At 64.0% G+C, this 227,533-nt stretch carries 202 protein-coding genes, 2 tRNA genes, 7 pseudogenes and 2 riboswitches (1 of these 213 only partly in view); of the genes and pseudogenes, 111 read left to right on the forward strand and 100 right to left on the reverse strand.

Annotated elements, in window-relative coordinates:
- The first annotated feature begins 658 nt into the window (after window positions 1-658).
- Window positions 659-1,624, forward strand: a complete 966-nt coding sequence (locus KH389_RS01375; RefSeq protein WP_213606733.1) for a hypothetical protein — start codon at window positions 659-661, stop codon at window positions 1,622-1,624.
- Between the two features lie 47 nt (window positions 1,625-1,671).
- Here KH389_RS01375 and KH389_RS01380 read toward each other — a convergent pair.
- Window positions 1,672-2,275: pseudogene (locus tag KH389_RS01380) on the reverse strand (hypothetical protein); the annotation flags it as partial.
- A gap of 104 nt (window positions 2,276-2,379) precedes the next feature.
- On the opposite strand from KH389_RS01380, the gene KH389_RS01385 reads away from it, so the two are divergent.
- The 12 genes from KH389_RS01385 to KH389_RS01440 all read left to right on the forward strand — a co-directional run bounded on the left by KH389_RS01385 (window position 2,380) and on the right by KH389_RS01440 (window position 13,267).
- Window positions 2,380-2,562 (forward strand): type II toxin-antitoxin system HicA family toxin, encoded by a 183-nt coding sequence (locus KH389_RS01385; protein ID WP_213606734.1) that lies wholly within the window; start codon window positions 2,380-2,382, stop codon window positions 2,560-2,562.
- Window positions 2,563-2,591: 29 nt separating this feature from the next.
- Entirely contained in the window at window positions 2,592-3,017 is a 426-nt protein-coding gene (locus KH389_RS01390; protein WP_213606736.1) for a type II toxin-antitoxin system HicB family antitoxin, read from the forward strand.
- Between the two features lie 307 nt (window positions 3,018-3,324).
- On the forward strand, window positions 3,325-4,653 hold the full coding sequence (locus tag KH389_RS01395) for a tyrosine-type recombinase/integrase (protein WP_213606737.1): 1,329 nt from the start codon (window positions 3,325-3,327) through the stop codon (window positions 4,651-4,653).
- Window positions 4,654-4,666: 13 nt separating this feature from the next.
- On the forward strand, window positions 4,667-5,353 hold the full coding sequence (locus KH389_RS01400) for a hypothetical protein (protein ID WP_213606738.1): 687 nt from the start codon (window positions 4,667-4,669) through the stop codon (window positions 5,351-5,353).
- Window positions 5,354-5,422: 69 nt separating this feature from the next.
- Window positions 5,423-5,695, forward strand: a complete 273-nt coding sequence (locus tag KH389_RS01405) for a helix-turn-helix domain-containing protein (protein ID WP_213606739.1) — start codon at window positions 5,423-5,425, stop codon at window positions 5,693-5,695.
- A gap of 1 nt (window position 5,696) precedes the next feature.
- The gene (locus KH389_RS01410) at window positions 5,697-6,014 is read left to right on the forward strand and encodes a hypothetical protein (RefSeq protein WP_213606740.1); all 318 of its coding nucleotides are present in this window, start codon (window positions 5,697-5,699) and stop codon (window positions 6,012-6,014) included.
- Window positions 6,015-6,337: 323 nt separating this feature from the next.
- Window positions 6,338-6,619: a hypothetical protein gene (locus tag KH389_RS01415; RefSeq protein ID WP_213606741.1), complete on the forward strand. Its 282-nt coding sequence runs from the start codon at window positions 6,338-6,340 to the stop codon at window positions 6,617-6,619.
- Window positions 6,612-7,499, forward strand: coding sequence for a toprim domain-containing protein (locus KH389_RS01420; protein ID WP_213606742.1), 888 nt, complete (start codon window positions 6,612-6,614; stop codon window positions 7,497-7,499). The genes KH389_RS01415 and KH389_RS01420 overlap by 8 nt, the downstream gene beginning before the upstream one ends.
- Window positions 7,496-9,250: a DUF927 domain-containing protein gene (locus KH389_RS01425; protein WP_213606744.1), complete on the forward strand. Its 1,755-nt coding sequence runs from the start codon at window positions 7,496-7,498 to the stop codon at window positions 9,248-9,250. The genes KH389_RS01420 and KH389_RS01425 overlap by 4 nt, the downstream gene beginning before the upstream one ends.
- A gap of 562 nt (window positions 9,251-9,812) precedes the next feature.
- Window positions 9,813-11,498 carry an AAA family ATPase gene (locus tag KH389_RS01430; RefSeq protein WP_213606746.1) on the forward strand — a complete coding sequence of 562 codons (1,686 nt, stop codon included), beginning with the start codon at window positions 9,813-9,815 and terminating at the stop codon, window positions 11,496-11,498.
- 73 nt (window positions 11,499-11,571) lie between these two features.
- Window positions 11,572-12,426, forward strand: a complete 855-nt coding sequence (locus tag KH389_RS01435) for a DNA adenine methylase (RefSeq protein WP_213606748.1) — start codon at window positions 11,572-11,574, stop codon at window positions 12,424-12,426.
- Window positions 12,427-12,481: 55 nt separating this feature from the next.
- Window positions 12,482-13,267, forward strand: coding sequence for a nucleotidyltransferase domain-containing protein (locus tag KH389_RS01440; protein ID WP_213606750.1), 786 nt, complete (start codon window positions 12,482-12,484; stop codon window positions 13,265-13,267).
- A 747-nt stretch (window positions 13,268-14,014) separates the two neighbouring features.
- On the opposite strand, the pseudogene KH389_RS01445 reads toward KH389_RS01440, so the two are convergent.
- Window positions 14,015-14,992: pseudogene (locus tag KH389_RS01445) on the reverse strand (IS5 family transposase); the annotation flags it as partial.
- Between the two features lie 92 nt (window positions 14,993-15,084).
- On the opposite strand from KH389_RS01445, the gene KH389_RS01450 reads away from it, so the two are divergent.
- Complete coding sequence (locus KH389_RS01450) at window positions 15,085-15,393, forward strand: hypothetical protein (protein ID WP_213606752.1); 309 nt, start codon at window positions 15,085-15,087, stop codon at window positions 15,391-15,393.
- A gap of 10 nt (window positions 15,394-15,403) precedes the next feature.
- Here the strand turns inward: KH389_RS01450 and bla are convergent, their stop codons facing one another.
- Window positions 15,404-16,279, reverse strand: coding sequence for a class A beta-lactamase (gene bla, locus KH389_RS01455; protein WP_412547296.1), 876 nt, complete (start codon window positions 16,277-16,279; stop codon window positions 15,404-15,406).
- Window positions 16,280-16,679: 400 nt separating this feature from the next.
- Window positions 16,680-17,147, reverse strand: coding sequence for a hypothetical protein (locus KH389_RS01460; protein ID WP_213606756.1), 468 nt, complete (start codon window positions 17,145-17,147; stop codon window positions 16,680-16,682).
- Between the two features lie 303 nt (window positions 17,148-17,450).
- On the opposite strand from KH389_RS01460, the gene KH389_RS01465 reads away from it, so the two are divergent.
- On the forward strand, window positions 17,451-17,930 hold the full coding sequence (locus tag KH389_RS01465; protein ID WP_213606757.1) for a hypothetical protein: 480 nt from the start codon (window positions 17,451-17,453) through the stop codon (window positions 17,928-17,930).
- 161 nt (window positions 17,931-18,091) lie between these two features.
- Window positions 18,092-18,673, forward strand: coding sequence for an LOG family protein (locus tag KH389_RS01470; protein WP_213606759.1), 582 nt, complete (start codon window positions 18,092-18,094; stop codon window positions 18,671-18,673).
- Between the two features lie 269 nt (window positions 18,674-18,942).
- Here KH389_RS01470 and KH389_RS01475 read toward each other — a convergent pair whose 3' ends face one another.
- Window positions 18,943-19,923 carry an IS5 family transposase gene (locus KH389_RS01475; protein WP_213605882.1) on the reverse strand — a complete coding sequence of 327 codons (981 nt, stop codon included), beginning with the start codon at window positions 19,921-19,923 and terminating at the stop codon, window positions 18,943-18,945.
- A gap of 403 nt (window positions 19,924-20,326) precedes the next feature.
- Here KH389_RS01475 and KH389_RS01480 point away from each other — a divergent pair.
- Window positions 20,327-21,138: pseudogene (locus tag KH389_RS01480) on the forward strand (IS5 family transposase).
- 134 nt (window positions 21,139-21,272) lie between these two features.
- Here KH389_RS01480 and KH389_RS01485 read toward each other — a convergent pair.
- Window positions 21,273-21,758 (reverse strand): helix-turn-helix domain-containing protein, encoded by a 486-nt coding sequence (locus KH389_RS01485; protein WP_213606760.1) that lies wholly within the window; start codon window positions 21,756-21,758, stop codon window positions 21,273-21,275.
- 154 nt (window positions 21,759-21,912) lie between these two features.
- Here KH389_RS01485 and KH389_RS01490 point away from each other — a divergent pair, with 154 nt between their 5' ends.
- Window positions 21,913-22,218 carry a hypothetical protein gene (locus tag KH389_RS01490; RefSeq protein ID WP_213606762.1) on the forward strand — a complete coding sequence of 102 codons (306 nt, stop codon included), beginning with the start codon at window positions 21,913-21,915 and terminating at the stop codon, window positions 22,216-22,218.
- A 607-nt stretch (window positions 22,219-22,825) separates the two neighbouring features.
- Here KH389_RS01490 and KH389_RS01495 read toward each other — a convergent pair.
- From KH389_RS01495 to KH389_RS01515, 5 genes are all read right to left on the reverse strand, one after another.
- Window positions 22,826-22,901: transfer RNA gene (locus KH389_RS01495), tRNA-Thr, on the reverse strand.
- A 95-nt stretch (window positions 22,902-22,996) separates the two neighbouring features.
- Complete coding sequence (locus KH389_RS01500; RefSeq protein ID WP_054915796.1) at window positions 22,997-23,260, reverse strand: hypothetical protein; 264 nt, start codon at window positions 23,258-23,260, stop codon at window positions 22,997-22,999.
- Window positions 23,261-23,298: 38 nt separating this feature from the next.
- The gene (locus KH389_RS01505; protein ID WP_043862226.1) at window positions 23,299-23,679 is read right to left on the reverse strand and encodes a hypothetical protein; all 381 of its coding nucleotides are present in this window, start codon (window positions 23,677-23,679) and stop codon (window positions 23,299-23,301) included.
- Window positions 23,680-23,696: 17 nt separating this feature from the next.
- Window positions 23,697-23,903 carry a helix-turn-helix domain-containing protein gene (locus tag KH389_RS01510; RefSeq protein ID WP_043862225.1) on the reverse strand — a complete coding sequence of 69 codons (207 nt, stop codon included), beginning with the start codon at window positions 23,901-23,903 and terminating at the stop codon, window positions 23,697-23,699.
- A gap of 9 nt (window positions 23,904-23,912) precedes the next feature.
- A complete protein-coding gene (locus tag KH389_RS01515) occupies window positions 23,913-24,491 on the reverse strand; it encodes a hypothetical protein (protein ID WP_043862224.1) in 579 nt (192 codons plus the stop codon).
- Between the two features lie 521 nt (window positions 24,492-25,012).
- On the opposite strand from KH389_RS01515, the gene KH389_RS01520 reads away from it, so the two are divergent.
- Entirely contained in the window at window positions 25,013-25,372 is a 360-nt protein-coding gene (locus tag KH389_RS01520) for a multidrug/spermidine efflux SMR transporter subunit MdtJ (RefSeq protein WP_043862223.1), read from the forward strand.
- Window positions 25,366-25,695 (forward strand): multidrug/spermidine efflux SMR transporter subunit MdtI, encoded by a 330-nt coding sequence (mdtI, locus tag KH389_RS01525; RefSeq protein WP_213606764.1) that lies wholly within the window; start codon window positions 25,366-25,368, stop codon window positions 25,693-25,695. The genes KH389_RS01520 and mdtI overlap by 7 nt, the downstream gene beginning before the upstream one ends.
- A 227-nt stretch (window positions 25,696-25,922) precedes the next feature.
- Here mdtI and KH389_RS01530 read toward each other — a convergent pair whose 3' ends face one another.
- The 11 genes from KH389_RS01530 to KH389_RS01580 all read right to left on the reverse strand — a co-directional run bounded on the left by KH389_RS01530 (window position 25,923) and on the right by KH389_RS01580 (window position 35,206).
- Entirely contained in the window at window positions 25,923-27,131 is a 1,209-nt protein-coding gene (locus KH389_RS01530; protein WP_213606766.1) for a methyltransferase, read from the reverse strand.
- Complete coding sequence (locus KH389_RS01535) at window positions 27,112-27,801, reverse strand: ABC transporter permease (protein WP_213606767.1); 690 nt, start codon at window positions 27,799-27,801, stop codon at window positions 27,112-27,114. The genes KH389_RS01530 and KH389_RS01535 overlap by 20 nt, the downstream gene beginning before the upstream one ends.
- Window positions 27,798-28,493, reverse strand: coding sequence for an ABC transporter permease (locus tag KH389_RS01540; protein WP_043862219.1), 696 nt, complete (start codon window positions 28,491-28,493; stop codon window positions 27,798-27,800). Before KH389_RS01540 ends, KH389_RS01535 begins: the two co-directional genes overlap by 4 nt.
- Window positions 28,494-28,548: 55 nt before the next feature.
- The gene (locus KH389_RS01545) at window positions 28,549-29,310 is read right to left on the reverse strand and encodes an ABC transporter substrate-binding protein (RefSeq protein ID WP_043862218.1); all 762 of its coding nucleotides are present in this window, start codon (window positions 29,308-29,310) and stop codon (window positions 28,549-28,551) included.
- Between the two features lie 13 nt (window positions 29,311-29,323).
- On the reverse strand, window positions 29,324-30,097 hold the full coding sequence (locus tag KH389_RS01550; protein WP_054915791.1) for an ABC transporter ATP-binding protein: 774 nt from the start codon (window positions 30,095-30,097) through the stop codon (window positions 29,324-29,326).
- 313 nt (window positions 30,098-30,410) lie between these two features.
- Window positions 30,411-30,845: a hypothetical protein gene (locus tag KH389_RS01555; protein ID WP_043862216.1), complete on the reverse strand. Its 435-nt coding sequence runs from the start codon at window positions 30,843-30,845 to the stop codon at window positions 30,411-30,413.
- A 99-nt stretch (window positions 30,846-30,944) separates the two neighbouring features.
- Window positions 30,945-31,355 carry a hypothetical protein gene (locus KH389_RS01560; RefSeq protein WP_054915790.1) on the reverse strand — a complete coding sequence of 137 codons (411 nt, stop codon included), beginning with the start codon at window positions 31,353-31,355 and terminating at the stop codon, window positions 30,945-30,947.
- 116 nt (window positions 31,356-31,471) lie between these two features.
- Window positions 31,472-31,547, reverse strand: a tRNA-Phe gene (locus tag KH389_RS01565).
- 91 nt (window positions 31,548-31,638) lie between these two features.
- On the reverse strand, window positions 31,639-31,911 hold the full coding sequence (locus tag KH389_RS01570; RefSeq protein WP_043862214.1) for an oxidative damage protection protein: 273 nt from the start codon (window positions 31,909-31,911) through the stop codon (window positions 31,639-31,641).
- Window positions 31,908-32,975, reverse strand: a complete 1,068-nt coding sequence (gene mutY, locus KH389_RS01575; RefSeq protein WP_043862213.1) for an A/G-specific adenine glycosylase — start codon at window positions 32,973-32,975, stop codon at window positions 31,908-31,910. The genes KH389_RS01570 and mutY overlap by 4 nt, the downstream gene beginning before the upstream one ends.
- A complete protein-coding gene (locus KH389_RS01580) occupies window positions 32,972-35,206 on the reverse strand; it encodes an AsmA family protein (protein ID WP_054915789.1) in 2,235 nt (744 codons plus the stop codon). The genes mutY and KH389_RS01580 overlap by 4 nt, the downstream gene beginning before the upstream one ends.
- Before the next feature lie 326 nt (window positions 35,207-35,532).
- On the opposite strand from KH389_RS01580, the gene KH389_RS01585 reads away from it, so the two are divergent.
- From KH389_RS01585 to KH389_RS01620, 8 genes are all read left to right on the forward strand, one after another.
- Window positions 35,533-37,191 carry an OFA family MFS transporter gene (locus KH389_RS01585; RefSeq protein WP_054915788.1) on the forward strand — a complete coding sequence of 553 codons (1,659 nt, stop codon included), beginning with the start codon at window positions 35,533-35,535 and terminating at the stop codon, window positions 37,189-37,191.
- Between the two features lie 185 nt (window positions 37,192-37,376).
- Window positions 37,377-37,970: an imidazoleglycerol-phosphate dehydratase HisB gene (gene hisB, locus KH389_RS01590; protein ID WP_043862210.1), complete on the forward strand. Its 594-nt coding sequence runs from the start codon at window positions 37,377-37,379 to the stop codon at window positions 37,968-37,970.
- Complete coding sequence (gene hisH, locus KH389_RS01595) at window positions 37,970-38,608, forward strand: imidazole glycerol phosphate synthase subunit HisH (RefSeq protein ID WP_043862209.1); 639 nt, start codon at window positions 37,970-37,972, stop codon at window positions 38,606-38,608. The genes hisB and hisH overlap by 1 nt, the downstream gene beginning before the upstream one ends.
- Complete coding sequence (locus KH389_RS01600) at window positions 38,608-38,868, forward strand: DUF2164 domain-containing protein (protein ID WP_043862208.1); 261 nt, start codon at window positions 38,608-38,610, stop codon at window positions 38,866-38,868. The genes hisH and KH389_RS01600 overlap by 1 nt, the downstream gene beginning before the upstream one ends.
- 41 nt (window positions 38,869-38,909) lie before the next feature.
- Complete coding sequence (hisA, locus tag KH389_RS01605) at window positions 38,910-39,647, forward strand: 1-(5-phosphoribosyl)-5-[(5-phosphoribosylamino)methylideneamino]imidazole-4-carboxamide isomerase (RefSeq protein WP_043862207.1); 738 nt, start codon at window positions 38,910-38,912, stop codon at window positions 39,645-39,647.
- 10 nt (window positions 39,648-39,657) lie between these two features.
- Window positions 39,658-40,428, forward strand: coding sequence for an imidazole glycerol phosphate synthase subunit HisF (hisF, locus tag KH389_RS01610; RefSeq protein WP_043862206.1), 771 nt, complete (start codon window positions 39,658-39,660; stop codon window positions 40,426-40,428).
- A gap of 124 nt (window positions 40,429-40,552) precedes the next feature.
- Entirely contained in the window at window positions 40,553-41,293 is a 741-nt protein-coding gene (locus KH389_RS01615) for a substrate-binding periplasmic protein (RefSeq protein ID WP_213606768.1), read from the forward strand.
- A 95-nt stretch (window positions 41,294-41,388) separates the two neighbouring features.
- Window positions 41,389-46,029 (forward strand): hypothetical protein, encoded by a 4,641-nt coding sequence (locus tag KH389_RS01620; protein ID WP_213606769.1) that lies wholly within the window; start codon window positions 41,389-41,391, stop codon window positions 46,027-46,029.
- Window positions 46,030-46,034: 5 nt separating this feature from the next.
- On the opposite strand, the gene KH389_RS01625 is transcribed toward KH389_RS01620, so the two are convergent.
- The 4 genes from KH389_RS01625 to gpmI form a co-directional block, all read right to left on the reverse strand.
- Window positions 46,035-46,808, reverse strand: a complete 774-nt coding sequence (locus KH389_RS01625) for a divergent polysaccharide deacetylase family protein (protein ID WP_043862203.1) — start codon at window positions 46,806-46,808, stop codon at window positions 46,035-46,037.
- On the reverse strand, window positions 46,808-48,127 hold the full coding sequence (locus KH389_RS01630) for a S41 family peptidase (RefSeq protein WP_043862202.1): 1,320 nt from the start codon (window positions 48,125-48,127) through the stop codon (window positions 46,808-46,810). Before KH389_RS01630 ends, KH389_RS01625 begins: the two co-directional genes overlap by 1 nt.
- Before the next feature lie 89 nt (window positions 48,128-48,216).
- Window positions 48,217-49,503, reverse strand: a complete 1,287-nt coding sequence (locus tag KH389_RS01635) for a murein hydrolase activator EnvC family protein (protein ID WP_213606770.1) — start codon at window positions 49,501-49,503, stop codon at window positions 48,217-48,219.
- 177 nt (window positions 49,504-49,680) lie between these two features.
- Window positions 49,681-51,216 (reverse strand): 2,3-bisphosphoglycerate-independent phosphoglycerate mutase, encoded by a 1,536-nt coding sequence (gene gpmI / locus KH389_RS01640; RefSeq protein WP_043862200.1) that lies wholly within the window; start codon window positions 51,214-51,216, stop codon window positions 49,681-49,683.
- Between the two features lie 214 nt (window positions 51,217-51,430).
- Between gpmI and KH389_RS01645 the strand changes: the two genes are divergently transcribed.
- Genes KH389_RS01645 through secB form a run of 3 tightly spaced genes read left to right on the forward strand, consistent with a single transcriptional unit; the run spans window position 51,431 to window position 52,626 of the window.
- Window positions 51,431-51,847: a rhodanese-like domain-containing protein gene (locus tag KH389_RS01645; protein WP_043862199.1), complete on the forward strand. Its 417-nt coding sequence runs from the start codon at window positions 51,431-51,433 to the stop codon at window positions 51,845-51,847.
- Window position 51,848: 1 nt separating this feature from the next.
- Window positions 51,849-52,103 (forward strand): glutaredoxin 3, encoded by a 255-nt coding sequence (grxC, locus tag KH389_RS01650; protein ID WP_043862198.1) that lies wholly within the window; start codon window positions 51,849-51,851, stop codon window positions 52,101-52,103.
- A gap of 34 nt (window positions 52,104-52,137) precedes the next feature.
- Window positions 52,138-52,626 (forward strand): protein-export chaperone SecB, encoded by a 489-nt coding sequence (gene secB, locus KH389_RS01655; RefSeq protein WP_043862197.1) that lies wholly within the window; start codon window positions 52,138-52,140, stop codon window positions 52,624-52,626.
- A 49-nt stretch (window positions 52,627-52,675) separates the two neighbouring features.
- On the opposite strand, the gene KH389_RS01660 is transcribed toward secB, so the two are convergent.
- The gene (locus tag KH389_RS01660) at window positions 52,676-53,131 is read right to left on the reverse strand and encodes a tRNA (cytidine(34)-2'-O)-methyltransferase (RefSeq protein ID WP_043862196.1); all 456 of its coding nucleotides are present in this window, start codon (window positions 53,129-53,131) and stop codon (window positions 52,676-52,678) included.
- Here KH389_RS01660 and KH389_RS01665 point away from each other — a divergent pair.
- On the forward strand, window positions 53,130-53,567 hold the full coding sequence (locus KH389_RS01665; RefSeq protein WP_058541653.1) for a hypothetical protein: 438 nt from the start codon (window positions 53,130-53,132) through the stop codon (window positions 53,565-53,567). The two genes, KH389_RS01660 and KH389_RS01665, sit on opposite strands and share 2 nt — an antisense overlap.
- A gap of 271 nt (window positions 53,568-53,838) precedes the next feature.
- Here the strand turns inward: KH389_RS01665 and ntrC are convergent, their stop codons facing one another.
- The 3 genes from ntrC to glnA all read right to left on the reverse strand — a co-directional run bounded on the left by ntrC (window position 53,839) and on the right by glnA (window position 58,148).
- A complete protein-coding gene (gene ntrC, locus KH389_RS01670; protein ID WP_043862194.1) occupies window positions 53,839-55,275 on the reverse strand; it encodes a nitrogen regulation protein NR(I) in 1,437 nt (478 codons plus the stop codon).
- Window positions 55,272-56,357 (reverse strand): nitrogen regulation protein NR(II), encoded by a 1,086-nt coding sequence (gene glnL, locus KH389_RS01675; protein WP_213606771.1) that lies wholly within the window; start codon window positions 56,355-56,357, stop codon window positions 55,272-55,274. Before glnL ends, ntrC begins: the two co-directional genes overlap by 4 nt.
- Window positions 56,358-56,741: 384 nt before the next feature.
- Window positions 56,742-58,148, reverse strand: coding sequence for a glutamate--ammonia ligase (glnA, locus tag KH389_RS01680; protein ID WP_043862192.1), 1,407 nt, complete (start codon window positions 58,146-58,148; stop codon window positions 56,742-56,744).
- Window positions 58,149-58,479: 331 nt separating this feature from the next.
- Here glnA and thiI point away from each other — a divergent pair, with 331 nt between their 5' ends.
- The gene (gene thiI / locus KH389_RS01685; RefSeq protein ID WP_043862191.1) at window positions 58,480-59,934 is read left to right on the forward strand and encodes a tRNA uracil 4-sulfurtransferase ThiI; all 1,455 of its coding nucleotides are present in this window, start codon (window positions 58,480-58,482) and stop codon (window positions 59,932-59,934) included.
- Between the two features lie 128 nt (window positions 59,935-60,062).
- Entirely contained in the window at window positions 60,063-61,883 is a 1,821-nt protein-coding gene (typA, locus tag KH389_RS01690) for a translational GTPase TypA (RefSeq protein WP_210013908.1), read from the forward strand.
- Between the two features lie 157 nt (window positions 61,884-62,040).
- On the opposite strand, the gene KH389_RS01695 is transcribed toward typA, so the two are convergent.
- Window positions 62,041-62,445, reverse strand: coding sequence for a YkgJ family cysteine cluster protein (locus tag KH389_RS01695; protein ID WP_043862189.1), 405 nt, complete (start codon window positions 62,443-62,445; stop codon window positions 62,041-62,043).
- Window positions 62,446-62,645: 200 nt separating this feature from the next.
- Between KH389_RS01695 and KH389_RS01700 the strand changes: the two genes are divergently transcribed.
- The 3 genes from KH389_RS01700 (at window position 62,646) to KH389_RS01710 (ending at window position 66,848) form a co-directional block, all read left to right on the forward strand.
- Window positions 62,646-65,096: a glycogen/starch/alpha-glucan phosphorylase gene (locus tag KH389_RS01700; protein WP_213606772.1), complete on the forward strand. Its 2,451-nt coding sequence runs from the start codon at window positions 62,646-62,648 to the stop codon at window positions 65,094-65,096.
- A gap of 141 nt (window positions 65,097-65,237) precedes the next feature.
- Complete coding sequence (locus KH389_RS01705; RefSeq protein WP_043862187.1) at window positions 65,238-66,248, forward strand: class 1 fructose-bisphosphatase; 1,011 nt, start codon at window positions 65,238-65,240, stop codon at window positions 66,246-66,248.
- Window positions 66,249-66,251: 3 nt separating this feature from the next.
- On the forward strand, window positions 66,252-66,848 hold the full coding sequence (locus tag KH389_RS01710; RefSeq protein ID WP_043862186.1) for a DUF924 family protein: 597 nt from the start codon (window positions 66,252-66,254) through the stop codon (window positions 66,846-66,848).
- Window positions 66,849-66,934: 86 nt separating this feature from the next.
- Here KH389_RS01710 and KH389_RS27625 read toward each other — a convergent pair whose 3' ends face one another.
- Both KH389_RS27625 and KH389_RS27630 read right to left on the reverse strand, forming a co-directional pair.
- Complete coding sequence (locus tag KH389_RS27625; protein ID WP_370409076.1) at window positions 66,935-67,795, reverse strand: methyl-accepting chemotaxis protein; 861 nt, start codon at window positions 67,793-67,795, stop codon at window positions 66,935-66,937.
- Between the two features lie 45 nt (window positions 67,796-67,840).
- A pseudogene (locus KH389_RS27630) lies at window positions 67,841-68,827 on the reverse strand (cache domain-containing protein); the annotation flags it as partial.
- A 229-nt stretch (window positions 68,828-69,056) separates the two neighbouring features.
- Here KH389_RS27630 and bamE point away from each other — a divergent pair.
- Together bamE and KH389_RS01725 are read left to right on the forward strand one after the other, a co-directional pair.
- On the forward strand, window positions 69,057-69,311 hold the full coding sequence (gene bamE / locus KH389_RS01720) for an outer membrane protein assembly factor BamE domain-containing protein (protein ID WP_043862184.1): 255 nt from the start codon (window positions 69,057-69,059) through the stop codon (window positions 69,309-69,311).
- On the forward strand, window positions 69,308-69,883 hold the full coding sequence (locus tag KH389_RS01725) for a lipocalin family protein (RefSeq protein ID WP_058541650.1): 576 nt from the start codon (window positions 69,308-69,310) through the stop codon (window positions 69,881-69,883). Before bamE ends, KH389_RS01725 begins: the two co-directional genes overlap by 4 nt.
- A 91-nt stretch (window positions 69,884-69,974) precedes the next feature.
- On the opposite strand, the gene KH389_RS01730 is transcribed toward KH389_RS01725, so the two are convergent.
- A complete protein-coding gene (locus KH389_RS01730) occupies window positions 69,975-71,339 on the reverse strand; it encodes a formimidoylglutamate deiminase (protein ID WP_213606776.1) in 1,365 nt (454 codons plus the stop codon).
- A 143-nt stretch (window positions 71,340-71,482) separates the two neighbouring features.
- Between KH389_RS01730 and hutC the strand changes: the two genes are divergently transcribed.
- The 14 genes from hutC to KH389_RS01800 all read left to right on the forward strand — a co-directional run bounded on the left by hutC (window position 71,483) and on the right by KH389_RS01800 (window position 88,611).
- Window positions 71,483-72,193 carry a histidine utilization repressor gene (gene hutC, locus KH389_RS01735; RefSeq protein WP_162484873.1) on the forward strand — a complete coding sequence of 237 codons (711 nt, stop codon included), beginning with the start codon at window positions 71,483-71,485 and terminating at the stop codon, window positions 72,191-72,193.
- A complete protein-coding gene (locus KH389_RS01740; RefSeq protein ID WP_213606777.1) occupies window positions 72,190-72,762 on the forward strand; it encodes a HutD/Ves family protein in 573 nt (190 codons plus the stop codon). The genes hutC and KH389_RS01740 overlap by 4 nt, the downstream gene beginning before the upstream one ends.
- 188 nt (window positions 72,763-72,950) lie before the next feature.
- Complete coding sequence (gene hutU, locus KH389_RS01745) at window positions 72,951-74,627, forward strand: urocanate hydratase (protein WP_043862179.1); 1,677 nt, start codon at window positions 72,951-72,953, stop codon at window positions 74,625-74,627.
- A gap of 64 nt (window positions 74,628-74,691) precedes the next feature.
- Window positions 74,692-76,224, forward strand: coding sequence for a histidine ammonia-lyase (gene hutH, locus KH389_RS01750; protein ID WP_213606779.1), 1,533 nt, complete (start codon window positions 74,692-74,694; stop codon window positions 76,222-76,224).
- Window positions 76,225-76,317: 93 nt separating this feature from the next.
- Complete coding sequence (locus KH389_RS01755) at window positions 76,318-77,712, forward strand: amino acid permease (protein ID WP_123753321.1); 1,395 nt, start codon at window positions 76,318-76,320, stop codon at window positions 77,710-77,712.
- Between the two features lie 15 nt (window positions 77,713-77,727).
- Complete coding sequence (gene hutI, locus KH389_RS01760; protein WP_213606781.1) at window positions 77,728-78,960, forward strand: imidazolonepropionase; 1,233 nt, start codon at window positions 77,728-77,730, stop codon at window positions 78,958-78,960.
- Complete coding sequence (gene hutG / locus KH389_RS01765) at window positions 78,945-79,748, forward strand: N-formylglutamate deformylase (protein ID WP_213606783.1); 804 nt, start codon at window positions 78,945-78,947, stop codon at window positions 79,746-79,748. The genes hutI and hutG overlap by 16 nt, the downstream gene beginning before the upstream one ends.
- Window positions 79,749-79,919: 171 nt before the next feature.
- Window positions 79,920-80,891 (forward strand): prolyl aminopeptidase, encoded by a 972-nt coding sequence (gene pip / locus KH389_RS01770; RefSeq protein ID WP_058541644.1) that lies wholly within the window; start codon window positions 79,920-79,922, stop codon window positions 80,889-80,891.
- Entirely contained in the window at window positions 80,888-81,325 is a 438-nt protein-coding gene (gene dtd / locus KH389_RS01775) for a D-aminoacyl-tRNA deacylase (protein ID WP_088514678.1), read from the forward strand. Before pip ends, dtd begins: the two co-directional genes overlap by 4 nt.
- Before the next feature lie 262 nt (window positions 81,326-81,587).
- Window positions 81,588-83,303, forward strand: coding sequence for a glucan biosynthesis protein G (locus tag KH389_RS01780; RefSeq protein ID WP_078479895.1), 1,716 nt, complete (start codon window positions 81,588-81,590; stop codon window positions 83,301-83,303).
- Window positions 83,296-85,869 carry a glucans biosynthesis glucosyltransferase MdoH gene (mdoH, locus tag KH389_RS01785; protein WP_043862171.1) on the forward strand — a complete coding sequence of 858 codons (2,574 nt, stop codon included), beginning with the start codon at window positions 83,296-83,298 and terminating at the stop codon, window positions 85,867-85,869. Before KH389_RS01780 ends, mdoH begins: the two co-directional genes overlap by 8 nt.
- Before the next feature lie 175 nt (window positions 85,870-86,044).
- The gene (locus KH389_RS01790) at window positions 86,045-86,845 is read left to right on the forward strand and encodes a transporter substrate-binding domain-containing protein (protein ID WP_043862230.1); all 801 of its coding nucleotides are present in this window, start codon (window positions 86,045-86,047) and stop codon (window positions 86,843-86,845) included.
- 76 nt (window positions 86,846-86,921) lie between these two features.
- Entirely contained in the window at window positions 86,922-87,884 is a 963-nt protein-coding gene (locus tag KH389_RS01795; protein ID WP_043862170.1) for an amino acid ABC transporter permease, read from the forward strand.
- The gene (locus KH389_RS01800; protein ID WP_043862229.1) at window positions 87,877-88,611 is read left to right on the forward strand and encodes an amino acid ABC transporter ATP-binding protein; all 735 of its coding nucleotides are present in this window, start codon (window positions 87,877-87,879) and stop codon (window positions 88,609-88,611) included. The genes KH389_RS01795 and KH389_RS01800 overlap by 8 nt, the downstream gene beginning before the upstream one ends.
- Window positions 88,612-88,696: 85 nt before the next feature.
- Here the strand turns inward: KH389_RS01800 and KH389_RS27635 are convergent, their stop codons facing one another.
- From KH389_RS27635 to ubiE, 14 genes and pseudogenes are all read right to left on the reverse strand, one after another.
- Window positions 88,697-89,569 (reverse strand): methyl-accepting chemotaxis protein, encoded by an 873-nt coding sequence (locus tag KH389_RS27635; protein ID WP_370409078.1) that lies wholly within the window; start codon window positions 89,567-89,569, stop codon window positions 88,697-88,699.
- Between the two features lie 30 nt (window positions 89,570-89,599).
- Window positions 89,600-90,628 (reverse strand): annotated as a pseudogene (locus tag KH389_RS27640) (methyl-accepting chemotaxis protein); the annotation flags it as partial.
- 139 nt (window positions 90,629-90,767) lie between these two features.
- Window positions 90,768-92,684, reverse strand: a complete 1,917-nt coding sequence (locus KH389_RS01810; RefSeq protein ID WP_213606786.1) for a methyl-accepting chemotaxis protein — start codon at window positions 92,682-92,684, stop codon at window positions 90,768-90,770.
- Window positions 92,685-92,860: 176 nt separating this feature from the next.
- The gene (locus KH389_RS27645; protein ID WP_420831968.1) at window positions 92,861-93,733 is read right to left on the reverse strand and encodes a methyl-accepting chemotaxis protein; all 873 of its coding nucleotides are present in this window, start codon (window positions 93,731-93,733) and stop codon (window positions 92,861-92,863) included.
- A 30-nt stretch (window positions 93,734-93,763) separates the two neighbouring features.
- Window positions 93,764-94,777: pseudogene (locus KH389_RS27650) on the reverse strand (methyl-accepting chemotaxis protein); the annotation flags it as partial.
- A gap of 138 nt (window positions 94,778-94,915) precedes the next feature.
- Entirely contained in the window at window positions 94,916-95,623 is a 708-nt protein-coding gene (locus tag KH389_RS01820; protein WP_043862166.1) for a 16S rRNA (uracil(1498)-N(3))-methyltransferase, read from the reverse strand.
- Window positions 95,620-96,405, reverse strand: coding sequence for a twin-arginine translocase subunit TatC (gene tatC / locus KH389_RS01825; RefSeq protein ID WP_043862165.1), 786 nt, complete (start codon window positions 96,403-96,405; stop codon window positions 95,620-95,622). The genes KH389_RS01820 and tatC overlap by 4 nt, the downstream gene beginning before the upstream one ends.
- The gene (gene tatB, locus KH389_RS01830) at window positions 96,402-96,818 is read right to left on the reverse strand and encodes a Sec-independent protein translocase protein TatB (RefSeq protein WP_043862164.1); all 417 of its coding nucleotides are present in this window, start codon (window positions 96,816-96,818) and stop codon (window positions 96,402-96,404) included. Before tatB ends, tatC begins: the two co-directional genes overlap by 4 nt.
- 4 nt (window positions 96,819-96,822) lie before the next feature.
- Window positions 96,823-97,092 carry a twin-arginine translocase TatA/TatE family subunit gene (locus KH389_RS01835; protein ID WP_043862163.1) on the reverse strand — a complete coding sequence of 90 codons (270 nt, stop codon included), beginning with the start codon at window positions 97,090-97,092 and terminating at the stop codon, window positions 96,823-96,825.
- Window positions 97,093-97,115: 23 nt separating this feature from the next.
- The gene (locus KH389_RS01840; protein WP_043862162.1) at window positions 97,116-97,451 is read right to left on the reverse strand and encodes a phosphoribosyl-ATP diphosphatase; all 336 of its coding nucleotides are present in this window, start codon (window positions 97,449-97,451) and stop codon (window positions 97,116-97,118) included.
- A 1-nt stretch (window position 97,452) separates the two neighbouring features.
- Complete coding sequence (hisI, locus tag KH389_RS01845; protein ID WP_043862161.1) at window positions 97,453-97,845, reverse strand: phosphoribosyl-AMP cyclohydrolase; 393 nt, start codon at window positions 97,843-97,845, stop codon at window positions 97,453-97,455.
- 72 nt (window positions 97,846-97,917) lie between these two features.
- A complete protein-coding gene (ubiB, locus tag KH389_RS01850; RefSeq protein ID WP_213606788.1) occupies window positions 97,918-99,522 on the reverse strand; it encodes a ubiquinone biosynthesis regulatory protein kinase UbiB in 1,605 nt (534 codons plus the stop codon).
- Window positions 99,519-100,142: a ubiquinone biosynthesis accessory factor UbiJ gene (locus KH389_RS01855; RefSeq protein WP_043862159.1), complete on the reverse strand. Its 624-nt coding sequence runs from the start codon at window positions 100,140-100,142 to the stop codon at window positions 99,519-99,521. Before KH389_RS01855 ends, ubiB begins: the two co-directional genes overlap by 4 nt.
- Entirely contained in the window at window positions 100,142-100,912 is a 771-nt protein-coding gene (gene ubiE, locus KH389_RS01860) for a bifunctional demethylmenaquinone methyltransferase/2-methoxy-6-polyprenyl-1,4-benzoquinol methylase UbiE (protein WP_043862158.1), read from the reverse strand. The genes KH389_RS01855 and ubiE overlap by 1 nt, the downstream gene beginning before the upstream one ends.
- A 125-nt stretch (window positions 100,913-101,037) precedes the next feature.
- Here ubiE and KH389_RS01865 point away from each other — a divergent pair, with 125 nt between their 5' ends.
- The 3 genes from KH389_RS01865 to KH389_RS01875 all read left to right on the forward strand — a co-directional run bounded on the left by KH389_RS01865 (window position 101,038) and on the right by KH389_RS01875 (window position 102,730).
- On the forward strand, window positions 101,038-101,313 hold the full coding sequence (locus tag KH389_RS01865; RefSeq protein ID WP_043862157.1) for a polyhydroxyalkanoic acid system family protein: 276 nt from the start codon (window positions 101,038-101,040) through the stop codon (window positions 101,311-101,313).
- A 198-nt stretch (window positions 101,314-101,511) separates the two neighbouring features.
- A complete protein-coding gene (locus KH389_RS01870) occupies window positions 101,512-101,934 on the forward strand; it encodes a phasin family protein (RefSeq protein ID WP_043862156.1) in 423 nt (140 codons plus the stop codon).
- 10 nt (window positions 101,935-101,944) lie between these two features.
- Window positions 101,945-102,730 (forward strand): phasin family protein, encoded by a 786-nt coding sequence (locus tag KH389_RS01875; protein WP_210013900.1) that lies wholly within the window; start codon window positions 101,945-101,947, stop codon window positions 102,728-102,730.
- A gap of 142 nt (window positions 102,731-102,872) precedes the next feature.
- On the opposite strand, the gene KH389_RS01880 is transcribed toward KH389_RS01875, so the two are convergent.
- The 14 genes from KH389_RS01880 to gshB form a co-directional block, all read right to left on the reverse strand.
- A complete protein-coding gene (locus KH389_RS01880; RefSeq protein ID WP_043862154.1) occupies window positions 102,873-103,487 on the reverse strand; it encodes a TetR/AcrR family transcriptional regulator in 615 nt (204 codons plus the stop codon).
- Window positions 103,488-103,500: 13 nt separating this feature from the next.
- Window positions 103,501-105,183, reverse strand: coding sequence for a class II poly(R)-hydroxyalkanoic acid synthase (gene phaC, locus KH389_RS01885; RefSeq protein WP_213606789.1), 1,683 nt, complete (start codon window positions 105,181-105,183; stop codon window positions 103,501-103,503).
- Between the two features lie 118 nt (window positions 105,184-105,301).
- Window positions 105,302-106,153 (reverse strand): poly(3-hydroxyalkanoate) depolymerase, encoded by an 852-nt coding sequence (phaZ, locus tag KH389_RS01890; RefSeq protein WP_043862152.1) that lies wholly within the window; start codon window positions 106,151-106,153, stop codon window positions 105,302-105,304.
- A gap of 57 nt (window positions 106,154-106,210) precedes the next feature.
- Complete coding sequence (gene phaC / locus KH389_RS01895) at window positions 106,211-107,890, reverse strand: class II poly(R)-hydroxyalkanoic acid synthase (RefSeq protein ID WP_043862151.1); 1,680 nt, start codon at window positions 107,888-107,890, stop codon at window positions 106,211-106,213.
- A 350-nt stretch (window positions 107,891-108,240) separates the two neighbouring features.
- Entirely contained in the window at window positions 108,241-108,618 is a 378-nt protein-coding gene (locus tag KH389_RS01900) for a gamma-butyrobetaine hydroxylase family protein (protein WP_043862150.1), read from the reverse strand.
- Window positions 108,619-108,712: 94 nt separating this feature from the next.
- Complete coding sequence (gene hslU / locus KH389_RS01905) at window positions 108,713-110,050, reverse strand: ATP-dependent protease ATPase subunit HslU (RefSeq protein ID WP_054915767.1); 1,338 nt, start codon at window positions 110,048-110,050, stop codon at window positions 108,713-108,715.
- Window positions 110,051-110,127: 77 nt separating this feature from the next.
- Entirely contained in the window at window positions 110,128-110,658 is a 531-nt protein-coding gene (gene hslV, locus KH389_RS01910; protein ID WP_028945572.1) for an ATP-dependent protease subunit HslV, read from the reverse strand.
- A gap of 144 nt (window positions 110,659-110,802) precedes the next feature.
- Window positions 110,803-112,074, reverse strand: a complete 1,272-nt coding sequence (locus tag KH389_RS01915; RefSeq protein WP_043862148.1) for a dihydroorotase — start codon at window positions 112,072-112,074, stop codon at window positions 110,803-110,805.
- Window positions 112,071-113,075, reverse strand: coding sequence for an aspartate carbamoyltransferase catalytic subunit (locus KH389_RS01920; RefSeq protein ID WP_043862147.1), 1,005 nt, complete (start codon window positions 113,073-113,075; stop codon window positions 112,071-112,073). The genes KH389_RS01915 and KH389_RS01920 overlap by 4 nt, the downstream gene beginning before the upstream one ends.
- 12 nt (window positions 113,076-113,087) lie before the next feature.
- A complete protein-coding gene (gene pyrR, locus KH389_RS01925; protein WP_054915766.1) occupies window positions 113,088-113,606 on the reverse strand; it encodes a bifunctional pyr operon transcriptional regulator/uracil phosphoribosyltransferase PyrR in 519 nt (172 codons plus the stop codon).
- Window positions 113,607-113,665: 59 nt separating this feature from the next.
- A complete protein-coding gene (ruvX, locus tag KH389_RS01930; protein ID WP_043862145.1) occupies window positions 113,666-114,100 on the reverse strand; it encodes a Holliday junction resolvase RuvX in 435 nt (144 codons plus the stop codon).
- A complete protein-coding gene (locus KH389_RS01935; RefSeq protein ID WP_043862144.1) occupies window positions 114,100-114,669 on the reverse strand; it encodes a YqgE/AlgH family protein in 570 nt (189 codons plus the stop codon). The genes ruvX and KH389_RS01935 overlap by 1 nt, the downstream gene beginning before the upstream one ends.
- Window positions 114,670-115,450: 781 nt before the next feature.
- Complete coding sequence (locus KH389_RS01940; protein ID WP_043862143.1) at window positions 115,451-116,356, reverse strand: energy transducer TonB; 906 nt, start codon at window positions 116,354-116,356, stop codon at window positions 115,451-115,453.
- 99 nt (window positions 116,357-116,455) lie between these two features.
- Complete coding sequence (gene gshB, locus KH389_RS01945; RefSeq protein WP_043862142.1) at window positions 116,456-117,409, reverse strand: glutathione synthase; 954 nt, start codon at window positions 117,407-117,409, stop codon at window positions 116,456-116,458.
- A gap of 210 nt (window positions 117,410-117,619) precedes the next feature.
- Between gshB and pilG the strand changes: the two genes are divergently transcribed.
- From pilG to trhA, 7 genes are all read left to right on the forward strand, one after another.
- The gene (gene pilG / locus KH389_RS01950) at window positions 117,620-118,030 is read left to right on the forward strand and encodes a twitching motility response regulator PilG (RefSeq protein ID WP_043862141.1); all 411 of its coding nucleotides are present in this window, start codon (window positions 117,620-117,622) and stop codon (window positions 118,028-118,030) included.
- 48 nt (window positions 118,031-118,078) lie between these two features.
- Window positions 118,079-118,444 (forward strand): twitching motility response regulator PilH, encoded by a 366-nt coding sequence (gene pilH / locus KH389_RS01955; RefSeq protein WP_043862140.1) that lies wholly within the window; start codon window positions 118,079-118,081, stop codon window positions 118,442-118,444.
- Window positions 118,441-118,995 carry a chemotaxis protein CheW gene (locus KH389_RS01960; RefSeq protein WP_078479846.1) on the forward strand — a complete coding sequence of 185 codons (555 nt, stop codon included), beginning with the start codon at window positions 118,441-118,443 and terminating at the stop codon, window positions 118,993-118,995. Before pilH ends, KH389_RS01960 begins: the two co-directional genes overlap by 4 nt.
- A 15-nt stretch (window positions 118,996-119,010) precedes the next feature.
- Window positions 119,011-121,059, forward strand: a complete 2,049-nt coding sequence (locus KH389_RS01965) for a methyl-accepting chemotaxis protein (protein WP_043862138.1) — start codon at window positions 119,011-119,013, stop codon at window positions 121,057-121,059.
- Between the two features lie 17 nt (window positions 121,060-121,076).
- The gene (locus KH389_RS01970; RefSeq protein ID WP_420831948.1) at window positions 121,077-126,413 is read left to right on the forward strand and encodes an Hpt domain-containing protein; all 5,337 of its coding nucleotides are present in this window, start codon (window positions 121,077-121,079) and stop codon (window positions 126,411-126,413) included.
- The gene (locus tag KH389_RS01975; RefSeq protein ID WP_043862137.1) at window positions 126,406-126,870 is read left to right on the forward strand and encodes a chemotaxis protein CheW; all 465 of its coding nucleotides are present in this window, start codon (window positions 126,406-126,408) and stop codon (window positions 126,868-126,870) included. Before KH389_RS01970 ends, KH389_RS01975 begins: the two co-directional genes overlap by 8 nt.
- 77 nt (window positions 126,871-126,947) lie before the next feature.
- Window positions 126,948-127,565, forward strand: coding sequence for a PAQR family membrane homeostasis protein TrhA (gene trhA, locus KH389_RS01980; protein WP_043862136.1), 618 nt, complete (start codon window positions 126,948-126,950; stop codon window positions 127,563-127,565).
- A gap of 69 nt (window positions 127,566-127,634) precedes the next feature.
- Here the strand turns inward: trhA and KH389_RS01985 are convergent, their stop codons facing one another.
- Both KH389_RS01985 and KH389_RS01990 read right to left on the reverse strand, forming a co-directional pair.
- Entirely contained in the window at window positions 127,635-128,354 is a 720-nt protein-coding gene (locus KH389_RS01985; RefSeq protein ID WP_043859631.1) for a 16S rRNA (uracil(1498)-N(3))-methyltransferase, read from the reverse strand.
- A gap of 107 nt (window positions 128,355-128,461) precedes the next feature.
- Window positions 128,462-129,868, reverse strand: coding sequence for an adenosylmethionine--8-amino-7-oxononanoate transaminase (locus KH389_RS01990; protein WP_213606790.1), 1,407 nt, complete (start codon window positions 129,866-129,868; stop codon window positions 128,462-128,464).
- Between the two features lie 190 nt (window positions 129,869-130,058).
- Between KH389_RS01990 and KH389_RS01995 the strand changes: the two genes are divergently transcribed.
- From KH389_RS01995 to KH389_RS02005, 3 genes are all read left to right on the forward strand, one after another.
- Entirely contained in the window at window positions 130,059-131,831 is a 1,773-nt protein-coding gene (locus tag KH389_RS01995; protein ID WP_213606791.1) for a flavin monoamine oxidase family protein, read from the forward strand.
- A gap of 245 nt (window positions 131,832-132,076) precedes the next feature.
- Window positions 132,077-132,628 carry a cytochrome b gene (locus tag KH389_RS02000; protein WP_213606793.1) on the forward strand — a complete coding sequence of 184 codons (552 nt, stop codon included), beginning with the start codon at window positions 132,077-132,079 and terminating at the stop codon, window positions 132,626-132,628.
- A gap of 32 nt (window positions 132,629-132,660) precedes the next feature.
- Entirely contained in the window at window positions 132,661-133,239 is a 579-nt protein-coding gene (locus KH389_RS02005; protein WP_058541628.1) for a YceI family protein, read from the forward strand.
- Window positions 133,240-133,304: 65 nt separating this feature from the next.
- On the opposite strand, the gene KH389_RS02010 is transcribed toward KH389_RS02005, so the two are convergent.
- From KH389_RS02010 to ahcY, 5 genes are all read right to left on the reverse strand, one after another.
- Window positions 133,305-135,197 (reverse strand): RNA helicase RhlE2, encoded by a 1,893-nt coding sequence (locus KH389_RS02010; RefSeq protein ID WP_043863616.1) that lies wholly within the window; start codon window positions 135,195-135,197, stop codon window positions 133,305-133,307.
- 222 nt (window positions 135,198-135,419) lie between these two features.
- A complete protein-coding gene (locus KH389_RS02015) occupies window positions 135,420-136,205 on the reverse strand; it encodes a substrate-binding periplasmic protein (RefSeq protein ID WP_043863615.1) in 786 nt (261 codons plus the stop codon).
- 48 nt (window positions 136,206-136,253) lie between these two features.
- A complete protein-coding gene (locus KH389_RS02020; protein WP_100632922.1) occupies window positions 136,254-137,336 on the reverse strand; it encodes a hypothetical protein in 1,083 nt (360 codons plus the stop codon).
- A gap of 104 nt (window positions 137,337-137,440) precedes the next feature.
- Window positions 137,441-138,286, reverse strand: a complete 846-nt coding sequence (metF, locus tag KH389_RS02025) for a methylenetetrahydrofolate reductase [NAD(P)H] (RefSeq protein ID WP_213606795.1) — start codon at window positions 138,284-138,286, stop codon at window positions 137,441-137,443.
- A gap of 96 nt (window positions 138,287-138,382) precedes the next feature.
- A complete protein-coding gene (gene ahcY / locus KH389_RS02030) occupies window positions 138,383-139,792 on the reverse strand; it encodes an adenosylhomocysteinase (protein WP_054915763.1) in 1,410 nt (469 codons plus the stop codon).
- A 21-nt stretch (window positions 139,793-139,813) separates the two neighbouring features.
- A riboswitch (S-adenosyl-L-homocysteine riboswitch) is annotated at window positions 139,814-139,919 on the reverse strand.
- A gap of 183 nt (window positions 139,920-140,102) precedes the next feature.
- Between ahcY and KH389_RS02035 the strand changes: the two genes are divergently transcribed.
- Window positions 140,103-140,501 (forward strand): acyl-CoA thioesterase, encoded by a 399-nt coding sequence (locus tag KH389_RS02035; RefSeq protein WP_043863612.1) that lies wholly within the window; start codon window positions 140,103-140,105, stop codon window positions 140,499-140,501.
- A gap of 25 nt (window positions 140,502-140,526) precedes the next feature.
- Here the strand turns inward: KH389_RS02035 and KH389_RS02040 are convergent, their stop codons facing one another.
- Together KH389_RS02040 and KH389_RS02045 are read right to left on the reverse strand one after the other, a co-directional pair.
- Window positions 140,527-141,822 (reverse strand): cation:dicarboxylate symporter family transporter, encoded by a 1,296-nt coding sequence (locus KH389_RS02040; protein WP_213606797.1) that lies wholly within the window; start codon window positions 141,820-141,822, stop codon window positions 140,527-140,529.
- Window positions 141,823-141,867: 45 nt separating this feature from the next.
- The gene (locus KH389_RS02045) at window positions 141,868-142,281 is read right to left on the reverse strand and encodes a VOC family protein (protein ID WP_116052532.1); all 414 of its coding nucleotides are present in this window, start codon (window positions 142,279-142,281) and stop codon (window positions 141,868-141,870) included.
- 92 nt (window positions 142,282-142,373) lie between these two features.
- Between KH389_RS02045 and KH389_RS02050 the strand changes: the two genes are divergently transcribed.
- The gene (locus tag KH389_RS02050; RefSeq protein ID WP_043863610.1) at window positions 142,374-143,255 is read left to right on the forward strand and encodes a LysR family transcriptional regulator; all 882 of its coding nucleotides are present in this window, start codon (window positions 142,374-142,376) and stop codon (window positions 143,253-143,255) included.
- On the opposite strand, the gene KH389_RS02055 is transcribed toward KH389_RS02050, so the two are convergent.
- Window positions 143,239-144,474, reverse strand: a complete 1,236-nt coding sequence (locus KH389_RS02055) for a cation:proton antiporter (protein ID WP_043863609.1) — start codon at window positions 144,472-144,474, stop codon at window positions 143,239-143,241. The two genes, KH389_RS02050 and KH389_RS02055, sit on opposite strands and share 17 nt — an antisense overlap.
- 170 nt (window positions 144,475-144,644) lie before the next feature.
- On the opposite strand from KH389_RS02055, the gene KH389_RS02060 reads away from it, so the two are divergent.
- Together KH389_RS02060 and KH389_RS02065 are read left to right on the forward strand one after the other, a co-directional pair.
- Window positions 144,645-145,478, forward strand: coding sequence for a DMT family transporter (locus KH389_RS02060; protein ID WP_213606798.1), 834 nt, complete (start codon window positions 144,645-144,647; stop codon window positions 145,476-145,478).
- Between the two features lie 23 nt (window positions 145,479-145,501).
- Window positions 145,502-145,888 (forward strand): MAPEG family protein, encoded by a 387-nt coding sequence (locus KH389_RS02065; protein WP_054915760.1) that lies wholly within the window; start codon window positions 145,502-145,504, stop codon window positions 145,886-145,888.
- 1 nt (window position 145,889) lies between these two features.
- On the opposite strand, the gene mltA is transcribed toward KH389_RS02065, so the two are convergent.
- Entirely contained in the window at window positions 145,890-147,047 is a 1,158-nt protein-coding gene (gene mltA / locus KH389_RS02070) for a murein transglycosylase A (protein ID WP_054915759.1), read from the reverse strand.
- Between the two features lie 131 nt (window positions 147,048-147,178).
- On the opposite strand from mltA, the gene KH389_RS02075 reads away from it, so the two are divergent.
- Complete coding sequence (locus KH389_RS02075; RefSeq protein ID WP_173925103.1) at window positions 147,179-147,622, forward strand: c-type cytochrome; 444 nt, start codon at window positions 147,179-147,181, stop codon at window positions 147,620-147,622.
- A gap of 98 nt (window positions 147,623-147,720) precedes the next feature.
- Here KH389_RS02075 and KH389_RS02080 read toward each other — a convergent pair whose 3' ends face one another.
- The 4 genes from KH389_RS02080 to KH389_RS02095 all read right to left on the reverse strand — a co-directional run bounded on the left by KH389_RS02080 (window position 147,721) and on the right by KH389_RS02095 (window position 152,130).
- Window positions 147,721-148,116, reverse strand: coding sequence for a DUF1090 domain-containing protein (locus KH389_RS02080; RefSeq protein WP_043863604.1), 396 nt, complete (start codon window positions 148,114-148,116; stop codon window positions 147,721-147,723).
- Window positions 148,117-148,175: 59 nt separating this feature from the next.
- Complete coding sequence (ligB, locus tag KH389_RS02085; RefSeq protein ID WP_213606799.1) at window positions 148,176-149,828, reverse strand: NAD-dependent DNA ligase LigB; 1,653 nt, start codon at window positions 149,826-149,828, stop codon at window positions 148,176-148,178.
- Between the two features lie 96 nt (window positions 149,829-149,924).
- Window positions 149,925-151,115 (reverse strand): methionine adenosyltransferase, encoded by a 1,191-nt coding sequence (gene metK / locus KH389_RS02090; protein ID WP_058541623.1) that lies wholly within the window; start codon window positions 151,113-151,115, stop codon window positions 149,925-149,927.
- A gap of 19 nt (window positions 151,116-151,134) precedes the next feature.
- Window positions 151,135-152,130, reverse strand: a complete 996-nt coding sequence (locus KH389_RS02095; protein ID WP_043863601.1) for an ArsR/SmtB family transcription factor — start codon at window positions 152,128-152,130, stop codon at window positions 151,135-151,137.
- A gap of 257 nt (window positions 152,131-152,387) precedes the next feature.
- On the opposite strand from KH389_RS02095, the gene tkt reads away from it, so the two are divergent.
- From tkt to KH389_RS02140, 9 genes and pseudogenes are all read left to right on the forward strand, one after another.
- Window positions 152,388-154,385 (forward strand): transketolase, encoded by a 1,998-nt coding sequence (gene tkt / locus KH389_RS02100; RefSeq protein ID WP_043863600.1) that lies wholly within the window; start codon window positions 152,388-152,390, stop codon window positions 154,383-154,385.
- A 150-nt stretch (window positions 154,386-154,535) separates the two neighbouring features.
- Window positions 154,536-155,603, forward strand: coding sequence for an erythrose-4-phosphate dehydrogenase (epd, locus tag KH389_RS02105; RefSeq protein WP_043863599.1), 1,068 nt, complete (start codon window positions 154,536-154,538; stop codon window positions 155,601-155,603).
- Window positions 155,604-155,615: 12 nt separating this feature from the next.
- Entirely contained in the window at window positions 155,616-156,779 is a 1,164-nt protein-coding gene (locus tag KH389_RS02110) for a phosphoglycerate kinase (RefSeq protein ID WP_043863598.1), read from the forward strand.
- Between the two features lie 32 nt (window positions 156,780-156,811).
- A complete protein-coding gene (locus tag KH389_RS02115) occupies window positions 156,812-157,030 on the forward strand; it encodes a hypothetical protein (protein ID WP_043863597.1) in 219 nt (72 codons plus the stop codon).
- A 51-nt stretch (window positions 157,031-157,081) separates the two neighbouring features.
- Window positions 157,082-157,408, forward strand: a complete 327-nt coding sequence (locus KH389_RS02120; protein ID WP_043863596.1) for an MliC family protein — start codon at window positions 157,082-157,084, stop codon at window positions 157,406-157,408.
- 100 nt (window positions 157,409-157,508) lie between these two features.
- Window positions 157,509-158,573: a class II fructose-bisphosphate aldolase gene (gene fba / locus KH389_RS02125; RefSeq protein WP_043863595.1), complete on the forward strand. Its 1,065-nt coding sequence runs from the start codon at window positions 157,509-157,511 to the stop codon at window positions 158,571-158,573.
- A 266-nt stretch (window positions 158,574-158,839) separates the two neighbouring features.
- Window positions 158,840-160,948, forward strand: a pseudogene (locus KH389_RS02130) (putative bifunctional diguanylate cyclase/phosphodiesterase); the annotation flags it as partial.
- 61 nt (window positions 160,949-161,009) lie between these two features.
- Entirely contained in the window at window positions 161,010-161,510 is a 501-nt protein-coding gene (locus KH389_RS02135; protein ID WP_043863594.1) for a YgjP-like metallopeptidase domain-containing protein, read from the forward strand.
- Between the two features lie 17 nt (window positions 161,511-161,527).
- On the forward strand, window positions 161,528-161,824 hold the full coding sequence (locus tag KH389_RS02140) for a winged helix-turn-helix domain-containing protein (RefSeq protein ID WP_043863593.1): 297 nt from the start codon (window positions 161,528-161,530) through the stop codon (window positions 161,822-161,824).
- A 68-nt stretch (window positions 161,825-161,892) separates the two neighbouring features.
- Here the strand turns inward: KH389_RS02140 and KH389_RS02145 are convergent, their stop codons facing one another.
- Window positions 161,893-162,345 carry a GNAT family N-acetyltransferase gene (locus tag KH389_RS02145; protein WP_043863592.1) on the reverse strand — a complete coding sequence of 151 codons (453 nt, stop codon included), beginning with the start codon at window positions 162,343-162,345 and terminating at the stop codon, window positions 161,893-161,895.
- 242 nt (window positions 162,346-162,587) lie between these two features.
- On the opposite strand from KH389_RS02145, the gene KH389_RS02150 reads away from it, so the two are divergent.
- Complete coding sequence (locus tag KH389_RS02150; protein ID WP_213606800.1) at window positions 162,588-163,325, forward strand: substrate-binding periplasmic protein; 738 nt, start codon at window positions 162,588-162,590, stop codon at window positions 163,323-163,325.
- Here the strand turns inward: KH389_RS02150 and yccS are convergent, their stop codons facing one another.
- The 8 genes from yccS to putA all read right to left on the reverse strand — a co-directional run bounded on the left by yccS (window position 163,326) and on the right by putA (window position 178,677).
- A complete protein-coding gene (yccS, locus tag KH389_RS02155; protein WP_043863622.1) occupies window positions 163,326-165,506 on the reverse strand; it encodes a YccS family putative transporter in 2,181 nt (726 codons plus the stop codon).
- A 121-nt stretch (window positions 165,507-165,627) separates the two neighbouring features.
- Entirely contained in the window at window positions 165,628-166,809 is a 1,182-nt protein-coding gene (locus KH389_RS02160; protein WP_054915756.1) for a BaiN/RdsA family NAD(P)/FAD-dependent oxidoreductase, read from the reverse strand.
- Between the two features lie 121 nt (window positions 166,810-166,930).
- Window positions 166,931-168,268 carry an ATP-dependent RNA helicase DbpA gene (gene dbpA / locus KH389_RS02165; protein WP_229589801.1) on the reverse strand — a complete coding sequence of 446 codons (1,338 nt, stop codon included), beginning with the start codon at window positions 168,266-168,268 and terminating at the stop codon, window positions 166,931-166,933.
- A gap of 105 nt (window positions 168,269-168,373) precedes the next feature.
- Window positions 168,374-169,801: a multidrug transporter subunit MdtD gene (gene mdtD, locus KH389_RS02170; RefSeq protein WP_043863589.1), complete on the reverse strand. Its 1,428-nt coding sequence runs from the start codon at window positions 169,799-169,801 to the stop codon at window positions 168,374-168,376.
- A gap of 110 nt (window positions 169,802-169,911) precedes the next feature.
- A complete protein-coding gene (locus KH389_RS02175; RefSeq protein ID WP_213606801.1) occupies window positions 169,912-171,243 on the reverse strand; it encodes a TldD/PmbA family protein in 1,332 nt (443 codons plus the stop codon).
- Complete coding sequence (locus KH389_RS02180) at window positions 171,243-172,685, reverse strand: TldD/PmbA family protein (protein ID WP_196933008.1); 1,443 nt, start codon at window positions 172,683-172,685, stop codon at window positions 171,243-171,245. Before KH389_RS02180 ends, KH389_RS02175 begins: the two co-directional genes overlap by 1 nt.
- A gap of 31 nt (window positions 172,686-172,716) precedes the next feature.
- Window positions 172,717-174,519: an acyl-CoA dehydrogenase gene (locus tag KH389_RS02185; RefSeq protein ID WP_213606802.1), complete on the reverse strand. Its 1,803-nt coding sequence runs from the start codon at window positions 174,517-174,519 to the stop codon at window positions 172,717-172,719.
- A 204-nt stretch (window positions 174,520-174,723) separates the two neighbouring features.
- Complete coding sequence (putA, locus tag KH389_RS02190; RefSeq protein WP_054915752.1) at window positions 174,724-178,677, reverse strand: trifunctional transcriptional regulator/proline dehydrogenase/L-glutamate gamma-semialdehyde dehydrogenase; 3,954 nt, start codon at window positions 178,675-178,677, stop codon at window positions 174,724-174,726.
- A 351-nt stretch (window positions 178,678-179,028) separates the two neighbouring features.
- Between putA and putP the strand changes: the two genes are divergently transcribed.
- The 9 genes from putP (at window position 179,029) to KH389_RS02235 (ending at window position 189,875) form a co-directional block, all read left to right on the forward strand.
- Complete coding sequence (gene putP / locus KH389_RS02195; RefSeq protein WP_054915751.1) at window positions 179,029-180,513, forward strand: sodium/proline symporter PutP; 1,485 nt, start codon at window positions 179,029-179,031, stop codon at window positions 180,511-180,513.
- A gap of 128 nt (window positions 180,514-180,641) precedes the next feature.
- Window positions 180,642-181,478, forward strand: a complete 837-nt coding sequence (locus KH389_RS02200) for a 23S rRNA (adenine(2030)-N(6))-methyltransferase RlmJ (RefSeq protein ID WP_196933006.1) — start codon at window positions 180,642-180,644, stop codon at window positions 181,476-181,478.
- Window positions 181,479-181,689: 211 nt separating this feature from the next.
- Window positions 181,690-183,447, forward strand: coding sequence for a carbamoyltransferase family protein (locus KH389_RS02205; protein WP_213606803.1), 1,758 nt, complete (start codon window positions 181,690-181,692; stop codon window positions 183,445-183,447).
- Entirely contained in the window at window positions 183,431-184,561 is a 1,131-nt protein-coding gene (locus KH389_RS02210; protein WP_054915750.1) for a glycosyltransferase, read from the forward strand. The genes KH389_RS02205 and KH389_RS02210 overlap by 17 nt, the downstream gene beginning before the upstream one ends.
- Complete coding sequence (locus KH389_RS02215; RefSeq protein WP_196933005.1) at window positions 184,561-185,457, forward strand: antimicrobial resistance protein Mig-14; 897 nt, start codon at window positions 184,561-184,563, stop codon at window positions 185,455-185,457. Before KH389_RS02210 ends, KH389_RS02215 begins: the two co-directional genes overlap by 1 nt.
- Complete coding sequence (locus tag KH389_RS02220; RefSeq protein ID WP_196933004.1) at window positions 185,454-186,863, forward strand: PIG-L deacetylase family protein; 1,410 nt, start codon at window positions 185,454-185,456, stop codon at window positions 186,861-186,863. Before KH389_RS02215 ends, KH389_RS02220 begins: the two co-directional genes overlap by 4 nt.
- Window positions 186,864-186,912: 49 nt before the next feature.
- Window positions 186,913-187,869 (forward strand): glycosyltransferase family protein, encoded by a 957-nt coding sequence (locus KH389_RS02225; protein WP_196933003.1) that lies wholly within the window; start codon window positions 186,913-186,915, stop codon window positions 187,867-187,869.
- A gap of 71 nt (window positions 187,870-187,940) precedes the next feature.
- Complete coding sequence (locus KH389_RS02230; protein WP_196933002.1) at window positions 187,941-188,714, forward strand: glycosyltransferase family 2 protein; 774 nt, start codon at window positions 187,941-187,943, stop codon at window positions 188,712-188,714.
- A 48-nt stretch (window positions 188,715-188,762) separates the two neighbouring features.
- Window positions 188,763-189,875: a glycosyltransferase gene (locus tag KH389_RS02235; protein WP_058541613.1), complete on the forward strand. Its 1,113-nt coding sequence runs from the start codon at window positions 188,763-188,765 to the stop codon at window positions 189,873-189,875.
- Here the strand turns inward: KH389_RS02235 and KH389_RS02240 are convergent.
- Entirely contained in the window at window positions 189,861-190,466 is a 606-nt protein-coding gene (locus tag KH389_RS02240; RefSeq protein ID WP_058541612.1) for a BUD32 family EKC/KEOPS complex subunit, read from the reverse strand. The two genes, KH389_RS02235 and KH389_RS02240, sit on opposite strands and share 15 nt — an antisense overlap.
- Before the next feature lie 152 nt (window positions 190,467-190,618).
- Here KH389_RS02240 and msbA point away from each other — a divergent pair, with 152 nt between their 5' ends.
- Together msbA and hldE are read left to right on the forward strand one after the other, a co-directional pair.
- Window positions 190,619-192,427, forward strand: a complete 1,809-nt coding sequence (msbA, locus tag KH389_RS02245) for a lipid A export permease/ATP-binding protein MsbA (RefSeq protein ID WP_058541611.1) — start codon at window positions 190,619-190,621, stop codon at window positions 192,425-192,427.
- A 122-nt stretch (window positions 192,428-192,549) separates the two neighbouring features.
- A complete protein-coding gene (gene hldE, locus KH389_RS02250; protein WP_058541610.1) occupies window positions 192,550-193,971 on the forward strand; it encodes a bifunctional D-glycero-beta-D-manno-heptose-7-phosphate kinase/D-glycero-beta-D-manno-heptose 1-phosphate adenylyltransferase HldE in 1,422 nt (473 codons plus the stop codon).
- Between the two features lie 36 nt (window positions 193,972-194,007).
- On the opposite strand, the gene KH389_RS02255 is transcribed toward hldE, so the two are convergent.
- The 4 genes from KH389_RS02255 to KH389_RS02270 form a co-directional block, all read right to left on the reverse strand.
- The gene (locus KH389_RS02255) at window positions 194,008-194,961 is read right to left on the reverse strand and encodes a hypothetical protein (protein WP_043863572.1); all 954 of its coding nucleotides are present in this window, start codon (window positions 194,959-194,961) and stop codon (window positions 194,008-194,010) included.
- A gap of 40 nt (window positions 194,962-195,001) precedes the next feature.
- Entirely contained in the window at window positions 195,002-195,814 is an 813-nt protein-coding gene (locus KH389_RS02260; RefSeq protein WP_213606804.1) for an aldo/keto reductase, read from the reverse strand.
- Window positions 195,811-196,986 carry an NAD(P)/FAD-dependent oxidoreductase gene (locus tag KH389_RS02265; RefSeq protein WP_213606806.1) on the reverse strand — a complete coding sequence of 392 codons (1,176 nt, stop codon included), beginning with the start codon at window positions 196,984-196,986 and terminating at the stop codon, window positions 195,811-195,813. Before KH389_RS02265 ends, KH389_RS02260 begins: the two co-directional genes overlap by 4 nt.
- A gap of 68 nt (window positions 196,987-197,054) precedes the next feature.
- Window positions 197,055-197,387, reverse strand: coding sequence for a DMT family transporter (locus tag KH389_RS02270; RefSeq protein WP_043863569.1), 333 nt, complete (start codon window positions 197,385-197,387; stop codon window positions 197,055-197,057).
- Between the two features lie 85 nt (window positions 197,388-197,472).
- Here KH389_RS02270 and KH389_RS02275 point away from each other — a divergent pair, with 85 nt between their 5' ends.
- Entirely contained in the window at window positions 197,473-198,363 is an 891-nt protein-coding gene (locus tag KH389_RS02275; protein ID WP_043863568.1) for a LysR family transcriptional regulator, read from the forward strand.
- A 14-nt stretch (window positions 198,364-198,377) separates the two neighbouring features.
- Window positions 198,378-199,652, forward strand: coding sequence for a lipid IV(A) 3-deoxy-D-manno-octulosonic acid transferase (waaA, locus tag KH389_RS02280; protein WP_100632907.1), 1,275 nt, complete (start codon window positions 198,378-198,380; stop codon window positions 199,650-199,652).
- 78 nt (window positions 199,653-199,730) lie between these two features.
- On the opposite strand, the gene KH389_RS02285 is transcribed toward waaA, so the two are convergent.
- On the reverse strand, window positions 199,731-201,161 hold the full coding sequence (locus KH389_RS02285) for a TolC family outer membrane protein (RefSeq protein WP_043863566.1): 1,431 nt from the start codon (window positions 201,159-201,161) through the stop codon (window positions 199,731-199,733).
- A gap of 142 nt (window positions 201,162-201,303) precedes the next feature.
- Window positions 201,304-201,409: riboswitch (TPP riboswitch) on the forward strand.
- Window positions 201,410-201,555: 146 nt separating this feature from the next.
- Between KH389_RS02285 and thiC the strand changes: the two genes are divergently transcribed.
- Window positions 201,556-203,436, forward strand: coding sequence for a phosphomethylpyrimidine synthase ThiC (gene thiC / locus KH389_RS02290; RefSeq protein WP_054915742.1), 1,881 nt, complete (start codon window positions 201,556-201,558; stop codon window positions 203,434-203,436).
- A 112-nt stretch (window positions 203,437-203,548) separates the two neighbouring features.
- Window positions 203,549-204,838: a putative hydroxymethylpyrimidine transporter CytX gene (gene cytX / locus KH389_RS02295; protein ID WP_420831951.1), complete on the forward strand. Its 1,290-nt coding sequence runs from the start codon at window positions 203,549-203,551 to the stop codon at window positions 204,836-204,838.
- Here cytX and KH389_RS02300 read toward each other — a convergent pair.
- Entirely contained in the window at window positions 204,807-205,553 is a 747-nt protein-coding gene (locus KH389_RS02300; RefSeq protein ID WP_043863563.1) for an RsiV family protein, read from the reverse strand. The genes cytX and KH389_RS02300 overlap by 32 nt on opposite strands.
- 182 nt (window positions 205,554-205,735) lie before the next feature.
- Here KH389_RS02300 and KH389_RS02305 point away from each other — a divergent pair, with 182 nt between their 5' ends.
- From KH389_RS02305 to KH389_RS02345, 9 genes are all read left to right on the forward strand, one after another.
- Window positions 205,736-206,353 carry an NUDIX domain-containing protein gene (locus KH389_RS02305; RefSeq protein WP_043863562.1) on the forward strand — a complete coding sequence of 206 codons (618 nt, stop codon included), beginning with the start codon at window positions 205,736-205,738 and terminating at the stop codon, window positions 206,351-206,353.
- Window positions 206,344-206,796 carry a DUF1249 domain-containing protein gene (locus tag KH389_RS02310; RefSeq protein WP_043863561.1) on the forward strand — a complete coding sequence of 151 codons (453 nt, stop codon included), beginning with the start codon at window positions 206,344-206,346 and terminating at the stop codon, window positions 206,794-206,796. The genes KH389_RS02305 and KH389_RS02310 overlap by 10 nt, the downstream gene beginning before the upstream one ends.
- Before the next feature lie 85 nt (window positions 206,797-206,881).
- Complete coding sequence (gene cpdA, locus KH389_RS02315; protein ID WP_043863560.1) at window positions 206,882-207,697, forward strand: 3',5'-cyclic-AMP phosphodiesterase; 816 nt, start codon at window positions 206,882-206,884, stop codon at window positions 207,695-207,697.
- Between the two features lie 147 nt (window positions 207,698-207,844).
- Complete coding sequence (locus KH389_RS02320) at window positions 207,845-208,453, forward strand: YqiA/YcfP family alpha/beta fold hydrolase (protein ID WP_043863559.1); 609 nt, start codon at window positions 207,845-207,847, stop codon at window positions 208,451-208,453.
- Window positions 208,454-208,489: 36 nt separating this feature from the next.
- On the forward strand, window positions 208,490-210,394 hold the full coding sequence (gene parE / locus KH389_RS02325) for a DNA topoisomerase IV subunit B (RefSeq protein ID WP_043863558.1): 1,905 nt from the start codon (window positions 208,490-208,492) through the stop codon (window positions 210,392-210,394).
- Window positions 210,391-211,377, forward strand: coding sequence for an esterase-like activity of phytase family protein (locus tag KH389_RS02330; RefSeq protein ID WP_213606809.1), 987 nt, complete (start codon window positions 210,391-210,393; stop codon window positions 211,375-211,377). Before parE ends, KH389_RS02330 begins: the two co-directional genes overlap by 4 nt.
- A complete protein-coding gene (locus tag KH389_RS02335; protein WP_213606811.1) occupies window positions 211,374-211,892 on the forward strand; it encodes a retropepsin-like aspartic protease family protein in 519 nt (172 codons plus the stop codon). Before KH389_RS02330 ends, KH389_RS02335 begins: the two co-directional genes overlap by 4 nt.
- Window positions 211,893-211,902: 10 nt before the next feature.
- Window positions 211,903-214,167, forward strand: a complete 2,265-nt coding sequence (gene parC, locus KH389_RS02340; RefSeq protein WP_043863555.1) for a DNA topoisomerase IV subunit A — start codon at window positions 211,903-211,905, stop codon at window positions 214,165-214,167.
- Window positions 214,168-214,339: 172 nt separating this feature from the next.
- Entirely contained in the window at window positions 214,340-215,050 is a 711-nt protein-coding gene (locus KH389_RS02345; RefSeq protein ID WP_043863554.1) for a PqiC family protein, read from the forward strand.
- 69 nt (window positions 215,051-215,119) lie between these two features.
- Here the strand turns inward: KH389_RS02345 and KH389_RS02350 are convergent, their stop codons facing one another.
- Entirely contained in the window at window positions 215,120-216,613 is a 1,494-nt protein-coding gene (locus tag KH389_RS02350; RefSeq protein WP_213606813.1) for a histidine kinase, read from the reverse strand.
- A 135-nt stretch (window positions 216,614-216,748) separates the two neighbouring features.
- On the opposite strand from KH389_RS02350, the gene serB reads away from it, so the two are divergent.
- A complete protein-coding gene (gene serB, locus KH389_RS02355) occupies window positions 216,749-217,963 on the forward strand; it encodes a phosphoserine phosphatase SerB (protein WP_043863552.1) in 1,215 nt (404 codons plus the stop codon).
- 162 nt (window positions 217,964-218,125) lie between these two features.
- Here serB and asd read toward each other — a convergent pair whose 3' ends face one another.
- From asd to KH389_RS02370, 3 genes are read right to left on the reverse strand one after another with little or no spacing between them, the layout of a single operon-like run.
- Window positions 218,126-218,992 carry an archaetidylserine decarboxylase gene (asd, locus tag KH389_RS02360; RefSeq protein WP_043863551.1) on the reverse strand — a complete coding sequence of 289 codons (867 nt, stop codon included), beginning with the start codon at window positions 218,990-218,992 and terminating at the stop codon, window positions 218,126-218,128.
- Window positions 218,993-219,001: 9 nt separating this feature from the next.
- Window positions 219,002-219,808 carry a rhodanese-like domain-containing protein gene (locus KH389_RS02365; RefSeq protein ID WP_043863550.1) on the reverse strand — a complete coding sequence of 269 codons (807 nt, stop codon included), beginning with the start codon at window positions 219,806-219,808 and terminating at the stop codon, window positions 219,002-219,004.
- A 46-nt stretch (window positions 219,809-219,854) separates the two neighbouring features.
- On the reverse strand, window positions 219,855-221,375 hold the full coding sequence (locus KH389_RS02370; RefSeq protein WP_054916178.1) for an HDOD domain-containing protein: 1,521 nt from the start codon (window positions 221,373-221,375) through the stop codon (window positions 219,855-219,857).
- A 148-nt stretch (window positions 221,376-221,523) separates the two neighbouring features.
- Here KH389_RS02370 and motA point away from each other — a divergent pair, with 148 nt between their 5' ends.
- Both motA and motB read left to right on the forward strand, forming a co-directional pair.
- The gene (motA, locus tag KH389_RS02375) at window positions 221,524-222,375 is read left to right on the forward strand and encodes a flagellar motor stator protein MotA (protein ID WP_043863548.1); all 852 of its coding nucleotides are present in this window, start codon (window positions 221,524-221,526) and stop codon (window positions 222,373-222,375) included.
- A gap of 3 nt (window positions 222,376-222,378) precedes the next feature.
- The gene (gene motB, locus KH389_RS02380; protein ID WP_213606815.1) at window positions 222,379-223,395 is read left to right on the forward strand and encodes a flagellar motor protein MotB; all 1,017 of its coding nucleotides are present in this window, start codon (window positions 222,379-222,381) and stop codon (window positions 223,393-223,395) included.
- 67 nt (window positions 223,396-223,462) lie between these two features.
- Here the strand turns inward: motB and KH389_RS02385 are convergent, their stop codons facing one another.
- Window positions 223,463-223,942, reverse strand: coding sequence for a TIR domain-containing protein (locus KH389_RS02385; protein WP_054916177.1), 480 nt, complete (start codon window positions 223,940-223,942; stop codon window positions 223,463-223,465).
- Window positions 223,943-224,623: 681 nt separating this feature from the next.
- Here KH389_RS02385 and KH389_RS02390 point away from each other — a divergent pair.
- Window positions 224,624-224,911: a DUF3077 domain-containing protein gene (locus KH389_RS02390; protein ID WP_043863545.1), complete on the forward strand. Its 288-nt coding sequence runs from the start codon at window positions 224,624-224,626 to the stop codon at window positions 224,909-224,911.
- Window positions 224,912-224,914: 3 nt separating this feature from the next.
- On the opposite strand, the gene rsgA is transcribed toward KH389_RS02390, so the two are convergent.
- Window positions 224,915-225,946: a small ribosomal subunit biogenesis GTPase RsgA gene (gene rsgA / locus KH389_RS02395; protein ID WP_196932997.1), complete on the reverse strand. Its 1,032-nt coding sequence runs from the start codon at window positions 225,944-225,946 to the stop codon at window positions 224,915-224,917.
- 100 nt (window positions 225,947-226,046) lie between these two features.
- Between rsgA and orn the strand changes: the two genes are divergently transcribed.
- Together orn and KH389_RS02405 are read left to right on the forward strand one after the other, a co-directional pair.
- Entirely contained in the window at window positions 226,047-226,589 is a 543-nt protein-coding gene (orn, locus tag KH389_RS02400; protein ID WP_043863543.1) for an oligoribonuclease, read from the forward strand.
- Between the two features lie 90 nt (window positions 226,590-226,679).
- Window positions 226,680-227,294: a trimeric intracellular cation channel family protein gene (locus tag KH389_RS02405; RefSeq protein ID WP_173925102.1), complete on the forward strand. Its 615-nt coding sequence runs from the start codon at window positions 226,680-226,682 to the stop codon at window positions 227,292-227,294.
- Window positions 227,295-227,400: 106 nt separating this feature from the next.
- Here the strand turns inward: KH389_RS02405 and queG are convergent, their stop codons facing one another.
- Window positions 227,401-227,533 carry the end of a tRNA epoxyqueuosine(34) reductase QueG gene (gene queG / locus KH389_RS02410; RefSeq protein WP_043863541.1) on the reverse strand. It continues 935 nt past the right edge of the window, so the window shows 133 of its 1,068 coding nt (coding positions 936-1,068); its start codon lies beyond the right edge, outside the window — the gene reads right to left on this strand; it ends in the stop codon at window positions 227,401-227,403.

Here is a 227,533-nt window from a genome sequence, read left to right on the forward strand (position 1 = left end):
CCTGCCCAACCGGTGGTTCGCCTGCCAGCTTTGACGGAGGCCAAAGCTACACTGCGTATCGAATTGTCGGTGGTTACAGCTTCGTAGGAAGGGGCCGCTGCACACTAAGTACGATTAACACGAAAGAACCCGCCAAAAGGCGGGTTTTTCGTGGTTCCAGAAACACTGAAAATTGTCTCTGCAACCTTGTGATGGTGCGGCATCAGGAGTCGAACCCGGGGCCTACTGATTACAAGTCCAAAAAATCGACCAGTGTCCATTGGGAAAACCCGCAATCCTCAATGTTTTCTGACATATGTAGGCTTATTGGTCGCGGATAAGTCATGCCGCCGTGGACACTTTGTGGACACTCTCCAGCGATTTCTCTTGCACAGCATTGCAAAACCTTGCACTGGGTGAAACACGCCATTTTGGCTCAAGAGCCCCGGCTGGCCTGGGCGGGGCACCTGATTGCACCCCCACCCGGCTTTGCACAATTTTCCAACGCAAAGCCCGTCGGCGGGAGGGGGATAAGTGATTTTTCAGGAGAATTTTTCTTGGCCACCAGGATTTTACTCAGCATTAGTGGCAGTCTAAAATCAGAGAAAATTATAATTGAGTAGCGACAATGGGAACGATAAGTGTTGGGGTTGCGAGGGACGTTATAGTAAGACGCTATATGTCTTTCGAAGTGTTTGAAATGTTACTGAATTCTCAGTCGCTATATTTTTCTCGATTTGACAAATTTGATGACCATTTAGAAGGCGGGATTAATTCTAAAAATTTTCCATCCATCAGTAATGAACTGAGAATCCTTGATGGAGCAATGAACTCATGCTGGCCTGGGACTTCCCCTCGCGGTGAGCAAGAGTTGGTAAAAATGCAAGAAACGCAACATGAGATAGCAAGCGAGACTTTTCAATCTATATTTGGGGTGCAGAAGAAAGTAAACGGCAATGCCTACCTGCGAAATATCAGTTCTTGGCTGTATGCAAACTGCTGGACCGACCTTCCTTATGAATGCCAGGCAATGTGGCAACTTTATGGAAGCTCAGGTGGCAATTGTCGTCATGAGACTGGATGTGAGGAATGCAAGAGGACGGTAGGGAATTCGGTATGCATCGAAACAAATATTGGAGCGATTCTAGACAACTTAGAATTTAAGGAAGGATTTAACCTATCGATTCAAAAGGTAGAGTACCTCGATCATCGCCTTACCAAGTTCTCCGATAACGATCTGATTTCTAGGCCTTTCTTTTCCAAAGCCCTTCATTTTAGCTATGAGAACGAAGTCAGATTTATGCTTTGGCCGGATAGGCAAGATATTGAGTTTTCCTACAAGTACAATAAGAGCACTCGAAATGAGGAGGGCAGTCAAGTTCTACATATAAAAGATGTTGAGGCGCTCATAGGGAAAATTATTTTGTCGCCTCTTCCAATAAAAGTGACAAAAAAAATAATCGATCCCTACAAAGACCCTTGCAGCTCTAAGCTGGGGCTGCAAGATTCGCTGGCGAATTTGGCGTTAAGAGAAAAAGTTAAAAGTTTGTGCGTAAGAAATAACGTCGATATCGAAATAGTTGAATCTGATTTGAATCAGGTTTCTACAAGTGATTGCTACACATATGCAGGTGCAATGAAATAACTTTCATTGCTGTGCAGTACTAAACGTTCCAGCTTCGCATTGAACGCTTAATCAGTCACAGACTTCATTAGTGCTGCAAGACGCAATACAGCGACTGAGTTCCCACTGAATGCCGCAGCGTTACTAGGCGGCGGAGTGGGGCCATGTGTGTGCCCGGCTAGCTGGGTATTCATCTGTTCCACCACATCCAGCAGGTCACACAACACCTGCAGCACGTTCACACTCTCTGAACCCAATCAGGTCTTGGGCGCCTGCAGGCGCTGGCTGGCCCCGGCCACGCTCTTGCGCAGGCTCTGGATCTGCTCCTGCAGGTCGCCACCCACAGTGGCATTGAGCTTCTGCCCCACCACCAGGTTGAGGTCGCGACCAGTGGTCTGGTGCAGATCATCCACGGCCGCCAGGCTCGCGGATCCGCCTGAGAGCAGCTTGAGCGCGCCCAGGGCCTCGATCTTCTTGATTCCACCCACTGACTCGGTCGAATGGTCGTCGACGGTCCTAGTGCGGCTCTGGAAGGTCTCGATGTTGTCCTGGGCCTCTACCTCTCGCTCGATAGCCTTGTCCTGGATCTTGCTGTCAGCTTGGCGGAGCCCGTTGCCGCCGTTCGCACCGCCATATCTGGTCACCCTTAAGCAGGTTGGACAGGCCAGCGCCTGAGCTACCATCGCCATTTTTCGGCCGTGCGAAGAAGCAACATTTTTGTTGCTTACGCAACATAACTGTTGCAGTGTGGCGGTGTCGAGATGGTGGGACTGCACATGAAGTACAGCGAGTTTCGACGATGGTTGCGAGCACATGGCGTTACGTTCGTGCCTGCGAAGGGAAGCCATTTCAAGGTTTACCTCGGCAACCGACAAACCATATTCCCAGACCATGGCGCTAAGGAAATCAGCGAAGGTTTGAGAAGAAAAATCATCAAAGACCTGGGCCTCGGTGATTGAAGTCGAGCCCTATGGGAGGCCCAAAGGCCATGTATGACTATCCAGTAACCGTGCACGAGGAAGAAGGCGGCCCATGGGTGAGCTGCGCCGACGTCCCTGAAATGTCCAGCGCCGGTGATACGGTTGAGGAAGCACTTTTCGACGCGGTAGATGCCCTGGAGTCGGCGCTTTCCTTTTACGTGGATCAGCGCATTGCCATACCGCTGCCGTCTCCACCTGCACTTGGCCAGCCTGTGGTGCGGCTACCTGCTTTGACTGCGGCCAAGGCTGCACTGTGGAATACCATGATCAAGCAGAAGGTGACCAAGACCGAGTTAGCGCGCCGGCTGGGGGTGAATCGGCCCCAAGTAGATCGGTTGGTAGATTTGCTGCACCGCTCCAAGATCGAACAGGTCGAGCATGCACTGCAAGTGCTTGGCCAGCGTATCGAGCTGTCGGTGGTTGCAGCTTCGTAGGAAGGGCCGCTGCACACTCAGTACGCCAAAAACGAAAAAACCCGCCAAAAGGCGGGTTTTTCGGGGGTTTCAGAAACACTGAAAACTGTCTCTGCAACCTTGTGATGGTGCCGGCACCAGGAGTCGAACCCGGGACCTACTGATTACAAGTTAGAGGGTAGGGGGGTGTACGAGGTTTTACGTTACACTACGAGCCTATATGGAGCGGGGTCTGTAGGGCTTTAGTGTTTTTACGGGCTATCACCAAAATCGCTTAATTTTGATAGCCCGTGCTAGCCCAGTGCTAGCCCGGTTGGAGGAGTAGGCCGTGAAATTTAAATTCACCAAGACTGCGTTGCTAGCGCTCTCGCCGCCAGAGGCAGGTAGTCGAACGACCGTCTATGACACCGAGGTCCCGAAGCTAGCCTTACGATTAACGTTCGCCGGCACGCGCACCTTTTATGTAGTGAAGCGCTCTGGCGCATCTATGGCGTGGGTGAAGCTTGGCACTTTCCCCGGCATGACTGTCGAGCAGGCCAGGGCCGAAGCGCAGAAAATCTTGGGTGAGTTTGCGGCCGGCGCGAATCCAGCCGCAGTACGCCGTGCCATTCGCGAAGAGCCGACCTTTGCGGCAATGCTTGAAGACATGCTGAAGAACAAAAAAAAGCGTAACGGGGCGCCGATTACTGATCGCACTAAGCACGACTATCTAGACGTACTGCGCCTGCACATGACGCTGATTAGGTCGAAGAAGCTTTCACATGTAACTCGTGCCGATGTGAAGGCGATCCACGTAAAGACCAGCAAGAAGAGCGAGCGTCAAGCCGACAAAGCGGTCGCAATAATCTCGTCGGTCTTCAACTTTGCCGTCGATCACGAGCACTTCACTGGCACCAATCCGGCTATGCGGATACAGAAAAATCCGGCAGTTTCACGCGACCGGTTCGCCCAGCCGGGCGAGCTACCTTACCTGCTAGCCGCCATTTCTGAATCAAGTCTGAGTGGCTTCTTTCTGATGTCGCTGTTGACGGGCGCGCGCCGTTCCAATGTGCAAGCAATGGCTTGGCGTGAGATCGACTTGGACGCGGGCGTTTGGCGAATCGACATGACGAAGAACGGCACGCCGCAGAGCGTGACTTTGTCGCCCGAAGCCGTAACCATTCTACGCTCCATCAAGGAGACCCGTGGTAGTTCGCCTTTTGTCTTCCCTGGTACAGGCAAGACCGGGCATATAGTCGAGCCAAAAAAGGCCTGGGCGACGATCCTTCGCCGCGCCAGCATCCGTCGCTTACTTGACCACATGGAAGCTGACGGCAAGCTAACCATCGAAGAGCGTACGCATGCAGATAGGTTGGTACTTGAAGCGCCAGCCGCTGCCGAAAAACATTACATATCCATTGCTGAGACGCTGGGCGTTGAGCCGGTAACTTATGACATGACCGGTCTACGCATTCACGACTTGCGCCGTACCCTCGGGAGCTGGCAGGCAAAAACCGGCGCTTCGCTGATAGTCATCGGTAAGTCACTGAATCACAAGAGCCTGCAATCTACGGCGATTTACGCACGTCTTGATCTTGACCCGGTGCGCGAGTCTGTCAATGCGGCAACTCAGGCGATGCTAAAGGCGGGCAACGTGCTGGAGTTCAAGCGCGCATGATGAGGTTGCCAGCATGACTGGTGTGAATTGGACGCGGCAGCCTCAGGGCCATTGGTCGAGGCTGGAAACAGAGACAGAGGTATCAGGCGAGATCAACAAAGCCTTGATTCTAGAGGTCCATCGGCTGGCTGGAGGGCGAGTTGACGAGAAAGGGATGTGGAGCCTTCTTCGCGCGGTAGCAATTGCCAACCAATCGTACCAAGTGACTCAAAAACGTGCGGCAACCAACAAAGATGCCAAGGCGCAACTGAAGGCCATGCTCAAAATGGACGATTCCGGCCTGAGCAAAGCTCTCGAACTGTGCGACAAGGGCACGTTAGGGCGGATAAATAAAGCCCAGAACGACATGGACATGAGCCTGCAAACCAAGTGGGTTTTTTGTGACGACCCGGACGCAATTCCGGGCATTCAGATACCAGCTCCTGAGAGTGTACGGCAGTCAGTACAGATAGCTCTTGACTGCCTTGGATTGGATCGCTGTGGTCCGAAAGGAACGCCCCATCAGCGTAATCTTGTACGCGCCTGTCTGGCCGTCTGGGATGAATATCTGTCCAAGCATAACTTGCCGGCAAGAACCCAGGGGCGTCTCGCTTTTGTCCGCGCCGCCTTTGAGGCAGCCGGGATGGTGCTGGGCGACAAGCGCCTGGAAGAGCTTATGGCCAAGAGTGCGCGCCTAGGGAAGAAAAAGAGGTCTAATTAAGCAGGGTGCGCGTAGTAGAATTTTTGCCAATCATGGCCCCACTAACTCAATAAGTACGGGGTCATCTACATGCATACCACCAGCGCCACAACCATTGCCGCAATCAAGTCAGAGATTGCCGCTCAGCTTGGTTTCGATCAGAAGTACCCGCCTGTCAACATAGACGACAAGCAGGCGGCTATAGCCTTGGGTGTGAAGGCATCCACCCTTGCAGTATGGCGTTCAACTGGCCGTTACAACTTGCCATTCCTCAAAGTGGGCCGCCTCGTGAAGTACCGAATTCACGACATTGCTGAATTCTTGGCGCGCCGTACGGCCAACCATACCGGCGAGGTGGTCTGAAATGAAAAAGGGCCATGCTCTCGCAGAGATTCGCACCCAATCGCACGGTGATATTGCCACCGAAGCCCTGTCCAAGATCGCCCGCGTTTTGGCGTACCTGCTGACTGGCGGCAGCCTGAACCGCTTCGAAGCTGAACACATTGGTGATCACTGCCTAAATAGCACTATTGCTTCTCTGGCGAACCGCCACGGTCTGACCTTTCAGCGCCAGCAAGAGCGAGTCCCGAACTGCTGGGGGGCGGCCTGTACCGTGACCCGTTATAGCCTGCTGCCAAACCAGTTTGAACGTGCCCGGGCCGTGTTTCGAGCACTGATGTAAATGCAAGAGGCAGGTGGTATGCGAAGCGACGAAATCCTTATGTACCGTGGCATCCCCGAGCTTTGGACGCTCACGGGCCGTGCCCTCCGGCATCAGATGAGGGGCAGAAATCCTAATGTTTCCACCGGTGTTTAAGTCGCGCGCGGTCACAGTTTTCAGCTTCATCTTGTCAAGCTCACCGTGCCGCTGGACGCGACCGATCAAGCTGCCAGCCCTCTTGGTTGGAACCTAGATCCAGTCGGAGTGCATACCGGCATTAATGCTTACTACGCATTGGTTGCCGTTAGGCCACTGCCCCTGACAAGTCCATAGAGAACTAATCCATGAAAATTCAAAACGGCGCTTTTGCGCTGGTGGGATCGGCTTGCTCGGAGAAAGCCATCGTGATGTTTTTCGTCACCTATCCAAAACAGCCGTACCCGCTGCTCGGGCCTTTTCTGAAATCCCCTGATGTTGAGTTAGGGCGGTTGAGCATCCGCAGTCCTGGCGTAGTCGTGGAAGCCTGTCCGGTCAAATCGTTGGATGAACTGCCCTGCATTTGTGCCGAACTGCACGGTAGGACGTTGCGCGCCCTCACAGCTCATCAAGAGGTGGCCAATGACTGACCCCGTGCTTCTGTTTCGGGATGCTCTGCAAGCCACATTCGGCCCGCTCAATTGGCTGCCTGTGGCCGATGGCATCATTCACCGCTTCCGTGTGCCTGACGACAAGGCCAGCACTCGAAATGGCTGGTATGTTCTTCACTTGGATGGCATTGCATCGGGTGTGTTCGGGAACTGGAAGGCTGCCAGCGCTTGGCACCACTGGAGCAGTCGCAAACCTGTCGATCCGATGGAGGCGCAACTAATTGCCCAGCGCACCGAGCAGGCCCGGCACCATCGTGAAACCGAGCGGCACCAGTGCCAGCAAGCCGCCGCTATCGTAGCTCGACGGCAGTGGAGCAGTAGCGGCCCGGCGCATCCGCGCCACTCGTATCTAATCGCAAAGGGCTGCCAGCTTTACGACCTGCGACAGTCGGGCGGTGTGCTGCTTGTGCCTCTGTACCTGGGACGTGTGCTGGTAAACCTGCAACGCATCCGATCAGACGGCAGCAAGTGGTTTCTATCTGGTGGTCGCGCGGATGGTGCGTATTCACCCATTGGCACCCTAGAGCCGGAGCAGCCGCTTTACGTCTGCGAAGGCTGGGCAACCGGCGCTACCATCCATGACGCAACCGGCTTTGCCGTGGCCTGCGCTATGAACGCCGGTAACCTATTGGAAGCGGGGCGTCAGCTCCAACGCCTTCACCCTGATAGTCCGCTGATTATCGCTGGCGATGACGACCGTAGAACCGAGGCTGAAGGCAAAGGCAACGCTGGCCGGGAAGCTGCCACACGTGCTGCCGCCATGCTGGGCTGTGGGTTGGTGCTGCCGCCTTGGAGTGGTGCGGAGCCGCTGAGCCTTTCTGACTTCAATGATCTTGCCAGTTGGAGGGCCGCACAGTGAGCGCGGCTACTGTCATTCCGCTGATACCGGAAGCTGAAGCACCACCAATCGAACGCCCTTGTTATCGGGTCTATGACCATGGCATCACCCTGGACGGCGTGAAATTGCGTCCTGGCGTCTGGAGTCACGGGCAAAGCTTGGATAAGCAGAGTGGCGACTATGTACCGTCCGATGAATGGCTATGTGGGCCTTTGCATGTAGAGGCTGTGACTCGCAATGAAGGGCAAGACGGTGACTACGGACGCCTGTTGCGATTTCGTAATGCCGATGGCCACGAACTTACTTGGGCAATGCCCAATGAGCTACTGGCCGGTAAACCTGATTCAATCTTGTCCGTTCTGTTGAGCAGGGGCTTGGACGTGGATTACCAACGCCGCACCAAGGTCTGTCAGTACATCGCTGCGCAATACCCCAAAGACCGCGTGATAGCGGCCACGTCCACCGGCTGGCATAGCCGAGCGCTGTTCATCATGCCGCGTCAGAATATCGGTATAGGTAAGGCGATGTTCCAGAGCGACTCTGTCAATGGTGACGACTACTGCCAAGGAGGCACGCTGGAAGGCTGGCAGGCGGGTATCGGAGTCATGTGCGAAGGCAACCCGCTGCTGCTGCTGAGCGTATGTGCTTCGCTGGCCGGCCCGCTGTTGTACCACGTTCAACGGCAAGGTGGCGGCTTCCACGTTGTTGGCGATTCGAGCACCGGTAAGAGTTCAGCCATTCTGGCCGGCGCGTCCGTATGGGGGCACGCCGAAGACTTCAAGCGTACCTGGCGCGCGACTGGTAACGGACTGGAGGGCATTGCAAGCCAGCGCAATGACACGCTACTGGCGCTTGATGAGATAGGCGAAGCCGACCCACGTGAGATAGGTGCCGTGATTTACGCAATTGCAAACGGAACCGGTAAGACCAGGGCCAGTCGCAACGGTTCGGCACGGGCTGCGAGGCGATGGCGTGTCATGCTGTTTTCATCCGGCGAACTGGGGTTATCTGCACTGATGGCCGAGGGGGGCAAGCGCAGCCGAGCAGGGCAGGAAATTCGCCTATTGGATATACCCGCCCGCCGCACCTATGGCGCATGGGACAACTTGCACGGCATGACGGGAGGCCGGGAGTTCTCCGACGCCATCCAACACACCAGCGTGACCCATTACGGGCACGCCGGGCCGCAGTTCATCCGCAAGCTGCTGGAAGCTGACGTGCCGGGCGGACTGCCTGCGCTGTTGGCGCAGTTTTGCGAGCAGTACCCCAGCATCAATGGGCAGGAAAGCCGAGCTGCTGAACGCTTCGCCCTAGTGGCGATGGCCGGTGAGCTGGCTATCAGTTTCGGCATCCTACCCTTGCCGGCTGGAACCGCCCGTGAAGCCATGCTGGAACTGTTCGACGTGTGGCGCGCTGGGCGTGGTGATGGCCCAAGTGAAGACCGGCAGATACTGCGGGCCATTGCTGACTTCATCGCCCGTCACGGTTCCAGCCGTTTCCAGAGCGCCGCTAAGGGGAGCGAGCCTGTTCGAGATCGTGTTGGCTTATGGGATAACGCAGAAAATGGTGACCGCCTGTACCTGTTCTCCCGGGCCGCTCTGGAGGAGGCCACCAAAGGGTACGAAATGGGGCGCGTAATATTGGCGCTGGATTCTGCTGGTGCCATTGCCAAGCGGGAGTACGGCAAACATCAAGCACAGAGGCGACTGCCGGAGGGTGGAAAGGATCGCTTCTACTGGATTGCGCTTGAACGGCTGGCGTGCGCTGACTGACGGCATATTTGTGTGGGGTAAAGGGTATACGAGGGACACCCTAGAGCCACGGAGCCTTGAGCTGTACCACCGGTCAATAGGGGGCGGAGTGCATGTGGTACAAACACGTCAATTTGTACCACCTGTACCTTCTAGTGCAGATGCATGGAGTACAGCTAAAGGCTGTGCCACAGCTGGTTGTCCCCCTTGTACCACCTGCATCTCCGGAAAAAGAAGAGATTGATCTGTGCGGACTTGCACTCCAAGTCGCGAGCTTAGAGATACTGAACATCCCCTCGAGCTCCAGCGCAGTGCCGATCGCATACCACACATCTTTGAAAGCCGGCACTGAGCGCAGTATCGCTCGTGTCCGCGACAAAAATACGTCTCATATTTTTTTGACTATAGTCGTCGAGCAGGCGTGAAAATACAGCTGGCTCGACAATTTCGTTAGCAGTGGCATTATGCCCATTCCGACAGATAGTGGGCTCAGCGCACAGCCACGACACCTAGGCCTCCCGCTGATCGAACCTTACGACCTGGAATTTATAAACTGCAACAGGGCAGCACAAGGAAAGTAGCAATGCAGAAGAACGTAACTTCAATAAATAAGCTTGAAATTGAAAAGTTTCGTGCCCTGTCAAACATTAGTTTAGATTTTGGGCAGCGCATAACTGTCATATGTGGAAAAAATGGTACGGCAAAATCTTCTATTCTGGGGATTATTGCCCAAATATTTAGCTTTAGCACTGATTACGTCAAAAAAACAAAACTCCCCCACACAACCCTTACTGGCTCGCCATATAAGTCGTTTCCTGGAGAGCATTTTAGGCTATCTAAAACATACGATGTGACTGGTTCCATGAAAACCACGATACATTTATATGACGGCTACACGAACCAGCAAGCGACAATGCAGCTTCGTATATATGATTATAAAGATAGACCTGATCCTCGTCCTGTTGTTCGACACAACAAAACAATACACGGCGCAAATACTAGTAGGAACCCAACGCACCCGGTGATTTATCTCAGTCTCAAGCGACTTACGCCGATTACGCAACGCGATGGTTATGAACCTTATGACCTACAATACCTAAATGACAATATTGACGACTTTATCTCGCTAAACCAAGAGTTGCTCAATAAAAAAGGTATAAGTCGAGCGACTGCAACGACAGGAAATATAAAATCTGCGGCAGCGTTTGGAGAAAATTATGATCAGGATGCAGTCTCAGCCGGAGAAGATAACGCCGGGCAACTTCTGCTGGCATTACTATCGTTCAAAAAGTTGAAGGATGAGTACGCTGATTACAAGGGTGGAATACTTCTAATAGATGAAGCCGACGCGGGGCTGTTCCCAGCCGCACAGTTAGCGCTAATCAAAATACTTACAAGAGAAGCAAAAAACCTTAACCTGCAAGTAATCATGACCACGCACTCTCCACTTATAATTGAAGAAATTTACAGGCTTTCAAATCTGGATCGTAAAAGTTATAAGACAATATATCTTAGTGATACTCATGGGCCTATTGAAAGGCGTGAAAATATTTCTTGGGCAGAGATCTATTCCGACATACTCACAAAGACCATCGAAGTTGACGATGATAAGTACCTACCAAAAATCAACGTCTACTATGAGGACCGCGAGGCGGTGGACTTTTTTGACGCCATCGTCACTAAGCGCTCATTGCGAAAAATTATGTCGCCCTTGAAGGAGGTAAACCTTGGATGCAAGTCTTACCTTTCTTTAATTGATCATAAAATTCCGGAATTCTTTACAAAAAGCATCATCGTGCTGGATGCGGACGCTCACGGTGCTGATGTTAACCCTACAGTGGCACTCCTCCCTGGCGCGCTTCCTCCAGACCAGTTGCTATTCGAGTTTCTTTATAATCTTCCAGACAATGACCCTTACTGGAAAAACAAAATAAAGTTCACCAAGCCGGTATTCAGAAAAGCTGCGACGGCCTTGACAAGAAGGCTGAAATTGACAGCGCCGGTAATTAATCTTTTAGATGAAATCACAAAAGACAATTTAATTAAAAACCAACCCCCGATTCGTGAGGCGTTCAAGAACTTCTATAAAGATGTCGAGATTCAAAAAGCAATTCAAGGTAAAGCGGAGTACAACCCGTTCAGAGCATGGGCGCGTGCAAACAAACAAGACTGCGGAAAATTTTTAGATGGTCTGACCTCGAAGATAAAGGCCGTGATGATTAAGGGGCACGGTGTAGATAGTGCAATGCTTGCATATCTAGACGAGTGACTTTACCCAGTGGGTGATCAAATGCTTCGGGTAGTGTATAATCGGAAAATTAACTTAAAGAACTGTGCTAACCATGTCTATTGCCCCCTCATTTGTGACGCCGCTTAGATACCCTGGAGGTAAGGGGCGGCTAGGTGCTTGGTTAGCTGACTTGATTAAGCATAATAACTTTAAGGATCGGCAGTACATTGAGCCCTACGCAGGTGGTGCGGGGGCGGCAGTGTATTTGTTACTTAACAACTTTATTGACAGAATACTAATTAACGACGTTGATGTAGGTGTGTATGCGTTCTGGTGGTCTGTTTTTAATGACGCGGAAAAACTGGTAAGCCTAGTAAATGAAACACCGATAACTATTGACACTTGGGAAGAGCAAAAGTCTGCAATGCTGCTAGGAGACACCTCCGATCTAGTCAAATTGGGGTTTGCGACTTTTTTTCTAAATAGAACAAATAGGTCCGGTATTATTCGAGGTGGAGTGATTGGTGGCAGATCTCAGGATGGATATTACAAGTTAGATGCCCGATTTAACAAGGCCGGACTTATTTCGCGAATTGAATCCCTGGCAAAGCTTCGTGAGAAAGTAAAGGTTTCTAATGTCGATGCCATCAAGCTAATTGATGACAAAGATGTAGCGGCGGAATCTATATATTATCTAGACCCTCCGTACTACAACAAAGGGGCGCAGTTGTATAGAAATCACTATAAGCCAAGTGACCACCTTGAAATCTCACAGTCTGTCGCCGCACTTAAAGCACCTTGGATTGTAACATATGATAATTGCGTGGAGATTTGTGAGCTGTACAAAGCCCATAGCATGCATGAACTTTCATTCTACTACTCTACACATTTGTCCAGACCTATTGCCAAAGAGGTCATGTTTTTCGGAAATCTTGAAGCCCATGCTGAGCCAAGCATGCGCCGTTGATCTGCTAAAAATCTGATCTAACAAGACGAGGCGTACTTAGAAGAGTTAATCATCCATGATCAGCAACGAAGATATTGGCAAGGCACTTAAAAAAATAGAAGCGGCTCATGACGTAGTCGTAATTATGGCTATTGAGGCTGGCAGCCGTGCCTACGGCTTATCCTCAATCAGTAGCGATTATGATGTTCGATTTGTGTATGCTCATAAAGAAGACTGGTACCTTTCAATTTCTCTTGAGGAGCAGGCTGATCACGTAGATTTGTCAACCTTGGATGGTTTGGATTTACATGGCTGGGACTTGCGCAAAGCACTGAGGCTGTTTTGGAAGTCTAATTCATCATTTGTCGAATGGCTTCAGTCTGATTTGATCTACCTAGAAAGAACGCACTTTCGTTCGCAAGCTCAACGCTTACTCGCAGACATCTATTCTATCGGAATAGGTATCCATCATTACCAGAGTCTAGCGAAGCGTAATTTTAAGAGGATGAGCACAGATACATTAGACCCAAAAGTCATGTTGAGCTCTTTGAGGCCGCTCCTGACTGCCTTGTGGATGTCGCAGTATCAAAAGCCAGCCCCTATGCGTTTAAACTACTTGCTTTCCACTCTGACAATAAGTCCTGAGTTACAGTCGGATATCAATAGTCTTGTAGAGCGCAAATGTCGTGGCGCAATCTTAACAGATAGATCTGAATTCGTTAGATTGTATGAGTTTATTGAAAGCACACTTGCCGCGCCCGAGCTGACGCATATTCAGAAAATCAGTCGTGACAACAATGCGCATCTGCTGTCGAATCTTTTTAGACAAACATTATCTGAGGCCTGGGCCGAGCCTTATTAACCAACTACCATCCATTCTTTTGCAAACATGGTGGATCAAGATGGGCAAAGTGTTTTAGCCAATCCCACCTAAAACTTTAGAGAGTATCTATTTTTAAAAATGCCGTACCCTGAGCTTAAATGGAAACGGTAAAATCCCAACACTCACGTCAATAAAGCCGCCTGGCCTAGCGGTACGAAGTGTTGGGATGCCGATCTACACCAGCAAGTTTTTACCTAATAACCTCTTAGAGACCCCAAGGATTAGGCTGTAGAAAAGAAGAAGGTGAGGCTCCTCGATATATATATTTACGCGTCTTATCGCCGAAGGGAATGTCATGATAAACCATGCCCCCCTCACAGCTAGTGATTTTGTTCTGAATGTTCCGCATGATTGGTCCAATTTCTCGCGGTTCGCAATACACTCTGCTACCCGAGCCAAACCCAAAGCTTTTCAGATACAATACGCGCCATGAATTACCGTCATATATTGTTGCATCAATGTATTTCGTCCCCCTCGGCCCAGGATGAACTGCAACATCACCAACATGTGGAGATAATACTTTCGCAGAGTGAGCAGTTCCTGATAGTACAATTTGACTGGGTGCCTTCGACATAAATTAAGCATCCTCGCTACTCTAGGGATGCTCCGATCAACTTGCCGAAAAGCGGCGGCAGGCCAAACATTCTCCGGTGCCTACCGCTGTTTGCCGAAAGAAGGCCCCATGCACAGCGTTTTGAGGGCTTTGTCGCCCGGTCTTTCGTGTTGCACGCGTAACTCGCCCATACCCATCAGCTGTTTTCGAGCCATCCACAGGTTCGACAGAGCGAACAGCGTGGTCAACTGAGCCGTGTTCTTAATCAGCCCTCGAAAGCGCACTTTCACGTAACCAAATTGCCGTTTGATCACCCGAAACGGATGCTCAACCTTGGCCCGTGTCTGAGCTTTGCAGTACTCAATTTTGCGCTTGGCTTTGTAAAGCAGGCTGCGTTTGTTCAGCTTGGAATACGTGCTGCGGCGCGCGGCGACTTGCCAGATCACCTCACGATTTTCATGCTCTTCGCGCTTCTCGACACCGGTGTACCCGGCGTCTGCATACACCGCGTTTTCTTCGCCATGCAACAGCTCGGCGACCTGTGTGACATCGGCCACATTGGCTGCGGTGCCATGGACGTGATGAACCAGGCCGGACTCAGCATCGACGCCGATATGAGCCTTCATCCCGAAAAAATACTGATTGCCTTTCTTGGTCTGATGCATCTCGGGATCGCGCTTGCCTTCTTGGTTCTTGGTCGAACTTGGGGCATGAATAATGGTGGCATCAACGATGGTGCCCTGGCGCAACGACAGGCCTTTCTCCTGCAAGTAACCGTTGATGACCGCAAGGATCGCAGGTGCGAGTTGATGCTTCTCCAGCAAGTGCCGGAAGTTCATGATCGTGGTGTCTTCGGGGATCGGCGCGCTCAGCGTCAGGCGTGCGAACTGGCGCATAGGCGTGATTTCGTAGAGCGCTTCTTCCATGGCCGGATCGCTCAGGGAGAACCAGTTCTGCAACAGATGGATGCGCAGCATAGTTTCCAGCGGGTAGGGTTTTCTACCGCCGCCGGCCTTGGGATAGAACGGCTCGATCAGCCCCAGCAGCCCAGTCCAGGGCACGACCTGATCCATCTCGGCGAGGAAGCGTTCGCGGCGTGTCTGCTTGCGCTTGCCGGCATATTCGAAGTCGGAAAAGCTCATCTGGCTCATGGGTGGCTCGGATCAGGAGGTCAGGCGTATTTCAGCACATTTGGGGACTTGATCGGAGAATCCTTAGCGGGGACAAGAAGGCCTTTGTCGCCTTGTCCAAGATTGACGCAAAAGAAGCCACAGACAGTCTCTGGGCACGCCTGATCTGTCTCGAAGAAGCATTGGTACTGATTCTGAAACATGGCCAGTTCGAGCAAATTTCAGCAAAGGTCCGCGCTCGCAGCGACGTCGATACAACGCTGAGCATGGCGTTTGGCCGCTCACAGGCGGCTGAAGAATCGAACGTACTGGATGCGCTGGCCAGCTACCTGGGGCAGTTGGATCGAGACACGCGTCAGCTTTGGGTGCCCTTGGAATTGAAAGGCACCGTGCCGCTTAGACACCTAGCCTCACTCTACTGACGACGTCCGCCTAAAACTTCCAAGCATCCACTACAATGCGCGTTGCAGTCGCAATAGTTTCACTGCGCCAAGGCGAGTCCTTAGCCGAGCCTCGGGTAAACACAGCAAGAATCCACGGTGACTTTCGCGGCGGCCAGATGATACCTACATCGTTGGCAACGCCATAATCACCGGAGCCGGTCTTGTCTCCCACCACCCAATCAAGTGGCACCCCCGCGCGTATACGCGTATTACCGGTGGTATTTCCCATGAGCCAATTTTGTAGCTGCTGTCGAGCACTGAGTGGCAAAATTTCGGACAGCAAGAGCCGCTGGAGCGTGGTGACCATAGCGATAGGTGTTGTTGTATCTCTAATATCGCCAGGCAATGCGGAATTTAGCTCTGGCTCGTTACGGTCGAGGCGAAAAATCGGATCGCTGATGTTGCGAGCAAAAGTGGTAAGCCCAAGCGGACCGCCTACCAAGTCAAGCAATAGATTCCCTGCAGTGTTGTCGCTGTATTGCAGCGTGGCAGCGCAGAGCTCCGATACACTCATACCCACATCAACATGCTTTTCGGTAACGGGTGAATAAACCACTAACCTGTCGGCGCTATACGTTATATGGCGCGCAAGTAGCCCTGCATCAGCCTGACTCAGGTTCAAGATCGCACCTACGAGCAAGACCTTAAAGGTGCTGCAGAACGCGAATCGCTCATCGCCACGGTATGATATTTCGTTACCAGTCTCTGTATCGATCGCACAGAGCCCTAAGGTGCAACCCGACACCTGCTCTAACCGATGAAGTTGTAGCTGCACCGTATCAGCGGCCAAAGCAGGAATGGCCAACGCCGCAGATGAGAGAAGCACACCTTGAATCAAGCGGCGGCGATCTAGCATAAATTTCACAGTAACTCCATCGAAAATTGCCAAAATTAGGCAAGACCTGCTGTCTCGTTTTCTGATCTTCATGAACGATCGCGAGACTCCAGTGTTCCCACCCAAATATATCTATGCATTATGAACTACTAAGCGCGAAACCTTTTCCACACCGCAGGAGCAAAGCTATCTTGTGGCAGGATGCTGTAGTCAGTTTTTTGAAAAATTCGGCTCCCATTAACGGCGAAGTAACGAGCTTATGCTACTCAGGCCTCAAGTTCTGCCGACACAGCGGCCAAGTGAGGCCCTTCGATTACTGTCGCATGAATGGCAATCGGTTTTATCGCAAGCAGCCTATAAACTAACCGTCTCTAGAAGATAATATACTGACAAGCTGGAGCTACCTACATGTAGGTAGGTGGGCTCTCGCCTATACCTCATTATACCCACTATTATTTGACATACTTTTTTGCACCATATCACTCAATGCCATCTGGAGCTGGCTAGCATGCTGCCTCTCTCCTCGGGAGTATGCACCTTCGGCCCCTGCCTGAAAAACCTCTACAAAGTTTATAGGTTTACTCGGATTCACGCCCGGTGAATGTAAAGCAAGGAGTGCCTGCATTCCGATTGTCAAATTGCTCTCAAACGAAATCTCACCTGACTGGTACAAGCTACTGGACGCATCCAGGGCCTCTTGAGGAGTCATATTTGTAAAATCGTAATCTTTCGTACTTGCAGTCACCGCAGGCGTTGTTTTTATGACTTGACCTTGTTCTAACGCTTTCCCACTAATTTCCTTTTGGGTATCAGCGAAGCTGGTTGTATCTGAATCCTGCTGCCTCTTAACGGTGGACGTCGAATGGATCATTAGCGAGTGTACGTCTTGAATTTGCATTGCCTACCTCCTCATGTGAACGTAATGGCTAACACGAGCAAAAAACATACCAAGAAATACAGAAGCTTTTCAGATGACTTCACACTCCTCGCACCAGTAGCATCTAGTTTTTCCTCGTGAGACTGCATGTATGACTGTAAGACCTCGTGCAGCGGCAACTTTTTTCCGTAAGTTGGCAATTTTTTGCCGCAAGCGCTTAGCCAACCATACGGCCTCAAAGACTTTGTCTAATTTTCAACTGCCTTAGAATCCGGCACGTATTTTGCTCGCCATGGGTGTCTTTCACAAACTGTAAGGATTTGTATGAAAATTGAAAGCGGAGCGAATTACCTGAGTGCTGCTCAGCGGGCTCAAGCCACAGCAACCAAGTCTGACACTTCATTTCAGGATCTTCTGGCGCAGGAAACCAAAAAACTTTCCAGTCCAGCTGCGAACATAAAATCCAAAGAAACTGATACTTACGATTTTACTCACATGAGCCCAAGCCAACTTTATGACACTGTGGGAGGACTTATTCGCTCTGGCAAATTAAATGTTGATGAAACCTCATCACTAGTTGGGATTATGGGAGCGTCGTCGCCGTTATCGAAGGTTAACTATGACGGCACAGCGAACTATACCGATGCACCAGTAAATGTACTTGCCTATCTCCGGGCAGGTGTAGAAACTGCAATTTCACGTAATGAAAAAAGCACCGCAGAAGGCATGCAAAAAGCATTTGATGCATTGAGCAGACTGCAAGGCCAAACTGTTGACCCAAAAATCCAAGAAATATCAGTTTAAACCGAGGCGCGCCTCAGCGGCGGGAAAGTTAGATCTGGATTAGGATAGGTGTATCGGCCAGACGGTTGCGCCTAGCCTCCAAATACCCCTTGTGGTAGCTTGCCTGCCGCTGAGAAAAGGTTGACTGGAGTAAAGCAATTTTTCGATAGTCAGAAGGGAAAATGACAATGCGGCTATGCGTTTTTTGTGGATCAAGCTCTGGCAGTAAGCCTATTTATGTCGAAATGGCAACTTGCCTAGGTAAAGCACTTGCAGAAAACGGTATCGGACTCGTCTATGGAGGCGCTTCGGTGGGGTTGATGGGAGCTGTCGCCGATGCCGTGCTTGCCAATGGCGGTGAAGTTATCGGAATCATCCCCCAAGCGCTTCAGGAAAAAGAAATTGCACACCAAGGCCTGACCGATCTTCGAGTGGTGAGGTCGATGCATGAGCGCAAGGCATTGATGGCTGAACTGTCAGATGGGTTCATCGCCATGCCAGGAGGCATTGGAACGCTCGAAGAACTTTTCGAGGTCTGGACGTGGGGTCAGCTTGGGTACCACGCCAAGCCGTGCGCACTGTTCAACGTCGAGGGTTTCTATAATGGACTGGCCACGTTCTTGGACAATCTGGTCGAGGAAGCATTTGTGAAGTCCAATCACAGAGAAATGCTGATTGTAGAAGATGACGTAGCACGACTGCTGACTGCCATTGACCGTTATGAGGCTCCCGTCCTTACAAAGTGGATCAAGTCGAGTGAATGAGTTTTCGGATGAATAGCGGGCTTCCGGGCAAGCCATGATTCCCGTGCAGCCCATCAGGATGTCGATGTATCGATCGCGTTGGAAAGATCCAGCCCTGCAATGCCCAGACATGGCTTCGATGCTGATCATCGCAGCAGGTCTCTAAGGATGCTCCGATCAACTTGCCGAAAAGCGGCGGCAGGCCAAACATTCTCCGGCGCGTACCGCTGTTTGCCGAAAGAAAGTCCCATGCACAGCGTTTTGAGGGCTTTGTCGCCCGGTCTTCCGTGTTACGCGCGTAACTCGCCCATACCCATCAGCTGCTTTCGAGCCATCCATAGGTTCGACAGAGCGAACAGCGTGGTCAACTGAGCCGTGTTCTTCATCAGCCCTCGAAAGCGCACTTTCACGTAACCAAATTGCCGTTTGATCACCCGAAACGGATGCTCAACCTTGGCCCGTGTCTGAGCTTTGCAGTACTCAATTTTGCGCTTGGCTTTGTAAAGCAGGCTGCGTTTGTTCAGCTTGGAATACGTGCTGCGGCGCGCGGCGACTTGCCAGATCACCTCACGATTTTCATGCTCTTCGCGCTTCTCGACACCGGTGTACCCGGCGTCTGCATACACCGCGTTTTCTTCGCCATGCAACAGCTCGGCGACCTGTGTGACATCGGCCACATTGGCTGCGGTGCCATGGACGTGATGAACCAGGCCGGACTCAGCATCGACGCCGATATGAGCCTTCATCCCGAAAAAATACTGATTGCCTTTCTTGGTCTGATGCATCTCGGGATCGCGCTTGCCTTCTTCGTTCTTGGTCGAACTTGGGGCATGAATAATGGTGGCATCAACGATGGTGCCCTGGCGCAACGACAGGCCTTTCTCCTGCAAGTAACCGTTGATGACCGCAAGGATCGCAGGTGCGAGTTGATGCTTCTCCAGCAAGTGCCGGAAGTTCATGATCGTGGTGTCTTCGGGGATCGGCGCGCTCAGCGTCAGGCGTGCGAACTGGCGCATAGGCGTGATTTCGTAGAGCGCTTCTTCCATGGCCGGATCGCTCAGGGAGAACCAGTTCTGCAACAGATGGATGCGCAGCATGGTTTCCAGCGGGTAGGGTTTTCTACCGCCGCCGGCCTTGGGATAGAACGGCTCGATCAGCCCCAGCAGCCCAGTCCAGGGCACGACCTGATCCATCTCGGCGAGGAAGCGTTCGCGGCGTGTCTGCTTGCGCTTGCCGGCATATTCGAAGTCGGAAAAGCTCATCTGGCTCATGGGTGGCTCGGATCAGGAGGTCAGGCGTATTTCAGCACATTTGGGGACTTGATCGGAGAATCCCTAGTGAACTAACTAAAAGTTAGTGAACGGACGTGGAGTATTCAGAAAGGTCTCCACATCAGCTTCCATACCCAAACGCAAATCCTTTGCTCCTTCAGTGCAGAGCCACAAGTCCGCGATGGCTGAAGGATTGAAAGCGGCAAGGCAGCATCAAGACTACAAATTTGTTAGCAACACGTCCATACGCACTCAGTAGTATCGCAACGCCCCAGAGGCTCACGAAATCCAGATACACTCAATCGACACCACCTCGGAAGCTGAGATGTTTTAGAGCCCTCCGTCATCAACGGGAAGGGATTCTGTGATGAAGAAGCGTTATAAACTTTCCGACGAGACCTAGATTTTAGTTACCGATCTCTTCACCGAAACCCTTGGTCAAGGGCGGCCCCGCCTGAGCGACCGGCTGATGCAAGATGGCGTGCTCTGCTCGGGTTCTGCGTAGTGATATATGCCGGGTCGCTTTGGCCCGTGGTCAACGGTGTATCAACGGTTTCGGGGCTGGCGAAACCAGGGGGCATTCGATCAGATGCTCAAACGCTTGCACCCGAGATTGAATGAGCAAGGTTTGATCGATGTGCAAACCTGGATGATCGACTCAACCGCAGTACGTGCAACCCGAGCCTCTTCTGGCGCCGGGAAAAAAGGGGGGTTGACGAACCTGCGGATCACGCTCTAGGCCGCAGTCGCGGTGGCCTGACAACCAAAATCCACATGCTCTGCGACGCCAACGGATCACCGTTGCGCTTCCTCCTCTCTGGCGGCCAAGCTAGTGACATCAGCTACGCCCAGCCCCTGTTGGACGAGGTCAGCATTCCATCGGGCCAACGAGGCTGTCCGCGTATGCGCTGTAAATGGTTGCTTGCCGACAAGGGCTACGACACCGAAGCGCTACGCCGCTACTGCGATCAATGTCGAATGCAACCCGTCATCCCGCTGCGCTCGATGAAACGCAAACCCAAGCCTGGCTTACCAAGACTGTTTGATCGGCCCAAGTACCGGCAACGCAACATCATCGAGCGCATGTTTGGCTGGCTGAAAGAGAACCGAAAGATCGTGACGCGCTTCGACAAGCTCGCGAAAAACTATTCCGCCATGGTCTCGGTGGCTTGTTCCATGCGGTGTTTGCGACATCTCTTTTCGTACAGAACCTAGGCCTCAGTCGCGGTGGCCTGAGAACCAAGATTCAGATGCTCTGCGGCCAACGGGACACCGTTACGCTTCCTCCTCTCTGGCGCTCAAGCTGGTGAAATTGGCTACGCGCAACTAGCAAGCTACTTTCAAACAATTTACTCGGGGGAGGGTAGTGCCCGAGTCCAAAGAAATTGGACGGTTGAGGGATTAAGTCCGAGCTTCCTTGCCGTGGCTGCTTGCGTCAGGCCCTCCGCCTTGCAGGCTAAAACGAGGGTCAGCTTTTCAAGATCAGCAGGGCGGTTTGGGCGACGTTTTGTAAGCTTGTCGCCGACCAGTTGCGCCTGGATCGCCTGCATTCCAACTCTGTCCTCAATCAGGCGGACTTCCTCACAAGCGCGTTCCAATCGGTCTTGAGGGGATTCGGAGTCACGCACCGACAGTGTTAGAGCTAGCAAGGTGAGAGGAGAAAGGTTGAGCGCATCGGCAAGCTCGTCGAGCTTGTCCAGAGTGATGCTTGAGGCTCCGTTTTCGATTTTTCCCAGATAGGTACGCGAAGCTGCGTCTGCCAGGTTCTCCTGAGTACGATGTTGGGCGCCTCGCACAGATCGAAGCACAGCAGCAAATGCCGGCTTAAGCGACATATTTGCCTCCCCCTGAAAAGGGAAGGATCAGGCCATGTTGCTATGACCAGTTACACATCATATAGTTTGTTTAACTGGTCATTTTGGCCAAACGCATCAAAAGCGAGGTAGCTCGGCCTCAGCTTTGCTATGCATCTCCGTGGATGGAATACGAATGGGCACCCAGCGCCAAAATGACCTCTTACTGGTAGCGAAGCGGCAATCCACCACAATGTTGTTCGGGATCAGCCGCTCGCGCGTGGGACGTCTGCGTGTGCTGTTCGATGGAGGGCCGTCATATCCTGAAATGATTGATACGCTTCAGACGATGCGTGATGAGTACGGGCATCTCGTCAAGCGAGGTGAAAAGTTAACGGCGTCCGAATGGCTTCAGCGAATCAATGCAAGTGGCGCCAGACTCACATTGGCTCAGCTAGCCGCTGTCGAAACATTGATGAGCGGAGCAGCCAGCTTCACATAGGTTCTTAAGCTTATTGATCCCCTCCAAGCCCTGACCTAAATGTGATATGGCTGATGCAGAACGTCACGTTTTTCATGGTCTCGCCGCCGTCAACGATCAAGGCTTGGCGTTGGCCGAAGCTAATGAATGTGCGAGGGTGATCACCGTCCACGCAAGTCGGCACCGCTTCTGTGTGGCATGGCTGTCGGCATCGCCAGGTGCTGCTGCAATAGTGCCAATTCTCGAAGCGTTTTCTGGCCTCAGGAGCTTTAACGCTTTGGTTCAATCCATGAAGGTGAGGATTGACGCTTCATTGAGTTCTGAAAATTCATAGCCATTTTGAGATACCCCTTTCAGCTAGCGTCGAGCTGGCAGCGCCTCTCTACATCTGATCAGAAGACGGTGCGCTTGTAGGACGCATACCGGTCTATGGCGGGGCGTTCCGCGCATACCAGTACGATAAGCCTAAGCCCGTACCTGTAAGGTCGCTTGTGTGATGGGAGGGACCTGATAGAGATTGGAGGAAATTTAGCCTGTCCGGGGGGCCGATTTCCATTCTGCTGCTAGCCCGGTGATAGCCCGAATCACAATAAAAAAAGGCTCACATTGCTGTGAGCCTTTATTTATATGGTGCCGGCACCAGGAGTCGAACCCGGGACCTACTGATTACAAGTCAGTTGCTCTACCAACTGAGCTATACCGGCATAGGGGCGCTATTATAGCGATCGGTTTGGTTCTGTAAACCACTTCCGCTCAATCTTGCGCAAGGCCACGGTTCACGTGGCCTGCAGCCCTTCTACTACCACCCGCGATGCAGGCTTTCGGCCGTCGGTTCGGCCTTGGCGGGGTCGAACAGCATCGGCTTCTGTTCATGGCAGCCACGCTTGCCGCATTTCACGTAGCGATGCGGCTGCGCCGGCAGGCCATTGTCGCCCAGCACCTGCATCTGCGGCATGTCCCAGCCCGCAAGGCTGTCGCCGCGGCTGGCGTGCCCGCCGGCGCAGCCACCCAGCAGCAGGGCAAAGGCCACCAGGGCGATGGTGTTGAAGGTGTTCATGGTCATGTGTGTTTTCCCGATTGCATCATGCGGCCCGCAAGCCGTCAGTCCTTGTTCAATATCCGGTGAATCGTGCCGCCACAACCCTGGTAGCACTGGTCGTACTCGCGCCCGCAATCACTCGACAGCCCCGCGCTGTAGGGGTAGCTCGGGTAGTAGCAACTGCGCCGCGCATCCTTCTTGCTCTTGCCCTGCTGGCAGTACTGGTAACTGCGCATCTCGGACTGGTACAGGGCCTGGTTGGCGTTGTCCTGCATGCGTGCCAGTTGCCCGCAGTAGTTGCGCTGCTGCGAGCACGCGCTGATGCACTGCATTCCGTGCTGGCTCGGCGGTGGCGAATAGCGATAGGTGTAGCTCGGCCCACAGCCGCCCAGCAGGCCGGCGGCCAGCAGCAGCGCTGCGCGCCAGTGAAAGGTGATGCTCACGAGAGGGTGTTCCTTGTTCAGTCCTCGCTGAATTCCAGCAGGTCTCCCGGCTGGCACTTCAGCGCGCGACACAGCTTCTCCAGGGTCTCGATCTTGAAACCCTTGATCTTGCCGTTCTTCAGCAACGATAAGTTAGCTTCGGTAATGCCAATAATCTCGGCCAGGTCCTTGGAACGGATCTTGTTCCGGGCCATCACGACGTCGAGCCTGATGATTATCGGCATGGGTCTAGGCTAGACATAACAGTTGTGTTCATCGCTGATGGTCTTGGCGTCACGCATGAGGAGGGAGAAGGCACACAGCAATATGCCCTTCATGATCTCGTAAACCGCCGCGGATGATACACCGATCCCCACGCTGAAGCTCCTTTCGCCTGGCGGCAGGTCGATGCAGAAGGCCAGGCCCTGCAAGGTGGCGATCACCGGCCACAGCAACGGCAGGCCGATGCACAACAGGCCCACCCACCACAGCAGCTTGATGTTGGAGGCCGTCCACGTCTGCCCACGTGACAGGCGGATGAAGAACAGGCCGGTGAGGTACAGGGCCAGTACCGACAGGCTGGCCGGGATCATGTCCAGGGTGATGACCAGTGCCTGGGCCAGGACGCTGGGCTGGAAGCCCGGCGCCACCAGCAGGGGCATCTGGTCGGCGAAGCTTTGCAGGTAGGCGGCCAGCACGTCGTGCCTGTCGAAAAGCCAGAACCAGGCATTGCAGCCAAATTCGGCCAGCGCCGTACCCCACGCCAGCAACGCCGCAAAGGCACCGATTGCACGCAGACGCGAGCGTGCGTAGGCCACTGTTTTGCTGTTCATGGTTTTTCCTTGGTCTGGTTTGAACGGGGCGGATTATTGAGCAAAAATTATCGCAGTACAATAATTAATTGATGTGAAATGAGGTGGTGTGGCGATTTGACTCGCAGGGGGGGCGGGGTCAGCGTTGCGGCCTTCGCGGGTCAGGCCCGCTCCCACAGGGATCGCCGCCAACCTTGTGGGAGCGGGCTTGACCCGCGATTGGGCCTTACAGGCTACGCCGGATTTGGGAATTATAATTTACGGGCCTTGCAACCACCTTTCAGGGGCTTTCACCAAGTAACGAATAATCCGCAGCAAAATTCATTAGTCATTCTCTATCGATTTGACTTACACAATGCCCTCAGCTAATTTGTTGTGCATTATGTTGAACACTCAAGCGTTGCCGCTCCTCACCTCCCGCCTGGTTTCCCGTGAACGTCACTGGACCGGCGACCTCTAGCGCCACCCTCCCAAACCCCGGCTTTTTCGCTGACGCCCCCGTCAGCCCCTCGCGTTTTTTGTAATGCCCATGGGAGGGCACCATGCGTTCCTGGATCTATCTGTTCATTGCCATCGTGGCCGAAGTGATCGGTACCACGTCGATGAAATTCGCCGCCGATCATTCGCCGATTCTCGGTCACGCCCTCATGTACGCCATGATCGGCCTGTCCTACGGCTTTCTCGCGCTCGCCGTGAAGCGCGTGCCGCTGGGTGTGGCCTACGCCCTGTGGGAAGGCATCGGCATCGTGCTGATCACCGTGGTCAGCGTCACCTGGCTAGGTGAAAGCATCGGCCTGCTCAAGGCCCTGGGCCTGGGCGTGATGATCGCGGGTATCCTGCTGATCAAGTCCGGTACCCGCAGCGCCCGCCGTGAAACCACCGGGGAGGCCCTGCCATGCTGAGCCTGCAAGTGATCCCCTTTGCCTGGCTGGCACTGGCCATCGTGCTCGAAGTGCTCGCCAACCTGCTGCTCAAGTACTCCGACGGCCTGCGCAAGCGCTGGGTCGCGGCGGCGTCGATCAGCTGCGTGCTGGCTGCCTTCACGGCGCTGGCCCAGGCGGTCAAGGACATCCCCCTGTCGATGGCCTACGCCATCTGGGGCGGCTTCGGCATTCTTGCCACCGTGGCCATGGGCTGGGCCCTGTTCGGCCAGCGCCTGGCCGGCCGCGGCTGGCTTGGCCTGCTGCTTCTGCTGGGCGGCATGGGCCTGCTGAAACTGGCCTGATCGCAGCCCTTAGAGCCATTCGCGAAAATGCTTATGCACAAGCTGCATGCCAACTCGGCGCGTAGTGCATCGCCAGTGGCCAGCCCGTTCGTCTTTGCGCAAATGGCTGTTTTTGCTCAGGTTTAGAAGGTGAACAAAAAATGACCAGCTGTCGCCAGCCCTTGTCGGGCGGCTTTTTCAGCGATTCATCAAAATGTTGCGCACAGACTTATCCACAGGTTTGCACGTCAACCGCGCTCTGCCAAAAGCATCAGATTCCGAGGCGTGAGAGGGTAGGGGCAGAAGCTGCCAAGGCGCACCTTGAAGCCCTGTTCGCCCAGGTACAGTGCGCGATCCAACACCAGCCATAGCTCCAGCGGGCGGCGGAACAGGTTGCGCACCTGTTCAAGGTTGCGCACCCGGGCCAGTCGCGCCCAGCCAGCCTGTTCCAGTGCCGCCCAATCGGGCGCACCCGTCACCTGCAGCCCCTTGAGTTCGGCCAGGTCCTGGCAGTACTGGGCGAAGGGCTTGTGCAGCCAGTGGCTGGGCAGCGAAGGGGTGGGCAGGTAGCTGTCGCAGCCGCGAACCTCGCGTTGCAGCAGGTCGAAGCCCAGGCGCCGCGCCATCGACGCGTCACGCTGGCGGCGCACGCGGTTGCCGGCGGTGACGGTTTCGCTCAGCGGCAGGCCCAGGTCGTCGACCGACAGGCTCAACGTCGAAGCTTGAGCGGCTGTGGATAACGCTTGGTAGTGCGCTGCGCTGATACGGTTGTAGCAGCACGGCGCAATCGCCAGCTGACGGCAGCCGCCAGCGCTGGCCAGTTGCATCAGGCGCACGTGCAGGTCGCCGCAGGCATGCAGCGCAACGGCGGTGTGCTGGCTGCCCAGTTGGGTGGCGGCATCGGCGGCCATCACGTCCTGCAGGCGATGCTCCGCAGGCAAGCGGTGGTGCTGGCTGAGCTGTTCGCCGGCCAACACCAGCGCGGGGTCGTGTTCCAGGCAGGTCAGTTGCTGCGCCGGGCCCAGCAGGCGCCGGCCCAGGTGCCCCTTGCCCGCACACCAGTCCAGCCAGTGCGTGGGCTGGCGGGCAAAATCAAGGCGCCCGGCAAAGGCCTCGATCTGCTGCCATTTGCGCCCTGGCACGTCCACGTTCAGGCGCGGGTTGACAGGGGCCAGCTCGATTGTGGATAACTCGCCCACCGCCGACAGCGCCTGGCACTGGGCAGCCAGCTGTGGATAAGGCGCGGGGGCATGTTCAGGCGGGGTATCGGCCTCGCTCAGCGGCCGCTGGCGCAGCCAGTGGCTCAGGGCGGGGTGCTCGCGCTCCCACGGCAGGTGCAGCTGGGTAAACGGCCGCGGCCGCCACAGGCCCTGATGCTCCAGCAAAAAGCTGTTAAGGGCCTGGAAGCGGCTATGCAGTGGCTCGCCCTGCAGTACCTCAGCGGCCCTGGCAGGCATCGACCCGCAACCAGCGCTCGAGCACCTTGAAGCCCTGCACCAGCAGGAACGAGATCAGCAGGTAGAACAGGCCGGCGGCAAAGAAGATCTCCACCGGCAGGTAGGTGCGCGCGATGATCGTGCGTGCCATGCCGGTCAGTTCCAGCAGGGTCACGGTACTGGCCAGGGCGCTGGCCTTGAGCATCAGGATCACTTCGTTGCTGTAGGCCGGCAGGCCGATGCGCGCCGCGCGCGGCAGCATGATGTAGAACAGCGCCTTGGCCCGGGACATGCCCAGCGCCCGCGCCGCCTCGATCTCCCCGCGCGGGATGGCCTGCAGCGCGCCCCGCAGGATCTCGGCGATGTAGGCGGCGGTGTGCAGGGTCATGGTCAGCACGGTGCACCAGAACGGATCGCGCAGGTACGGCCACAGGGCGCTGTTGCGCACGATCTCGAACTGCGCCATGCCGTAGTACACCAGAAACAGCTGCACCAGCAGCGGCGTGCCACGGAAGAAGAAGATGTAGCCATACGGCAGCGCGCGCACGTACCAGTGGCGCGAGGCGCGAGCGATGCCCAGCGGGATGGCCAGGATCAGCCCGGCGATGACCGCGATGGCCACCAGCTCCAGGGTCAGGGTCGCGCCCTGGGCCAGGCGTGGCAGCCACTTGATGATCACTTCCCAGTTCATTGGTTGGCCCTCGCGAAGCCGCGTGCGGCGCGTTTTTCCAGGAAGTGCATGCCGATCATCGCAAGGATGGTCAGGCCCAGGTAGATGATTGCCGCCACCATGTAGAAGGTGAACGGCTGCTTGGTCACGGTCACGGCCACCTGCGAGTGGCGCATGATCTCTTCAAGGCCGATCACCGATACCAGCGCGGTGTCCTTCATCAGGATCATGAACAGGTTGCCCAGGCCGGGCAGGGCGATGCGCCACATCTGCGGCAGGATCAGCCGCGAGAAGATCCGCGCCTTGGACAGGCCCAGGGCCAGGCCCGCTTCGCGGTGGCCCTTGGGGATGGCCAGGATCGCGCCACGGAACACTTCGGTGGCATAGGCACCGAAGCACAGGCCCAGAGCGATCACGCCGGCAGCAAAGGCGCTCAGCTCAAGGCCGGGAATATTCAGGAGGTCGCCCAGCTTGCTCATCAGGCTGACGGTGCCGAAGTAGATCAGCAACACCCACAGCAGCTCGGGCACGCCGCGCACCAGGGTCGAGTAGAAACCGCCAAGCCACTGCAGCGGCTTGTACGGCGAGGTCTTGGCCAGGGCGCCGAGCAACCCCAGCACCAGCCCCAGGCACAGGGCCGACAGCGCCAGTTGCACGGTCATCAGGGTGCCAGCCGCCAGGGCCGGACCGAATCCGTAGAGATCAATATTCATGGGCAGGCTTGTTCAGGGACGGGCACCGCCGCAGGGGCGGTGCCGGTCGGGCGAATCAATAGATGCTGAAAGGGAAGTACTTGTCGTTGATCTTCTTGTAGGTGCCGTCGGCAACGATTTCCTTGAGGGCGGCGTTCAGCCTGTCGCGCAGCTGGGTGTCACCCTTGCGCACGGCAATGCCGACCTTGTCGCTCTCGTTGACCGGGTCGCCCTTGAACTCGTAGTTCTTGCCGGCATCGGACTTGAGCCAGTCGTAGTTGGCGTACTTGTCGGCCAGGATGGCGTCCAGGCGGCCGGAGGTCAGGTCCAGGTAGGCGTTTTCCTGGCCGTCGTACAGGTTGACCTTGAAGTCGCCGTCCATGCCGCCGTTGTCGTCCAGCCAGGTTGCGGCCTGGGTGGCGCGCTGGGTGCCGATGGTCTTGCCCTTGAGCGAGGCGCGGTCGGTCTTGAAGTCGACGTTTTTCGGGGCGATGAACTGCTGCTTGTTGGAGTAGTACGGGTCGGTGAAGTCAACGGCCTGCTTGCGCTCGTCGGTGATCGACAGCGACGAGATCAGGAAGTCGAATTTCTTGGCGTTCAGGGCCGGGATGATGCCGTCCCAGTCGGAGGTGACCACTTCGCATTCGACCTTCATCTTGGCGCACAGGGCGTCGCCGATGTCCTTGTCGAAGCCTACGACCTGGCCGCTGGCATCCTTGTTGTTGAAGGGCGGGTAGGCCGCTTCGATGCCCATTTTCAGCTTTTCGGCGGCCATGGCGTTGGCCGAGAACACCAGGGTGGCGGCAGCGGCCAGGAGGAATTTCTTGTAGTTCTGCATGCGTGTTGCTCCGTTAGCGGTTGCTGGACATGAATTGTTTACAACGCGCCGAGTTCGGGTTTTCGAAAACCTGCTGCGGCGATCCTTGCTCTTCCACCAGGCCCTGGTGCAGGAAGATGACTTCACTGGACACCTGCCGGGCGAAGCTCATTTCATGGGTAACCAGTAGCATGGTACGGCCTTCTTCGGCCAGCGCGCGGATCACGTTGAGCACTTCCTGGACCATTTCCGGGTCCAGCGCCGAGGTGGGCTCGTCGAACAGAATGACCTTGGGCTTCATCGCCAGGGTGCGCGCAATGGCGGCACGCTGCTGCTGGCCGCCGGAGAGTTCGGCCGGGTAGCTGTGGCGCTTGTTGTGGATGCCGACCTTGTCCAGCAGCGCCTCGGCGTGCTCGATGGCCTCGGCCTTGCTCTGGCCGAGCACCCGGCGCGGCGCCTCGATGATGTTGTCGAGCACGCTCATGTGCGGCCACAGGTTGAAGTTCTGGAACACGAAGCCGATCTCGCTGCGCAGGCGGTTGATCTGCCTGTTGTCGGCGGCGACCAGTTCGCCGTTCTTGCCGGCCTTGAGCCTGAGCTCTTCACCGGCGACCAGGATCTGGCCTTCGTGGGGGTTTTCCAGCAGGTTGATGCAGCGCAGCAAGGTGGACTTGCCGGAACCGGACGACCCCAGGATCGAAATCACGTCGCCGTCGCGGGCGGTCAGCGAAATGCCCTTGAGAATCTCCTGCGCGCCGTAGCGCTTGTGCAGGTTGCGGATTTCCAGCGCGGGCGTGGCCTGGGCCATGTGCGGTCCTCTTGAGTTCTGGTGCGTGCCTGCTGTTGTCGGCCTTCCTGGCGAGGCGCAACGCTAGCATAGCGCTCGAACGACAGCCAACAACGGCGGGCGGGGCGAAGGGCCTGTGGGCAGGTGGGTGTCGCATCGATGCAGCGGACTGTCGCGCGGATGACCGCGCGCCCCATTTCCACGGGCCGTAGCCGTGATGAAAAAAGGCGCGATGGTGCCAGTTTTGGCCGATGCTGGAAAGCCGTTTTTGACCGGTTGCACAGCATCCGGGGGTTTTGCCGGCCCTGGGCTGCGGCGCAGCCCGGGTCGTTGCTCAACCGAATTTCTTCTGCTTGGAGACGATCTCCGACGCCTGCACATAGGCGTCCTGGAACTCGTCGCTCTCCAGCCACTGCATCGCTTGGGCCTCTTCGGTGCCGTCCAGCCAGTGGCGGTAGGCGCAGAACACCTTGCAGATGTAGTCGGTGGAGTGTTCTTCCTTGTGCCCCTTGAGCACCAGGGCCAGCAGCGGGTCGACCAGGAACACAGCAATCATCGAGGCCAGGCCGGTGTCCTGTGCCTGTTTCATCTTTTCGAACAGCGCGGTGTAGCTGCCCGATTCCATGGCCTTGGTGAACACCTGCTCGACGCTGGCGCTGGCGCTCTCGCCGCTGCTCTTGACCGCCTGGCCGCTGCGTACCATGCGGTTCTCGCGGGCCTTGCTGGCGGCGCGCTTGGCGCGTTTTTGCTGTTTGCTGCTGGAAGCCATTGCGGGTAATCCTTGAAAGAAGGTGATGCGTGGCGCTATTGAACCTCACTCCCTCGGCAAACCCAAGCCTGTGTCGCCGCGTGCAGCAGGGGCGTGCCGCTAGGGCAGCCGCCCGCACAGCGCATTGCCTTCATAGCCGTGCATGATCGGCGCCAGGAACATGAACGGGCCGCAGGCATTGAGGTAGGGGTTCTTGTCGACGCTGTGGGTGGTGTACATCAGCACGCGCTCGTCGCCGAACCTGTCGTGGCCGAACGCGGCTTCGGTGTAGGTCGAGCACACCGGCAGCTTCAGCGGCACGGGCAGCACCACCAGCCACAGGCTGATGCCGCACCATTCCCGGGTGGCTTCGGAACGTTCGGTGCGGGTGATGTGCGGGGTGATATCACGGCCGAGCAGCTGGCGGTAGGTGTCGGTCTTTTCGACGCGGGTCTGGGGCGAGGCGGACTTGAAGCCGACGCAACCGTTCAGGCACACCAGCGCAAGCGCCGTCATCACAAGCCTTTTCATCCATGAACCCTGGTAGGCGCCGGCCTGGCCGGCGAAGGTGACGACCTGGGGAGCACCAAATCGCAGGCAATAAAAAACCCCAAGGAATCACTTCGCTTGGGGCTTTTCGGTATTAGTGGTGCCCAGAGACGGAATCGAACCGCCGACACGGGGATTTTCAATCCCCTGCTCTACCGACTGAGCTATCTGGGCAACGGGGCGCATTAAAAGCGTTTTTCGGATTTGCGTCAACGACTTTTTGAAAATTTATTAAATTAATTCCGTCGCTTACGAATTTCCGGGGTTATTCGGCAGGCGGCACGTAGCCTTCGGCCTTCTCGTATTCTTCGCCGGAGAAGAACTTGTCCATCTCGCCCTGGAGGTACTTGCGGTCCTCGGCGTTCATCATGTTCAGGCGCTTCTCGTTGATCAGCATGGTCTGTTCCTTCTGCCAGTCGGCCCAGGCCTTCTGCGAGATATGCTCGAAAATGTCCTGGCCCTTGGCGCCGGGATACGGCGGGCGCTCCAGGCCAGGCAGCTCTTCTTTGTACTTGCGGCACATTACGGTGCGGGTCATGACGACTCTCCTGCATTCAATACGTGGGCCGCGCGTTTGAGCAGTTTCTTGACCGGGGCAGCAAGGCCCAGGCGCGGCGGGGTGGCGAGGTTATACCAGAGCCAGTCGGCCTCGGCCACGTGGTCACCCTGGGGGGCCACCGGCACCAGCCAGGGTTGGATCGCCAGCTGGAAGTGGCTGAAGGTGTGGGTCAGGCTGTCCAGCGCCACGGGCTCGCCCAGGTTCACCCCGTGCTGCTCGGCCAGGTGTTGCAGGTCGTCGAGGCTGTCCAGCTCCGGCAGGCTCCACAAACCGCCCCACAGGCCGCTGGACGGGCGCCGGTACAGAAGGATGGCGCCCTCGTTGTTGGCCAGCAGCGGCATCAGTGTGCTGCGCTGGGGCAGGGTCTTGCGCGGCTTGGGGATCGGGTAGCGGATCTCCTGGCCGAGCATGTGCGCCTCGCAGCCGCGCTCCAGCGGGCACAGCAGGCAACTGGGCTTGCTGCGCGTGCACAGGGTGGCGCCCAGGTCCATCATCGCCTGGGTGTAGTGGTTGACCCGGCTGTGGGGGGTAAAGCGCTCGGCGTTGGCCCACAGCGCCTTGGCCACCTTGGGCTCGCCCGGGTAGCCTTCCTGCGCGGTGTAGCGGGCCAGCACGCGCTTGACGTTGCCGTCCAGGATCGGCGCACGCAGGCCCATGCTGATGCTGGCGATTGCCCCGGCAGTGGACAGGCCGATGCCGGGCAGCTCGGTGAGCTTCTCGACATCGCGCGGGAATTGGCCGGCGTACTGCTCCACCACGATCTTCGCGGTCTTCTGCAGGTTGCGCGCGCGGGTGTAGTAGCCCAGCCCGGTCCACAGGTGCAGCACCTCGTCCTCCGGCGCCGCGGCCAGGGCCTCGACGCTGGGCAGGGCTTGCATGAAGCGCCCGAAGTAGTTGAGCACGGTGCTCACCTGGGTCTGTTGCAGCATGATCTCCGACACCCACACCCGGTACGGGGTGATGCCCTGTTGCCAGGGCAGGTCGTGGCGGCCGTTACGGTCGTACCATTCCAGCACGGCGCTGGAAAACTGCTCGGGATTCATCGTTTGAACAGGCCCTTGAGTGCGTCTTTGAGTTCGGGACTGACCTTGTCACCCAGCTTTTCGTTGAGCTTTTCCTGCAGCTTGTTGCCCAGCGCCTTGCCGGCCAGCTTGCCCAGGCCATCCTTGTCCACGCGGCAGGCCTTGGCACCCAGCTCCAGCGGGCCACGGCAGCGCAGCGGGAACTCCAGCCCCACGTAGCGCTCGTTGACCTGGCAGGCCGGGTCGGGCATGTCGCGCTTGTCGCCCTCGACGATCACGCCCACGCGGTAGTCCATGCCCAGCACGCGCAGGTCGAGGTCGCCGTGGCCGTTGACGGTCAGGCCCGGGATGCGCACCTTCAGGTCCGGGTTGCTGGCCACGCCGTTGCGCAGCACCAGGCTGCCCTTGAGTTCCTGGAACGGGGTGTCCTTGCCGCGTGGTTCGCCGCTCAGGGCCTTGCGGTTGAGGGTGGCGATGCCCTGGCACAGCTGCTGCTCGAGGTTGGCATTGACCAGCACACCGTTGTTGATGACGAAGCTGGCGTTGCCATTGAGGGTGTCGATCAGCGCCTTCTGGCTGTTGCCGCTGCCGGTCAGGTTGCTGCTCAGGGTCAGCAGGCCCTTGACCGGCGGGGTGTCGGTCTGGCTCTTGATGAAGTGCTCCACCGGTACGCGGTTGACCTGGGTACTCAGGCCGATCTGCGGTACCGCAGGGCGCACGTCGAGGGTGCCCTTTGTAGCGAAGTCGCCGTTGTAGAGGCCGCCCTGCAGGGTGTCCAGGGTGATCAGGCCACCCTGGCCACGGGCCTTGAGCACGGCGTTCTGGATAGGCAGCTGTTCAAGGGTGAGCACGCCGAAGCTCAGGTCTGCCTGCAGGTCGAGTACGCGCAGGCGGTCCACCGGCAGCAGCTTGTCGGTGCTCCAGGCGGTCTTGGTGGGTGCGTCCGGCAGCGGTGTGGTGCCGGCTCCGGCCAGCGCACCGGCTTCATTCTGCTGCACCTCGGCCTGGCGCGCGGCCTTGGCGCCGGTGGCGGCCTCGCTCTTGGCCGGCAGGTAGCGGTCGGCATTGAACGTGTCGGCTTTTAGCTGCACGCGCAGGGCCTGCTTGGCGAAGTCATCCACCGCCAGGCGGCCGGTGAAGGTGCTGTCGTCGAGCTTCACTGCCAGGTCTTCCAGAGCCAGGCGGGTGGGGCTGCCTTCCAGGCGGCTGACCAGCTCGAACTTGCCCAGGGTGGCGGCATCGGCCATCGGTGGCACTGCCACGCCGACGCTGTCGAGGAACGTGCGCAGGTCGAGCTGGGCGATGGACAGGCCGCCGGTGAGCTTGGGCGTGCTGTTCAGGTCACGCACGTTCAGCTCGCCCAGGGCGCGCAGCTGGTTGGCCGACAGCTTCAGGCCGTTCCATTCGGCGACGTTCGCGGCCATGTCCACCAGCAACTGGCCCTGGGCGGCGAAGGTCATGGTCTTGCCCTGCAGCGGCTCGCCGGAGGCTTCGCCACTGAGCTTCATGTCTTCGAACTGATAGCGCTTGAGCGCACGGTCGAAGCGCAGCTCGCCCTTGAGCTCGGTGCGGGCGCGCAGGGCCGGCTGGCCAGCGCTGAAGAAGGCGGTCATGGTCAGCGGAATGTTGACCCCTTCGTGAACCGCGCCGGTGCTCAGCTGGATGCTCTCGGCGCTGAAACTCTGGCCGCTTTGCGCATCGCTGTACTGCACCTTGGCGTTGTTCACGGTGAGGCTGTCGATGTCCAGCTTGACCGGGCGCTCGGCGGCGGCCGGCTTGGCCGGGGCCTCGCCTGGGGCCGGTGTGCCGGCGCTGCCTTCGGCCGGTGCAGCTGGGGTGGCGGCCGGCAGCGGCTTGCCGATATCTTCCCAGTTGCCGTGGCCGTGTTCGTCGCGGGCCAGGGTCAGGTTAAGGCCCTCGACGCGCACGTCGCTCATCTGCACTTCACGGCGCAGCAGCGGCAGTACGCGCACCGACAGGCCGAGCATCTGCAGGTCGGCGAATGGCACCTTGGGGTTGTTGAGCGTGGCGATGCTCGCCTCGTGCAGTTCCAGCCCCAGCCACGGGAACAGGCTCCAGCCGATGTCGCCGTTGAGCGTCAGCTCGACGTGGGCCTTGTCGCGTGCCAGCTGGCGGATCTCGTCTTTGTAGTCGTTGGGATCGAAGAGGTGGGTCAGGGCAAAGCCCAGCGCCACAATGATCAGCAACAACCCGAGTATCACCAGCCCCAGGATTTTGCCGAACGCTTTCATGGGCGAGTCCTTGTAGTCCGATTGTAAAATTCAGCCGCAGAGTATAGCCCCGTGCAGGGCGCGCGGGCGCGGCGCGACCCGGGTTTGGACAGCAACCGGCAGGGCAGTTCCTGACACGGGGGTATCAGTTTTCGCAAAAACCACAGTATCAGCCTAATTTCAGCGAGTGCGGCGAATGGTACTCTCTCGCGCCTCCACGGTCCCGTTGCGGCCGATTGTCGCGTCAAAGGGCCGGTTGCCAGATAAACGACGTGCTGCCCCTGGCAGCCAAAGTCGCAGGCAGCAGGCCTGGTCGGTGGAGCATCCATATCACGAGGGGAACAACAATGAGCAGCACTACGGTGGGCGGCATCGCCAGTACGCCCGGCTTCCTGTCCAAGGAACGCATTGTCGCCAGGGCCGGTTTCAACCGCTGGCTGGTGCCACCGGCGGCCCTGGCCATTCACCTGTGCATCGGCATGGCCTATGGCTTTTCGGTGTTCTGGCTGCCGCTGTCGCAGGCCATCGGTATCAGTGCGCCGGTGGCGTGTGCGCCGGAAATGAGCTTCGTGGCGCGCCTGTTCACCGCCGAGTGCGACTGGCCGATCTCGATGCTGAGCTGGATCTACACGCTGTTCTTCGTGTTCCTCGGTTGTTCGGCGGCCATCTGGGGCGGCTGGCTGGAGCATGCCGGGCCGCGCAAGGCCGGGGTGGTCTCGACCCTGTGCTGGTGCGGTGGCCTGCTGATGTCGGCGCTGGGGGTGTACACCCACCAGCTGTGGCTGATGTGGCTGGGCAGTGGTGTGATCGGCGGTATCGGCCTGGGGCTGGGCTACATTTCGCCGGTATCGACGCTGATCAAGTGGTTCCCGGACAAGCGCGGCATGGCCACCGGCATGGCGATCATGGGCTTTGGCGGTGGCGCCATGGTCGGTGCGCCACTGGCGGCGGCGCTGATGAGCCACTTCGCCGGCCCTGACGGGGTGGGCGTGTGGCAGAGCTTCGTGGTGATGGCGCTGATCTACTTCGTGTTCATGCTCGGCGGCGCCCTGGCCTACCGCGTGCCGCCCACCGGCTGGAAGCCCGAAGGCTGGAGCGCGCCGCAGAAAAAGGCCGGCAACGCGATGATCACCCACCGCCACGTGCACGTCAGCGTGGCGTGGAAGACGCCGCAGTTCGCGCTGATCTGGCTGGTGCTGTGCCTTAACGTGTCGGCCGGCATCGGCATTCTGGGCATGGCCTCGCCGCTGCTGCAGGAAGTGTTCGCCGGCAAGCTACTGGGCAACGACCTGAGCTTCAGCCAGCTGGATGCCACGCAACTGGCGCAGATTGCCGCCATTGCCGCGGGCTTCACCGGGTTGCTGAGCCTGTTCAACATCGGCGGGCGTTTCTTCTGGGCCTCGTTCTCCGACTACATCGGGCGCAAGAACACCTATTTTGCCTTCTTCGCCCTGGGCGTGGCGCTGTATGCGCTGATCCCGAACATGGGCCACCTGGGCAACATCGCGCTGTTCGTGGCGGCGTTCTGCATCATCCTGTCGATGTACGGTGGCGGCTTCGCCACGGTGCCGGCGTACCTGGCCGACCTGTTCGGCACGCAGATGGTGGGCGCCATTCACGGTCGCCTGCTGACCGCCTGGGCGGCAGCCGGGGTGCTGGGCCCGGTGCTGATCACCTACCTGCGCGAATATCAGCTGGAGATGGGCGTGGAGCGGGCGGCGGCGTATGACATGACCCTGTACATCCTGGCCGGGCTGCTGGCGCTGGGCTTTTTGTGCAACGCGCTGGTGCGGCCGGTGGCCGACAAGTACTTCATGACCGATGCGCAACTGGCGGCCGAACAGGCGCTGGGGCACGACAAGGGCGCCAATGGCAGCACCGTGCTGGAGTGGAAGGCCGCGCCGGGCAGCCGGCCGCTGGTGATTGCCGCGTGGCTGGTGGTGGGCATTCCGCTGGCGTGGGGGGTGTGGGTGACCCTGCAGAAGACTGCGGTGCTGTTCCATTAAAGGCATCGCGGGTCAAGCCCGCTCCTACAAGGATCTCTGCTGACCGTGTGGGAGCGGGCTTGACCCGCGATGAGGCCGGTACTGCTGACGCAAATTCCCCGCCAACTGTCTTCTTCGTTCCAAGCCACGCGTATCTAGGCCTATAATGGACACCTTTTTCGCCCAATGATTTTGCGGAGCTGGTGATGGTCGAACGTACGGCTAGCGTCGAGCGCAATACTCTGGAAACCCAGATCAAGGCCTCGATTAACCTGGATGGCAGCGGCAAGGCCCGATTCGATATCGGTGTGCCTTTCCTCGAACACATGCTCGACCAGATCGCCCGACATGGGCTGATCGATCTGGACATCGAGTGCAAGGGCGACCTGCACATCGACGATCACCATACCGTCGAAGACGTCGGTATCACCCTGGGCCAGGCATTCAACCAGGCCATCGGCGACAAGAAGGGCATCCGCCGCTACGGCCATGCCTACGTGCCGCTGGACGAGGCGCTGTCGCGCGTGGTCATCGACTTCTCCGGCCGCCCGGGCCTGGAGATGCACGTGCCCTTCACCCGCGCCACCGTGGGCGGTTTCGACGTCGACCTGTTCCAGGAATTCTTCCAGGGCTTTGTCAACCACGCCAACGTCTCCCTGCACATCGACAACCTGCGCGGGCACAACACCCACCACCAGATCGAGACCGTGTTCAAGGCCTTCGGCCGCGCACTGCGCATGGCCATCGAGCTGGACGAACGCATGGCCGGCCAGATGCCGTCGACCAAGGGCTGCCTGTAATGCAGACGGTAGCCGTTATCGACTACGGCATGGGCAACCTGCACTCGGTGGCCAAGGCCCTGGAGCACGTGGGCGCCGGCAAGGTGCTGATCACCAGCGATGCTGCGGTGATCCGCGAGGCCGACCGCGTGGTGTTCCCGGGTGTGGGCGCGATCCGCGACTGCATGGCCGAGATTCGCCGCCTGGGCTTCGACAGCCTGGTGCGTGAAGTCAGCCAGGACCGCCCCTTCCTCGGCATCTGCGTGGGCATGCAGGCCCTGCTCGACCACAGCGAAGAGAACGACGGCGTCGATTGCATCGGCCTGTTCCCGGGCAATGTGCGCTTCTTCGGCAAGGGCCTGCACGAGGACGGCGAGCACCTTAAGGTGCCGCACATGGGCTGGAACGAAGTATCCCAGGCCATCGACCACCCGCTGTGGCACGACATCCCCGACCGTGCGCGCTTCTACTTCGTGCACAGCTACTACATCACCGCCGCCAACGCGGCGCAGGTGGCGGGCAGTGGTCACTATGGCGTCGACTTTGCCGCCGCGCTGGCCGACGGCTCGCGCTTTGCCGTGCAGTTCCACCCGGAGAAGAGCCATACCCATGGCCTGCAGCTGCTGCAGAACTTCGCCGGCTGGGATGGTCGCCGGTAATGGGCAAGTCCCGCGCCAAGCGGCCGATCCTCACCCTCGCGCCTGAAGAAGAGCGCGAGGCGCTGGCCAAGCTCAAGCGTTTTCTCGAAGACCGCTTCGAGCTTGAGCTGGGTTCGTTCGAGGTGGCTGAAGTGCTGGAGCTGTTCAGCCAGGAGATTGCACCGCATTACTACAACAGGGCGATTTTCGATGTGCAGGCGCACCTCAAAGAGAGGTTCGAAAGCATTGAAAGCGACTTGTGGTCGCTCGAGAAGAACTGACTTCCCGAGCTCACTGTTTACCGAATAGACAGGTTCCCCAGATGCTGATTATTCCCGCTATCGATCTCAAGGACGGTGCTTGCGTACGTTTGCGCCAAGGCCGCATGGAAGATTCCACGGTATTTTCCGATGACCCGGTGAGCATGGCCGCCAAATGGGTCGACGGTGGCTGCCGCCGCCTGCACCTGGTCGACCTGAACGGTGCCTTCGAAGGCCAGCCGGTCAACGGCGAGGTGGTGACTGCCATTGCCAAGCGCTACCCGAACCTGCCGATCCAGATCGGCGGCGGCATCCGCTCGCTGGAAACCATCGAACATTACGTCAAGGCCGGCGTCAGCTACGTGATCATCGGCACCAAGGCGGTCAAACAACCCGAGTTCGTGGCCGAAGCCTGCCGTGCGTTCCCCGGCAAGGTGATCGTGGGCCTGGACGCCAAGGACGGCTTCGTGGCCACCGACGGCTGGGCCGAGGTCAGCTCGGTGCAGGTCATCGACCTGGCCAAGCGTTTCGAGGCCGATGGCGTCTCGGCGATCGTCTACACCGACATCGCCAAGGACGGCATGATGCAAGGCTGCAACGTGCCGTTCACCGCCGCCCTGGCTGCCGCCACCAAGATCCCGGTGATCGCCTCCGGTGGCATCCACAACCTGGGTGACATCAAGGCCCTGCTCGACGCCAGGGCACCGGGGATCATCGGCGCCATCACCGGCCGTGCGATCTACGAAGGCACGCTGGATGTGGCCGAGGCGCAAGCCTTCTGCGACAGCTACAAAGGCTGAGGAGAACGGCATGGCGCTGGCCAAACGCATCATCCCTTGCCTGGACGTCGACAACGGTCGAGTGGTCAAGGGCGTCAAGTTCGAGAACATCCGTGATGCCGGCGACCCGGTGGAAATCGCCCGTCGCTACGATGAGCAGGGTGCCGACGAGATCACCTTCCTCGACATCACTGCCAGCGTCGATGGCCGCGACACCACGTTGCATACCGTCGAGCGCATGGCCAGCCAGGTGTTCATTCCGCTGACCGTGGGCGGCGGCGTGCGCACTGTGCAGGATATCCGCAACCTGCTCAACGCCGGTGCCGACAAGGTCTCGATCAACACCGCAGCGGTGTTCAACCCCGAGTTCGTGGGCGAGGCCGCACAGCATTTCGGCTCGCAGTGCATCGTGGTTGCCATCGATGCCAAGAAGGTCTCCGGCCCGGGCGAAACCCCGCGCTGGGAGATCTTCACCCACGGCGGGCGCAAGCCTACCGGGCTGGATGCGGTGGAGTGGGCGAAGAAGATGGAAGGCCTGGGCGCGGGCGAGATCCTGCTCACCAGCATGGACCAGGATGGCATGAAGAGCGGCTTCGACCTGGGCGTGACCCGCGCCATCAGCGACGCGCTGGGCATTCCGGTGATCGCCTCCGGTGGTGTGGGCAACCTGCAGCACCTGGCCGACGGCATCCTGGAAGGGCATGCCAGCGCAGTGCTGGCGGCCAGCATCTTCCACTTCGGCGAGTACACGGTGCCTGAAGCCAAGGCCTACATGGCGCAGCGCGGCATCTGCGTGCGCTGAGCGGCCGCATTCGCCGGCAAGGCCGGCTCCTACACTGCAGCGAACCTGTAGGAGCCGGCCTTGCCGGCGAAGCATTTGCTGTTAAGGTAATGCAGGCACATCGCCAGGGAATCGGGTCCATCCTATGTTCACACGCTTGCTCGTCGTGCTCGTCAGCCTCTTCTCCCTCGCTGCCACCGTCCGCGCCGCTGACCCGATGGTGCTGCTCACCGAAAACTTCCCGCCCTACAACATGGCCAGCGACGGCAAGAACTTCGCCCGCGAAGACAAGATCCAGGGCATCGCCGCCGACCTGGTTCGCGAGATGTTCAAGCGCGCCGCCATCCCCTACAGCATGACCCTGCGCTTCCCGTGGGAACGCGTGTACCAGCAGGCCCTGAACAGCCCCAACCACGGTGTGTTCGTGATGGCCCGCCAACCCGACCGCGAAAAGCTCTTCAAGTGGGTCGGGCCGCTGGGCCCCGACGACTGGATTCTGCTGGCCCGCCCCGACAGCCCCATCACCCTCGAACACCTCGGCGACGCGCGCGGCTACCGGATCGGTGCCTATAAAGGCGATGCCATCGCCCAGCACCTGAGCAGCAAGGGGCTCAAGCCGATCACCGTGCTGCGCGACCCGGACAACGCGCGCAAGCTGCTCGAAGGCCAGATCGACCTGTGGGCCACCGGCGACCCCGCCGGGCGCTACCTGGCCCGCCAGATCGGCATCACCCAGCTCAAGACCGTGCTGCGCTTCAACGGCGCCCAGCTGTACCTGGCACTCAACCGCCAGGTACCCGATGCGGTGGTGGAAAAGCTTCAGCACAGCCTGGACCAGTTGCGCGACGAAGGCTTCGTCGACGCCACCTTCGCCCGCTACCTGTAAGCGCCTAACTATGTAGTGCCGCGGCCATGCACCGGGCTGCTGTGATGGATCGTCGCTGTGAATTGCACAGCCCGATCACTCATGGAAGGTGTTAGATGCCACTGCATATCCTGCAAGACCTGCCCACGCCCGAACCCGACAATGCCCTCGCCGCCATGGTGGCCGAGCAGTTCGCCAGCCGCCCGACCCTGCGCAGCGCCAGCGTCACGCTGCTGGAGCGCTTGCTGCGCGAGTACTTCCCCGGGCTGTCCGCCGATGTGGAGGCGCTGCGCTTGTACGTGCCCGACAGCAGCGCGCAGTTCTATCAGGTACGCCCGCTGGTGGACGCTGCACTGGACAACCTGTGCACCTGGGAGCCGTTGCAGATGCATGCGGGTGGCTTGTCCGGTTTTCTGGGCCAGGCCGACGCGGTGAAACTCAAGCTGCAGGGCCATGCACTTGATGCGGACACCCTGCGCGAAATGATCAAGGTGTTTGCCGACGGCATCGTGGCCGAGTTCCAGCGGGCCCTGATGAACTACTGGCAGGCCAGGGGCAGTGAAGGCGTTCCGCGCCTGAGCTGGCTGGCCAGAACCCTGGCCCAGGCCCTGGTGCCACACGCCGGCGGCAAACAGGCCTGGGCCGGGATGCTGGGCCAGGTGCTGCAATGGCCACGCTGGTCGCTGCGTCAGGCCCAGGGCGAGCAGGCCGTGCGGGTGTACCTGGTGCAACTGCAGCTCGACGCCAGCCTGACCAGCACGCAGATGCTGCTCAGCGATCTGGTGTTGGTCCGCGGCGAGCAGGTGCTGCGCTGTACGCCCGCAGGTCAGGTCAGCGCCCACGCCTCGCTGAAGGCGTTCGGCGAGGCGTTGACCGACGAACTCGAAGGCGCCTATCGGCTGGTCGGGCTGCAGTGGCAGTTGCTGGAGGTCGAAGGCAATCCGTTCAGGGTCCAGGCCGAGGCGTTGCTCGATCAGCAACTGCGTGACGTGCAGGCGCTGCGCCTGGGCGGGCAGTCGGTGACTGAGCTCGAGGGGTTGTTTGCCACGGTGTCCGATGTGGCTGCGCGCCTGGCCGGCAACCGGGCATTCGTGCCGACGCCTGCCGACACCCAGGTGCTTGGCCAGCTGCCGGCATGGCTCAAGCAGGCTTCGGGGGCCGATTACCTGGACTACCGCATGCAATGGCTGAGCATGGCGCTGGCGCACCAGCACAATGCCGGCAAGGCCTATGACCACGGTATCCCGACCCTGCGCGACTATGCCGCCAAGGCGCTGGGCGAGCGCATGGCGGCAGATCAACCGGGCGGGCCGACCTACGACCCCTACAAGCTGGTGCTGACCTTCCAGGTGCCCTATGGCCAGGGTGGCTTCGGCTTCGTCGAGACGGTCAGGCTGCTGCTGGTGGATGCCGCGCTGGAAAACCTGTCCGGCCTGCCCAAGGGCCCGATGAGCATTGCCCATGCCGATGGCGACGAGATCGCCGCATGGCTGAGCGCCGAGTATGTGATGACACTCATCACCGCCGTGGATGTCGGGGCCAACTACCTGGCAGTGATCGAACACGCCATGCGCACCGATGCACGCCAGGCCGACGAGCGTCGGCAGCTGTTCGCCGACACGCTGCGCGCACAACTGCCATTGCTGGCGCTGGAGTACCGGATCAGGGGCGAGCAGGGCTTCACCCGCCAGGGCCTGCGCTGCGTGGACTACGCCATGAGCACCGACCAGACCGACCGGGTCGAGGTGCGCCCGCTGACCTTCCTCAGTGGCGAAGGGGCCAGCCCCGACGTGGTCGACAACATGTTCGTGTTCGCCCTGCCCGGCAGGCCCGAGCGCGTGCTGTACCGACCGCTGTTCGAGCCCCTGCTGCGCGAATTTGCCAGCGAGGCTGCATTGTTCAAGGCCCTCGAGGAGCCCGAGCTGCAAGCCAGCGTGCTGAGCTGGATGGGACGGGACGCCCGGCGCATCTATGCCAACGGCGGCTTTGCCAACCCTCACCTGGGTATCACGGTGGATGACCCGGTGGCTGTGCCGGGGGCGAACGTGCCGCGTCTTGGCGGCGCTGCGCTGACCGGTGACCTGCTGGCGCATTTCTACACCAGTACGGTGGACGCGCTGATCACCCTGGGTGACCGGCAATCGGTATCCAACGCCGAAGATCGCTGGCTGCGCTTCAAGGAGGCGGGCTGGCTGCTGTTCAATATCGCGCTGCCCTACCTGCGTGGGCCGACAGCTGTCGCCGGATGGCTGGTGCAACTGGTCAGCAGCCTGGACAGCGACTTCAAGGCGCTGCGCGAGGGGGATGACACCACGCGCGCCCAGGCCGTGGTCGACCTGCTGTTCAACCTGAGCACGGTGTTCATGCACGGGGCCGGGGAGGTCGGCATGGCGCGCGCGACGCCGATCAAGGTGCAGCCCTCGATGCTGCAGCAAACGTTGCCGGTGCGCGGCGAGCTGCCAGTGACCGGCGTGCTGGTACCGGTGCAGCAGCCCCTGGGCCCGCAACTGCGCAGTGCCGGTGCGTTGCCGACAGCCATGGACTTCTCCTGGAGCGGCATGCGCAACGAAGCGACGCCCGAGCTGCGTGCGTTCCTGCGCCCGATGCAGGTCACGCCCGGCCAGGAGCCGACCGGCCTGATCGAGACGGGGGAGCGCCGCGGCCTGGCGCTGATCGACGGGAACGCGCATGTAAAACTCGATGACCGCTGGTACCGCGTGCTGGAGGTGGAGGGGCGCTTCTGCATCGTCGACCCCCTCGACAGCAGCCGCCGTGGCCCGTGGCTGCGGCGCAGCAGCGAAGGCAGCTGGCAACTGGACCTGCGCCTGGGGCTGCGCGGGGGCGGGCCGAAAAAGCGCATGAGCCTGCAGGAGAAGAAGGCGCAGAACAGGCTGCAGCTTCAGCAGCTCAACGCCACGCTGGAGTCGGCGCAGCAGGATTGCCTCAGGCGCATTGTGGCCATGACCCCCAAGGTCAACGAGCTCAACGCCTTGCTCGACCCGATGTTCAAGGCCCAGCGCGAGTACCAGCTCGATCGCACGGCGACCCGGCTGGTAGCGATGAAGCAGGCACGCACGCGTGCGCAAGTGGCCGAGCAGGCACTCAAGGTCGAGCAGGACGCCTTCATCGAGGTGGCCAAGGACCTGCTGCGCACCACCCTCGAAGCCCGCGAAACCCTGAAACTGGCGGATTTCTACGGCCATATCACTGCGGCCGACTACAGCAAGGCACTGAACCTGAACTTCAGGATGAACTTCCAGGCGCGCCTGCAGTTGCAGGCCCAGTACCACAGCAAGCAGTTCAAGATCTCGTTGCACGATGCCTGGATCGAGAATGCGTTCCAGGTCACTCTGGGTGATACCGCACAGCCGTTTTCCGCGTTGCTGGAGGCCAACACGCAGAACGAGACGTTCCACCTGCTGGCCCTGGAGCAGGCCGAGGCCTGCAGCGCCCTGGTCGAGGAGGTTCGCCGCGAGCCGGCGGTCAAGGCCACGGCCGACGAGATCATCCGCTATGGCGAGGCCAAGCGTGAAGAGCTCAAGGTGTTCAGCGCCCAGCGCATCCGCACGGCCTACCTGGAAATCCTCGGCTACATGAGCCTGGACACGCGTATCGCGGACGCCACCCAGCGCCCGTTCTACAAGGACTTGCTGCTGGACCCGGACATCGTCGCCGGGGTGCTTTCGCATGAGCAGCTGGGCATCGATGCCCAGGAGTTCACGCCCCAGGAGCGCATCCAGGTGCTGCGCGAGGCCTCGCACTGCTACTCGCGGGCCAAGGCGGTTGCCCAGTATGTGGGCGACCTGTTCGCGCCGGTGCCCGGCAAGGACTATCTGGCGGCGTTCGTGCAGACCCTCGACGAGCTCGATGCCAGCGCCAGGGCAGAACTGGACAGCCTGGTCACGGTGCCGGCCACCAGCACGACGCCCCGGCCGACGCGCAAGCGCAAGGTGATCGTCACGCGTACCCGCCGGGTGGTGGTGGGGCGGGTACGGGCGCCATCGCCCGGCGAGCCGGTGCCGATCGTGGATATCGAGGATGCCAACCACCGCATCGTGGCGTCCTACCGCGAGCACGGCGGCGATGACTGGAACCCGATCAAGACCGTATTGCCCGCCACGCCGGTCGGCCTCAAGCCGCGCAAGGCCCTGCGCAGCGAGGCGCGCCAGGTGCTCGATCAGGTCGCCCCGCTCAAGGCCAAGCAGCAGGGGTTGTCCGGCAGCGGGCATCAACCGGGGGATATCGTGTTCCCGCTGACCATCCTGGCCGATCGGCTGATCCGCGTGGCGGATGACTTCGAGCGCCACAGCGGCCTGCCCGATACCGAGCAGGCCACCGTTGCCCAGCTGCGCCAGGAGGCCCAGGGGCTCAGGGACGCAGCCGATGCCCTGCGCCTGAGCATGTGCAAGGCGCAGAAGCCCACCGCGCGCAACCTGCTGTATCTGTGGGAGCGCAAGCAACTGCACATCGAATTCAAGGCGCCGCGCAAGGCCCTGGCGGCCGGCGACTTCATCGACGAGTACGAAGTGCGTGTGGCGGGCGGCGACAAATGGTACGTGCACCTGCACTATCCTGCCCTGGACACGCCCACGGCAGCGTTCAGCAAGGGCCACATCAAACTGGAGGCGCAACGCACCAAAGGCTATGCCGACCTGCTCGAAGAGGCGAAAACCACCGGCAAGATGGGCGTGATCTGGCGCGCCGACCTCACCCCGGCCTTCATCAAGGGCTGGTTTCCGCTACGCCCCCTGGCGTAGGCGCCTCACTGGCCGCCGGCGCTGGCGCGATAGCGCCCGCCGGCACCGTGGGCCGCCATCGCCTGGTTGCTGCGCAGGGCAATCATCTGGTGGATCTCGACCCACTCGATGCCCTGCGCCTTCAGGCGAGGCAGCTCGCGTTCGAGCACCTCCAGGGTTTGCGGGTAGGGGTGGCCGATCAGCACGGCCGAGCCCTGCCGGCGCGCCAGCTCCACGGCGATGCGCAGTTGCCCGGCAATCGCCTCGGGGGTGCGCACGTCATCCAGGAACACATCCCGCGACAGGCTTGCCAGCCCCTGTTCCTGCGCCTTGGCCGCAGCGACCGTGGCGGCGCTGGTGCGGCTGTCGACAAAGAACAGATGGCGGCGCTGCAACTCGCCCATCAGCCAGGCCATGGGCAGCGGCTGTGCAGTCATGCGGCTGCCCATGTGGTTGTTGATGCCGCTGGCATAGGGCACCTTGGCCAGGGCTGCGCCCAGGCGTTGTTCCAGCTCCGGCAGCGGGGTATCCGGGTGCCAGGCGTAGGGGCCGGTGGCCGGGTCCATGGGCATGTGCAGGATCACCGTCTTGCCGGCCTTGTGCGCCTGGCGGGCGAACGCGGTGGCGTGCGGGGTATCGGGCATGATCGCGAGGGTGACCGGGCCGGGCAGGGCCAGGGTGCGCGCATCTCGCGCAGGGCTCTGCCCCAGGTCGTCGATGATCAGCGTGAGGTAGGCCTTGGCCGGTGCCGCGTGTGCGGTACCGGCCAGGCAGAGCAGGGCGAACAGCAGATAGCGCATCACTTGCCGCTGGTGATGCTCAGGCCCTTGAGCAGGTTCAGCGCCTGGCTGAGCTGGAAGTCGTCGTCCTGCGGACGGTCCTTCTTGCTCGCGGCCTTGCCCGAAGGCCGGTCGGCGCCGCCGTTGCCGTTGCCCAGGTGACCTTGCAGGTCGGCTTCCTTGAAGTTGTCGTTGTCCTGCTCGCTGGTGATCTTGGCGCGGCGCACCTCGATGTCCGGCACGATGCCCTGGGCCTGGATCGAGCGGCCGTTGGGGGTGTAGTACAGCGCGGTGGTGATCTTCAGGGCGCGGTCGTTGTTCAGCGGCAGCACGGTCTGCACCGAGCCCTTGCCGAAACTGTCGGTGCCCATCAGTACGCCGCGCTTCTGGTCCTGCAGGGCGCCGGCGACAATCTCGGAGGCCGAGGCGCTGCCGCCGTTGATCAGCACCACCAGCGGCACGCCTTCGCTGGCATCGGCCGGGTCGGCCGAGAAGCGCAGTTCGGAGTTGGCGATGCGGCCCTTGGTGTACACGATCAGGCCCTTGGTCAGGAAGTGATCGGCCACTTCGACGGCGGCCTGCAGCACGCCACCGGGGTTGTTGCGCAGGTCCAGCACCAGGCCGCGCAGTTTCTTGCCGTTGTCCTTGCGCAGCTTGGCCAGGGCCTTGCCGACCTCTTCGCCGGTCTTGACCTGGAACTGGGTGATGCGGATATAGCCGTAGCCGTCCTCGAGCAGCTGCGACTTGACGCTCTTGACCTGGATGACCGCGCGGGCCAGGGTCACGTCGAACGGCGTGCCGCCGTCGCGCACCAGGGTCAGGGTGATCTTCTGGCCGATCTTGCCGCGCATCTTGTCGACCGCCTCGGTCATGGTCTGGCCGCGGGTCGGCTGGCCGTCGATCTTGACGATCAGGTCGCCCGCCTCGATGCCGGCACGCGAGGCCGGGGTGTCGTCGATGGGCGATACCACCTTGACGAAGCCGTCCTCCATGCCCACTTCGATGCCCAGGCCGCCGAACTCGCCGCTGGTGCTCTCCTGCAACTCCTGGAAGTCTTCCGGGCCCAGGTAGGCGGAGTGCGGGTCGAGGTTGCTGAGCATGCCCTTGATGGCGTTTTCGAGCAGGGTCTTGTCGTCCACCGGCTCGACATAGGCGGCCTTGATGCGGTCCATCACCTCGGCGAAGGTGCGCAGCTCTTCCAGCGGCAGCGGCGCCTGGGCAGTGACCGTGGTCGGTGCCACCGTGGCTGGCTTGGCAGGCTCGGCCGCGTGGGCCAGTGGCGCGCCGATGACCAGGGCAATGGTCAGGGCCAGCGAGGTAAGGCGAGGCGTATGCAGCATGTCGAACGAACTCCTGATCCTGGTTTTGCCCCCGGGGGAGCGTCGCTGGCACCGGTTGGCGGGGCTAGCGTGAAATGAACGATGTGCCCCTATCCCTGGGCACGGCACCATTGTGTCGGGTCGCTCGGGCGGCCTTGCTGGCGAATCGCGAAGTACAGGGCGGCGGTGTCCTGGCCGCCGCTGTTGCCGACGGTGGAGATCGCCTCGCCCGACTTGACCACGTCGCCGGCATTCTTGAGCAGGCTCTGGTTGTGCCCGTACAGGCTCAGGTAGCCGTTGCCATGGTCGAGAATGACCAGAAGTCCGGCGCCGCGCAACCAGTCGGCGAACACCACGCGCCCGCCATGCACCGCATGTACCTGGCTGCCGGCGGAGGCGCTGATCATCACCCCGTCCCACTTGGCTCGCGAGTCGTCGCCGCGGGTTTCACCAAAACGTGCCAGCAATCGACCATTGACCGGCCATGGAAGTTTGCCCCGTGCTGCAGAAAAAGCGCCGCCTAAGGTGGCGCCGTCGCTGGAAACCAGCGGCCCGGGCACTGCCCTGGGCTTTTTCGGGGTGGCGTCCTGGTTGGCGGCCAGGGCTTCGCGCTGGCGCTGCTTCTCGGCTTCCTGGGCGGCCAGCAGGGCCCGCTGACGCGCCTCTTCGGCTTCGCGCGCCTGGCGTGCCAGGGTCTGCTCGATGGTCTTGAGCACCTGGGCGAGGTCGGCCTGGTCCTGTTCGCGGGCGGCCAGCTTCTGGTCGCGTGCCTTGACGTCGCTGTTGAGCTTGGCCAGCACCTGCTGGCGCTCGGCGCGGACCTTTTCCAGGTCCTGGCGCTGGGTTTCGAGGGTGCCTTGCTGGGCCAGCAACTGGGCCTGCTGCAGGGCGATGTCCTTTTCCACATTGGCCAGCTGGCGCAGGGTCTCGTTGAAGCTGCGCAGCTGCTCCAGGCGGGCCTGGCTCAGGTAGTCGTAATAGGTGAGGGTGCGCGCGAACTTCTCGGGGTTCTGCTGGTTGAGCAGCAGCTTGAGGTATTCCTCACGACCGTTCTGGTAGGCCGAACGGGCCTGGATGGCGATCAGGCGTTGCTGTTCAACGCGGGCGCTCTGGAGTTTTTTTTTCTCTTTGTCGAGGCGCTCCAGCTCGCCTTCAGTCTTTTTTAGTTCCTGCTGCAGGGCCTCCACCTGCTTTTGCAGCTCGCCGATTTCGGTTTCGGTGCCGCGCAGGTCTTTCTGCACGCCGGACTTTTCCTGCTGCAACTGGCCAAGCAGCTTTTTTAGCTCGGCAATGTCCTGGCGCGTGGCGTCCAGTTGCTGCTGGGTTTGCGCGCGCTCGTCGGCGAATGCCGGGCCGAACAGGCAGGTCAGGGCTATGAGGATAAGTGCGCGAAGCATGGAGTAGGCGGAACCCAGGATGGAGACTGGCCTAGTATGCCCGCCATGGCGATCAAAAAAAACGACCTTCAAGCGGGATGCGATTCAGCTGCCTGTTTCAAGCTGCACGCCGCAAGAGGCGCAGCGCACGTGGCGCTGGCTCCTGCAGCTTGAACCGTGCAGCGTAGGGCGTGCCGTTCAGACGTCTACGAGAATCGAAGTACCGGTCATTTCGGCCGGTTTTTCCAGGCCCAGCAGCTTGAGCATGGTCGGCGCCACGTCCGCCAGCACGCCGCCTTCACGCACCTTGAGGTTGCGCTTGCCGACATAGATGAACGGCACCGGCTCGGTGGTGTGGGCGGTGTGGGCCTGGCCGGTGCACGCGTCTTCCATCTGCTCGACGTTGCCGTGGTCGGCGGTGATCAGCGCTTCGCCACCCACCTTGTCGAGGGCCTCGACGATGCGGCCCACGCACAGGTCCAGGGCCTCCACGGCCTTGACCGCAGCGTCGAACACGCCGCTGTGGCCGACCATGTCGCCGTTGGCGTAGTTGACCACGATCACGTCATAGCGCTGCTGTTCGATGGCCTCGACGATGCGGTCGGTGACCTCCGGCGCGCTCATTTCCGGCTGCAGGTCGTAGGTGGCGACCTTCGGCGACGGGATCAGGATGCGCTCTTCGCCTTCGAACGGTTCTTCGCGCCCGCCGGAGAAGAAGAAGGTGACGTGGGCGTACTTTTCGGTTTCGGCGATGCGCAGCTGGGTCTTGCCCTTCTTGGCCAGGTACTCGCCCAGTACGTTGTTCAGGCTGCCTGGGGCGAACGCCGCCGGGGCGGCGATCTTGGCCGAGTACTGGGTCAGGCCGATATAGGCGGCCAGTTTGGGCAGGCGTGCGCGCGGGAACTCGTTGAAGTCCGGCTCGACGAATACCCGCGACAGCTCGCGGGCGCGGTCGGCGCGAAAGTTCATGAAGATCACCGCGTCGCCGTCCTCGACCCTGACGGCCTCGCCCACGCGGGTGGCCTTGACGAACTCGTCGCTCTCGCCGCGTGCATAGGCGGCTTCAAGGCCGGCGGTGGCGGTGCTGGCGCTGAATTCGGCGGTGCTGTCGACGATCAGGTTGTAGGCGGCGCTGACGCGGTCCCAGCGGTTGTCGCGGTCCATCGCGAAGTAACGGCCGATGAGGCTGGCGATGCGGCCCTTGCCCAGGCGGGCGAAGGTGGCGTCGAGCAGTTCGATGGAAGACTGTGCGCTCTTGGGCGGGGTGTCGCGGCCGTCGAGGAAGGCGTGCAGGTAGATCTTCTCGGCGCCACGTTGCGCGGCCAGTTCAGCCATGGCCACCAGGTGGTCCTGGTGGCTGTGCACGCCACCGTCGGACAGCAGGCCGAGGATGTGCACGGCCTTGCCGGCACCGGCAGCCTTGTCCACGGCGTCGCACAGCACCGGGTTCTGGAAGAACTCGCCATCCTTGATGGCCTTGGTCACGCGGGTGAAATCCTGGTACACCACGCGCCCGGCACCCAGGTTCATGTGGCCGACTTCGGAGTTGCCCATCTGCCCGTCGGGCAGGCCCACGTCCATGCCCGAGCCCGAGATCAGGCCGTGCGGCTGGGTGGCGCGCAGGCGGTCGTAAACCGGCGTGGTGGCCGAATAGATGGCGTTGTATTCGTGGCTTTCGCTGTGACCGAAACCATCCAGGATGATCAGGACCAAGGGTTTTGGCGTGCTAGTCATCTATCCCACTCGCGCTTTTGTCAGGTGATAAAGACACGCATTTTAGGGCAAATTGGTCAGCAGTGACGAATTAACCTTGCGCGCCCGCCATTGCCGCCCGACGGGTAGCAGCCCGGCAATGAGAATTACTGTCGACAACCAGTGCCGGTGGGCTTTGGCCGGCCTTGGGTGCTGTGTATACTGCCCATCATTTTTAACGGCCCGGAACCCTCTGATGGTTGCTCACCTGATCGAATTCGCGACATCTCACTATCTGCTGGTTGGTATCTTCGTCGTTCTGCTGGTCCTGCTGATCGTCACCGAAGCGCGCAAGGGCGGCCGCAGCCTGAGCAACGGCGAACTGACCGCGCTGGTCAACGCCGACAAGGGCCTGGTCATCGATATCCGTGCCAGCAAGGAGTTCTCCGCCGGGCACATCGTCGGCGCGCTGAACATCCCGCAGGACAAGTTCGCCGCGCGTATCGGCGAGCTGGAAAAGCACAAGGCGACCAAGACCCTGATCGTGGTCGACAACCTGGGCCAGCATGCCGGCGCCGTGTGCCGCGACCTGCTCAAGGCCGGCTTCAACGCCGCCAAGCTGTCGGGCGGCGTGTCGAGCTGGAAGGCCGACAACCTGCCGCTGGTGAAGTGACATGAGCAACGTCATCGTCTACTCCAGCGACTACTGCCCTTACTGCTCGCGTGCCAAGCAGCTGCTGTCCAGCAAAGGTGTGGCCTTCGAAGAGATCAAGGTCGATGGCAAGCCCCAGCTGCGCGCAGAGATGAGCCAGAAGGCCGGCCGCACCTCGGTGCCGCAGATCTGGATCGGCAGCACCCACGTCGGCGGTTGCGACGACCTGTTTGCCCTTGAGCGCGCCGGCAAGCTCGACGCGCTGCTCAAGGCCTGAATTCCCTACAAGACCCTGCAAAGAAGGATCTGTCATGACTGAAGAACAGAACAACGGCGCTGCGGCAGCCGACGAAAGCTCCCCGCAATTCTCCCTGCAGCGCATCTATGTGCGTGACCTGTCGTTCGAAGCGCCGAAAAGCCCGGCGATCTTCCGCCAGCAGTGGGAACCGAGCGTCGCGCTGGACCTGAACACCAAACAGAAAGGCCTGGAAGGCGATTTCCACGAGGTCGTGCTGACCCTGTCGGTCACGGTCAAGAACGGTGAAGAGGTTGCCTTCATCGCCGAAGTTCAGCAGGCGGGTATCTTCCTGATCAAGAACCTCGACCCGGCTTCGATGAGCCACACCCTGGGCGCGTTCTGCCCGAACATCCTGTTCCCGTATGCGCGTGAAGCGCTGGACAACCTGGTGACCCGTGGTTCGTTCCCGGCCCTGATGCTGTCGCCGGTGAACTTCGATGCCCTGTACGCGCAAGAGATGCAGCGCATGCAGGAAGCAGGCGAAGCGCCTTCGCTGCAGTAAGCTGACTGCGGTACGTTGAAAGCGCCCTTCGGGGCGCTTTTTTCATGCCTCAGGCAAAACCTTGCTGGCGCCAGGCTTCGTACACCGCCACGGCCACGGTGTTGGACAGGTTCAGGCTGCGGCAGCCTTCACGCATGGGCAGGCGCAGGCGCTGGTCGCTGCCCAGCGGGTCGAGCACTTCGGGCGGCAGGCCACGGCTTTCAGGGCCGAACAGAAAGGCGTCGCCGGGGGCGAAGGCCACGTCGTGAAATGGCCGCGAGCCCTTGGTGGTGAAGGCGAACAGGCGCGGGTTGCCCAGGCTCTCGAGGCAGCTGGGCAGGTCGCTGTGGCGCTTGAGGGTGGCGTACTCGTGGTAATCCAGGCCCGCACGGCGCAGGCGCTTGTCGTCCAGTTCGAAGCCGATCGGGTCGATCAGGTGCAGCTGGCAGCCGCTGTTGGCGCACAGCCGTATAATGTTGCCGGTATTCGGTGGAATTTCCGGTTGAAAAAGGATGACGTGAAACATGCACGGCTCCGAGCATAAAGATGACGAGCATTCTACCCCCGAACCGGACCCGCGTTCGAAACTGTGGCCGCGGGTGCTGTTCTCCATGGCCCTGTTCGGCATGCTGGTAGGCCTGATGATCGGCCGCCTCACCGCGCCTGAACCACGGGTACTGGAGCGGGTGGAGGTGGTGGCCGATGGCCTGAACCTGTGGTTCAACGAAGAGCCGCAACTGCATGGCGAGGAGGTCGAGGGCACGCTGGCGTTGGTGTTCCAGGCCAGTGGGCGGAGCCAGAAGGGTCAGTTGCAGTTGGCGGGCAAGCCCGTGAGCTGGCGCCTGCAGAACAGCGACCAGGGCCTGTTGCTGAGCCTGGTGGCGGCCCGGCCGCTGCGCGGCGACTGGGCCGGCGAGCCGGTGCAGGGCCGCTGGAGGGTGCAGGTGAAACTGCACGAATAAAAGAGGGGATTCCCCGGCCTGCCTGTACCAAGGTCCCCAAAACTGGGTTGTGCTTAGGTATATGCAGGGTGTGTGCCAAGTTGGCCTGGGGCAATGGAACCTGGGGTTTTGCTGGGTTTGATGCGGTTGTGAGGGGTGTTTTTGCCTTCAGGCGGTGCAGCGGGGGCAGGCATGGTGCAGCAATGGGGCAAGCTGTTCGCCGGCAAGGCCGGCTCCTACAGGTTCGGCGGCGTTTGTAGGAGCCGGCCTTGCCGGCGAAGAGGCCCCTGAGTCAGGCCTCGTCGTCGCCCTCGTCGTCCCCGCCGTCGACCTTCATGCCCAGTTCCTTGATCTTGCGCGTCAGGGTGTTGCGCCCCCAGCCCAGCAGCACCGCTGCATCGCGCCGCCGCCCGGCGGTGTGCTTGAGCGCCGTCTCGATCATGATCCGCTCGAAACTCGGCACTGCGCTGTCCAGCAGGTTCGACTGGCCACGGCTCAGCGCCTGGTCGGCCCACTGGCGCAGCGCCTGCTCCCAGTTGGTCACCGGCGCCGCGTCCTGCGGCAGGTTCAGCAGCTCCGGCGGCAAGTCGCCGATATGCACCTCGCGCCCCGAGGCCATCACCGTGATCCAGCGGCAGGTGTTCTCCAGCTGGCGCACGTTACCCGGCCACGGCAGGTTGCGCATGAACTCCTCGGTCTCCGGCTTGAGCAGCTTGGGCTCCACCGACAGCTCCTGCGCCGCACGCCCCAGAAAGTGCCGGGCCAGGGTCGGGATGTCTTCGCGGCGGTCGGCCAGGCGCGGGATGTGGATGCGGATCACGTTCAGGCGGTGGAACAGGTCTTCACGGAACTTGCCGGCCTGCACCAGGGTTTCCAGGTTCTGGTGGGTGGCGGCAATGATGCGCACGTCCACCTTCACCGGCACATGCCCGCCCACCCGGTAGAATTCGCCATCGGCCAGCACGCGCAGCAGGCGGGTCTGGGTGTCGGCCGGCATGTCGCCGATCTCGTCGAGAAACAGCGTGCCGCCGTCGGCCTGCTCGAAACGCCCGCGGCGCAGGTTGGCCGCGCCGGTGAACGCGCCCTTTTCATGGCCGAACAGCTCGGATTCCATCAGGTCCTTGGGGATCGCCGCCATGTTCAGCGCGATGAACGGCGAGGCGGCGCGCGGGCTGTGACGGTGCAGGGCGTGGGCCACCAACTCCTTGCCGGTGCCCGATTCGCCGTTGATCAGCACGGTGATGTTGGAATGGCTGAGCCGGCCGATGGCGCGAAACACCTCCTGCATGGCCGGCGCTTCGCCGATGATTTCCGGGGTGCGGGTCAGCGCCTGGGGCTCGGCCATGCCCTGCTGTTCCTGGGCGTGCTGGTTGGCGCGCTTGACCAGCGACACCGCCTCGTCCACGTCGAATGGCTTGGGCAGGTACTCGAACGCGCCGCCCTGGTACGAGGCCACGGCGCTGTCCAGGTCCGAGTGCGCGGTCATGATGATCACCGGCAGACGCGGGTGCTGCTCGCGGATCTGCGCCAGCAGGTCCAGGCCGCTGGCACCGGGCATGCGAATGTCGGAGATGATCACGTCCGGCTGCTGGCGGGCCAGGCGGCTCATGACCCCATCGGCACTGTCGAAGCTCTGGGTGGTCATGCCTTCCTGTTGCAGGGCTTTTTCCAGGACCCAACGGATGGAGCGGTCGTCGTCGACGATCCAGACGGTTTCGCTTCGGCTCATGAAGAAGTGGCTCCTTGTTCCAGCGGCAGGAAGATCGAGAAGGTGGTGTGGCCAGGGTGGCTGTCACATTCGATCAGGCCCTGGTGCTGGCTGATGATGTTCTGGGTGATGGCCAGGCCCAGCCCGGTACCGTCCGGGCGACCGCTGACCATGGGATAGAAGAGGGTGTCCTGCAGTTCCGCGGGTACACCCGGGCCGTTGTCGATGATTTCGATGCGCGCCACCAGGCGGTGGCGGGTGTGGCCGATGGTGAACTGGCGCATGGCGCGGCTGCGCAGGGTGATGCGGCCCAGGCGCAGCTCGTTCTGCCCGCTGATGGCCTGCATGGCGTTGCGCACGATGTTGAGCACGGCCTGGATCATCTGCTCGCGGTCCACCAGCACGTCGGGCAGGCTCGGGTCGTAGTCGCGCACCAGGGTGATGCCGCCCTGGCTTTCGGCCTCCACCAGGCTGCACACGCGCTCGAGCACTTCGTGGATGTTGGTCATGGCCAGCGACGGCAGTTTGTTGGAGCCGAGCATGCGGTCGACCAGGTTACGCAGGCGGTCGGCCTCTTCGATGATGACGTTGGTGTAGTCCTTGAGGCCGTTGTCGGGCAGTTCGCGGGCCAGCAGCTGCGCGGCGCCACGGATGCCGCCCAGCGGGTTCTTGATTTCGTGGGCCATGCCGCGCACCAGCATCTTGGTGGTTTCCTGCTTGGACAGCTGCGCCTCTTCCTTGGTGATGCGCAGCAGGCGGTCGCGCGGGTGCACTTCGAGCAGCAGCAGGGTGCGGCCGTGGTTGAGGATCGGGGTGACGGCGTAGTCGACGGTCAGGGTCTGGCCGGTGAGGGCGGTGAGCATGGCTTCGCGCTTGGTGAACGGGTGCGCGTGCTCTACGGCCTGGCGCAGCGAGTTGAGCGCTTCGGTCGATTCGGTGAACAGCTCGCTGATGAACTGCCCGTGGCTGCGCTGGCCGCTGATGGCCAGGAGCATTTCCGCTGCCGGGTTCATGTACTCCAGGCGCAATTCGGCATTGAGCAGAATGGTGGCAGTGGTCAGGTTGTCCAGTAGCAGTCGGTGCAGTGCATCGCTGATGGTCATGGGGCGTCGTTGACCTCTTTTGGCACAGTACCGCCCTGATCGGGGCCAGGGTGGCGCGCGCTGGTAATCGGCTGATGCCAGGAAAATGCAAGAACCAAACCAAGGCTCCGAAAAGAAGCGCAATTCCCTGAAACCGGGCCTTGGCTGCGCAAAAAATGACTGGGTTAACAGGTTGCAGGCTGTTTTTGAACCAAAATGGGCTGTTGGTGCAGGGGTAGCGCTGCCTTGTGCACCATTGTAGAGCACTGCTGACTTCATCGCGGGTCAAGCCCGCTCCCACTGGTTTGTGGCAGCGGGCTTGACCCGCGATGAAGTCAGCGCAAAAAAAAGGCCTCCCGAATGGGAGGCCTCTCTCGTTACGCCGCGTGAGCGAGCGTCACTGGCTTAGCAGCTGTAGTACAGCTCGTATTCCAGTGGGTGTACGAAGGTGCGCACCTTGATTTCTTCTTCGCTTTTCAGGGCGATGTAGGCATCGATGAACTCGTCGGAGAACACGCCGCCCTTGGTCAGGAACGCACGGCCCTTGTCCAGCTCTTCCAGGGCTTCCTTCAGGCTGCCACAGACCTGCGGGATCTCTTTGGCCTCTTCAGGCGGCAGGTCGTACAGGTTCTTGTCGGCGGCATCGCCTGGGTGGATCTTGTTCTGGATGCCGTCCAGGCCGGCCATCAGCAGCGCAGCGAAGGCCAGGTACGGGTTGGCCGCCGGGTCCGGGAAGCGCGCTTCGATACGGCGGGCCTTGGGGCTCGACACGTAAGGAATGCGGATCGAGGCAGAACGGTTGCGTGCCGAGTAGGCCAGCATGACCGGGGCTTCGAAGCCCGGGACCAGACGCTTGTAGGAGTTGGTCGACGGGTTGGTGAAGCCGTTCAGGGCCTTGCCGTGCTTGATGATGCCGCCGATGAAGTACAGGGCGGTATCGGACAGGCCGGCATAGCCTTCGCCGGCGAAGGTGTTCTTGCCGTCTTTCCAGATCGACATGTGCACGTGCATGCCCGAGCCGTTGTCGCCGTACAGCGGTTTTGGCATGAAGGTAGCGGTGCGGCCGTAGGCGTCGGCAACGTTGTGCACGACGTATTTCAGGGTCTGAACTTCGTCAGCTTTTTTCACCAGGGTGTTGAACTTGACGCCGATTTCGTTCTGACCGGCAGTCGCCACTTCGTGGTGGTGCACTTCGACGACCTGGCCCATTTCTTCCAGTGCGTTGCACATGGCAGTACGGATCTCGTGGTCGTGGTCGAACGGCGGAACCGGGAAGTAGCCGCCCTTGACGCCTGGACGGTGGCCCTTGTTACCACCTTCCACGTCCTGGTCGGACATCCACGAGCCCTGCTCGGAGTAGATCTTGAACATCGAGCCCGAAATGTCGGACTTGAACTTCACTTCGTCGAAGATGAAGAACTCAGGCTCAGGGCCTGCGAATACGGTGTCGCCGATGCCGGTGGAGCGCAGGAACTCTTCGGCCTGCTTGGCGATGGCGCGCGGGTCGCGGTCGTAGCCTTGCATGGTCGACGGTTCGATGATGTCGCAGACCAGGATCAGGGTCGGCTCTTCGGTGAACGGGTCGAGCACGGCGGTGGAGTCGTCCGGCATCAGGATCATGTCGGAGGCTTCGATGCCTTTCCAGCCAGCGATGGAGGAACCGTCGAACATCTTGCCGGCTTCGAAGAAGTCGTCTTCCAGCGCGTCACGGGCTGGCATGGTGACGTGGTGCTGGGTGCCCTTGGTGTCAGTGAAGCGCAGATCAATCCATTTAACGTCATGATCTTTGATGAGTTGAACCGACTTCGACATGGTGTCCTCCGGGTGGGGTAGAGCGTGCCTGTGCAGCCCTTGTAATTTGGGTGATGCCGGGCGCGAATAGTCGGCCAAGGCAACCTGCCTCACAAGGGAGCAAATTGCATGCCAGTGCCCCGAGTTGGGTTTTTCGCCCCATTCTCACGCGTTTACGGGTGCCAACGGCGCTTCAGGGGTTTTTCCTGCACTCTTAGGAGGCGTTTTTTCGTTTGAGTGACCCAAAATGGTGCGCGTGAAACCTTCTGTACAAAAGTTGCTCAAAGCTTGAGCGAATTCCGCTATAATCCGCGCCCCTTCTTTTTCGGCTGGCCACGCGCGCGCTGTTTTCATGAAACTAATCGTCAAAGTCTTTCCAGAGATCACCATCAAGAGCCGCCCGGTTCGAAAGCGCTTCATCCGTCAACTGGGCCGCAACATCCGCACCGTGCTCAAGGACCTGGATCCTGCGCTCGCGGTCGATGGTGTCTGGGACAATCTGGAGGTGGTCACCCGCCTGGACGACGAGAAGGTGCTGCGCGAAATGACCGAGCGCCTGAGCTGCATGCCGGGCATCGCGCATTTCCTTCAGGTCGATGAGTACCCGCTGGGCGACTTCGACGATATCGTCGCCAAGTGCAAGACGCATTTCGGCCACCTGCTGGCCGGCAAGCACTTTGCCGTGCGCTGCAAGCGCGGCGGCCACCATGATTTCAGCTCGATGGACGTCGACCGCTATGTCGGCAGCCAGCTGCGCCAGCAGTGCGGCGCCGCCGGCATCGACCTGCGCAACCCCGAAGTGGAAGTGCGCATCGAGATCCGCGACAAGCGCCTGTACGTGATCCACAACCAGCACAAGGGCATCGGCGGCTACCCGCTGGGCGCGCTGGAGCAGACTCTGGTGCTGATGTCCGGCGGCTTCGACTCCACCGTGGCGGCCTACCAGATGATGCGCCGCGGCCTGATGACCCACTTCTGCTTCTTCAACCTGGGCGGCCGTGCCCACGAGCTGGGCGTGATGGAAGTCGCGCACTACCTGTGGAAGAAGTACGGCAGCAGCCAGCGCGTGCTGTTCGTCAGCGTGCCGTTCGAAGAGGTGGTGGGCGAGATCCTCGGCAAGGTCGACAACAGCTACATGGGCGTGACCCTCAAGCGCATGATGCTGCGCGCCGCCACCAACATCGCCGACCGCCTGCAGATCGACGCGCTGGTCACCGGCGAGGCGATTTCCCAGGTGTCCAGCCAGACATTGCCCAACCTGGCGGTGATCGACTCGGCCACCGAGAAGCTGGTGCTGCGCCCGCTGCTGGCCAGCCACAAGCAGGACATCATCGACCAGGCCAATGAAATCGGCACCGCCGAGTTCGCCAAGCACATGCCCGAGTACTGCGGCGTGATCTCGGTGAACCCGACCACCTGTGCCAAGCGTCACCGCGTCGACCATGAAGAGAAGCAGTTCGACATGGCCGTGCTCGAGCGCGCCCTGGAACGCGCCCGCCTGGTGTCCATCGACCACGTGATCGATGAACTGGGCCAGGATATCCAGATCGAAGAAGTCAGCCAGGCGCTGGCCGGGCAGGTGGTGATCGACATTCGTCACCCCGACGCCCAGGAAGACCAGCCTCTGGAACTGGACGGCATCGAGGTCAAGGCCTTGCCGTTCTACGCCCTCAACAGTCGCTTCAAGGAGCTGGACCCCACGCGCCAGTACTTGCTGTATTGCGACAAGGGAGTGATGAGTCGCCTGCATGCCCACCATCTACTGAGTGAGGGGCATGCCAATGTGCGCGTTTATCGTCCGACATAAGATGCCGGGGTTGTATGGCGGCAGTATCCGCCATCGCCCTCCCGACCGACGAGCCCGTTGAGCGCCGTTCATTCACATTCGCCGCCTAGACTGGGCGGCAACCCGAATCCTCTGATCGAGATACACAAGTGATCGAAAATCTACGCAACATCGCCATCATCGCCCACGTTGACCATGGCAAGACCACCCTGGTAGACAAACTGCTGCGTCAGTCCGGCACCCTGGAGCGCAACGAGCTCAACGACGAGCGCGTGATGGACTCCAACGACCAGGAAAAAGAGCGCGGCATTACCATTCTGGCGAAAAACACCGCCATCAACTGGAACGGCTACCACATCAACATCGTGGACACCCCGGGCCACGCCGACTTCGGTGGTGAAGTAGAGCGCGTGATGTCGATGGTCGACTCCGTGCTGCTGCTGGTAGACGCCCAGGACGGCCCTATGCCGCAAACCCGTTTCGTGACCAAGAAGGCTTTCGAAGCCGGCCTGCGTCCGATCGTGGTGATCAACAAGGTCGACCGTCCGGGCGCGCGTCCTGACTGGGTTCTGGACCAGATCTTCGACCTGTTCGACAACCTGGGTGCCACCGACGAACAGCTGGACTTCAAGGTCGTCTACGCCTCGGCCCTGAACGGCATTGCCGGTCTGGACCACACCGAAATGGCCGAAGACATGACCCCGCTGTACCAGTCGATCGTCGACAACGTGCCAGCGCCAAGCGTCGACCGCGACGGTCCGTTCCAGATGCAGATCTCGGCACTGGACTACAACAGCTTCCTGGGCGTAATCGGTGTTGGCCGCATCGCCCGTGGTCGCGTCAAGCCGAACACCCCGGTTGTGGCCATCGACGTTGACGGCAAGCGCCGCAACGGTCGTATCCTCAAGCTGATGGGTCACCACGGCCTGCACCGCGTCGACGTCGAAGAAGCCCAGGCTGGCGACATCGTCTGCATCAGCGGTTTCGACGAGCTGTTCATCTCCGACACCCTGTGCTCCCCGGACGCAGTCGAGGCGATGAAGCCGCTGACCGTCGACGAGCCGACCGTTTCGATGACCTTCCAGGTCAACGACTCGCCGTTCTGCGGTAAGGAAGGCAAGTTCGTCACCAGCCGCAACATCAAGGAGCGTCTGGACAAGGAGCTGCTGTACAACGTTGCACTGCGCGTTGAAGAAGGCGACTCGGCCGACAAGTTCAAGGTATCGGGCCGTGGTGAGCTGCACCTGTCGGTACTGATCGAAACCATGCGTCGCGAAGGCTTCGAAATGGGTGTTGGTCGTCCGGAAGTGATCATCCGCGAAGTCGACGGTGCCAAGCACGAGCCGTTCGAGAACGTCACCATCGACATCCCTGAAGATTCGCAGGGCAAGGTCATGGAAGAAATGGGCCTGCGTAAAGGCGACCTGACCAACATGGTGCCGGATGGCAAGGGCCGTGTACGTCTGGAATACAACATTCCAGCCCGTGGTCTGATCGGTTTCCGCAACCAGTTCCTGACCCTGACCAACGGTGCAGGCATCCTGACCTCGATCTTCGATCGCTACGCGCCAATGAAGTCCGGCCACATGTCCGGCCGTCAGAACGGCGTACTGGTATCGGTAGAGACCGGCAAGGCGCTGACCTACTCGCTGGAAACCCTGCAGGCGCGCGGCAAGCTGTTCGTCGAGCACGGCCAGGAGATCTACAACGGTCAGATCGTCGGTCTGAACAGCCGTGACAACGACCTGGGCGTCAACCCTACCAAGGGCAAGAAGCTCGACAACATGCGTGCTTCGGGCAAAGACGAAACCATCGCTCTGGTGCCACCTGTTCGCTTCACCCTGGAACAGGCCCTGGAATTCATCCAGGACGACGAGCTGTGCGAAGTCACGCCCAAGTCGATCCGTCTGCGCAAGAAGATCCTGGACGAAGGCGAGCGTACCCGCGCTGCCAAGAAAGCCAAGAACTGAGTTAGCTCAGGCTGAATGAAAACGCCCCCGGTCGAAAGGCCGGGGGCGTTTTTGTTTGTGCAAGGCCTGAAACTTGCACTGGCCGAATCGCGGGTCAAGCCCGCTCCCACAGGTAAATGCACAACCTTGTGGGAGCGGGCTTGACCCGCGATGCTTTTCAGCGGGCCACGGGCTTTGGCTTGTACGCGCAGTACCCCGGCCGCGGGCCGATCCTTGGGTGGTTGCGGCAGGTGTCGGGGCGCTTGTCGTAAATGGTGCAGAACCGCGTCTTGCGGTCCAGGTACAGGCAATCGTCGTTGCTCATGCGCTGCAAGGTGAAGATCCCGGACTTCTGGTTGAAGCGCTCGACGATCCCATCCTTCTGCAGGCGCTTGGCGATGTTCTTGGGCGGCTCGCCCCGTTCGAATTCGTCCACCACGCCAATGCGGATCAGATCCGTGAGCTTGACCTCCACCGGCAAGGTGCAGCAACTGGACATGCAGCCCCCGCACATGTGGCTGGAATACCTCTGCCAGGTATCCAGGCGGTCGAGTTCGGCGGCGGCAATCAGGGTCGGTTTCATCAGGTTCGGTTTTTCAGATGGTCGGGTGGGCGCGCGATCATACCGGAGTTGGTCAAAATGTGAACAACCATTTGCCGGGTTCGTGCCAACCCGGTACCGCTTTTGCACAGAAACAAACGAACCCGCGCTACCGCGCCCGGTCGAACCGTCTAGGCTGAGAAATCCCCATCCGCATTCGTCAACTTGCCCGAGGACGTCGTATGTCTCAGGAACCACTCGCACGTGACGCACAGGTGGCTGCCTTTCGCACCGCTGTACTGGAAAAACTGACCTATGCCGTCGGCAAGGACCCCGAGCACGCCTTCGACCACGACTGGTTCGAGGCCATTGCCCTGGCCGCCCGCGACCACATGGTCGACCACTGGATGGACCACACGCGGCAGATCTACCGCAAGAGCCAGAAGCGCGTCTATTACCTCTCCCTCGAATTTCTCATCGGCCGCCTGCTGTACGACAGCCTGAGCAACCTCGGCCTGCTGGACATCGCCCGTGAAGCAATGACCGGGCTGGACGTGGACCTGGAGCGCATCCGCCTGCTCGAACCCGATGCGGCGCTGGGCAACGGCGGCCTCGGGCGCCTGGCGGCGTGCTTCATGGAGAGCATGTCGACCCTGGGCATCGCCGCCCACGGCTACGGTATCCGCTATGAGCACGGGCTGTTTCGCCAGGCCGTGGTCGACGGCTGGCAGCAGGAGCAGACCGAAAACTGGCTGGATTTCGGCAACCCCTGGGAGTTCGAGCGTGCCGAGGTGATCTACCCGATCAGTTTCGGCGGCAGCGTCGAGACCCGGCACGATGAATCCGGCCAGCCGCGCCAGGTGTGGTGGCCGGCCGAAACGGTGCGCGCGGTGGCCTACGACACGCCCGTGGTGGGCTGGCGTGGTGCCAGCGTCAATACCCTGCGCCTATGGCGCGCACGGGCCCTGGAAGAGCTGCACCTGGAGCGTTTCAATGCCGGCGACCACCTGGGCGCGGTAGCCGAAGTGGCCCGCGCCGAGAGCATCTCGCGGGTACTGTACCCGGCCGACAGCACCGAGGCCGGCCAGGAGCTGCGCCTGCGCCAGGAGTACTTCTTCGTCTCGGCCTCGCTGCAGGACCTGCTGCGCCGCCACCTGAACATGAACCCCACGCTGCTCAACCTGCACGAAAAGGCCGCCATCCAGCTCAACGACACCCACCCCTCGATTGCCGTGGCCGAGCTGATGCGCCTGCTGGTGGACCAGCACGAACTGCCGTGGGACACCGCCTGGCAGCTCACCGTCGACACCCTGGCCTACACCAACCACACCCTGCTGCCCGAGGCGCTGGAAACCTGGTCGGTGGGGCTGATGGAGCGCATGCTGCCGCGCCACATGCAGATCATCTACCTGATCAACGCCTTTCATATCGACGCGCTGCGGGCCAAGGGCATCCATGACTTCGACGTGCTGCGCGCGGTGTCGCTGATCGAGGAGGACAACGGCCGGCGGGTGCGCATGGGCAACCTGGCGTTCCTCGGGTCGCACAGCGTCAACGGCGTGTCGGGGCTGCACACCAAGCTGATGCGCAGCACCGTGTTCGCCGAACTGCACAAGCTCTACCCCGAGCGGATCAACAACAAGACCAACGGCATCACCTTCCGCCGCTGGCTGTACCAGGCCAACCCGCCGCTCACCCGCATGCTGGTGGAGGCGCTGGGGCCCGAGGTGCTGGACGACCCCGAGAAGCACCTGCGGCGCCTCGAACCGTTCGCCGACAAGCCGGCGTTTCGCAAGGCCTTCGCCCAGCAGCGCCTGCACAGCAAGAAGGCCCTGGCCAACCTGATCCAGGAGCGCCTGGGCATCACGGTCGACCCCGAGGCGATGTTCGATGTGCAGGTCAAGCGCATCCACGAATACAAGCGCCAGCTGCTCAACCTGCTGCATACCGTGGCGCTGTACCAGGCGATCCGCGCCGAGCCGGGCACGCACTGGGCGCCGCGGGTGAAGATCTTCGCCGGCAAGGCCGCCGCCAGCTATCACCAGGCCAAGCTGATCATCAAGCTGGCCAACGACATCGCCAGGGTGGTCAACAACGACCCGACCGTGCGCGGTCTGCTCAAGGTGGTGTTCCTGCCCAACTACAACGTGAGCCTGGCCGAGAGCATCATCCCGGCGGCGGACCTGTCCGAGCAGATCTCCACCGCCGGCTACGAGGCCTCGGGCACCAGCAACATGAAGTTCGGCCTCCATGGCGCGCTGACCATCGGCACCCTGGACGGCGCCAACGTCGAGATGTGCGAGCAGGTGGGGGCCGAGCACATGTTCATCTTCGGCCTGACCTCCCAGCAGGTGGAGGCGCGCAAGCGCAGCGGCGATTTCGGTGCCAGCTCCGCCATCGGCGCCTCGTACCGGCTCAACGACGTGCTCCAGGCGATCCGCGGCGGGGTGTTCTCGCCGGACGACCCGGCGCGCTACGTGGGGCTGATCGATTCACTGGTGCCGTATGACCGCTTCCTGGTGTGCGCCGACTTCGATGCCTACTGGGAGGCCCAGCGCCGCGTCGAGGAGCTGTGGCACGACCCCCAGCAGTGGTGGCGCTCGGCCGTGCTCAATACCGCGCGCATGGGCTGGTTCTCGTCGGACCGCACCATTCGCGAATACGCCGGGGAGATCTGGAACGCGCTGGAGTAGGCGCCTGGCATCGGGCCCGGGGGCGTGAACCTTCGGCCCGATGTGTCGTCTGATCGGGCGAGCATGTCCTATTGCTCGCTAGCGCTTCACTCTCCCTGTAAACTGCGTGGGTTTTTTCTACCCCATCCTCCGGAGCCTTACATGTCCCGCGTTACCCTGAGTCGCTATCTGATTGAGCAGACCCGCAGCAACAGCACCCCTGCCGATCTGCGCTTCCTTATCGAAGTGGTGGCGCGTGCGTGCAAGGAAATCAGCCACAACGTGTCCAAGGGCGCCCTTGGCGGCGTGCTGGGCAGCATGGGCACTGAAAACGTGCAGGGCGAAGTCCAGAAGAAACTGGACGTGATTTCCAACGACATCCTGCTCGAAGCCAACGAGTGGGGCGGCCACCTGGCCGGCATGGCGTCCGAAGAGATGGACAATGCCTACCAGATCCCGGGCAAGTACCCCAAGGGTGCCTACCTGCTGGTATTCGACCCGCTGGACGGTTCGTCGAACATCGACGTCAACGTCTCGGTCGGCACCATCTTCTCGGTACTGCGCTGCCCCAACGAGTACCTGAGCCAGAACGAAAGCCTCAACGAACAGGCCTTCCTGCAGCCGGGCACCAAGCAGGTGGCCGCCGGTTACGCGATCTACGGCCCGCAGACCATGCTGATCCTGACCCTGGGCAACGGCGTCAAGGGCTTCACCCTGGACCGCGAGCTGGGCAGTTTCGTGCTGACCCACGAGAACATCCAGGTGCCGGAAACCACCGCCGAGTTCGCCATCAACATGTCCAACCAGCGCCATTGGGAAGCCCCGGTGACCCGCTATGTGGGCGAACTGCTGGCTGGCGAGACCGGCCCGCTGAAAAAGAACTACAACATGCGCTGGATCGCCTCGATGGTTGCCGACGTGCACCGCATCCTGACCCGTGGCGGCCTGTTCATGTACCCGCGCGATGCGCGCGAGCCATCCAAGCCGGGCAAGCTGCGCCTGATGTACGAAGCCAACCCGATGTCGTTCATCATCGAACAGGCCGGCGGTGCTTCCACCGACGGTCGCCAGCGCATCCTCGACATCCAGCCCGAGAGCCTGCACCAGCGTGTGGCGGTGTTCCTGGGTTCGAAGCAGGAAGTCGAGCGCGTCACCGGTTATCACCAGGAGTAAATCATGCTCGCACCTTGGCAGCCGTTGCTGGAGTGGTGGTTCGGCTGGGGCACCAGCCCCCAGGCCGTGGCTGACGAGAAGAGTACGCTGTGGTTCGGCAAGCACCACGACGACGAGGCGCGCGAGCGCTTCGGCGAGCTGGCCGCGCAGGCGCTGGCCGGCGAGCTGGACGAATGGCTGGCAAGCCCCCAGGGCTGGCTGGGCCTGGTGCTGCTGCTGGACCAGCTGCCCCGCATGATCCACCGCGACACCCAGCACGCCTTCGATGGCGACCGGCGTGCGCAGGTGCTGGTGATGCAGGGCCTGGACAAGGCCTGGGACTACCAGCTGCTGCCGATCCAGCGGGTGTTCATCCTGCTGGTGCTGGAGCATGCCGAGGTGCTGGACTGGCAGAACATCAGCATCGAGCGCTATCAGTTGCTGCTGGATGCGCAGCCGGACAGTGACCGGCGCCTGTTCGAAGGTTTCCTGGACTATGCCGAGCAGCACCAGCGGGTGATTGCGCGGTTCGGCCGCTTCCCGCACCGCAACTTGGTGCTGGGGCGCCCGAGCACCGATGAAGAGATGGACTTTCTGCTGGAGCCGGGCTCGCGGTTCTGAGCTGAACCCAATCGCGGGTCAAGCCCGCTCCCACTAGGACTATCGCTGTCCTTGTGGGAGCGGGCTTGACCCGCGATTGTTTCACCCTAGATCCTGAAGCTGCCCACCAGCTGCTTCAACCTGTCCACCTGGCTCTGCAGGTCATTGCAGGCCCGCAGCGTCGCCTGCAAATTCTCCACCCCTTCCTGATTCAGCGTATTGATCTCGGTGATGTCGACATTGATCGATTCCACCACGGCCGTCTGCTCTTCGGTGGCGGTGGCCACCGACTGGTTCATCCCGTCGATTTCGCCAATGCGCACGGTCACGCTGCCCAGGCGCTCGCCGGCCTGGTTGGCAATGCCCACGCTGTGCTCGCTCTGGCGCTGACTCTCGGTCATGGTGCCCACCGCCACCTGTGCGCCGGCCTGCAACTGCTCGATGATCTTCTGCACCTGTTGCGCCGAGTCCTGGGTACGGTGGGCCAGGTTGCGCACCTCGTCGGCCACCACCGCAAACCCGCGACCGGCCTCGCCGGCACGTGCCGCCTCGATGGCCGCGTTCAGTGCCAGCAGGTTGGTCTGCTGGGAAATGCCGCTGATCACCTCGAGAATCTGGCCGATGTTCACCGTGTTGGCGTTGAGCGTCTCGATATGGGTGCTGGCGTCGCTGATCTTGCTCGACAGCTGGTTCATCACCGCAATGGTCTGGTCGACCACCTGCTGGCCGTCCTCGGCCAGGTTGCGTGCTTCGCTGGAGTGCTGTGAGGCAAGGGCGGCGTTGTGGGCGATCTCATGGGCGGCGGCGCCCAGCTGGTTGATCGCCGCCGCCACGCTGCTGGTGCGGCCCGACTGCTGGTCGGCATTGTGGATCGACGCGTTCGAGGCGCTGACCACGCGCAGGGCCACTTCATTGACCCGACCGGTGGCTGAGGACACTTCGCTGATCGAGTTGTGGATACGTTCCACGAAGCGGTTGAACGAGGAGCCCAGCGCGCCGAACTCGTCATGGGCATGAATGCGCAGGCGCCGGGTCAGGTCGCCTTCTCCTTCGGCGATATCGTGCATGGCGCGGCCCATCACATACAGCGGCTCCATCAGGACGCGGATCAGCACGCCGAGCAAGGCGATGATGATCAACACGGCGATGGCCGTGGCCACGATGGCCGAGGTACGAAACTCGCCGAGCATGGCAAAGGCGTAGTCCTGGTCGACCACCATCGCTACGTACCAGTCGGCCGAAGGCACGCCGTTGACGCGGGTGAAACTGATGAACTGCCGGCGCCCGTCCTGCTCGACTTCCTTGAGGCCGCTACCCGGCTGCGGCGTGCCCTGCGGGTAGGCATCGGCCAGGCGCTTGAGGGTCAGCGAGCTGTCCGGGTGGATCAGGATCTTGCCCTCGGCATTGACGATGAACGCCAGGCCGTGGCCGTCGAAGTTCAGCGAGTTGATGATGCTGCTGATGGTGTCCAGGTCGGTGTCGGCACCGCTGACACCGATCAGGCGGCCAGCCTGCTGCACCGGGGTGGCAATGGTGATCACCAGCTTGCCCGAGGAGGCCGAGACGTAGGGTTCGGTAACGATGCTGCGCCCGGCCTCGCTGGCGCCCTTGTACCAGCCGCGTACCCGCGGGTCGTAGTCGGCGGCGCGGTTGCCCGTGGGCATCGATTGCATGCTGCCGTCCTGGCCGCCGAAGTAGGTCAGGGTGAAGTTGCTGGCATACACCGGCAACGCCATCAGCCGGTCCAGGCTCGGCTTGCCGGGGCCATCCACGGCCACCTGCTGGGCAAACGAATGCTGCAGCTGGATGCGGCTCTGCAGCCAGGTCTGGATGTTGCTGGTGGTAAGGCTGCCGAGCTCCTGCATCGTGGCCTCGGTGTTGCTGCGCAGCGACTGGCGCTGGCGGTAATCGTTGAACAGGATGAAACAGGTAAACGCCACCGCGACCACAAGGGCGGCGGCCAGCAGGATCTTGTGGCTGAACTTCAGGTTTTTGGTCATTGCGAGGTCTGTCTGCACAAGGCGGTCAACGGGGAGGGCGCGGCGAAACGTCGCAGCGCCCTCCTGTGTCGTCCGCGCCGGGCAAAAAATGAGGCGGATGTGCGACTAGTCGACAAATGGCAACGATAACCGTGCAGGTAAATGGGGTTGCCGGGAACCGGATAGGGGTTTTTGCTTCTAAGCTCGAGTCAGGCCCCGTGCTTGCACCCTCATGTTCAGGAGTGACCCCATGTCGTTGCGTTCCCTCGCCCTGTTGTCGTTGTGCGTGTTGCTGGCCGCATGCAGCAAGATCAACCAGGAAAACTATTCCAAGCTCCAGGCCGGCATGCCCAAGGCCGAGGTCGAGCGACTGCTGGGCAGCCCCACCGAGTGTTCCGGCGCGCTGGGCATGACCAGTTGTACCTGGGGCGACCAGAAAGCCTTCATCAGCGTGCAGTACGCCGCCGACAAGGTGCTGATGTACTCGGGGCAGGGTCTCAAATGAAACGCCTGCCCCTGCTGTTGAGCCTGTGCGCCGGCCTGCTGCTGACCGGTTGTGCGCATTCGCGCGACGACGGGCCGTTGCCGCCCAAGACCGTCGACAGCGTCGACCTCAAGCGTTACCAGGGCAAGTGGTTCGAGCTGGCGCGGTTGCCGATGTTCTTCCAGCGCAATTGCGCGCAGAGCGAAGCGCATTACAACCTCAAGCCGGACGGCACGGTGGGCGTGCTCAACCGCTGCATCACGCTCGAGGGCGAGTGGGAGGAGGCCAGTGGTACGGCGACGCCACAGGTGCAGGGCAAGACCGACAAGCTGTGGGTGGAGTTCGACAACTGGTTCTCGCGGTTGCTGCCGGGGGTGACGAAGGGCGATTACTGGGTGCTGTACGTGGACAAGGACTACCAGACGGCACTGGTGGGTAACCCGGACCGCAAGTACCTGTGGATACTGTCGCGCACGCCAACGATTCCGGCGCTGGAGCGCGAGAGCCTGCTGGCGCGGGCGCGTCAGCAGGGGTATGACACCACGCGGCTGATCTGGCGCGTCTCCGACCGCGATATCGCGCAAAAACGGTAACGGCCCTTTCGCCGGCAAGGCCGGCTCCTACAGGCGGTGTCGAACCTGTAGGAGCCGGCCTTGCCGGCGAAGGCCGCGCTGCGGTTTGAGATCAGCCCAGCACTTCGCGAAGCACCCCGGCAAACGCCTGCGCACTCTGTTCTTCACCCGCATGCCGCCCCTGTTGCACCACCCACTTGCCATTGACCATCACATCGCGCACCTGCCGGTCGCTGCCGGCAAACAGCCAGCGATTGAGAACCCCGTCCCCGCTCGCCGTGGCGATATACGGATCGGCCCCATCCAGCACAATCCAGTCGGCCCGCCGGCCCACCGCCAGTTCGCCAACCGGCTGCCCCAGCGCCTGCGCACCACCGGCCAGGGCCGCATCGAACAGGGTGCGCCCCACCATCGGCTGATCGGCCCCATGCAACCGGTTGCGCCGCTGGTCGCGCAGGCGTTGGCCATATTCGAGCCAGCGCAATTCCTCCACCACGCTCAGCGACACATGGCTGTCCGAGCCGATGCCCATGCGCCCGCCCTGGGCCAGGTAGTCGACGGCAGGGAAGATGCCGTCGCCCAGGTTGGCCTCGGTGGTCAGGCACAGGCCGGCCACCGCCTTGCTGCGCGCCATGGCGCTGACTTCGTCGGGCTCGGCGTGGGTGGCGTGCACCAGGCACCAGCGCTGGTCGACATCGACGTTTTCATACAGCCACTGCAATGGCCGGCGGCCACTCCAGGCCAGGCAGTCGTCGACTTCCTTCTGCTGTTCGGCAATGTGGATATGCACCGGGCAGGCCTTGTCACCGGCAGCCATGACCTGGGCGATCTGCTGCGGGGTGACCGCGCGCAGGGAGTGAAAGCACAGCCCCAGGCGCTGCGCCGGTTGCTGGGCGAGCAGCGGCGCCAGTTGCGTGTGCAGGTGCAGGTACTGCTCGGTGCCGTTGATGAAGCGACGTTGCCCGTCATTGGGCGCCTGCCCGCCGAAACCCGAGTGGCTGTACAGCACCGGCAGCAAGGTCAGGCCGATGCCGGTGTCGGCGGCGGCCTGGCTGATGCGCAGCGACAGTTCGGCCGGGTCGGCATAGGCCTTGCCCTGGGCGTCATGGTGCACGTAATGGAATTCGGCCACCGAGGTGTAGCCGGCCTTGAGCATCTCGATGTACAGCTGGCGCGCAATGATGCCCAGTTGCTCGGGGCTGATCCGGCCCACCAGCCGGTACATCAGCTCGCGCCAGGTCCAGAAGCTGTCGTTGGGGTTGCCGGCCACTTCCGCCAGGCCGGCCATCGCGCGCTGGAAGGCGTGCGAGTGCAGGTTCGGCATGCCCGGCAGCAACGGCCCGGCCAGGCGCTCGGCGCCATCTGCCGAGGCGCCTGGCTGTACGCAGTTCAACAGGCCGTCGGGGCCTGTCTCGATTCGCACGTTTTCTGCCCAGCCTGTAGGCAACAAAGCACGTTCGGCAAAGAACACGGACATCGGTACGCCACCCTTTTCTGGTTATTTGTATATACATATACAGACGTTTGCCTGCCCGGTAAACTGCGGCACTCTACCGGTCATACTCATCACCAAGGATTTTTGCCGTGTCGACACCTCCTGTCTCCGCGTTGGTTGCCCACATGGGCGAGGGCCCGGCGCCGCTGTATGCGCGGGTCAAGCAGATGATCGCCCAGCAGATCCAGAACGGCAGCTGGCCGCCGCATCACCGCGTACCGTCCGAGAGCGAACTGGTCACCGAGCTGGGCTTCAGCCGCATGACCATCAACCGCGCCTTGCGCGAGCTGACCGCCGAAGGCCTGCTGGTGCGCATGCAGGGCGTCGGCACCTTCGTCGCCGAGCCCAAGAGCCGCTCGGCGCTGTTCGAGGTCAACAACATCGCCGACGAGATCGCCGCGCGCGGCCACCAGCACAGCTGCAAGGTGATCACCCTGACCGAAGAGGCGGCAGGCTCGGAGCGGGCGCTGGCGCTGGACATGCGCGAAGGGCAGCGGGTGTTCCATTCGCTGATCGTGCACTACGAAAACGGCATCCCGGTGCAGATCGAGGACCGCTTCGTCAACGCCCAGGTCGCCCCGGACTACCTCAAGCAGGACTTCACCCGCCAGACCCCCTACGCCTACCTGTCCCAGGTGGCGCCGCTGACCGAAGGCGAGCACGTGGTCGAGGCGATCCTGGCCGAACCCGAGGAATGCCGCCTGCTGCAGATCGAGCCGGGCGAGCCGTGCCTGCTGATCCGCCGGCGCACCTGGTCGGGTCGCCAGCCGGTCACGGCGGCGCGCCTGATTCACCCCGGTTCCCGTCACCGCCTGGAAGGACGCTTCAGCAAATGAGTTCGTTGACCCTGTTACGTGCCGCCGACTACCCGCGCATGCCGTGGAAGAACGGCGGCGGCAGTACCGAAGAGATCACCCGCGATGGCGGGGCCGGCCTGGAGGGCTTTGGCTGGCGCCTGTCGATTGCCGACATCGCCGAGTCGGGCGGGTTTTCCAGCTTTGCCGGGTATCAGCGCGTGATCAGCGTGCTGCAGGGCGATGGCATGCGCCTGATGGTGGATGGCCAGGCCAGCCGCGAGCTGCTGGCATTCGATGCCTTCGCCTTCAGCGGCGAAAGTGCAGTGAGCTGCAACCTGCTGGGCGGGCCGATTCGCGACTTCAACCTGATCTATGCGCCGCAGCGGTTTGCCGCGCGGTTGCAGTGGCTGCCGGGTGAAAGCCGGGTGTACAGCTCGGCCCAGACGCTGCTGGTGTTCGCGGCGCACGAGCGGGTGCGGGTCAAGGTCGCAGGGCATGCCGAGCAGTCGCTGGGTCGCTATGACTGCCTGCGGCTGGACGGCAATCACGGGTTGCTGGAATTCGAGGTCAGTGGGCAGATCTGCCTGATCGAGCTGACCGAACGTTAAGGGCTTCGCCAGCAAGGCTGGCTCCTGCAGGTTCCATTCTTTTTTTGCGTGTAGGAGCCGGCCTTGCCGGCGAAGCGGACGACACTGTTTTTTGGTTGCCTGTACTTGTACATACAAGTAAATATATGTTTGTATTGCATCCATGGCAGTGCCATCCCGAATTCGCCTTTCGCTCGAGGAGCCCTTACGTGACGAACAAGCACAATAAATTCCGTGACGTCGAAATTCGCGCCCCGCGCGGCACCCAGCTCACCGCCAAGAGCTGGCTGACCGAAGCGCCGCTGCGCATGCTGATGAACAACCTCGACCCGCAAGTTGCCGAGAACCCCAAGGAGCTGGTGGTGTACGGCGGCATCGGCCGCGCCGCGCGCAACTGGGAGTGCTACGACAAGATCGTCGAGAGCCTCACCCACCTGAATGACGACGAGACCCTGCTGGTGCAATCCGGCAAGCCGGTCGGCGTGTTCAAGACCCACAGCAACGCCCCGCGCGTACTGATCGCCAACTCCAACCTGGTGCCGCACTGGGCCAACTGGGAACATTTCAACGAACTCGATGCCAAGGGCCTGGCCATGTACGGCCAGATGACCGCCGGCAGCTGGATCTACATCGGCAGCCAGGGCATCGTGCAGGGCACCTACGAAACCTTCGTCGAAGCCGGCCGCCAGCACTACAACGGCAGCCTCAAGGGCAAGTGGGTGCTCACCGCGGGCCTGGGCGGCATGGGCGGCGCGCAGCCACTGGCCGCGACCCTGGCCGGCGCCTGCTCGCTGAACATCGAATGCCAGCAGAGCCGCATCGACTTCCGCCTGAGCAGCCGCTACGTGGATGAACAGGCCACCGACCTGGACGACGCCCTGGCGCGCATCGCCAGATACACGGGCGAAGGCAAGGCCATCTCCATCGCCCTGCTGGGCAATGCCGCCGAAATCCTGCCCGAGCTGGTCAAGCGCGGCGTGCGCCCCGACATGGTCACCGACCAGACCAGCGCCCACGACCCGCTCAATGGCTACCTGCCGGCCGGCTGGACCTGGGAGCAGTACCGCGACCGCGCGCAGACCGAACCGGCGGCGGTGGTCAAGGCTGCCAGGCAGTCGATGGCCGTGCACGTGCAGGCCATGCTCGACTTCCAGAAGCAGGGCATCCCGACCTTCGACTACGGCAACAACATTCGTCAGATGGCCAAGGAAGAGGGTGTGACCAACGCCTTCGACTTCCCCGGCTTCGTACCTGCCTATATCCGCCCGCTGTTCTGCCGCGGCGTGGGCCCGTTCCGCTGGGCCGCGCTGTCGGGCGACGCCCAGGACATCTACAAGACCGACGCCAAGGTCAAGGAACTGATCCCCGACGACGCGCACCTGCACAACTGGCTGGACATGGCCCGCGAGCGCATCAGCTTCCAGGGCCTGCCGGCACGTATCTGCTGGGTCGGCCTGGGCCTGCGCGCCAAGCTGGGCCTGGCGTTCAACGAAATGGTGCGCAGCGGCGAGCTGTCGGCACCGATCGTGATCGGCCGCGACCACCTGGACTCCGGCTCCGTCTCCAGCCCCAACCGTGAAACCGAAGCCATGCAGGACGGCTCCGACGCCGTGTCCGACTGGCCGCTGCTCAATGCCCTGCTCAACACCGCCAGCGGCGCGACCTGGGTCTCCCTGCACCACGGCGGCGGGGTGGGCATGGGCTTCTCGCAGCACTCGGGCATGGTCATCGTGTGCGACGGCACCGACGAAGCCGCCGAGCGTATTGCCCGCGTCCTGCACAACGACCCGGCCACCGGCGTGATGCGCCATGCCGATGCCGGTTATCAGATCGCCATCGACTGTGCGAAAGAGCAGGGTCTGAACCTGCCGATGATCACGCGCTGAGCGGCGCCCTGGTCGATACTGAATTCATGACGGGCGTGAACGCCTTTCGAGACGGAGCAATAACGTGACCCAACTGACCCTGAAGCCTGGCACCCTGACCTTGGCTCAGCTGCGTGCGATCTACCAGCAACCGCTGACCCTGCAACTGGACGCCAGCGCCGACCAGCAGATCGAAGACAGCGTGGCCTGCGTCGAGCAGATCCTTGCCGAGGACCGCACCGCCTACGGCATCAATACCGGTTTCGGCCTGCTGGCCTCGACCCGCATCGCCAGCCACGACCTGGAGAACCTGCAGCGCTCGCTGGTGCTGTCCCACGCCGCCGGCGTCGGCGCGCCGCTGGACGACGCCCTGGTGCGCCTGATCATGGTGCTCAAGGTCAACAGCCTGAGCCGTGGTTTTTCCGGCATCCGGCGCAAGGTGATCGACGCGCTGATTGCCCTGATCAACGCCGAGGTCTACCCGCACATTCCGCTCAAGGGCTCGGTGGGCGCCTCCGGCGACCTCGCACCGCTGGCGCACATGTCGCTGGTGCTGCTGGGCGAAGGCAAGGCCCGCCACAAGGGCCAATGGCTGTCGGCCACCGAAGCGCTGGCGGTGGCCGGCCTCGAGCCGCTGACCCTGGCTGCCAAGGAGGGCCTGGCCCTGCTCAACGGCACCCAGGCGTCCACCGCCTATGCGCTGCGCGGGCTGTTCGAAGGCGAAGACCTGTTCGCTGCCGCCGTCGCCTGCGGCAGCCTCACCGTCGAAGCGGTGCTGGGCTCGCGCTCGCCCTTCGATGACCGCATTCATCAGGCCCGCGGCCAGCGTGGCCAGATCGACTCGGCCGCCTGCTACCGCGACCTGCTGGGCGACGGCAGCGAAGTGTCGGCCTCGCACCAGAACTGCGGCAAGGTGCAGGACCCGTACTCCCTGCGTTGCCAGCCACAGGTGATGGGCGCCTGCCTGACCCAGTTGCGCCAGGCCGCCGAGGTACTGGTGGTGGAGGCCAACGCGGTGTCCGACAACCCGCTGGTATTCGCCAAGGAGGGTGACGTGATCTCCGGTGGCAACTTCCACGCCGAGCCGGTGGCCATGGCCGCCGACAACATGGCCCTGGCCATCGCCGAAATCGGTTCGCTGAGCGAGCGGCGCATCTCGCTGATGATGGACAAGCACATGTCGCAGTTGCCGCCGTTCCTGGTGGCCAATGGCGGGGTCAACTCCGGCTTCATGATCGCCCAGGTCACCGCCGCCGCGCTGGCCAGCGAGAACAAGGCGCTGGCGCACCCGCACAGCGTCGACAGCATTCCCACCTCGGCCAACCAGGAAGACCACGTGTCGATGGCCCCGGCCGCCGGCAAGCGCCTGTGGGAAATGGCCGAGAACACCCGCGGTGTGCTGGCCGTGGAATGGCTGGCCGCCTGCCAGGGCCTGGACCTGCGCACCGGCCTCAAGACCTCGCCCAAGCTGGAGCAGGCGCGCCAGGCCCTGCGCGGCCAGGTCGCGCACTACGACAAGGACCGTTTCTTCGCCCCCGACATCGAGGCGGCCATCGCCCTGCTGGCCGCGGGCACGCTGACCGGCCTGCTGCCGGCCAAGGTGCTGCCCAGCCTCTGACGCCACCGGCTGGCCGTGCAGGCCAGCCGTCTGCCGCGCGAACCCTGGCGGGTTCGCGCTGCTTTTCGCCTACAAAAAAAACAGGAACGCGAAATGCAATCTCAAGCACAAGGTCTCAAGCGCGGGCTTACGGCCCGGCACATTCGATTCATGGCACTGGGCTCGGCCATCGGCACCGGGCTGTTCTACGGTTCGGCCGCGGCCATCCAGATGGCCGGCCCGGCGGTGTTGCTGGCCTACCTGATCGGCGGCGCGGCGGTGTTCATGGTGATGCGTGCACTGGGTGAAATGGCCGTGCACAACCCGGTGTCCGGCTCGTTCGGAAAGTACGCCAGCACCTACCTGGGGCCCATGGCCGGCTTCGTGCTGGGCTGGACCTACGCCTTTGAAATGATCATCGTGTGCCTGGCCGACGTCACGGCCTTCGGCATCTACATGGGCTTCTGGTTTCCCGAGGTGGCGCGCTGGGTGTGGGTGCTGGGCATCGTGTTCCTGATCGGCGGGCTCAACCTGTGCAACGTCAAGGTGTTCGGCGAGATGGAGTTCTGGCTGTCGCTGCTCAAGGTCGGCGCGATCGTGGCGATGATCCTGGCCGGTTTCGGCATCATGGCCTTCGGCCTGGCCAATGCCGAGGCGGGCAACACGGTGGGCATCGGCAACCTGTTCGATCACGGCGGCTTCATGCCCAACGGTGTCGGTGGACTGATCGCCTCGTTCGCGGTGGTGATGTTCGCCTTCGGCGGCATCGAGATCATCGGTATCACCGCCGGTGAAGCCAAGGACCCGCAGCGCGTGATCCCCAAGGCGATCAACGCCGTGCCGCTGCGCATCCTGCTGTTCTATGTGCTCACCCTGTTCGTGCTGATGTGCCTGTACCCCTGGCCGCAGATCGGCAGCCAGGGCAGCCCGTTCGTGCAGATCTTCAGCAACCTGGGGATCGGTTCGGCGGCCACGGTGCTCAACATCGTGGTGATCTCGGCGGCGGTGTCGGCCATCAACAGCGATATCTTCGGTGCCGGGCGCATGATGTACGGCCTGGCCGAGCAGGGCCACGCGCCCAAGGGCTTCTCGAAGATCTCGCGCCACGGCGTGCCGTGGATGACCGTGCTGGTGATGGGCGCTGCGCTGCTCGGTGGCGTGGTGCTCAACTACCTGATTCCGGAAAACGTGTTCCTGCTGATCGCCTCCATTGCCACCTTTGCTACGGTATGGGTGTGGCTGATGATCCTGGTGACCCAGGTGGCCATGCGCCGCAGCATGAGCCGCGAAGAGGTCGCGCAACTGAAGTTCCCGGTACCGTTCTGGCCGTATGGGCCGGCCGCAGCCATCGCCTTCATGCTGTTCGTGTTCGGCGTGCTGGGCTACTTCCCCGACACCCAGGCGGCGTTGATCGTCGGCGTGGTGTGGGTGGTGTTCCTGGTGGCCGCCTACTGGCTGTGGTGCAAGCCGCGTGGCACGGTCACGCAGCCGGTGTCGACGCCTCAATAGTTACGGAGACTGTGCATGAAAACCCTCTGGCAGCACTGCCATGTGGCAAGCATGGCGCACGGCGCCTACTCGATCATCGAGGACGCGGCCATTGTCACCTGCGCCGGGCGCATCGAATGGATCGGCCCGCGCCAGGCGCTGGCAGACCCTGTGCCTGACAGCACGGTCGACCTGGGCGGCGCCTGGGTCACCCCCGGGCTGATCGACTGCCACACCCACGCGGTGTTCGGCGGCAACCGCAGCGGCGAGTTCGAACAGCGCCTGCAGGGCGTGAGCTACGCCGAGATCGCCGCCCAGGGGGGTGGCATCGCCAGCACCGTGCGCGCCACCCGCGCCGCCAGCGAAGACGAGCTGTATGCCAGCGCCCTGCGCCGGGTGCAGGCCCTGATGCGTGATGGTGTGACCACCCTGGAGATCAAGTCCGGCTACGGCCTGGACCTGGACAACGAGCGCAAGATGCTCAAGGTGGCGCGCCGGCTCGGCGAAACGCTGCCGCTGACCGTGCGCAGCACCTGCCTGGCGGCGCATGCCTTGCCGCCCGAGTACGCCGAGCGCGCCGACGACTACATCACTCACATCTGCGAGCAGATGCTCCCGGTGCTGGCTGGCGAAGGGCTGGTGGACGCGGTGGATGCGTTCTGCGAATACCTGGCGTTTTCGCCGGCGCAGGTCGAGCGGGTGTTTCTCAAGGCCCGCGAGCTGGGCCTGCCGGTCAAGCTGCATGCCGAGCAGCTGTCGTCGCTGCACGGTTCGAGCCTGGCGGCGCGCTACCAGGCACTGTCGGCCGATCACCTGGAGTTCATGGACGAGGCCGATGCCATCGCCATGGCCCAGGCCGGTACGGTGGCGGTGCTGCTGCCGGGGGCGTTCTACTTCTTGCGCGAAACCCAGCTGCCGCCGATGGACGCGCTGCGCAGGCACGGCGTGAAGATCGCGATTGCCAGCGACCTCAACCCCGGCACCTCGCCGGCCTTGTCGCTGCGCCTGATGCTGAACATGGCCTGCACCCTGTTTCGCATGACCCCCGAAGAAGCCCTGGCCGGTGTCACCGTGCATGCCGCCACGGCGTTGGGGCTGGGCGACAGTCATGGCTCGCTGGAGGTCGGCAAGGTGGCCGACTTCGTGGCCTGGGACATCGAACGGCCGGCAGACCTGGCCTACTGGCTGGGCGGCGACCTGCACAAGCGGGTGGTGCGCCACGGCGTTGAACTGACCGATAAAGGGGAGGCTGCATGGACAAGGTCGTGAGTTTTCACCAGGGTACGCTGCCGCTGCTGGTCAGCATTCCCCATGCCGGGCTCAGGCTGACCCCGGCGGTCGAGGCCGGGCTGGTGGACGAGGCCAGGGGCCTGCCGGACACCGACTGGCACATTCCGCGCCTGTACGCCTTTGCCCGTGAGCTGGGCGCCAGCGTGGTGGTGGGCGAGTATTCGCGCTTCGTCATCGACCTGAACCGGCCCGAGGATGACCAGCCGCTGTATGCCGGCGCCACCACCGGGCTGTTCCCGGCCACGCTGTTCGAAGGGCAGCCGCTGTTCAAGGCGGGGCTGGAGCCGAGTGCGGCCGAACGGGCGGGCTACCTGGAGGCCATCTGGCGGCCGTATCACGACACCCTCACCGGCGAGCTGGCGCGCCTGCGCGAGCAGTTCGGCTATGCGTTGCTGTGGGATGCACACTCGATCCGCTCGGTGATCCCTCACCTGTTCGACGGCACGTTGCCGGACTTCAACATCGGCACCTTCAATGGCGCGAGCTGCGATGCGGCGCTGGCCGAGCGGGTCAGGGCGGTGGCGGCCGGCGCGCAGGGCTACAGCCATGTGCTCAACGGGCGCTTCAAGGGCGGGCACATCACCCGTCACTATGGCGCCCCGGCCAACAACGTGCATGCGGTGCAGATGGAACTGGCGCAGTGCAACTACATGGAGGAGGTGGCGCCGTTCACCTACCGCGACGATCTGGCGCAGCTGACCCAGCGGGTGCTGGAGCAGATGCTGGTGGCGATGCTGGGGTGGGGGCGCGAGCGTTACCCGGCATAGGACCGCGGCGCTGCCTTCGCCGGCAAGGCCGGCTCCTGCAGACGGTTGCGAACCGTTAGGAGCCGGCCTTGCCGGCGAAGGGGCCCGAAAGCCGAACACAGGTACATGCTCAAAGCGCATTTCGGGTTTATGATGCCCAACGGCAGCCTATTTCCCCACACGGAGTGCGTAATGCAGACCTTGTACCCGCAGATCAAACCCTACGCCCGGCACGATCTGGCCGTGGAAGCACCGCATGTACTGTACGTCGATGAAAGCGGTTCCCCGGAAGGTCTGCCCGTGCTGTTCATTCATGGCGGCCCGGGCGCCGGCTGCGATGCGCAAAGCCGCTGCTATTTCGACCCCAACCTGTACCGCATCGTCACCTTCGACCAGCGCGGCTGCGGTCGCTCCACCCCGCACGCGAGCCTGGAGAACAACACCACCCAGGCCCTGATCGAAGACATCGAGCGTATCCGCGAGCACCTGAACATCGAAAAATGGGTGCTGTTCGGCGGTTCCTGGGGCTCGACCCTGGCCCTGGCCTACGCCCAGACCCACCCCGAGCGCGTGCACGGGCTGATCCTGCGCGGCATCTTCCTGTGCCGCCCGCAGGAAATCGAATGGTTCTACCAGGCAGGTGCCAGCCGACTGTTCCCCGACTACTGGCAGGATTACATCGCGCCGATCCCCGCCGACGAGCGCGACGACCTGGTCAAGGCCTTCCACAAGCGCCTTACCGGCAACGACCAGATCGCCCAGATGCATGCGGCCAAGGCCTGGTCCACCTGGGAGGGCCGCACCGCGACGCTGCGTCCCAACCCGCTGGTGGTCGACCGCTTCTCCGAGCCGCAACGCGCCCTGTCGATTGCCCGCATCGAATGCCACTACTTCATGAACAACGCGTTCCTGGAGCCCGACCAGCTGATCCGCGACATGCCGCGTATCGCCCACCTGCCGGCGGTGATCGTGCACGGTCGCTATGACGTGATCTGCCCGCTGGACAACGCCTGGGCGCTGCACCAGGCCTGGCCCAACAGCGAGCTGAAAGTGATTCGCGACGCCGGCCACGCCGCCTCCGAGCCCGGCATCACCGATGCCCTGGTGCGCGCCGCCGACCAGATGGCCCGGCGCCTGCTCGACCTGCCGCTGGAAGAAGCGTGAAGGGCCTGCTGCAACGCGCGCGTGGCGCGCGGGTAGAGGTCGACGGCGAGATCGTCGGGTCCATCGACCAGGGCCTGCTGGTGCTGGTCGCCGTCGAGCCCGGCGACACCCCGGCCCACGCCGACAAGCTGCTGCACAAGCTGCTCAACTACCGGGTGTTCAGCGACCCCCAGGGCAAGATGAACCTGTCGCTCAAGGACATCGACGGCGGCCTGCTGCTGGTATCGCAGTTCACCCTGGCTGCCGACACCCAGAGCGGCCTGCGCCCGAGCTTTTCCACCGCCGCGCCACCGGCACTCGGTGCCGAACTGTTCGATTACCTGCTGGCCCAGGCGAGGCTCAAGCACCCCACGGTGGCGAGCGGGCGTTTCGGTGCGGACATGCAGGTTCACCTGGTCAATGATGGCCCTGTGACATTTATGCTACAAATATGAAGGTGAAAAGGCCGCTGCTTGCATGAAAACAGCGGCTTTTCAGCATAAATAGTTGCTTGGCCCTGATGCGTTGTAACGCGGCCTGCTGGATAATCGCGCGAAATGTGGGCCTGCGTTCGCAGGCCCGTTTTACTCTGACTTGAGCATCGTCCGGAACCGTTTGGGGAATCATTGTGCCCTTTCGGAGTCCGAACAGTGCTCGCCAACCCGGCATACGTCGCTGGCCGTTGGTTCTTTGATCTGTTTTCGGCGAGGGTTGCTCGTGATTGTAAGTCCCTGTAATGCACCAAGAACTTCCGCCAATCGGCTGCGCAAGGCCTTCGTGGCAGCCTCTGCACTGGTCTGCCTGCTCAGCGCGGGCCAGCTCTGGGCGTTCAACCTCGACGACGTGGCAGCCAAGGCCAAAGACCTGGCCGGGCAGAAGTACGAAGCACCCAAGAGCAACCTGCCGGCCGTGTTCCGTGACATGAAGTACGGCGACTACCAGAAGATCCGCTTCCTGCAGGACAAGGCCGAGTGGGCCCAGGACAAGACCCCGTTCAAGCTGTCGTTCTACCACCAGGGCATGCACTTCGACACGCCGGTACGCATCAACGAAGTCACCGCCAACAAGGTGCAGGAGATCAAGTACGACCCGAGCCGCTTCGACTTCGGCGACGTGCAGTTCGACCCCAAGGCCACCGACAAGCTCGGCTACGCCGGCTTTCGCGTGCTGTACCCGATCAACAAGGCCGACAAGCAGGATGAAATCATGACCCTGCTTGGCGCCAGCTATTTCCGCGTGGTCGGCAAGGGCCATGTGTATGGCCTGTCGGCCCGTGGCCTGGCCATCGACACCGCGCTGCCGTCGGGCGAGGAGTTCCCGCGCTTCACCGAGTTCTGGGTCGAGAAGCCCAAGCCGACCGACAAGCACCTGGTGATCTACGCGCTGCTCGATTCGCCGCGCTCCACCGGCGCCTACAAGCTGACCCTGCGCCCGGGCACCGACACCATCGTCGACGTCAAGTCCAGGGTGTACCTGCGTGACCACGTCAGCCGCCTGGGCATCGCCCCGCTGACCAGCATGTTCCTGTTCGGCGGCAACCAGCCGTCCAAGGTGCCCAACTACCGCCCTGCGCTGCACGACTCCGAAGGCCTGTCGATCCATGCGGCCAACGGCGAATGGCTGTGGCGCCCGCTCAACAACCCCAAGCACCTGGCCGTGAGCAACTTCAGCGTCGAGAACCCGCGTGGGTTCGGCCTGCTGCAGCGCCAGCGCGAGTTCAGCCAGTTCGAAGACCTCGACGACAACTACCAGAAGCGCCCGAGCGCCTGGATCGAGCCGAGCGGCGACTGGGGCAAGGGCACCGTCGACCTGGTCGAGATCCCGACCGCCGACGAGACCAACGACAACATCGTGGCCTTCTGGAGCCCGGAAAAACTGCCTGAGCCCGGTGTGGCATCCGAATTCAACTACCGCCTGCACTGGACCATCGACGAGTCCGAGTTCCACTCGCCGAACCTGGGCTGGGTCAAGCAGACCCTGCGCTCCACCGGTGACGTCAAGCAGTCCAACCTGATCCGCCAGCCCGATGGCAGCATCGCGTTCCTGGTCGACTTCGAGGGCCCGGTGCTGGCCGCCCTGCCGGAAGATGCCAACGTGCGCAGCCAGGTGACCACCGACGACAACGCCGAAGTGGTCGAGAACAACCTGCGCTACAACCCCGAGATCAAGGGCTGGCGCCTGACCCTGCGCCTGAAGGTCAAAGACCCGAGCAAGGCCACCGAAATGCGCGCCGCGCTGCTGCGCGACGTGCCGGTCGAACAGCCCAAGCCGGCCAAGCCTGCCAAGCAGGACAAGGCCGCTGCCAAGCACGCCAAGCAGGAAAAACCTGCCCAGCCGCCAGCCGCCGATGCGGCGACCACCACCGGGACACCGGCCACCACCGAACAGGTGTTGACCGAGACCTGGAGCTATCAGTTGCCTGCCGATGAGTAACTCTTCACAAAGGCCGGAATCGCTTGGCGAGTACCTGGCCCATCTGCCCCTGAGCGACGAGCAGCGCGCCGAACTGGCCAGCTGCAATTCGTTCAGCGAGCTGCACCGACGCCTGTCGGCGCAGCCGCCGGTGGGTGAAAACGGTTCGGTACAGGGTTCGGTGGGCAGCCGCCTGACCCTGGACAGCGCTGCGGAACTGGAAGAGGCCGAGATGCTCGCCCTCGACGCCAGTGGCCGGGTGTGCCTGAAGGCCACCCCGCCGATCCACCGCACCCGGGTGATCCCCGAGCCATGGCGCACCAACATCCTGGTGCGCGCCTGGCGCCGGGTCACCGGACGTACCAACGCGCCGGCGCCTGAACAGCGCGAGCTGCCCAAGGCGCGCTGGCGCTGGGTGGGTTCGATGCGCCGCTACATCCTGCTGGCGTTGATGCTCGGCCAGACCGTGGTCGCCGGCTGGTACATGAAGGGCATCCTGCCGTACCAGGGCTGGTCGTTCGTCGACCTCGACGAAATCATGCACCAGTCGTTCATGCAGACCGTCACCCAGGTGTGGCCGTATGCGCTGCAGACCAGCATCCTGATCCTGTTCGGCATTCTGTTCTGCTGGGTGTCGGCCGGTTTCTGGACCGCGCTGATGGGCTTTCTGGAACTGCTCACCGGGCGTGACAAGTACCGGATCTCTGGCAGCAGCGCCGGCAACGAACCGATCGAGGCCGGGGCGCGAACCGCACTGGTGATGCCGATCTGCAACGAAGACGTGGCCCGGGTGTTCGCCGGCCTGCGTGCGACCTTCGAGTCGGTGGCGGCCACGGGCAACCTGGACCGCTTCGACTTCTTCGTGCTCAGCGACACCAACGACACCGACATCGCCGTGGCCGAACAGCAGGCCTGGCTGGACGTATGCCGTGAGGCCAAGGGCTTCGGGCGCATCTTCTACCGTCGCCGTCGTCGCCGGGTCAAACGCAAGAGCGGCAACCTCGACGACTTCTGCCGTCGCTGGGGCGCGGACTACCGCTACATGGTGGTACTCGACGCCGACAGCGTGATGAGCGGCGAATGCCTCACCAGCCTGGTGCGGCTGATGGAAGCCAACCCCGACGCCGGGATCATCCAGACCGCGCCCAAGGCGTCGGGCATGGATACCCTGTATGCGCGCATGCAGCAGTTCGCCACCCGGGTGTACGGCCCGCTGTTCACCGCCGGCCTGCACTTCTGGCAGCTGGGCGAATCGCACTACTGGGGCCACAACGCGATCATCCGCATGAAACCCTTCATCGAGCACTGCGCCCTGGCGCCGTTGCCGGGCAAGGGCGCCTTCGCTGGTGCGATCCTGTCCCACGACTTCGTCGAAGCCGCACTGATGCGCCGTGCCGGCTGGGGCGTGTGGATCGCCTATGACCTGCCGGGCAGCTATGAAGAGTTGCCGCCCAACCTGCTCGACGAGCTCAAGCGCGATCGGCGCTGGTGCCACGGCAACCTGATGAACTTCCGCCTGTTCCTGGTCAAGGGCATGCACCCGGTGCACCGTGCGGTGTTCCTCACCGGGGTGATGTCGTACCTGTCGGCGCCGCTGTGGTTCTTCTTCCTGGTGCTGTCGACCGCGCTGCTGGCGACCAACACCCTGATGGAGCCGCAGTACTTCCTCGAACCGCGTCAGCTCTACCCGCTGTGGCCGCAGTGGCACCCGGAAAAAGCCATCGCGCTGTTCTCCACCACCATCGTGCTGCTGTTCCTGCCCAAGCTGCTGAGCATCATCCTGATCTGGGCCAAGGGCGCCAAGGAGTTCGGCGGGCGCATCAAGGTCACCCTGTCGATGCTGCTGGAGATGCTGTTCTCCATGCTGCTGGCGCCGGTACGCATGATCTTCCACACCCGCTTCGTGCTGGCCGCGTTCCTGGGCTGGGCCGCGACCTGGAACTCGCCACAGCGTGACGACGACTCCACCCCGTGGAGCGAAGCGGTGCGCCGGCATGGCCCGCAGACCCTGCTGGGCGTGGCCTGGGCGCTGCTGGTGGCGTGGCTGAACCCGAGCTTCCTGTGGTGGCTGGTGCCGATCGTGGGCTCGCTGATGCTGTCGATCCCGGTGTCGGTGATTTCCAGCCGCACCAACCTGGGCCTGCGCGCCAAGGACGAGAAGCTGTTCCTGATCCCTGAGGAATACGCCACGCCGCAGGAACTGCTGGCCACCGACCAGTACACCCACGAAAACCGCTGGCATGCGCTGAAGGACGGGTTTGTGCGGGCCGTGGTCGACCCGCAACAGAACGCCCTGGCCTGTGCCCTGGCGACCGCGCGCCATGGCGTGGCGGAGGTGGTCGAGCGCAACCGCGCCGAGCGCATCGCCAAGGCCCTGGAAGTCGGCCCGGCCGCGCTGGATGGCGCCACGCGCCTGGCGCTGCTCAGCGACCCGGTCGCCCTGGCACGGCTGCACAGCCGCGTGTGGGCCGAAGACAACCGCGCCTGGCTGGATGTGTGGCGTGAGTCGATTGCCAACGACCCGCACTCGCCGCTGTTGCCGCTGCACCCGCAGCACGAGGGGCAGGCCGCACTCGCCGGGGCCTGATCTGCGGGCCCCTTCGCCAGCAACGCTGGCTCCTACAGGTCATCCGTGCCGTTGTAGGAGCCGGCTTTGCCGGCGATGTTTCACTCCTTTTTCTGATACCAACAACGCCCCCCATGCGTTAGCATCCCCCCCGATAATAAAACTCGAAGTTTTCCTGCTGGGGGATCTGGTGATGATGAAAAAGTATCTGTCGATGCTGATGATCGGCGTCGCGGCACTGATGACGGTGAACGCTGCACAGGCAGCCGGCGCCATCGATGACGCGGTCAAGCGCGGCACCTTGCGCGTAGGCATGGACCCTACCTACATGCCGTTCCAGATGACCAACAAGCGTGGCGAGATCATCGGCTTCGAAGTCGATATCCTCAAGGCCATGGCCAAGTCCATGGGCGTCAAGCTGGAAACCGTCTCCACCGCCTACGACGGCATCATCCCGGCCCTGATGACCGACAAGTTCGACATGATCGGCAGCGGCATGACCCTGACCCAGGAGCGCAACCTCAAGCTCAACTTCAGCGAACCCTTCATCGTGGTCGGTCAGACCCTGCTGATCCGCAAGGAGCTGGCCGGCGAGATCAAGACCTACAAGGACCTGAACAACGAGAAGTACCGCCTGACCTCCAAGCTCGGCACCACCGGTGAAATGGTCGCCAAGAAGCTGATCGGCAAGGCCAAGTACCACGGCTACGACAACGAGCAGGAAGCGGTGATGGACGTGGTCAACGGCAAGGCCGACGCCTTCGTCTACGACGCCCCGTACAACGTGGTGGCAGTGAACAAGGCCGGCGCCGGCAAGCTGCTGTTCCTCGACGAGCCGTTCACCTTCGAACCGCTGGCCTTCGGCCTGAAGAAGGGCGACTACGACAGCCTGAACTTCATCAACAACTTCCTGCACCAGATCAAGCACGACGGCACCTACGATCGAATCCACGACAAGTGGTTCAAGGACACCGCCTGGCTGAAGGACATGGAATAAGGCCGCGGCCCCACGCCCGGTTCGAAACCCGACGCGCAGGCTGGCCCTGCGCGTTCGCTTTTACGGAAGTACCCCCGTGATCAAACACAAGAAAGCCCAGTGGCCCTGGCATGGGCTGACGGCGCTGGTCCTGATCGGCCTGGCGCTGAGCCTGTATTACGCAACCTCGGTGATCTCCTACGAGTGGCGCTGGAACCGTGTGCCGCAGTACTTTGCCTATCAGGCCGAAGTTGCCCAGCGCGCCGCCGAAAACGGCGTGATCGAGGCGATCGAGCGCAAGGGCGACATGGCCCGCGTCACCTTGCGTGACGAGAGCGGCGCCGAACAGGTGCTGAACGTCGAGCAGGCCAGCCTGCAGATGGACCGTGGCGACGACGTGGCCGAGGGCGACCTGATCGGTGTGACCCACCAGTGGGCCGCCGGGCCGCTGGCCTGGGGCCTGTTCACCACCTTGTGGATCTCGGTGGCGGCGGGGGTGCTGGGGTTGGTGATCGGCCTGTTCGCCGGCCTGTGCCGGTTGTCCAGCAACCCGACCCTGCGCGACCTGTCGACGGTGTATGTCGAGCTGGTGCGCGGCACGCCGCTGCTGGTGCAGATCTTCATCTTCTACTTCTTCATCGGCACCGTGCTCAACCTGTCCCGCGAGTTTGCCGGGGTGGCGGCACTGGCGCTGTTCACCGGCGCCTATGTCGCCGAGATCGTGCGCGCCGGGGTGCAGTCGATTGCCCGCGGCCAGGGCGAGGCGGCCCGTTCGCTGGGCCTGAGCGCCGGCCAGTCGATGCGCCACGTGGTATTGCCGCAGGCGTTCAAGCGCGTGCTGCCGCCGCTGGCCGGGCAGTTCATCAGCCTGGTCAAGGACACCTCGCTGGTGTCGGTGATCGCCATCACCGAACTGACCAAGAGTGGCCGCGAGGCGATCACCACCTCGTTCTCCACGTTCGAGATCTGGTTCTGCGTCGCCGGGCTGTACCTGCTGATCAACCTGCCGCTGTCGCATTTCGCCAGCCGGCTCGAGCGGAGGCTTGCGCAAAGTGATTGAAGTCCGTGACCTGGTAAAAGTCTTCGACACCCGTGGGCAGGTGGTGCGTGCGGTGGATCACGTCAGTACCGACGTGGCCAAGGGCGAAGTGCTGGTGGTGCTGGGCCCGTCGGGCTCGGGCAAGTCGACCTTCCTGCGCTGCCTCAACGGCCTGGAAACCTTCGACGAGGGCACCGTGGCCATCGACGGCCTGCAACTGGCCGACCCGAAGACCGACGTGAATGCCTACCGGCGTGAAGTCGGCATGGTGTTCCAGCACTTCAACCTGTTCCCGCACATGACCGTGCTGGAGAACCTGTGCCTGGCGCAGAAGGTGGTGCGCAAGCGTGGCAAGGCCGAGCGTGAGGCCAAGGCGCGTGCGTTGCTGGAGAAGGTGGGCATTGCGCAGAAGGCCAACGAGTTTCCCTCGCGCCTGTCTGGTGGCCAGCAGCAGCGCGTGGCGATTGCCCGTGCGCTGGCGATGGAGCCGAAGGTGATGCTGTTCGACGAGCCGACCTCGGCGCTGGACCCGGAGATGGTTGGCGAGGTGCTGGACGTGATGAAGACCCTGGCCCTGGAAGGCATGACCATGGTCTGTGTGACCCACGAAATGGGCTTTGCCCGGGAAGTGGCGGACCGCGTGCTGTTCTTCGACCACGGCAAGTTGCTGGAAGATTCGCCACCGGAGGCGTTCTTCACTGCGCCGAAGGACCCACGAGCCCAGGCGTTCCTGCGCCAGGTGCTGTAACCGCAGCGTGGCCTTCGCCACCAAGGCTGGCTCCTGCAGGGTTTCGCCGCACCTGCAGGAGCCAGACTTGCTGGCGAAGAGGCCGTTACAGGCTGAACCGCCCGACCAACGTCTGCAACTGCCCCCCCAGTCGCGCCAGCTCCACGCTCGACGCCGCAGTCTGCTGGCTCGCCGTGGTCGTCTGATCGGCAATATCCCTCACCGTCATCACATTGCGGTTGATCTCCTCGGCCACCGAGCTCTGCTCTTCACTGGCCGTGGCGATCTGCTGGTTCATGCCCTGGATGCTCGACACTGTCTCGGTGATCTGCCCCAGCGCCGCGCCCGCCCGCCGGCTCAGTTCGACGCTGTCGCGGCTCAGGTCGCGGCTGCTGTCGAGCAGGTGCACCACCTGCGCCGTACCACTGTGCAGGTTGCCGATCAGCTCCTCGATCTCCTCGGTGGACTGCTGGGTACGCTGGGCCAGGCCGCGCACTTCATCGGCCACCACCGCAAAACCACGCCCGGCCTCGCCCGCCCGCGCAGCCTCGATGGCGGCATTGAGCGCCAGCAGGTTGGTCTGCGACGAAACCGACTTGATCACATCCAGGATGCTGCCGATACGCTCGCTCTCCTGGGCCAGCTGCTGCATGGCCAGGATCGACTCCTCCACCTGCCTGGCCAACTGCTCGATCTGCCCGATGGCGTCGTTGACCACCTGGTTGCCTTCGCGCGCCTGGCTGTCTGCGGCAGTGGCTGCCGCCGAGGCGAATTCGGCGTTGCGCGCCACCTCCAGTACCGTGGCGGCCATCTCGTTCATCGCGGTGGCCACCTGGTCGGTCTCGTCCTTCTGGTTGCCGGTCATCAGCTGGGTGCGCTCGGCGACACTCGATAGCTCGCCCACCGCAGCGGTCAACTGGCCGGTGCCCTGGCCGATGCCACCGATCAGCTCGCGCAGGCTCAGGGCCATCTGCTGCATGCTGTTCTGCAACTGCCCCAGCTCATCCTGGCGTGATACCCGCAGGTCGCTGCGCAGGTCGCCCTTGGCGATGCATTGCGCCGCTTGCAGGGTGCGTCTGAGCGGTTCGGTGATCTGGCGCGTGATCAGCCACGCGGCCAGGCTGCCGAGTACCAGCGCCAGCAAGGCGATGACGCTGAGCATGCTGCGTGCCTCGAGGGCTTCTTCGTCGCGCAGCTGGATCTGGTGTCGGGTCAGTACGCGACTGGCATCGCGCAGCTGGTTGCCCATGGTCTCCAGCCCGCCCTGAAGCTGCTCTACCGCGATGGCGGCCTGGCGGTAGCGGTCCAGCAACTGCACATAGCTGGCGAGCGCGGCGGTAGTGGCCTGCAGGTCGCTGGGCGGCAGGTTGCGCCTCAGATCGGCCAGGCTGGCCTGGGCGGCGCCGAGCGCGCTGGCACCCACCTGCTCGAAGGCACTCAGCGGGCTGAAGGTATAGGCCGGGGCGCGGCTTTGCTGGCCGGCGGTCTCGATGTGTCGTGCAAGCGTTGCGAACAGGCGCTGCTCCGAGGCCTGCCGTTCGCTGCCCTGGCGCTCGCCCAGCAGGGTCTTCTGCTCCAGCGTGTCGATGCCGTCGAGCAGGCGCTGCTCCTGTTCACGCAGGGCGGTTTCGTGCGTATGGCGCGTGCCGACGGCCTGCTGCAAGGTGTCGAAGTCGCGCACGAACTGGGCGACCACCTGCTGATTGGCCGTGATCACCTGGCGGTCGGCCGCATCGTCGAACTGCCCCAGCATGCTCTGCAGCAGGCGCTCCAGTTCGGTCAGGGTCGCGCTGATCCTGCGCCTGCTCTCGTCGTCCGCCAGCACCCGGTAGGTGATGCGCTCGGCACGCAGGTCCTTGCTCAGGTCGTTGATCGCGGCAATCTGGGTGAGGCGCTGCGAGCTGTCGATGGATTCGTTCAGTGCATGCCAGCCGCCCAGGGTGGTCGCCAGCGTCAGCAGCAGGACGCTGGCAAATCCCAGGGCCAGCTTGAGCCTGACGCTCAGGTTGCCAAGCATCCGGTACAAAGGTGCGAACATGACGGTTCTCCAGTGAAATGAGGGATGTAGCGCCTGGATAGGGTCGGGCGCAGCTACCTGTGCTCATCGGCCACTGGAGGCCAAGCTGGACCTGCAAATGCTGTAGGAAAATTCCCATCTTGCAGGCGGAAAATTCCACCTAGAGCTGAAAGCGCCCGACCAGCGCCTGCAATTGAACCCCCAGGCGTGCCAGCTCGATGCTGGAGGCCGCGGTCTCTTCGCTGGCGGCGCTGGTCTGGTCGGACACGTCGCGCACGTTGATCACGCTGCGGTTGATTTCCTCGGCCACTGCACTTTGCTGTTCGGCCGCGGCCGCAATCTGCTGGTTCATTGCCTGGATCGACGACACCGTGGTGCTGATGGTGGCCAGCGAGGTGCCGGCGCGCCGGGTCAGCTCGACGCTGCTCAGGGTCAGCTCGCGGCTGTTGTCCAGAATCCCGGCGACCTCGGAGGTGCCGCGGTGCAGGCCGGCGATCAGGCCTTCGATCTCTTCGGTGGATTGCTGGGTGCGTCGGGCCAGGCCGCGTACCTCGTCGGCGACCACGGCGAAGCCGCGCCCGGCCTCGCCGGCGCGGGCGGCCTCGATGGCCGCGTTGAGCGCCAGCAGGTTGGTCTGCTGGGCTACCGACTTGATCACGTCGAGCACGCTGCCGATCTTGTCGCTTTCGGCCTTGAGCTGGGCCATGGCTTCGCCGGAGTGGTCGACCGCCGCCGCCAGGCGCTCGATCTCGTCGATGGCCTCGCTGACCACCCGATCGCCTTCGCCGGCCTGCTGGTCGGCCAGGGTGGCGGCCTCGCTGGCCTGCTCGGCATTGCGCGCCACATCCTGCACGGTAGCGGCCATTTCATGCATGGCAGTGGCCACCTGGTCGGTTTCGACCTTCTGCGTGCTGACCCCGCTGCTGGTCTGCTCGGTCACGGCCGAGAGCTGCTCGGCGGCGCTGGCGATCTGGGTCACGCCCTCGCCGATGCCACCGACCAGCTCGCGCAGGCTCACGGTCATGCGCTGCATCGCACGCTGCAGCTCGCCCAGCTCGTCGCGTCGCTCGGCCACCAGGGTCTGGCTCAGGTCGCCGCCGGCCACCCGTTCGACCAGGCGCAGGGTCTGCTGCAGGGGCGTGGTGATCTGGCGGGTGATCACCCACGCGGCCGCGATGCCCAGCAGCAGCGCAACGGCGATCGCCAGGCCCAGGTTGTAGCGTGCCTGCAGGGCCTGCTGGTCGACCAGCTCGGTCTGCGACTGGGTCAGCTCGTCGCTCACCGCCAGCAGGCTGTCGCCCAGCTGTGCCAGGTGCTGCAGGGCCGAGTCGCTGGCGCTGCGCGCCGCGCTGAAGTCGAGCACGGCAGCGCGGTAGTCGGCCAGTGCCCCCGCGGCGGCACGCAAGGTGTCGCGATAGGTGCTCGGTAGCCTGTCGGGCAGTGCGTCAAGCTGGCTGGCCGCCTGGTCGATGGCGGCCAGTGCCGGTGCCTCGAATTCGGCGCGGCCGCTGTAGGTGTAGCCGCGCAGGTGAAAGCGGGCCTGCTGGATCTGTTGGTCCACCGTCACCAGGCTGGCGTAGGCGCTGAATTCGGCACGCTCGCGCAGGGCCTGCCCGACTGGCGCCAGCAGCGCCACCGCGCGTTCGGCGCTGCTGCCCAGGGCGTCGCGTGCCTGCTGGCGCGCCTGCACCGTGGTCTGCAGCTCGGCGAAGGTGCGCCGGTACTGGTCGAGGGTGTTTTCCTGGCGTTGTACCCGGGCAAGGTTGGCCGGCACGTTGAGGCGCCGCTGCAGGTAGGCCAGGCGCTCGGCCACGTCGTCCAGCTCCTTGTCCATCTGCTGGCCGACGGCAGGCTCAAGGTTGCGCTCGTAGACCAGCCGCTGGTTGCGCACATCCTGGATCTCCTTGTTCACCGCCCCGATGTCGGTGAGCTTGTCGCTGCGGTCGGCAAGGTCTTCCAGGGTGGTCCAGCCGATCAGGGCGATGCCCAGCGTCAGCAACAGAACCAGGGCAAAGCCCAGGGCCAGTTTCAGTTGAATGCTCAGGTTGCCCAGCATCCGATTCATCGTCACAAGCATGGTGGCTCTCCAGGTACGAGGTTCAGACGCACCCGTGGGTGCGCCAATGCGAACGCATCGGCTGGAGCGCCAAGGTCTGGACCTGCAAACGCTGTAGGACTTTTCGCTATTTGTTCGACGGCCACAGGGGGCCGGACACCGGCAGCGATCAACGCCGCTGCCGGCAGGGCGGGGGGTTACAGGCTGAAGCGGGCGACCAGGGTCTGCAGGTGGGTGCCCAGGCGCGCCAGCTCGACGCTGGAGGCGGCGGTCTCTTCGCTGGCGGCGCTGGTCTGGTCGGACACATCGCGCACCGTCATCACGCTGCGGTTGATCTCTTCGGCCACTGCGCTCTGCTGCTCGGCAGCGGCGGCGATCTGCTGGTTCATGGCCTGGATCGAGGACACGGTGCGGGTAATGGTTTCCAGCGAGGTGCCGGCGCGGCGGGTCAGCTCGACGCTGCTGCCGGTCAGGCTGCGGCTGTTGTCCATCACCGTGGCGACCTGCTGGGTGCCGTTCTGCAGGCCGGCGATCAGATCCTCGATCTCTTCGGTCGATTGCTGTGTGCGCTGGGCCAGGCTGCGCACTTCATCGGCAACCACCGCGAAACCGCGCCCGGCCTCACCGGCACGAGCGGCCTCGATGGCGGCGTTGAGGGCCAGCAGGTTGGTCTGCTGGGCCACCGACTTGATCACGTCGAGCACGCTGCCGATCTTGGCGCTTTCGGCCTTGAGCTGACCCATGGCTTCGCTGGAGTGTTCCACCTCGGCGGCCAGGCGCTCGATCTGGTCGATGGCCTCGCCCACCACGCGGTCGCCTTCGCGGGCCTGCTGGTCGGCCATCTGCGCCGCCTCCGAGGCCTCTTCGGCGTTGCGCGCCACTTCCTGCACGGTGGCGGCCATCTCGTTCATGGCCGTGGCCACCTGGTCGGTCTCGACCTTTTGATTGTTGACCCCGGCGCTGGTCTGCTCGGTGACGGCCGAGAGCTGCTCGGCGGCGCTGGCGATCTGGGTGACACCATCGCCGATACCGCCGATCAGCTGGCGCAGGTTCACGGTCATGCGCTGCATGCTGTGCTGCAACTGGCCGAGTTCGTCGCTGCGCTCCACGCGCAGGTCGTGGCGCAGGTCGCCGCTGGCGATGCGGTCCACGGCGCCGAGGGTGTGGCGCAGGGGCACGACGATCTGGCGGGTGATGGCCCATGAGGCGAGGATGCCGAAGAACAGCGCCAGCGCCGTGGCCAGGGCCAGCATCGATTGGGCGTGCTGCGATTCGTCGTCGCGCAGCTGGGTGAGGCTGCGGCTCATCTGCTGGCTCAGGTCGATCAGCAGCGTGCCCTGTTCGGCCATGTGCTGCAGGGCCGCGTCATTGGCGGCCTGGGACTGGCTGAACTGCTCCACCGCGTTGCGGTAGGTGGCCAGCGCCTGGGTGGCGGCGGCCAGGGCATCGGCATGCTCGGCCGGCACCTTGGCCGGCAGGCTGCGGATGACGCTCAGGGCCTGGTCGATGGCCTGCAGGGCGGTCTGCTGCAGCTCGGCCTGCCCGCTGAAGATGTAGCCACGCACGTGGAAGCGGGCCTGCAGCATCAGCGCCTTGGCCTGCACGGCGCTGTTGAAGGTCTGGATATCGCCGCCTTGCAGCAGCCCGCGCTCTACCTGATCCAGCGATGCGGCGGTCTTTTCCGCGCTGCTGCTCATGGTCGCACGGCTGGCCTCGCGGGCCTGGGCCGCCTGCTTGAGGTCGGCGAAGGCGCGCTGGTACTGGGCAACCGCCTCGTTCTGGCGTTGCAGGCGGTCGCCGTTTTCGCTGGGCGGTATGTGCTGTTCCACGTTCTTGAGCTGGCGATCCAGCTCTACCAGGGCGTTCTCTACCGCGTCGGCGCTGGCGGCATCGCGTTTGTGCTCATAGGTCTGGCGGGCGATGCGCAGGTCCTGGGTGATCTGGTGAATCCGGGAAATCTCGCCCAGGGTGTCGCCGCGCTGGGTGACACCGTTGAGCCCCTGCCAGCCGGTGAGTGCGATCAGCAGGGTCAGCAGCAACACGGTGCCGAAGCCGATGCCGAGTTTGAGCGTGACGCTAAAATTGCCCAGATGGTGGGCGAACCAACGGTACATGGGGTGACTCCATTGCGATCAGGCGGGGCGGATGCGTGGTCTGTGGCCAATGCATCGGCCTGGGGTCACAAAACTGAAGGTGTGTATGAAAGGCGTCGCCGGCAAGGCCGGCTCCTACGCACAGCAGCGGACGCGGTGCTAGAACAACCGCGCCAGCAGGGCGGTGACCGCCGTCTCCACACGCAGGATGCGCTCGCCCAGCTGTACCGGGTTCAGCCCGGCCTTGCCCAGCAGCTCGACCTCATATGGGATCCAGCCACCCTCCGGGCCGATCGCCAGGGTCACCGGCTCGGTCAATGCGCGCGGGCAGGGCGGGTGGTTGCCAGGGTGGCCGACCAGGCCCAGGGTACCCTCGGCAATCGCTGGCAGGCGATCTTCGACGAAGGGCTTGAAGCGCTTCTCGATCACCACCTCGGGCAGCACGGTGTCGCGCGCCTGCTCCAGGCCCAGCACCAGTTGCTCGCGTATCGCCGCAGGCTCCAGGAAGGGGGTTTGCCAGAAGCTCTTCTCGACCCGGTAACTGTTGACCAGGATGAGCTTGCCCACGCCCATGGTGGCCACGGTCTGGAACACCCGGCGCAGCATCTTCGGGCGCGGCAGGGCCAGCACCAGGGTCAGCGGCAGCTTGGCCGGCGGCGGCTGGGTGAACTCGACCGACAGTTCGGCTTCATGGCCCTCCAGGCGCAGCACCACGGCCTGCCCCATCAGCCCCCCCAGGCGTCCCACGCGCAGGGTGTCGCCCACCGCCACGCGGTGGATCTCCTGCATGTGGGTAAAGCGCCGGTCGCCCAGCACCACACGGTCGGCCGCGACGAAGTCGGCCTCCTCGAGCAGCAGCAGGTTCACGGCTGGGTGGCTGGCGGCTGGTCGTCAGGCTCGTCGGCCTGCACCGGGGCACTGCGCTTGCGGATGAGCCCGCCGAACAGCACGCCGACTTCGAACAGCAACCACATCGGCACGGCCAGCAGGGTCTGCGAGAAGATGTCCGGCGGGGTCAGCACCATGCCGACCACGAAGCAGCCGATGATGACGTAGGGGCGGATCTTCTTCAGGTACTTCACGTCGACCACGCCGATCCACACCAGCAGGATCACCGCCACCGGGATCTCGAAGGCCACGCCGAAGGCGAAGAACAGGGTCATGACGAAGTCGAGGTAGCTGGCGATGTCGGTCATCATCGACACGCCTTCGGGCGTGGCGCTGGCGAAGAAACCGAAGATCAGCGGGAATACCAGGAAGTACGCGAAGGCCATGCCGGCATAGAACAGGAAGATGCTCGACACCAGCAACGGCACTGCGATGCGTTTTTCATGGCGGTACAGGCCGGGGGCGATGAACCCCCAGATCTGGTGCAGGATCACCGGGATCGCCAGGAACAGCGAGACGATCATGGTCAGCTTGAATGGCGTGAGGAACGGCGAGGCCACGTCGGTGGCGATCATCGTGGCGTTGGCCGGCAGGTGGGCGCGCAACGGTGCCGAGACCAGGGTGTAGATCTGCTGGGCGAAGGCGAACAGGCCGGCGAAGATCACGAAGATGACCGCGACGCAGCGCAACAGGCGCGTGCGCAGCTCGGTAAGGTGCGAGACCAGCGGCATCGGCTGGTCGTTTTCCGGGATTTCGCTCATGGGGCTCGCGGCGGCTGTGTCGGTTCGGTGGGCGGTGCTGCTTCGACGGCAGGTGCAGGTGCAGGTGTCGGTGCAGTCACAGGTTCTGGTGCAGGCGCCGGCGCAGCCTCGGTGGCGGTGGCGGCTGGCTCCGCGCCGGGGGTGTGCGCCGGATCGGGCTGTACCGATTGCGGGTTGAGGATGCGCCGGGCTTCCTGCTCCATGGAGAGGATGTGCTCGTTGTGCAGCTGGCGCCGGATATCGTCGGCACCGATCTCGCGCTCCACCTCGTTCTTGATCGCGTTGAAGCTGCGTTTCAGTCGGCCGATCCACAGCCCGGCGGTACGTGCAGCGCCCGGCAGGCGCTCGGGGCCGAGCACCAGCAGGGCCACCAGGCCGACAAGCAACAACTCACTGAAGCTGATCCCGAACATGTGTTCACTCTTTCCTGGTCGGCTCTTCGACCTTGTGCGCCTGGCCATCGAAGGTCTGCGGCTGGTTCAGCGGTGCAGCGGCGGGCGGCGGGGTTGGCTGGGCAGGCTGTACGGTGGGCTGCTCCGGCTTGTCTTCCTCTTCGTTCATGGCCTTCTTGAAGCCCTTGATCGACTCGCCCAGGTCGCTGCCCAGGTTCTTCAGTTTCTTGGTACCGAACACCAGTACAACCACCACCAGCAGGACGATCCAGTGTTTCCAGTCAAAAATACCCATGGTGCAATCCTCGATTGAATTCGTTAGGCCGACGGCTGGCGGGCGGCCTTCTCGTCGTGCCCGGACAGGCCGAAGCGGCGGTCCAGTTCGTCCAGCACGGCCTGCGGGTGCTGGCCCAGGGCGGCGAGCATGACCATGCTATGGAACCACAGGTCGGCGGTCTCGTAGATGACATCGCTGCATTCGCCACTGACGGCGGCGTCCTTGGCGGCGATGATGGTCTCGACCGATTCCTCGCCGACCTTTTCCAGGATCTTGTTCAGGCCCTTGTGGTACAGGCTGGCCACGTACGAGGTGTCGGGGGCCGCGCCCTTGCGCGATTCGAGCACTTCGGCCAGGCGGATCAGGGTGTCGCTCATGTCAGTGTCCTGCGCTGTAGATGGCATGCGGGTCTTTGAGTACCGGGTCGACGGTCTTCCACGCGCCGTTCTCGTACACGCGGTAGAAGCAGCTTTCACGGCCGGTATGGCAGGCGATGTGGCCCAGTTGCTCGACCATCAGGATGATCACGTCGGCGTCGCAGTCCAGGCGCATTTCATGCAACTTCTGCACGTGGCCGGACTCTTCGCCCTTGCGCCACAGTTTGCCACGCGAACGCGACCAGTAGATGGCGCGCTGCTCGGCGGCAGTCAGGCTCAGGGCCTCGCGGTTCATCCAGGCCATCATCAGCACGCGCCCGGTCTTGTGGTCCTGGGCGATCGCCGGTACCAGGCCATCGCTGTTCCAGTTGATCTCGTCCAGCCAGTCTTTCATGTTCGACTCCAAAATAGGCCACGGTCCCGCACCGATGCCACCTGCTAGTGTGCCAGCCACGCAGCAGGCTGGCTATCGGCGCACGATCAGGTAAAGGCCCCCGGCCAGCATCAGCCAGGCCGGCCAGGCTGCCGGGGCGCTGAGGCTCACGGCACCTGCGGCGATGGTTGCGCCGCCCGCCAGCAGGCCGGCACCGAGCAGGCGCAGGGCCCAGCGATCGCGCTGCTGCCAGGGTGGCGGCGGGTCGTGCAGGTGCGGTTGCGACATGCGTTCGAGCAGGTCGCGGGTCATGCCGGCCAGGTGCGGCAGTTGCTCGACCTGGCTGTGCAGGTTCTGCAGCACGTTTTTCGGGCTGACCCGCTCGCGCATCCAGCGCTCCAGAAACGGCTGGGCGGTGCTCCACAGGTCCAGGTCAGGGTACAGCTGACGGCCCAGGCCCTCGATGTTGAGCAGGGTCTTCTGCAGCAGCACCAGTTGCGGCTGCACTTCCATGTTGAAGCGCCGCGCGGTCTGGAACAGGCGCATCAGCACCTGGCCGAAGGAAATATCCTTTAACGGTTTTTCGAAGATCGGCTCGCACACGGTGCGGATCGCCGCCTCGAATTCGTTGAGCTTGGTCTGCGCCGGTACCCAGCCCGAGTCGATGTGCAACTGGGCCACGCGACGGTAGTCACGCTTGAAGAAGGCGAACAGGTTGCGTGCCAGGTAGTCCTGGTCCTCGGGGGTGAGGCTGCCCACGATGCCGCAGTCGATCGCGATGTACTGCGGGCTCCACGGCTTGACGGTGCTGACGAAGATGTTGCCCGGGTGCATGTCGGCGTGGAAGAAGCTGTCGCGAAACACCTGGGTGAAGAAGATCTCGACGCCGCGCTCGGCCAGCAGCTTCATGTCGGTGCGCTGGTCGGCCAGGGTGGCAAGGTCAGTGACCTGCACGCCATAGATGCGCTCCATCACCAGCACCTTGGGCCGGCACAGGTCCCAGTACACCTGGGGCACGTACATCATCTCCGAGCCTTCGAAGTTGCGTCGCAGTTGGCTGGCGTTGGCCGCCTCGCGCAGCAGGTCGAGCTCGTCGTAGATGGTCTTCTCGTAATCGTTGACCACCTCGACCGGGTGCAGCAGGCGGGCATCGGCCGACACCCGCTCGGCGCCGCGGGCGATCAGGAACAGCCAGGCCAAGTCCTGCGCGATGATCGGCTTGAGGCCTGGGCGCACCACCTTGACCACCACCTCCTCGCCGCTCTTGAGGCGCGCCGCGTGCACCTGGGCCACCGAGGCCGAGGCCAGCGGTTCGACGTCGAAGCGGCTGAAGATCTCGCCCACCTTGGCGCCGAGCTGCGATTCGATCAGCGCCACGGCCTTTTGCGGGTCGAAGGGCGGCACGCGGTCCTGCAACAGCATCAGCTCGTCGGCGATGTCGGCGGGCAGCAGGTCACGGCGGGTGGAGAGCAGCTGGCCGAACTTGATGAAGATCGGGCCCAGGTCCTGCAGCGCCAGGCGCAGGCGCGCGCCACGGCTCAGGGGCGACTGCTTGCGCGGCAGCCAGCGCCAGGGCATGGCGAAACGCAGGGTCATCAGCCACCAGGGCAGGGGCAGGTCGAACAGCAGGTCATCGAGACGGTAGCGGATCACGACGCGCTGGATGCGCAACAGACGGCGGACGGCAAGCAGCTTCATGCGTTATCGCTGGATTCAAGGGATCGGGCAAGGCGCGCAATGCGTGCCTCGAGGCGTTCTACATCGATTTTCAGGGCATCGAGCTCGGCGAAGCGCGCTTCGGCCTCGCGCTGGCCGACCAGGGTGCGGGCCTCTTCGGCCAGGTATTCGCCAAGGTTCTGGTTGAGGCTGGCCAGGCCCTGGCGGGTCCAGCGCGCGCGGCTGCGCAGGTGGCCGCCGATCAGCTGGGTGGCGACCGGGCCGAGCCAGCGCGAGAGTTCGTACTCCCAGTCCAGCTCCAGGTCCTGCAGCACGCCGACCAGGTCGAGCAGCACCGCGCTGTCGCCTTCGAGTTCCACCTGCGGGCTGTGCAGCACCGCCGGCTTGTCCTGGCTCAGGGCCAGTTGCAGCAGGCTGCTGGCCGGCGCACGCAGGGTGCAGTCGGCCTCGGTTTCCCAGTGGCTGGCGAGCATCAGGCCTTCATCGCCGGGCAGGATGTACAGCTGCAGCGCCGGCTGGCGGCAGTCGATGGCAATGATCTTGCCCTCGAGCGCAGCCAGGCGCGGCAGCGCAGTGCTGTCCATGCGCAACACACGGTTGAGACCGTGTTCGACGCTGGCGAGCAGCCCGGCCAGCAACATCAGGGCTTGATACCGCGGTGCAGGGCCACGATACCGCTGGTCATGTTGTGGTAGGTGACGCGGTCGAAACCGGCGTCGACCATCATGGCCTTGAGGGTTTCCTGGTCGGGGTGCATGCGGATCGATTCGGCGAGGTAGCGGTAGCTGTCCGCGTCGTTGGTGATCAGCTTGCCGGCCAGCGGCATGAAGGCGAACGAGTAGGCATCGTAGACCTTGGACATCAGCTTGTTGGTCGGCTTGGAGAACTCCAGCACCAGCAGGCGGCCGCCCGGCTTGAGCACGCGCAGCATCGAGCGGATCGCGTCGTCCTTGTGGGTCACGTTGCGCAGGCCGAAGGCGATGGTCACGCAGTCGAAATGGTTGTCGGGGAAGGGCAGCTTCTCGGCGTCGGCCTGGACGAACTCGATGTTGCCGGCCACGCCCTTGTCGAGCAGGCGGTCACGACCGACCTTGAGCATCGAGGCGTTGATGTCGGCCAGTACCACCTGGCCGGTGGGGCCGACCAGCTGCGAGAACTTGCGCGCCAGGTCGCCGGTGCCGCCGGCGATGTCGAGCACGCGGTTGCCAGGGCGCACGCCCGACAGCTCGATGGTGAAGCGCTTCCACAGGCGGTGCATGCCGCCGGAGAGCACATCGTTCATCAGGTCGTACTTGGCGGCCACCGAGTGAAAGACTTCGGCGACTTTCTCGGCCTTCTGGCTTTCGGGGACATCCTTGTAGCCGAAGTGGGTGGTGGGTTCGGCGTGTTCGCCTTTGCGCTGGTCGTTCATATCGCTTCACCGGAAAAAATTACTGGCCATTCTAGGGCGTGCGGCTGCATTTGTCTTGGCGGGGTGTGTCGCAGGCGGAGGCAGGGGCATAATGGGAGTATGCCCTTCTAGCCAGGATTGATTGAATGACCCAGATCAGCGTCGAACGCAAACACAGCCTGGGGCGCGCAGCGGCCCGGGAAAAGGCCGAAGCCCTGGTGGACAAGCTGACCCGCGAGTACGACCTCAAGGCGCAGTGGAACGGTGACCGGGTAGAGGTCAGGCGCAGCGGTGCCAATGGCAGCATCGATATCGGCGACGACAGCATCCGGGTGGAGTTGAAGCTCGGGATGATGCTGTCGATGATGGGCGGCACGATCAAGGCCGAGATCGAGCGGGCCCTGGACAAGGCCCTGGCCTGAAACCGCTGTAGAGGGTCAAGCGGCCCCGCAGGTTCACTGCAGGCCCTGTGGGCGCGGGCTTGACCCGCGACAGGGGCATTCGCTGCACAGCAAATCCTGCCCTTAGGGTGAGGATTCTAATTTTTCCCCCTACCTTTGTGCCCAAGCCCAACTTTCACGGGCGTAACTCCATTTCCGTTCAAGCGTGAGGTGCAGAGCATGGCCAAAGTGACCCTGAAGAAAATCGACGACGCCCCGGGCAAGGCTCTGGGCGAGGTGCGCGGCTACGCGCGCAAGATCTGGCTGGCAGGCCTGGGGGCCTACACCCGGGTCGGGCAGGAGGGCGCCGAGTACCTCAAGGAGCTGGTCAAGGCCGGCGAAACCGTGGAGAAAAAAGGCAAGAAACGCCTCGACCACGAACTCGATGCCGCCAACAGCGAGATCCAGTCCGCCAGGCAGGAACTGGGCAGCGTGAAGGGCAAGGTCGAAGTTCAGCTGGATAAAATCGAAAAGGCTTTCGACACACGGGTCGCCAGCGCCTTGAATCGCATCGGCATTCCGTCTAAACATGACGTGGAGGCACTTTCTGCCAAGCTCGAAGAGCTGACGCTGTTGCTCGATCGTGTCGCACGCAAACAATAAGGAGAGCGGGATGGCTGGCAAAAAGACAACTGAGAAAGAGAGCAGCTCCTGGGTCGGGGGGATCGAAAAGTATTCCCGCAAGATCTGGCTGGCTGGTTTGGGTATCTACTCCAAGATCGATCAGGACGGCAGCAAGCTTTTCGAAACCCTGGTCAAGGACGGTGAGAAAGCTGAAAAGCAGGCCAAGGGCAGCGTCAACTCGGCCAAGGCCAGTGCCAAGTCTGCGACCTCGCGCGTAGGCGACGTGAAAGACCGCGCACTGGGCAAGTGGAGCGAACTCGAAGAGGCTTTCGACAAGCGCCTGAACAGTGCCATCTCGCGCCTGGGCGTGCCCAGCCGCAATGAGGTCAAGGCACTGCACCAGCAGGTCGACACCCTGACCAAGCAGATCGAGAAACTGACCGGTGCCTCGGTCAAGTCGGTCTCGGCCAAGGCGCCGGCCAAGCCACTGGCCAAGGCAGCACCGAAAGCGGCGGCCAAGCCTGTGGCCAAAACTGCGGCGGCCAAACCAGCAGCGGCCAAGCCAGCAGCCAAGCCGGCCGCGGCGAAAACCGCAGCCGCCAAGCCTGCAGCGAAAGCGGCGGCCAAACCTGCCGCAAAACCTGCCGCCAAGCCGGCAGCAGCGAAAAAGCCAGCGGTGAAGAAAGCCCCGGCCAAGCCTGCTGCAGCCAAGCCCGCAGCGGCCAAACCGGCAGCGCCAAGTGCCAGTGCGGCACCGGCGCCAAGCCCGGCGGCCACTGCGGCGCCAGCCGCGTCGGCAGCACCAGCACCTTCGAGCCCGGCCAGCCAGGCCTGACTCGAGGTAGCTGTACAGAAAACGCCCGGCCTGTGTGCCGGGCGTTTTTATGTGCAGTGCCTGTGCTGGCCTCATCGCCGGCAAGGCCGGCTCCTACAGGTAGCGCGCCGTCTGTAGGAGCCGGCCTTGCCGGCGAAGCTCTTCAGCCTTCCAGGTACCTCAGGGCCAGTTGCTCCGCCGCCAGGCGTGACTCCACCTCCAGGTGCGGCGCCACCAGCATCATCACCTGGTACACCACGATCCCGACCTCGCCCTCGCGCGCCAGAATCCGCTGGTAGTCCAGCGAGAACAGCAAGGTCATGCTGATCTGCTCCACCAGTTGCCCCAGTGCGCGGGTATCGCTGGTCACCTGCCCATGCGCCTTGAGGCTCGCCAGCAATGCCGCCAGCGTGCGCTTGAGCGCATTGAGCAGGGTGCGCATGCCCCGCGCCAGCTTGGGCAGGCGCCCGGTAAGGTTGGACAGGTCCTGGAACAGAAAGCGGTACTGCGCCATGCGCTCCACGATCAGGTGCAGGAACAGCCAGTAGTCCTCGGCATCCAGGCGCACCTCCAGGGGCGGGTCGAGCAGGGGCGTCAGCTCCTCCTCGAAACGCTCGAACAGGCCCAGCACCAGCGGCTCCTTGCCGTGGAAGTGGTAGTACAGGTTGCCCGGGCTGATGCCCATCTCGTTGGCGATTTCCAGCGTCGAGACATTCGGCTCGCCCTGACGATTGAACAGGTGCAGGGCGCACTCCAGGATACGGTCGCGGGTCTTCATCCGTTCTTCTTGCTCAGCGCACCAGCACGTAGGTGCCGGGTGCGGGGTCCATGGGAGGGTAATTGGCGCTGCCCAGCGACAGGCGGGTTTCGCGCTGCGCACCGGAGCGCGCCTGTATCCAGTCGAGCCACTGCGGCCACCAGCTGCCCTCGACCTTCTGCGCATCGTGGTACCAGGCCCGCGGGTCGCTGCTCAGCCTGGGGTTCTCGACAAAATGCGCCTTGGGGTGGCCCGGCGGGTTGAGGATGCTCTGCACATGCCCGCTGTTGGCCAGCACGAAGCGCCGTTCGCCGCCCAGCAGCAGGGCCGAGCGGTACACCGCGTCCCACGGGGTGATGTGGTCGTTGCTGCCGGCCACGTGGAAGCTGTCCACCGTGACCTTGTGCAGGTCGATCGGCGTGCCGCACACCTCGAGGCCGTCGGCGTGCGTCAGCGGGTTGAATTTGAAGAAGTCCAGCAGATCGCCGTGCAGCGCGGCCGGCAGGCGGCTGTTGTCGTTGTTCCAGTACAGGATGTCGAATGCCGGGGGCGCCTTGCCCAGCAGGTAGTTGTTGACGAAGTAGTTCCAGATCAGGTCGTTGGGGCGCATCCAGGCGAACACCCGTGCCATCTCGCGGCCCTCCAGCACGCCCTGCTGGTAGGAGCGGCGCTTGGCCGCCTCCAGGGTCTGCTCGTCGGCGAACAGGCTGGCGGGGCTGTCGAACTGGCTGTCGAGCAGGCTGACCAGGTAGGTGGCGCTGTGCACCCGGCGCATCTGGCGCTTGGCCTGCAGGTGGCCCTGCAGGGCCGCGATGGTCAACCCGCCGGCACAGGCGCCAAGCAGGTTGACGTCGCGGCTGCCGGTGATCGAGCGGCACACGTTCATGGCTTCCTCGACCGCCGCCACGTAGCTCGACAGGCCCCATTCGCGATGCCGGGCGTCGGGGTTGCGCCAGCTGATCATGAAGGTTTTCAGGCCGTTCTTGAGGGCGTACTGCACAAAGCTGTTGGTCGGGCTGAGGTCGAAGATGTAGAACTTGTTGATCTGCGGCGGCACCACCAGCAGGGGCCGGGCGTACTGTTTTTCGCTCATCGGGCGGTACTGGATCAGCTCCAGCAGCTCGTTGCGAAACACCACCGCGCCGGCGGTGCTGGCCAGGTTCCTGCCCACCTCGAAGGCGTCCGGGTTGACCTGGCGTGGCAGGCCGTCGTTGTGGCGCAGGTCGTCGAGCAGGTGGTTCAAGCCGCGCACCAGGCTCAGCCCGCCGGAGTTCAGCAGCTCCTTGACCGCCGCCGGGTTGAGCAGGGTGTTGCTGGGCGACATTGCATCGTTGAGCAGCGAGAACACGAAGTGCGCGCGGGCGCGGTCATCGTCGTCCAGCTGGCTCTCGTCGATCCACTGGCAGGTCTGCTGCTGCCAGGCCAAGTAGGCCTGCAGGCCGCGTCGGTACAGCGGGTTGAGCTGCCAGGCCGGGTCGTTGAAGCGGGTGTCGCGTGGCGAGGGCTGGTAGGGGGTATCGCCCAGCATCACGCGCCCCAGCTGGCCACCCAGCGCCAGCAGGTGGCGCGCCGTGTGCAGCGGGTGACGCAGGCCGTGGCGCCCCAGCTGGTGCACCGTCGACAGCAGGTCGCGACCGCGCAGGCCACTGATGGCGCTGCGCACGTTGAGATAGGCAGCGGGGGTCGGTACCCCGGGCTTCGCGGGCTTGTCTTTCATCCAGGCAACACTCCGTCGTCAGGCCATCAACCAATGTTTCAATGCAAGAGCGACACCAACCCGAACTGGCGCTGACATGCCCCGGCGCTCCTGCCGGGGGTGCAAGCGATAGAGGTGCTCAAGCGCTCGGGGCGGGCCGTGGATGCATGACGGCGCGTTGGCGCTCCTGCTGCAGGAATTTCATGATGATCGGGGCAACGGCTTCGGCCCGGGTGATCAGGAACAAGTGACCGTCGTCGATTATGTGTAGCTGGGCATTGGGAATTCGCCAGGCCAGCAGGCGCATATTGATCAGCGGGATCAGCGGGTCGTCGTCGCCGGCCAGCACCAGGGTCGGCTGCTGGATCTTGTGCAGCCAGTGGATGCTGGTCCAGCCCATGCCGGCGAACAGCTGCCAGTAATAGCCCAGCTTGCCCGAGGAACGCACCTTGGCCGCATGCGACGCGGCCAGGTTCGGGTCGCGGCGAAAGGCCCCGCCATAGATTTCCGGGGCGATGCGGATCACGTGGGACGGCTGTATGTAGCGCCTGGGGCTGGCCATCAGCCACAGCACCCGCGGCTTGCCCGGCACCATCACCGCACCGGCGGCGGTGGCCGCCAGCACCAGCTTCTTGCAGCGCTCGGGGTAATCGTGGGCGAACTGCTGGGCCAGCGCTCCGCCCCACGACACGCCGATGGCATTGACCTGCCCGTAGTCGAGGTAGTCGAGCATGCGCGCCGTCAGCTTGGCCAGCCCGGGGAAGCGGTAGGGCCGGCGCGGTGTCGACGAACCGCCCACGCCGGGTACGTCGAAGGCGATCACTTCAAGGTCCGGGTCCAGCGCATCGATGAACGGGAACACCAGCTCCAGGTTGGCGCCGATACCGTTGAAGATCAGCAGCGGCGTGAGGTGCGGCTTGCCGGGGCGAACGGCCGTGCGGATGGACTGGCCATCGAGCTCGACGGTTCTGAAGAGGTACGGTTGCGGCATGCGCGAGCCCTGTCGTGAGTAGCAGCGCCGCCTTGCCTGCGGCGGCGCCGGGTGTTTTCAGCGTTCGTGGACGTAGGTGCCGGGCGACGCTTCGGCGCTCGGGTAGGCCTTGTTGCCCAGCTTGGCGGGTGCCGGCTTGAGTGCGCCGGAGCGCTCGGCCAGCCACGCCTGCCAGTACAGCCACCAGGAATCGGTGTGCTTGGTGGAGTTCTCCTGCCAGTCGTCGGCCTGGGCCGGCATCTCGCTGCTGGTCATGTAGCGCGACTTGGGGTTGCCCGGCGGGTTGAGGATGCTCTGGATATGCCCGCTGTTGGACAGCAGGAACTCGACCTTGCCGCCGAACAGCTGCGCCGACTTGTAGCAGGACTTCCATGGGGTGATGTGATCGTTGGTGCCGGCCACGCTGAAGATGTCGGTGGTGACCTGGCTCAGGTCGATCGGCGTGCCGCACACTTCCAGTGCACCGGGACGCACCAGCGGGTTGTTTTTGAACATTTCGATCAGGTCGCCGTGGAAGGCGGCGGGCAGGCGCGTGGTGTCGTTGTTCCAGAACAGGATGTCGAACACCGGCGGCTCGTTGCCGAGCAGGTAGTTGTTGACCCAGTAGTTCCAGATCAGGTCGTTGGGGCGCATCCAGGCGAACACCTTGGCCATGTCGCGGCCTTCTAGCACACCGGCCTGGTAGGAATGGCGCTTGGCCGATTCTAGGGTCTGCTCGTCGACGAACAGCGCCACCTGGGTGTCGAGGGTGGTGTCGAGCACGCTCACCAGCAGGGTCAGGGCATTGACCTTCTTCTCGCCCAGTGCCGCGTAGTGGCCCACCAGCGCGGTGCAGGTGATGCCGCCGGAGCAGGCACCGAGCATGTTCAGGTCCTTGCTGCCGGTGATAGCCAGCACCACGTCGACGGCCTCCTTGAGCGCATCGATGTAGGTCGACAGGCCCCACTCGCGCTGGGACTTGTTGGGGTTGCGCCAGCTCACGATGAAGGTCTGCACCGTGGAGCGCAGGCAGAAGCGCGCCAGGCTCTTTTCCGGGCTGAGGTCGAAGACGTAGAACTTGTTGATCTGCGGCGGTACCACCAGCAGCGGCTTTTCGTGCACCTGCTCGGTGATCGGGCGGTACTGGATCAGCTCCAGCACGTCGTTGCGAAATACCACGGCGCCCTCGGTGGTGGCCAGGTTCTTGCCCACCTCGAAGGCGTCCATGTTGACCTGGCTGGGCATGCCGCCGTTGTGCACCATGTCCTTGGCCAGGTGCGACAGGCCGTCGAGCAGGCTCTTGCCACCGGTTTCGAAGAAGCGCTTGACCGCTGCCGGGTTGGCCGCGCTGTTGGTGGGGGCCATGGCCTCGGTCATCAGGTTGATGACGAAGTGCGCGCGGCTGATGTCCTGCTCCGACAGGTTGCTGTTGCCGATCCAGTCGTGCAGTTCCTTGCGCCAGGCCAGGTAGGTCTGCAGGTAGCGGCGGTACAGCGGGTTCTGGCTCCAGGCCGGGTCGCTGAAGCGGCGGTCGTCGCCCTCCGGCTGCAGGCCGGACTTGCCGAAGATCACGTCCTTGAGCTGCAGGCCGAAATGCGCGACGTGCTTGGCACTGTGCAGCGGTTGCTTGATGGCCTGACGCAGCACCATCCGGGCCGAAGACAGCAAATCCTTTCGGCGCAGGCCAATGATGGGGCTCAGGCCCAGGGTGTTTTCAGAGGCTTGGCGCTGCAGGTCATCGTTGTTCTTGTTACTCATCTACGACGCTCCGTTGTCCTGAGACGAGTACCGGCTGGGCTGTGGGCGTTGCACAGACGAATGCCCGGTACTACTGCTCGGGTGACCAGTGATAACGAACTGCGGTCCTGCGACCGGATGCGCGACGGTGATGAGCCCTGCGGGTTTATGCGTGTGAAGACAACCTGCTTTCGCTCGCGACCTCGGCATACCGGCCAGACCCTGCATCAACCCGCCCATGCAGGGTACTTGCCATATCCATTGGTTACCCGACTTTCATGGAATGCGCAAGCCGGCCAATCGCTGGCCGGCGCACGGGCATTCAAGCAAATAGAATTAGAAAATGCGCTCTAAAACGCCGGAGTGCCGGGCTAGAGCATCAGCTTGACGATCGACTCGGAAGGGTCGCGGGATTTGCCGGCCTTGGCCAGTTCGTCGAGGTACTCGGCCCACAGCTGGTCCTGGCGCAGGCACAGCTGTTCGAGGTATTCCCAGGTGAACAGGCCGCTGTCGTGGCCGTCGTCGAAGGTGAGCTTGAGCGCGTACTGCCCGGCGGGCTCGAGCTGGCTCAGGCCGACGCCGAGCTTGCCAAATTGTAAGATCGGATTGCCGTGGCCCTGGACCTCGGCGGAAGGGGAGTGCACGCGCAGAAATTCGGCGGGCAGGTGATACACCTCGTCGGGCCCGTAGGTCAGGCTCAGGGTCTTGGAGGCTTTGTGCAGATTGATGGCGGTAGGCAGACGGGGCATGGCTATAAGGCTCTTGGGCTTCAAGCTGCAAGCTACAAGCTGCAGGAGAAGGCGTCCAGCACCTCCGGCCTGCAGCTCGCCGCTTGCCGCTGAGCTACAGAATGTAGCGCGACAGATCTTCGTTCTGTGCCAATTCGCCCAGGTGGCTGTTGACGTACTCGGCGTCGATGCGGATCGGCGCTTCGCTGTGGGCGCTGGCCAGGTCGCCGGCGCTGAACGACACCTCTTCGAGCAGGCGCTCGAGCAGGGTGTGCAGGCGACGGGCACCGATGTTCTCGGTCTTCTCGTTGACCTGCCAGGCAATCTCGGCCAGGCGCTTGATGCCGTCGGCAGCGAACTCGATGTTCAGCCCCTCGGTCTTGAGCAGCTCGCGGTACTGCTCGGTGAGCGAGGCATGCGGTTCGCTGAGGATGCGCTCGAAGTCTTCCGGGCTCAGGGCCTTGAGTTCGACACGGATCGGCAGACGACCCTGCAGCTCGGGCACCAGGTCGCTCGGCTTGCTCAGGTGGAACGCACCGGAGGCGATGAACAGGATGTGGTCGGTCTTGACCATGCCCAGCTTGGTATTGACCGTGCAACCTTCGATCAGCGGCAGCAGGTCGCGCTGCACGCCTTCACGGGACACATCGGCGCCACCGACGTTGCCGCGCTTGGCTACCTTGTCGATCTCGTCGATGAATACGATACCGTGCTGCTCGACCGCCTCGAGGGCCTTGGCCTTGAGTTCTTCCTCGTTGACCAGGCGCCCGGCTTCCTCGTCGCGCACCAGCTTGAGCGCTTCCTTGACCTTGAGCTTGCGGCTCTTCTTCTTGCCCTTGCCCATGTTGGCGAACAGGTTCTGCAGCTGGTTGGTCATCTCTTCCATGCCCGGCGGCGCGGAAATGTCGACGCCGACCGCTTCGGCCACCTCGATCTCGATTTCCTTGTCGTCAAGCTGGCCTTCACGCAGGCGCTTGCGGAACAGCTGGCGGGTGTTGGAATCGCTGCTGTTGACCGGGTCTTCGTTGAAGCCGGTGCGGGCCGGTGGCAGCAGCGCATCGAGGATGCGCTCTTCGGCGGCGTCTTCGGCACGGTGGCGCACGCGCACGATCTCCTGCTCGCGCAGCAGCTTGATCGCGGCGTCGGCCAGGTCGCGGATGATCGACTCGACGTCACGGCCCACATAGCCCACTTCGGTGAACTTGGTGGCTTCGACCTTGATGAACGGCGCGTTGGCCAGCTTGGCCAGGCGACGGGCGATTTCGGTCTTGCCCACGCCGGTGGGGCCGATCATCAGGATGTTCTTGGGGGTGACTTCCACGCGCAGCTCTTCGGGCAGCTGCATGCGGCGCCAGCGGTTGCGCAGGGCGATGGCGACGGCGCGCTTGGCATCGTCCTGGCCGATGATGTGGCGGTTGAGTTCGTGGACGATTTCGCGGGGGGTCATGGACATAATGGTCGATGGTCCTGTGGGCAAGTGTTCAGCGTGGAAAAGCCCGACCGTCGGGGTCGGGCGCCAGAACAGCTGAATTACTCGGCCAGGTCCTGCTCCTCGATGGTCAGGTTGTGGTTGGTGAACACGCAGATGTCGCCGGCGATGTTCAGTGCGGTCTCGGCGATTTCGCGAGCCGACAGGTCGGTTTTCTGCAGCAGGGCGCGTGCGGCGGCCTGGGCGTAGGCGCCGCCGGAACCCATGGCGATCAGGCCGTCTTCGGGTTCGACGACGTCACCGTTGCCGGTGATGATCAAGGAGGCGTCCTTGTTGGCCACGGCCAGCATGGCTTCCAGACGGCTCAGCGAGCGGTCGGTACGCCATTCCTTGGCCAGCTCGACGGCGGCGCGAATGAGGTGGCCCTGGTGTTTTTCGAGCTGGCCTTCGAAGCGCTCGAACAGGGTGAAGGCGTCGGCGGTGGCACCGGCGAAGCCGGCGATGACCTGGCCGTGGTACAGGCGACGAACCTTCTTGGCGTTGCCTTTCATCACGGTATTGCCGAGGGAAACCTGGCCGTCGCCGCCCATGACGACTTTGCCGTGGCGACGAACTGAAACGATGGTGGTCAAGGGAGAGTCTCCACGCAGCGAGGCGAAAATGCCTGATGCAGACTCATATGGGGGTGGGGGGAAAGATTTCAACCTTTGCGGCCCCTTCGCCGGCAAGGCCGGCTCCTACCGGTAGGAGCCGGCCTTGCCGGCGAAGGGTTTGACTCAGGCTTCGTGGCTGATGTGCCCGTCAACCAGGGTGTAACGCACCGCACCCGGCAGGCAGTGCCCGATGAACGGGCAGTTTTCGCCCTTGGAGCGCCATTGTTCGCCAGCCACGGTCGAGGCCTGCGGGTCGAACAGCACCAGGTCTGCCGCCGCACCCACCTGCAACTGCCCGGCCGGCAGGCGCAGGGCCGCCGCAGGGCCTGCAGACAAACGCTGCAACAAGGTTGCCAGGTCGAGCAGGCCGTCCTCGACCAGTGTCATCGCCAGCGGCAGCAGCAACTCGACGCTGCTGATGCCCGGTTCGGTGGCACCGAACGGCGCCAGCTTGGCGTCGCGCTCATGCGGCTGGTGATGGCTGGAAATCGCCTGGATCACGCCCCGCTTGACCGCATCACGCAGGCCGTCGCGGTCGGCGCGGGTGCGCAGCGGCGGTTGCACGTGGTACAGGCTGGAGAAGTCGCGCAGCGCCTCGTCGGTGAGGATCAACTGGTATAGCGCCACATCCGCCGTCACCGGCAGGCCGCGGGCCTGGGCCTGTTCGATCAGCTTGGCGCCACGGGCGCTGGTCAGCTGGCTGAAGTGCGCACGCACGCCGGTCTGTTCCACCAGCAGCAGGTCGCGGGCCAGGGCCACGGTCTCGGCGGTTTCCGGAATGCCCGGCAGGCCGAGGAAACTGGCCATCGCGCCCTCGTGGGCGAGGCCGCCCTGGGCCAGGTCGCGGTCCTGGGAATGGAAGATCACCGTCAGGTCGAAGGTGGCCGCGTAGTCCAGCGCGCGGGCCAGGGTGCGGGTGTTGGTGAAGCTGTTCAGGCCGTTGCCGAAGGCCACGCAGCCGGCATCGCGCAGGGCGATCAGCTCGGCCAGTTGCTCGCCTTCCAGGCCCTTGCTCAAAGCGCCGATCGGGTACACCTTGCTGTGCCCGGCTTCACGGGCGCGGTCCAGGATCAGCTCGGTGACTGCCGAGGTGTCGAGCACCGGCCGGGTCTGCGGCGGGCAGCACAGGCTGGTCACGCCACCGGCGGCGGCGGCGCGGGTTTCGCTGGCGATGCTGCCCTTGCGGCTGTAGCCGGGCTCGCGCAGGGCAACGCTCAGGTCGACCAGGCCGGGCGCGGCCACCAGGCCGGTGGCGTCCAGGGTACGGGCGGGCTTGAAGCCGGCCGGGGCAGCGCCGATGGCGACGATCTTGCCGGCGTCGATGTGCAGGTCGCCGACCTGGTCCAGGCCGCTGGTTGGGTCGATGACACGGGCGCCGAGGATACTCAGGCTCACTGGGCGTTCTCCTGCTCGAATTGACGTTGCGCGGTCTGCCCGCTCATGGCCATGGACAACACCGCCATGCGCACGGCGATGCCGTAGGTGACCTGGTTGAGGATCACCGAGTGGGCGCCGTCGGCCACGGCCGACTCGATTTCCACGCCACGGTTGATCGGCCCGGGGTGCATCACGATGGCATCGGGCTTGGCCCCGGCCAGGCGTGCGGTGGTCAGGCCGAACAGACGGTAGAACTCGCCCTCGCTGGGCAGCAGGCCGCCGGTCATGCGCTCACGCTGCAGGCGCAGCATGATCACCACGTCGACGTCCTTCAGGCCTTGCTCCAGGTCGGTGTAGACCTTCACGCCGTACTGTTCGATGCCGATCGGCAGCAGGGTCTTGGGGCCGATCACGCGGATGTCCGGGCAACCCAGGGTTTTCAGCGCGAGCATGTTCGAGCGCGCCACCCGCGAGTGCAGGATGTCGCCGACGATGGCCACCGAGAGGTTCTCGAAGCCGCCCTTGTGGCGACGAATGGTCAGCATGTCGAGCATGCCCTGGGTGGGGTGCGCGTGGCGCCCGTCGCCACCGTTGATGATCGCCACCTCCGGGCACACGTGCTCGGCGATGAAGTGCGCGGCGCCCGAGTCGGCGTGGCGCACCACGAACATGTCGGCGGCCATGGCTTCAAGGTTGCGCAGGGTGTCGAACAGGGTCTCGCCCTTGCTGGTGGAGGAGGTCGACACGTTCAGCGTGATCACGTCGGCCGACAGCCGCTGGGCGGCCAGTTCGAAGGTGGTGCGGGTACGCGTGGAGTTCTCGAAGAACACGTTGCACACGGTCTTGCCGCGCAGCAGCGGGACTTTCTTGACCGCACGCGCGCCGACTTCGAGAAACGAGTCGGCCGTGTCGAGAATTTCGGTCAGCAGTTCGCGGGGCAAACCGTCGAGCGAGAGGAAGTGGCGCAGCTGGCCCTGGTCATTGAGCTGCAGCGGGCGCTTGGCGTCGATTGGCGTCATCGCGGGGGACTCTTAAAGGGCGGAAGCGGAAGCGAGGTCCTGGCGCTCGAGTTCGAGCGGCGCGGGGCCGGACAATTTTACCCGTTCATGGGCTTGCAGCGACAGGGTGGCGCCCACCACGTTTGGCCGGATCGGCAGTTCGCCGGCATCCAGGTCCAGCAGACACACCAGGGTCACGCTGGCCGGGCGGCCATAGTCGAACAGTTCGTTGAGGGCGGCGCGGATGGTGCGCCCGCTCATCAGCACGTCGTCCACCAGTACCAGGTGCTGGCCTTCGATCTCGAACGGCAGCTCGGACGGGCGCACCTGCGGGTGCAGGCCGTTCTGGCTGAAGTCGTCGCGGTAGAACGACACGTCGAGGGTGCCCAGCGGCGAATCGCTGCCCAGCTCGGCCAGCAGCGCCTGGGCCACCCATACGCCGCCGGTGCGGATGCCGATGAAGCGCGGTTCGGCGATGGCGCGGCGTTGCAGGTGGGCGCGAAGGTCAACGGCCATCTGCCGGATCAGTTCGGCGGGGTTGGGTAGGCTCATGCTTGCTCCTCAAGAGGCCGGGGCAGAGAGCTGGCCCGGCGTGTAACCGATGGTCGGGTTCAGGCCTGTTCGGCGTGGGCGTCGAGCCAGCCTTGCAGCAGCAGGGCGGCGGCAATCGCGTCCACCGGGTTGTCGCGGTAGCTGCCACGCTGGCCGCCACGGGCCATGCGTTCGCCCTTGGCCTCGAAGGTGGTCAGGCGCTCGTCGTGGGTGTAGGCCGGCACGTTGAAGCGGCCGTTCAGGCGTCGGGCGAATTTCTCGGCGCGCGCGCTCATTTCGCTGGGCGTGCCGTCCATGTTCAGCGGCAGGCCGACGACTACCGCGTCGGGTTGCCATTCCTTGAACAGTTTTTCCACCTGGGCCCAGTCGGGTGCGCCGTTCTGCGCCTTCAGGGTGCACAGCTCGCGGGCCTGGCCGGTGATCACCTGGCCGACGGCGACGCCGATCTGCTTGGTGCCGTAGTCGAAGCCCAGCAGCAGTTTGAGCGCCGCCATCAGGCGTGCCCCGCCTGGCTGGTGAGCAGGCTGAGGTTGATGCCCAGGCTGGCTGCGGCGGCTTCGAGGCGTTGCTCGCAGGCCATGCCGAAGATGATCTCGGGGTCGAACGGGCAGTTGAGCCAGGCGTTGTCGGCCAGTTCCGCTTCCAGCTGCCCGGCTTCCCAGCCGGCGTAGCCCAGGGTAATCAGGCTCTGCGCCGGGCCCACGCCGTCGGCGATGGCGAACAGCACGTCCTGCGAGGTCGACAGGGCCAGCCCGTCGAGCTGGACGGTGGCCTGGAAGGTCTTGTCGTTGGTGTGCAGCACAAAACCGCGGTCGGTCTGTACCGGGCCGCCGATATGGATAGGCACGTGGATGCAGCGTGCCGGCGGCTCGGTGTCCGGGCGCAGCTGCTCGAGGATATCGGCCAGGTTCAGCTCCTGCGGCCGATTGACCACCAGCCCCATGGCACCGTTGGCATTGTGCTCGACGATGTAGGTCAGGGTGTGGGCAAAGTTCGGGTCGGCCATGTGCGGCATGGCAATCAGGAACTGATGCTTGAGGTAACTCGGGCTGAGGTTTTTCATGGGGGTTAGTGTGGCGGCGAGCGGCCACGCTGACAAGGTGCGTGTCGAGCCTGCGGGCCGATTATGCCTGTTTCTTGGCGGTGCTAATCGGCACGGGCTGCTGTGTGAGGCGCTAGTTAGGTGACCCTGCGGTTGCTGATGTCGCGGCACTGCGCTGCTTTTTGAAGCTGGTACATTTTTTTCGCGGCGACCTACAACTGGTAACTGTGTCAGGTGACAGGTGGTTTGGATCAATTCATAGTCTCACCGCAAACCGAGCATTTGGCTTATCTAAAGGAGAAGTGCAATGATCACTCGGATGTCTATCACCGATGCAATCGGAAATTCCTTTACTAGTGAGGTAACGCTTACAGGACGCGGTGACCCCGATCGCGCTTATCTGGTCTGTGTCAGCGGGACCGGAGAATACTGCGGCAAGGGTACGACGTACGAGAATGGGTGTTTCACAATTACCTTCAAGCCACCTGGCCCAAACCCTCACCATGGCTACCAATTTACAGTTAGGCACCTTGAAGACGATGGCACAGTAGGCAACAACCTGAACTGGTCTACTGCCGTCAACAACCCACTCGAAGGTTAATGATCTGACATGGCGAGTTGAAACTCTTCTCACTGTCTAGCAGTTGAGGCATGCCTCGCAGTTATTGTAAGTGCTGGTCCTGCTTCAATTGCGCGACAACATTTTTTGTTGGCCAGCTTCGGTAGTTTTGATTACGAACACTCGTACTTACAGGTGTTACTTGAGCCGCTTGACGACGTCAGGCGAGTACACCTTCGGCGATCAGTTGCTCGACAACCGATCCCCACGGGCGAAGCGCCACGTTCGAACAATTTCCAGCCGATCGATATCCGACAGGTCCCCGGTGAACGGCGCAAACGGCGCCGCCAGCCTCACGATGCGCTGCGCCGCCTGGTCCAGCAGCGGCTGCCCGGAAGATTCGAGCACCAGCACCTCGTACAGCGAACCGTCATGGTTGATCGACACCAACAGGCGCAAACTGCCGTAGATCTGCTGGCGGCGGGCCTCGTCCGGGTAGTTGAGGTTGCCGATGCGCTCGACCTTCTTGCGCCATTCATCCTTGTACCAGGCGCCCTTGTCGCGCATGGTCGAGGCCGCGCTCAGGCGGTGGATGCGCGGGCGCTTGGCGTACAGCTGCTGTTCGTTGGCCAGCTCCGCCTCGAGGCTGGCGATCTGGCTGGACAGGTCGGCGCTGTCGAACGTCGGCGTGGCCGCCTTGGGTTGCACCTTGGGCTGCTGCTCCTTGGGGCGGGTCTCGACCTTCTGCGGCTTGGGCCTGGTGGTGGCCACCACTGCCTTGGGCGGGGCCGGCTGGGGCGCCACTTCGGGCTTCGCGGCCGGTGGCGGCGTCACCTTGTTGATCTTGCTGTCCTGGAACGGGGCAATCTCGGTGGTCTTGGGCACCGCCTTCTTGTCCAGCGTGCCGCTGCCCTGCTGGTTGTCCTGCGCCAGGTAATCGGCCTTCTTCGGCGGTGCCTCGCTCTTGAAGGTGGCCAGGGTGATTTCCATGGTGCGGCGGATTTCTTCAGGCTTGGCGAAGGTAAACCCCAGGCCCAGGATCAGCGCCAGGTGCAGCAGTGCCGCCAGGAACAGGGTAAAGCCCAGCCGGTCCGCCGCGCGGACACGGGGCGGGGCAAAATCGGCAGGAAGGTCGGCAGGAAGCGTCATCGATTATCCAGCAGCCGGGGCAGGGCCGGCGCAGCGGGGTGCCAGTCGAGAATGGACCGGCATGATACCCCACAACGCGCGCCCGCCACTTGTCGGCGGTCAGCGTGCCTTGAGCTTGCGATCAATGGCGTCCATCAACTGCGCGCCGATCTGCGTGCCGTAGGCGTTGTCGATTTCGCGGATGCAGGTGGGGCTGGTCACGTTGATTTCGGTCAGGTGCTCGCCGATCACGTCCAGGCCGACGAACAGCAGGCCCTTCTCGCGCAGGGTCGGGCCCACCTGGGCGGCGATCCAGCGGTCGCGCTCGGTCAGCTCGCGGGCCTCGCCACGACCGCCGGCGGCCAGGTTGCCGCGGGTTTCGCCGCTGGCCGGGATGCGCGCCAGGCAGTATGGCACCGGTTCGCCGTCGATCATCAGAATGCGCTTGTCGCCGTCCTTGATCGCCGGCAGGTAGGCCTGGGCCATGATCTGCTGGGTGCCCAGGGCGGTCAGGGTCTCGAGGATCACCGACAGGTTGGGGTCGCCCACGCGGTGGCGGAAGATCGAGGTGCCGCCCATGCCGTCCAGCGGCTTGAGGATCACGTCGCCGTGCTTGGCGGCGAATTCGCGGATGATGTCCGGGCGCCGGCTCACCAGGGTTGGCGGCGTGCACTGCGGGAACAGCGTGGCGAACAGCTTCTCGTTGCAGTCGCGCAGGCTCTGCGGACGATTGACCACCAGCACCCCGGCGGCCTCGGCCTGCTCCAGCAGGTAGGTGCTGTAGACGAACTCCATGTCGAAGGGCGGGTCCTTGCGCATCAGGATCACGTCCAGCTCGCTCAGCGCGGCGTCGGTCTCGGCCTCCAGCTCGAACCAGTGCTCGGGGTCGGCGAACACCTTGAGCGGGCGCATGCGGGCACGGGCCACGCCTTCGCTCTGGTACAGGTCGTGCTGCTCCATGTAGAACAGCGACCAGCCACGGGCCTGGGCGGCCAGCAACATGGCCAGCGAGCTGTCCTTCTTGTAGGAGATCTGCGCGATGGGGTCCATGACAATCCCGAGGCGAACGCTCATGGGGTATTTCCTCTCGGCGGCGTGCTGCCGCAGTGGCTCGAATTGAAGTGCGTCAGGGTGGCGCCCGGCGGGCTGGCGGTCAAGGGGAAACGTCAGCCGGCAGGCATCGGCGCAGGGCGCGGCGAGGCTCGATGGAATGCACCCCCAGAGTGTGCTAAAAAGGCCTGGCACGTGGCCTGCAAGGCCCTTCCAGGCGATGGTAGAGCAATTATGGTACAGCCCGACACGGCGTTGAAGGTGATGGTGATCGACGACTCCAAGACGATTCGCAGCACTGCCGAAAAGCTGCTGGGCGAAGCCGGTTGCGAAGTCGTCACCGCAGTCGACGGTTTCGACGCCCTGGGCAAGATCGTCGACCACACCCCGGGGATCATCTTCGTCGATGTGCTGATGCCGCGCCTCGATGGCTACCAGACCTGCCTGCTGATCAAGCAGAACAGCGCGTTCAAGGACATCCCGGTGATCATGCTGTCGTCGCGCGACGGCCTGTTCGACAAGGCGCTCAGCCGCCAGGTGGGCTCTGATCAATTTCTGACCAAACCTTTCAGCAAGGAAGAACTGCTGGATGCGATCCGCGCCCATGTGCCGGGTTTCGCCGCAGAAGAACAACCCGCACCCTGACGCCGCCGCCCTCCTGGCCGCGGCGTCATGCCTTTATTGGGGAACAGCATGGCCCGAGTTCTGATCGTCGACGATTCGCCGACCGAAATGTACAAACTGACCGGAATGCTCGAAAAGCACGGGCACCAGGTGCTCAAGGCCGAGAACGGCGCCGATGGCGTGGCCCTGGCCCGCCAGGAAAAGCCCGATGCGGTGCTGATGGACATCGTGATGCCCGGCATGAACGGTTTCCAGGCGACCCGTCAGTTGAGCAAGGACGACGTCACCAAGGGCATCCCGGTGATCATCGTCACCACCAAGGACCAGGAAACCGACAAGGTCTGGGGCCAGCGCCAGGGCGCCAGCGACTACCTGACCAAGCCGGTGGACGAAGACACCCTGATCCAGGTCCTGAACAAAGTTCTCAAGGCTTGACCACGCGGCGCATGGGCGAATCGCTGACCGCCTTCGAGCTGTTGCTCGAAATCGACCGGCGCTGTCGCCTGCTGGCGGCCGACCTGCCATTGCAGGAAACCCGCCTGCAGACCTGGAGCGGCATCGGCTTTCGCATGGCCGAACACTGGTTCGTGGCGCCCATGGGCGAGGTCGCCGAGGTGCTGCAGGAACCCCGGCTCAGCCGCATTCCCGGGGTCAAGCCATGGGTGGCGGGGGTGGCCAACCTGCGCGGGCGGCTGTTGCCGGTGATGGACCTGTGCGGTTTTCTCGGCCTGGGCCTGTCGGTGGTGCGCAAGCAGCGGCGGGTGCTGGTGCTGGACCACGAGGAGCTGTTCGCCGGGCTGCTGGTGGACGAAGTGGTGGGCCTGCAGCACTTTGCCCTGCACGGCCTGGAGCTGTCGCCGCCGGCGCCGCTGCTGCCGGCTGCGGCCCCCTTCGTGCAGGGGCACTTTCAGCGCGAGCACTGCTGGGGCATTTTCAGCCCCTTCGCCCTGGCCCAGGCGCCAGGCTTTCTCGATGTGGCGTTGTAAAGGGATGCCAGACCTGTGACCAAGTTCAAGACCCGCCCCTCGGTACAAGGCTCGCGCAGCAGCGCGCAGATCGCCGCACTCTTCATCGTGCTGATCCTGTCGATCATTCTGCTGTTCGCCAACTTCGCCTACCTCAATACCCAGGCCAACTACGACAAGCAGTACATCGGCCATGCCGGCGAGCTGCGCGTGCTGTCCCAGCGCATCGCCAAGAACGCCACCGAGGCCGCTGCCGGCAAGGCCGTGGCGTTCAAGCTGCTCAACGATGCGCGCAACGATTTCGAACAGCGCTGGGGTTACCTGAAAAAAGGCGACCCGGCCACCGGCCTGCCGTCGGCCCCGGTGGCGGTACGCGGCGAGATGGATGCAGTGCAACGCGACTGGGAGAGCCTGCGCAAGAGCACCGACGCGATCCTGGCCAGCGAGCAGACCGTGCTGTCGCTGCACCAGGTGGCCGCGACCCTGGCCGAGACCGTGCCGCAGTTGCAGGTCGAGTACGAAAAGGTGGTGGAGATCCTGCTGCAAAGTGGCGCCCCCGCCAGCCAGGTGGCGGTGGCCCAGCGCCAGTCACTGCTGGCCGAGCGCATCCTGGGCTCGGTCAACACCGTGCTGGCCGGCGACGACACCGCGGTGCAGGCCGCCGATGCCTTCGGCCGCGATGCCAGCCGCTTCGGCCAGGTGCTCGACGGCATGCTCGGCGGCGCGCCCTCGATCCAGGTCACCCGCGTCCAGGACCCGGATGCCCGTGCGCGCCTGGCCGAGATCGCCGAGCTGTTCCAGTTTGTCGCAGGCTCCGTCGACGAGATTCTTGAAACCTCGCCCGAGCTGTTTCGCGTGCGCGAGGCGGCCGGCAGCATCTTCAGCCTGTCGCAGACATTGCTCGACGAAGCCTCGCACCTGGCCAACGGCTTCGAGAACCTGGCCTCCGGGCGCACCCTGGATACCGTCGGCGGCTACGTGCTGGGCCTGCTGGCGCTGGCCTCGATCATCCTGATCGGACTGGTGATGGTGCGCGAAACCAATCGCCAGCTCAGCGAAACCGCCGAAACCAACGAACGCAACCAGCAGGCGATCATGCGCCTGCTCAACGAGATCCAGGAACTGGCCGACGGCAACCTGACCGTCACCGCCTCGGTCACCGAGGACTTCACCGGGGCCATCGCCGACTCCATCAACTATTCCATCGACCAGTTGCGCGACCTGGTGGCGACCATCAACCTCAGCGCCGAGGAAGTCGCCAGCGCGGTGCAGGAGACCCAGACCACCGCACACCTGCTGGCCAAGGCCTCCGAGCACCAGGCCCAGCAGATCACCGATGCATCGATTGCGGTGGGCGACATGGCCGAGTCCATCGACCGGGTGTCGGGGCACGCCTACGAGTCGGCCAAGGTGGCCGAGCGCTCGGTGGCCATTGCCAACAAGGGCAACGAGGTGGTGCACAACACCATCAACGGCATGGACAACATCCGCGAGCAGATCCAGGACACTGCCAAGCGCATCAAGCGCCTGGGCGAGTCGTCCCAGGAAATCGGCGACATCGTCAGCCTGATCGACGACATTGCCGACCAGACCAACATCCTCGCCCTCAACGCGGCGATCCAGGCGTCGATGGCCGGCGAGGCCGGGCGCGGCTTTGCGGTGGTGGCCGACGAGGTGCAGCGCCTGGCCGAGCGCTCATCCTCGGCCACGCGCCAGATCGAGGCGCTGGTGCGCGCGATCCAGGCCGACACCAACGAGGCGGTCATCTCCATGGAGCAGACCACCGCCGAAGTGGTGCGCGGGGCGCGTCTGGCGCAGGATGCCGGGGTGGCGCTGGCCGAGATCGAGGGGGTGTCGCAGACCCTGGCCGAACTGATCCACAGCATTTCCGATGCCGCGCAGTTGCAGACCTCCTCGGCCGGGCAGATCTCCCACACCATGGCGGTGATCCAGCAGATCACCTCGCAGACCTCGTCCGGCTCGACCGCCACCGCCGAGAGCATCGGCAACCTGGCGCGCATGGCCAGCGAGATGCGCCGTTCGGTGTCGGGCTTCACCTTGCCGCCAACCACGGAGCCGCGCTGACCGGCGCGTGGGACTTTATGGCTACTAAAGTGCGTATCGCCGAGCGCCACGACAAGGTGGCCCTGGCCTGGGTCAAGGGCCCCATCGACGACTGCCTGGCCCAGGCCCGCCAGGCGCTGGAGCAGTTTGCCGGCGACGCTGGCGACAGCCAGGTACTGGAGCGTTTCGACGCGCCGCTGCGCCAGGTGCGCGGCTGCCTGCAGATGCTCGAGCTGGAAGGTGCGGCCTTGCTGACCCGCGAAATGCAACAGCTGGCCCAGGCCCTGGGCGAAGGCCGCGTGGCCTCTCGCGGTGACGCGCTGGGCGCGTTGTTCCGGGCGCTGGAGCAGTTGCCGCAGTACCTGCAACGCCTGCGCGGCGCCCGGCACGAGCTGCCGTTGCTGGTGCTGCCACTGCTCAACCCGTTGCGTGCCGCGCGTGGCGCGCCGGCGCTGGCCCAGGCCAGCCTGCCGGGCGAGCAGACCGTCGCCGAGCCCGCTGCGGGGCTAGGCCTGAGCCTCGGCGCGCTGCGTGACCCGCTTGAGGCGGTGCCGGGGCGCGATGCGATGCGTTCGGTGGTGCTGGCAGTGCGCGAAGACCTGGTGCGCATCAAGGAGCAACTGGACCTGTTCGTGCGCAGCGACCGCCAGCAGGTCGAGGCGCTGGCCCCGCTGCTGGCGCCGTTGCGCCAGATCGCCGATACCCTGGCGGTGCTCGGCTTCGGCCAGCCGCGCCGGGTGATCATCGACCAGGTGACGGTGCTTCAGGCCCTGGCCCAGGGCCAGCGGGTGCCCGAGGATGCGCTGCTGATGGATGTTGCCGGGGCGCTGCTGTATGTCGAGGCGACCCTGGGCGGCATGGTGGGCTCGATCGAGTCGGTCAGCCAGGCCAGCGTACCCGGCACCGACCTGGACGACATTCGCCGACTGGTGCTGGACGAGGCCCACGGCGTGCTGCTGCAAGCCAAGGACCTGATCGCCGATTGCCTGGAGGCCGGCTGGGATCGCCTGCGCCTGCAACCGCTGCCGGGGCTGTTCACGCAGATCCGCGGGGCGCTGGCGATGCTCATGCTGCCCCGGGCGGCGGCGCTGGTGCGGCGCTGCCATGATTACGTCGAGACCCACCTGCTGTACGCCGAGCGGCTGCCGGACAACGCCGCGCTGGATCACCTGGCCGATGCCCTGTGCAGCCTGGAGCTGTACCTGCAATGGCGTGCCATCGACCCCCAGGCCGACCTGGACGAATGGCTCGAGCGCACCCAGCAGGCCCTGGCCGCACTGGGGTTCCCGAGCCTGCCGCCGGCCCCGCCGGCACCCGCGCCTGCGCCCGAGATGCACGAGGCGCCGCTGGACGACGAGCTGCGCGAGGTGTTCCTGGAGGAAGCCGAGGAGGTGCTGCAGCAATTGCAGCAGCACTGGGCGATATGGCGGGGCAACCCGGCGGCACGTGACGCGCTGGTGGAAATGCGCCGCGCCTTCCACACCCTCAAGGGCAGCGGCCGCATGGTGCGCGCCCAGGTGCTGGCCGAGCTTGCCTGGGCCGCCGAGCACCTGCTCAACCGCATGCTCGAAGGCCGCGTCGAAGCCAGCGGCGATGTGCTGGCCGGGCTCGAGCAGAGCATTGCGCTGCTGACGCCGTTGCTGGACGAATTCGCCCAGGCCCAGGCTCTGCCCCATGCCGAGGTCGAGCGCCTGGCCACGCGCCTGCATGCGCTGGCGATGAACGACCCGCTGGGCGTCACAGCCCCGGAGCCGGCCTTCGACCCGCGCCTGCTGGAGATCTTCCGCAACGAGGCGCAGACCCACCTGGCCAGTGTCGACGAGTTCCTGCAGGCCGCCGAGGTGCAGTTGCCGGTGCCGGTCAGCGACAGCCTGCAACGGGCGCTGCATACCCTCAAGGGCAGCGCCGCGATGGCCGGGGTGGTGCCGATCGCCGAGCTGGCCAGCGCACTGGACCTGCTGGCCCGCGAATTCAAGGCCCACCAGCTGGGCCTGGACCTTGACGAGCTGTACCTGCTGCAGATGGCCGAACCACTTCTGCGCCGCGGTCTGGCACAGCTCGACAGCACCCCGCTGGCACCCATCGGCGGTGCCCGGACCCTCATCGAACAGATCGACCAGGTGGTTGCTGCGCGCCTGCAGGCACTGCGCGATGCGCCGAGCCAGGGCCTGCGGGTCAAGCGCGACCCGCAACTGATCGCCAGCTTCCTGGCCCAGGGCATGGACATCCTGCTGGACGCCGAAACCCTGTTGCAACGCTGGCAGGAGCACCCCGGCGAGCGCCAGGAGCTGACTGCGCTGCTGGATGAACTGACCACCCTGGGGCAGAGCGCGCACCTGGCCGACCTGTGGCAGGTAGACGAACTGTGCGAGGCGCTGCTGGACCTGTACGGCGCGGTGGAGGAGAGCAGCCTGGCGGTCAGCGAGCGCTTCTTCGGCGAGGCGCAACGGGCCCATGAAGCCTTGATCGACATGCTCGACCAGATTGCCGCCGGCCAGGAAGTGGACCCGCAACCGCAACGCCTGCACGCATTGCGCGAGCTGCTCGAACAAGGCCTGGCGCCGGATGCCATGGGCCTGGTGCGCAGCCAGGGCGAGCAGCCCGGGCAGATCGCCGAACTGGGCGATGCCACCCGCGCGCTGCAACGCCAGGCGCACGACAGCGAGGTGGTCGAGCTGTTTCTGGAAGAGGCCCGCGACATCCTCGAAGGGGCCGACCAGGCCCTGGCGCGCTGGGCCGGCGACCCCGACAACGGCTCGGCGCTGTCGTCGCTGCAGCGCGACCTGCAGACCCTCAAGGGTGGCGCACAGCTGGCGCAGGTGGGGGCGGTCGAGGTGCTGGCCCAGGAGCTGGAATTGCTCTACGAGGGCCTGGTCGATCGCCGTTACCAGCCCGGCAACCTGTTGCCGGGCCTGCTGCGTGAAAGCCATGCGTTGCTCGGGCGTCTGCTCGAGCAGGTGCAGCAGGGACAGGCAACGGAGCTGGTGGTGGAACAGCTGGCAGCCCTGCGCGAGTTCCGTCACACCGCACCGGCGCCCGAGCCCCAAGGCAAGCCGGCGGAGCCCCAGCGTCACGAGGGCGACAAGGAACTGCTGGAGATCTTTCTCGAGGAAGGCTTCGACATCGCCGAAAGTGCCGGTGCCGCGCTGCTGCGCTGGCAGGCCGACCCGCGCAACGGGGTGGAGGTGGAGAACCTGCTGCGCGACCTGCACACCCTCAAGGGCGGTGCGCGCATGGTCGAGATCGCGCCCATCGGCGACCTGGCCCATGAACTGGAATTCCTCTATGAACACCTGGCGGCCGGGCAGCTGCAACCCAGCCCGGCGCTGTTCAGCCTGCTGCAGAACTGCCATGACCGCCTGGCGCACATGCTCGATGCGGTGCGCCTGCACCAGCCGCTGCACGCCGCCACGGCGCTGATCGACTATATCCGCAATTTCAGCAGTGCTGCCCTGAGCGACACCGCCGCCGCAACGCCCGGCGCCGAGGTGGCCCCGGTGGAAGTGGCGGCGCCGAGCCCGGAGCGTGCCCCGGCCGACATGGTCAAGGTAACGGCCGAGCTGCTCGACGACCTGGGCAACCTGGCGGGCGAGAACTCGATCATTCGCGGGCGCATCGAACAGCAGGTGAACGATGCACAGGTGGCCCTGGGCGAGATGGAAACCACGCTCGAGCGCATGCGCGACCAGCTGCGCCGGCTCGATACCGAGACCCAGGGGCGCATCCTCAGCCGCCAGCAGAGCGAAGGCGAGGCGCTGGGCTATGACGACTTCGACCCGTTGGAAATGGACCGTCATTCACAGTTGCAGCAGCTGTCGCGGGCCCTGTTCGAGTCGGCCTCCGATCTGCTGGACCTGAAGGAAACCCTGGCCGTGCGTGCCCATGACGCCTACAGCCTGCTGCAACAGCAGGCGCGGGTGAACAGCGAGTTGCAGGAAGGCCTGACGCGCACCCGCATGGTGCCGTTCGAGCGCCTGGTGCCGCGCCTGCAGCGGGTGGTGCGCCAGGTTGCCAGCGAGCTGGGCAAGCAGGTCGAGCTGGTGGTGGGCAATGCCGAGGGCGAGCTGGACCGCAGCGTGCTCGAACGCATGGTGGCGCCGCTGGAACACATGCTGCGCAACGCCGTCGACCACGGCATGGAAAACCGTGCGGCGCGCCTGGCGGCGGGTAAGCCGGAGCAGGGCACCATCGCCCTCAACCTGCTGCACGAAGGCGCCGATATCGTCATCGAAATGACCGACGATGGCGCCGGCGTGCCGCTGGAGGCGGTGCGGCAAAAGGCGATCAAGCGCGGCCTGCTGGACCCGGCCACCGAACTGAGCGACCACGAGGTGATGCAGTTCATCCTGCGGCCCGGGTTCTCCACTGCCGAGAAGATCACCCAGATTTCCGGGCGTGGCCTGGGCATGGACGTGGTGCACGAAGAGGTCAAGCAACTGGGCGGCTCGATGGTGATCAACTCGGTGCCGGGCAAGGGTGCGCGTTTTCTGATTCGCCTGCCGTTCACCGTGTCGGTCAATCGCGCACTGATGGTGAACTACGGCGAAGAACAGTACGCGGTGCCGCTGAACACCATCGAGGGCGTGGTCCGTGTACCGCCGGCCGAGCTCGAGGCCTGCTACCAGCTGGACCCGCCGTGCTACCGCTACGCCGGCCACCGCTATGAACTGCGCTACCTCGGCGAACTGCTGCAGGGCGAGGTGCAGCCGCGCCTGCTGGGGCAGAGCCTGCCGCTGCCGGTACTGCTGGTGCAGGCCCACGACCAGCAGTTCGCCGTGCAGGTGGACAGCCTGGCGGCCAGCCGTGAAATCGTGGTCAAGAGCCTTGGCCCGCAGTTTGCCGCAGTGCACGGGCTGGCCGGGGCGACCCTGCTGGGCGATGGCCGCGTGGTACTGATTCTCGACCTGCTGGCGCAACTGCGTGCGCTGCACCTGCAGTTGTCCAAGGTGGCACAGGGCGCCGCACGCCTGCGCCTGGAGCACCCTGGCAATGCCGCCGCACGTCCGTTGCTGGTGCTGGTGGTGGACGATTCGGTCACGGTGCGCAAGGTGACCGGGCGCCTGCTGGAGCGCCATGGCATGAACGTGCTGACGGCCAAGGATGGGGTCGATGCCATGAGTGTACTGGCCGAGCACCGTCCCGACATCCTGCTGCTGGACATCGAGATGCCACGCATGGACGGCTTCGAGGTGGCCACCCAGGTGCGCCAGGACCCGCACCTGAAGGACCTGCCGATCATCATGATCACCTCGCGCACCGGCCAGAAGCACCGCGACCGGGCCATGGCCATTGGCGTCAACGACTACCTGGGCAAGCCCTACCAGGAGTCGGTGCTGCTGCAGAGCATTGCCCGCTGGAGTACCCCGCATGCTTGAACAGACCCCTCGCAACAATCGGCGCAACACCCTCACCGGGCTGTTGCTGCCGTTGAGCGACCGCAGCCTGGTGCTGCCCAACGTGGCGGTGGCCGAGCTGATCGGCTACCAGCCGTGCACGCCCTTGCCGCATCAGCCGGCCTGGTTGCTGGGCTGGATCGACTGGCGCAGCCAGCGCCTGCCGCTGCTGAGCTTCGAGGCGGCCTGCGGTGGCCAGACCCAGGTTGGCGAGCGCGCGCGCATCGTGGTGCTCAATGCCCTGGGCGATACGCCGCGGCGTTTCTTCGCCCTGCTGGTGCAGGGCATACCGCGCACGTGCAAGCTCGACAGCCAGCTCAACTACGTCGATGTGCCGCTGGCGCCGCTGGAGCTGGCGGCGGTGCAGGTGGGCGAGCAGGTGGCGCGGGTACCGGACCTGCCCGGGCTGGAACAGCTGTTGCAGACGGCCGGGGCCTAGTACCAACCGCGTAATGCACTTGATGCCGGGCTTGTGTAGGGTAGAGGAGCGAATCATTCTACGGAGGGCATCAATGCATGTACCACGGTGAACGTTTCAATGCCTGGACCCACCTAGTGGGCGCGGTTCTGGCCTGCATCGGCGCGATCTGGCTGCTGGTGGTGGCCGGGATGCAGGGCGACCCCTGGAAGATCGTCAGCCTGGCCATCTACGGCTTCACGCTGATGCTGCTGTACAGCACTTCGACCCTTTATCACAGCGTGCGCGGGCGGGCGAAGGTGATCATGCGCAAGCTCGATCACCTGTCGATCTACCTGCTGATTGCCGGCAGCTATACCCCGTTCTGCCTGGTGAGCCTGCGCGGTCCGTGGGGCTGGAGCCTGTTCGGGGTGGTGTGGGGGCTGGCGGTTATCGGCATGCTGCAGGAGATCAAGCCGCGCTCCGAGGCGCGCGTGCTGTCCATCGTAATCTACGCACTGATGGGCTGGATCGTGCTGGTGGCGGTCAAACCGCTGCTGGCCAGCCTGGGTACGGCGGGGTTCGCCTGGCTGGCGGCGGGGGGCGCGCTGTACACCATCGGCATCATCTTCTTTGCCTATGACAGCCGCTTCCGCCATTGGCATGGCATCTGGCACCTGTTCGTGATTGCCGGCAGCCTGCTGCACTTTATCGCGATATTTTTCTACGTGCTTTAGGGCCCCTTCGCCGGCAAGGCCGGCTCCTGCAGTAGGAGCCGGCCTTGCCGGCGAACGCCGCGACGCGGTCTAGAAGTCGCCCCACAGCTGCTGCGCCACTGCCAGCGCCACCACTGGCGCCGTTTCGGTACGCAGCACCCGCGGGCCCAGGCGCGCGGCATGGAACCCTGCCGCCTTGGCCTGCTCCACTTCTACCTCCGACAAGCCGCCCTCCGGCCCGATCAGAAACGCCAGGCTCGCGGGCCTGGCATGGCTGGTCAAGGGTTCGGCCACCGGGTGCAGCACCAGTTTCAGCGCTTCGTCTCGCGCCTTGAGCCAGTCTGCCAGCAGCACCGGCGAATGGATCGTCGGCACTGTCGAGCGCCCGCATTGTTCGCAGGCACTGATCGCCACCTGGCGCCAGTGGGCCAGGCGCTTGTCGGCACGTTCGTCCTTCAGACGCACCTCGCAGCGTTCGCTGACGATCGGGGTGATCACGCTGGCGCCCAGTTCGGTGGCCTTCTGGATCGCCCAGTCCATGCGCTCGCCACGGGACAGGCCCTGGCCCAGGTGCACGTGCAGGGGGGATTCGGCCTGGCCGGGGAGGGCCTGGGCGAGCGTGACGCGTACGCTCTTCTTGCCGACCTCGAGCAGTTCGCCCAGGTATTCCTGGCCGCTGCCGTCGAACAGTTGCACCGCATCGCCCGGCGCCATGCGCAGCACGCGGCCGATGTAGTGGGCCTGGGCCTCGGGCAGGTCGTGCTCGCCCAGGCTCAGGGGGGCGTCGATGAAGAAGCGGGACAGTCTCATGGTTCTGCTCTGAATAAGATGGAGGCAGTTCGGGCGCCATCGCGGGTAAAGCCTGCTCCTGCAGGGTTACAGGTGATCCCTGTGGGAGCTGGGACCCGCGATGCTGTTTAGCCCGGATCGCGGAAATCAGGATGGAAATCGGCCGGCACCGCCACGCTCACGCTGCTGCGCGTGGCGATATCGATGCCCTCGCTGGCCACCTCGGCCAGGAAGTCGATCTGTTCGGGGGTGATCACGTACGGCGGCAGAAAGTACACCACGCTGCCCAGCGGGCGCAGCAGCGCACCACGGGTCAGGGCATGCTCGAACACCTTCAGGCCACGCCGCTCCTGCCACGGGTAGGCGGTCTTGCTGGCCTTGTCCTGCACCATCTCGATGGCCAGGGCCATGCCGGTCTGGCGCACTTCGGCCACATGCGGGTGGTCGACCAGGTGCACGGTGGCCGTGGCCATGCGTGTGGCCAGGGCCTTGTTGGCCTCGATCACGTTGTCCTGCTCGAAGATGTCCAGGGTCGCCAGCGCCGCGGCACAGGCCAGCGGGTTGCCGGTGTAGCTGTGCGAGTGCAGGAACGCGCGCAGGGTCGGGTAGTCGTCGTAGAACGCGCTGTACACCTCGTCGGTGGTCAGGCACGCGGCCAGCGGCAGGTAGCCGCCGGTGAGGGCCTTGGACAGGCACAGGAAGTCGGGGCGTATGCCGGCCTGCTCGCAGGCGAACATCGTGCCGGTGCGCCCGAAGCCTACGGCGATCTCGTCGTGGATCAGGTGCACGCCGTAGCGGTCGCACGCCTCGCGCAGCAGCCTGAGGTACACCGGGTGGTACATGCGCATGCCGCCGGCGCCCTGGATCAGCGGTTCGACGATCACGGCGGCGATGCTCTGGTGGTGCTCGGCCAGGGTCTGTTCCATGGCGGCGAACATCGTGCGCGAATGGTCTTCCCAGCTCACGCCCTCGGGGCGCAGGTAGCAGTCGGGGCTGGGCACCTTGAGGGTGTCGAGCAGCAGTGCCTTGTAGGTCTCGGTGAACAGCGGCACGTCGCCCACCGACATCGCCGCGATGGTCTCGCCGTGGTAGCTGTTGCTGAGGGTGACGAAGCGCTTCTTGTCCGGCTGGCCCTTGTTGAGCCAGTAATGGAAGCTCATCTTCAGCGCCACTTCGATGCACGAGGAGCCATTGTCGGCGTAGAAGCAGCGGTTCAGGCCCTCGGGGGTGAGCTTGACCAGGCGCTCGGACAGCTCGATCACCGGCTGGTGGCTGAAGCCTGCGAGGATCACGTGTTCGAGCTGGTCGACCTGGTCCTTGATGCGCTGGTTGATCTTCGGGTTGGCGTGGCCGAACACGTTGACCCACCAGGAACTCACCGCGTCGAGGTAGCGCTTGCCTTCGAAGTCTTCGAGCCATACGCCTTCGCCACGCTTGATCGGGATCAGCGGCAGGTGCTCGTGGTCTTTCATCTGGGTGCAGGGATGCCACAGGACCTTGAGGTCACGTTCCATCCACTGTTGATTCAGGCCCATGGGCTCTCTCCTGGCGACGCGGGTTCGGGTAACCGCGCAAGCCTATGCAAAGCGCCGGGGCAGGACAACCCATAAGGCGCAAACGGTGCGGGCATTAGTGGCAGGCCCGGGCGGCCTGACGTATCCTTCACCGACGTTTTTCCCGGGGGATTCACCCCGCATTTTCCGCCTTTGATCCGGAGTTCGCCGAATGTCTGCTGGTTGGCTGCGCGCCTGCGCGCTGGTAATGATAGGGCTGTTCAGCGCGGGCGCCCTCGCGGCTGCCAAGCAGCCGACGGCCATCGTGGTCGGTGGCGGCCTGGCAGGCCTGACCGCCGCCTACGAACTGCAAAACAAGGGCTGGCAGGTGACCCTGCTGGAAGCCAAGCCGGGCATGGGCGGGCGTTCGGGCCTGGCCACCAGCGAGTGGATCGGCAACAGCAAGGCCCAGCCGACCCTCAACCGCTACCTCGACACCTTCAAGCTGGCCACCCTGCCGGCGCCGGAGTTCGTGCGCGTACCGAGCTACCTGATCGATGGCGAGTACTTCAGCGCCGCAGACCTGGCCACCAAGCAGCCGGCCACCGCCGAGGCACTCAAGCGCTACGAGAAGACCCTCGACGACCTGGCGCGCTCGATCAGCGACCCTGAAAACCCGGCGGCCAACAGCACCCTGTTCGCCCTCGACCAGCTCAACGTTTCCGGCTGGCTGGACAAGCTGCAACTGCCACCGACCGCGCGCCAGCTGGTCAACCAGCAGATCCGTACACGCTACGACGAGCCTTCGCGCCTGTCGTTGCTGTATTTCGCGCAGCAGACCCGCGTGTACCGCGATGTGAGCGATCGCGACCTGCGCGCCGCCCGTCTGCCCGGCGGCAGCCCGGTGCTGGCGCAGGCTTTCGTCAAGCAACTGAAGACCATCAAGACCAGCGCACCGGTCAGCGCGATCATCCAGGACAAGGACGGCGTCACGGTCAAGGTCGGCGCGGTGGGCTACAGCGCCGACTACGTGGTGCTGGCGGTACCGTTGCGCGCCCTGGCCAAGATCCAGATGACCCCGGGCCTGGACAACCAGCACCTGGCGGCGCTCAAGGGCACCAACTACGGCTGGCGCGACCAGCTGCTGCTCAAGTTCAAGACCCCGGTCTGGGAAAGCCGTGCGCGCATGTCGGGCGAAATCTACAGCAACACCGGCCTGGGCATGCTGTGGATCGAGCCGGCGCTCAAGGGTGGCGCCAACGTGGTGATCAACCTGTCCGGTGACAACGCGCGCCTGCTGCAGGCGTTCGGCGACAAGCAGATGGTCGACCAGGTGCTGATTCGCCTGCATGCGTTCTACCCGCAGGCGCGTGGCGCGTTCACCGGTTATGAAGTGCGTCGCTACAGCACCGATGCCGGTACGGGCGGTGCGTACCTGGCCTACGGGCCGGGGCAGATCAGCAAGTTCTGGCGCCTGTGGGAGCGTCCGGTGCAGCGCGTGGCGTTTGCCGGCGAACACACCGATGCGCTGTACCCCGGCACCCTGGAAGGCGCTCTGCGCAGCGGCCAGCGCGCGGCGGGCCAGGTGGTGGACATGTCCAATGGCAAGTCGTTCGACCCGGCCAAGCTGGCGCCGGTGGCGGCCGGGGCCGCAGCGGCAGCGGTGGCGGCCAAGGACAGCAAGCCTGGCTTCTTCTCGAGGTTGTTCGGTGGCGGTGACAAGCCGGTAGACAAAGCGCCGGCCAAGCCGGTTGATGCGGCGCCAGCTCCTGCGCCAGCCCCAGCCCCAGCCCCAGCCGCTGCACCTGCGCCGGCGCCAACGCCCGCTGCGGCTGCGCCGGTAGCCAGGCAGGCGCCGGCAAAGCCTGCGCCTGCTGCCAAGAAGGCCCCGGCGAAAGCCGCGCCAGCCAAGAAGCCTGCGGCCAAGGCCCAGCCGGTCAAAAAGCCTGCGGCCAAGCCGGTGGCGAAGAAGCCGGCGGCGGCTACCCAAGCCAAGACGCAGTAATGCAATGACCGCATCGCGGGTCAAGCCCGCTCCCACAGGATCGCCGAAGACCCTGTGGGAGCGGGCTTGACCCGCGATGCGCGTCCAGCAGCACCAGAATTCCTTCCTGCCGAGTTAATGTTTCCTTAACCTGTTCGTCTCACACTAAAGATCATGTTTCTCGATCGTTCAAAGCGAAATTTTCCGCTTTAATTCGATAGATAACCGGTTAGTCTTGGGCACAGTTCTTACAGGGAAACACGGCAATGCAACTGCGCAATTCTCCTTCTCGCTATGGCGTGGTCAGTATCGTCCTGCACTGGGGCGTGGCCCTGGCGGTCTTCGGCCTGTTCGGCCTGGGGCTGTGGATGGTCGGCCTGGACTACTACAGTGCGTGGCGCAAAACGGCACCCGACCTGCACAAGAGTATCGGCCTGACCCTGCTGGTGATCATGCTCGGTCGCGTGCTGTGGCGCTTCATCAGCCCGCCACCACCGGCCCCGGCCAACCACGGCCCGCTTACCCGCTTCGCCGCCAAGGCCGGCCACGGCCTGCTGTACGTGGGCCTGTTCGGGGTGATGATCACCGGCTACCTGATCTCCACCGCAGACGGCGTGGGCATCCCGGTGTTCGGCCTGTTCGAGGTGCCGGCACTGGTCAGCGACCTGCCCAACCAGGCGGATGTCGCCGGGGAAATCCACTTCTACCTGGCCTGGGGGTTGGTGATCTTCGCCGGCCTGCATGGCCTGGCCGCCCTCAAGCACCACTTTATCGACCGTGACGCGACCCTCACCCGCATGCTGGGCCGCAAAGCTTGATGTTCAACCTCAACTCCAAAGGAATAGAAGTAATGTTGAAAAAGACTTTTGCCGCTCTGGCGCTCGGTACCGCCCTGTTCACCGCTGGCCAGGTCATGGCTGCCGACTACAAGATCGACAAGGAAGGCCAGCACGCCTTCATCGACTGGAAAGTCAGCCACCTGGGCTACAGCTTCATCCACGGCACCTTCAAGGACTGGGACGGTACCTTCAGCTGGGATTCTGCCAAGCCGCAGGACAGCAAGATCTCGGTAGACGTGAAGACCGCCAGCCTGTGGTCCAACCACGCCGAGCGTGACAAGCACATCGCCAGCAAGGACTTCCTGGACGTTTCGAAATTCGCCGACGCCAAGTTCGTCTCCACCGCCGTCAAGCCCACTGGCGACAAGACTGCCGACGTGACCGGCGACCTGACCTTCCACGGCGTGACCAAGCCAGTGACCTTCAAGGCCACCTTCAACGGTGAAGGCAAGGACCCATGGGGCGGCGAGCGCGCCGGTTTCAACGCCACCACCACGCTGGATCTGAAAGACTTCGGCATCAAGCTGCCTGGCGACGTGGCACAGACCGCCCAGCTGGACATCTCGCTGGAAGGCGTCAAGCAGAAGTAATTGCCTGGCCTGTAAACAAGAACGCCGCCCCTAGGGGCGGCGTTTTTGTGTGCGCAGTGGCGGGATCAGCGGTTGCGCGTCAGCAGCGCAGGCTTCTCGCCACGTGGGCGGCTTGGCAGCTGCTCGAGCTGTTCGGCGGTCGGGAACCGGTCGATCTTGGATTCCTTGTGCACGATCTTGGGCTGCGACTGGCCGTCACGCGGGTTGCGCACTGCCGGTTCCTGCGACGACTGATCGTCACGGGCCGGGCGGCGGTTGCGGTTGTTGCTGCCGTCGCGGCGCGCCTGGCCATCGCGACCACCGCCACCGCTGCGTGCACCACCGCGCTTCTCGCCATTGCTGCCGGCGCCACCGCTACGTGCACCACCACCGGTGTTGCTGCGTGGCTGGCCACCGCGGGGTGCGCCGGTGCCGGTACCGGCGGCTGCCGGTGCGCCCGGGCGACGGTTGCGGCCCTGGCCGCCCTTGTTCTGGTACGGGCTGACGTAGTCGGCACGGTTGCCGAAGTTGTCCACTTCGTCGTCCAGGAAGGCTTCAGGGTCACGGTCGGCCGGGATTTTCGGAACTACTGCTGCCTGACCCGAGGGTGCCTGGCGGGTTTTGCTGTTGTCACGGGGCTTGCGCTCTTGGCGCCCGCCGGCGGCCTTCTCAGTGGCTCTGTCGCCTGCGGGCTTATCCTTTTCCTGGCCTTTGTCCTTGCCCTTGTCCTTGCGCCCGCCGGCATTGCTGCCGTCGGCACGCTGGCCACGGCCACCGCGCGGGTTCATCTGCGGACGTTCACGGGCTTCGGGTTTTTCGGCTTCGACCGTCGAGGCATCGAAGCCCATCAGGTCGCCGTCCTGGATTTTCTGGCGGGTGACGCGCTCGATGCTCTTGAGCAGCTTCTCTTCGTCCGGCGCCACCAGCGAGATGGCCTCGCCGGAACGGCCCGCACGGCCGGTACGGCCGATACGGTGCACGTAGTCTTCCTCGACGTTGGGCAGCTCGAAGTTGACCACGTGGGGCAACTGGTCGATGTCCAGGCCGCGGGCGGCGATGTCGGTGGCGACCATGATGCGCACGGTGCCGGCCTTGAAGTCGGCCAGGGCCTTGGTGCGCGCATTCTGGCTCTTGTTGCCGTGAATCGCCGCGGCAGTCAGGCCGTGCTTCTCGAGGTACTCGGCCAGGCGGTTGGCGCCGTGCTTGGTACGTGTGAAGACCAGCACCTGCTCCCAGGCACCCTGGGTGATCAGGTGGGCCAGCAGGGCACGCTTGTGGCTGGCGGGCAGACGGTACACACGCTGCTCGATACGCTCGACCGTGGTATTGGGCGGCGTGACCTCGATGCGCTCGGGGTTGTGCAGCAGCTTGTCGGCCAGGTTGGTGATGTCTTTTGAGAAGGTCGCCGAGAACAGCAGGTTCTGGCGCTTGGCAGGCAAGCGTGCGAGGACCTTCTTCACGTCATGGATGAAGCCCATGTCGAGCATGCGGTCGGCTTCGTCGAGCACCAGGATCTCAACGTGGCTCAGGTCGACGCTGCCCTGGCCGGCGAGGTCCAGCAGACGGCCGGGGCAGGCCACCAGCACGTCGACGCCGCGGGACATGGCCTGCACCTGCGGGTTCATGCCGACACCGCCGAAGATGCAGGCGCTGACGAACTTGAGGTCGCGGGCGTAGATCTTGAAGCTGTCGTGGACCTGGGCGGCGAGTTCGCGGGTGGGGGTCAGCACCAGTACCCGCGGCTGGCGTGGGCCATGGCGCTGGGACTTGTCGGGGTGGCCACCTGGAAACAAGCGTTCGAGAATCGGCAGTGCAAAGCCACCGGTTTTACCAGTACCTGTCTGCGCCGCGACCATCAGGTCGCGACCTTGCAACACGGCGGGAATGGCCCGCTGTTGCACCGGCGTAGGCTGGGTATAGCCCGCTGCCTCGATAGCGCGGACTAGAGCCTCGGAGAGACCGAGGGAAGCAAAGGACATGAGTAATCCTGTTCTAGTGGGGGCTAAGCCCTATGGGAAGTTCGTGCCTGGCGCGACGGGCATCAGGTGATGCTATCGCGTCCGGTCCTGCTGGGCCTTCAATGCGCATCCGGGGGGCGGCGGGCGGGCTCTGGGCGCGCTGTCCTGCCGATCGGGATGCCTTTTGCAAGGCCGAGCGTCCGGGCGTAAGCCTGGCGGGGTTGGCGGAGTATAACAGAGCAATCAGTGCGTGCTGCGTTCCTGCTGCTCAACGGTTTGCGGAATGTTCACCTCGGCGCCTGCGTAGCGTGCGTTCAGCTCGGCATAGGCCGGCTCCTGCTTGAAGCGGCGCAGCTCGGCGGCGAAGCGTTGCGCCAGCAGGTCCATGCCGGCATTGCGGCGTACTGCCAGGAACTGGGGCTGGCGGTCGATCACCAGCCCCAGTTCACTGACCTGTTGCTCCAGGCCCAGGCTCTTGATCACATGCCGGCCAACCCGGCGATCGGTGACCAGCAGGTCGATGCGACCCAGTTGCAGCTTGCCCAGGTTGGCTTCCAGGGTAGGTGCCGGCTCGCGCTTGAAGTCGGGTGAATCGGCAAACGCCGGGCCGTAGGTATAGCCGGGCGCGGTGCCCACGGTCAGCCCCTTGAGGTCTTCCAGGTGCCTGATGGCGTGGGGCCGGGCGTTGGCCTGGAACAGCACGAACTCCACGTGCGACAGCGGTTCGCTGGGGTAGAACAGCTGGGCGTCGCGCTGCTCGGTCTTGAAGATGTCGAGCACGCCGTCGGCCAGCCCCTGTTCGACCATCGCCAGGCAGCGCTTCCATGGCAGGAACTGCCATTGCACCTCGATGCCCAGGCGCTTGAACACCTCGGCGGTGACCTCGTAGTCGATGCCCTTGGCCTCTCCGTTTTCCTGGTACACATAGGGCGGCCAGGGGTCGGTGACGATGCGCAGCCTCTCGCCATGAGCCAGGGTACTCAGGCAGGCGAGAAACAGGGCGGCGAACAGTCGGTAAAGATCGGGCATGGCTGGAGAGTACGATGGCTGCTCGAGAATGGCCAGCGCGCCCAGGCTTCAGCCCTCGCGGCGCTGCTCCAGGTGAGCTTTCACGATCGGCAGCTGACGACCCAGGGCCAGGCGCATGCCTGGATGCCTGAACCACTGCCCGAGCTGGTTGGCGCAGGCGGGCTTGCCCTGGCGCCTCTCGACGTTCTCCAGGGCTTTTTCCCACCAGGCCTGGGCGCAGGCGCGATCGAATTCGTTGGCATAGGGATGACAGCCGTAGGCCAGCTCACGCATGAACTGACGTTGCCTTGCCGGCAGCAACAGCCCCAGCAGCTTGCAGTGCAGGCGTTGCAGCAGCGGCGGGCGTGGCAGCTGTGTGTTGACCTGGGCGATATCGGCCATGGCCTGTGTCGAGAGCGGGTCGCTACCGTGCTTGTTCAGCCAGGCCTGGATCTTGGCTCGGAACAGTTGCTTGCGGCTCCAGTAGTGGTGGATCAGGTCGGGGCATTCCTGCACGTTCAAGGTGTCATGGGCGGCGACCGCCAGGCAGAACTCTTCGAGGGTATAGGCGCGCGGGGCCAGCGGATAGAACTCGTCCATCAAGGCGATGGACTGGTCGAGCAGGCCCGCGTCCTGCCGATACAGGCCGATGACGCCCGAATTGAGCAATGGCATGCCGTCTTTGGCCAGGCCGCGTGCCTGCAGTGGGCCTGCAAGGTTTTGGTACAGTGCGCATTGCTGATTTACGCCGTATTTGCCGCCGACCGCATTGCACAGCAGCGTGCCGGGCTGCATGCGCCGGAACAGCTCGATGGGTGACTGATGGAAAAACGTGTCGGTGTCGATCAGCAGGGCGTGTTCGTGGTCCTGCAGCACCTGGCGCAGCAGCACGTGCTTGGTGCGAAAGTGATAACCGTGCGGCTCGCTCCATGCCTTGCGGGTGTCGGCATCGAGTGCATGCACCGTTACCGGCAAGTGGCGATAGGGGTGCGGGTCGTCGCTGAACACCTGGATATCGAGGTGTTCCCCCGGCGTCTTGTGCAGGTTGGCCAAGGCGCTGGAGATGCTGAACTGCGCTTCCTGATGGTAAGTCTGGGCACCGAAGACAAGATAGATCAGTTGGGGACGTGCGGAAGGGGAAGCGAGGGGCATAGAAACGCGAAGATCCGTATCTGTAAGGGAAAATGGAAAGGGCCTTAGCGTACGCTAAAGCCCTTACCGTTTTCGCAACTATTTATTACCGTGTTTGACAGTAATCAGCGTGGCAGCTTGAGGTTGTTCCACACTGCCAGGCTGGGTTCGGCCTGGTTCAGGGTATAGAAGTGCAGCCCCGGTGCGCCGCCTTGCAGCAGTTTTTCGCACATGTCGGTGATGACCTGTTCGCCAAAGGCCTGGATGCTTTGCACATCGTCGCCATAGGCTTCCAGCTGCTTGCGGACCCAGCGCGGGATCTCGGCGCCGCACGCATCGGAGAAGCGCGCCAGCTTGCTGTAGTTGGTGATCGGCATGATGCCGGGTACCACCGGGATGTCCACGCCCAGCTTCTGCACGCGCTCGACGAAGTGGAAGTAGCAGTCGGCGTTGAAGAAGTACTGGGTGATGGCGCTGTCGGCGCCGGCCTTGGCCTTGCGCACGAAATTGATCAGGTCGTCTTCGAAGTGACGGGCCTGGGGGTGCATTTCCGGGTAGGCGGCCACTTCGATGTGAAAGTGATCACCGCTTTCCTGGCGAATGAACTCGACCAGCTCGTTGGCGTAGCGCAGCTCGCCACTGGCCATGCCCATGCCCGACGGCAGGTCGCCGCGCAGGGCCACGATACGCTTGATGCCGGCGGCCTTGTACTGGGCCAGCAGGCTGCGCAGGTCGTCCTTGCTGTCGCCCACGCACGACAGGTGCGGCGCGGCCGGTACCTTCACTTCGCTTTCCAGCTGCAGCACGGTGTTGAGCGTGCGGTCGCGGGTCGAGCCACCGGCACCATAGGTGCAGGAGAAGAAGTCCGGGTTGTAGCTGGCCAGGGTGCGAGCCGTGGCGAGCAGTTTTTCATGTCCAGCGTCGGTCTTGGTCGGGAAGAACTCGAAGCTGTAACGGCGTTCCTGAGACATGGCGAAATCCTGGTAAACCGATCGTGCTGGCCAGCCGTGAGGCTGGCCACAGAAAAAAGCCGGTGACGCTGTGGCAGCGTCACCGGCTTTGGCCCATCAGTAGCGGTAGGCGTCTGGTTTGAACGGGCCTTCAACAGTCACGCCGATGTAGTCGGCCTGCTGTTTGGTCAGTTGGGTTACCACGCCGCCGAAACCGCGGACCATTTCCAGGGCCACTTCTTCGTCGAGTTTTTTCGGCAGTACTTCAACGGTCAGGCGCTCGGCTTTCTGGGCCGGCGACAGGTCGGCGTACTTCTGGCCGAACAGGAAGATCTGTGCCAGTACCTGGTTGGCGAACGAACCGTCCATGATGCGGCTCGGGTGGCCAGTGGCGTTGCCCAGGTTCACCAGGCGGCCTTCGGCCAGCAGGATCAGGTAGTCGTCGTTCTGCGCGTCGAAATCGCCAGGGCCGGTACGGTGGATCTTGTGAACCTGTGGCTTGACCTCTTCCCATGCCCAGTTCTTGCGCATGAAGGCGGTGTCGATTTCGTTGTCGAAGTGACCGATGTTGCATACCACGGCGCGCTTTTTCAGGGCCTTGAGCATGTTGGCATCGCACACGTTGACGTTACCGGTGGTGGTCACGATCAGGTCGATCTTGCCCAGCAGGGCCTTGTCGACGCTGGCTTCGGTGCCGTTGTTGATACCGTCGATGAACGGCGAAACCAGCTCGAAGCCGTCCATGCAGGCTTGCATGGCGCAGATCGGGTCGACTTCCGAGACCTTGACGATCATGCCTTCCTGACGCAGCGACTGGGCCGAACCCTTGCCCACGTCACCGTAGCCGATCACCAGCGCCTGCTTGCCCGACAGCAGGTGGTCGGTGCCGCGCTTGATGGCGTCGTTGAGGCTGTGACGGCAGCCGTACTTGTTGTCGTTCTTGCTCTTGGTGACCGAGTCGTTGACGTTGATCGCCGGGATCTTCAGCTCGCCCTTGGCCAGCATGTCGAGCAGACGGTGCACACCGGTGGTGGTCTCTTCGGTCACGCCGTGAACGCGGTCCAGTACCTGCGGGTACTTCTTGTGCAGCAGCTCGGTGAGGTCGCCGCCGTCGTCGAGGATCATGTTGGCATCCCATGGCGCGCCATCCTTGAGGATGGTCTGCTCCAGGCACCACTCGTATTCCTGCTCGGTCTCGCCCTTCCAGGCGAATACCGGGATGCCGGCGGCGGCAATGGAGGCAGCGGCCTGATCCTGGGTGGAGAAGATGTTGCACGACGACCAGCGCACTTCGGCGCCCAGCGCGACCAGGGTCTCGATCAGCACGGCGGTCTGGATGGTCATGTGGATGCAGCCGAGGATTTTTGCACCCTTGAGCGGCTGTTCAGCGGCGTACTTGCGGCGCAGACCCATCAGGGCCGGCATTTCGGACTCGGCGATGATGGTTTCGCGGCGGCCCCAGGCAGCCAGGGACATGTCGGCGACTTTGTAGTCGGTAAAATCTGCAGGCGTGTTTACAGCGCTCATCAAGAGCCTCCATTCGTAGTGTGCGAATGGGCGCCGTTGTGCGTTTAGTGCCCGTGCGGGGAACCCCGTCCAGGCAACGCCCCATCCGAGCCTGACAGGAGAACCTGCTGCAGCGCCCCTCGGACAGGTGGCGGGAACGGCATCGAGTGGTGATGACCGTCTGTGAAGCGTTGGCGATTATAGCTGCGCCCGCGCATCGGCCCAAGGCTTTCTGTCAATTAATCGAGACGATAGTCGATGTTCAATGGAGGCCGCCGGCAGGCTCTGCCATCATTGTCGGCATCGATTGGCAAGACGGTCAGGAGTACGCATGAACTTTCACACCCGCAAATGGGTAAAACCCGAAGACCTCAACCCCAACGGCACCCTGTTCGGTGGCAGCCTGCTGCGCTGGATCGACGAAGAGGCGGCGATCTACGCGATCGTGCAACTGGGCAACCAGCGTGTGGTGACCAAGTACATCTCGGAGATCAACTTCGTCAGCGCCTCGCGCCAGGGCGACATCATCGAGCTGGGCATCACCGCCACGGAATTCGGCCGCACCTCCATCACCCTCAAATGCGAAGTGCGCAACAAGATCACCCGCAAGAGCATCCTCACCGTCGACAAGATGGTCTTCGTCAACCTGGGTGAGGACGGCTTGCCGGCACCCCATGGGCGTACCGAGATCAAGTTCATCAAGGATCAGTTCGATACCTCGGTGGAATGACGGCGGTAGCTGCACAGTTCAAGCTTCAAGCTTCAAGCTTCAAGTCAGGGGCAGCGGGGCTGGCGGGGGTGGTTTGGCCAGGTGCCTTGAGCTGGCCCTCCCAGCGTGCGATCACCAATGGCGCCAGCGCGTTACCCAGCACGTTGAGTGCAGTGACCGGCATGTCCATCAGCCGATACACCCCGGCGATGATCGCCACGCCCTCGACCGGCAGCCCTGCGGCGGTCAGCGTGGCGGTGAGGATGATGAACATGAAGCCCGGCACCCCCGCCGCACCCTTGGAGGTCAGCACCATGATCAGCACCAGCATCGCCTGGTCAGCCAGGCCCAGGTCGATGCCATAGGCCTGGGCGATGAACAGCGTGCCAAGCGCTGCGAACAGCGACGCGCCATCGAGGTTGAATGAATACCCCAACGGAATGACCATGCTGGTGATCGGGCGTGGCGCGCCGTAGCGCTCCATCTTCTCGATCAGTTGCGGCATCACCGTGGCCGAGGCGGCGCTGCTGTAGGCCAGCAGCAACTCGCTGCGTATCTCGCGCAACAGGTGGAAGAACCGCACCCCCGCCAGCCTGGCCACCGCCCCCAGCACGCACAGCGCAAAAAGCAGCACCGCCACGTAGGTAATGCCGATCAGCTTGGCCAGTGGCAGCAGTGCGCTCAGGCCGAAGCTGGCAACGGTGACGCCGATCAGCCCGAAGATGCCGATAGGCGAGTAGTGCATCACCAGGTGGGTGACCTTGAACATGGTGTCCGATACGCCCTGCATCACGCTGATCAACGGTGCCTTCTGCTGCTGGGGCAGCATCGACAGGGCGCAGCCGAACAGGATGGCGAAGAACAGCACCGACAGCAGCTTGCCCTCGGCCATGGCCAGCACGATGTTGTCCGGCACGATGGCCACCAGGGTGCGCCCCAGGTTCTGCGTTTCGGTGCTGGATGCCAGCGTGGTGACCGGTGCCTGCAGGGTGCTGCTGAAGTCCGCGCCGGCGCCGGGCTGGAACACGTTGCCGACCACCAGCCCGAACAGGATCGCGATGCTGGTGATGGTGAAGAAGTACACGAACGTCTTCATTCCGACCCGGCCCAGGGCGCGCGTGCTGCCGGCGCCGGCGATGCCGACGGTCATGCAGGCGAACACCAGCGGTACCACGATCATCTTCATCAGCTTGATGAACAGGTCGCCGGCCGGCTGCAGCAGGTTGTCGATGAACCAGGCCTTGTGCTCGGGGAACTGGTTGAGAAGGATGCCGACGATCACGCCGGCGACCAGGCCGATAATGATGCGCGTGACCAGGCTGGAAGGTGTGCGAATGCCCATGGGGTGCCCCTTGTTGTTGTGGTTGTGGGGAGTGCGAAGGGTGCGTTACTGCGCGAACAGGCCGGCGAAATCCTTGAAGCCCTTGACCTCGATCGGATTGCCGCTGGGGTCGAGGAAGAACATCGTGCGTTGTTCGCCCGGCTCGCCCACAAAGCGCACCACCGGCGGGATCTCGAATGCCAGGCCACGCCGGGTGAGGCGCACGGCCAGGGTCATCCACTCGTCCAGTGGCAGTACCACGCCGATATGCGGCATCAGTACCTTGTGCTCGCCAACCTGCCCGGTACGGGTGGTGGCGAACGGCGTGCCCAGGTGCAACGAGAGCTGGTTGCCGAAGAAGTCGAAGTCGACCCAGGTCGCGGTGCTGCGCCCTTCGGTGCAGCCCAGAACATCTCGATAAAAAGTACGCGCCTGTTCCAGGTCGCAAACGTGGTATGCAGCGTGAAAGGGTCTGTTCATGGCGTATCCCCCGTGTGGTTGAGCGTTGAGGGTAAGTAGGCCGTGTGACGGGGTAAAACGGCTTTGCCTTGCTCTGAGCGAAAGAAAAACTTATGGATGTGCGCTTTCTGAAAAGCCTGGTGGCAGTGGTGGAAACCGGCTCGATTGCCGCGGCCGCGCGTCGCGAGAACCGCACGGCAGCGGCGATCAGCCAGCGCGTGCAGGCGCTGGAACGCACACTGGGCTGCACCTTGCTGCTGCGTACTGCGCATGCCATCCGCCCCTCGGACCAGTGCCTGCTGCTGTTGCCCAGAATCCAGGCGATCATCGAGCAGGCGCGTGAATTGCAGCACGACCTGAGCCAGGACGGATTGACGGGGGACGTCAGGGTGGGCGCGGTGTCGACGGCGTTGACCGGGGTATTGCCGGGGCTTATCGAGCGTCTGGCGCGATCGGCGCCGGGGCTCAAGCTGCAGATCACCCCGGGTGATTCGCGCAGCCTGTACGAAAAGGTGCTCGGCGGCGAACTGGATGCCGCGATTCTGGTGCGCCCGCCCTTCACGCTGCCCAAGGCACTGGCGCTGCAGGTGCTCAAGGTCGAGCCGCTGATTCTGATAGCGCCGGCTGCACAGGCCGCGCTGACCCCCGATACGCTGCTGCGCGAGCACCCGTTCATTCGCTACGACGCACAGTCGTGGGGCGGGCAGATCGCCCAGCGCTACCTGGATGAGCAGCTGATCACACCGCAGTTGCTGTGCGAGCTGGATGCGCTGGAAACCATCGTGATGCTGGTGGCCCAGGGCATGGGGGTATCGTTGGTGCCGCAATGGGCCGGCATGCCCCATGAGGGCATCTGTGCCTGGCCGCTGGGCGATGACCCGCGCCACGCGCGGGCACTGGTGGTGCTGCACGGCTCGACGCCGCGCCGGCCAGTGGCGATGCGGCATCTGCTGGGGCTGCTGGGCAGCCCCTCGCCGGTCAAGGCTGCTCGGTAACCCCGCGCACCACGCGACCGATGCTCAGGCCCTGAAGCAGGATCGACGACAGCACCACGATGTAGGTGATGCTCAGCAGCAGGTCACGTTCGGGACCCGATGGCAGCGACAGCGCCAGGGCCACGGACACACCGCCGCGCAGGCCGCCCCAGGTGAGCACGCGGATGGTGCCGCGCGGCACCGTTCTCCAGCGGCGCAGCATGACGATCGCCGGCGCCACGGTCAGCAGGCGCGACAGCAGGATCGCCACTGCCAGCACCCCGGCCGCAGCCAGGTGCATCCACGAGAACGGCAGCAGCAACAGCTCCAGGCCGATCAGCGCGAACAGTAGCGCGTTGAGCATGTCGTCGATCAGCTCCCAGAAGCCGTCCATGTAGCGCCGGGTCATGTCGTTCATAGCCAGGTTGCGACCCAGGTTGCCGATGATCAGGCCCGCTACCACCATCGCGATGGGCGCCGAGACGTGCAGTTCGTAGGCTGCGGCCGAGCCGCCGATCACCAGCGCCAGGGTCAGCATGACCTCCACCTGGTACTGCTCGATGCTCTTGATCATGCGGTAGGTGACGTAGCCGATCACCGCGCCGAACAGCGCGCCGCCGATGGCCTCGCGGGCGAACAGGATCGCGGTGTCGCTCACGCTCGGGGTCTCGCCCAGTTGTGCGATGCCCAGCAGCACGGTGAACACCACGACCGCGGTGCCGTCGTTGAACAGCGACTCGCCGACGATGGTGGTCTTCAGCGGCTTGGACGCATTGGCGGTACGCAGGGCGCCGAGCACCGCGATCGGGTCGGTGGGCGAGATCAGTGCGCCGAACAGCAGGCAGTACAGCAGGTTCACGTGCCAGCCGAACAGGGCGAAGATCCAGTGCGCCAGGTAGCCGATCACCACGGTGGCGATCAGCACGCCGACGGTGGCCAGGAGGCCGATCGGCCAGCGGTAGTCGCGCAGGTCGGCCAGGTTCACGTGCAGCGCCCCGGCGAACAGCAGGAACGCCAGCATCCAGTGCATCAGCAGGTCGTTGAAGTCGATCTGGCTCATCAGGCCCTGCACCCGTTCTTCCAGGCCCGGGTAGCCGATGACGCTCAGGCCCTGGAGGATCAGGGAAAACAGCAGTGCAGTGACCATCACGCCAATGGTCGGCGGCAGGCCGATAAAGCGGTAGTTCACATAGGTGAGGAGGGTGGTGAGGCAAATAAACGCGGCAACTAGCTCAAGCATCCTAGGTCCTGTAATGGCTTCCAAGTCAGTGCCCGAATGGCTCGGGCAGGGCTTGGATGCGCCGGCGCGAGGTTCAGGACACACTTTTTCGATCAACGTTGACCGCAGGCTGGCTGTTTTGTTGCGCCTGGTTGAAACTGCGCAGCCATGCACTACCCAGGAACTCAACCGTGCTCGCCACTTCGCTGGTGCTGATCGCCGCCCTGCTGCATGCCACCTGGAACACCCTGATCAAGTTCAGCGGCGAGCGTCTGCTGGTGATTGCCAGCATGGACGTGGTGGCGCTGCTGTTCGCCCTGGCGATGGTGGCGTTCGTGCAGGTACCGCCGCCCGAGATCTGGCCGTGGATGCTGGCCTCGGCGGCGTTCGAGCTGTTGTACCGCTACCTGCTGATCAAGGCCTACCGGGTCGGCGACCTGGGCCTGGTCTACCCCCTGATGCGCGGGTTGTCGCCGCTGGTGGTGCTGGCGCTGACCCTGACCTTTGCCGGCGAGACGCTGAGCACCCAGCAGATCTTCGGCATTCTGCTGATCCCGTGCGGCATGGCCTGCCTGCTGTGGCAGGGCGGTGGCGGCGAACGTCTGCCCTGGTCGATGCTGCCGGTGGTGGCGCTGATCGGCCTGTGCATCGGCTGCTACACCTGGCTCGACGGCAGCGCGATCCGGCTGTGGTCGCAGCCGCTGGACTACCTGGTGTGGCTGACGCTGATCAGCGCCTGGCCGTTCCCGTTGCTGGCGACGGTGGCCCGGCGCGCGCCGTTTGTGCAGTTCTGGCGCAGCCAGTGGAAGCTGGGCCTGGCCGTGGGGTTGTGCGTGCAGTCCAGCTATGCGCTGGTACTGTGGGCCATGCAACTGGGCTCGGTGGCCGAGGCTGCGGCGCTGCGCGAGGTGAGCGTGATCCTGGTGGTGCTGATGGGCATGCGCTACCTCAAAGAACCTTTCGGCGGGCCGAGGCTCTTAGCTTGTGCACTGGTACTGATCGGCATGCTGATCATGAAACTCTGACCCCAACAACAAGGACCCCTGCCATGACCGTCGCCTTCTGGTGTGTATTGATCGCGTTGCTGCTGCCGTTCGTGTGCACCAGCATCGCCAAGTTCGGCAGTGGTCGCTTCAGCCTGCGACAGAACCATGACCCGCGCGGTTTTCTGGACAAGCTCGAAGGCCTGCCGCGCCGCGCCCATGCGGCGCAGCTCAACAGTTTCGAGTCGATTCCGGCGTTCGTCGCGGCGGTGGTGATCGCCGACATCGTCGGCAATGCCGAGCAGGTCACCCAGGACGTGCTGGCGGTGCTCTACATCACCAGCCGCCTGCTCTACATCATCTGCTACCTGGCCGACTGGGCCGCGCTGCGCTCGGTGGTGTGGTTCGCGGGCATCGGCCTGATCGTCAGCTTCTTCGTGGTCTCGGCCTGAGCTACTTGCCTTCCACCTGCGGCACCACCGGCAGTGCCGCGCCCTTGGGCCACAGCAGCCAGATCTGACCCTGCTGCTTCATGTCCCCGGCCAGAGCGCCGGCCTCGCTGCCGGTACCCCAGAACAGATCGGCGCGCACTTCGCCGGTGATGGCCCCGCCGGTGTCCTGCGCGGCCACCGGGCGTACCACCGGCGCGCCGTCCGGGCGGGTGGTCGACAGCCACAGCAGGCTGCCCAGCGGGATCACCTTGCGGTCGATGGCCACGCTGTAGCCGGCGGTCAGCGGCACGTTCAGCGAACCGCGCGGGCCTTCGTTGCTGTCCGGGCGGGTGCTGAAGAACACGTAGCTGGGGTTGCTGGCCAGCAGCTCGGGCACGCGGCTCGGGTTGGCCTGGGCCCAGGCGTGGATGCTGCCCATGGTCACGTCTTCCTTCTTGAGCTGGCCCTGCTCGACCAGCCAGCGGCCCACCGGGCGATACGGGTGGCCGTTCTGGTCGGCATAGCCCACGCGCAGCTGCTGCCCACTTTCGAGCTGGATGCGCCCGGAGCCCTGGATCTGCAGAAACTGCAGGTCCATCGGGTCGGTCAGCCAGGCCAGCACCGGCGCCTTGACGCCTTGCTGCTGGATCACCCCGGCGGTGTCGTAGGGCTTGAGCACGCGCCCGTCCAGGCGACCGCGCAGGCGCTTGCCCTTGAGTTCGGGGTAGATGCTGTCGAGCGCCACCACCACCAGGTCATCGGGGATGCCATACACCGGCACGTTGGCCGTGGCGGTACGGGTCATGCTGCCGGGGTACACCGGTTCGTAGTAGCCGGTGATCAGGCCGTTGGCGTTGTTTTCGGCCGAGCGCAGGCCGTACACCTCGAGCTGCGTCTGCAAGAAGCCACGCACCTGGGTGGCGTCGTCGGGCACCTGCACCGCAGCAGCGCAGGGGGTGGCCCAGACCGGATCGTTCTTGAGGCGCTCGCACGCGCTGCGCCAGGCATTGAAGCCGGCCAGCAGGTCGCTGTCGGAGACCTTGGGCAGGTCTTTCCAGGTGGCGGGGCTGTAGGTGGCGAGCGGGTGCGGTGCGGATTTATCCGGGGCGCTGCCGTTGCAGCCGACCAGCAGGGCCAGCAACGCGGCGGTCAGGCCAAGGCGGCTCAGGGCGGTTTTCATGCGGGGTAGTCCTCTACGGTGTGCCTGGCGTTCAGGGCGGCCAGGCAACCCTTGTTTTTGGTAGGGGTATTGGTGTTTGCCGGCAAGGCGGGGATACTGGCCGCCTTTTTCCGTGTGCCGAGCCAAGCATGATGTTCAAGCGAATGACTGTGATCCTGGTGGCCTGCCTGGCCCTGAGCGCCTGTGGCGGTGTCGACCCCAACTCGCCGTTGGGCCAGCGCAAGGCGATTTTCAAGCAGATGCTCAAGACCAGCGAAGACCTCGGCGGCATGCTGCGTGGCCGGCTGGCGTTCGACGGGCAGAAATTTGCCGATGGTGCGGTGAAGCTCGACGCGTTGTCGCACCAGCCGTGGCAGCATTTCCCGCAGGTGCGCGAGGAGGACAGCAGCGCCACGCCCGATGTGTGGCAAAAGCAGGCACGCTTCCAGGAGCTGGCGCGGCAGATGGAGCAGGTGACCGGCGAGCTGGTCGCCCAGACCCGTACCCAGCCATTGGAGCCTGCGGCGGTCGCGGCCCCGATGGGCAAGGTGGAGGCGGCGTGCAAGGCCTGTCATACCGAGTTTCGCAATCATTGATGGGGTGAGCTGGCCGGCCTTTTCGCCGCAGGGCCGGCTCCTACAGTTGGCGCGCTGTACGTAGGAGCCGGCCTTGCCGGCGAAGGGTTCAACGCGGACTACTTCTCCAGCTCATCCAGTGCCTGTTGCAGTTCCTTCTTCGACTCGGCCAGTTTGTCCTTGCGCTTGTTGATCTTGTCGGCGTCGCCTTTCTTCATGGCCTTGTCCAGGTCCTTGGTGCGCTGCGTCACTTCATGACGGGCATCCAGCACCTTCTGTTCACGCTGTTTCTTCAGGCCGGCATCGGTGCAGTGCTCGGTCACTTCGCTCAGGGCCTTCTCGAGGCCGGCCTGCTGGGCGCTGTTGCCGTGGGCGCGGGCCTGTTCGATCTGTTCGCTGATCGCCTGCTTCTTGGCAGCGCAGCCGGTCAGGCCGGGTTGTTCCTCGGCAGCCATCAGCGAAGTGGCGAGCAACGAGCAGGCGGCGAACAGGGCAAGCGGGGAAAGCAGTTTCATAGTGGCTCCGTGGTCGCGGGCTTGGCAGAAACACATGATGCTGCCCTGATCCGACAAATTTAGAAACCCTCGATTGTATGTTCACGTAACCGCGCCGCCAGGGCCTGCACCTGCGGGTGAGCGAAAAAGGCCAGCAACTGGCCGGCACGGTGGGCACCCACGCCGGGCTCGGCCTGCCATTGCGCCGCATCGCGGGCAGCCATTGCGGCCCAGGTGTCCCCCGCTGCCAACGTACGCGGGGCCGGCATACCCAGGGCCCGCGCCCAGGTGGCAAAGGGTCGCTGACGGGCCTGTTCGAGGGCGGGGTACAACGGATGTTCGGCGGGCAGTTCCAGCACATCGGCCAGTGTGCGCAACTGGCCGGCGTCGACCAGGCGCTCCCAGCTGGCCGGCCCGGCACCTGGGAGTGCCAGGCCCTGCTTGCCGCCCAGCCATTGCAACCTGGCCAGGAACTGCTGACGACACCCGGCGCTCAGCTCCCAGCAGCTCAACGGATGAAACGCATCGGCCGCCGGTACCTCCATCTCGCGCCGTTCGAGGGCGCGGTGCACCACGCCGTCCAGACGGGGAATGGTCAGGCCTGCCAGGCTGATCGCCACCTGATCGCCCGGGCGAATGTCCAGTTGCTGCCAGCGACTTAGCGAGCCCACGCTGACCTGGCGCACCGTGCGGTCATCCAACTGCACCGGTGCCAGTTGCAGCACCGGGGTGATGCGACCGGTGCGCCCCACGTTGAACTGCACGCGTCGCACCTCTGCCAGCACCTGGGCGAAGGGGTATTTCCATGCCGCTATCCAGTACGGCGCCCGGGCCTGCCAGCGCTCGCCGGGCGGACGCCGGCCCTGGCGCAGCACCACGCCGTCGCTGGCGAATGGCAGTGGCGTGCGGTACCAGTGCTGGCGCCAGTGGGCGGCCTGGTCGAAGGTCTGCACCGGCTGGCTGAACGCCTCGCTGTAGGCAAAGCCCAGGGCGCTCAGGCGTGCCAGCCGCTCGCGCTGGTCCAGGGGGCCCTGCGGCCAGGCCCAGGCGAACAGCTCGACCACCGCGCCCTGCGCGGGGGTGAGCTGCTTGCGCGCCATCAGCCCGGCGACGTTGCCGCGGGCATTCCGGCTGCCCGCTGCGGCCTGCACATGCCCGTCCAGGCGCCAGAACAGCTCGCCTTGCAGTATCAGGTCCAGAGGTTCGGGCAACGTGTGGGGTAGGGCGCCCAGTGCCGGCAGGTGGCGGCTCCAGTCATGCCCGTAGGCGCCGTCGCCGCGGCTGATCAGGCGCACCAGCCGGCCCTTTGCATAGACCAGCGTGGCGGCCACGCCATCCACCTTGGGTTGTACCCAGAGGTCCTGCTTGCCGTGCATCCAGGCGCGCACGGCGGCTTCGTCGGGCAACTTGTTCAGGCCGGTGTGGGGGATGGGGTGGCGCAACGGGCCGGTGGCGGTTCCGAGCGGGTCTGCCGGGGGCGCACCGGTGCCGGGGAAGCAGGCTTGCAAGTGTTGCAGGCGAGCCCGGCTCTGGTCGTAGAGCTCGTCGCTGATCAACGCGACGCCCAGGCGATGGTAATGATCGTCCCAGTCGGCCAGGCGCTCGCCCAGCTGCTTGAGTTCGCTTTGCGCCACTGCCGGTGGCCAGTCGGGGCAGGGCCGGGCGAGGGCGGTGGTTGGGGTACAGGCGAGCGTGCTGGCGAACAGCAGGCCGGACAACAGCTTGAAGGGCATGGCGAGCGTCCTTGCTCGGCGGGTGGAACTTCAAGCCTAGGCAAGAAAAAGCCCCTGCCAGTCGCCTGGCAGGGGCTCTTGTTTACCGGGTGTTGCTTACAGCCCGGCGGCCGCGCGCAGCGCGTCGACACGGTCGGTGCGTTCCCAGGTGAACGTGGTGAAGGTGTCGTCGCCCACGGTCTTGACCTGCGGGGTGCGGCCGAAGTGACCGTAGGCCGCGGTTTCCTGGTACATCGGGTGCAGCAGGTCGAGCATGGTGGTGATCGCATACGGACGCAGGTCGAAACACTCGCGCACGATCTGGATGATCTTCTCGTCGGCAACCTTGCCGGTGCCGAAGGTGTTCAGCGAGATCGAGGTCGGCTGGGCCACGCCGATGGCGTACGACACCTGGATTTCGCAGCGCTCGGCCAGGCCAGCGGCAACGATGTTCTTGGCCACGTAGCGACCGGCGTAGGCGGCCGAACGGTCAACCTTGGACGGGTCCTTGCCGGAGAAAGCGCCACCCCCGTGACGGGCCATGCCGCCGTAGGTGTCGACGATGATCTTGCGGCCGGTCAGGCCGCAGTCGCCCACCGGGCCACCGATGATGAAGTTGCCGGTGGGGTTGATGTGGAACTGGGTGTCCTTGTGCAGCAGCTCGGCCGGCAGCACGTGCTTGACGATCAGCTCCATCACGCCTTCGCGCAGGTCGGCGTAGGACACGTCCGGGTTGTGCTGGGTGGACAGCACGATGGCGTCGATGCCCACCACCTTGCCGTCTTCGTAGCGGCAGGTGACCTGGGACTTGGCGTCCGGGCGCAGCCACGGCAACAGGCCGGACTTGCGCGCTTCGGCCTGACGCTGCACCAGCTGGTGCGAGAAGCTGATCGGGGCTGGCATCAGCTCCGGGGTTTCGTTGCTGGCGTAGCCGAACATCAGGCCCTGGTCGCCCGCGCCCTGGTCTTCAGGCTTGCTGCGGTCAACGCCCTGGGCGATGTCTACCGACTGCTTGCCGATGATGTTCATCACCGCGCAGGTGGCGCCGTCGAAACCGACGTCGGAGCTGTTGTAGCCGATGTCGACGATCACGTTGCGCACGATGTCTTCGAGGTCGACCCAGGCCGAAGTGGTCACTTCGCCGGCGATGATGGCCACACCGGTTTTCACCAGGGTCTCGCACGCCACGCGGGCGAACTTGTCTTCGGCGATGATGGCGTCGAGCACCGCATCCGAAATCTGGTCGGCGATTTTATCCGGATGCCCTTCAGACACGGACTCGGAGGTGAAAAGGGAGTATTCGCTCATCTCGACGGGTTCCTAAAATTTACCGATGGTGAGTGTCGCCAGGTGGTCGCTGAAAGTGGCGAACCTGAATCTGGAAACCATTACGTAAGCCCACATAGAGGCTGTCCTCGGGAACCAGCCCCGCGGCGCTGGCCCAACGGGCCAAATCATCCTGTTCAAAGCCCAGCCAGAGATCGCCGCACGCCTGGCGCGCCCAGCTCTGGTCGTGGCTGCACAGTTCTGTTACCAACAGGCTTCCGCCTGGTCTGACACGCTTGGCCAGGTGCCCGAGGGCCTGGGCAGGCTCGCTGAAATGGTGCAGCACCATGTTCAGCACCACGCAGTCGGCCTGTACATCCGTTGCATGCAGGGCATCGGCCAACAGCAGGGTTACGTTAGCCAGGCGCTCGCGCTGGCACACCTGGCGCGCCAGCTCGAGCATGGTCGGGCTGTTGTCCAGGGCGGTGACGTGGGTGAAGCGCCGCGCCAGTTCGGGCAGAAACTCGCCATCGCCGGGGCCGACCTCCAGGGCGCTGGCCAGCGGGTCGAAGCTGAGCTTGTCGAGCAGCGCCAGCAGGCTTTCGCGGTACTGCGCCAGGCCGGCGATCAGATCCTGCTGGGCGCGGAACTTCTCTTCCACACGCAGGAAGAAGTCCTGGCTGGTGGCGGCCCGGCGCACCTGCACCTGGCCGATGCGCGCCTGCACCTCGGCCGGCAGTTCCAGCGCGTCGACCTCCTCCAGCAGCGCCCCGTGCAGCTTGCCGCCCAGGCGCTGGCTGTCGGGCAGTGCGCGGCGATAGAAGATCGCGTTGCCTTCGCGCCGGGTGGCCACCAGGTCGGCCTGGGCCAGTACCTTGAGATGGTGGCTCATGCCCGACTGGCCGATGGCGAAGATCTGCGCCAGCTCCAGCACCCCGAACGAATCGCTGGCCAGCGCGCGCAGCACGTTCAGCCGCAGCGGGTCGCCGCCGGCCTTGCACAGGGCAGCCAGCGCGTCGCTTTGCTCGGGGTCGATGGAGGGGGCGTGAAGGTTCATGGGCGGCAGTCTAGTCAGCGTGCAGCGGCCTCGCAAGTTCTATATCAAAAAGTTTTGATATTGCTCGATGGGCGGGCCCGGCCCGGCATGGCGGGCGACAATTTCTGCCGTTTTGTCGGCGCAACACGGGATTAGTCGCTCAATCGCACTAAAAACGTCCCTCATCGACCATCCGTGATTGCCCCCGGGCACGTGCCTGGGCGAAAATGGCCGCCTTTTTCCGTTCGTTAATATTCAAGCCCCCCAGGAGACAAGCGATGCCCAGCCGTCGTGAGCGTGCCAACGCCATTCGTGCCCTCAGCATGGATGCCGTGCAAAAAGCCAACAGCGGCCATCCCGGTGCCCCGATGGGCATGGCGGATATCGCCGAGGTTCTTTGGCGTGACTTCTTGAAGCACAACCCGAGCAACCCGCACTTCGCCGACCGTGACCGCTTCGTGCTGTCCAACGGCCACGGCTCGATGCTGATCTACTCGCTGCTGCACCTGACCGGCTACGACCTGTCGATCGACGACCTCAAGGCGTTCCGTCAACTGCACAGCCGCACCCCGGGCCACCCGGAATTCGGCTACACCCCAGGCGTCGAGACCACCACCGGCCCGCTGGGCCAGGGTCTGGCCAACGCCGTGGGCTTTGCCCTGGCCGAAAAAGTGCTGGGCGCCCAGTTCAACCGTCCAGGCCACGACGTCGTCGACCACCACACCTATGTGTTCCTGGGTGATGGCTGCATGATGGAAGGCATTTCCCACGAAGTTGCTGCACTGGCCGGTACCCTGGGCCTGGGCAAGCTGATCGCCTTCTACGACGACAACGGTATCTCCATCGACGGCGAAGTCGAAGGCTGGTTCACCGACGACACGCCGAAGCGTTTCGAAGCCTACCACTGGCAGGTGATCCGCAATGTCGACGGTCACGACCCAGAAGAGATCAAGACCGCCATCGAGACCGCGCGCAAGAGCGCGCAGCCGACCCTGATCTGCTGCAAGACCACCATCGGCTTCGGTTCGCCGAACAAGGGCGGCAAGGAAGACTGCCACGGCGCGCCACTGGGCGATGCCGAAATCGCCCTGACCCGCCAGGCCCTGAACTGGAACCACGGCCCGTTCGAAATCCCGGCCGACATCTATGCCGAGTGGGATGCCAAGCAGGCCGGCGCCGCCGCCGAAGCCGCCTGGGACCAGCGCTTTGCTGCCTACGCCGCAGCCTTCCCTGAACTGGCCAGCGAACTCAAGCGTCGCCTGAGCGGCGAACTGCCAGCCGACTTCGCCGAGAAGGCTGCCGCCTACATCGCCGAAGTGGACGCCAAGGGCGAAAGCATCGCCAGCCGCAAGGCCAGCCAGAACACCCTGAACGCCTTCGGCCCGCTGCTGCCGGAGTTCCTCGGTGGCTCGGCGGACCTCGCCGGCTCCAACCTGACCCTGTGGAAGGGTTGCAAGGGCGTCAGCGCCGAAGATGCCAGCGGCAACTACATGTACTACGGCGTGCGCGAGTTCGGCATGACCGCCATCATGAACGGCGTTGCCCTGCACGGCGGCCTGGTGCCTTACGGCGCGACCTTCCTGATGTTCATGGAATACGCCCGCAATGCCGTGCGCATGTCGGCCCTGATGAAACAGCGCGTGATCCACGTCTACACCCACGACTCCATCGGCCTGGGCGAAGACGGCCCGACTCACCAGCCGATCGAGCAGCTGACCAGCCTGCGTACCACGCCGAACCTGGACACCTGGCGTCCGGCCGACGCGGTCGAATCGGCCGTGAGCTGGAAGCACGCCCTGGAGCGCAAGGACGGCCCTTCGGCGCTGATCTTCTCGCGTCAGAACCTGCAGCACCAAACCCGCGACGCCGGCCAGATCGCCGACATCAGCCGTGGTGGCTACGTGCTCAAGGACTGCGCAGGCGAGCCTGAGCTGATCCTGATCGCCACCGGTTCCGAAGTGGGCCTGGCAGTGCAGGCGTTCGACAAGCTGACCGAGCAGGGCCGCAAGGTGCGCGTGGTATCGATGCCATGCACCAGCGTGTTCGATGCCCAGGACGCCAGCTACAAGCAGTCGGTTCTGCCACTGCAGGTGGGCGCGCGGATTGCCATCGAAGCTGCCCACGCCGACTTCTGGTACAAGTACGTGGGCCTGGAAGGCCGCGTCATCGGCATGACCACCTACGGTGAGTCGGCGCCGGCTTCGGCACTGTTCGAAGAGTTCGGCTTCACCCTGGAAAACATCCTGGGTACGGCTGAAGAGCTGCTGGAAGACTGATAAAACCAGTTGGAGCGGCGTTGAACCCATCGCGGGTCAAGCCCGCTCCCACAGGGATCACGAGTGTCCTTGTGGGAGCGGGCTTGACCCGCGATTGCCGCGACTCGGTTCCTGCAGGTTGCAGATAACATTCTGTTCCGTGAGCATCCCATGCCCCAACCGCGTCCCTACAAAGTTGCACTCAACGGCTACGGCCGCATCGGTCGTTGCGTCCTGCGCGCACTCTTTGAACGGGGGGCCAGCGCGGGCTTCGAGATCGTTGCACTGAACGACCTGGCCGATCAGGCCAGCCTCGAATACCTGACACGCTTCGACTCCACCCACGGGCGCTTTCCCGGTGAGGTCAGGGTCGACGGCGATTGTCTGCATATCAATGGCGACTGCGTCAAAGTACTGCGCAGCGCCACCCCCGAAGGCATCGACTGGGCCGCGCTCGACGTCGACCTGGTGCTCGAATGCTCCGGGGCCTACAACACCCGCGCCGACGGCCAGCGTTTCCTCGACGCCGGCGCACCACGGGTGCTGTTTTCCCAGCCGATGGCCAGCGAGGCGGATGTCGACGCCACCGTTGTCTACGGCATCAACCAGGATTGCCTTGAAGGCGGCGAACGGCTGGTATCCAACGCCTCCTGCACCACCAACTGCGGCGTGCCGCTGCTGCGTGTGCTCGACCAGGCCTTCGGCATCGAGTACGTGCAGATCACCACCATCCACTCTGCAATGAACGACCAGCCGGTGATCGATGCCTACCACCACGAAGACCTGCGCCGCACCCGTTCGGCGTTCCAGTCGGTGATTCCGGTGTCTACCGGGCTCGCGCGGGGTATCGAACGCCTGCTGCCGGAACTTGCCGGGCGAATCCAGGCCAAAGCGGTACGCGTGCCGACGGTGAACGTGTCGTGCCTGGACATCACCCTGCAGACCGCCCGCGATACCACCGCGGCCGAAGTCAACCAGGTGCTGCGTGAAGCGGCCCTGAGTGGCCCGCTCAAGGGGTTGCTGGCCTACACCGAACTGCCCCACGCCAGCTGTGATTTCAACCATGACCCACATTCGGCCATCGTCGATGCCAGCCAGACCCGCGTTTGCGGCCCCCGCCTGGTGAACCTGCTGGCCTGGTTCGACAACGAATGGGGGTTCGCCAACCGCATGCTCGACGTCGCCGAACATTTTCTGCGCGTCGTGGACTCAACCAGCACCACTCGCAAACAGCCCTGAAGGACTGCATTCATGACCGTTTTGAAGATGACCGACCTCGATCTGCAAGGTAAGCGCGTACTGATCCGCGAAGACCTCAACGTGCCTGTGAAGGACGGTGTGGTCAGCAGCGACGCGCGCATCCTGGCCTCGCTGCCGACCATCAAGCTGGCCCTGGAGAAGGGCGCGGCCGTGATGGTCTGCTCGCACCTGGGGCGCCCGACCGAAGGCGAGTTCTCGGCCGAGAACAGCCTCAAGCCGGTGGCCGACTACCTGAGCAAGGCGCTGGGCCGTGAGGTGCCGCTGGTGGCCGACTACCTGGGCGGCGTGGACGTGAAGGCCGGCGACATCGTGCTGTTCGAGAACGTGCGCTTCAACAAGGGCGAGAAAAAGAACGCGGACGAACTGGCCCAGCAATACGCCGCCCTGTGCGACGTGTTCGTGATGGACGCCTTCGGTACCGCCCACCGTGCCGAGGGCTCGACCCACGGCGTGGCCAAGTTCGCCAAGGTCGCCGCTGCCGGTCCGCTGCTGGCCGCCGAACTGGATGCACTGGGCAAGGCGCTGAAGGCCCCGGCCAAGCCGATGGCCGCCATCGTCGCCGGTTCCAAGGTATCGACCAAGCTGGACGTGCTCAACAGCCTGAGCCAGGTGTGCGACCTGCTGATCGTCGGTGGCGGCATTGCCAACACTTTCCTGGCCGCTGCCGGCCACCCGGTGGGCAAGTCGCTGTACGAAGCCGACCTGATCGACACCGCCAAGGCCATCGCGGCCAAGGTCAACGTGCCGCTGCCGGTGGACGTGGTGGTGGCCAAGGAATTTGCCGAAAGCGCCACGGCTACCGTCAAGCTGGTGGGCGAGGTGGCCGAGGACGACATGATCCTGGACATCGGCCCGCAGACCGCCGAACAGTTCGCCGAGCTGCTGAAGTCGTCCAAGACCATCCTGTGGAACGGCCCGGTGGGCGTGTTCGAGTTCGACCAGTTCGGCAACGGCACCAGGACCCTGGCCAAGGCCATCGCCGACAGCGCCGCGTTCTCGATTGCCGGCGGTGGCGACACCCTGGCGGCCATCGACAAATATGGCGTGGCCAGCCAGATCTCCTACATTTCTACCGGTGGCGGTGCATTCCTCGAGTTCGTCGAGGGCAAGGTGCTGCCGGCGGTGGACGTGCTGGAACAACGGGCCAAGGCCTGACTCGCTCAGCCTGGCAAAGGGAGTGTGGCCTGATGGTCAAGCGGTTGCCTGTGTTTATCCTGGCCGGTCTGCTCAGCGCCTGCGCTGGCAGCCCGGAGCCTGCGGCGGATGCCCCCGGCAAGCCGAAGGGCGGTTGCTACCAGTCGCAGTGGCAGGCAGAGACCGTCCCGGTGATCAACAAGAGGCTCGGCCCGGACGGGCTGGAGAAGTATGACGAGGAACACCAGCGCCAGGCCCCGGGTTGCCCTTGATCGGTTCGAGGCAACCTGTTGGCCGGTTCGTGGTCTTCTAGAGGATATTCGATGAAAAGCGTTGTAGCCCTGATGGCCCTGGTTCTGATGGCAGGTTGCGCAAGCCTCAAGCCAACCCCGGCCCCGACCGACAACTGGACCCGCTGGGTCTGTGACAGTCAGGCCGAGGTGCTGTGGCGGTTTGCCGATGCCAGCCAGGAAGAGGTGGATGTACGCCTTGGTGGCGGCGATCAGGTCTACCGGCTCAAGCCGGAGCCCGGTGCATCGGGTGCGCTGTACAGCGATGGCGTGCTGGCCCTGCACACCAAGGGCGATGAAGGCCTGGTGTACTGGGTAGCGACCAACGATTTGATAGGGCGGGGCTGCAAGGCACCGTGACTGGCCGGGCCGACCGCTGTCGGCCCACACTACTTGAATAGCAACCGCCGCTGCGGCAGGCTTGCACGAAAAACGACGCTTGTCGGGAGAGAGATACACAATGGCACTCATTAGCATGCGCCAGATGCTGGACCACGCCGCCGAATTCGGCTACGGCGTTCCGGCTTTCAACGTCAACAACCTCGAGCAAATGCGCGCCATCATGGAAGCCGCCGACAAGACCGACTCCCCGGTGATTGTCCAGGCCTCGGCCGGTGCCCGCAAATACGCCGGTGCGCCGTTCCTGCGCCACCTGATCCTGGCGGCGATCGAAGAATTCCCGCACATCCCGGTGTGCATGCACCAGGACCACGGCACCAGCCCTGACGTGTGCCAGCGTTCGATCCAGCTGGGCTTCAGCTCGGTGATGATGGACGGCTCGCTGGGCGAAGACGGCAAGACCCCGACCGACTACGACTACAACGTGCGTGTCACCCAGCAGACCGTGGCCATGGCCCACGCCTGCGGCGTTTCGGTAGAGGGCGAGCTAGGCTGCCTGGGTTCGCTGGAAACCGGCATGGCCGGTGAAGAAGACGGCATCGGCGCCGAAGGCGTGCTGGATCACAGCCAGATGCTGACCGACCCTGAAGAAGCCGCCGATTTCGTCAAGCGTACCCAGGTCGATGCCCTGGCCATCGCCATCGGCACCAGCCACGGCGCCTACAAGTTCACCAAGCCGCCTACCGGCGACGTGCTGGCGATCGACCGCATCAAGGAGATCCACAAGCGCATCCCCAACACTCACCTGGTGATGCACGGTTCGTCTTCGGTGCCGCAGGAGTGGCTGGCGATCATCAACCAGTACGGTGGCGACATCAAGGAAACCTACGGCGTACCGGTTGAAGAAATCGTCGAAGGCATCAAGTACGGCGTGCGCAAGGTCAACATCGACACCGACCTGCGCCTGGCGTCCACCGGTGCCATGCGCCGCCTGATGGCCACCAACCCGAGCGAGTTCGACCCGCGCAAGTTCTTCGGTGAAACCGTCAAGGCCATGCGCGACGTGTGCATCGCTCGCTACGAAGCCTTCGGCACCGCCGGCAACGCCTCGAAGATCAAGCCGATCTCCCTCGAAGCGATGTTCCAGCGCTATGCCAAGGGCGAGCTGGCCGCCAAGGTCAACTAAGCCTGGTTGGTTGTACGAAAAACCCGCAGCGATGCGGGTTTTTTTTTGTGCCCGTGCGGCCTGCTTCACCGGCCGGAACCGGGGGTTTTCGGCTGCGGGGCCGCCACGGACACCGGATCTGGCCCAACGCGACAGACCGTTAGTCGGGCAACACTTTGTTTATACCGATGATGCCAATGTGCTGACTTCAGATTTGTTTCAGCCAGGTCTAGAGTAAAGCCTCAAGTTCCATCCGGAATCTGGCGTCGTTACACAAGAGAAGCAGCATGGATTGCGCGCACCCTCACACTCACGACAGCGGTTCGGTTTTACTGATCGTCGATGACTACCCGGAAAACCTGATCAGCCTGCAAGCCTTGCTTGCGCGTGAGGACTGGCATGTGCTGACCGCAAGCTCCGGTACCGAAGCCCTGAGCACGCTGCTCGAGCATGAGGTGGACCTGGTGCTGCTGGATGTGCAGATGCCCGGTATGGACGGCTTCGAAGTCGCGCGCCTGATGCGCGGTAGCCAGCGCACCTGCCTGACCCCGATCATCTTCCTGACCGCCAACGAACAGTCCCAGGCGGCCGTGCTCAAGGGCTATGCCAGTGGCGCGGTGGACTACCTGTTCAAGCCATTCGACCCGCACATTCTCAAGCCCAAGGTCCAGGCCCTGCTCGACCAGCAGCGCAACCGGCGTGCCTTGCAGCGCCTGAGCCGCGACCTGGAGGCCGAGCGCGCATTCAACGCCTCGGTGCTGGACAACGCCGCCGAAGGCATCCTCGTGGTGGCCGAGGACGGTCGCATCCGCTTTGCCAACCCGGCCATCTCGCGCCTGCTCCAGGCCCCGGTGGAGCAATTGCAGGGCGCAGACCTGCTGGGCTTCGTGCAGTCGCCCGTGCCAACCCGGTGGCGCGACTCGGCGTTCTACCAGGCCTACCAGGAGCGCGACATCTACCGCCTGCACGACGCCGTGCTGCTCACCGCCTCCGGGTTGCCGCTGCCGGTGGCGTTGTCGTGCGCGGCGCTGCCCGGCGAGCAGCGGGCGATGGTGGTGACGGTGCTGGACATGTCGGTGGTGCGCAACCTGCACCAGCAGTTGGAGTTCCAGGCCGTGACCGACCCGCTGACCGGGCTGCTCAACCGCCGCGGGTTCTGTCAGGCCGCCGAAGCTGCGCTGCTGCGCAGCGAGCATTCCGACAAGGCCCAGGCCCTGATGTACATGGACCTTGACGGTTTCAAACGGATCAACGACTCGCTCGGCCATGCGGCCGGCGACCGCGTGCTGCACTGGGTGGGCGAACAGCTCAAGGAATGCCTGGGTGCCTACGCGATCCTCGGGCGTATGGGCGGCGACGAGTTCACGGCCTTGCTCGATACCCTGGAATACCCGGAGCAGGCGGCGCGCTTTGCCGAAAAGCTGATCGAGCGCATGTCCATCTGCCAGCAGATCGACGGCCTGGAGGTGACGCTTGGCGTGAGCATCGGCATCGCCACCTACTCCGACTGCGGGCCGCACCTGGACGGCCTGCTGCGTGCGGCGGACGCGGCCATGTATGCCGCCAAGCAGGCCGGTCGCCAGCAGTACCGCTACTACGACCAGGAGCTCAACGGTCGTGCTCGCTCGCGCCTGATGCTCGAAGACAGTGTGCGCGATGCGATCGAGCGGCACGACTTCAGCCTGGTGTATCAGCCGCAGGTGGCGTTTGCCGATGGTCGCCTGCGCGGGTTCGAGGCGTTGTTGCGCTGGCAGCACCCCAGTGTCGGCGATGTGCCGCCGGGGTTGTTCCTGCCGTTGCTGGAGGAGGCCAGGCTGGTCTCGCGGCTGGCCAGCTGGATCTACACCCAGGGTGCGGCGCAGCGGCGCGCCTGGGAGGCTCGGTTCGAGCCGGACCTGGTGCTGAGCATCAGCCTCAGCCGCGTGCAGTTCGCCATGCCCAACCTGGTCGAGGAACTGGGGCGGGTGATCGCCAGCCATGGCCTGCGCCCGGCCCAGCTTGAGGTGGAGGTGGCGGAAACCTCGCTGGCCGCCAACCTCGACATCGCGCTGCGTCAGTTGCGCAGGCTGCGCGAGCTGGGCGTGCGAGTGGCGCTGGACGATTTCGGCGCCGGAGAGTGCTCGCTGCGCCTGCTGCGCGACCTGCCCATCGACACGCTCAAGCTCGACCGGCACCTGGTGGCGCGCCTGCCCGGTTCGGCGGCGGACGCGGCGCTGGTCCGCAGTGTCATCGGCCTGTGCCGCGACTATGGCGTGTGTGTGGTGGCCGAGGGCGTCGAGACGCGGGAGCAGGCGCAGTGGCTGCAGGCAAACGGTTGCGCCTATGCCCAGGGCTTTCTGGTGGCACGGCCCCTGACGGCGCAGCGCGCCGGTGATTTCCCGGCTTTTTTCGACTGGCGCAACGAGGCGGCCGGGGAATTGAGTACACTGACGCCTTTGCCTGCAATGCCCCGTGCCCATGACCGTACTCAAGTACCTGCAAGCCTATCCGCCTGCCCTGCAAGACCAGGTGCGCCAGATGATTGCCCAGAACCGTCTGGGTGACTACCTGCGCCAGCGCTACCCCGAGCGCCATGCGGTACAGAGCGACAAGGCGCTGTATGCCTATGCCCAGGCCCTGAAGCAGGAGCACCTGCGCAATGCGCCGAACCTGGACAAGGTGCTGTTCGACAATCGCCTCGATCTCACCCACCGCGCGCTGGGCCTGCACACCGCGGTATCGCGCGTGCAGGGCGGCAAGCTCAAGGCCAAGAAGGAAATCCGCATCGCCTCGCTGTTCAAGGACGCGGCGCCGCAGTTTCTGAAGATGATCGTGGTGCACGAACTGGCGCACCTCAAGGAGAGCGACCACAACAAGGCGTTCTACCAACTCTGCGAATACATGCAGCCGGGCTACCATCAACTGGAGTTCGACCTGCGCATCTACCTGACCTGGCGCGACCTGTCCGGCGCCCAGTGAGCGAAAGGGAATTGCCAATGGAAGTGAGCAAGACCAAGACCAGTTTCTATCGTCGCCTGTACGTGGCGTGGCTGATCGACAGCCGTACCGCCAGCAGCGTGCCGGCGCTGATGGAGGCCACCGGCATGCCGCGGCGCACGGCGCAGGACACCATCGCGGCGCTGGCCGACCTGGACATCGTGTGCGAGTTCGAGCAGCAGGAAGGTGCGCGCAACCATGCCGGGCATTACCGGATACGTGACTGGGGCGCTATCGACAAGCAGTGGATCACCCAGCATCTGCGCAGTATCCGCCAGGTGCTGGGCTACCCCTGAAGCCCCACCGCCGGCAAGCCCGGCCCCTGCACCTACCCCTGTAGGAGCCGGCCTTGCCGGCGAAGCGTCTAGCCCCGGCGCATGCCGATGTGCGGGATGCCATCCTCCAGATACGCCTCCCCGGCCACCTCGAACCCGTGCCGCGCATAGTAGGCCTGCAGGTGCGCCTGTGCGGACAGGTACACCGGCACCCCTGGCCAGTGCTTCTCGGCCTGCGCCAGCCCCTGCACCATCAGTGCATGCCCCAGCCCCTCGCCCCGCGCCGACGGCGCAATCACCACCCGCCCGATCACCACGTCGCCGCCCTGTGACTCGGGGTCCAGCAGACGCAGGTACGCCACCAGCTCGCCATCGCGCCAGGCCATCAGGTGGCAGGTGTCGCCCTCCAGGTCCTGGCCATCGATTTCCAGGTACGGGCATTTCTGCTCCACCACGAACACCTCGATGCGCAGCGTCAGCAGCGCGTACAGCTGTTGCTTGCCAAGGTCGGTGTGATGCTTGCAGATCCAGTCGATGCTCATCGCGTTTCTCTCCTGTGTAATGCCCCGATCATAACCACGCCGAGCACCTCAGGGCGAAGGTCGCGAATTGCCATGGATCAAGTCGGCGCGGAATCGGCAAAAATAGAGGCAATTAGCTATCACCTGGCACTGCCCGATACCGGAATCTTTGTGTAATCTGGCCGTGCAGCCTAGCTTTGCGCCAACAGAAATCTCATGCCATTCAACAAGAACGCGGACCCGATCCGCTAAGGGATTTGAGCATGCGGCCACTGCTTCGAGCCTTGGGTTTGCTTGGATTGCTGCTCTGTGCCCAGTCGGCCCAGGCCGAAAAACTGCGGCTGGTGGCCGATGCCTGGCCCCCCTTCACCGACGCCCGCCTACCCAGGGGCGGGCTGGCCACCGCCCTTGTCACCACCGCCCTGGAGCGTGCCGGGTTTGCCAGCGAGTTCGAGCAGGCGCCGTGGGCGCGCGCGCTGCGGGGCATCGGCGAGGGCCGCTACGATGTGCTGATCAACGCCTGGCAGAGCGATGCGCGTACCCGCATCGGGGCCTTCTCCCAGGGCTACCTGAGCAACCGCGTGCGGCTGCTCAAGCGCAAGGGCGACGTACTGCGTTTCGATACCCTGAGCGATCTCTACCCGCACGCCATCGCGGTGGTGCGCGACTATGCCTATGCGGCCGAATTCGACAATGATGGGCGTCTGCAGAAGGTGCCGGTGCGCGACTTTTCGGTGGCGGTGGGCATGCTGGCTGCCGGGCGGGTGCGCCTGACCCTGGAGGACGAATACGTGGCGCGCTACTACCTGCAGCGTGAAAGCGCGGACGTGCGCAACCGCGTGCAGTTCTTCGGCAAGCCGGTGAGCGAGAACAGCCTGCACATCCTGGTCAGCCTCAGGCATCCGCAGCATGCCCAGATCGTGGCCGGCTTCGACAAGGCCATCGCCGCCATGAAGGCCGATGGCAGCTATGCCCGGTTGCTCAAGGACTACGGCCTGTAGTCAGGCCGGGGTGTCCTTGATCAGGTGCGCGGCCAGGGTGCGCAGCGGGCCCAGCTGGCGGCAGATCAGTGCCAGCTGGGTCTGCACCAGGCGCTGGTTCTCGTCCATTTCCTCGGGCATCTGCTCAAGGCTCGCCGCCAGGGCTTCCTCGGCGTCGCTGTGGATCGCCACCGGGGTCTTGCTGGCAAGGCCAGTGGCGATTTCGTCGAGGCTGGCGGCCAGGCTGGCACCCGCGCCGTCGATCAACTGCTCGTGGGCTTCGGGTGCCAGTGCGCTGTCACGGTGTGCACCCAGCCCGGAGAGGTAGCTGAGCAGGGTGTGCGAGAGCACCAGGAAGCGAAAGCCCACGTCGGCCTCTTTGCGAAAATGCCCCGGCTCCATGAGCATGTTGGCCAGCGTGGTCGACAGCGCCGCGTCGGCGTTGTGCGCGTTGCGCCGGGCCAGGCGGTAGGCCAGGTCGTCGCTCTTGCCCTGGGCGTACTGCTGCATGATCTGGCGCAGGTAGGTGCTGTTGCAGCTCAGGGTGTTGGCCAGCACCTTGTTCAGCCGACGGCCCTGCCAGTCGGGCAGGAACAGGAACACCGCCAGGATCGCGATCAGGCTGCCCACCAGGGTGTCGAACAGGCGCGGCAGGAACAGACCGTAGCCGTCGCCGATCTGGTTGAAGCAGAACAGCACCATCAGCGTGATCGCCGCCGTGGCCAGGGTGTAGCGGGTGGTGCGGTTGACGAAGAACACCACCCCGGCGGCCACCGCGAACAGCGACTGGATGATCGCGCTGGGGAACAGGTCGAACAGCGCCCAGCCCACGGTCAGGCCGATGGCGGTGCCGATGATCCGCTGCACCAGCTTGCGCCGGGTGGCGCCATAGCTGGGCTGGCACACGAACAGCGTGGTGAGGATGATCCAGTAGCCCTGGGTGGGGTGGATCAGGTGCACCATGCCGTAGCCGATCGACAGCGCCAGCGGCAGGCGCAGGGCGTGGCGAAAGATCAGCGAGGTCGGCGTGAGGTGCTGGCGCAGGCGGCTCCACACATCCTTGAGGCTGCGCGGCGAACGGTCGAGCAGGCTCGAGTCGCTGTTGTCGGCCAGGTTGTCGGGGTTGCTGGCATCGCCGAGCAGGCGGTCGAGGGTTGCCAGGTTCGCCGCCAGCGCCCGCAGCGAGCGCAGCAGGCCACGCCAGGCCGGGTTGCTCTGGATGCGCAGGTGCTCGAGCGAGGCGTGCAGGTCTTCCAGTGCGGCGGCGAAGCTGGTGTCGTAGACGAACGGCTGGCGCAGCTGGATCGACTCGGACAACTGCACGCACGCCTTGCCCTGCTGGCGCAGCAGGCGTTGGCAGCGAAACAGCACGTCGCTGTGGAAGAACGCCTCGGTGAGAGCGTTGTAGGGGTAGTGCGAGGAACTGGCGCGCTCGTGGATGTCCTGGGCCAGAAAGTACAGCTTCAGGTAGCGGCTCACCTTGGAGCCGGGGCGGCCATTGCCCACGCGGTGCAGGATGATTTCCTTGGCGGCGTTGAGGGCGGCCACCACCTTGCCGTTCTGCTGGGCCAGTTCCAGGCGGCGGGCCTCCACGTCCAGCTGGCGGATGGGCTCGAACAGGGTGGCCTTGAGCTTGAGGTAGCGGCCCAGTTCGCGAAACAGCCGCGCCAGGCTCTGCTGCACCGGCTGGTTGGAGAACAGCGCCTGCCACAGCACCGACAGCAATCCGTACCAGGCGGCGCCTGCCACCAGCAGCAAGGGCTCGTGCCAGAAGTCGGTGACCTGGCCGCCGCGCTGGTCCACGCCGATCATGGTGTACACCGACAGGATCAGTGTGGCCGAGGCGATGGCGCCGTAGCGCTCGCCCAGCGCGCCGAGCATGGTCAGCGCGAACGCCGCCAGCGCCAGGGCGCAGCCGAAGAGGATCGGGTAGGGGAACAGCAGCTCCACCGACAGCGCAGCGACGGTGAAGCACACCAGGGTCACGGCCAGGGCGTTGAGCCGGCCCTGCCAGCTGTCGTCGGTCTCGGCCAGGGCGCTGGCGATGATGCCCAGGAACAGCGGGATCAGCAGCCCCATCTCGTCCTGGTACCAGCACAGCGCCATGCTGCCGGTCAGCGCGATCAATACCCGGATGCTGTAGCTGAACTTGTCCAGGGCCCACAAACGACGCAGCGAGTGACGCAAGGAAGACGATGACATGATAGGGCGGCAGGCCTGCTTGGCGATGATCGAAATTGAGCCGGTCACGGTGGCAGCGAACTGTCACCGTGGTCACGTACCAGCAAAATTTGTTCCGTGATGCGCGATTCTAACGCGAAGGTTAGACGAACTGCGCGGCCGCGTAGGCCGATGCCCAGGCCCACTGGAAATTGAACCCGCCCAGGTGCCCGCTGACGTCCAGCACTTCGCCCACGAAATACAGGCCGGGGCTTTTCAGCGACTCCAGGGTCTTGGACGACACTTCGCGGGTGTCGACCCCGCCCAGGGTGACTTCGGCGGTGCGGTAGCCCTCGGTGCCGGCCGGCACCACCTGCCAGGCCGCCAGTTTGTCGGCGACCTCGGCCAGTTCGGCCGGGGTGTACTGCTTCATCGGCCGGGACACGAACCAGTGCTCGGCCAGCAGGTTGGCCATCTTCTTGGTGAAGACCTCGCCAAGCAGGGTCTTGAGTTCGCTGTTGGGGCGTTCGGCCTGTTGCTGTTGCAGCCAGGCGAGGGCGTCATGCTCGGGCAGCAGGTTGATCTCGACGCTGTCGCCGCTGTGCCAGAACGACGACACCTGCAGGATCGCCGGGCCGCTGAGGCCGCGGTGGGTGAACAGCAGGTTCTCGCGAAAGCTGGTGCCGTTGCAGCTGGCCACGCAGTCCACCGAGGTGCCCGACAGCTCGGTGCACATGGCCTTGAGCTGCGGCTCGGTGATGGTGAAGGGCACCAGCCCGGCGCGGGTCGGCAGCAGGGTGTGGCCGAACTGGCGGGCCACCTGGTAGCCGAAACCGGTGGCACCCAGGGTCGGGATCGACAGGCCGCCGGTGGCGATCACCAGCGACTGGCATTGCAGCGTGCCCATGCTGGTTTCGAGCAGGTAGCCAGGCTCGAGCTTTTCGATCTGCTCGATGCGCGTGTCCATGCGCAGCTCGGCGCCAGCGCTCTGGAGCTCGCTGAGCAGCATGTCGAGGATGTCGCTGGACTTGTTGTCGCAGAACAGCTGGCCGAGTTTTTTCTCGTGATAGGGCACGGCGTGCTTGCCGACCATCTCGATGAAGTCCCACTGGGTGTAGCGGGCCAGGGCCGACTTGCAGAAGTGCGGGTTGTGCGAGAGGAAGTTGGCCGGCTCGGTGTACAGGTTGGTGAAGTTGCAGCGCCCGCCACCGGACATCAGGATCTTCTTGCCGGGCTTGTTGGCATGGTCCAGCAGCAGCACCTGGCGGCCGCGGTTGGCGGCGTGGATGGCGCACATCAGGCCGGCGGCGCCAGCGCCAATGATGATCACTTCGGTGGAACGCACTGCAAAATCCTCAAATAGGTGTTGAAGCTATCGCGGGTCAAGCCCGCTCCCACAGGAGGTACGCAAGTCCTTGTGGGAGCGGGCTTGACCCGCGATGAGGCCCTGATAGGCGATAAACGACTCAGACGATGCGAACCCGCAGCGAGCGCCCCTTGATCTTGCCGCTGTTGAGCCGCTGCAGCGCCTGCTTGGCCACGCCGCGTTCCACCGCCACGAAGGCCTGGAAATCGAAGATCGCGATCTTGCCCACCTGGGTGCCCGGGATGCCGGCATCACCGGTCAGCGCACCCAGGATGTCGCCCGGCCGCAGCTTGTCCTTGCGCCCGGCACCGATGCACAGCGTGCTCATGGTCGGCACCAGCGGGCCGCCGGCCTGGGGTTTGAGGCTGTCGATCTGCTCCCAGCGCAGGGGCGCCTTCTGCAGCTGCTCGATGGCCTGGGCGCGGTGCGCTTCGGACGGGGCCACCAGGCTCGCCGCCAGGCCCTTCTCGCCGGCACGCCCGGTGCGGCCCACGCGGTGCACGTGAATTTCAGAGTCCCGCGCCAGCTCCACGTTGATGACCATGTCCAGCGCGTCGATATCCAGCCCGCGCGCGGCCACGTCGGTGGCCACCAGCACCGAGGTGCTGCGGTTGGCGAACAGGGTCAGCACCTGGTCACGGTCGCGCTGCTCCAGGTCGCCATGCAGCGACTCGGCGGCGATGCCCTTGGCCTTGAGGTGATCGACCACTTCCTGGCACTGCTGCTTGGTGAAGCAGAACGCCACGCACGACTGCGGACGAAAGTGCGCCAGCAGGGTAGTCACCGCGTCCATGCGCTGCTCGGGCGAGATCTCGTAGAAGCGCTGCTCGATCTGCGTGTCGGCATGCAGCGACTCGGCCTTGACCTGCTGCGGGTTGCGCATGAATGCGGCCGACAGCTGCTTGATGCCGGCCGGGTAGGTGGCCGAGAACAGCAGGGTCTGGCGACGCTCCGGGGTTTGCCCGAGGATGTCGGCGATGGCGTCGTAGAAGCCCATGTCGAGCATGCGGTCGGCTTCGTCGAGCACCAGGGTGTTGAGCCCGTCGAGCACCAGGGTGCCCTTGCGCAGGTGCTGCTGCACGCGGCCCGGGGTGCCCACGATGATGTGCGCGCCGTGTTCCAGTGAGGCGATCTGCGGGCCCAGGGACACGCCGCCGCACAGGGTCAGGATCTTGATGTTGTCTTCGGAGCGGGCCAGACGGCGCAGCTCCTTGGCCACCTGGTCGGCCAGCTCGCGGGTGGGGCACAGCACCAGGGCCTGGCAGCCGAAGTAGCGCGGGTTGATCGGGTTGAGCAGGCCGATGCCGAACGCGGCGGTCTTGCCGCTGCCGGTCTTGGCCTGGGCGATCAGGTCCATGCCCTTGAGGATCACCGGCAGGCTCTGGGCCTGGATCGGGGTCATCTGGGCGTAGCCGAGGGCGTCCAGGTTGGCCAGCATGGCGGCGGACAGCGGCAAGGTGGCGAATTCGGTGGCAATGGTGGTCACGAGGCGGGCCTGCAAAACAAAATGTCGCGCAGTGTACCAGCCTCGTGGCCATTAGCCCTAAGCCTCGATCTCCGGTTCCGGACGACGGGCACGCCTTCCGTCCGCCCTGGACAGCTGCATGAAGATCGCCGCCGCCAGCATCGACATCAGGCCGATGGTCAGGAAGGTCAGCTGGAACGCGCCCAGCGTGGTCTCCACCCCATCGCCGCTGCCGGCGCCGGTAAAGCCGCCCAGCAGTGCGCCGGCGCAGGCCACACCCAGGCTCAGCGAGAGCTGCGCCACCACCGACAGCAGGCTGTTGCCGCTGCTGGCGCTGGCGTCGTCCAGGTCGATCAGGGTCACGGTATTCATCGCCGTGAACTGCAGCGAGTTCACCGCCCCCAGCAGCCCCAGTTGCACCAGCAGCAGGGCATACGGGGTGTGTTCGTTGACCAGCCCCAGGCTGCACAGCAGCACGCCCAGCAGCAGGGTGTTGCCGGTGAGGATGGTGCGGTAGCCCAGGCGCTCGATCAGCGGCCGGGCGATGGACTTGGCGACCATTGCCGAGGCGGCCAGCGGGATCATGCTCATGCCGGCCTGGGACGGCGAATAGCCCAGCGCCACCTGCAGCAGCAACGGCACCAGAAACGGCAGTGCGCCGCTGCCCAGGCGGGCGAACAGGTTGCCGAGGATGCCCACCGAGAAGGTGCGGGTGCGAAACAGCCGGGGCGAGAACAGCGGGTTGTCGATGCTGCCGGCGCGCAGCCAGTAGGCGGCCAGGCAAGCCATGCCGGCGAACAGCAGCAGCATCACGCGCAGGTGCGGCAGGTGCAGCTCGCCCAGGCCCTCCATGGCGATGGTGATCAGCACCATCGCGGCGCCGAACAGCACAAAGCCCACGCCGTCGAAGCGTGTGCGCTCGGAGCCGCGCAGGTCGGGGATGAACTTCCACACCGCGTAGCAGCCCAGCGCGCCGACCGGCAGGTTGAGCAGGAAGATCCAGTGCCAGCTCAGGTACTCCACCAGCCAGCCGCCCATGGTCGGGCCCAGCAGCGGGCCGAGCAGGCCGGGGATGGTGATGAAACTCATGATGCGCACCAGTTCGGTGCGCGGGTAGGCGCGCAGCACCACCAGGCGCCCCACCGGCAGCATCAGCGCGCCGCCCAGGCCCTGGATCACGCGGGCGCCGACCAGCATGCCGAGGCTGTTGGACAGTGCACACAGCAGCGAGCCGATGCTGAACAGCAGGATCGCGCTGAAGAAGATGCGCTTGGTGCCGAAGCGGTCGGCGATCCAGCCCGAGGCCGGGATCAGCAGGGCCACGGTGAGCATGTAGGCGATGATCACCGACTGCATGCGCAGCGGGTTTTCCGCGAGGTCGCGGGCCATGGCCGGCAGCGCGGTGTTGAGGATGGTGCCGTCCAGCGACTGCATGAAGAAGGCGATGGCCACCACCCAGGGAATCCAGCGGGCGGTGACGGGGTCCAGCGGGGTGCGGTTGGGCATGCTCTATGTCCTTGAGGGCCCCTTCGCGGGCAAGTCGAAGCGTCGAACCGCAGCTCCCACAGGGGCGGCGGTGATCCCTGTGGGAGCGGGCTTGACCCGCGATGGCGGCATCACAATGTCAGCGTCAGGCGTTTGACCAGCGCCCCCGGCAAATGGCTCGAACTGGTCTGGCGCTGTCCGTAGGTGCTGGTCGACAGGATCAGCTCGCGCTCGGTCGTGAGCGCCTCCAGCTGCGGGCCGAGCAGGCTGTATACGCTGTCGTCGAAGCGCATGGTGCTGACCGGCGCCTGGATCTGACCGTCCTCGACCCAGAATGTCGCAAAGCGCGTCAGCCCGGTCATGCGCGCCGCCGGCAGGTCGGAGTAGTTCAGGTACCACAGGTTGCTGATGTACAGCCCCGTACCCAGCCTGGCGAGCACCTCATCCAGCGCCAGCTCGCCGGCGGCCAGGCTCAAGGCGCTCGGCCACTCGTGGGCCTCGGCGCCATTGGCGACCTGCTCGAACTCGGCGGCGCTGCGCGCATTGGTCAGCTGTTCGCGCGCCTGCCCTGCGTCCACCAACTGCACGTCGCTGCGTGGGTAGCCTTCGCCGGAGAACGCCGGGCTCAGCGAGCCGCTGACCTGTTCGGTGATGTTCACCAGCGGGCTCAATGCCGCATCGCCGGCATACAGGCGTTGCAGCGGGCTGTCCTTGCTGGCGATGGCCTGCGCCGAAAAACCGCCCCAGCACAGCATGCCCATTATCTCGTCCATCGCTGCCGGTGCCAGGTAGGCGCGGTACTGGCCGGGGGCGAGGGTCTTGAGTGGACGACCCAGGTACTCCAGCTGCTCGCGGGCCTGGGCCAGGCGCCGGGCGAACGCGGCATTGTCCCACACCTGCCCGGCGTAGTTGGCCTTCACCGCCTGGCCGTTGGCGTGGAACAGGCTGAAGTCGAAATTGAAGCTGTTGGCCTGATGCCAGCCAGAGGCGCCGAACGAACTGGCAAAGCCGCGACTGATCGGCCCGGCGGCATAGATGCCCACCAGGTCCAGCGCGCCGGCGCCGTGTTCGATCTGCTCGAGCACCCGTGCGGTATCCGGCAGCGGGCCGTCCTGTACCTGATGGCTGTGCCAGGCACTGTCGTTGAGCAACAGGTACGGGTCGGCAGGGATCAGTGGCAGGATCTGGCGCAGCTCGGCCAGTGCCTGGTGCAGGCGCTCGCGGTCCAGCGCCGGCTCGCCGCTGAGGGTCAGGTGCAGGTCGGCCTGGCGACCGTCGGCAATCAGCTTCAGGCTCGCACCGGCCTGTTGCACGTCGCCGGCCTGGCGCACCCTGGCATGGTTGAATCGGATGAATTGCGACTGCTCGGCGCTGTAGCTCAGGGTGAACTGTTCGGGGGCGCGCACGTTGTCGCGCAGCCATGCGACCAGGTCCTGGAAGTTGTGCAAAGGGCTGGCGGCCATCAGGCGTCTCCTCCGAATACGTCGATCTGGCTGAACACGCAGGCCGGCGAGGCATGGCCCACGCGCACCACCTGGTTGGGTTCGCCCTTGCCGCAGTTGGGCGTGCCGAGCACCTGGAAGGTACTGGCGTCGCCCACGGCGCTGAGGTTGCGCCAGAAACCGGCGGAAATACCGCGGTAGTTGGGGTTCTTGACCACGCCCTTGAGTTCGCCGTGCTCGATCAACTGGCCCCATTCGCAGCCGAACTGGAACTTGTTGCGCGCATCGTCGATGGACCATGAGCGGTTGGTGCGCATCAGGATGCCGTGCTCGATGCCGCCGATCAGTTGCGCCAGGGACTTGTCGCCCGGCTCGATGTTGAGGTTGGCCATGCGGTCGATCGGTGCGCGGTTCCAGCCGCAGGCGCGGCTGTTGGCCACGCCGTCCAGGCCCGAGCGGAACTGTGACAGCGCACCGCCCAGCGGGCGCACCAGTACACCCTCGCGAATCAGGAACTGCTTGTGGGCCGGGGTGCCGTCGTCATCGTGCGCGTAGCTGGCCAGCTCTTCGGGGATGGCCGGGTCGAAGGTCACGTTGAGCAGTGCCGAGCCGTACTGCAGGTGGCCGAAGTCCTGGGCCTTGATGAAGCTGGTGCCGGCGTAGTTGCGCTCGTCGCCCAGGATGCGGTCCATCTCCAGCGGGTGGCCGATGGACTCGTGGATCTGCAGCATCATCTGGTCGGGCATCAGCAGCAGGTCGCGTACCCCGCTCGGGGTGTTGGGCGCCAGCAGCAGTTGCAGGGCCTGGTCGGCCACCTGGGCCCCGGCACCGAGCAGGCCGCAGCGCTCGATCACATCCACGCCGCCCTGCTGGCCGAAGTTCTCGCGGCCCAGGCTGCGGCTCTGGCTGTCGCTGCCGTCGAAGGCGGTGACGCTCATGCCGGGGAACACGAAGCGTTGCGCCTGGCGCAGTTCGGCGCCGGCACTGTTGAGGTAGATCTGCTCGACCGTGCTCAGGCCCAGGCTGGCCTGCCAGTTCACCAGGCGCGAATCGCCCGGCACGCTGGCCGATTCGCGGGCCAGCAGTTCATAGCAGTCGGCCAGGGCCGGGAAGGTGCTGTTGAGGTTGGGCGAGCAGTAGTCGGCGCGGGCGCTGGACACCGGTTGCTCGCGCAGGTCGAGCAGGGCGTGGCGCGCGATCTGGCGGGCCAGCGCCTCGGCCTGGTCAAGGGCGCGTTGCAGGCCGGCCTGGGACAGGTCGGCGGTGGCCGCGTAGGCCTCCACGCCGTTGACGCGCACGGTGAGCATCGCGCCCTGGTCGCGGGTCAGGCTGGGTGGTTCGGCGATGTTCTTGCGCACCGACAGGTGCTGGTGGGCTTCCTGCACATAGCGCAGGGAGAAAAACTCGGCGCCGCTGTTCAGGCCAGCGAAACGCTGGCGCAGCGGCGCGGTGAAATCGAACATGCGCGAACCTCCGGGTGACGGTGGTTCCCCCTCAGAACCACTCCTCGTGCATGCCCGGGCAGGTGTCGTCGCGGGCCTCGAGCAATGCGAGGTCATTATGGCAGGCCGGTACTTCCCAGGTGAGGAAAAACCGTGCGGCCTGCAACTTGCCCCGATAGAACCCGGTATCGGCCGGGTTGCCGCGGGCCAGGCCCTGTTCGGCGCGAATCGCCTGCTCCAGCCAGCGCCAGCCGATCACGCAGTGACCGAAGGCCTTGAGGTACAGCGCCGAGTTGGCCAGGGCGCTGTTGACCTGGCCTGTGGACAACTCGCCAAGCAGGCCCAGGGTCACGTGCTGCAGGCGGCTGAGCAGTTGTTCCAGCGGTTCGCGCAACGGGTCCAGGCGGGTGTAGGCCTGGGCCTGGGCGCAAGTGCCGGCGATCAGGCGTACCAGCTGCTTGAGGCCGGCGCCACCGTGCTGGGCCAGCTTGCGCCCGAGCAGGTCGAGTGACTGGATGCCGTGGGTGCCTTCGTGGATCGGGTTCAGGCGGTTGTCGCGGTAGTACTGCTCTACCGGGTAATCGCGGGTGTAGCCGTGGCCACCGAGGATCTGGATCGCCAGCTCATTGGCCTTGAGGCAGAACTCGGACGGCCACGATTTGACGATCGGGGTCAGCAGGTCGAGCAGTTGCTGGGCCTGCTGGCGCTCGTCTTCGGTGGCGGCGGTATGGCTGTCGTCGAACAGCCGGGCGGCGTACAGGCCCAGGTCGAAAGCGCCTTCGACGTAGGCCTTCTGGGTCAGCAGCATGCGTTTCACATCGCTGTGCTGGATGATCGGCACGGCGGCGGTGGCGGGGTTCTTGTTGTCGGGCAGGCGGCCTTGCGGGCGCTGGCGGGCGTAGTCCAGCGAGTACAGGTAGCCGGCGTAGCCGAGCATCACCGCGCCCATGCCCACGCCGATGCGCGCCTCGTTCATCATCTGGAACATGCAGGCCAGGCCCTGGTGCGGCTGGCCGATCAGGTAGCCGACGCACTGGCCGTTGTCGCCGAAGTTGAGTGCGGTGGAGGTGGTGCCGCGCCAGCCCATCTTGTGGAACAGGCCGGCGAGCACCACATCGTTGCGCTGGCCCAGGCTGGCGTCCGGGTTGACCAGAAACTTGGGCACGATGAACAGCGAAATGCCCTTTACCCCGGGTGGTGCGTCGGGGAGTTTGGCCAGTACCAGGTGCACGATGTTCTCGGACAGCGTGTGATCGCCCCCGGAGATGAAGATCTTGTTGCCCTTGAGGCGGAAGCTGCCGTCGGCGGCGGGTTCGGCGCGGGTGCGGATATCGGCCAGCGAGCTGCCGGCGTGGGGTTCGGTGAGGGCCATGGTGCCAAAGAAGCGGCCCTCGATCATCGGTTGCAGGAACAGGCGCTTTTGCTCGTCGGTGCCGAAGTTCTCGATCAGGTTGGCGGCGCCCATGGTCAGGAACGGGTAGGCGGTGGTGCTGGCGTTGGCGGCCTGAAAGTGGGCGAAGCAGGCTTGCGAGAGCAGGGTGGGCAACTGCATGCCGCCGGCCTCGAAGTCGCGGTTGGCGTTGAGAAATCCGGCGTCGAGGAAGGCGGCGACGGCAGGTTTGACCTCGGGGATGAGGATGGCCTGGCCGTTCTCGAAGCGTGGCTCGTGCTCGTCGCCCTTGCGGTTGTGCGGGGCGAAGTACTTTTCGGCCAGGGTGCGAGCGGTGTGCAGCGCGGCGTCGAAGGTTTCGCGGCTGTGCTCGGCGAAGCGTGGGCGTTGGGTGAGGGCCTCGGCGTCGAGCACTTCGTAGAGTTCGAAGGCCAGGTTGCGGGCGCTGAGCAGGGTGTCGGACATGGCGGCCATACCTTTGTGGGGATGGGGCCGAGTCTAGGCATGCGGGCGGGAGGTGGACAGGTTAATAGGTGGGGGTGATGAGGGGTCAGAACCGTTGTCAGGTGTGTGTCCGCAAAAAAAATCGCGGGCCAGGCCGGCCCCCACAAGAATCTGCATCGATCCTGTGGGGGCGGGCCTGACCCGCGATTGGCAACGCGTCGGTGGTTAGCCGATGGTCATCAGGCTGGCATTGCCGCCCGCCGCGGCGGTGTTCACGCTCAACGCACGCTCGATCACCAGGCGCTCCAGCGCAATCGCGGTTTCACCCGACGACAAGCCTTGCACACCCACGATCGCACCGGCACGCTTGGCCACCTGCTCGCATACTGCGCGCAGCTGGTCCGAATGGCCGTGATGCAGCACCGCGTCGAACACCACCTCGTCCTTGGCCCAGTCGCTCACCAGCTTGATGCGCGCCTGCACATCCTTCGGCAAGCGCCCACGCAAGGCCTTGCCCGGCTCGCCGTCGACGAACACTGCCGAGCTGCCCACCGCCAGTACCGCTGCCAGTTGAGTCAGCAGATCAGCCTCCGACTCGGCCAGGCACAACACGTGCTCGCGCGGCAGGATGGTGTAGCTGTTGCGCTCGCCGGTCGGGCCGTTGAGCAGGCGGGTGACGCCGCTCTGCGACTGTTGCGCGAACTGCTCGCACAGCTGCGCCAGTTCGGCCTGCTGGTTGCTGCCGGCCCACGCCTTGAGCGATTGCAGCGGCTTGAGCAACTGCTCGCGCAGACGCACGTCCGGGGCAGTACCGGCGTCGCTGCGCTGGAACGACTGCTCGATGGCATCGGCCGGGCGCGTGGACAGCAAACGGTACAGGTACAGCGGGCCACCGGCCTTGGGGCCGGTACCCGACAGGCCTTCACCACCGAACGGCTGCACGCCAACCACGGCGCCGACGATGTTGCGGTTGACGTAGACGTTGCCGGCATGGACGTTGTCGATCACCTTGGCGATGGTCTCGTCGATGCGGGTGTGCACGCCCAGGGTCAGGCCGTAGCCGGATGCATTGATCTGCTCGATCAACTGGTCGAGGTGCTTGCGGTTGTAGCGCACCACGTGCAGGACGGGGCCGAAGATCTCACGCTGCAGTTCGTCGAAGCTTTCCAGCTCGATCAGGGTCGGCATCACGAAGGTGCCGCGCTTGATCTCTTCACCGTCGGCAATGGCCACCTGATACACGTTGCGACCCTTGTCGCGCATGCCCTGGATGTGTTTTTCGATGCCAGCCTTGGCCTCGGCGTCGATCACCGGGCCGATGTCCACGCTCAGGCGCTCCGGGTTGCCCAGGCGGCTTTCGGCCATGGCGCCCTTGAGCATCTCGATCACGCGGTCGGCCGAGTCTTCCTGCAGGCACAGCACGCGCAGGGCCGAGCAACGCTGACCGGCGCTGTCAAAGGCCGAGGAGACCACGTCGATGACCACCTGCTCGGTCAGCGCCGAGGAGTCGACAATCATCGCGTTCTGGCCACCGGTTTCGGCGATCAGCGGGATCGGACGGCCCTGGCTGTCCAGGCGGCCGGCAATGTTGCGTTGCAGCAGGCGCGCCACTTCGGTGGAACCGGTGAACATCACGCCCTTGACCCGGTCATCGCCTACCAGGCGCGCACCGACGGTCTCGCCACGGCCCGGCAGCAGTTGCACCACGCCTTGCGGGATGCCGGCCTCGAGCAGCAGGCGCACGGCCTGGGCGGCCACCAGCGGGGTCTGCTCGGCAGGCTTGGCCAGTACCGGGTTGCCGGCAGCGAGCGCTGCAGCCACCTGGCCACTGAAGATCGCCAGCGGGAAGTTCCACGGGCTGATGCACACCACCGGGCCCAGCGGGCGGTGGGCGTCGTTGCTGAAGTCGTTGCGTGCCTGCACCGCGTAGTAGCGCAGGAAGTCGACCGCTTCGCGCACCTCGGCGATGGCGTTGGCGTAGGTCTTGCCGGCTTCGCGGGCCAGCAGGCCCATCAGCGGCTGGATCTCGCCTTCCATCAGGTCGGCGGCACGTTCCAGGATCGCGGCACGCTCGGCCGGCGGGGTGGCCTGCCAGATCGGTGCGGCGTTGAGTGCGCACTGGATGGCGTTGTCGGCGTCCTCGACGGTGGCTTCCTGCACGTGGCCGACCACGTCACGGTGGTCGGACGGGTTCAGCACCGGTGCGGCAGCTTCGTCGCTGGACGCGCAACCGAGCATCGGCTCGGCCTTCCAGTCGTTGTGCGCGGTGGCCAGCAGGGCGCACGACAGCGAGGCCAGGCGGTGTTCGTTGGCCATGTCGATGCCGCTGGAGTTGGCGCGCTCGGCACCGTACAGGTCACGCGGCAACGGGATGCGCGGGTGCGGCAGGCCGAAGCCGCCTTCCTGGGTGGCCATGCGCTCGATGGTCGCGACCGGGTCGGCCACCAGTTCCTGGATCGAGATCGACTGGTCGGCGATACGGTTGACGAACGAGGTGTTGGCGCCGTTTTCCAGCAGGCGACGCACCAGGTAGGCCAGCAGCGTTTCGTGGGTACCGACCGGGGCGTACACGCGGCACGGACGGTTCAGCTTGCCGTCGGCCACCTTGCCCACCACCTGTTCGTACAGCGGCTCGCCCATGCCGTGCAGGCACTGGAACTCGTACTGGCCTGGGTAGTAGTTCTGCCCGGCGATATGGTAGATGGCCGACAGGGTGTGGGCGTTGTGGGTGGCGAACTGCGGGTAGATGGCTTCGGGCACCGACAGCAGCTTGCGGGCGCAGGCGATGTAGGAGACGTCGGTGTACACCTTGCGGGTGTACACCGGGTAGCCTTCCAGGCCTTCGACCTGGGCGCGCTTGATCTCGCTGTCCCAGTACGCGCCCTTTACCAGGCGGATCATCAGGCGGTGACGGCTGCGGCGTGCCAGGTCGATGACGTAGTCGATCACGTAAGGGCAGCGCTTCTGGTAGGCCTGGATCACGAAGCCGATGCCGTTCCAGCCGCTCAACTGCGGCTCGAAGCACAGGCGCTCGAGCAGGTCCAGCGACAGCTCCAGGCGGTCGGCCTCTTCGGCGTCGATGTTCAGGCCGATGTCGTACTGCTTGGCCAGCAGGGTCAGCGACAGCAGGCGCGGGTACAGCTCGTCCATCACGCGCTCGTACTGGGCGCGGCTGTAGCGCGGGTGCAGGGCCGAGAGCTTGATCGAGATGCCAGGGCCTTCATAGATGCCGCGGCCATGGGAGGCCTTGCCGATGGCGTGGATGGCCTGCTCGTAGGAGGCCAGGTATTTCTGCGCGTCGTGCTCGGTGAGCGCGGCTTCACCGAGCATGTCGTAGGAGTAGCGGAAACCCTTGGCTTCGAACTTGCTGGCATTGGCCAGGGCTTCGGCAATGGTCTCGCCGGTGACGAACTGCTCGCCCATCAGGCGCATGGCCATGTCGACGCCCTTGCGGATCATCGGCTCGCCGCTCTTGCCGATGATGCGGCTGAGCGAGGAGGTGAGGCCGGATTCGTTGTGCGTGGACACCAGTTTGCCGGTCAGCAGCAGGCCCCAGGTGGCGGCGTTGACGAACAGCGACGGGCTGTTGCCCAGGTGCGGCTGCCAGTTGCCGGTGCTGATCTTGTCGCGGATCAGCGCATCGCGGGTGCCCTTGTCGGGGATGCGCAGCAGGGCTTCGGCCAGGCACATCAGCGCCACGCCTTCCTGGGACGACAGCGAGAACTCCTGCAGCAGGCCCTGGACGATGCCGGCGCGGCCGCTGGCGCTCTTCTGGTTGCGCAGCTTTTCGGCAATGCCGGCGGCCAGCTTGTGGGTGGCCTCGGCCATGGGCGCGGGCAGGCGTGCCTGCTCCAGCAGCATCGGCACCACTTCCGGTTCCGGACGACGGTAGGCGGCGGTGATCGAGGCGCGCAGCACCGACTGCGGCAGGATGCTTTCGGCGAACTCGAGGAAGCACTGGTGCGAGTGGTCGGCCTGCACATCGCCGGCGTCGTCGCCCTGATTGCCGGGCTGACCGCTGAGTTCGGTCAGGGTGGCGCCACCCTCGAGCTTCTCCAGGTAGTTGAAGATCGCCTGCTTGATCAACCAGTGCGGGGTGCGGTCGATGGACTGCGCAGCCGTTTTCAGTCGCTCGCGGGTAGGGTCGTCGAGTTTGACCCCAAGGGTGGTCGTCGCCATTTCTTATCCTCATTATTGCCACTGGGCCGTGGCTAAGCTGGCGCCAAGATTAGCCGGGCGCCTTTGTGGGTGCAACCTAGTGCAACCCAAATAATCGCGTTGAGGAGTGCAACTCGTCCGGTGGCTAAAACCCCGCAGCATAAATGGCTGTTCAAGGTGCATTTGCTTATGTAAACGGCGGTTTTTGCTCCCAAATGGAGCAAAAACACGTTGTTATGCGAAATATCCGACCAGGTGCAACTTGACTGAAGAAACTGGTTGCACCTTGTTCGCGTTGTTGCATAGGATTCGCCGCCTGGGTGCAACCGTTAGCGGCTGTCACTACATAAAAACAAACGCCAGGGCGCAACAATGAGTTTTAGCAATCCACTCACGATCACGTTCGTGATCTACATCGCGGCAATGGTGCTGATCGGCTTCATGGCCTATCGCTCCACCAACAACCTTTCCGACTACATCCTCGGTGGCCGCAGCCTCGGCAGCGTGGTGACCGCGCTCTCGGCCGGTGCCTCGGACATGAGCGGCTGGTTGCTGATGGGCCTGCCGGGCGCCATCTACATGTCGGGCCTTTCCGAAGCCTGGATCGCCATCGGCCTGACCGTCGGTGCCTACCTGAACTGGCTGTTCGTGGCCGGCCGCCTGCGCGTGCAGACCGAGCACAACGGCGACGCGCTGACCCTGCCGGACTATTTCGCCAGCCGTTTCGAAGACCACAGCGGCCTGCTGCGCATCATTTCGGCAATCGTGATCCTGGTGTTCTTCACCATCTATTGCGCCTCCGGCATCGTGGCCGGTGCCCGCCTGTTCGAAAGCACCTTCGGCATGTCGTATGAAACGGCGCTGTGGGCCGGTGCTGCTGCCACCATCGCCTACACCTTCGTCGGTGGCTTCCTGGCGGTGAGCTGGACCGATACCGTGCAGGCCACGCTGATGATCTTCGCGCTGATCCTGACCCCGGTGATCGTGCTGATCGCCACCGGCGGCTTCGACACCACCTTCCTGGCCATCGAAGCCCAGGGCGCGGGCAACTTCGACATGTTCAAGGGCGCGACCTTCATCGGCATCATCTCGCTGATGGGCTGGGGCCTGGGCTACTTCGGCCAGCCGCACATCCTGGCGCGCTTCATGGCGGCAGACTCGGTGAAATCGATCGCCAATGCCCGTCGCATCTCCATGACCTGGATGATCCTGTGCCTGGCCGGTACCGTGGCCGTGGGCTTCTTCGGCATCGCCTACTTCTCGGCGCACCCTGAAGTGGCCGGCCCGGTCACCGAGAACCACGAGCGCGTGTTCATCGAACTGGCCAAGATCCTGTTCAACCCGTGGATTGCCGGTGTGCTGCTGTCGGCCATCCTGGCAGCAGTGATGAGTACCCTGAGCTGCCAGCTGCTGGTGTGCTCCAGCGCCCTGACCGAAGACTTCTACAAGACCTTCCTGCGCAAGAACGCCTCGCAGGTCGAGCTGGTATGGGTCGGTCGCCTGATGGTGCTGGCGGTTGCGCTGATCGCCATCGCGCTGGCCGCCAACCCGGACAACCGCGTGCTGGGCCTGGTGGCCTACGCCTGGGCCGGCTTCGGTGCCGCCTTCGGCCCGGTGGTGCTGATTTCGGTACTGTGGAAGGGCATGACCCGCAACGGCGCACTGGCCGGTATCGTGGTGGGCGCGGTGACCGTGATCCTGTGGAAGCAGTTCGACACCATGGGCCTTTACGAAATCATCCCGGGCTTCCTGTTCGCATCGCTGGCGATCTACTTCGTGAGCAAGGCGGGCAGCCCGTCGGCTGCGATGGTCAAGCGTTTCGAAACCGCTGAAGCGGCGTTCCACGCCGACAAGTAACACGGCTGCATCATGCTGTCCGGCAACGGCCCGGCCCCTTCTGGAGGTCGGGCCGTTGTCATTCTGGCGGCTGTCACCTGACGGCGCGGGCCTGACAGGGTAAACTTCCGGGCCTTGCAGGAGTTGCCATGAACTATCGTCACGCCTTTCACGCCGGCAACCACGCCGACGTGTTCAAACACCTCGTATTGACCCGGCTGATTGCGCTGATGTCGCGCAAGGAGCAGCCGTTCGCCTACCTCGACACCCACGCCGGCCTTGGCCTGTATGACCTGCAGGGCGACCAGGCGACCCGCACCGGCGAGTGGGTGGAAGGCATCGGCCGGCTCTGGGGGCGCGACGACCTGCCCGAGGTGACGGCCGATTACCTGCGCATCCTGCGCAAGATGAACCCCGACGGCGAGCTGCGCTACTACCCGGGGTCGCCCGAGCTGGCACGGCGCCTGGCACGCCAGCAGGACCGCGTGCTGCTCAACGAGAAGCACCCCGAAGACGGGCGCCTGCTCAAGGAAAACATGAAGAAGGACCCACGCGTGGCGGTGCACCTGGGCGAGGGCTGGCATGTGCCGAGGGCCTTGCTGCCGGTGCAGGAGAAGCGCGCGGTGATGCTGATCGACCCGCCCTTCGAGCAGGCCGACGAGCTCAAGCGCTGCACGGTGGCGATGAAGGAGACGATTGGCCGCATGCGCCAGACGGTCGCGGCCATCTGGTACCCGATCAAGGACCAGCGCCAGCTGGTGCGTTTCTATCAGGACCTGACCAGCACCGGTGCGCCGAAGCTGCTGCGGGTGGAGCTGTACGTGCACCCGCAGGACAGCCCGCAGGGCTTGAACGGCTCTGGCCTGGCGATCGCCAACCCGCCATGGGGCCTGGAAGAAGAGCTGCGCGCACTGCTGCCGTGGCTGGCCCAGGTGCTGGGGCAGACCCAGGGCAGCTGGCGCATGGACTGGCTGATTGCCGAGTAGGGTGTTGTGAATGTGTTGGCCTATCGCGGGTCAAGCCCGCTCCCACAGAGGCAATGATGTCCTTGTGGGAGCGGGCTTGACCCGCGATGGGTTCCACGCCAGCAGTGCGCCCTGCACTCCGTACCACGCTTTACGCTATAATCCCGCCCTTTCGCTGCCACCCGCCCATGAGGCCGGGGCGCACATCTACAGATTTGAAGAGGCTAGACCCTTGGCATTGACGATTCTTGGCCTGTCCGGCGCCCTTAGCCATGATCCTTCCGCGGCCCTGTACATCGACGGCAAGCTGATTGCCGCCGCTGAAGAAGAGCGCTTCGTGCGCGACAAACATGCAAAGAACCGCATGCCCTACGAATCGGCGAAGTTCTGCCTCGAACAGGCCGGCATCAAGCCGTCCGATGTCGATGTGGTAGCGATTCCGTTCGCCCCCATCAGCCTGTTCGGCAAGGCCCGCTGGCACTACGCCAAGCGTTACTGGTACGCCCCGGATCGCGCCCTCGACGCGCTGCTGATGGGCAACCGTCGCTACAAGCGCTACCGCAACAAGATCGTCTGGTGCCTGGAACAACTGGGCTTCGATCCGAAAAAGATCAAGATCGAACCGGTCGAGCACCACCTGGCCCACGCCTCCAGCGCCTACCACTGCTCGGGTTTCAAGGAAAAGACCGCGATCCTGGGCATCGACGGCAAGGGCGAGTACGCCACCACGTTCTTCGGCTACGGCGAAAACGGCAAGATCCACAAGATCAAGGAATTCTTCGACCCGGACTCCCTCGGCGGCCTGTACGGCGCGATCACCGAGTTCCTGGGCTTCGAAATGCTCGACGGCGAGTTCAAGGTCATGGGCATGGCGCCGTATGGCGACGCCAGCAAGTATGACTTCTCGCGCCTGGCCAGCTTCGAAAACGGCGAGCTGGAGATCAACACCGACTACGCCAACGTCATCGGCCTGCGCCGCTATAAAGAGAAGGGCAAGGGTTTCTACTTCTCGCCCAAGCTGATCGAGTGGCTGGGCCCCAAGCGCGAAGGCGACATCGCCGACGAGCCGTACATCCACTATGCGGCCAGCATGCAGGCGCTGTTCGAGAAGCTCGCGCTGCAGATGATCGACTACTACCTGGGTGACGTGCTCAAGGAAACCGGCAAGCTGGCCTTTGCCGGCGGCTGCGCGCTGAACGTCAAGCTGAACCAGAAGATCATCGCCCGTCCCGACGTGAAGGAGCTGTTCGTGCAGCCCGCCTCGGGCGACGCCGGCACCGCAGTCGGTGCTGCCGCCTTTGTGTCCCACGCCCGTGGCGTACCGGTCGAGAAGATGGAACACGTCTACCTCGGCCCGGCGTACAGCAACGAGGACGTGATCGCCGCCTGCGCCCGTCACGAACACAAGCCGACCTGGCGCAAGCTGGACAACATGCCCGAGCAGATCGCCCGGATCATGGTCGACGGCAACCCGGTGGCCTGGTTCCAGGGTCGCATGGAGTTCGGCCCGCGGGCCTTGGGCGGACGTTCGATCATCGGCTGCCCGAGCGTGCCGGGCGTGGCCGACCGCATCAACCACCAGATCAAGTTCCGCGAGCGCTGGAGGCCTTTCTGCCCGTCGATGCTCGACACCGTGGCGCCGCAGATGATCAAGATCGATCACCCGGCCCCGTTCATGACCTTCACCTTCGAAGTGGCTGAAGAGTGGAAGACCCGCGTGCCGGAAGTGGTCCACGAAGATGGCACCTCGCGGGCCCAGGTGCTCAAGCGCGAGTACAACCCGCGCTACTACGACATGATGAAGGCGCTGGAGACCCTGACCGGCAACGGCGTGTCGCTCAATACCTCGCTCAACCGTCGTGGCGAACCGATGATCTGCTCGCCGACCGATGCCCTGAACATGTTCTTCGGCTCGGACCTGCAGTACCTGATCATGGAAGACATCCTGGTGGTCAAGGACGGCGCGAAAGCTTATGACAGCGTTGGCTGAACGGCACGTCCTGCAGTTTTGCCACGGCTATGACGGGCCGTTTCTCGATTGCGCCCGTCAGTACGCCAGCCTGTTCGCGGGCAAGGGCTACCGCGTCACCACGGTGTTTCTCACCGGCGCCGCCGATCCGCAGGTGGCGGCGGGCTGTGCGAGCGATGAAGTGCTGTTTCTCGAGTTCAGCTCCAAGGCCATTCGTGGCTTGAAGCTGGGCGCGATTCGCGAACTGCGCCGCATTGCCGCGTCGCGCCGATTCAGCTTCTGCATCGCCCACCGCTTCAAGCCGATCTACATCGCCCTGCTGGCCACCCGCCTGCCGGTGATCGGCGTGCACCACGCCTTTGGCGACTACCAGCGGCGTACCCGCCAGCTGTTCGCCAACCTGTTCAGCAAACGCCTGAGCCTGCTCGGGGTGTCGGACGCGGTGCGCGACGACATGCGCCAGTGCCTGCCCAAGTGGCCGGCCGAGCGTATCCAGACGCTGTACAACCGCATCGATATCGACGCCCTGCAGGCCAGTCTGGTGCCCGCCGCGCAGGCGCGCCAGGCCCTGGGCCTGGATGCGAAGGCGTGGATCGTCGGCAATGTCGGCCGCCTGCATCCGGACAAGGACCAGGCCACCTTGCTGCGCGGGTTTGCCCAGGCGCTGCCGGCACTGCCGGCAGGCGCCCGCCTGGCGGTGCTGGGCACCGGCCGCCTGGAGCACGCGCTCAAGGCGCAGGCCGAGGCGCTGGGTATTGCCGCACAGGTGGACTTTCTCGGCCAGGTACCGGATGCACGGCGCTATTTCAGTGCCTTCGACGTGTTTGCCCTGAGCTCGGACCACGAGCCTTTCGGCATGGTGCTGCTCGAAGCGATGGTGGCCGGCGTGCCATTGCTGGCCACCGCTTGCGGTGGCGCCAAGGAAGTGGTCGAAGGTGTCGGCATCCTGTTCCCGCTCGGGGATGCCGAGCGTCTGGCGCAAGGCCTGCAACACCTGGCCGAGCTGGACCAGGCGCAACGCCAGGCCTGTGCCGAGCGCATGCTCGAGCGCCTGCGCGAACGCTTCTCCGACACGGCCGTGCGCGAGACTTTCTGGCACCTTCCCCAGGTTGTCGAACTGACGGGGCAGGCCTGATGCTCAATTATGTACAAGGCTGGCGTGAGCGCGGCTGGCGCGTGATCGATGCGCCGGCCTACGCCGACGCCTGGCAGCGCTTTGGCGGCAGTGTGGCGACCCACCCGCTGGTGCTCGCGCAACTGGCCGAGATGGCCGATATTCCGGTGCGTTACCTGGGCTGGTACCAGGGTGACGAACTGAAGGCGGCCATCCCCACCTGGGACCGCTACCTGGCACTGTCCAAGGACGTGCTCAAGCGCCGGGGCAAGAAGGGCCTGTTCGACCTGGGCAATGCCGAGCTGATTCTGCCGGCCGCTGCCGATGCACAGGCGCCGCTGCGCCATGCCGGGCGCTACCTGTCCGAGCTCAACCAGGGCCGTTTCAGCGGCCTCAAGGCGCAGCCCGAAGCCCTGGCCATGGCACGCCAGCCCGAAGAACTGTCGAAGAAGTTTCGCTACAACCAGCGCCGCGAACTGCGTTTGCTGGAAGAGGCGGGTGGGCAGGTGCGGGCCATCACCGAGTTCACCAGTGCCGAGATCGCGTCGATGTATTGCGACCTGTTCCAGCGCCGCTGGGGCTTTGCGGCCACCGGTGCCGAGCGCATGGCCGAGATGGTCGAACGCCTGCGCGCGTTGCTGATCGGCTCGGTGCTGTTTCTGGAAGACAAGCCGATCGCGATCCAGCTGGTGTACCGCGTCGAGGCTTCCGAGTGGGTCAGCGTCGAGTACGTCAACGGCGGCGTCGACCCCGAGACGCGTGCGTTCAGCCCGGGCAGCGTGCTGAGCTTTCTCAACACCCAGAGCGCCTGGGAAGCCGCGCGTGCGCTGAACAAGCCGCTGCGGTTCTCCTTCGGCCGCGCCGATCGCGAGTACAAGGACCGATGGTGCAACCCCGTGCCGGTGTTTCAGGTGTGAGCCGCAAGCAGCAGTTGCTCAGGCGCCATCGGCGCAACAAGCGCGTGGGCCTGCTGGTCGCTCTGGTGGTGCTGATCGCCCTGGGCGTGCTGGTGAAATGGTGGCTGGCGCTGATGCTGTTGCCGCTGTTGTGGGTGGCTCACGAGGCATGGTTTGCCGATCACCTGTTCTATTCGCCAGGTGATGATTATCTGTACGAGTTCCCTGAACCCTGCGAGCGCGTGCCGGTGTCGCTGGATGGCCTGGTGCTGCGTGCGCCGGCATCATTGAGCCTGTCGGGCGATGAGACGCTGGTGCTGCAGGTGCGTGTCAAAAGCTCGCTGCTGGGGCGTTTTCGCGACCCTGGCGTCGAGGTGTCGGGCGAGGGGGAGGCGGACCTGCAGGGCTTGGAGCGCGGGGTCGACGGACTGCGCTACCTCAATCTGACCGGGCAGGCGCCGGCGCTGCTGGCCGGCACTCTGCGCATCCGCGGGCGTTGCTGCCGGGTGGTCGAGGCTGCGTCGCTGATCGTGGTGCGCGCCAGCGACCTGCGCCAGCGCCGGGTGATGGTGATTGCGCCCCACGCCGACGATGCGGAACTGGCCGCCTACGGGCTGTACAGCCAGGCCGAAGAGGCGTGGGTCGTGACGCTTACGGCCGGCGAGATCGAGGCCGAGCATTACCAGCAGATGGGCCTGGAGCCTGCGCAGGCCGCACGCCTGAAGGGCCGCTTGCGCGCGTGGGACAGTATCGCCGTACCGCGCTGGGCCGGTGTGCCAGAAGCGCAGTGCGTGCAACTGGGCTATTTCTGCCTGCAGTTGCCCGCCATGCAGGCCGCATCGGATCAGCCCGTCGCCTCACGCGAAGCCGACCTGAGCGATACGCGGCTGTTCCGCCAGCTCAACGCCCTGTCGCTGCCGGGCGACCAGGACGGCGCGCCCACCTGGAACAACCTGCTGGCCGACCTGCGTGCACTGATCATGCAGGCGCGCCCACAGGTGCTGGTGATGCCGCACCCGACCCTGGACCCGCATCCGGACCACCTGTGTGCCCAGGCCGCCGTGCTCGAAGCGTTGCACGGCCTGCAATGGCAGCCCGAGAGCGTGCTGTACTACGCCAACCACCTGCATGACAACGATCGCTGGCCGATGGGTGACAGCGGTTCCGGCATTGCCTTGCCGCCGCAGGTCGAGCCTGGCCAGGCCTGGGCGCCCTACAGCCTGAGCCTGACGCTGGACACCCAGCGCGACAAGGCCATGGCCCTGGGCATGATGCATGACCTGCAGCCGCGTGCACCCTTCAAGCGTCGCCTGCGTCGCCTGCTGCAACGTTGGCTGGCCGGGCGTCAGCCTTCGCCTTACGGTGAGAACGAGTTCTTCCGCAAGGCGGTACGTCGACACGAATTGTTCTGGCGCCGGGACCTCTGAACCCGGTGCATGAATGCATAGCTGTGGCCCGAGCGCCGCAAGGAAGACAATGAAAGTTCTATTTCTGGTGCAGAAGGAACAGCGGGCCATTCTTGACCGGCTGTACGAAGGGGTTGCGGCCCATTGCGAATGCGACCTGCGCTGGTTGAGCAGTGCCGAACAGCGCGACCTGCGCGGGTATTTTCGCCGCGAGGTGGACGTCACCCGGTACGACCGCATCATCTTCTTCCTGCGCTTCAAGCAGGAGATCCGTCAGGTCGGTTTCATCCGTACCGTGCCCAATCTGGTCATTCTGGAGCACGATGCCTACCAGAACTACATTCCGTGCAAGTACACCGGCAAGTTCAGCGCGCATTACCGCAAGCTGCCCTGGGCCCGGGTGATCAGCTCGGGTTACATGGTCAGCGAGCGTCTGCGCCAGGAAGGCTTCGACGCGGTGTTCGTGCCCAAGGGCTACGACCAGCAGTTGCTGGCCGACCAGGGGCGCGAGCGGGACATGGAACTTGCCTTCGTCGGCAGCACCAACAGTGTGGCCTACAGCGGCCGCAAGGCGTTGCTCGACGAGCTGGGGCAAGTCGAGAACCTGGTGGTGACCCGTACCAATTCGGGTGCCGAGTATTGCGACACGCTCAACCGCATTCGTTTCTTCGTCAGCGCCGACGTCGGCATGGGTGAGTACATGATCAAGAACTTCGAGGCCATGGCCTGCGGTTGCGTGCTGCTGGCGTTCGACCAGGGCGAGGCGGAGAATCGTGCGCTGGGTTTGCAGGACATGCACAACGTCGTACTGTATGGCAGCATTGCCCAGTTGCAGGCCAAGTTGAAGGTCCTGCGTGCCGACGAGGCCCTGGTGCAGCGTATCGCCACCAACGGCCGTGATCTGGCGGTTTCACGTTTCAGTTTCGCCCAGGTCGGGCGCAGTATTGTCGAGCAGTTGCAGCCGGTACTCCGTCCTCACCCACCACTGAGCGCTTGGCAGCGTCTGCGTCTGAAACTGGAGGTCTGACTCCACTGGGCGTGCAGCCTGAACGGACTGGAGAGGTTGCAACTGCATGGACGCATTTACCGGGGGTTGCTGTGCAATTTAGTGAAAAGAGTGATGTGACGCTGGTAGTGACCAGCTGTGGGCGGTTCGATCTGCTCAAGCTGACGCTGGACAGTTTCGATCAGTTCAACACAGCGCCTATCCGTGAGGTTTTCATCACCGAAGACAGCGGTGACGAGGCCGTGCACGACGCCATTCCGGAGCACTGGAAGCCTTACTGCACGGTGTTCGTGAACAAGCCCAAGCTTGGGCAGCTGGCGTCGATCGATCTGGCTTACGGTCATGTCAAAACCCCGTACATCTTTCATTGCGAAGATGACTGGCGGTTCTATCGCCCGGCCTTCGTCGAAGATTCGCAGGTGATTCTCGAGGCGCGGCCGAAACTGCTGCAGGTATGGCTGCGCAATTTCGTCTACGACCTCAATGTCAACAGCCCCTACATTCACCTGGGCGAGCGCGAGATCATCGCTGGGGTCCCTTGCTACCCGCTGCTCTCGGACAAGCCCGAGTGGCAGTCTTTCTCGCTGAACCCTGGGCTGCGACGCCTGAGTGACTATCATCTATGTGCACCTTTCGCTGCGCATAGCGGCGAGAAGTCGCTTTCAAAGCGGTATGCCGAACTTGAGCTGACCGCTGTGGCCCTTGAAGGCGATGCGGTGCTGCACACCGGATTCGGCAATCATGTCACGGTGCCTGAGGAGCGGCTGCGCAAGGTACGTCGCAAGCAGCGCGAGCGTGTGCGGTTGACGTTGGCGGTAATAGTGGGGTTGGTGGTGGGAGTGGGCCTTGCTCTTCTTTTTTTGTGAGTTGTTTTCTGTCTTTTCAGTAATATGTGAATCAAGGTGGGCTGGCCAGTGAACGTCATCAATATCATGTGGGCTGGTGGCTCGCCGTTCGTCTCGGTGCACAAGGTCCATCAGCAGATCCTTTCATTGGTGCCTCCTGAGATTTCCGTGAACAGCTGGCTGTTGCAAGGTCAGGGGGCGGCGTGTGTTCCTGGGCCGTCTCGAGAATGGAACTTGCCGCAACGCCTGATAAAGGGCCGTCATGTATGGGGGCTGCTGCAGCCTTGGTTACGCGCTCGTCTACGCAAGGCGTTGATCGAAGCCCAAGCCGACGCATTGCTGCTCGATGGGCTGGGGGTATCGCGCCTGATACTGCCTGTTCTCAGGGGGTTGCCTGAGGTGAAGGCTACTGTGGTGTTTCACGGCAAGACCCGTTTGCACCCCAGGGATGTGGCGCTGTTGTGCGGGTTCAAGCCGGCGCAGCTGTCACTGGTGGCGGTGTCGGCCACGCTGGCGGCGTCATTGCAGGCCGAGCTGGGCCTGAAGGTGACGGCCTTGCGTACCGCGTTGGAACCTACCCGTTTTTGTGACGAGCAACTGACAGCACAGCAAGCGCGCGAGGTCATGGGGTTGAGGGAGCCCGGTGTGCGGATCATGGGGGCTGTCGGTCGCCTGGTCATGGACAAGGGGTTCGACTACCTGATCGATGCATTTGCCGCCGCTAGCCGGACGCAACCCGATCTGCGCCTGGTCATTCTCGGCGAAGGCCCCGAGCGGCCATTGCTGCAGCAAAAGATCCAGGCGCTGGGTCTGCAGGGCAAGGTATCGCTGACAGGGCATTGTGACATTCTGGGCCGCCTGTACCAGGCGTTCGACTGGTTGCTCGTGCCTTCCCGGGCCGAGGGCCTGGGCCTGGTACTGCAGGAGGCAGTCATTGCCGGCGTGCCGGTACTGTGCAGTGACCTGCCGGTGTTCCATGAACAGTTGGGTGATAGCGGTCTTTACGCACGGGTCGGTGACGTGCAGGAGTGGGCCGCTGCCATCGAGCGTTGCGCCAGCCTGCCGGCAACCGCCGTTGCCCAGGCGCAGCACCGCTCGCTGGCCCCGGAGCAAGCCTGGGAGTGCTTCAGTCGAACCCTGCGGGAAATGTGGGCGGTCAAGCCTGACTCAGGGAGTCAGTAGAGCCTGCTCCAGCTCGGCGAGGGGGAAGCTCCCGTCGAGTTTTTCACGTGACAGGTAGCGGCCAAAGTGCTGTATGTTGCGCTTGATCATGCGCCGGCTCAGCGGCCCGCGCAGAAAACGCATGTCCGCCACATCGATCAGCCCCCACTGCTGGTCGGGCGTCACCACGATGTTGCCCAGGTGCAGCGAGCGAAAATACACCCCCGATCGATGCAGGGTCCGTACCAGGCGGACCATGTCCGGCAGTGCCTGCTGCCAGCTGAAACCTTCCTTGCGGCTGAGCTGGCTCAGCGTCTGGCCGGGCAGGGGGTGGTACAGCACCGCCGTCATGCCGGGCTTTTCCAGGCGGTAATGCGCCAATACACGCAGAGTCGGAATGCCCAACTGCTCCAGCCTGGCGGCGTTGTCGATGAAGCGGCGGGAGTAGGGGCGCAGCAACGCCGACGACAGCAGGCGCTTGCGCCGGAAAAGTTTAAGGATATTGCCGTTCTCTAGCAGGTAGACTTTCGCACCGTAGCTGTCAGCTTCCAGTATCTGGGCACCGACGATCAGTTGGTTGAGGTCGGCCTGAGGGAGCCGGGAGCATTGCATGTAGATGGCCTTGTCGAAGTAGCGAGCAGGAAAGACAGGGCATAATGCCGAAAACTTCACCAATGCACCACGCCAGCATGCCGGACCGGGCGCGTGCCCAATCGGCAGGCTGTGATAAAATCGATCGTTCAACCTGAACAGTGAGCTCGAAGATGGCTGAAACACCGCGCACGGCGCAGCAGAGCTCCAGTCTGAAGATCTATTTCCGACTGTTGACCTACGTAAAGCCCTACATTGGCATTTTCCTGCTGAGTATCCTCGGCTTCGTGATATTCGCCTCGACCCAGCCCATGCTGGCGGGCATCCTCAAGTATTTCGTCGATGGGCTGAGCAATCCCGAAGCGGTGTTGTTCCCCAACGTGCCTTACCTGCGTGACCTCCAACTGTTGCAGGCCGTGCCGCTGCTGATCGTGCTGATCGCCGCCTGGCAGGGCTTGGGCTCGTTTCTGGGCAACTTCTTTCTGGCCAAGGTTTCCCTGGGCCTGGTGCACGACCTGCGGGTGGAGTTGTTCAACAAGCTGCTGGTACTGCCCAACCGCTATTTCGACAGCCACAACTCCGGACACCTGATTTCGCGTATCACCTTCAACGTGACCATGGTCACCGGCGCCGCCACCGATGCAATCAAGGTGGTGATCCGCGAAGGCCTGACCGTGGTGTTCCTGTTCGGCTATCTGCTGTGGATGAACTGGAAGCTGACCATCGTGATGCTGGCGATCCTGCCGCTGATCGCGCTGATGGTCAGCAGTTCGAGCAAGAAATTCCGCAAGCAGAGCAAGAAGATCCAAGTGGCCATGGGCGATGTGACGCATGTCGCGTCCGAGACCATCCAGGGCTATCGCGTGGTGCGCAGTTTCGGGGGCGAGAACTACGAGCAGCAGCGCTTCGCCGATGCCAGCCAGAGCAACACCGAGAAGCAGCTGCGCATGACCAAGACCAGCGCGGTATACACACCGATGCTGCAACTGGTGATCTACTCGGCCATGGCCGTGCTGATGTTCCTGGTGCTGTACCTGCGCGGCGACTCCACCGCCGGCGACCTGGTGGCCTACATTACCGCGGCCGGCCTGCTGCCCAAGCCGATCCGCCAGCTGTCGGAAGTCAGCTCGACCATCCAGAAGGGTGTGTCGGGGGCCGAGAGCATCTTCGAGCAGCTGGATGTGGAGCCGGAAGTCGACCACGGCACCGTCGAGCGCGACCGGGTTACCGGGCGCCTGGATGTACGTCACCTGAGCTTCACCTACCCGGGTAGCGAGCGCCGCGTGCTCGATGACATCAGCTTCACCGCCGAGCCGGGTCAGATGGTGGCGCTGGTTGGGCGTTCGGGCAGCGGCAAGTCGACCCTGGCCAGCCTGATACCGCGTTTCTACCCGCATGCCGAGGGCGAGATCCTGCTCGATGGCGTGGAGGTGGAGCAGTACCGCCTGCGTAACCTGCGTCGGCACATTGCCCAGGTGACCCAGCATGTGACCCTGTTCAACGACACCGTGGCCAACAACATCGCCTACGGTGACCTGGCCGGTGCGCCGCGCGAGCAGATCGAGGCTGCGGCAGCCGATGCCTATGCCAAGGAGTTCATCGATCAGTTGCCCCAAGGGCTGGACACCGAGGTCGGCGAGAACGGCGTGCTGCTGTCCGGCGGCCAGCGCCAGCGTCTGGCGATCGCCAGGGCCCTGCTCAAGAATGCACCGCTGCTGATTCTGGACGAGGCCACCTCGGCCCTCGATACCGAGTCGGAGCGGCACATCCAGGCCGCCCTGGACCAGGTGATGAAAGGCCGTACCACCCTGGTGATCGCGCACCGCCTGTCGACCATCGAGAAGGCCGACCTGATCCTGGTGATGGATCAGGGGCGCATCGTCGAGCGTGGCACGCATGGCCAGTTGCTGGCCGAAAACGGCTATTACGCGCGCCTGCACGCCATGGGCCTGGACGAGCCGGCCAAGGCCGATATCACCTGAGTCACCCTGCCAGGGCGCGTTCTGCGCCCTGGTTGTCACAGCAGGTTACCGGCGCCGAACAGGCCGGTGCCAGGGCTGTGCTAATATCCCGCCCCTGTTCATTTTGTCTATATGGGTTGCCCATGAAGTTGTCCATGCCGCGTTTCGATCAAGCTCCGGTACTGGTGGTCGGGGATGTCATGCTCGACCGCTACTGGCATGGCGGTACCTCTCGCATTTCACCTGAAGCCCCGGTACCGGTGGTCAAGGTCGAGCAGATCGAGGACCGTCCGGGTGGTGCAGCCAACGTTGCGCTGAACATTGCCGCCCTGGGTGCGCCGGCCTCGCTGGTGGGCGTCACCGGCCAGGACGAGGCCGCCGACAGCCTGGCCAACAGCCTGCAGGCAGCGGGGGTGCGTTCGATCTTCCAGCGCATCGCCCATCAGCCGACCATCGTCAAGCTGCGGGTCATGAGCCGTCACCAGCAGTTGCTGCGCATCGATTTCGAAGAACCCTTTGCCACCGACCCGCTGTCGCTGGGCGCCGAAGTCGACGCCCTGCTCGAAGGGGTGAAGGTGCTGGTGCTGTCCGACTACGGCAAAGGCGCATTGAAGAACCACCAGAGCCTGATCCAGGCCGCGCGGGCCAAGGGCATTCCGGTGCTGGCCGACCCCAAGGGCAAGGATTTCTCGATCTACCGCGGCGCCAGCGTCATCACGCCGAATCTGGGCGAGTTCGAGGCCATCGTCGGGCATTGCGCCGACGAGACCGAACTGGTCAACAAGGGCGGCGAGCTGATGCGCGAGCTGGAACTGGGCGCCTTGCTGGTGACCCGAGGCGAGCACGGCATGACCTTGCTGCGCCCGGGCCATCCGGCCATGCACCTGCCGGCACGGGCGCGTGAAGTGTTCGATGTGACCGGTGCCGGCGATACCGTGATCTCCACCCTGGCGGCGGCGATCGCCGCCGGTGAGGAGCTGCCCCATGCGGTCGGTCTGGCCAACCTGGCTGCCGGCATCGTGGTCGGCAAGCTGGGTACGGCGGCCATCAGCGCGCCGGAACTGCGCCGCGCCATCCAGCGCGAAGAAGGCTCCGAGCGCGGGGTGCTGAGCCTTGAGCAGTTGCTGCTGGCCATCGACGATGCGCGGGCGCACAACGAGAAGATCGTGTTCACCAATGGCTGCTTCGACATTCTGCATGCCGGGCACGTGACCTACCTGGAGCAGGCGCGTGCGCAGGGCGACCGGTTGATCGTGGCGGTCAATGACGATGCTTCGGTCAGTCGCCTGAAGGGGCCGGGTCGGCCGATCAACAGTGTCGACCGGCGCATGGCGGTGCTGGCGGGGCTGGGGGCAGTGGACTGGGTCATCAGCTTCTCCGAAGGCACCCCGGAAAACCTGCTTGCCGAGGTCAAGCCCGACGTGCTGGTCAAGGGTGGCGACTACGGCATCGATCAGGTGGTGGGCGCCGATATCGTCAAGGCCTATGGCGGTACGGTGAAGGTGCTGGGGCTGGTGGAAAACAGCTCGACCACGGCGATCGTGGAGAAGATCCGCAAGAACTGAGTGGCTTGACCCGCAATTAGGGCCTGCAAAAACGTCCTACTTCTGCAACGCCAGCCCCAACAGCTGGCGGGCCTTGCCCGTCAGCCTTTTAAGTTTCGAGTCCGGCCTGGGCGCCACCAGCCCCTGCTGCCTCAGCCAGTCCTTCCAGCGAATCCGCTCTTCACGCACCAGCCAGCCATCCTGGCGGGCAAAGCTTTCGGCCAGGTAGATACCACGTGTACTCGCCGGCACCAATCGGTCCTTCTTCAGGGTGTACAGCTCGGCCTGCGGCTGTCCGTCTTCCAGCGGCATCAGGTACAAGTCTGGCCGGCTGCGGTTGAGGCGTGCCACCAGTTGGTCGCCCTCAAGGCGCTCGTCCACATGGAACAGGCTCAATGATTTGGCTTCCCTGGGCACTTGCAGGCGCAGGTCATAAATCAGTTGCAGTGACGCCGTGGGCAGGTGGACATAGGCTCGCGGTCGCTCGATCAGCGGCTGGTTGCCACAGCGCACCGGTCGCGCGGCCCCCGAGTGAGGGGTCAGCACGAAGGGCATCGCTTCACGGTAATGCAGCGCGTCGGCGTACGGCGCCGGCAACCAGGTGTCGTTGAAACGCCCGCCAAGCCAGCCTTCCGGGGTCTCCAGCAGGCATTCCTCGGCCACTTCCTGCACGGCCGTGTGCAAGGGCAGGTTCAGCTCCTGAGCGGGCACGTAACCGGAGATCAGCTTGAGCACCACATCACCGCGGTCCTGGCGGCGCTGGCGCACCAGCACCCAGTAGTCGCGGTTCTGCCACTGCAGGGTGAGGCGCACCGAAACGCCCAGGTTGGCCAGCTCCACGGCGAAACGCTCGGGGTCGGCCACCTGGATGGCCTTGCGCCGCTGCAGGGTCTGGGCAAAGTTCAGCGGCATGCCGATGCTCTGGTAGCTCAGGCCCTCGGGGCCGGCTTCCACATGCAGGGGCAGGGTCTTGAAGTTGCTGGGGTTCTTGCGGATCAGCGTGCGCGGCATCTCGGCTCCTTCTTGCGTTGGGGTCGGCCGCGACGGCGGCTCAGCGCTGGCTCAGGATCTTGGCGACCACGCCCACGTTGTGGGCCAGGTGCACGGGATTGATGGTGCCGACAATAGCACTGCTCACCCCGGGGTGGGCAAACAGCAGCTCGAAGCTGGCCCGCACCGGGTCGACGCCCGGGGCCAGGCAGGCATGACCGCTGGCCAGGGCCTTTTTCACCAGGATGGCCTTGCCGTGTTCGGCAGCATAGTCCAGCACCGGGCGTTCGCCCTGCTCGTCGAGGTTGTAGGTAACCATCGCACAATCGCCTGTTTGCAGGGCCTGCAGCCCCCCTTCGACGGTTTTGCCGGACAGCCCGAAGCCGCGAATCTTGCCTTCCTGCTTGAGTCGGGCCAGGGTTTCGTACACCGCTTCCTGCTGCAGAATGCGCAGATCGTTGCCGTCGGAATGCACCAGTACAAGATCGATACAATCTGTTTCAAGGCGTTGGAGGCTGCGTTCCACCGAGCGGCGCGTGTGGGCGGCGCTGAAGTCGAAGTGCGAGTGGCCGTCGTCGAACTCTTCGCCGACCTTGCTGACGATCACCCAGTCGTGGCGCTGGCCGCGCAGCAATGGGCCCAGCCGCTCTTCGCTGCGGCCATAGGCCGGTGCGGTGTCGATCAGGTTGATGCCCAGCTCACGGGCCTGGCGCAGCAGCAGGCGGGCCTCGTCGTCGTCGGGGATGGTGAAGCCGTTGGGGTATTTGACGCCCTGGTCGCGGCCCAGCTTGACCGTGCCCAGCCCCAGCGGGGAAATGCTCAGGCCGGTGCTGCCCAGCGGGCGGTGATAGGGGTGCAGGGTCGGCAGGCTCATGGCAGCAGTTGCTCCCATACCGGTTGTGCCAGGGGCGGTTTTGGCAGGGGCGGCAGGGCAGGCAGATTGCCTGGCTTGATACCGTCACGTTCCAGGCTGTTCAGCACGCGGTCAGCGAAGTCCGGTGCCAGGGCCAGCTTGGTCGGCCAGCCCACCAGCAGGCGCTGCTGGTCGGCGAGGAAGGCGTTGTCGGGGCGCACCAGGCCCGATTGCGCGGGTTCGGCGCGGTCGACACGCACGGTGGCCCACTGCACCTGGCTGAGGTCGACCCAGGGCAGCAGCCCCGCGACCTCCTTGCGGGCGGCAGCGATCTGCGCTTCGGGTTCGCGGGCAACGCCCTCGGCTTCGGCCAGGTCGCCGCCCAGGTACCACACCCACTGGCCGTCGGCGGCCGGGTGGGTGGTCACGGTGATGCGCGGCTTGGGCCCACCGCCCAGGCAGTGGGCGTACAGCGGCTTGAGGCTCGGGCCCTTGGCCATGACCATGTGCAGCGGTCGGCGCTGCATGGCCGGCTGGCTCAGGCCCAGGCTTTGCAGCAGCGCGGCATTGCCGGCACCGGCGCTGAGCACCACGCGCTGGGCGCGGATATCGCGGCCATCGACACGCAAGCCGACCAGTTCGTCACCTTCATGCAGCGGTTCGATATGTTCACCGGCCAGCAGGCTGTCGCCGGCCAGCTCTGCCAGGCGCGCGAGCAGGCTCGGCACGTCCACCACCAGTTCGGCCAGGCGGTACACCTTGCCCTTGAAGGCACGGTCCTGCAGGGCAGGGGGCAACTGGTCGCCCTTGACCTGGTCGACCCGGCCGCGTACCGCCTTGCTGGCGAAGAAGCTGGTGAGGTTGCCGGCCAGGGTGCCGGGCGACCACAGGTAGTGCGCCTCGGACAGCAGGCGCACGCCGCTCAGGTCCAGTTCGCCGTTGCCGGCCAGGGCCTTGCGCCAGCGCCGCGGCATGTCGGCAATGGCCTCGGAGGCACCGGTGAGCGCACCGTGCAGGGCGTACTTGGCACCGCCGTGGATGATCCCCTGGGACTTGAGGGTCTGCTCGCCACCGAGGCTGGCGCGTTCCACCAGCACCGTCGAGTAGCCCAGGCGGCGCAGGCGGGCATTGAGCCAGAGGCCTGCGACCCCTGCGCCGACGATCAGCACGTCGGTGGAAATAACGGATGACATGCACGCACCTCACAAGCAAAGACAGGAGCGCAGTATACAGCCTGTGAGGTTTCGTACCCTGTCGCTCATCAATGCCCGGTGGTTTTGGAGAACACCTGGATCACCACCACGCCGCCGACGATCATGGCCATGCCGAGCATGGCCGGCACATCCAGTTTCTGCCCATAGATCACCAGCGCCGCGATGCTGATCAGCACGATGCCCAGGCCTGACCAGATGGCGTAGGCAATGCCTACCGGAATGCTGCGCACCACCAGGGTCAGCATCCAGAACGCCACGATGTAGCCGCACACCATCAGAAGCAGGGGCAGCGGCGTACTCAGGCCCTTGACCGCCTTCATCGAGGCGGTGGCAATGACTTCGGCGCAGATGGCGATGGCCAGGTAGGTATAGGCGTTCATGGTAGTCCTCTGTTCTGGTCGCGCATTCTAGAGGATGGCGCAATGGGGTAAAGTCATTACCTATCTATTCTGGAGATAGGCTGGCATGCACGGTCAATGGAACCTCGAACAGCTTCGCACCTTCGTGCGGGTCGCCGAACTGCGCTCGTTCTCGGCGGTGGCGCGTGAGCAGCGCAAGGCCCAGTCGGCGGTCAGCAACGCCATCGCGTTGTTCGAGGCCGACCTTGGGGTCACGCTGTTCGAGCGTAGCAGCGGGCGTCAGCCGCGCCTGACCGATGCCGGCCAGGCGTTGCTCGAGGAGGCACGCGAGCTGCTGCGCCAGTGCGAGCGCCTGGACGGCCGGGCGCAGGCGCTGATGCGCGGGCAGGAGGCGCAACTGCGCCTGGCGCAGGACGAGGCCATGCCCTTCCAGCCGGTGCTCGACAGCCTCGACGAGCTGGCCGTGCAGTACCCGCTGCTGGAAATCCAGGTGGCCAGCGGGGCCCAGGGCGATGTGGCGCGCAAGCTGCTGGAGCGCCGTGCCGACCTGGGCCTGATGTTTCACCACGAGCACATGCCTGCAGCGCTGGAGCGCCAGGCGCTGGGCAGCGTGGAGATGGTCACCGTGTGCGCGGTGCATCACCCGCTGGCGCAACTGGCCAGCGTCAATCGCCAGCAGCTGGCGCAGCACCGTCAGTTGCTGATCACGCCCCAGCAGAGCGGCTACCCTGGCGGCGAACCGATCAGCCCGCAGATCTGGCGCGCCGACAGCTTCTACGTGATGGCCGAGATGCTCATGCGCGGGCTGGGCTGGGCCTGGCTGCCGCGCCATGTGGTGCAGTACCCGGCCTACCAGCAGCAGATGGTGGAGCTTGCCAGCGAGTGGCGCCCGCCGGCGCTGGTGGTGGAGTTGGCGTGGCGCCGCGACGAGCCGCTGGGGCCGGCCGCGCGCTGGCTGGCCGAGCGCTTCGCAGTGCATTTGTGCGCCATTGGCTAGTACACTTCGGCGCCATGAACAGAACCCTATATACCCTGCTGTTTCACCTGGGCCTGCCGCTGGTCGCGCTGCGCCTGTACCTGCGCTCGCGCAAGGCGCCGGCCTATGCCCGGCGCATCGCCGAGCGCTTCGGCCTGAAGCTGCCGCCCCTGCAGCCGGGGGGCATCTGGGTGCATGCGGTGTCGGTGGGCGAGAGCATCGCCGCCGCGCCGATGGTGCGTGCCCTGCTGCAACGTTATCCACAGTTGCCGATCACCATCACCTGCATGACGCCCACCGGTTCCGAGCGCATCCAGGCGCTGTTCGCAAACGAGCCACGCATCCAGCACTGCTACCTGCCGTACGACCTGCCGTGGGCGGCGGCGCGGTTTCTGGAGCGTGCTCGCCCGCAACTGGCGGTGATCATGGAGACCGAGCTGTGGCCCAACCATATCCACCAGTGCGCCCGACGTGGCATACCGGTGGCGCTGGCCAATGCGCGGTTGTCGGCGCGTTCGGCCAAGGGCTATGCGCGTTTTGCCGGGCTGACCCGGCCGATGCTGGCCGAGATGAGCCTGATCGCGGTGCAGACCGAAACCGAGGCCGAGCGTTTTCGCCAGCTCGGTGCGCGGCCCGAGTGCGTGCAGGTGACCGGCTCGATCAAGTTCGACCTGACCATCGATGCGCAGCTGCCGGTGCGCGCCAGGGCGCTGCGTGAAGAGTGGCAGGCGCTGCAACGGCCGGTGTGGATTGCCGCAAGCACCCATGAGGGCGAGGACGAGGTGATCCTGGCAGCGCATCGGCAGTTGCTGGCGCACCATTCGGACGCGCTGCTGATGCTGGTACCGCGCCATCCGGAGCGCTTCAACGCGGTGCATGGGTTGTGCGCAGCGCAGTTTTCCACGGTGCGCCGCTCTGGCGGTGCGCCGGTGACGGCGGATTGCCAGGTACTGCTGGGCGATACCATGGGCGAGCTACTGTTTCTGTATGCGCTGGCGGACATCGCGTTCGTCGGCGGCAGCCTGGTGCCCAACGGCGGGCACAATCTGCTGGAGCCGGCTGCACTGGCCAGGCCAGTGCTGAGTGGGCCGCATCTGTTCAACTTTCTCGAGATCGCGGCAATGCTGCGCGAGGCGGGGGCGTTGTGCGAAGTGGATGATGCCCAGGGGCTGGCGGCCGAGGTGCGGCGCCTGATCGAGCTGCCCAGCGATGCACTGAAGATGGGCGAGGCGGGGGTCGGGGTGATGCGGGCCAATCAGGGGGCGTTGAAGCGCCTGCTGGATGGGCTGGGGAATCTGCTCAAGGCGTGAGGCCTGTTCGCCGGCAAGGTCGGCTCCTACACGGGGTGCGCAACACCTGTAGGAGCCGGCCTTGCCGGCGAAGCTGTTTCAGGGCCTTTCGAAATTGGCTTGCGCCGCCTTGGCCAGGTCCGGCGGCAGGAAGTCCTTGTCCGGGTTGTAGTCGGGCTTGAGGTAGCGACCCAGGTCATTCAGGTCTTGCGGGCTCAAGGTCCCGGCGGCCTGCTTCAGGCGCAGGTTGTCGAGGATGTAGTCATACCGGGTGTTGTTGTAGTCGCGCACCGAGGTGTACAGCTGGCGCTGTGCATCCAGCACGTCGACGATGTTGCGCGTACCCACCTGGTAACCGATTTCGGTCGCTTCCAGCGCACTCTGGTTGGAAATGATCGACTGCTTGCGCGCCTGCACCTGCTCCACGTCGGTGTTCACCGCGCGGTGCAGGTTGCGGGTGTTTTCCACCACCTGGCGACGCAGGCTCTCGCGCTGCTGTTCGCTCTGGCTCAGGCGCTGGTACGCCTCGCGCACCTGCGAGCTGGTCAGCCCGCCACTGTAGATCGGGATGTTCAGCTGCAGGCCGATGCTGGTCTGCTCCACGTCGCCGCGGTAGTTCTGGCCCGTCAGGTTGGGGTTGCTGAAGCCCAGGCTGTCGTTGTCACCCTTCTGGTAGCGCGCCACCGCGTCCACCGTCGGCGCGTGCCCGGCCTTGCGCTGGCGCAGGGTTTCCTCGGCCGCGTTGACCGCGTAGTTGGTGGCCTGCAGGTTCAGGTTCTGCTTTGCGGCGGTTTCTACCCAGGCCTTGGCGTCATTGGGCGTGGGTACCTGCACCGGCAGGGTGTGCACGATGCCCTGCACCGAGTTGTAGTCGCGGTTGGTCAGGGTCACCAGTGCCTCGAAGGCGTCGTCCACCTGGCGCTGCGCGACGATGCGGTTGGCGCGTGCGGTGTCGTAGCTGGCCTGGGACTGCAGCACGTCGGTCTTGTCCGACAGGCCTACATCGAAGCGCTCGTTGCTCTGGTCGAGCTGGCGCTTGAACGCTGCTTCTTCGGCCTTGGTCGAAGCCAGGGTGTCCTGGGCGCGCAGCACGGCGAAGTAGTTCTCGGCACTTTGCAGAATCAGGTTCTGTTCGGTGGCCGACAGCTCCAGCGCCGCCTGTTCGTTCACCGCTTCGGCTGCCTGCAACTGGAACCAGCGGTCGGCGCGGAAGATCGGCTGGGCCAGGGTGGCCTGCCAGGAGTTGCCGCTGCGGTTGGCGGTGATCGAGGGGTGGTCGATCTTCGTACGGCTGTTCATCATCTCGGCGCCGGCCGAGAGGTTGGGCAGCAGGCCGGCACGGGCCTGGGGCACCACTTCCTTGCGGGCGCCGTAGTCGGCGCGGGCAGCGGCCAGGTCGGCGTTGTTGTTCACCGCTTCCTGATACACGCTGACCAGATCGGTGCGTACCGACAGGGGCGGTTCTGCTGCCCAGGCCATTCCGTTGGTAGCACACGACACGGCGAGGGCCAGTGAAAGTTTGCGCAGCATAGGGCAGTCCTTGAACGGTTGAGTATTTCTGAACCGATGAGTGTAGTTGCGCAGGCATTTTGCAACAATCCGCTATTTGCGCCTTTTATCATGCTTGTACTTGGACTGTTGGCGTTTCGCGTCGCACCGGTCTATGCTGGGCGCGTTCTTGTCGGGGTGCCTTGCGTTGAGGCTGAGATCGGATAATTCCGGATCCCGTTGAACCTGATCAGGTTAGCGCCTGCGTAGGGAACAAGATTGCTCGTCTCCCGCGAGCCCTCTTGTGTCGGCTGCGGGATTGTCATTTCAGCTTTTTGGCTGTTGTGGCATCTTCCGTTTTCGGCACAGCACCAGCCCTGGTGCGCCCGTGCCTTTCAGGTTCACTCCGACTGCCAACCCGTCTGGAGAGCCTGTGATGAGCCAAAAACAAAAATACCCCGCGCACCTGAGTGAATCGGCCAAGGTCGACGAGCAGTCCGTGCAGCCGTTCACCCGTTCGCGCAAGATCTACGTGCAGGGCTCGCGCCCCGATATCCAGGTGCCGATGCGCGAAATCAGCCTGGACGACACCCCCACCGATTTCGGCGGCGAAGCCAACGCGCCGGTGCTGGTGTACGACACCTCCGGCCCCTACACCGACCCCACCGTGCAGATCGACGTGCGCAAGGGCCTGGGCGATGTGCGCTCGGCCTGGATCGACGCGCGCGGCGACACCGAGCGCCTGGCCGGGCTGTCCTCCAGTTTCGGCCAGATGCGCCTGAACGACGTGGAACTGACCAAGCTGCGCTTTGCCCACGTGCGCAACCCGCGCCGGGCCAAGGCCGGCGCCAACGTCAGCCAGATGCACTACGCGCGCCAGGGCATCATCACCGCCGAGATGGAGTACGTGGCCATCCGCGAGAACATGAAGCTGCAGGAGGCCCGCGCCGCCGGCCTGCTCGACCAGCAGCACGCCGGGCACAGCTTCGGCGCAAGCATCCCCAAGGAGATCACCGCCGAATTCGTACGCGAAGAAGTCGCTCGCGGCCGCGCGATCATTCCGGCCAACATCAACCATGTGGAGCTGGAGCCGATGATCATCGGCCGCAATTTCCTGGTGAAGGTCAACGGCAACATCGGCAACAGCGCGCTGGGCTCCTCCATCGAGGAAGAAGTGGCCAAGCTGACCTGGGGCATCCGCTGGGGCTCGGACACGGTAATGGACCTGTCCACCGGCAAGCACATCCATGAAACCCGCGAGTGGATCATCCGCAACTCGCCAGTGCCGATCGGTACGGTGCCGATCTACCAGGCACTGGAGAAGGTCAACGGCGTGGCCGAGGACCTGACCTGGGAGCTGTTTCGCGACACCCTGATCGAACAGGCGGAGCAGGGCGTGGACTACTTCACCATCCATGCCGGCGTGCTGCTGCGCTACGTGCCGCTGACCGCCAAGCGCGTGACCGGCATCGTCAGCCGCGGCGGCTCGATCATGGCCAAGTGGTGCCTGGCGCATCACAAGGAAAACTTCCTCTACACCCATTTCGACGAAATCTGCGAAATCATGAAGGCCTACGACGTCAGCTTCTCGCTGGGCGACGGCCTGCGTCCGGGCTCGATCGCCGACGCCAACGATGCGGCGCAGTTCGGCGAGCTGGAGACCCTGGGCGAGCTGACCAAGATCGCCTGGAAGCATGACGTGCAGTGCATGATCGAAGGCCCCGGCCACGTGCCGATGCAGTTGATCAAGGAGAACATGGACAAGCAGCTCGAGTGCTGCGACGAGGCGCCGTTCTACACCCTGGGCCCGCTGACCACCGACATCGCGCCGGGGTACGACCACATCACCTCGGGCATCGGTGCGGCGATGATCGGCTGGTTCGGTTGCGCGATGCTCTGCTACGTGACGCCCAAGGAGCACCTGGGGCTGCCGAACAAGGACGACGTCAAGACCGGCATCATCACCTACAAGATCGCCGCGCACGCGGCGGACCTGGCCAAGGGGCACCCGGGCGCGCAGATCCGCGACAACGCCTTGAGCAAGGCGCGGTTCGAGTTCCGCTGGGAAGACCAGTTCAACCTGGGCCTGGACCCGGACACCGCACGCTCGTTCCACGACGAGACCCTGCCCAAGGATTCGGCCAAGGTCGCGCACTTCTGCTCGATGTGCGGGCCGAAGTTCTGCTCGATGAAGATCACCCAGGAAGTGCGTGAATACGCCGCCAACCAGCCGGTCGAGGTGGCGGTAGAAGAGGGCATGCGCGAGCAGGCCGAGCGGTTCCGCCAGGAAGGCAGCCAGTTGTACCAGAAGGTCTGAGGCGATCCCTTCGCCGGCAAGGCCGGCTCCTACAGGCGAGACGAATCCCTGTAGGAGCCGGCCTTGCCGGCGAAAGCGTCCTGCAATCCAACCCCCACTCTCCTGCCGAGCCATGATCGTGAGCACACCCAGCCACTACTCCCCCGATTCCCCCATTCCCGACAGCCAGCGCGTCTTCGGCGCGCGGGACCTGTTCTCCCTGTGGTTCTCCCTCGGCATCGGCCTGATGGTGCTGCAGACCGGCGCCTTGCTCGGCCCCGGTCTGGGCCTGCCCGGCGCGTTGCTGGCTATCACCCTCGGCACGCTGGTCGGCGTTCTGCTGCTGGCCGCCGCCGGCGTCATCGGCAGCGACACCGGCCTGTCGGCCATGGGCACCCTGCGCCTGAGCCTGGGCCGCCACGGCGTGGCGCTGCCGGCCATTCTCAACCTGCTGCAACTGGTTGGCTGGGGCGCGTTCGAAATCATCGTGATGCGCGACGCCGCCAGCCTGCTGGGTGCGCGGGCCTTCGGCGCCGACAGCCTGTGGGTCAGCCCGCTGCTGTGGGCACTGTGCTTCGGCGCCCTGGCCACCGCGCTGGCGGTGGCTGGCCCGCTGACCTTCGTGCGCCGCATTTTGCGCAAATGGGGCATCTGGCTGTTGCTGGGCGCCTGCCTGTGGCTGACCTGGAACCTGTTCGCCAAGGCCGACCTGGCTGCCCTGTGGGCGCGCGCCGGGGACGGCTCGATGTCGCTGGGGGTGGGCTTTGACATCGCCATCGCCATGCCGCTGTCGTGGCTGCCGCTGATTGCTGACTACTCGCGCTTCGGCAGGCATTCGGGACAGGTGTTCGTGGGTACCGCACTGGGCTACTTCATCGGCAACCTGTGGATGATGAGCCTGGGGGTGGCCTACATCCTGGCCTTCGCCACCGATGGCGAAGCCAGCACCCTGCTGCTGGCGCTGGCCGGCGCAGGCTTTGGCATCCCGCTGTTGCTGGTGCTGCTCGACGAGTCGGAAAAGGCCTTTGCCGACATCCACTCGGCGGCGGTGTCCAGCAGCCTGCTGTCAGGCGTGAAGGTCGAGCACCTGGCACTGGTGATCGGCGTGGTGTGCACCCTGATCGCCTGCTTCGCGCCGCTGGGCCAGTACGAGAACTTCCTGCTGCTGATCGGCTCGGTGTTCGCGCCGCTGTTCGGTGTGGTGCTGAGCGACCACTACGTGCTGCGCCGGCGTCGCCTGCCGGGTGTGGTCGACGGCCTGCACTACGGGGCGCTGGTGGCGTGGGCCTGTGGCGTGGCGACCTACCATGTGCTGGCGCATTACGCCGCAGACGTTGGCGCCACCCTGCCAGCCTTGCTGCTGGCAGGGGCGCTGCATCTGTTGCTGGGCTTCAACCGCGGCCGGGAAACAGCTCGGGCCTGATCACGCCGTTCAGGCGCGGGTAGGGAATCTTGAGCTCGATGTGGCCCATGGAGTACGGGGCGATGGCATACACCTCGTACTTCACCACCACCGCGCCGTAGGTCAGGGCGACGTGCGGTGACTTCTGGAACGGCCAGTTCTTCACGAACTCGGCGTCCTTGTCCATGCCGGTGCTGATCAGCCAGCCCTTGTGGGCCTCTTCGACGGTCTTCCAGAAGGTTGCCTCCTGGCCCGGCACCAGCATGTCCTGCAGGGTCAGCACCTTGTCCTGCTGGCGCGAATAGTTGATGAAGCCGCGCCCCGGCATGCCGTGCGCGCCGCCGGTGTCCAGGTAGCTGGACAACTCGATGATCACCAAGCCGTCATGCTGCTCGCGTACCTTGGCCTGCAGGTAGCTGCTGTTGCGGCTCTGGGCCGATTGCAGGTAGCTGTCCTCGTAGGACTTGAGCGAGGCCGGCAACGGTGCGCCCTCGCCATCGCTGGTGAGCTTGAGCAGGCTGCGCTCGACGATCGCATCGAGCTTGGGGTTGGTGGGGAAGTGCACCGTGTCGATGTTCACCAGCGGGCAGTCGGCTGCGGTGCAGCCCGGCTTGATGTGCTCCCACCTGTCGCGCTTGACCTCGAGCGGCACGCGCATGTTGGGCTGGAACAGGCTCTGGCAGGCGCCCAGGGTCAAGGCCAGGGCGGTCACGCAGGCTAATTTCGCAAGTGACATGATGATCCTTGTAGTGCAACGGTAATCGGGCTTGGACCGTCGGCAATGCCGTCGGTTCGCCACTAAGCTGACAAGAAAGGCTGCGCCTATCCTCGCAGCCCGCACGATTGTTTTAAAGGGGTGAAACCGCGCAGTGTGCAGGTTAGGATGGCGCGACGTGGTAATGGGGTAACGAGGTATCCATGACAGACAAGCCAAAGGCCATGCCGACCGACGTACAGATCGTGCGGCGCGAAAACTGCTTCAAGGGCTTTTACCGGCTCGACCGGCTGCACCTGCGCCACGAGCTGTTTGCCGGCGGCATGGGCCGCGAGATCAGCCGTGAGCTGTTCGTGCGCCACGACGCAGTGTGCGTGCTGCCCTATGATCCGCAGCGTGACGAAGTGGTGCTGATCGAGCAGTTTCGTGTCGGCGCCATGGGCAAGGTCGACAACCCCTGGCTGGTGGAACTGGTCGCCGGTCTGATCGACAAGGACGAACAGCCCGAGGAGGTTGCGCACCGCGAGGCGCAGGAGGAAGCTGGGCTGACATTCAGTGCGCTGTGGCCGATGACCAAGTACTTTCCGTCGCCCGGCGGCAGCGATGAATTCGTGCACCTGTACCTGGGGCGTTGCCACAGCGACGGCGCGGGCGGCCTGCACGGGCTGGAAGAAGAGGGCGAAGACATTCGCGTGAAGGCCTGGGCGTTCGAGGATGCGTTGCAGGCCGTGCGCGATGGGCGCATTGCCAATGCCGCGAGCATCATCGCCCTGCAATGGCTGGCGTTGAACCGTGACGAAGTCAGGGGGCTGTGGTCGTGAATCTGTTGCGCGAGCGCTACCGGGTCGATCTGGTCGGCTTGCAGGCTGCCTGCGAGGCCAACTATGCGCGCCTGATGCGACTGTTGCCCGACATGCGCACCACCCAGAGCTCGCGCCGCATCGGCATGACCCAGGGTGACCAGATGCTCGGCGTGCTGGTGCTCGACGTGGTGCTGGCCTGCCCTTACACCACCACCCTGCGCGTGCGCCAGGAGCACAGCCTGCCGTGGCTGCCGGTGCCGCAGCTGGAGGTGCAGGTGTACCACGACGCGCGCATGGCCGAGGTGGTCAGTGCCGAGCATGCGCGGCGCTTTCGCAGTGTCTACCCATACCCCAATGCGGCCATGCACCAGCCGGACGAAAAGGCCCAGCTCAACCTGTTCCTGGGCGAGTGGCTGAGCCATTGCCTGGCCTGCGGCCACGAACTGGAAGCGGTTCGCTGAAAATGTGACCGGTGTCGTGGGCGCGGGGTTTGCCGTTGCCTGCATTCCCACCATAATCGTGCAGAATCCGCCCAAGGAGACGGCCTTGCCGCACTCGATCATCCCTTCCCGTGACGCCTCGGTGCTGCTGGTGCAGCTCTCCGACAGTCATCTGTTCGCCGAAGCCGAAGGCACGCTGCTGGGCATGAACACCCGCGACAGCCTGCGCCGGGTGGTCGAGCGGGTACTCGACGAACAGCCGGTGGTCGACCTGGTGCTGGCCACCGGCGACCTGTCGCAGGATGGCAGCGTCGAATCCTATCTGCAGTTTCTGGCCCTCAGCGGCAGGATCCCGGCCCCGGCCCGCTGGCTGGCCGGCAATCACGACGAGCCGTTCCCCATGGCCCAGGTGGCACGCGGCAGTTCGCTGCTCGAGCCGGTGGTGGATGCCGGCGCCTGGCGGGTGATCATGCTCAACTCGGCCGTGTGCGGCTCGGTGCCGGGGCTGCTGGCAGACGATCAGCTGCAACTGCTCAGGCAGGCCCTGGAGGCCGCACCGCAGCGCCATTGCCTGATCTGCTTCCATCACCAGCCGGTTTCCATCGATTGCGCCTGGATGGCGCCCATCGGGCTGCGCAACGCCGATGCGCTGTTCGACCTGCTCAAGGGTTATCCACAGGTGCGCGCGCTGCTCTGGGGGCATATCCACCAGGAGTGGGACCAGCTGCGTGACGGTGTGCGTCTGCTCGCCTCGCCGTCCACCTGCATTCAGTTCGAGCCGGGCAGTGAAGACTTCAAGGTGGGCGACCAGGCCCCGGGGTATCGCTGGCTGCGCCTGCATGACGACGGCAGGCTCGAGACCGGGGTCTCGCGCGTGACCGACTTTGCCTTCACCGTCGATTACGGCAGCAGTGGGTACTGAGCGCTGCAAGCTGCAAGTGAACGCGAATATCACCGCCCGGTTGTAACCTGATGTTTGAAAGTTGCCGCTCAAGGCTTCTCGAACAGGCTAAACTGCGCGTCTTTTGTGCTCGTTGCGACGGGCGTTGCATGGGCATCGGGGGCGATCATGTCGGGTTCGATTCTTTATATCCACGGGTTCAACAGTGCGCCCAGTTCGACCAAGGCCAGCCAGCTGAGCAGTGTGATGCAGCAGCTGGGGCTGGCCGGGCAGCTGCGCGTGCCCCTGCTGGACAACCATCCGCGCCAGGCCGTGGCGCAGCTTGAACGTGCCATCGCCGAGCTGGGTTCGCCATTGCTGGTCGGCAGCTCGCTCGGGGGCTACTATGCCACCCACCTGGCCCAGCGCCACGGGCTCAAGGCCCTGCTGATCAACCCGGCCGTCAATCCGCACCAGCTGTTCGACGGCTACCTGGGCCCGCAGCAGAATTTCTACACCGGGGAAACCTGGGAGCTGACACTGGACCACGTGCAGGCCCTGGCCGAGCTGGAAGTGCCCGCACCGAGCGACCCCGAGCGCTTTCAGGTATGGCTGCAGACGGGCGATGAAACCCTGGACTACCGCCGTGCCCAGGCCTTCTATCGGGCCTGTGCGCTACGCATCGAGGCCGGTGGCGACCACAGCTTCCAGGGCTTCGCGCAGCACCTGCCGGCCATGCTGAGCTTTGCCGGCATTGCACCGCAGGTGTACCAGGCATTCGATTTTTCTGTACTTTGACTGATTATTTTCACCTACGACTGACGACGAGAACCCATGGCCAATCCCAGCGCTAGCGCCTATAACGCAGACGCCATCGAAGTCCTCTCCGGCCTTGACCCGGTGCGCAAGCGCCCGGGCATGTACACCGACACCAGCCGGCCCAATCACCTGGCCCAGGAAGTCATCGACAACAGCGTCGACGAAGCGCTGGCCGGCCACGCTCGCACCGTGCAGGTCATCCTGCATGCAGACCATTCGCTGGAAGTGTCCGACGACGGTCGCGGCATGCCCGTGGACATCCACCCCGAAGAGGGCGTGTCGGGCGTCGAGCTGATCCTCACCAAGCTGCACGCCGGCGGCAAGTTTTCCAACAAGAACTACCAGTTCTCCGGCGGCCTGCACGGGGTGGGCATTTCGGTGGTCAACGCCCTGTCCAACCAGGTACGGGTACGGGTCAAGCGCGACGGCAACGAGTACCAGATGACCTTCGCCGACGGCTTCAAGGCCACCGAGCTCGAAGTGATCGGTACCGTCGGCAAGCGCAACACCGGTACCAGCGTGTACTTCGCGCCCGATCCCAAGTATTTCGACTCGCCCAAGTTTTCCATCAGCCGCCTCAAGCATGTGCTCAAGGCCAAGGCTGTACTGTGCCCGGGGCTGCTGGTCAGCTTCGAGGACAAAGGCACCGGCGAGAAGGTCGAGTGGCATTACGAGGACGGCCTGCGCTCGTACCTCGAAGACTCGGTAAGCGAGTTCCTGCGCCTGCCCGACGCGCCGTTCTGCGGCAGCCTGGCGGGCAACAAGGAGGCCGTGGACTGGGCCTTGCTGTGGCTGCCCGAAGGCGGCGACAGCGTGCAGGAAAGCTACGTCAACCTGATCCCCACCGCCCAGGGCGGCACCCACGTCAACGGCCTGCGCCAGGGCCTGCTCGATGCCATGCGCGAGTTCTGCGAGTTCCGCAACCTGCTGCCGCGCGGGGTCAAGCTGGCCCCCGAGGACGTGTGGGAGCGCATCAGCTTCGTGCTCTCGATGAAGATGCAGGAGCCGCAGTTCTCCGGCCAGACCAAGGAGCGCCTGTCGTCTCGCGAGGCCGCCGCATTCGTTTCCGGCGTGGTCAAGGATGCCTTCAGCCTGTGGCTCAATGCCCACCCCGAAGTGGGCATGCAACTGGCGGAACTGGCGATCAACAACGCCGGGCGCCGGCTCAAGGCCAGCAAGAAGGTCGAGCGCAAGCGCGTGACCCAGGGCCCGGCACTGCCGGGCAAGCTGGCCGACTGCGCCGGGCAGGACCCGATGCGCGCCGAGCTGTTCCTGGTCGAGGGTGACTCGGCCGGTGGTTCGGCCAAGCAGGCGCGCGACAAGGAGTTCCAGGCCATCCTGCCGCTGCGCGGCAAGATCCTCAACACCTGGGAAGTCGACGGCGGCGAAGTGCTGGCCAGTCAGGAAGTGCACAACATCGCGGTGGCCATCGGCGTCGACCCCGGTGCCACCGACATGAGCCAGCTGCGCTACGGCAAGATCTGCATCCTGGCCGACGCCGACTCCGACGGCCTGCACATCGCCACCTTGCTCTGCGCCCTGTTCGTGCAGCACTTCCGCCCGCTGGTGGAGGCCGGCCACGTGTACGTGGCGATGCCGCCGCTGTACCGCATCGACCTGGGCAAGGAGATCTACTACGCCCTGGACGAGGCCGAACGCGACGGCATCCTCGACCGCCTGGTGGCCGAGAAGAAGCGCGGCAAGCCGCAGGTCACCCGATTCAAGGGCCTGGGCGAGATGAACCCGCCGCAGCTGCGTGAAACCACCATGGACCCGAACACCCGGCGCCTGGTGCAGTTGACCCTGGAAGACCTCGAAGGCACCCGCGAGATCATGGACATGCTGCTGGCCAAGAAACGTGCGGGCGACCGCAAGAGCTGGCTGGAGTCCAAAGGCAACCTGGCCGAGGTACTGGCTTGATCGCTCGGTGCCTGGCAGCGCTGTTGTCACTGCTGGGCGTGCCGGCGCTGGCCGAAACCTGGCCGGAGCTGGCGATGCAGAGCGAGCATCCGGTAGAGGGCATGCGTGGCGGCAACCTGTCGGGGCTGGCCCTGTGCAACGGTGAGCTCTGGACCGTCTCGGACCGCGACGACGACCTGCTGTACCGCCTGGACACCACCCAGACGGTGTGGCAGGCCGAAGGTATTCGCCTGGAGGTGCCGCCGGTGCCGGACAGCGGCCTGCCCTGGGGCCTGCGCTCGAGCAACTGGGCAATGTCCTACGTGCGCGGCGGCGAGCTGGATTTCGAAGGCATCAGTTGCGATGCCGCAGGCAATCACTACCTGGTCAGCGAAACCCATGTGGCGGTGCTCAAGGTACCAGTCGCAGGCGACCCCAGCTGGCTGAAGATCGACCCGAGCATGGTCCGCCAGGCGCGCGCCAGCGGCATGCTGCTGCACTTCAATGCATTGTTCGAAGGCATCGCCGTGAACCCGGCCGGCGATCGCCTGTGGCTGGCCGCCGAGCGCGAGCGCCGCGGGCTGATTTCGATCAATCGCCAGCAGACCACCTGGCACTGCGGTGATGGCTGCGTGCTGCTCAGCGAGGCCGGCACCGAGATGCAGCCTGCGCAGATGCCCAACGCCCGCGAGAGGCCCCGGGATTTTGCCGACCTGGCGCTGTTCGAAGGCAAGCTGTTCACCCTGGAGCGCAACGCCTACCGTATCTGCCGGCGTGATGCCGACACTGGAAGCGTGGAGCGCTGCTGGTCGTTCGCTGCCGATGCCCTGATCGAATCGCGGCAGTACTCGCAGCCGTTCGGCCTGGCCGAGGCCCTGGTGATCGATGCCAAAGGCGCCTGGATAGGCCTGGACAACAACGGCGGTCGCCGCGCCGATGGTGAAAACCGCCCGATCGTGTGGCGCTTTGCAGCGCCCCATGGCGGCTGGAGCGCCAAACCGTGAGCCAGGCACCGGGCAAGCGTGCCGGCCGGGTGATGCTGGTGCTGGCGTGGGCGGCCGGCCTGTTCCTGGCCACGCGCTTTTTCGGCGACTGGGAACAGCGCCAGGCTAACCCCAACAGCCAGATCAGCTCGCAGCACGGCGATGGCTATGTCGAGGTGCGGCTGCTGGGCAATGGCCAGGGGCATTTTGTGGCCGACGGTCTGATCAACGGCCAGACCGTGCATTTTCTGCTGGATACTGGCGCCACCGACGTGGCGATCCCCGAGAGCCTGGCCCGGCAGTTCAGCCTGGAGCGTGGTGCGCCCGTGACCCTGAGTACCGCCAATGGTCGTACCGAGGGCTATCGCACCCGCCTCGACAGCCTGCAACTGGGCGATATTCTGCTGCGCGACGTACGCGCCCTGGTGGTGCCGGGGCTGGACGGCGAGCAGGTACTGCTGGGCATGAGTGCCCTGAAACAACTCGAATTTACCCAGCGCGGCGGCACCTTGCTGCTGCGCCAGACCTTGAAATGATGAGGCCCGCATGAGCGACTCCCTTGATCTCAGCCTCGATGGCGTAGAGCGCCGGTCACTGGCTGACTTCACCGAACAGGCCTACCTCAACTACTCCATGTACGTGATCATGGACCGTGCGCTGCCGCATATCGGCGACGGTTTGAAGCCGGTGCAGCGACGCATCGTCTACGCCATGAGCGAACTGGGCCTGGACGCCGATTCCAAGCACAAGAAATCGGCGCGTACCGTCGGTGACGTGCTCGGCAAGTTCCACCCGCATGGCGATTCGGCCTGCTATGAAGCCATGGTGCTGATGGCGCAGCCCTTCAGCTATCGCTACACCCTGGTCGACGGCCAGGGCAACTGGGGTGCGCCGGACGATCCCAAATCCTTCGCGGCCATGCGCTACACCGAAGCGCGCCTGTCGCGCTATTCCGAGGTGCTGCTCAGCGAGCTGGGGCAGGGCACTGCGGACTGGGGCCCGAACTTCGACGGTACCCTCGACGAGCCCCTGGTGTTGCCGGCACGTTTGCCGAACATCCTGCTCAATGGCACCACCGGTATCGCCGTGGGCATGGCCACCGACGTGCCGCCGCACAACCTGCGCGAAGTGGCCACCGCCTGCGTGCGCCTGCTCGACGAGCCCAAGGCCACGGTCGAACAGCTGTGCGAGCACATCCAGGGCCCGGACTACCCGACCGAAGCAGAGATCATCACCCCGCGCGCCGACCTGCTGAAAATCTACGAAACCGGCCGTGGCTCGGTGCGCATGCGCGCCGTGTACCACATCGAGGACGGCGACATCGTGGTCACCGCGCTGCCGCACCAGGTGTCGGGCGCCAAGGTGCTGGAACAGATCGCCGCGATGATGCAGGCCAAGCCGTCCAAGGCGCCGCAGGTGGCCGACCTGCGTGACGAATCGGACCACGAGAACCCGTGCCGCATCGTGATCATCCCGGTGCACAGCCGCGTCGACCACGAAGCGCTGATGCAGCACCTGTTCGCCAGTACCGACCTTGAGTCCAGCTACCGGGTCAACATCAACATCATCGGCCTGGACGGCAAGCCGCAGTTGAAGAACCTGCGCACGCTGCTGGTCGAGTGGCTGCAGTTCCGCGTGCAGACCGTGCGCCGTCGCCTGCAGTTCCGCCTGGACAAGGTGGAGCGTCGCCTGCACCTGTTGGACGGCTTGCTGATCGCCTACCTCAACCTGGATGAAGTGATCCACATCATCCGTACCGAGGAGCACCCGCGGGCCAGGTTGATCGAGCGCTTTGCATTGAGCGAGATCCAGGCCGACTACATCCTCGACACGCGCCTGCGCCAGTTGGCCCGTCTGGAAGAGATGAAGCTGCGCAACGAGCAGGACGAACTGCTCAAGGAACAGGCCAGGCTGCTGGCGCTGCTGGGCAGCGAAGCCAAGCTCAAGAAACTGGTGCGCACCGAACTGCTGCAGGACGCCGAAACCTATGGCGACGACCGTCGCTCGCCGATCGTCGAGCGCGCCGAAGCCCGTGCGATGACCGAGCACGACCTGCTGCCCAACGAAAAGGTCACGGTGGTGCTGTCCGAGAAGGGCTGGGTACGTTCGGCCAAGGGCCACGACATCGATGCCACCGGGCTCTCGTACAAGGCCGGCGACGGCTTCAAGACCGCAGCCGCGGGGCGCTCGAACCAGTATGCGGTGTTCATCGACTCCACCGGCCGCAGCTACTCGGTGCCGGCGCATACGCTGCCGTCGGCACGGGGCCAGGGTGAACCGCTGACCGGTCGCCTGACCCCGCCGCCCGGTGCTTCGTTCGAGTGCGTGCTGATGCCCGAGGATGACGGCTTGTACGTGATTGCCTCCGATGCCGGCTACGGCTTCGTGGTCAAGGGCGAAGACCTGCAGGCCAAGAACAAGGCCGGCAAGGCCCTGTTGAGCCTGCCGAACAACGCCAAGGTGATCCTGCCGCGCCCGGTGGGCAACCGCGAGCAGGACTGGCTGGCGGCGGTGACCACCGAAGGGCGCCTGCTGGTGTTCAAGATCAGTGACCTGCCACAGCTGGGCAAGGGCAAGGGCAACAAGATCATCGGCATTCCGGGCGATCGCGTGGCCAGTCGTGAAGAATTTGTCACCGACCTGGCAGTGATTCCCGAAGGTTCGACCCTTGTATTGCAGGCCGGCAAGCGTACCCTGTCGCTCAAGGGCGATGATCTGGAGCACTACAAGGGCGAGCGTGGGCGGCGTGGCAACAAGCTGCCGCGCGGCTTCCAGCGGGTCGATGCGCTGCTGGTGGAAAACGTCGAATAAGCGACCTGGTGGCCGCAAACGGGTATTTTAGTGACCGTTTGCGGCTTAAACACTGGAGTCGCACGGAACTTTCGCGGATGATAGGCCCCTTGTGGTGCCAGCGTAGCTGCGTGCCCGACGTATTCATGAGTATCACTGCGGCAAGCCGTGTGGCGGCCGCCTGGATGGGATGATGACTTTTCTGCGCCTTCCATTTGTTCTACTGCTCAGTGGCGTGCTGGGCTTGGCCGGGTGCAGCATGCACCAGCCGGTAGCGCTGTATCAGCTCGACAGTGGCGAGCCGGGGCAACCTGGCCAGAGCAACGGCATGGCCGTGGTGCTGGGGCCGGTCTCGGTGGCCGACTACCTGCAACGCGAAACCCTGCTGCAACGCCAGCGTGACGGCAGCCTGACGGCAGCGACCGATGGTCGCTGGGCGGGCAGCCTGTCGGCCGACATCGACCAGTTGCTGGTGCGCCAGCTGGCCTGGCGCCTGGACAGCCAGCGTGTGGTGCTGGCACCGGCCAGCACCGGGTTCAACCCGGATGTGCAGGTGCTGCTGTCGATCACGCGCCTGGACTCGGGCGTCGGCCAGCCGGCGATCCTCGATGCCCAGTGGCGCTTGCTTGATCGTCGTGGCCAGGTGCGTGACAACCGCATCGTGCATTTCGAGCAGCCCCATGAAGGCAGCTCGGCGGCGCAGGTACAGGCGCAGGGGCAACTGCTGCAGCGTCTGGCCGAGCAGCTGAGCGTGGCGTTGAAGCCGTTGGCCAATCAGCCGCCGATCGTGCAGGAACAGCCGAAGAAGGCCACGCCGGTACAGCAGGTGCGCAAGGAGCCGGAGAAGCCGAAGATTCCGATGGCGACACCGATTCGTACCGAGATGGAAGTGTTCCGGTTTTAACCGGCCACAAAAAAGCCCGCAGCGATGCGGGCTTTTTTGTGGCCGGTTGAAACCGGCTCCTACGGGGCCTCAGGTCTTGATCTGGCGCTCGTGCATCCGTGCCAGCTGGCGCTCCAGCATCGACGGATACGGCTCCATCAGGCGCTCCACACAGCACGCCCCTTCAGGGCTGGCAATCGGGCGGATGCGGGCACGCTGGCGAATCAGCGCATCATCACTGACCTTGCGCTCCACCAGCAGCAGGTTGCGGCTGTGTTGCGACAACGCCAGGGCATCCTGGGCCTTGTCGGTCAGCAGCAGGTCGATCTGGCTCAGGCCGTGCAGGTCTTCACCCAGCGCCAGGCCCAGCTGCAATTGCAGGGTAATCCCGCTGTCGGCCACTTCCACCTGCAACGCATGCCCCAGGGCACGCAGCAGTTCGCCACAGCAGATGGCGTTGGTCAGGTAGTCCTCGCCGCTTTCCGAGCTGTGGAACAACAGCAGCGTGCTGCCATCGTTGAGTGTGTGCACTTCGCTTTCATACAGCGACGCGGCCTGGTCGAGGCAGTCGCGGTAGCGGTCCAGCAGTTCGGTCAGGCGTGCCCGAGGCAGGCGGCGCAGTTGCTCCTGGGAGCCCAGTTGCACCGCCAGCACCGCACTGGCCTGCGGCTCGCGTGGCGCAGTGGGTACTACAGCCTGCGGCGCGGCATCGCTGTCGTCGCGCAGGTCGGCAAACGCCTCGTCGTCGTCTTCATCATGCGCTACTGGCCTGGGCAGCGCCGGCTTGGGCTCCAGCGCCGGCTCGCGCAGGTTGCGCACCTGCAAGGCCGGCTGCGCTTCGTGTTCCTCGTAGTCGTCTTCTTCCTCGGGCTCTGCTTCAGGCTCCGGCGGTGGCGGGGCAAAGCGCGAATGCAGCTGGCGCGCCAGGTCGCCGATCTCGTCCTGGCGGTCGGTGGCCGGGGTGTAGGCATCCAGGTCGCGCAGCCACACCCGCAGTTGCAGCAGCGGCGTCGAAATGAAGCGCCCCAGGCGCAGGCTCAAGGCCAGGGCCAGGGCCAGCAGGATCGCCGCCAGAATGCCCATGCTCTGCAGGCTGATGGTCAGCGGCTGCTGGAACTGGCTCATGTCCAGGCTGATGCGCAGTTGCCCGGCCGTCACGTCCTGGAAGGTGATCTTGGTCTGATACAGGCCCTCGACCTCGCCCAGCAGGCCGTTTTTCGGGCGCTGGCCGGCTTCGGCGAGGATCCGGTTGTCGACGCTGTAGATGGCGGCATGGGCCACCAGCGGGTTCTTCACCAGGTTGCCGAGCAGCACGTTGAGGCTGAGGATGTCGTTGGACACCAGCAGTTCGGTGGCAGACGTGGCGGTCTGCGTGGTCAGGCTCTGACCCAGGGCGTCGGCCTGCTCGTGCATGGCCTGCTTGAACTGCAGGCCCATGACCCCGGCGTAGATGACCAGCGCCAGCGCTACCAGAAACACGTTGTGGCAGGCGATCCGCAAGGCCAACGGCACACGGCGCTGGCGCAGGGCACGGAAGATCAGCAGGAAGAAATTGTCGGTTTTAACTGGCGTGGGCCGGTTCACAGAGCGCGGCTCTTTATGTCGGAGAAGGTGCTGCGCAGTATAGCGACAGGGCATGGGCCGGCAAAGTATCGACTGCGCCCGATGGTCTGCGAAAGTGGGTAGAATGCGCGTTTTGTCACTGTGTCGGAGCCCGTTTTGCGCGAAATCGTTCTGATTAACATCACCGGCGAGGACCGTCCGGGTCTCACCGCGGCCATTACCGGCGTGCTCGCCCAGGGCGGGGTGAACATCCTCGACATCGGCCAGGCGGTCATCCACGACACGCTGTCGTTCGGCATCCTGGTGGAAATCCCCAGCACCGAGCAGGCCAGCGCCGTGCTCAAGGACATCCTCTTCACCGGGTACAAGCTGGACCAGCAGGTGCGCTTCACCCCGGTTTCCGAGCAGGACTACCAGCAGTGGGTCGACGGCCAGGGCAAGGCCCGCCACATCGTGACCCTGCTGACGCGCAAGGTCACTGCCGAGCAGTTGCAGCGGGTGAGCTCCATCACCGCCCAGTACGGGTTGAACATCGACCATATCGACCGTCTGTCGGGTCGTATCGCGTTGGACACCCCGGCCGACCAGGGCAAGGGCTGCATCGAGTTCTCCGTGCGTGGCGAGCCGGCCGACCCGCAGGCCCTGCGTGCCGAGTTCCTCAGCGTGGCGCAGGAGCTGAACGTCGACATCGCCTTCCAGCAGGACTCGCTGTTCCGCCGCAACCGTCGCCTGGCGGTGTTCGACATGGACTCCACCCTGATCGAGGCCGAGGTCATCGACGAGCTGGCCAAGGCGGCAGGCGTGGGCGAGCAGGTGTCGGAAATCACCGAGCGTGCCATGCGTGGCGAGCTGGATTTTCGTGCCAGCTTCAAGGAGCGCCTGGCGCTGCTCAAGGGCCTGGACGTCAACGTGCTGGACGAGATCGGTGCTTCGCTGCGCCTGACCGAGGGCGCCGAGGTGCTGTTCGCCGAGCTCAAGCGCCTGGGCTACAAGACCGCGATCCTGTCGGGTGGCTTCACCTACTTTGCCAAGCAGCTGCAGGCCAAGCTGGGTATCGACTATGTGTTCGCCAACGAGCTGGAAGTGGTGGACGGCAAGGTGACCGGCGTGGCCGTGGAGCCGATTGTCGACGCGCAGCGCAAGGCTGACCTGTTGACCGAGCTGGCACGCAAGGAAGGCTTGCAGATGGAGCAGACGATTGCCGTGGGCGACGGTGCGAACGACCTGCCGATGCTGGCGATTGCCGGCCTGGGCGTGGCGTTCCGGGCCAAGCCGCTGGTCAAGCAGTCGGCCAAGCAGGCGATTTCGACGCTGGGGCTGGATGGGGTGCTGTACCTGCTGGGCTTCAGGGATCGCGACGGTCGCGACTGAGAAGCGGGGCCGCTGCGCGGCCCATCGCGGGTCAAGCCCGCTCCCACAGGTTTGCCATCGCTCCAGAAGGCCGTGCAGCCCCTGTGGGAGCGGGCTTGACCCGCGATGAGGCCCGACAGCCAGGCACAAAAAAGCCCGCATCGCTGCGGGCTTTTTGTTGGGTCAGGCGTGCTGCGCCGGCAACCCCAGGCATTCGCCCATGTTCACCACCGACCCCGCACCCAGCGATTCGGCCCACTTCACCTGCTCTGGCCCGAACAGCACCACAGCCGTCGAACCCAGCTTGAAGCGGCCCAGCTCGGCGCCTTTTTCCAGGTGGATCGGTGCACGCGCTGCCTCGTCGTAGCGGAAGGTCTTCAGCTCGCGCTTGGGCGGCGTGACCAGCCCGGCCCATACCGTCTCGACCGACGCCACGATCATCGCGCCCACCAGCACCACGGCCATCGGCCCGCGCTCGGTATCGAACAGGCACACCACGCGCTCGTTGCGCGCAAACAGCTCCGGCACGTTTTCGGCGGTGGTCTGGTTGACCGAGAACAGCCGGCCCGGCACGTAGATCATCTCGCGCAGGGTACCGGCCAGCGGCATGTGCACGCGGTGGTAGTCCTTGGGCGACAGGTAGATGGTGGCGAATTCGCCACCCATGAACGGCGCGGCATTGGCCGGGTCGCCGCCCAGCAGCTCAAGGGCGCTGAAGCTGTGGCCCTTGGCCTGGAAGATGCGGCCATGCTCGATCGGGCCCAGCTGGCTGACAGCGCCGTCGGCCGGGCACAGGATCGCCCCCGGAGTCTGGTCCAGCGGGCGGGCATCCGGCTTGAGCGCGCGGGTGAAGAATGCGTTGAAGTGCTCGTAGGCGGTCAGGTCTTCGACCTGGGCCTGGGACATGTCGACCTGGTAGCGCTTGGCGAACCACGCGGTGAAGGCATTCTTGAACCATTTCACGCGGCATTCGGCCACGCAGCCGGCCAGGCGCGACAGCAGGTGGTGGGGCAGCAGGTACTGGCTGATGATGAACAAGCGGGATTTCATTGAATTTCCTTAAACTTCTACAGGCGTGTCGGGGTGGTTGCCCCATTCGCCCCATGAGCCGGCATAGGCCTTGACCCGTGGGTAGCCCAGGTGTTTGGCCACAAGATAGGTGAAGCCGGAGCGGTGGTGGGTCTGGCAGTGGGTGATCACTTCCTTGTCGCGGGTGATGCCCAACTGCTCGAGGATCTGGGGCATGTCCTTGCGGATGCGCAGGTGATCGTTCTGGTCCATGCCGGCCGTCCACTCGAAGTTGACCGCGCCCGGGACGTGTCCGCCCTTGGCGGCCAGCACTTTCTCACCCCGGTATTCCTGCGGGCTGCGCGCATCCCAGACCGCCAGGTCGGCAGCGCCCAGGCGGCTTTGCAGGTATTCGCGGGTGGCGGTGGGGGCTTCGTGCAGGGTCAGGCTGACGCTGCCGGCAGCGGGCGCGGGCACATCGGTCGAGAGCTCGCCGGTCCAGCCCAGCGCGCCACCGTCGAGGTAGTGGTAGCGGGTATGGCCGATCACATCCAGCAACCAGATGAAGCGCCCGGCCCAGCCGCCGCCTTCGTCGTCATACACCACATACACGGCGTCCGGGTTGTGCCCCAGTTCGCCGAACAGCTTTTCCAGGTCGCCTTGGCTCGGCAGCAGCCCGGGCGCCGGTGGCTGGCCCAGCTGGGTGCGCTTGGGGTCGACGAAGCGCGCACCGGGAATGTGCCCGCTGCCATAGCGTTTCGTGCTGGTCAGGTCGACCAGGATCAGCCCCGGCGCATCCAGGCGGGCTTGCAGGTCGGCGGGTTCAATCACCAGGGGCAAGCCGGAAAAGTCAGTCATCCAGAGTCTCCAGATCGGAACAGAGTGGGCGATTGTAGCGCATGGGTCAGGTGCTGCGGTTGCTGAAGGCGGTGAGGGCGCGCTCGATGCACTGGGCGGTCTTGCCGAACGCCTGCACGCTGATCTCCGAGAACGGGCCGCCGCCCTGGTCGGCCAGCACCACCATCACCACCTTGCCGTTGCTCGACAGCGAGCGCAGCAGCAGGTGCTGGCCACGGAACAGCACGCGCAGGGTGCCGGGCAGCAGGGCACCGAACTGGGCATAGTTGTCCGGGGTCAGGCGCAGTTGTGCCGACTGGGTCAGCAGGCGTTGCAGCAGCTTGCTCTGGGCGAGCGGCACCACCAGGCCGCCGGCCTCGGCGGGCAGTCCGGCGATCTGGTGCACGCGCAGGTGGGTCATGCCCTTGTCGGCCATCAGCATCATCACCCGCTGCATGCCGCAGGCCACCAGGGCATCGCGGGCGTAGGTGGTCAGGTGCATGGCGTTGGTGAATGCACTGGGCTCCACCAGCAGGTCGGCGCAGTACTTGCGCCAGGCCCCCAGCGATTCGGTCGAGGGTACGTCGGCAGGCCGCAGGCGGCGGTGCACGTAGTGCGAGCCGGTCGGCCAGATCAGCGATTCGGCGGGGTGGTAGAGGTCGTCGTCGGCGTGCAGGCGCGCACTGTTGGCGGCCTGCTGGTGCACCTGTTGCTGCACGTCGCTCAGCGGCACCTGCAGGTACAGGCTGGTCAGGCGTTGCCAGCGCTGGCTGTGCGGGCAGTCCCAGGCGTGCTGCGCCGCCAGGGCCAGGCCGTTGGCCAGCAGCACGGTGTTGGCCGGCTGGTTGAGCCAGCGGCGCAGGGCCGGGTCGGCGTCCAGCAGCTGTTGCTGGCGCAGCGGGTTGTCGTGCAGGCGGGCGATGTGCATGACCTTGACCAGCAGGCGGCGTTCTTCGCTGAGCACGTGATAGCCCTGGGTGACCCAGTTGGGCAGGCGCCAGTAGTCGGCCAGGGCGCGGCATAGCGCCAGCAGGGGTACACCGAACAGTTCGCGCTCCACGCGCAGGGCCGGCTCGCCGCGGTGCACCACGCGCACTTCCCATTCCTCGATCAGCTTGGGGTGCGCCAGGGCCAGGGTCCACAACGGCGAGAGGAACAGCAGGCTGCCCCAGTGGATCTCCTGCCACAGCCGCGCCAGTTGGCTGGCGAACAGGCCGCTGGCCTGCTGGCTGGCATGCAGGCTGATCATCTGCAGGTGGCGCAGGGCCTTGGGGATCTGCGCCGGCGGCGCGGTGGGCAGGCGCAGCAGCAGTTCTTCGGCGCGCTTGAGGCCAAGCCGGTTGAGGGCGATTTCCAGGCTTTCGGCCGGCTCGGCCATGCTGGCGTGGGTATGCCGGTTGGCTTCGCGCATCACGCTGAGCACCAGCGCGGGGCTGTCCTGCATCAGATCGGCGATGTCACGCAGCGAGCGGCGGCTGTCGCCGATGGCTGCTTTTACCCGCTCGTGACTGTCCAGCGGCACCGGCAGTTGCACGCTGTCGAGCAGTTTGATCCAGGCGTCTAGGGTCTTTGGAATTTGAGTTGGCACGTGAGTTCACTAGGCATGCTGGGAGGTGGCCGAACTGGCTTTTCGCCTTGACTGGCTATAGTCTGGCGCAGAACTGCCGATAAGTAGAAGAAGAGTTTTACGAACTTCCGCCCCCGACCCTGACCACGACAGTAAGTGCTTCCAATCTATGGCTAAAATTATCGGCATCATTGTCGTATTCGCGAGCGTGCTTGGCGGATACGTTCTTTCTCACGGCAAGATCGCGGCCCTGATTCAGCCTTTCGAGGTGCTGATCATCGGCGGTGCCGCCTTTGGTGCGTTCCTGCAGGCCAACCCCGGCTACATGACCATGCACGTGATCAAGAAGTCGCTGAGCATGTTCGGCTCGCGCTTCTCGCACACCTTCTATATAGAAGTGCTGGGCCTGATCTACGAGATCCTCAACAAGAGCCGGCGCGAAGGCATGATGGCGATCGAGGGCGATATCGAAGACGCCGCGGCCAGCCCGATCTTCGCCAAGTACCCGGCGGTACTCAAGGATGAGCGCATGACCGCGTACATCTGCGACTACCTGCGCATCATGTCCACCGGCAACATGGCCCCGCACGAGCTCGAAGGCCTGTTCGACATGGAACTGCTGAGCATGAAGGAAGAGCTCGACCACCCGTCCCATGCCGTGACCGGCATCGCCGACGGCATGCCCGGCTTCGGTATCGTGGCGGCGGTACTGGGTATCGTGGTGACCATGGCTTCGCTGGGCGAGGGCGACCAGAAGTCCATCGGCCTGCACGTGGGTGCGGCGCTGGTGGGTACCTTCTTCGGTATTCTGGCGGCCTACGGCTTCTTCGGCCCGCTGGCCACCTCCCTGGCCCACGACGCCAAGGAAGAGGTCAACGTGTACGAGGCGATCAAGGCCGCACTGGTGGCGTCGGCCTCCGGCATGCCGCCATCGCTGGCGGTGGAGTTCGGTCGCAAGGTGCTGTTCCCCAAGCACCGTCCAAGCTTTGCCGAGCTGGAACAAGCAGTTCGCGGTCGCTGATCCATGGAAAACAATCAGCCGATCATCATCAAGCGCGTAAAGCGCTTCGGCGGCGGCCATCACGGCGGCGCCTGGAAAATCGCGTTCGCCGACTTCGCCACGGCGATGATGGCGTTCTTCCTTGTGCTGTGGCTGCTGTCCACCGCCACGCCCGAGCAGAAGATCGCGATTGCCGGCTACTTCAAGGACCCCATCGGGTTCTCCGAGAGTGGCACCCCGTACATCATCGACCTGGGCGGCTCGCCGGAGCTGGCCCCGGAAAAGACCATCAACCCTGAAGTGCAGTCCGAGCCGACGCCTGACACCAGCATCCAGCTGGACAAGGACGCGGTCGAGAGCATGGCCGAGCAGGTCGAGAAAGACCGCTTGAACCTGGTGCTGCAGGAGCTGCAGAACAAGGTCGAAGAAAACCCGCAACTGCAGAAGTTCAAGGACCAGATCCTGTCCGAGATCACCCAGGACGGCCTGCGCATCCAGATCATGGACGCCGAGAACCGGCCGATGTTCGACCTGGGCAGTGCGCGCCTGCAGCCGTACTTCGAGGACATCCTGCTGGCCATGGCCGACACCATCAAGGCGGTGCCGAACAAGATCAGCATCAGCGGCCACACCGATGCCAAGCCCTACGCCGGCACCGGTGATTACGGCAACTGGGAGCTGTCGGCCAACCGTGCCAACGCGGCGCGTCGGGCGCTGGTGGCCGGTGGCTATCCGGATGCCCAGGTGGCGCGGGTGGTGGGGTATGCATCGTCGTCGCTGTTCGACCGCGAGAACCCGCTCAACCCGGTGAACCGTCGTATCGACATCATCGTGCTGACCAAGAAGGCCCAGCGCACCATCGAGGGCGAACAGACCTCGCCGACGCCGCCGGACGCAGCCCAGCCGGGCGCGGCACCTGCGCCGGGCGCTGCGGCACCGACGCCCGAGCCCGAGCCGATGCAGCCGCGTGAACTGCGCGAGAAGCTGAACATCTTCGAGGATGGCGTGTTGAAGATGGACGAGCCCAACAAGCCGCAGTGAGCCGGCAGCCGACAACGCCCGCATGGAGTGATCCGTGCGGGCGTTGTGCTGTGTGGGGTTCGGCATTTCAGTAGCCGCGACCGATGCTGGCCTTGAGCTCGGCCTGGAAGTGCTGGGCATTGCAGCGATTGTCGCCGGGTGCGGCCTGCGTGGGCAGGTTGAGGGCGCGGCCAAGGGTGTGTTCCAGGCGGTACGCGCTGACGAACAGGTCCAGGTCGGCGGCTTGCGCCATGGCCGGCAGTTCGCCCAGGTAGGTGGGGCTGGCCGGCTCGCCCAGCTGGAACGTGGCGACCCGGCGGTCGGCCAGCGCTGCGGCGCCCAGGGCGAAGGGCACCCACCAGGCGCCGCAGGTGTTGCCCGACACCAGTACGATCAGGTGGGTGCAGCCGTGCAGGCTGCGGCTGATGAGGGTGGTGAGGGTGCAGGCATCGTCGGCCTGGGGGTCGATGGCCTCCAGGCAGGTGGCGAGGCCCTCGAGGCGCAGGTGCTCGCCGATGGCCATGGCGGCGGCCAGGTCGTTGCGGCAGTAGAGGAGTGAGACTGGCATCCGGAGGTCCGTGGTGGGCGCAAATCTGGTGCGGGATACCTTTGATGATTACGACGCGTGGTGCAAGGCGTGGGATTGAATCAGGAGGTGGACTACATGCCTGGGTGAAAAGGCCTACAAATGTGTTGCAACAACTGACGCCTTCGCCGGCAAGGCCGGCTCCTACAGGTGTCCGCGTAAGGCGAATCTTCGGAATTTCCCTATTCCCTGTAGGCCCCTTCCCAATCATACTTTTGCCGCTTTCCCGCCATTGCGGTGGTCACGGTAGCGCTCTAGTCTGCGTTGCGTCGTTGGTGTTCAACGACCGGTTTTGACAGACCGTTACTGATTTCGGACCACATGTGCATCGCTTTATGGCGGCTGTGCGTGGGGCACTTCGTGTGCGCCGAGTTCCGGTATCCTCGGTCTGTCAACCCGCGTACAGCTGCCACCTATTTGTTTGACAGCAAAGCGTGGTAGCTCCACTGATACTGGAGTTGGTCATGTTGAAAATCGTCCCCGATCCACCCCAATACGCCCATCTGCCCCTCGAAGACATCCTCTCGTGCACTGATCGCGAGCGCTGCGCGCTCGTTCGCCGGCAAGGCCGGCTCCTACAAAGGCTCGCAGTACCTGTAGGAGCCGGCCTTGCCGGCGAAGACGCCCGTAGAGCCAATTAAGAAAGTCGTCGGGAGATAACAGATGGAAAACAGCTCAGTCTTCAAGACACTAGGCGTCGGCACTTTCGGCGAAGGCGAGGGCGGCCCCACCGCCGAGCGCCTGTTTCGCGTGCAAGCCGGCCACAACGCCGACTTCGCGCTGGAACAATCGGCCCTGCTGCTCAGTTGCGCCTACAAGCTCACCTTGCAAGCCGGCATCGAGCCGGATGGCACGCTTGTCTGGGCGGCACATTACCTGAGCGGCATGTCCAAGGCCCTGGTCGAGGATGTGGCGCACGCGATGTTCATCGAACAAACGCCTGCGCCATGACCGTCAGTAGCTGTCCTGCGGCAGGCTGGCAATGATCGAGCGATAGCTGTTCATGCGCTGCTGCTGCACGCGCCCGTCTTCCAGCGCCTTGAGCAGCGCACAGCCCGGCTCGCGGTCGTGCTTGCAGTCGCGGAAGCGGCAGGTGCCGATCAGGTCGTTGAACTCGATGAAGCCGGCCTCCACGTCCGCCCGGCTCACGTGCCCCAGGCCGAACTCGCGAATGCCCGGCGAGTCGATCAGCTCACCGCCACCCGGGAAGTGGTACAGCCGCGCGGTGGTGGTGGTGTGCTGGCCCTGGCCCGACCACTCCGACAGCTCGCCTACGCGGGTGTCGACATCGGGCAGCAGGCTGTTGACCAGCGACGACTTGCCCACCCCGGACTGGCCGACGAACACGCTGATGTGCCCATCGAGCATGGTCTGCAACTGCTGCATGCCGTCGCCATGGTGCGCCGACACTTCCAGCAGCGGGTAACCCAGCTGACGGTACACCGCCAGCAGCGCATTCAGCGCCGGGGCGTTCTGCTCGTCGATCAGGTCGGCCTTGTTCAGCAGCAGCAGCGGGCGGATACCGGCATGCTCGGCGGCCACCAGGTAACGGTCGATCAGGTTGGCATGCGGCTCGGGGGCCGGGGCGAACACGATCACGATCAGGTCGACGTTGGCCGCCACCGGCTTGAGCTGGCCACGGCTGTCGGGGCGGCACAACTCGGTGCTGCGCGGCATCTGCGCCACGATCACGCCGATACCCTGGTTGCCAGCGCGCCATACCACCTTGTCACCAGTGACCAGCGCCGGCAGGTTGGCGCGCAGGTGGCAACGGAACACCTGGCCGGCCACGTCGCCGTCCTGTGCTTCGACTTCTACCTGCACGCCGAAGTGTGCAATCACCAGGCCCAGTTGTTCAGGCCCCAGGTCGCCGCCTTCGAGGGTGTCCAGCGTGTGCTGTTCGCGTTTGGCAGCGCGGGCGGCGCGCTCACCCTGGATTTTTTCGATGCGCCAGTTCTGGCGGCGATTGAGCTGGCGTTTGGCCATGTAGGTCTCGTTTCGTCAAGCAAAGCATGTGAGGGTGCAACGGCGTCGAGTCTAGCACGCTCCACTAGGCTAAACTGCGCGCCTACCGAGGAGCAGAATCATGCAGAACCCACAGAACCTGATCTGGATCGATCTGGAAATGACCGGCCTGGATCCGGACAGCGACGTCATCATCGAGATGGCCACCATCGTCACCGACAGTGACCTGAACACCCTGGCCGAAGGTCCGGTGATCGCCATCCACCACAGTGACGAGGTGCTGGCGCGCATGGACGAGTGGAACACCCGTACCCACGGCAACTCCGGCCTGACCCAGCGCGTGCGCGAGAGCAAGGTGAGCATGGCCGAGGCCGAGGCCGAGACGATCCGCTTCCTGGAGCAGTGGGTGCCCAAGGGCAAGTCGCCGATCTGCGGCAACAGCATCTGCCAGGACCGTCGCTTCCTGTACCGCCACATGCGCGAGCTGGAAAATTTCTTCCACTACCGCAACCTGGACGTGTCCACCCTCAAGGAGCTGGCCGCACGCTGGGCTCCCGAGGTGCGCGACAGCTTCAAGAAGGGTGGCACGCACCTGGCGCTGGACGATATTCGCGAATCCATCGCCGAGCTGCGCCACTACCGCGAGCACTTCATCAAGTTCTGACCCGCACTGCGCCAACAATCGTTGGCGCGCCCCCTTTTGGTGCCTGGGGCAACTGGGTAGACTGCGCGCCTCTTTGCACGGACCTGCGCCATCATGCTGTTGATGCTCTATTTGATCGCCATTACCGCCGAAGCCATGACCGGGGCGCTGTCGGCCGGGCGGCGCGGCATGGACTGGTTCGGCGTGGTGCTGATCGCCTGCGTCACGGCCCTGGGCGGAGGCTCGGTGCGCGACGTGCTGCTGGGCCACTACCCGCTGACCTGGGTGAAGCACCCGGAGTACCTGGTGCTGACCAGCGTGGCGGCCTTGATCACCATTTTCATCGCGCCGCTGATGCGCCACCTGCGTTCGCTGTTTCTGGTGCTCGATGCGCTGGGGCTGGTGGCGTTCACCCTGATTGGCTGCATGACGGCGCTGGAAATGGGCCAGGGCATGCTGGTGGCGTCGATCAGCGGGGTGATCACCGGCGTGTTTGGCGGCATCCTGCGGGATATCTTCTGCAACGACATTCCGCTGATCTTCCGGCGTGAGCTGTATGCCAGCGTGTCGTTTCTGGCGGCGTGGTTCTACCTGGGGTGCGTGTACTTCAAGGTGCCGGGGGAGCAGGCGATTCTGCTGACGCTGTTTGGCGGGTTGCTGCTCAGGCTGCTGGCGATACGGTTTCGCTGGGAAATGCCCAAGTTCCAGTACAACGACGAGCATTGAGGGCTTCTTCGCGGGTCAAGCCCGCTCCCACAGGATCACCACTGTTCTTGAAACCGGTGCTGTCCCTGTGGGAGCGGGCTTGACCCGCGATGGTCGCGCTGCAGACCTAAAGGCGTGCCTGATGCTGACGCAGCGCCCACTCCACATGCTCCCTCACCAGCTCCGACGGATACTCCCGCCGCGCCTGGAGCGCCTCCAGCACCGGTATGGTCGAGGGCGCATTGCCCAGCCCCACCGCC

The sequence above is a fragment of the Pseudomonas qingdaonensis genome (genome assembly GCF_018398475.1).
GTDB lineage: Bacteria > Pseudomonadota > Gammaproteobacteria > Pseudomonadales > Pseudomonadaceae > Aquipseudomonas > Aquipseudomonas palmensis.

What these genes read in the sequence shown, in the direction of transcription:
- KH389_RS01375 (WP_213606733.1), top strand. Translation starts at nt 659, where the DNA reads ATGTCTTTCGAAGTGTTTGAAATGTTACTGAATTCTCAGTCGCTATAT.
- KH389_RS01385 (WP_213606734.1), top strand. Translation starts at nt 2,380, where the DNA reads ATGAAGTACAGCGAGTTTCGACGATGGTTGCGAGCACATGGCGTTACG.
- KH389_RS01390 (WP_213606736.1), top strand. Translation starts at nt 2,592, where the DNA reads ATGTATGACTATCCAGTAACCGTGCACGAGGAAGAAGGCGGCCCATGG.
- KH389_RS01400 (WP_213606738.1), top strand. Translation starts at nt 4,667, where the DNA reads ATGACTGGTGTGAATTGGACGCGGCAGCCTCAGGGCCATTGGTCGAGG.
- KH389_RS01405 (WP_213606739.1), top strand. Translation starts at nt 5,423, where the DNA reads ATGCATACCACCAGCGCCACAACCATTGCCGCAATCAAGTCAGAGATT.
- KH389_RS01410 (WP_213606740.1), top strand. Translation starts at nt 5,697, where the DNA reads ATGAAAAAGGGCCATGCTCTCGCAGAGATTCGCACCCAATCGCACGGT.
- KH389_RS01415 (WP_213606741.1), top strand. Translation starts at nt 6,338, where the DNA reads ATGAAAATTCAAAACGGCGCTTTTGCGCTGGTGGGATCGGCTTGCTCG.
- KH389_RS01420 (WP_213606742.1), top strand. Translation starts at nt 6,612, where the DNA reads ATGACTGACCCCGTGCTTCTGTTTCGGGATGCTCTGCAAGCCACATTC.
- KH389_RS01430 (WP_213606746.1), top strand. Translation starts at nt 9,813, where the DNA reads ATGCAGAAGAACGTAACTTCAATAAATAAGCTTGAAATTGAAAAGTTT.
- KH389_RS01435 (WP_213606748.1), top strand. Translation starts at nt 11,572, where the DNA reads ATGTCTATTGCCCCCTCATTTGTGACGCCGCTTAGATACCCTGGAGGT.
- KH389_RS01440 (WP_213606750.1), top strand. Translation starts at nt 12,482, where the DNA reads ATGATCAGCAACGAAGATATTGGCAAGGCACTTAAAAAAATAGAAGCG.
- KH389_RS01460 (WP_213606756.1), bottom strand. Translation starts at nt 17,147, where the DNA reads ATGCAAATTCAAGACGTACACTCGCTAATGATCCATTCGACGTCCACC.
- KH389_RS01465 (WP_213606757.1), top strand. Translation starts at nt 17,451, where the DNA reads ATGAAAATTGAAAGCGGAGCGAATTACCTGAGTGCTGCTCAGCGGGCT.
- KH389_RS01470 (WP_213606759.1), top strand. Translation starts at nt 18,092, where the DNA reads ATGACAATGCGGCTATGCGTTTTTTGTGGATCAAGCTCTGGCAGTAAG.
- KH389_RS01475 (WP_213605882.1), bottom strand. Translation starts at nt 19,923, where the DNA reads ATGAGCCAGATGAGCTTTTCCGACTTCGAATATGCCGGCAAGCGCAAG.
- KH389_RS01485 (WP_213606760.1), bottom strand. Translation starts at nt 21,758, where the DNA reads ATGTCGCTTAAGCCGGCATTTGCTGCTGTGCTTCGATCTGTGCGAGGC.
- KH389_RS01490 (WP_213606762.1), top strand. Translation starts at nt 21,913, where the DNA reads ATGGGCACCCAGCGCCAAAATGACCTCTTACTGGTAGCGAAGCGGCAA.
- KH389_RS01500 (WP_054915796.1), bottom strand. Translation starts at nt 23,260, where the DNA reads ATGACCATGAACACCTTCAACACCATCGCCCTGGTGGCCTTTGCCCTG.
- KH389_RS01510 (WP_043862225.1), bottom strand. Translation starts at nt 23,903, where the DNA reads ATGCCGATAATCATCAGGCTCGACGTCGTGATGGCCCGGAACAAGATC.
- KH389_RS01515 (WP_043862224.1), bottom strand. Translation starts at nt 24,491, where the DNA reads ATGAACAGCAAAACAGTGGCCTACGCACGCTCGCGTCTGCGTGCAATC.
- KH389_RS01520 (WP_043862223.1), top strand. Translation starts at nt 25,013, where the DNA reads ATGCGTTCCTGGATCTATCTGTTCATTGCCATCGTGGCCGAAGTGATC.
- mdtI (WP_213606764.1), top strand. Translation starts at nt 25,366, where the DNA reads ATGCTGAGCCTGCAAGTGATCCCCTTTGCCTGGCTGGCACTGGCCATC.
- KH389_RS01530 (WP_213606766.1), bottom strand. Translation starts at nt 27,131, where the DNA reads ATGCCTGCCAGGGCCGCTGAGGTACTGCAGGGCGAGCCACTGCATAGC.
- KH389_RS01535 (WP_213606767.1), bottom strand. Translation starts at nt 27,801, where the DNA reads ATGAACTGGGAAGTGATCATCAAGTGGCTGCCACGCCTGGCCCAGGGC.
- KH389_RS01540 (WP_043862219.1), bottom strand. Translation starts at nt 28,493, where the DNA reads ATGAATATTGATCTCTACGGATTCGGTCCGGCCCTGGCGGCTGGCACC.
- KH389_RS01545 (WP_043862218.1), bottom strand. Translation starts at nt 29,310, where the DNA reads ATGCAGAACTACAAGAAATTCCTCCTGGCCGCTGCCGCCACCCTGGTG.
- KH389_RS01550 (WP_054915791.1), bottom strand. Translation starts at nt 30,097, where the DNA reads ATGGCCCAGGCCACGCCCGCGCTGGAAATCCGCAACCTGCACAAGCGC.
- KH389_RS01555 (WP_043862216.1), bottom strand. Translation starts at nt 30,845, where the DNA reads ATGGCTTCCAGCAGCAAACAGCAAAAACGCGCCAAGCGCGCCGCCAGC.
- KH389_RS01560 (WP_054915790.1), bottom strand. Translation starts at nt 31,355, where the DNA reads ATGAAAAGGCTTGTGATGACGGCGCTTGCGCTGGTGTGCCTGAACGGT.
- KH389_RS01570 (WP_043862214.1), bottom strand. Translation starts at nt 31,911, where the DNA reads ATGACCCGCACCGTAATGTGCCGCAAGTACAAAGAAGAGCTGCCTGGC.
- mutY (WP_043862213.1), bottom strand. Translation starts at nt 32,975, where the DNA reads ATGAATCCCGAGCAGTTTTCCAGCGCCGTGCTGGAATGGTACGACCGT.
- KH389_RS01580 (WP_054915789.1), bottom strand. Translation starts at nt 35,206, where the DNA reads ATGAAAGCGTTCGGCAAAATCCTGGGGCTGGTGATACTCGGGTTGTTG.
- KH389_RS01585 (WP_054915788.1), top strand. Translation starts at nt 35,533, where the DNA reads ATGAGCAGCACTACGGTGGGCGGCATCGCCAGTACGCCCGGCTTCCTG.
- hisB (WP_043862210.1), top strand. Translation starts at nt 37,377, where the DNA reads ATGGTCGAACGTACGGCTAGCGTCGAGCGCAATACTCTGGAAACCCAG.
- hisH (WP_043862209.1), top strand. Translation starts at nt 37,970, where the DNA reads ATGCAGACGGTAGCCGTTATCGACTACGGCATGGGCAACCTGCACTCG.
- KH389_RS01600 (WP_043862208.1), top strand. Translation starts at nt 38,608, where the DNA reads ATGGGCAAGTCCCGCGCCAAGCGGCCGATCCTCACCCTCGCGCCTGAA.
- hisA (WP_043862207.1), top strand. Translation starts at nt 38,910, where the DNA reads ATGCTGATTATTCCCGCTATCGATCTCAAGGACGGTGCTTGCGTACGT.
- hisF (WP_043862206.1), top strand. Translation starts at nt 39,658, where the DNA reads ATGGCGCTGGCCAAACGCATCATCCCTTGCCTGGACGTCGACAACGGT.
- KH389_RS01615 (WP_213606768.1), top strand. Translation starts at nt 40,553, where the DNA reads ATGTTCACACGCTTGCTCGTCGTGCTCGTCAGCCTCTTCTCCCTCGCT.
- KH389_RS01620 (WP_213606769.1), top strand. Translation starts at nt 41,389, where the DNA reads ATGCCACTGCATATCCTGCAAGACCTGCCCACGCCCGAACCCGACAAT.
- KH389_RS01625 (WP_043862203.1), bottom strand. Translation starts at nt 46,808, where the DNA reads ATGCGCTATCTGCTGTTCGCCCTGCTCTGCCTGGCCGGTACCGCACAC.
- KH389_RS01630 (WP_043862202.1), bottom strand. Translation starts at nt 48,127, where the DNA reads ATGCTGCATACGCCTCGCCTTACCTCGCTGGCCCTGACCATTGCCCTG.
- KH389_RS01635 (WP_213606770.1), bottom strand. Translation starts at nt 49,503, where the DNA reads ATGCTTCGCGCACTTATCCTCATAGCCCTGACCTGCCTGTTCGGCCCG.
- gpmI (WP_043862200.1), bottom strand. Translation starts at nt 51,216, where the DNA reads ATGACTAGCACGCCAAAACCCTTGGTCCTGATCATCCTGGATGGTTTC.
- KH389_RS01645 (WP_043862199.1), top strand. Translation starts at nt 51,431, where the DNA reads ATGGTTGCTCACCTGATCGAATTCGCGACATCTCACTATCTGCTGGTT.
- grxC (WP_043862198.1), top strand. Translation starts at nt 51,849, where the DNA reads ATGAGCAACGTCATCGTCTACTCCAGCGACTACTGCCCTTACTGCTCG.
- secB (WP_043862197.1), top strand. Translation starts at nt 52,138, where the DNA reads ATGACTGAAGAACAGAACAACGGCGCTGCGGCAGCCGACGAAAGCTCC.
- KH389_RS01665 (WP_058541653.1), top strand. Translation starts at nt 53,130, where the DNA reads ATGCACGGCTCCGAGCATAAAGATGACGAGCATTCTACCCCCGAACCG.
- KH389_RS01660 (WP_043862196.1), bottom strand. Translation starts at nt 53,131, where the DNA reads ATGTTTCACGTCATCCTTTTTCAACCGGAAATTCCACCGAATACCGGC.
- ntrC (WP_043862194.1), bottom strand. Translation starts at nt 55,275, where the DNA reads ATGAGCCGAAGCGAAACCGTCTGGATCGTCGACGACGACCGCTCCATC.
- glnL (WP_213606771.1), bottom strand. Translation starts at nt 56,357, where the DNA reads ATGACCATCAGCGATGCACTGCACCGACTGCTACTGGACAACCTGACC.
- glnA (WP_043862192.1), bottom strand. Translation starts at nt 58,148, where the DNA reads ATGTCGAAGTCGGTTCAACTCATCAAAGATCATGACGTTAAATGGATT.
- thiI (WP_043862191.1), top strand. Translation starts at nt 58,480, where the DNA reads ATGAAACTAATCGTCAAAGTCTTTCCAGAGATCACCATCAAGAGCCGC.
- KH389_RS01695 (WP_043862189.1), bottom strand. Translation starts at nt 62,445, where the DNA reads ATGAAACCGACCCTGATTGCCGCCGCCGAACTCGACCGCCTGGATACC.
- KH389_RS01700 (WP_213606772.1), top strand. Translation starts at nt 62,646, where the DNA reads ATGTCTCAGGAACCACTCGCACGTGACGCACAGGTGGCTGCCTTTCGC.
- KH389_RS01705 (WP_043862187.1), top strand. Translation starts at nt 65,238, where the DNA reads ATGTCCCGCGTTACCCTGAGTCGCTATCTGATTGAGCAGACCCGCAGC.
- KH389_RS01710 (WP_043862186.1), top strand. Translation starts at nt 66,252, where the DNA reads ATGCTCGCACCTTGGCAGCCGTTGCTGGAGTGGTGGTTCGGCTGGGGC.
- bamE (WP_043862184.1), top strand. Translation starts at nt 69,057, where the DNA reads ATGTCGTTGCGTTCCCTCGCCCTGTTGTCGTTGTGCGTGTTGCTGGCC.
- KH389_RS01725 (WP_058541650.1), top strand. Translation starts at nt 69,308, where the DNA reads ATGAAACGCCTGCCCCTGCTGTTGAGCCTGTGCGCCGGCCTGCTGCTG.
- KH389_RS01730 (WP_213606776.1), bottom strand. Translation starts at nt 71,339, where the DNA reads ATGTCCGTGTTCTTTGCCGAACGTGCTTTGTTGCCTACAGGCTGGGCA.
- hutC (WP_162484873.1), top strand. Translation starts at nt 71,483, where the DNA reads ATGGGCGAGGGCCCGGCGCCGCTGTATGCGCGGGTCAAGCAGATGATC.
- KH389_RS01740 (WP_213606777.1), top strand. Translation starts at nt 72,190, where the DNA reads ATGAGTTCGTTGACCCTGTTACGTGCCGCCGACTACCCGCGCATGCCG.
- KH389_RS01755 (WP_123753321.1), top strand. Translation starts at nt 76,318, where the DNA reads ATGCAATCTCAAGCACAAGGTCTCAAGCGCGGGCTTACGGCCCGGCAC.
- hutI (WP_213606781.1), top strand. Translation starts at nt 77,728, where the DNA reads ATGAAAACCCTCTGGCAGCACTGCCATGTGGCAAGCATGGCGCACGGC.
- hutG (WP_213606783.1), top strand. Translation starts at nt 78,945, where the DNA reads ATGGACAAGGTCGTGAGTTTTCACCAGGGTACGCTGCCGCTGCTGGTC.
- pip (WP_058541644.1), top strand. Translation starts at nt 79,920, where the DNA reads ATGCAGACCTTGTACCCGCAGATCAAACCCTACGCCCGGCACGATCTG.
- mdoH (WP_043862171.1), top strand. Translation starts at nt 83,296, where the DNA reads ATGAGTAACTCTTCACAAAGGCCGGAATCGCTTGGCGAGTACCTGGCC.
- KH389_RS01790 (WP_043862230.1), top strand. Translation starts at nt 86,045, where the DNA reads ATGAAAAAGTATCTGTCGATGCTGATGATCGGCGTCGCGGCACTGATG.
- KH389_RS27635 (WP_370409078.1), bottom strand. Translation starts at nt 89,569, where the DNA reads ATGCAGCAGATGGCCCTGAGCCTGCGCGAGCTGATCGGTGGCATCGGC.
- KH389_RS01810 (WP_213606786.1), bottom strand. Translation starts at nt 92,684, where the DNA reads ATGCTTGTGACGATGAATCGGATGCTGGGCAACCTGAGCATTCAACTG.
- KH389_RS27645 (WP_420831968.1), bottom strand. Translation starts at nt 93,733, where the DNA reads ATGCAGCGCATGACCGTGAACCTGCGCCAGCTGATCGGCGGTATCGGC.
- tatC (WP_043862165.1), bottom strand. Translation starts at nt 96,405, where the DNA reads ATGAGCGAAATCCCGGAAAACGACCAGCCGATGCCGCTGGTCTCGCAC.
- tatB (WP_043862164.1), bottom strand. Translation starts at nt 96,818, where the DNA reads ATGTTCGGGATCAGCTTCAGTGAGTTGTTGCTTGTCGGCCTGGTGGCC.
- KH389_RS01835 (WP_043862163.1), bottom strand. Translation starts at nt 97,092, where the DNA reads ATGGGTATTTTTGACTGGAAACACTGGATCGTCCTGCTGGTGGTGGTT.
- KH389_RS01840 (WP_043862162.1), bottom strand. Translation starts at nt 97,451, where the DNA reads ATGAGCGACACCCTGATCCGCCTGGCCGAAGTGCTCGAATCGCGCAAG.
- hisI (WP_043862161.1), bottom strand. Translation starts at nt 97,845, where the DNA reads ATGAAAGACTGGCTGGACGAGATCAACTGGAACAGCGATGGCCTGGTA.
- ubiB (WP_213606788.1), bottom strand. Translation starts at nt 99,522, where the DNA reads ATGAAGCTGCTTGCCGTCCGCCGTCTGTTGCGCATCCAGCGCGTCGTG.
- KH389_RS01855 (WP_043862159.1), bottom strand. Translation starts at nt 100,142, where the DNA reads ATGTTGCTGGCCGGGCTGCTCGCCAGCGTCGAACACGGTCTCAACCGT.
- ubiE (WP_043862158.1), bottom strand. Translation starts at nt 100,912, where the DNA reads ATGAACGACCAGCGCAAAGGCGAACACGCCGAACCCACCACCCACTTC.
- KH389_RS01865 (WP_043862157.1), top strand. Translation starts at nt 101,038, where the DNA reads ATGACCCAGATCAGCGTCGAACGCAAACACAGCCTGGGGCGCGCAGCG.
- KH389_RS01870 (WP_043862156.1), top strand. Translation starts at nt 101,512, where the DNA reads ATGGCCAAAGTGACCCTGAAGAAAATCGACGACGCCCCGGGCAAGGCT.
- KH389_RS01875 (WP_210013900.1), top strand. Translation starts at nt 101,945, where the DNA reads ATGGCTGGCAAAAAGACAACTGAGAAAGAGAGCAGCTCCTGGGTCGGG.
- KH389_RS01880 (WP_043862154.1), bottom strand. Translation starts at nt 103,487, where the DNA reads ATGAAGACCCGCGACCGTATCCTGGAGTGCGCCCTGCACCTGTTCAAT.
- phaC (WP_213606789.1), bottom strand. Translation starts at nt 105,183, where the DNA reads ATGAAAGACAAGCCCGCGAAGCCCGGGGTACCGACCCCCGCTGCCTAT.
- phaZ (WP_043862152.1), bottom strand. Translation starts at nt 106,153, where the DNA reads ATGCCGCAACCGTACCTCTTCAGAACCGTCGAGCTCGATGGCCAGTCC.
- phaC (WP_043862151.1), bottom strand. Translation starts at nt 107,890, where the DNA reads ATGAGTAACAAGAACAACGATGACCTGCAGCGCCAAGCCTCTGAAAAC.
- KH389_RS01900 (WP_043862150.1), bottom strand. Translation starts at nt 108,618, where the DNA reads ATGCCCCGTCTGCCTACCGCCATCAATCTGCACAAAGCCTCCAAGACC.
- hslU (WP_054915767.1), bottom strand. Translation starts at nt 110,050, where the DNA reads ATGTCCATGACCCCCCGCGAAATCGTCCACGAACTCAACCGCCACATC.
- KH389_RS01920 (WP_043862147.1), bottom strand. Translation starts at nt 113,075, where the DNA reads ATGACGCCAATCGACGCCAAGCGCCCGCTGCAGCTCAATGACCAGGGC.
- pyrR (WP_054915766.1), bottom strand. Translation starts at nt 113,606, where the DNA reads ATGAGCCTACCCAACCCCGCCGAACTGATCCGGCAGATGGCCGTTGAC.
- ruvX (WP_043862145.1), bottom strand. Translation starts at nt 114,100, where the DNA reads ATGGCGGCGCTCAAACTGCTGCTGGGCTTCGACTACGGCACCAAGCAG.
- KH389_RS01935 (WP_043862144.1), bottom strand. Translation starts at nt 114,669, where the DNA reads ATGAAAAACCTCAGCCCGAGTTACCTCAAGCATCAGTTCCTGATTGCC.
- KH389_RS01940 (WP_043862143.1), bottom strand. Translation starts at nt 116,356, where the DNA reads ATGACGCTTCCTGCCGACCTTCCTGCCGATTTTGCCCCGCCCCGTGTC.
- gshB (WP_043862142.1), bottom strand. Translation starts at nt 117,409, where the DNA reads ATGAGCGTTCGCCTCGGGATTGTCATGGACCCCATCGCGCAGATCTCC.
- pilG (WP_043862141.1), top strand. Translation starts at nt 117,620, where the DNA reads ATGGTACAGCCCGACACGGCGTTGAAGGTGATGGTGATCGACGACTCC.
- pilH (WP_043862140.1), top strand. Translation starts at nt 118,079, where the DNA reads ATGGCCCGAGTTCTGATCGTCGACGATTCGCCGACCGAAATGTACAAA.
- KH389_RS01970 (WP_420831948.1), top strand. Translation starts at nt 121,077, where the DNA reads ATGGCTACTAAAGTGCGTATCGCCGAGCGCCACGACAAGGTGGCCCTG.
- KH389_RS01975 (WP_043862137.1), top strand. Translation starts at nt 126,406, where the DNA reads ATGCTTGAACAGACCCCTCGCAACAATCGGCGCAACACCCTCACCGGG.
- trhA (WP_043862136.1), top strand. Translation starts at nt 126,948, where the DNA reads ATGTACCACGGTGAACGTTTCAATGCCTGGACCCACCTAGTGGGCGCG.
- KH389_RS01985 (WP_043859631.1), bottom strand. Translation starts at nt 128,354, where the DNA reads ATGAGACTGTCCCGCTTCTTCATCGACGCCCCCCTGAGCCTGGGCGAG.
- KH389_RS01990 (WP_213606790.1), bottom strand. Translation starts at nt 129,868, where the DNA reads ATGGGCCTGAATCAACAGTGGATGGAACGTGACCTCAAGGTCCTGTGG.
- KH389_RS01995 (WP_213606791.1), top strand. Translation starts at nt 130,059, where the DNA reads ATGTCTGCTGGTTGGCTGCGCGCCTGCGCGCTGGTAATGATAGGGCTG.
- KH389_RS02000 (WP_213606793.1), top strand. Translation starts at nt 132,077, where the DNA reads ATGCAACTGCGCAATTCTCCTTCTCGCTATGGCGTGGTCAGTATCGTC.
- KH389_RS02005 (WP_058541628.1), top strand. Translation starts at nt 132,661, where the DNA reads ATGTTGAAAAAGACTTTTGCCGCTCTGGCGCTCGGTACCGCCCTGTTC.
- KH389_RS02010 (WP_043863616.1), bottom strand. Translation starts at nt 135,197, where the DNA reads ATGTCCTTTGCTTCCCTCGGTCTCTCCGAGGCTCTAGTCCGCGCTATC.
- KH389_RS02015 (WP_043863615.1), bottom strand. Translation starts at nt 136,205, where the DNA reads ATGCCCGATCTTTACCGACTGTTCGCCGCCCTGTTTCTCGCCTGCCTG.
- KH389_RS02020 (WP_100632922.1), bottom strand. Translation starts at nt 137,336, where the DNA reads ATGCCCCTCGCTTCCCCTTCCGCACGTCCCCAACTGATCTATCTTGTC.
- metF (WP_213606795.1), bottom strand. Translation starts at nt 138,286, where the DNA reads ATGTCTCAGGAACGCCGTTACAGCTTCGAGTTCTTCCCGACCAAGACC.
- ahcY (WP_054915763.1), bottom strand. Translation starts at nt 139,792, where the DNA reads ATGAGCGCTGTAAACACGCCTGCAGATTTTACCGACTACAAAGTCGCC.
- KH389_RS02035 (WP_043863612.1), top strand. Translation starts at nt 140,103, where the DNA reads ATGAACTTTCACACCCGCAAATGGGTAAAACCCGAAGACCTCAACCCC.
- KH389_RS02040 (WP_213606797.1), bottom strand. Translation starts at nt 141,822, where the DNA reads ATGGGCATTCGCACACCTTCCAGCCTGGTCACGCGCATCATTATCGGC.
- KH389_RS02045 (WP_116052532.1), bottom strand. Translation starts at nt 142,281, where the DNA reads ATGAACAGACCCTTTCACGCTGCATACCACGTTTGCGACCTGGAACAG.
- KH389_RS02050 (WP_043863610.1), top strand. Translation starts at nt 142,374, where the DNA reads ATGGATGTGCGCTTTCTGAAAAGCCTGGTGGCAGTGGTGGAAACCGGC.
- KH389_RS02055 (WP_043863609.1), bottom strand. Translation starts at nt 144,474, where the DNA reads ATGCTTGAGCTAGTTGCCGCGTTTATTTGCCTCACCACCCTCCTCACC.
- KH389_RS02065 (WP_054915760.1), top strand. Translation starts at nt 145,502, where the DNA reads ATGACCGTCGCCTTCTGGTGTGTATTGATCGCGTTGCTGCTGCCGTTC.
- mltA (WP_054915759.1), bottom strand. Translation starts at nt 147,047, where the DNA reads ATGAAAACCGCCCTGAGCCGCCTTGGCCTGACCGCCGCGTTGCTGGCC.
- KH389_RS02075 (WP_173925103.1), top strand. Translation starts at nt 147,179, where the DNA reads ATGTTCAAGCGAATGACTGTGATCCTGGTGGCCTGCCTGGCCCTGAGC.
- KH389_RS02080 (WP_043863604.1), bottom strand. Translation starts at nt 148,116, where the DNA reads ATGAAACTGCTTTCCCCGCTTGCCCTGTTCGCCGCCTGCTCGTTGCTC.
- ligB (WP_213606799.1), bottom strand. Translation starts at nt 149,828, where the DNA reads ATGCCCTTCAAGCTGTTGTCCGGCCTGCTGTTCGCCAGCACGCTCGCC.
- metK (WP_058541623.1), bottom strand. Translation starts at nt 151,115, where the DNA reads ATGAGCGAATACTCCCTTTTCACCTCCGAGTCCGTGTCTGAAGGGCAT.
- KH389_RS02095 (WP_043863601.1), bottom strand. Translation starts at nt 152,130, where the DNA reads ATGAACCTTCACGCCCCCTCCATCGACCCCGAGCAAAGCGACGCGCTG.
- tkt (WP_043863600.1), top strand. Translation starts at nt 152,388, where the DNA reads ATGCCCAGCCGTCGTGAGCGTGCCAACGCCATTCGTGCCCTCAGCATG.
- epd (WP_043863599.1), top strand. Translation starts at nt 154,536, where the DNA reads ATGCCCCAACCGCGTCCCTACAAAGTTGCACTCAACGGCTACGGCCGC.
- KH389_RS02110 (WP_043863598.1), top strand. Translation starts at nt 155,616, where the DNA reads ATGACCGTTTTGAAGATGACCGACCTCGATCTGCAAGGTAAGCGCGTA.
- KH389_RS02115 (WP_043863597.1), top strand. Translation starts at nt 156,812, where the DNA reads ATGGTCAAGCGGTTGCCTGTGTTTATCCTGGCCGGTCTGCTCAGCGCC.
- KH389_RS02120 (WP_043863596.1), top strand. Translation starts at nt 157,082, where the DNA reads ATGAAAAGCGTTGTAGCCCTGATGGCCCTGGTTCTGATGGCAGGTTGC.
- fba (WP_043863595.1), top strand. Translation starts at nt 157,509, where the DNA reads ATGGCACTCATTAGCATGCGCCAGATGCTGGACCACGCCGCCGAATTC.
- KH389_RS02135 (WP_043863594.1), top strand. Translation starts at nt 161,010, where the DNA reads ATGACCGTACTCAAGTACCTGCAAGCCTATCCGCCTGCCCTGCAAGAC.
- KH389_RS02140 (WP_043863593.1), top strand. Translation starts at nt 161,528, where the DNA reads ATGGAAGTGAGCAAGACCAAGACCAGTTTCTATCGTCGCCTGTACGTG.
- KH389_RS02145 (WP_043863592.1), bottom strand. Translation starts at nt 162,345, where the DNA reads ATGAGCATCGACTGGATCTGCAAGCATCACACCGACCTTGGCAAGCAA.
- KH389_RS02150 (WP_213606800.1), top strand. Translation starts at nt 162,588, where the DNA reads ATGCGGCCACTGCTTCGAGCCTTGGGTTTGCTTGGATTGCTGCTCTGT.
- yccS (WP_043863622.1), bottom strand. Translation starts at nt 165,506, where the DNA reads ATGTCATCGTCTTCCTTGCGTCACTCGCTGCGTCGTTTGTGGGCCCTG.
- dbpA (WP_229589801.1), bottom strand. Translation starts at nt 168,268, where the DNA reads ATGCTGGCCAACCTGGACGCCCTCGGCTACGCCCAGATGACCCCGATC.
- mdtD (WP_043863589.1), bottom strand. Translation starts at nt 169,801, where the DNA reads ATGCCCAACCGCACCCCGCTGGACCCCGTCACCGCCCGCTGGATTCCC.
- KH389_RS02175 (WP_213606801.1), bottom strand. Translation starts at nt 171,243, where the DNA reads ATGGCCGCCAGCCCTTTGCACAACTTCCAGGACCTGGTCGCATGGCTG.
- KH389_RS02180 (WP_196933008.1), bottom strand. Translation starts at nt 172,685, where the DNA reads ATGTTCGATTTCACCGCGCCGCTGCGCCAGCGTTTCGCTGGCCTGAAC.
- KH389_RS02185 (WP_213606802.1), bottom strand. Translation starts at nt 174,519, where the DNA reads ATGTCCGACACCCTGCTCAGCGCCCGCAACCTGGCCTTCGAACTCTAC.
- putA (WP_054915752.1), bottom strand. Translation starts at nt 178,677, where the DNA reads ATGGCGACGACCACCCTTGGGGTCAAACTCGACGACCCTACCCGCGAG.
- putP (WP_054915751.1), top strand. Translation starts at nt 179,029, where the DNA reads ATGAGTTTTAGCAATCCACTCACGATCACGTTCGTGATCTACATCGCG.
- KH389_RS02200 (WP_196933006.1), top strand. Translation starts at nt 180,642, where the DNA reads ATGAACTATCGTCACGCCTTTCACGCCGGCAACCACGCCGACGTGTTC.
- KH389_RS02210 (WP_054915750.1), top strand. Translation starts at nt 183,431, where the DNA reads ATGACAGCGTTGGCTGAACGGCACGTCCTGCAGTTTTGCCACGGCTAT.
- KH389_RS02215 (WP_196933005.1), top strand. Translation starts at nt 184,561, where the DNA reads ATGCTCAATTATGTACAAGGCTGGCGTGAGCGCGGCTGGCGCGTGATC.
- KH389_RS02225 (WP_196933003.1), top strand. Translation starts at nt 186,913, where the DNA reads ATGAAAGTTCTATTTCTGGTGCAGAAGGAACAGCGGGCCATTCTTGAC.
- KH389_RS02240 (WP_058541612.1), bottom strand. Translation starts at nt 190,466, where the DNA reads ATGCAATGCTCCCGGCTCCCTCAGGCCGACCTCAACCAACTGATCGTC.
- msbA (WP_058541611.1), top strand. Translation starts at nt 190,619, where the DNA reads ATGGCTGAAACACCGCGCACGGCGCAGCAGAGCTCCAGTCTGAAGATC.
- hldE (WP_058541610.1), top strand. Translation starts at nt 192,550, where the DNA reads ATGAAGTTGTCCATGCCGCGTTTCGATCAAGCTCCGGTACTGGTGGTC.
- KH389_RS02255 (WP_043863572.1), bottom strand. Translation starts at nt 194,961, where the DNA reads ATGCCGCGCACGCTGATCCGCAAGAACCCCAGCAACTTCAAGACCCTG.
- KH389_RS02260 (WP_213606804.1), bottom strand. Translation starts at nt 195,814, where the DNA reads ATGAGCCTGCCGACCCTGCACCCCTATCACCGCCCGCTGGGCAGCACC.
- KH389_RS02265 (WP_213606806.1), bottom strand. Translation starts at nt 196,986, where the DNA reads ATGTCATCCGTTATTTCCACCGACGTGCTGATCGTCGGCGCAGGGGTC.
- KH389_RS02270 (WP_043863569.1), bottom strand. Translation starts at nt 197,387, where the DNA reads ATGAACGCCTATACCTACCTGGCCATCGCCATCTGCGCCGAAGTCATT.
- KH389_RS02275 (WP_043863568.1), top strand. Translation starts at nt 197,473, where the DNA reads ATGCACGGTCAATGGAACCTCGAACAGCTTCGCACCTTCGTGCGGGTC.
- waaA (WP_100632907.1), top strand. Translation starts at nt 198,378, where the DNA reads ATGAACAGAACCCTATATACCCTGCTGTTTCACCTGGGCCTGCCGCTG.
- KH389_RS02285 (WP_043863566.1), bottom strand. Translation starts at nt 201,161, where the DNA reads ATGCTGCGCAAACTTTCACTGGCCCTCGCCGTGTCGTGTGCTACCAAC.
- thiC (WP_054915742.1), top strand. Translation starts at nt 201,556, where the DNA reads ATGAGCCAAAAACAAAAATACCCCGCGCACCTGAGTGAATCGGCCAAG.
- cytX (WP_420831951.1), top strand. Translation starts at nt 203,549, where the DNA reads ATGATCGTGAGCACACCCAGCCACTACTCCCCCGATTCCCCCATTCCC.
- KH389_RS02300 (WP_043863563.1), bottom strand. Translation starts at nt 205,553, where the DNA reads ATGTCACTTGCGAAATTAGCCTGCGTGACCGCCCTGGCCTTGACCCTG.
- KH389_RS02305 (WP_043863562.1), top strand. Translation starts at nt 205,736, where the DNA reads ATGACAGACAAGCCAAAGGCCATGCCGACCGACGTACAGATCGTGCGG.
- KH389_RS02320 (WP_043863559.1), top strand. Translation starts at nt 207,845, where the DNA reads ATGTCGGGTTCGATTCTTTATATCCACGGGTTCAACAGTGCGCCCAGT.
- parE (WP_043863558.1), top strand. Translation starts at nt 208,490, where the DNA reads ATGGCCAATCCCAGCGCTAGCGCCTATAACGCAGACGCCATCGAAGTC.
- parC (WP_043863555.1), top strand. Translation starts at nt 211,903, where the DNA reads ATGAGCGACTCCCTTGATCTCAGCCTCGATGGCGTAGAGCGCCGGTCA.
- KH389_RS02345 (WP_043863554.1), top strand. Translation starts at nt 214,340, where the DNA reads ATGACTTTTCTGCGCCTTCCATTTGTTCTACTGCTCAGTGGCGTGCTG.
- asd (WP_043863551.1), bottom strand. Translation starts at nt 218,992, where the DNA reads ATGAAATCCCGCTTGTTCATCATCAGCCAGTACCTGCTGCCCCACCAC.
- KH389_RS02365 (WP_043863550.1), bottom strand. Translation starts at nt 219,808, where the DNA reads ATGACTGACTTTTCCGGCTTGCCCCTGGTGATTGAACCCGCCGACCTG.
- motA (WP_043863548.1), top strand. Translation starts at nt 221,524, where the DNA reads ATGGCTAAAATTATCGGCATCATTGTCGTATTCGCGAGCGTGCTTGGC.
- motB (WP_213606815.1), top strand. Translation starts at nt 222,379, where the DNA reads ATGGAAAACAATCAGCCGATCATCATCAAGCGCGTAAAGCGCTTCGGC.
- KH389_RS02385 (WP_054916177.1), bottom strand. Translation starts at nt 223,942, where the DNA reads ATGCCAGTCTCACTCCTCTACTGCCGCAACGACCTGGCCGCCGCCATG.
- KH389_RS02390 (WP_043863545.1), top strand. Translation starts at nt 224,624, where the DNA reads ATGGAAAACAGCTCAGTCTTCAAGACACTAGGCGTCGGCACTTTCGGC.
- rsgA (WP_196932997.1), bottom strand. Translation starts at nt 225,946, where the DNA reads ATGGCCAAACGCCAGCTCAATCGCCGCCAGAACTGGCGCATCGAAAAA.
- orn (WP_043863543.1), top strand. Translation starts at nt 226,047, where the DNA reads ATGCAGAACCCACAGAACCTGATCTGGATCGATCTGGAAATGACCGGC.